General features: G+C 71.8%; 215 protein-coding genes (1 of these 215 only partly in view). 94 read left to right on the top strand and 121 right to left on the bottom strand.

Translation table 11 applies throughout. The features are described 5' to 3' along the window. Nucleotides 1-163, bottom strand: the 5' portion of a protein-coding gene (locus AC3ANS_RS05140; RefSeq protein WP_488295091.1) for a chemotaxis protein CheW. It extends 257 nt beyond the left edge of the window; only the first 163 of its 420 coding nucleotides appear in the window; it begins with the start codon at nt 161-163; the stop codon falls past the left edge of the window. Continuing rightward, a complete protein-coding gene (locus AC3ANS_RS05135) occupies nt 160-2466 on the bottom strand; it encodes a chemotaxis protein CheA (RefSeq protein ID WP_488295090.1) in 2307 nt (768 codons plus the stop codon). Before AC3ANS_RS05135 ends, AC3ANS_RS05140 begins: the two co-directional genes overlap by 4 nt. 219 nt (nt 2467-2685) lie before the next feature. On the opposite strand from AC3ANS_RS05135, the gene AC3ANS_RS05130 reads away from it, so the two are divergent. Beyond that, the gene (locus AC3ANS_RS05130; protein ID WP_488295089.1) at nt 2686-3678 is read left to right on the top strand and encodes a TerC/Alx family metal homeostasis membrane protein; all 993 of its coding nucleotides are present in this window, start codon (nt 2686-2688) and stop codon (nt 3676-3678) included. On the opposite strand, the gene AC3ANS_RS05125 is transcribed toward AC3ANS_RS05130, so the two are convergent. Further along, the gene (locus tag AC3ANS_RS05125) at nt 3679-4035 is read right to left on the bottom strand and encodes a hypothetical protein (RefSeq protein WP_488295088.1); all 357 of its coding nucleotides are present in this window, start codon (nt 4033-4035) and stop codon (nt 3679-3681) included. It lies immediately after the preceding gene. A 69-nt stretch (nt 4036-4104) separates the two neighbouring features. On the opposite strand from AC3ANS_RS05125, the gene AC3ANS_RS05120 reads away from it, so the two are divergent. Continuing rightward, a complete protein-coding gene (locus AC3ANS_RS05120; RefSeq protein WP_488295087.1) occupies nt 4105-4614 on the top strand; it encodes a VOC family protein in 510 nt (169 codons plus the stop codon). 34 nt (nt 4615-4648) lie between these two features. Here the strand turns inward: AC3ANS_RS05120 and AC3ANS_RS05115 are convergent, their stop codons facing one another. Further along, nucleotides 4649-5338 (bottom strand): LuxR C-terminal-related transcriptional regulator, encoded by a 690-nt coding sequence (locus AC3ANS_RS05115; RefSeq protein WP_488295086.1) that lies wholly within the window; start codon nt 5336-5338, stop codon nt 4649-4651. Further along, complete coding sequence (locus AC3ANS_RS05110; protein ID WP_488295085.1) at nt 5331-6653, bottom strand: ATP-binding protein; 1323 nt, start codon at nt 6651-6653, stop codon at nt 5331-5333. The genes AC3ANS_RS05115 and AC3ANS_RS05110 overlap by 8 nt, the downstream gene beginning before the upstream one ends. Nucleotides 6654-6796: 143 nt before the next feature. Here AC3ANS_RS05110 and AC3ANS_RS05105 point away from each other — a divergent pair, with 143 nt between their 5' ends. Further along, the gene (locus AC3ANS_RS05105) at nt 6797-8137 is read left to right on the top strand and encodes a PspC domain-containing protein (RefSeq protein ID WP_488295084.1); all 1341 of its coding nucleotides are present in this window, start codon (nt 6797-6799) and stop codon (nt 8135-8137) included. Next, nucleotides 8134-8481 (top strand): hypothetical protein, encoded by a 348-nt coding sequence (locus AC3ANS_RS05100; protein WP_488295083.1) that lies wholly within the window; start codon nt 8134-8136, stop codon nt 8479-8481. The genes AC3ANS_RS05105 and AC3ANS_RS05100 overlap by 4 nt, the downstream gene beginning before the upstream one ends. On the opposite strand, the gene AC3ANS_RS05095 is transcribed toward AC3ANS_RS05100, so the two are convergent. Then, on the bottom strand, nt 8478-9482 hold the full coding sequence (locus tag AC3ANS_RS05095; RefSeq protein WP_488295082.1) for a glycerophosphodiester phosphodiesterase: 1005 nt from the start codon (nt 9480-9482) through the stop codon (nt 8478-8480). The two genes, AC3ANS_RS05100 and AC3ANS_RS05095, sit on opposite strands and share 4 nt — an antisense overlap. 79 nt (nt 9483-9561) lie before the next feature. Here AC3ANS_RS05095 and AC3ANS_RS05090 point away from each other — a divergent pair, with 79 nt between their 5' ends. The 6 genes from AC3ANS_RS05090 to AC3ANS_RS05065 are packed head-to-tail and all read left to right on the top strand — an operon-like array spanning nt 9562 to nt 16356. Further along, nucleotides 9562-10104: a YbaK/EbsC family protein gene (locus AC3ANS_RS05090; RefSeq protein ID WP_488295081.1), complete on the top strand. Its 543-nt coding sequence runs from the start codon at nt 9562-9564 to the stop codon at nt 10102-10104. Nucleotides 10105-10114: 10 nt separating this feature from the next. Then, nucleotides 10115-10621, top strand: coding sequence for a DUF6328 family protein (locus tag AC3ANS_RS05085; protein ID WP_488295080.1), 507 nt, complete (start codon nt 10115-10117; stop codon nt 10619-10621). Nucleotides 10622-10663: 42 nt separating this feature from the next. After that, nucleotides 10664-12388 (top strand): ABC transporter ATP-binding protein, encoded by a 1725-nt coding sequence (locus AC3ANS_RS05080; RefSeq protein ID WP_488295079.1) that lies wholly within the window; start codon nt 10664-10666, stop codon nt 12386-12388. Next, nucleotides 12385-14133: an ABC transporter ATP-binding protein gene (locus AC3ANS_RS05075; protein WP_488295078.1), complete on the top strand. Its 1749-nt coding sequence runs from the start codon at nt 12385-12387 to the stop codon at nt 14131-14133. The genes AC3ANS_RS05080 and AC3ANS_RS05075 overlap by 4 nt, the downstream gene beginning before the upstream one ends. A gap of 46 nt (nt 14134-14179) precedes the next feature. Continuing rightward, a complete protein-coding gene (locus tag AC3ANS_RS05070) occupies nt 14180-15208 on the top strand; it encodes an LLM class F420-dependent oxidoreductase (RefSeq protein ID WP_488295077.1) in 1029 nt (342 codons plus the stop codon). Next, nucleotides 15196-16356, top strand: coding sequence for an acyl-CoA dehydrogenase family protein (locus tag AC3ANS_RS05065; protein ID WP_488295076.1), 1161 nt, complete (start codon nt 15196-15198; stop codon nt 16354-16356). Before AC3ANS_RS05070 ends, AC3ANS_RS05065 begins: the two co-directional genes overlap by 13 nt. A 322-nt stretch (nt 16357-16678) precedes the next feature. Here AC3ANS_RS05065 and AC3ANS_RS05060 read toward each other — a convergent pair whose 3' ends face one another. Further along, complete coding sequence (locus AC3ANS_RS05060) at nt 16679-17269, bottom strand: TetR/AcrR family transcriptional regulator (RefSeq protein ID WP_488295075.1); 591 nt, start codon at nt 17267-17269, stop codon at nt 16679-16681. 64 nt (nt 17270-17333) lie between these two features. On the opposite strand from AC3ANS_RS05060, the gene AC3ANS_RS05055 reads away from it, so the two are divergent. Continuing rightward, nucleotides 17334-17738, top strand: a complete 405-nt coding sequence (locus tag AC3ANS_RS05055) for a VOC family protein (RefSeq protein ID WP_488295074.1) — start codon at nt 17334-17336, stop codon at nt 17736-17738. 31 nt (nt 17739-17769) lie between these two features. Continuing rightward, nucleotides 17770-18948: a recombinase family protein gene (locus AC3ANS_RS05050; RefSeq protein WP_488296430.1), complete on the top strand. Its 1179-nt coding sequence runs from the start codon at nt 17770-17772 to the stop codon at nt 18946-18948. Nucleotides 18949-19151: 203 nt separating this feature from the next. Here AC3ANS_RS05050 and AC3ANS_RS05045 read toward each other — a convergent pair whose 3' ends face one another. From AC3ANS_RS05045 to AC3ANS_RS05030, 4 genes are all read right to left on the bottom strand, one after another. Next, nucleotides 19152-19682 (bottom strand): rolling circle replication-associated protein, encoded by a 531-nt coding sequence (locus AC3ANS_RS05045; protein WP_488295073.1) that lies wholly within the window; start codon nt 19680-19682, stop codon nt 19152-19154. Nucleotides 19683-20368: 686 nt separating this feature from the next. Continuing rightward, complete coding sequence (locus tag AC3ANS_RS05040; RefSeq protein ID WP_488295072.1) at nt 20369-20743, bottom strand: hypothetical protein; 375 nt, start codon at nt 20741-20743, stop codon at nt 20369-20371. A 27-nt stretch (nt 20744-20770) separates the two neighbouring features. Then, entirely contained in the window at nt 20771-21352 is a 582-nt protein-coding gene (locus tag AC3ANS_RS05035; protein WP_488295071.1) for a hypothetical protein, read from the bottom strand. Between the two features lie 377 nt (nt 21353-21729). Further along, nucleotides 21730-21993: a hypothetical protein gene (locus AC3ANS_RS05030; protein WP_488295070.1), complete on the bottom strand. Its 264-nt coding sequence runs from the start codon at nt 21991-21993 to the stop codon at nt 21730-21732. 605 nt (nt 21994-22598) lie between these two features. Between AC3ANS_RS05030 and AC3ANS_RS05025 the strand changes: the two genes are divergently transcribed. The 3 genes from AC3ANS_RS05025 (at nt 22599) to AC3ANS_RS05015 (ending at nt 29334) form a co-directional block, all read left to right on the top strand. Continuing rightward, nucleotides 22599-24425 (top strand): AMP-dependent synthetase/ligase, encoded by a 1827-nt coding sequence (locus tag AC3ANS_RS05025; protein ID WP_488295069.1) that lies wholly within the window; start codon nt 22599-22601, stop codon nt 24423-24425. Between the two features lie 206 nt (nt 24426-24631). Next, nucleotides 24632-26770, top strand: a complete 2139-nt coding sequence (locus tag AC3ANS_RS05020) for an MMPL family transporter (RefSeq protein ID WP_488295068.1) — start codon at nt 24632-24634, stop codon at nt 26768-26770. 53 nt (nt 26771-26823) lie between these two features. Beyond that, the gene (locus AC3ANS_RS05015; RefSeq protein ID WP_488295067.1) at nt 26824-29334 is read left to right on the top strand and encodes a bifunctional FO biosynthesis protein CofGH; all 2511 of its coding nucleotides are present in this window, start codon (nt 26824-26826) and stop codon (nt 29332-29334) included. A gap of 3 nt (nt 29335-29337) precedes the next feature. Here AC3ANS_RS05015 and AC3ANS_RS05010 read toward each other — a convergent pair whose 3' ends face one another. After that, nucleotides 29338-31734 carry a phosphoketolase family protein gene (locus AC3ANS_RS05010; protein ID WP_488295066.1) on the bottom strand — a complete coding sequence of 799 codons (2397 nt, stop codon included), beginning with the start codon at nt 31732-31734 and terminating at the stop codon, nt 29338-29340. A gap of 93 nt (nt 31735-31827) precedes the next feature. On the opposite strand from AC3ANS_RS05010, the gene AC3ANS_RS05005 reads away from it, so the two are divergent. Continuing rightward, nucleotides 31828-32268: a DUF5709 domain-containing protein gene (locus AC3ANS_RS05005; RefSeq protein ID WP_488295065.1), complete on the top strand. Its 441-nt coding sequence runs from the start codon at nt 31828-31830 to the stop codon at nt 32266-32268. A 63-nt stretch (nt 32269-32331) separates the two neighbouring features. Then, the gene (locus AC3ANS_RS05000) at nt 32332-32475 is read left to right on the top strand and encodes a GPGG-motif small membrane protein (RefSeq protein WP_488295064.1); all 144 of its coding nucleotides are present in this window, start codon (nt 32332-32334) and stop codon (nt 32473-32475) included. Here the strand turns inward: AC3ANS_RS05000 and AC3ANS_RS04995 are convergent. After that, nucleotides 32468-33115 carry a UdgX family uracil-DNA binding protein gene (locus tag AC3ANS_RS04995; RefSeq protein ID WP_488295063.1) on the bottom strand — a complete coding sequence of 216 codons (648 nt, stop codon included), beginning with the start codon at nt 33113-33115 and terminating at the stop codon, nt 32468-32470. The genes AC3ANS_RS05000 and AC3ANS_RS04995 overlap by 8 nt on opposite strands. Before the next feature lie 31 nt (nt 33116-33146). Here AC3ANS_RS04995 and AC3ANS_RS04990 point away from each other — a divergent pair, with 31 nt between their 5' ends. From AC3ANS_RS04990 to AC3ANS_RS04975, 4 genes are all read left to right on the top strand, one after another. Beyond that, nucleotides 33147-33761: a flavodoxin family protein gene (locus tag AC3ANS_RS04990; RefSeq protein WP_488295062.1), complete on the top strand. Its 615-nt coding sequence runs from the start codon at nt 33147-33149 to the stop codon at nt 33759-33761. Between the two features lie 45 nt (nt 33762-33806). Then, nucleotides 33807-34673 (top strand): TIGR03619 family F420-dependent LLM class oxidoreductase, encoded by an 867-nt coding sequence (locus tag AC3ANS_RS04985; RefSeq protein ID WP_488295061.1) that lies wholly within the window; start codon nt 33807-33809, stop codon nt 34671-34673. Between the two features lie 80 nt (nt 34674-34753). Beyond that, entirely contained in the window at nt 34754-34978 is a 225-nt protein-coding gene (locus AC3ANS_RS04980; protein ID WP_488295060.1) for a DUF7218 family protein, read from the top strand. Next, entirely contained in the window at nt 34975-35937 is a 963-nt protein-coding gene (locus tag AC3ANS_RS04975; protein ID WP_488296429.1) for a TIGR03557 family F420-dependent LLM class oxidoreductase, read from the top strand. The genes AC3ANS_RS04980 and AC3ANS_RS04975 overlap by 4 nt, the downstream gene beginning before the upstream one ends. On the opposite strand, the gene AC3ANS_RS04970 is transcribed toward AC3ANS_RS04975, so the two are convergent. The 8 genes from AC3ANS_RS04970 to AC3ANS_RS04935 form a co-directional block, all read right to left on the bottom strand. Next, on the bottom strand, nt 35892-36347 hold the full coding sequence (locus AC3ANS_RS04970) for an SRPBCC family protein (RefSeq protein WP_488295059.1): 456 nt from the start codon (nt 36345-36347) through the stop codon (nt 35892-35894). The two genes, AC3ANS_RS04975 and AC3ANS_RS04970, sit on opposite strands and share 46 nt — an antisense overlap. Before the next feature lie 151 nt (nt 36348-36498). Further along, a complete protein-coding gene (gene guaA / locus AC3ANS_RS04965) occupies nt 36499-38067 on the bottom strand; it encodes a glutamine-hydrolyzing GMP synthase (protein ID WP_488295058.1) in 1569 nt (522 codons plus the stop codon). 366 nt (nt 38068-38433) lie between these two features. Continuing rightward, nucleotides 38434-40161, bottom strand: a complete 1728-nt coding sequence (locus AC3ANS_RS04960; RefSeq protein ID WP_488295057.1) for a GMC oxidoreductase — start codon at nt 40159-40161, stop codon at nt 38434-38436. Continuing rightward, on the bottom strand, nt 40158-41786 hold the full coding sequence (locus tag AC3ANS_RS04955; protein ID WP_488295056.1) for a succinic semialdehyde dehydrogenase: 1629 nt from the start codon (nt 41784-41786) through the stop codon (nt 40158-40160). The genes AC3ANS_RS04960 and AC3ANS_RS04955 overlap by 4 nt, the downstream gene beginning before the upstream one ends. 113 nt (nt 41787-41899) lie before the next feature. Then, nucleotides 41900-43342 carry an aldehyde dehydrogenase gene (locus AC3ANS_RS04950; protein ID WP_488295055.1) on the bottom strand — a complete coding sequence of 481 codons (1443 nt, stop codon included), beginning with the start codon at nt 43340-43342 and terminating at the stop codon, nt 41900-41902. Between the two features lie 62 nt (nt 43343-43404). Continuing rightward, the gene (locus AC3ANS_RS04945) at nt 43405-44511 is read right to left on the bottom strand and encodes an Rv3169 family protein (RefSeq protein WP_488295054.1); all 1107 of its coding nucleotides are present in this window, start codon (nt 44509-44511) and stop codon (nt 43405-43407) included. A gap of 4 nt (nt 44512-44515) precedes the next feature. Continuing rightward, a complete protein-coding gene (locus AC3ANS_RS04940; protein WP_488296428.1) occupies nt 44516-45610 on the bottom strand; it encodes a phosphotransferase family protein in 1095 nt (364 codons plus the stop codon). Between the two features lie 116 nt (nt 45611-45726). Then, the gene (locus tag AC3ANS_RS04935) at nt 45727-47466 is read right to left on the bottom strand and encodes a glycerol-3-phosphate dehydrogenase/oxidase (protein ID WP_488295053.1); all 1740 of its coding nucleotides are present in this window, start codon (nt 47464-47466) and stop codon (nt 45727-45729) included. 72 nt (nt 47467-47538) lie between these two features. Between AC3ANS_RS04935 and AC3ANS_RS04930 the strand changes: the two genes are divergently transcribed. After that, the gene (locus AC3ANS_RS04930) at nt 47539-48735 is read left to right on the top strand and encodes a CapA family protein (protein ID WP_488295052.1); all 1197 of its coding nucleotides are present in this window, start codon (nt 47539-47541) and stop codon (nt 48733-48735) included. On the opposite strand, the gene AC3ANS_RS04925 is transcribed toward AC3ANS_RS04930, so the two are convergent. The 4 genes from AC3ANS_RS04925 to AC3ANS_RS04910 all read right to left on the bottom strand — a co-directional run bounded on the left by AC3ANS_RS04925 (nt 48722) and on the right by AC3ANS_RS04910 (nt 52707). Continuing rightward, a complete protein-coding gene (locus AC3ANS_RS04925; protein WP_488295051.1) occupies nt 48722-49339 on the bottom strand; it encodes a hypothetical protein in 618 nt (205 codons plus the stop codon). The two genes, AC3ANS_RS04930 and AC3ANS_RS04925, sit on opposite strands and share 14 nt — an antisense overlap. A 112-nt stretch (nt 49340-49451) precedes the next feature. Then, nucleotides 49452-50240 (bottom strand): inositol monophosphatase family protein, encoded by a 789-nt coding sequence (locus AC3ANS_RS04920; protein WP_488295050.1) that lies wholly within the window; start codon nt 50238-50240, stop codon nt 49452-49454. A 24-nt stretch (nt 50241-50264) separates the two neighbouring features. Next, entirely contained in the window at nt 50265-51521 is a 1257-nt protein-coding gene (locus AC3ANS_RS04915) for an MFS transporter (protein ID WP_488295049.1), read from the bottom strand. 79 nt (nt 51522-51600) lie between these two features. Continuing rightward, nucleotides 51601-52707 carry a GuaB3 family IMP dehydrogenase-related protein gene (locus AC3ANS_RS04910; protein ID WP_488295048.1) on the bottom strand — a complete coding sequence of 369 codons (1107 nt, stop codon included), beginning with the start codon at nt 52705-52707 and terminating at the stop codon, nt 51601-51603. A gap of 272 nt (nt 52708-52979) precedes the next feature. Between AC3ANS_RS04910 and AC3ANS_RS04905 the strand changes: the two genes are divergently transcribed. The 4 genes from AC3ANS_RS04905 (at nt 52980) to AC3ANS_RS04890 (ending at nt 57181) form a co-directional block, all read left to right on the top strand. After that, a complete protein-coding gene (locus tag AC3ANS_RS04905; protein WP_488295047.1) occupies nt 52980-53174 on the top strand; it encodes a hypothetical protein in 195 nt (64 codons plus the stop codon). A 41-nt stretch (nt 53175-53215) separates the two neighbouring features. After that, nucleotides 53216-53743 carry a SigE family RNA polymerase sigma factor gene (locus tag AC3ANS_RS04900; protein WP_488295046.1) on the top strand — a complete coding sequence of 176 codons (528 nt, stop codon included), beginning with the start codon at nt 53216-53218 and terminating at the stop codon, nt 53741-53743. Continuing rightward, nucleotides 53740-54993 carry a hypothetical protein gene (locus tag AC3ANS_RS04895; protein WP_488295045.1) on the top strand — a complete coding sequence of 418 codons (1254 nt, stop codon included), beginning with the start codon at nt 53740-53742 and terminating at the stop codon, nt 54991-54993. Before AC3ANS_RS04900 ends, AC3ANS_RS04895 begins: the two co-directional genes overlap by 4 nt. Nucleotides 54994-55069: 76 nt before the next feature. Further along, nucleotides 55070-57181, top strand: coding sequence for a hypothetical protein (locus AC3ANS_RS04890; RefSeq protein WP_488295044.1), 2112 nt, complete (start codon nt 55070-55072; stop codon nt 57179-57181). A gap of 18 nt (nt 57182-57199) precedes the next feature. On the opposite strand, the gene guaB is transcribed toward AC3ANS_RS04890, so the two are convergent. Together guaB and AC3ANS_RS04880 are read right to left on the bottom strand one after the other, a co-directional pair. Continuing rightward, the gene (gene guaB / locus AC3ANS_RS04885; RefSeq protein WP_488295043.1) at nt 57200-58708 is read right to left on the bottom strand and encodes an IMP dehydrogenase; all 1509 of its coding nucleotides are present in this window, start codon (nt 58706-58708) and stop codon (nt 57200-57202) included. Nucleotides 58709-58812: 104 nt separating this feature from the next. Then, nucleotides 58813-59727 carry a GNAT family N-acetyltransferase gene (locus tag AC3ANS_RS04880; protein ID WP_488295042.1) on the bottom strand — a complete coding sequence of 305 codons (915 nt, stop codon included), beginning with the start codon at nt 59725-59727 and terminating at the stop codon, nt 58813-58815. A gap of 82 nt (nt 59728-59809) precedes the next feature. Between AC3ANS_RS04880 and AC3ANS_RS04875 the strand changes: the two genes are divergently transcribed. The 3 genes from AC3ANS_RS04875 to AC3ANS_RS04865 are packed head-to-tail and all read left to right on the top strand — an operon-like array spanning nt 59810 to nt 63105. Further along, entirely contained in the window at nt 59810-61279 is a 1470-nt protein-coding gene (locus AC3ANS_RS04875) for a hypothetical protein (RefSeq protein WP_488295041.1), read from the top strand. 15 nt (nt 61280-61294) lie between these two features. Further along, nucleotides 61295-61837 (top strand): SigE family RNA polymerase sigma factor, encoded by a 543-nt coding sequence (locus AC3ANS_RS04870; RefSeq protein ID WP_488295040.1) that lies wholly within the window; start codon nt 61295-61297, stop codon nt 61835-61837. Continuing rightward, nucleotides 61831-63105, top strand: coding sequence for a hypothetical protein (locus tag AC3ANS_RS04865; protein ID WP_488295039.1), 1275 nt, complete (start codon nt 61831-61833; stop codon nt 63103-63105). The genes AC3ANS_RS04870 and AC3ANS_RS04865 overlap by 7 nt, the downstream gene beginning before the upstream one ends. Before the next feature lie 56 nt (nt 63106-63161). Here AC3ANS_RS04865 and groL read toward each other — a convergent pair whose 3' ends face one another. Further along, nucleotides 63162-64790 carry a chaperonin GroEL gene (gene groL / locus AC3ANS_RS04860; RefSeq protein WP_488295038.1) on the bottom strand — a complete coding sequence of 543 codons (1629 nt, stop codon included), beginning with the start codon at nt 64788-64790 and terminating at the stop codon, nt 63162-63164. Between the two features lie 74 nt (nt 64791-64864). Beyond that, nucleotides 64865-65158, bottom strand: a complete 294-nt coding sequence (groES, locus tag AC3ANS_RS04855; RefSeq protein WP_183592203.1) for a co-chaperone GroES — start codon at nt 65156-65158, stop codon at nt 64865-64867. Nucleotides 65159-65351: 193 nt separating this feature from the next. On the opposite strand from groES, the gene AC3ANS_RS04850 reads away from it, so the two are divergent. Beyond that, complete coding sequence (locus tag AC3ANS_RS04850) at nt 65352-66518, top strand: class I SAM-dependent methyltransferase (protein ID WP_488295037.1); 1167 nt, start codon at nt 65352-65354, stop codon at nt 66516-66518. A gap of 259 nt (nt 66519-66777) precedes the next feature. Here AC3ANS_RS04850 and AC3ANS_RS04845 read toward each other — a convergent pair whose 3' ends face one another. The 5 genes from AC3ANS_RS04845 to AC3ANS_RS04825 all read right to left on the bottom strand — a co-directional run bounded on the left by AC3ANS_RS04845 (nt 66778) and on the right by AC3ANS_RS04825 (nt 71428). Beyond that, nucleotides 66778-67365, bottom strand: coding sequence for a hypothetical protein (locus AC3ANS_RS04845; RefSeq protein WP_488295036.1), 588 nt, complete (start codon nt 67363-67365; stop codon nt 66778-66780). Nucleotides 67366-67561: 196 nt separating this feature from the next. After that, on the bottom strand, nt 67562-68173 hold the full coding sequence (locus AC3ANS_RS04840) for an MBL fold metallo-hydrolase (RefSeq protein ID WP_488295035.1): 612 nt from the start codon (nt 68171-68173) through the stop codon (nt 67562-67564). Beyond that, nucleotides 68173-69270 (bottom strand): S-(hydroxymethyl)mycothiol dehydrogenase, encoded by a 1098-nt coding sequence (locus AC3ANS_RS04835; protein WP_488295034.1) that lies wholly within the window; start codon nt 69268-69270, stop codon nt 68173-68175. The genes AC3ANS_RS04840 and AC3ANS_RS04835 overlap by 1 nt, the downstream gene beginning before the upstream one ends. 95 nt (nt 69271-69365) lie before the next feature. Beyond that, nucleotides 69366-69962: a hypothetical protein gene (locus tag AC3ANS_RS04830; RefSeq protein WP_488295033.1), complete on the bottom strand. Its 597-nt coding sequence runs from the start codon at nt 69960-69962 to the stop codon at nt 69366-69368. Nucleotides 69963-70009: 47 nt separating this feature from the next. Beyond that, complete coding sequence (locus tag AC3ANS_RS04825) at nt 70010-71428, bottom strand: nitronate monooxygenase (protein WP_488295032.1); 1419 nt, start codon at nt 71426-71428, stop codon at nt 70010-70012. A 219-nt stretch (nt 71429-71647) separates the two neighbouring features. On the opposite strand from AC3ANS_RS04825, the gene AC3ANS_RS04820 reads away from it, so the two are divergent. The 3 genes from AC3ANS_RS04820 (at nt 71648) to AC3ANS_RS04810 (ending at nt 75513) form a co-directional block, all read left to right on the top strand. Then, nucleotides 71648-72166, top strand: a complete 519-nt coding sequence (locus AC3ANS_RS04820; RefSeq protein WP_488295031.1) for a SigE family RNA polymerase sigma factor — start codon at nt 71648-71650, stop codon at nt 72164-72166. Further along, nucleotides 72163-73299 carry a hypothetical protein gene (locus tag AC3ANS_RS04815; protein WP_488295030.1) on the top strand — a complete coding sequence of 379 codons (1137 nt, stop codon included), beginning with the start codon at nt 72163-72165 and terminating at the stop codon, nt 73297-73299. The genes AC3ANS_RS04820 and AC3ANS_RS04815 overlap by 4 nt, the downstream gene beginning before the upstream one ends. 87 nt (nt 73300-73386) lie before the next feature. Further along, nucleotides 73387-75513, top strand: a complete 2127-nt coding sequence (locus AC3ANS_RS04810; protein WP_488295029.1) for an MMPL family transporter — start codon at nt 73387-73389, stop codon at nt 75511-75513. Nucleotides 75514-75575: 62 nt separating this feature from the next. On the opposite strand, the gene tsaD is transcribed toward AC3ANS_RS04810, so the two are convergent. Continuing rightward, nucleotides 75576-76631: a tRNA (adenosine(37)-N6)-threonylcarbamoyltransferase complex transferase subunit TsaD gene (tsaD, locus tag AC3ANS_RS04805; RefSeq protein WP_488295028.1), complete on the bottom strand. Its 1056-nt coding sequence runs from the start codon at nt 76629-76631 to the stop codon at nt 75576-75578. A gap of 4 nt (nt 76632-76635) precedes the next feature. Beyond that, the gene (locus AC3ANS_RS04800; RefSeq protein ID WP_488295027.1) at nt 76636-77433 is read right to left on the bottom strand and encodes an AraC family transcriptional regulator; all 798 of its coding nucleotides are present in this window, start codon (nt 77431-77433) and stop codon (nt 76636-76638) included. Between the two features lie 49 nt (nt 77434-77482). On the opposite strand from AC3ANS_RS04800, the gene AC3ANS_RS04795 reads away from it, so the two are divergent. After that, a complete protein-coding gene (locus AC3ANS_RS04795; RefSeq protein WP_488295026.1) occupies nt 77483-77893 on the top strand; it encodes a DUF2000 family protein in 411 nt (136 codons plus the stop codon). A gap of 82 nt (nt 77894-77975) precedes the next feature. Then, the gene (locus AC3ANS_RS04790; RefSeq protein ID WP_488295025.1) at nt 77976-79637 is read left to right on the top strand and encodes an HAD family acid phosphatase; all 1662 of its coding nucleotides are present in this window, start codon (nt 77976-77978) and stop codon (nt 79635-79637) included. Here the strand turns inward: AC3ANS_RS04790 and rimI are convergent. From rimI to AC3ANS_RS04745, 9 genes are all read right to left on the bottom strand, one after another. Further along, nucleotides 79625-80104 (bottom strand): ribosomal protein S18-alanine N-acetyltransferase, encoded by a 480-nt coding sequence (gene rimI / locus AC3ANS_RS04785; protein ID WP_488295024.1) that lies wholly within the window; start codon nt 80102-80104, stop codon nt 79625-79627. The two genes, AC3ANS_RS04790 and rimI, sit on opposite strands and share 13 nt — an antisense overlap. After that, nucleotides 80101-80751, bottom strand: coding sequence for a tRNA (adenosine(37)-N6)-threonylcarbamoyltransferase complex dimerization subunit type 1 TsaB (gene tsaB, locus AC3ANS_RS04780; RefSeq protein WP_488295023.1), 651 nt, complete (start codon nt 80749-80751; stop codon nt 80101-80103). Before tsaB ends, rimI begins: the two co-directional genes overlap by 4 nt. 283 nt (nt 80752-81034) lie before the next feature. Then, nucleotides 81035-81610 (bottom strand): mycothiol transferase, encoded by a 576-nt coding sequence (locus AC3ANS_RS04775; protein ID WP_488295022.1) that lies wholly within the window; start codon nt 81608-81610, stop codon nt 81035-81037. Next, nucleotides 81607-82245 (bottom strand): response regulator transcription factor, encoded by a 639-nt coding sequence (locus AC3ANS_RS04770; protein WP_488295021.1) that lies wholly within the window; start codon nt 82243-82245, stop codon nt 81607-81609. Before AC3ANS_RS04770 ends, AC3ANS_RS04775 begins: the two co-directional genes overlap by 4 nt. A gap of 270 nt (nt 82246-82515) precedes the next feature. Continuing rightward, nucleotides 82516-83208, bottom strand: a complete 693-nt coding sequence (locus AC3ANS_RS04765; RefSeq protein ID WP_488296427.1) for an excalibur calcium-binding domain-containing protein — start codon at nt 83206-83208, stop codon at nt 82516-82518. Between the two features lie 181 nt (nt 83209-83389). Next, nucleotides 83390-84472 (bottom strand): DNA polymerase domain-containing protein, encoded by a 1083-nt coding sequence (locus tag AC3ANS_RS04760; protein ID WP_488295020.1) that lies wholly within the window; start codon nt 84470-84472, stop codon nt 83390-83392. A gap of 251 nt (nt 84473-84723) precedes the next feature. Continuing rightward, nucleotides 84724-85041: a hypothetical protein gene (locus AC3ANS_RS04755; protein ID WP_488295019.1), complete on the bottom strand. Its 318-nt coding sequence runs from the start codon at nt 85039-85041 to the stop codon at nt 84724-84726. After that, a complete protein-coding gene (locus tag AC3ANS_RS04750) occupies nt 85038-86243 on the bottom strand; it encodes a fatty acid desaturase family protein (RefSeq protein ID WP_488295018.1) in 1206 nt (401 codons plus the stop codon). Before AC3ANS_RS04750 ends, AC3ANS_RS04755 begins: the two co-directional genes overlap by 4 nt. 162 nt (nt 86244-86405) lie before the next feature. Continuing rightward, the gene (locus tag AC3ANS_RS04745) at nt 86406-87512 is read right to left on the bottom strand and encodes a ferredoxin reductase (protein WP_488295017.1); all 1107 of its coding nucleotides are present in this window, start codon (nt 87510-87512) and stop codon (nt 86406-86408) included. Between the two features lie 115 nt (nt 87513-87627). Here AC3ANS_RS04745 and msrB point away from each other — a divergent pair, with 115 nt between their 5' ends. After that, a complete protein-coding gene (gene msrB / locus AC3ANS_RS04740) occupies nt 87628-88032 on the top strand; it encodes a peptide-methionine (R)-S-oxide reductase MsrB (protein WP_488295016.1) in 405 nt (134 codons plus the stop codon). A gap of 30 nt (nt 88033-88062) precedes the next feature. On the opposite strand, the gene AC3ANS_RS04735 is transcribed toward msrB, so the two are convergent. Continuing rightward, entirely contained in the window at nt 88063-89193 is a 1131-nt protein-coding gene (locus tag AC3ANS_RS04735; protein ID WP_488295015.1) for a response regulator transcription factor, read from the bottom strand. 136 nt (nt 89194-89329) lie between these two features. Between AC3ANS_RS04735 and AC3ANS_RS04730 the strand changes: the two genes are divergently transcribed. Then, nucleotides 89330-91768, top strand: coding sequence for a PIG-L family deacetylase (locus tag AC3ANS_RS04730; RefSeq protein WP_488295014.1), 2439 nt, complete (start codon nt 89330-89332; stop codon nt 91766-91768). A gap of 3 nt (nt 91769-91771) precedes the next feature. On the opposite strand, the gene AC3ANS_RS04725 is transcribed toward AC3ANS_RS04730, so the two are convergent. From AC3ANS_RS04725 to AC3ANS_RS04670, 12 genes are all read right to left on the bottom strand, one after another. Then, complete coding sequence (locus tag AC3ANS_RS04725; RefSeq protein ID WP_488295013.1) at nt 91772-92395, bottom strand: hypothetical protein; 624 nt, start codon at nt 92393-92395, stop codon at nt 91772-91774. Nucleotides 92396-92433: 38 nt separating this feature from the next. Further along, entirely contained in the window at nt 92434-93132 is a 699-nt protein-coding gene (gene hemQ, locus AC3ANS_RS04720) for a hydrogen peroxide-dependent heme synthase (protein WP_488295012.1), read from the bottom strand. 93 nt (nt 93133-93225) lie between these two features. Beyond that, nucleotides 93226-93999 (bottom strand): hypothetical protein, encoded by a 774-nt coding sequence (locus AC3ANS_RS04715; protein WP_488295011.1) that lies wholly within the window; start codon nt 93997-93999, stop codon nt 93226-93228. Nucleotides 94000-94065: 66 nt separating this feature from the next. Then, entirely contained in the window at nt 94066-94551 is a 486-nt protein-coding gene (locus AC3ANS_RS04710) for a hypothetical protein (RefSeq protein WP_488295010.1), read from the bottom strand. A gap of 442 nt (nt 94552-94993) precedes the next feature. Beyond that, nucleotides 94994-96367 (bottom strand): protoporphyrinogen oxidase, encoded by a 1374-nt coding sequence (hemG, locus tag AC3ANS_RS04705; RefSeq protein WP_488295009.1) that lies wholly within the window; start codon nt 96365-96367, stop codon nt 94994-94996. 90 nt (nt 96368-96457) lie between these two features. Beyond that, a complete protein-coding gene (locus tag AC3ANS_RS04700) occupies nt 96458-96973 on the bottom strand; it encodes a flavin reductase family protein (RefSeq protein ID WP_488295008.1) in 516 nt (171 codons plus the stop codon). Next, a complete protein-coding gene (locus AC3ANS_RS04695; protein ID WP_488295007.1) occupies nt 96970-97500 on the bottom strand; it encodes an NADPH-dependent FMN reductase in 531 nt (176 codons plus the stop codon). The genes AC3ANS_RS04700 and AC3ANS_RS04695 overlap by 4 nt, the downstream gene beginning before the upstream one ends. Further along, the gene (locus tag AC3ANS_RS04690; RefSeq protein ID WP_488295006.1) at nt 97497-98645 is read right to left on the bottom strand and encodes an LLM class flavin-dependent oxidoreductase; all 1149 of its coding nucleotides are present in this window, start codon (nt 98643-98645) and stop codon (nt 97497-97499) included. Before AC3ANS_RS04690 ends, AC3ANS_RS04695 begins: the two co-directional genes overlap by 4 nt. Before the next feature lie 9 nt (nt 98646-98654). Continuing rightward, nucleotides 98655-99860: an SfnB family sulfur acquisition oxidoreductase gene (locus AC3ANS_RS04685; RefSeq protein ID WP_488295005.1), complete on the bottom strand. Its 1206-nt coding sequence runs from the start codon at nt 99858-99860 to the stop codon at nt 98655-98657. After that, a complete protein-coding gene (sfnG, locus tag AC3ANS_RS04680; protein ID WP_488295004.1) occupies nt 99857-100972 on the bottom strand; it encodes a dimethylsulfone monooxygenase SfnG in 1116 nt (371 codons plus the stop codon). Before sfnG ends, AC3ANS_RS04685 begins: the two co-directional genes overlap by 4 nt. A 148-nt stretch (nt 100973-101120) precedes the next feature. Then, nucleotides 101121-102362, bottom strand: coding sequence for an acyl-CoA dehydrogenase family protein (locus AC3ANS_RS04675; RefSeq protein ID WP_488295003.1), 1242 nt, complete (start codon nt 102360-102362; stop codon nt 101121-101123). A gap of 13 nt (nt 102363-102375) precedes the next feature. Then, on the bottom strand, nt 102376-103611 hold the full coding sequence (locus tag AC3ANS_RS04670) for an acyl-CoA dehydrogenase family protein (protein WP_488295002.1): 1236 nt from the start codon (nt 103609-103611) through the stop codon (nt 102376-102378). A 127-nt stretch (nt 103612-103738) separates the two neighbouring features. Between AC3ANS_RS04670 and AC3ANS_RS04665 the strand changes: the two genes are divergently transcribed. Both AC3ANS_RS04665 and AC3ANS_RS04660 read left to right on the top strand, forming a co-directional pair. Beyond that, on the top strand, nt 103739-104680 hold the full coding sequence (locus tag AC3ANS_RS04665) for a LysR family transcriptional regulator (protein WP_488295001.1): 942 nt from the start codon (nt 103739-103741) through the stop codon (nt 104678-104680). Further along, nucleotides 104677-105630 carry a DUF4349 domain-containing protein gene (locus AC3ANS_RS04660; RefSeq protein WP_488295000.1) on the top strand — a complete coding sequence of 318 codons (954 nt, stop codon included), beginning with the start codon at nt 104677-104679 and terminating at the stop codon, nt 105628-105630. Before AC3ANS_RS04665 ends, AC3ANS_RS04660 begins: the two co-directional genes overlap by 4 nt. 170 nt (nt 105631-105800) lie before the next feature. Here the strand turns inward: AC3ANS_RS04660 and hemE are convergent, their stop codons facing one another. Continuing rightward, a complete protein-coding gene (hemE, locus tag AC3ANS_RS04655; RefSeq protein ID WP_488294999.1) occupies nt 105801-106838 on the bottom strand; it encodes a uroporphyrinogen decarboxylase in 1038 nt (345 codons plus the stop codon). Between the two features lie 69 nt (nt 106839-106907). Here hemE and AC3ANS_RS04650 point away from each other — a divergent pair, with 69 nt between their 5' ends. From AC3ANS_RS04650 to AC3ANS_RS04640, 3 genes are all read left to right on the top strand, one after another. Continuing rightward, on the top strand, nt 106908-107546 hold the full coding sequence (locus tag AC3ANS_RS04650; protein WP_488294998.1) for a DUF3000 domain-containing protein: 639 nt from the start codon (nt 106908-106910) through the stop codon (nt 107544-107546). Nucleotide 107547: 1 nt separating this feature from the next. After that, a complete protein-coding gene (locus AC3ANS_RS04645) occupies nt 107548-108867 on the top strand; it encodes a ribonuclease D (RefSeq protein WP_488294997.1) in 1320 nt (439 codons plus the stop codon). Between the two features lie 127 nt (nt 108868-108994). Then, nucleotides 108995-109807, top strand: coding sequence for a MarR family winged helix-turn-helix transcriptional regulator (locus tag AC3ANS_RS04640; protein ID WP_488294996.1), 813 nt, complete (start codon nt 108995-108997; stop codon nt 109805-109807). Nucleotides 109808-109837: 30 nt separating this feature from the next. On the opposite strand, the gene AC3ANS_RS04635 is transcribed toward AC3ANS_RS04640, so the two are convergent. Further along, nucleotides 109838-111199, bottom strand: coding sequence for an ABC transporter substrate-binding protein (locus AC3ANS_RS04635; protein WP_488294995.1), 1362 nt, complete (start codon nt 111197-111199; stop codon nt 109838-109840). 205 nt (nt 111200-111404) lie between these two features. On the opposite strand from AC3ANS_RS04635, the gene AC3ANS_RS04630 reads away from it, so the two are divergent. Continuing rightward, complete coding sequence (locus AC3ANS_RS04630) at nt 111405-112184, top strand: hypothetical protein (RefSeq protein ID WP_488294994.1); 780 nt, start codon at nt 111405-111407, stop codon at nt 112182-112184. A gap of 122 nt (nt 112185-112306) precedes the next feature. Here the strand turns inward: AC3ANS_RS04630 and AC3ANS_RS04625 are convergent, their stop codons facing one another. The 3 genes from AC3ANS_RS04625 to hrpA all read right to left on the bottom strand — a co-directional run bounded on the left by AC3ANS_RS04625 (nt 112307) and on the right by hrpA (nt 117241). Further along, on the bottom strand, nt 112307-112735 hold the full coding sequence (locus AC3ANS_RS04625; RefSeq protein ID WP_488294993.1) for a type II toxin-antitoxin system PemK/MazF family toxin: 429 nt from the start codon (nt 112733-112735) through the stop codon (nt 112307-112309). Between the two features lie 145 nt (nt 112736-112880). Further along, nucleotides 112881-113489 (bottom strand): DNA-directed RNA polymerase subunit beta, encoded by a 609-nt coding sequence (locus AC3ANS_RS04620; RefSeq protein ID WP_488294992.1) that lies wholly within the window; start codon nt 113487-113489, stop codon nt 112881-112883. Beyond that, on the bottom strand, nt 113486-117241 hold the full coding sequence (gene hrpA / locus AC3ANS_RS04615; protein WP_488294991.1) for an ATP-dependent RNA helicase HrpA: 3756 nt from the start codon (nt 117239-117241) through the stop codon (nt 113486-113488). The genes AC3ANS_RS04620 and hrpA overlap by 4 nt, the downstream gene beginning before the upstream one ends. Before the next feature lie 262 nt (nt 117242-117503). Between hrpA and AC3ANS_RS04610 the strand changes: the two genes are divergently transcribed. From AC3ANS_RS04610 to AC3ANS_RS04600, 3 genes are all read left to right on the top strand, one after another. Beyond that, nucleotides 117504-119012 carry an FAD-dependent oxidoreductase gene (locus AC3ANS_RS04610; RefSeq protein ID WP_488294990.1) on the top strand — a complete coding sequence of 503 codons (1509 nt, stop codon included), beginning with the start codon at nt 117504-117506 and terminating at the stop codon, nt 119010-119012. Between the two features lie 85 nt (nt 119013-119097). Further along, nucleotides 119098-119802 carry a response regulator transcription factor gene (locus tag AC3ANS_RS04605; protein WP_488296426.1) on the top strand — a complete coding sequence of 235 codons (705 nt, stop codon included), beginning with the start codon at nt 119098-119100 and terminating at the stop codon, nt 119800-119802. Further along, on the top strand, nt 119799-121268 hold the full coding sequence (locus tag AC3ANS_RS04600; protein ID WP_488294989.1) for a sensor histidine kinase: 1470 nt from the start codon (nt 119799-119801) through the stop codon (nt 121266-121268). The genes AC3ANS_RS04605 and AC3ANS_RS04600 overlap by 4 nt, the downstream gene beginning before the upstream one ends. On the opposite strand, the gene AC3ANS_RS04595 is transcribed toward AC3ANS_RS04600, so the two are convergent. Then, on the bottom strand, nt 121252-121899 hold the full coding sequence (locus tag AC3ANS_RS04595) for a TetR/AcrR family transcriptional regulator (RefSeq protein WP_488294988.1): 648 nt from the start codon (nt 121897-121899) through the stop codon (nt 121252-121254). The two genes, AC3ANS_RS04600 and AC3ANS_RS04595, sit on opposite strands and share 17 nt — an antisense overlap. 50 nt (nt 121900-121949) lie before the next feature. Here AC3ANS_RS04595 and AC3ANS_RS04590 point away from each other — a divergent pair, with 50 nt between their 5' ends. The 5 genes from AC3ANS_RS04590 (at nt 121950) to AC3ANS_RS04570 (ending at nt 128133) form a co-directional block, all read left to right on the top strand. Then, the gene (locus tag AC3ANS_RS04590; RefSeq protein WP_488294987.1) at nt 121950-123512 is read left to right on the top strand and encodes a flavin-containing monooxygenase; all 1563 of its coding nucleotides are present in this window, start codon (nt 121950-121952) and stop codon (nt 123510-123512) included. Further along, complete coding sequence (locus AC3ANS_RS04585) at nt 123509-124351, top strand: SDR family NAD(P)-dependent oxidoreductase (RefSeq protein ID WP_488294986.1); 843 nt, start codon at nt 123509-123511, stop codon at nt 124349-124351. Before AC3ANS_RS04590 ends, AC3ANS_RS04585 begins: the two co-directional genes overlap by 4 nt. A gap of 245 nt (nt 124352-124596) precedes the next feature. Next, nucleotides 124597-125790, top strand: coding sequence for a Gfo/Idh/MocA family protein (locus AC3ANS_RS04580; protein WP_488294985.1), 1194 nt, complete (start codon nt 124597-124599; stop codon nt 125788-125790). Between the two features lie 52 nt (nt 125791-125842). Beyond that, entirely contained in the window at nt 125843-126580 is a 738-nt protein-coding gene (locus tag AC3ANS_RS04575) for an IclR family transcriptional regulator (RefSeq protein WP_488294984.1), read from the top strand. Between the two features lie 17 nt (nt 126581-126597). Beyond that, nucleotides 126598-128133, top strand: a complete 1536-nt coding sequence (locus tag AC3ANS_RS04570) for an MFS transporter (RefSeq protein ID WP_488294983.1) — start codon at nt 126598-126600, stop codon at nt 128131-128133. Nucleotides 128134-128142: 9 nt separating this feature from the next. Here the strand turns inward: AC3ANS_RS04570 and AC3ANS_RS04565 are convergent, their stop codons facing one another. After that, nucleotides 128143-129501 carry a threonine/serine exporter family protein gene (locus AC3ANS_RS04565; RefSeq protein WP_488294982.1) on the bottom strand — a complete coding sequence of 453 codons (1359 nt, stop codon included), beginning with the start codon at nt 129499-129501 and terminating at the stop codon, nt 128143-128145. Between the two features lie 38 nt (nt 129502-129539). Here AC3ANS_RS04565 and AC3ANS_RS04560 point away from each other — a divergent pair, with 38 nt between their 5' ends. Beyond that, nucleotides 129540-130079 (top strand): DUF402 domain-containing protein, encoded by a 540-nt coding sequence (locus tag AC3ANS_RS04560; protein ID WP_488294981.1) that lies wholly within the window; start codon nt 129540-129542, stop codon nt 130077-130079. Between the two features lie 19 nt (nt 130080-130098). Then, the gene (locus AC3ANS_RS04555) at nt 130099-131232 is read left to right on the top strand and encodes a glutamate--cysteine ligase (protein ID WP_488294980.1); all 1134 of its coding nucleotides are present in this window, start codon (nt 130099-130101) and stop codon (nt 131230-131232) included. 67 nt (nt 131233-131299) lie between these two features. On the opposite strand, the gene AC3ANS_RS04550 is transcribed toward AC3ANS_RS04555, so the two are convergent. The 4 genes from AC3ANS_RS04550 to AC3ANS_RS04535 form a co-directional block, all read right to left on the bottom strand. Next, nucleotides 131300-132376 (bottom strand): DNA polymerase IV, encoded by a 1077-nt coding sequence (locus tag AC3ANS_RS04550; RefSeq protein ID WP_488294979.1) that lies wholly within the window; start codon nt 132374-132376, stop codon nt 131300-131302. Continuing rightward, on the bottom strand, nt 132373-133473 hold the full coding sequence (locus AC3ANS_RS04545) for an FUSC family protein (RefSeq protein WP_488294978.1): 1101 nt from the start codon (nt 133471-133473) through the stop codon (nt 132373-132375). Before AC3ANS_RS04545 ends, AC3ANS_RS04550 begins: the two co-directional genes overlap by 4 nt. A 66-nt stretch (nt 133474-133539) precedes the next feature. Continuing rightward, a complete protein-coding gene (locus tag AC3ANS_RS04540) occupies nt 133540-133854 on the bottom strand; it encodes a hypothetical protein (RefSeq protein WP_488294977.1) in 315 nt (104 codons plus the stop codon). A gap of 168 nt (nt 133855-134022) precedes the next feature. Further along, nucleotides 134023-134676: an HNH endonuclease family protein gene (locus AC3ANS_RS04535; protein WP_488294976.1), complete on the bottom strand. Its 654-nt coding sequence runs from the start codon at nt 134674-134676 to the stop codon at nt 134023-134025. Nucleotides 134677-134814: 138 nt separating this feature from the next. Here AC3ANS_RS04535 and AC3ANS_RS04530 point away from each other — a divergent pair, with 138 nt between their 5' ends. Together AC3ANS_RS04530 and AC3ANS_RS04525 are read left to right on the top strand one after the other, a co-directional pair. Continuing rightward, entirely contained in the window at nt 134815-136152 is a 1338-nt protein-coding gene (locus AC3ANS_RS04530; RefSeq protein WP_488294975.1) for a serine/threonine-protein kinase, read from the top strand. A gap of 98 nt (nt 136153-136250) precedes the next feature. Next, a complete protein-coding gene (locus tag AC3ANS_RS04525) occupies nt 136251-137663 on the top strand; it encodes a WS/DGAT/MGAT family O-acyltransferase (RefSeq protein WP_488294974.1) in 1413 nt (470 codons plus the stop codon). On the opposite strand, the gene AC3ANS_RS04520 is transcribed toward AC3ANS_RS04525, so the two are convergent. Further along, a complete protein-coding gene (locus tag AC3ANS_RS04520) occupies nt 137660-138838 on the bottom strand; it encodes a site-specific DNA-methyltransferase (RefSeq protein ID WP_488294973.1) in 1179 nt (392 codons plus the stop codon). The genes AC3ANS_RS04525 and AC3ANS_RS04520 overlap by 4 nt on opposite strands. Nucleotides 138839-138935: 97 nt before the next feature. Between AC3ANS_RS04520 and AC3ANS_RS04515 the strand changes: the two genes are divergently transcribed. Both AC3ANS_RS04515 and AC3ANS_RS04510 read left to right on the top strand, forming a co-directional pair. After that, complete coding sequence (locus tag AC3ANS_RS04515) at nt 138936-139799, top strand: matrixin family metalloprotease (RefSeq protein ID WP_488294972.1); 864 nt, start codon at nt 138936-138938, stop codon at nt 139797-139799. A 70-nt stretch (nt 139800-139869) separates the two neighbouring features. Beyond that, nucleotides 139870-141135, top strand: a complete 1266-nt coding sequence (locus tag AC3ANS_RS04510; RefSeq protein WP_488294971.1) for a phosphodiester glycosidase family protein — start codon at nt 139870-139872, stop codon at nt 141133-141135. Here AC3ANS_RS04510 and AC3ANS_RS04505 read toward each other — a convergent pair. Then, nucleotides 141111-141533 (bottom strand): hypothetical protein, encoded by a 423-nt coding sequence (locus AC3ANS_RS04505; protein WP_488294970.1) that lies wholly within the window; start codon nt 141531-141533, stop codon nt 141111-141113. The genes AC3ANS_RS04510 and AC3ANS_RS04505 overlap by 25 nt on opposite strands. Nucleotides 141534-141601: 68 nt before the next feature. Here AC3ANS_RS04505 and AC3ANS_RS04500 point away from each other — a divergent pair, with 68 nt between their 5' ends. Next, entirely contained in the window at nt 141602-142168 is a 567-nt protein-coding gene (locus AC3ANS_RS04500; protein WP_488294969.1) for a mismatch-specific DNA-glycosylase, read from the top strand. Nucleotides 142169-142181: 13 nt separating this feature from the next. Here AC3ANS_RS04500 and AC3ANS_RS04495 read toward each other — a convergent pair whose 3' ends face one another. Beyond that, the gene (locus AC3ANS_RS04495) at nt 142182-142967 is read right to left on the bottom strand and encodes an SDR family NAD(P)-dependent oxidoreductase (protein ID WP_488294968.1); all 786 of its coding nucleotides are present in this window, start codon (nt 142965-142967) and stop codon (nt 142182-142184) included. A gap of 3 nt (nt 142968-142970) precedes the next feature. Then, the gene (locus AC3ANS_RS04490; protein WP_488294967.1) at nt 142971-143768 is read right to left on the bottom strand and encodes an alpha/beta hydrolase; all 798 of its coding nucleotides are present in this window, start codon (nt 143766-143768) and stop codon (nt 142971-142973) included. A 136-nt stretch (nt 143769-143904) separates the two neighbouring features. Here AC3ANS_RS04490 and AC3ANS_RS04485 point away from each other — a divergent pair, with 136 nt between their 5' ends. Next, a complete protein-coding gene (locus tag AC3ANS_RS04485; protein ID WP_488294966.1) occupies nt 143905-144519 on the top strand; it encodes a TetR/AcrR family transcriptional regulator in 615 nt (204 codons plus the stop codon). Continuing rightward, a complete protein-coding gene (locus AC3ANS_RS04480) occupies nt 144516-145421 on the top strand; it encodes an NAD-dependent epimerase/dehydratase family protein (RefSeq protein ID WP_488294965.1) in 906 nt (301 codons plus the stop codon). The genes AC3ANS_RS04485 and AC3ANS_RS04480 overlap by 4 nt, the downstream gene beginning before the upstream one ends. A gap of 62 nt (nt 145422-145483) precedes the next feature. Here the strand turns inward: AC3ANS_RS04480 and AC3ANS_RS04475 are convergent, their stop codons facing one another. Next, the gene (locus AC3ANS_RS04475) at nt 145484-145876 is read right to left on the bottom strand and encodes a hypothetical protein (protein ID WP_488294964.1); all 393 of its coding nucleotides are present in this window, start codon (nt 145874-145876) and stop codon (nt 145484-145486) included. A 236-nt stretch (nt 145877-146112) separates the two neighbouring features. Between AC3ANS_RS04475 and helR the strand changes: the two genes are divergently transcribed. Beyond that, on the top strand, nt 146113-148326 hold the full coding sequence (gene helR, locus AC3ANS_RS04470; protein ID WP_488294963.1) for an RNA polymerase recycling motor ATPase HelR: 2214 nt from the start codon (nt 146113-146115) through the stop codon (nt 148324-148326). A 14-nt stretch (nt 148327-148340) separates the two neighbouring features. Here the strand turns inward: helR and gtfA are convergent, their stop codons facing one another. The 7 genes from gtfA to AC3ANS_RS04435 all read right to left on the bottom strand — a co-directional run bounded on the left by gtfA (nt 148341) and on the right by AC3ANS_RS04435 (nt 156702). Then, nucleotides 148341-149810, bottom strand: a complete 1470-nt coding sequence (gene gtfA, locus AC3ANS_RS04465; RefSeq protein WP_488294962.1) for a sucrose phosphorylase — start codon at nt 149808-149810, stop codon at nt 148341-148343. A gap of 65 nt (nt 149811-149875) precedes the next feature. Further along, nucleotides 149876-150847 carry an acetylxylan esterase gene (locus tag AC3ANS_RS04460; RefSeq protein ID WP_488294961.1) on the bottom strand — a complete coding sequence of 324 codons (972 nt, stop codon included), beginning with the start codon at nt 150845-150847 and terminating at the stop codon, nt 149876-149878. Between the two features lie 52 nt (nt 150848-150899). Next, nucleotides 150900-151724: a carbohydrate ABC transporter permease gene (locus tag AC3ANS_RS04455; RefSeq protein WP_488294960.1), complete on the bottom strand. Its 825-nt coding sequence runs from the start codon at nt 151722-151724 to the stop codon at nt 150900-150902. After that, nucleotides 151721-152665: a carbohydrate ABC transporter permease gene (locus tag AC3ANS_RS04450; protein ID WP_488296425.1), complete on the bottom strand. Its 945-nt coding sequence runs from the start codon at nt 152663-152665 to the stop codon at nt 151721-151723. The genes AC3ANS_RS04455 and AC3ANS_RS04450 overlap by 4 nt, the downstream gene beginning before the upstream one ends. Before the next feature lie 5 nt (nt 152666-152670). After that, nucleotides 152671-154017, bottom strand: a complete 1347-nt coding sequence (locus AC3ANS_RS04445) for an ABC transporter substrate-binding protein (protein ID WP_488294959.1) — start codon at nt 154015-154017, stop codon at nt 152671-152673. Between the two features lie 176 nt (nt 154018-154193). Further along, entirely contained in the window at nt 154194-155261 is a 1068-nt protein-coding gene (locus AC3ANS_RS04440) for a LacI family DNA-binding transcriptional regulator (protein ID WP_488294958.1), read from the bottom strand. 133 nt (nt 155262-155394) lie between these two features. Beyond that, nucleotides 155395-156702, bottom strand: a complete 1308-nt coding sequence (locus AC3ANS_RS04435; RefSeq protein ID WP_488294957.1) for a hypothetical protein — start codon at nt 156700-156702, stop codon at nt 155395-155397. 155 nt (nt 156703-156857) lie between these two features. On the opposite strand from AC3ANS_RS04435, the gene AC3ANS_RS04430 reads away from it, so the two are divergent. Continuing rightward, entirely contained in the window at nt 156858-158066 is a 1209-nt protein-coding gene (locus AC3ANS_RS04430) for an ROK family transcriptional regulator (RefSeq protein WP_488294956.1), read from the top strand. 276 nt (nt 158067-158342) lie between these two features. Here the strand turns inward: AC3ANS_RS04430 and glgC are convergent, their stop codons facing one another. Next, the gene (glgC, locus tag AC3ANS_RS04425; RefSeq protein WP_488294955.1) at nt 158343-159590 is read right to left on the bottom strand and encodes a glucose-1-phosphate adenylyltransferase; all 1248 of its coding nucleotides are present in this window, start codon (nt 159588-159590) and stop codon (nt 158343-158345) included. Between the two features lie 53 nt (nt 159591-159643). Between glgC and glgA the strand changes: the two genes are divergently transcribed. From glgA to AC3ANS_RS04410, 3 genes are all read left to right on the top strand, one after another. Further along, the gene (gene glgA, locus AC3ANS_RS04420) at nt 159644-160831 is read left to right on the top strand and encodes a glycogen synthase (protein ID WP_488294954.1); all 1188 of its coding nucleotides are present in this window, start codon (nt 159644-159646) and stop codon (nt 160829-160831) included. Between the two features lie 65 nt (nt 160832-160896). Continuing rightward, entirely contained in the window at nt 160897-161319 is a 423-nt protein-coding gene (locus AC3ANS_RS04415; protein ID WP_488294953.1) for a hypothetical protein, read from the top strand. Nucleotides 161320-161347: 28 nt separating this feature from the next. Further along, nucleotides 161348-162007, top strand: a complete 660-nt coding sequence (locus AC3ANS_RS04410) for a hypothetical protein (protein WP_488294952.1) — start codon at nt 161348-161350, stop codon at nt 162005-162007. Here AC3ANS_RS04410 and AC3ANS_RS04405 read toward each other — a convergent pair. The 3 genes from AC3ANS_RS04405 to AC3ANS_RS04395 all read right to left on the bottom strand — a co-directional run bounded on the left by AC3ANS_RS04405 (nt 161992) and on the right by AC3ANS_RS04395 (nt 164365). Beyond that, complete coding sequence (locus tag AC3ANS_RS04405; protein WP_488294951.1) at nt 161992-162372, bottom strand: DUF427 domain-containing protein; 381 nt, start codon at nt 162370-162372, stop codon at nt 161992-161994. The two genes, AC3ANS_RS04410 and AC3ANS_RS04405, sit on opposite strands and share 16 nt — an antisense overlap. Nucleotides 162373-162449: 77 nt before the next feature. After that, nucleotides 162450-163844 carry a GntP family permease gene (locus AC3ANS_RS04400; RefSeq protein ID WP_488294950.1) on the bottom strand — a complete coding sequence of 465 codons (1395 nt, stop codon included), beginning with the start codon at nt 163842-163844 and terminating at the stop codon, nt 162450-162452. After that, nucleotides 163841-164365, bottom strand: coding sequence for a gluconokinase (locus AC3ANS_RS04395; RefSeq protein ID WP_488294949.1), 525 nt, complete (start codon nt 164363-164365; stop codon nt 163841-163843). Before AC3ANS_RS04395 ends, AC3ANS_RS04400 begins: the two co-directional genes overlap by 4 nt. A gap of 151 nt (nt 164366-164516) precedes the next feature. Here AC3ANS_RS04395 and AC3ANS_RS04390 point away from each other — a divergent pair, with 151 nt between their 5' ends. Next, complete coding sequence (locus AC3ANS_RS04390; protein ID WP_488294948.1) at nt 164517-165221, top strand: FadR/GntR family transcriptional regulator; 705 nt, start codon at nt 164517-164519, stop codon at nt 165219-165221. Here AC3ANS_RS04390 and AC3ANS_RS04385 read toward each other — a convergent pair. Both AC3ANS_RS04385 and AC3ANS_RS04380 read right to left on the bottom strand, forming a co-directional pair. Continuing rightward, entirely contained in the window at nt 165178-165864 is a 687-nt protein-coding gene (locus tag AC3ANS_RS04385) for an alpha/beta hydrolase (RefSeq protein WP_488294947.1), read from the bottom strand. The genes AC3ANS_RS04390 and AC3ANS_RS04385 overlap by 44 nt on opposite strands. Before the next feature lie 4 nt (nt 165865-165868). Then, nucleotides 165869-166525, bottom strand: a complete 657-nt coding sequence (locus tag AC3ANS_RS04380) for a phosphodiesterase (protein WP_488294946.1) — start codon at nt 166523-166525, stop codon at nt 165869-165871. 105 nt (nt 166526-166630) lie between these two features. Between AC3ANS_RS04380 and AC3ANS_RS04375 the strand changes: the two genes are divergently transcribed. The 3 genes from AC3ANS_RS04375 to AC3ANS_RS04365 all read left to right on the top strand — a co-directional run bounded on the left by AC3ANS_RS04375 (nt 166631) and on the right by AC3ANS_RS04365 (nt 169272). Continuing rightward, nucleotides 166631-167782: an acyl-CoA dehydrogenase family protein gene (locus AC3ANS_RS04375; protein ID WP_488296424.1), complete on the top strand. Its 1152-nt coding sequence runs from the start codon at nt 166631-166633 to the stop codon at nt 167780-167782. A gap of 11 nt (nt 167783-167793) precedes the next feature. After that, a complete protein-coding gene (locus AC3ANS_RS04370) occupies nt 167794-168930 on the top strand; it encodes an acyl-CoA dehydrogenase family protein (RefSeq protein ID WP_488294945.1) in 1137 nt (378 codons plus the stop codon). An 87-nt stretch (nt 168931-169017) separates the two neighbouring features. After that, nucleotides 169018-169272, top strand: a complete 255-nt coding sequence (locus AC3ANS_RS04365) for an Hsp20/alpha crystallin family protein (RefSeq protein ID WP_488294944.1) — start codon at nt 169018-169020, stop codon at nt 169270-169272. A gap of 27 nt (nt 169273-169299) precedes the next feature. On the opposite strand, the gene AC3ANS_RS04360 is transcribed toward AC3ANS_RS04365, so the two are convergent. Together AC3ANS_RS04360 and AC3ANS_RS04355 are read right to left on the bottom strand one after the other, a co-directional pair. Then, complete coding sequence (locus AC3ANS_RS04360; RefSeq protein WP_488294943.1) at nt 169300-170697, bottom strand: glycoside hydrolase family 30 protein; 1398 nt, start codon at nt 170695-170697, stop codon at nt 169300-169302. Between the two features lie 54 nt (nt 170698-170751). Continuing rightward, a complete protein-coding gene (locus tag AC3ANS_RS04355) occupies nt 170752-170895 on the bottom strand; it encodes a hypothetical protein (protein ID WP_488294942.1) in 144 nt (47 codons plus the stop codon). A gap of 183 nt (nt 170896-171078) precedes the next feature. On the opposite strand from AC3ANS_RS04355, the gene AC3ANS_RS04350 reads away from it, so the two are divergent. Beyond that, nucleotides 171079-171531 (top strand): hypothetical protein, encoded by a 453-nt coding sequence (locus AC3ANS_RS04350; RefSeq protein ID WP_488294941.1) that lies wholly within the window; start codon nt 171079-171081, stop codon nt 171529-171531. Here the strand turns inward: AC3ANS_RS04350 and AC3ANS_RS04345 are convergent. Next, on the bottom strand, nt 171485-171676 hold the full coding sequence (locus AC3ANS_RS04345; RefSeq protein WP_488294940.1) for a hypothetical protein: 192 nt from the start codon (nt 171674-171676) through the stop codon (nt 171485-171487). The genes AC3ANS_RS04350 and AC3ANS_RS04345 overlap by 47 nt on opposite strands. Nucleotides 171677-171691: 15 nt before the next feature. Between AC3ANS_RS04345 and AC3ANS_RS04340 the strand changes: the two genes are divergently transcribed. Together AC3ANS_RS04340 and AC3ANS_RS04335 are read left to right on the top strand one after the other, a co-directional pair. Beyond that, nucleotides 171692-172330, top strand: coding sequence for a hypothetical protein (locus AC3ANS_RS04340; RefSeq protein ID WP_488294939.1), 639 nt, complete (start codon nt 171692-171694; stop codon nt 172328-172330). Next, complete coding sequence (locus AC3ANS_RS04335) at nt 172327-172677, top strand: hypothetical protein (protein WP_488294938.1); 351 nt, start codon at nt 172327-172329, stop codon at nt 172675-172677. The genes AC3ANS_RS04340 and AC3ANS_RS04335 overlap by 4 nt, the downstream gene beginning before the upstream one ends. A gap of 245 nt (nt 172678-172922) precedes the next feature. On the opposite strand, the gene AC3ANS_RS04330 is transcribed toward AC3ANS_RS04335, so the two are convergent. From AC3ANS_RS04330 to AC3ANS_RS04295, 8 genes are all read right to left on the bottom strand, one after another. Then, entirely contained in the window at nt 172923-173426 is a 504-nt protein-coding gene (locus AC3ANS_RS04330) for a DUF4234 domain-containing protein (protein ID WP_488294937.1), read from the bottom strand. A 261-nt stretch (nt 173427-173687) separates the two neighbouring features. After that, complete coding sequence (locus AC3ANS_RS04325; protein ID WP_488294936.1) at nt 173688-173822, bottom strand: hypothetical protein; 135 nt, start codon at nt 173820-173822, stop codon at nt 173688-173690. A 41-nt stretch (nt 173823-173863) separates the two neighbouring features. Then, a complete protein-coding gene (locus AC3ANS_RS04320) occupies nt 173864-175717 on the bottom strand; it encodes a GH39 family glycosyl hydrolase (RefSeq protein ID WP_488294935.1) in 1854 nt (617 codons plus the stop codon). Next, nucleotides 175714-177291 carry a glucoamylase family protein gene (locus tag AC3ANS_RS04315; RefSeq protein WP_488294934.1) on the bottom strand — a complete coding sequence of 526 codons (1578 nt, stop codon included), beginning with the start codon at nt 177289-177291 and terminating at the stop codon, nt 175714-175716. Before AC3ANS_RS04315 ends, AC3ANS_RS04320 begins: the two co-directional genes overlap by 4 nt. Before the next feature lie 24 nt (nt 177292-177315). After that, entirely contained in the window at nt 177316-178212 is an 897-nt protein-coding gene (locus AC3ANS_RS04310) for a carbohydrate ABC transporter permease (protein WP_488294933.1), read from the bottom strand. A gap of 5 nt (nt 178213-178217) precedes the next feature. After that, nucleotides 178218-179114 (bottom strand): carbohydrate ABC transporter permease, encoded by an 897-nt coding sequence (locus AC3ANS_RS04305; RefSeq protein WP_488294932.1) that lies wholly within the window; start codon nt 179112-179114, stop codon nt 178218-178220. A 1-nt stretch (nt 179115) separates the two neighbouring features. Continuing rightward, nucleotides 179116-180405, bottom strand: coding sequence for a sugar ABC transporter substrate-binding protein (locus AC3ANS_RS04300; protein WP_488294931.1), 1290 nt, complete (start codon nt 180403-180405; stop codon nt 179116-179118). After that, entirely contained in the window at nt 180402-181388 is a 987-nt protein-coding gene (locus AC3ANS_RS04295; RefSeq protein WP_488294930.1) for a LacI family DNA-binding transcriptional regulator, read from the bottom strand. The genes AC3ANS_RS04300 and AC3ANS_RS04295 overlap by 4 nt, the downstream gene beginning before the upstream one ends. A gap of 154 nt (nt 181389-181542) precedes the next feature. Between AC3ANS_RS04295 and AC3ANS_RS04290 the strand changes: the two genes are divergently transcribed. After that, on the top strand, nt 181543-182181 hold the full coding sequence (locus tag AC3ANS_RS04290; RefSeq protein WP_488294929.1) for a maleylpyruvate isomerase N-terminal domain-containing protein: 639 nt from the start codon (nt 181543-181545) through the stop codon (nt 182179-182181). A 1-nt stretch (nt 182182) separates the two neighbouring features. Here the strand turns inward: AC3ANS_RS04290 and AC3ANS_RS04285 are convergent, their stop codons facing one another. Continuing rightward, a complete protein-coding gene (locus AC3ANS_RS04285) occupies nt 182183-182572 on the bottom strand; it encodes a DUF2237 family protein (protein WP_488294928.1) in 390 nt (129 codons plus the stop codon). Between the two features lie 16 nt (nt 182573-182588). Then, nucleotides 182589-183023: a hypothetical protein gene (locus tag AC3ANS_RS04280; protein ID WP_488294927.1), complete on the bottom strand. Its 435-nt coding sequence runs from the start codon at nt 183021-183023 to the stop codon at nt 182589-182591. A gap of 129 nt (nt 183024-183152) precedes the next feature. Here AC3ANS_RS04280 and AC3ANS_RS04275 point away from each other — a divergent pair, with 129 nt between their 5' ends. Then, the gene (locus AC3ANS_RS04275; RefSeq protein WP_488294926.1) at nt 183153-183743 is read left to right on the top strand and encodes a PIN domain-containing protein; all 591 of its coding nucleotides are present in this window, start codon (nt 183153-183155) and stop codon (nt 183741-183743) included. Nucleotides 183744-183787: 44 nt separating this feature from the next. Here AC3ANS_RS04275 and AC3ANS_RS04270 read toward each other — a convergent pair whose 3' ends face one another. Further along, nucleotides 183788-186991: a heavy metal translocating P-type ATPase gene (locus AC3ANS_RS04270; RefSeq protein WP_488294925.1), complete on the bottom strand. Its 3204-nt coding sequence runs from the start codon at nt 186989-186991 to the stop codon at nt 183788-183790. A gap of 4 nt (nt 186992-186995) precedes the next feature. Then, on the bottom strand, nt 186996-187202 hold the full coding sequence (locus AC3ANS_RS04265) for a heavy-metal-associated domain-containing protein (protein WP_488294924.1): 207 nt from the start codon (nt 187200-187202) through the stop codon (nt 186996-186998). Between the two features lie 216 nt (nt 187203-187418). Between AC3ANS_RS04265 and AC3ANS_RS04260 the strand changes: the two genes are divergently transcribed. From AC3ANS_RS04260 to AC3ANS_RS04250, 3 genes are read left to right on the top strand one after another with little or no spacing between them, the layout of a single operon-like run. Then, nucleotides 187419-187580, top strand: coding sequence for a hypothetical protein (locus tag AC3ANS_RS04260; RefSeq protein WP_488294923.1), 162 nt, complete (start codon nt 187419-187421; stop codon nt 187578-187580). A gap of 27 nt (nt 187581-187607) precedes the next feature. Further along, nucleotides 187608-187934 carry a hypothetical protein gene (locus AC3ANS_RS04255; RefSeq protein ID WP_488294922.1) on the top strand — a complete coding sequence of 109 codons (327 nt, stop codon included), beginning with the start codon at nt 187608-187610 and terminating at the stop codon, nt 187932-187934. A gap of 24 nt (nt 187935-187958) precedes the next feature. Further along, nucleotides 187959-188327, top strand: a complete 369-nt coding sequence (locus AC3ANS_RS04250; protein ID WP_488294921.1) for a carboxymuconolactone decarboxylase family protein — start codon at nt 187959-187961, stop codon at nt 188325-188327. Between the two features lie 171 nt (nt 188328-188498). Here the strand turns inward: AC3ANS_RS04250 and AC3ANS_RS04245 are convergent, their stop codons facing one another. Beyond that, complete coding sequence (locus AC3ANS_RS04245; RefSeq protein WP_488294920.1) at nt 188499-189479, bottom strand: aldo/keto reductase; 981 nt, start codon at nt 189477-189479, stop codon at nt 188499-188501. A gap of 30 nt (nt 189480-189509) precedes the next feature. After that, nucleotides 189510-190052, bottom strand: coding sequence for a hypothetical protein (locus AC3ANS_RS04240; protein ID WP_488294919.1), 543 nt, complete (start codon nt 190050-190052; stop codon nt 189510-189512). Between the two features lie 50 nt (nt 190053-190102). Here AC3ANS_RS04240 and AC3ANS_RS04235 point away from each other — a divergent pair, with 50 nt between their 5' ends. Beyond that, complete coding sequence (locus tag AC3ANS_RS04235; RefSeq protein WP_488294918.1) at nt 190103-190435, top strand: TfoX/Sxy family protein; 333 nt, start codon at nt 190103-190105, stop codon at nt 190433-190435. 15 nt (nt 190436-190450) lie between these two features. Here AC3ANS_RS04235 and AC3ANS_RS04230 read toward each other — a convergent pair whose 3' ends face one another. The 6 genes from AC3ANS_RS04230 to AC3ANS_RS04205 form a co-directional block, all read right to left on the bottom strand. Further along, the gene (locus tag AC3ANS_RS04230) at nt 190451-193213 is read right to left on the bottom strand and encodes a UPF0182 family protein (protein ID WP_488294917.1); all 2763 of its coding nucleotides are present in this window, start codon (nt 193211-193213) and stop codon (nt 190451-190453) included. A gap of 110 nt (nt 193214-193323) precedes the next feature. Further along, nucleotides 193324-193656, bottom strand: coding sequence for a TraR/DksA family transcriptional regulator (locus AC3ANS_RS04225; protein ID WP_488294916.1), 333 nt, complete (start codon nt 193654-193656; stop codon nt 193324-193326). After that, on the bottom strand, nt 193653-194771 hold the full coding sequence (gene rlmC / locus AC3ANS_RS04220) for a 23S rRNA (uracil(747)-C(5))-methyltransferase RlmC (protein ID WP_488294915.1): 1119 nt from the start codon (nt 194769-194771) through the stop codon (nt 193653-193655). The genes AC3ANS_RS04225 and rlmC overlap by 4 nt, the downstream gene beginning before the upstream one ends. A 136-nt stretch (nt 194772-194907) precedes the next feature. Beyond that, nucleotides 194908-195495: a hypothetical protein gene (locus AC3ANS_RS04215; RefSeq protein WP_488294914.1), complete on the bottom strand. Its 588-nt coding sequence runs from the start codon at nt 195493-195495 to the stop codon at nt 194908-194910. A 72-nt stretch (nt 195496-195567) separates the two neighbouring features. After that, entirely contained in the window at nt 195568-196845 is a 1278-nt protein-coding gene (locus tag AC3ANS_RS04210; RefSeq protein WP_488294913.1) for a cation:proton antiporter, read from the bottom strand. Between the two features lie 103 nt (nt 196846-196948). Beyond that, nucleotides 196949-197302: a VOC family protein gene (locus tag AC3ANS_RS04205; RefSeq protein WP_488294912.1), complete on the bottom strand. Its 354-nt coding sequence runs from the start codon at nt 197300-197302 to the stop codon at nt 196949-196951. Nucleotides 197303-197462: 160 nt separating this feature from the next. Here AC3ANS_RS04205 and AC3ANS_RS04200 point away from each other — a divergent pair, with 160 nt between their 5' ends. Genes AC3ANS_RS04200 through AC3ANS_RS04190 form a run of 3 tightly spaced genes read left to right on the top strand, consistent with a single transcriptional unit; the run spans nt 197463 to nt 199635 of the window. After that, a complete protein-coding gene (locus AC3ANS_RS04200; protein WP_488294911.1) occupies nt 197463-198173 on the top strand; it encodes a hypothetical protein in 711 nt (236 codons plus the stop codon). Nucleotides 198174-198211: 38 nt separating this feature from the next. Further along, the gene (locus tag AC3ANS_RS04195; protein WP_488294910.1) at nt 198212-198775 is read left to right on the top strand and encodes an RNA polymerase sigma factor; all 564 of its coding nucleotides are present in this window, start codon (nt 198212-198214) and stop codon (nt 198773-198775) included. Beyond that, on the top strand, nt 198775-199635 hold the full coding sequence (locus tag AC3ANS_RS04190) for a hypothetical protein (RefSeq protein WP_488294909.1): 861 nt from the start codon (nt 198775-198777) through the stop codon (nt 199633-199635). The genes AC3ANS_RS04195 and AC3ANS_RS04190 overlap by 1 nt, the downstream gene beginning before the upstream one ends. Here AC3ANS_RS04190 and AC3ANS_RS04185 read toward each other — a convergent pair. Both AC3ANS_RS04185 and AC3ANS_RS04180 read right to left on the bottom strand, forming a co-directional pair. Beyond that, nucleotides 199602-200756 carry a fatty acid desaturase family protein gene (locus AC3ANS_RS04185; protein ID WP_488294908.1) on the bottom strand — a complete coding sequence of 385 codons (1155 nt, stop codon included), beginning with the start codon at nt 200754-200756 and terminating at the stop codon, nt 199602-199604. The two genes, AC3ANS_RS04190 and AC3ANS_RS04185, sit on opposite strands and share 34 nt — an antisense overlap. 45 nt (nt 200757-200801) lie before the next feature. Beyond that, on the bottom strand, nt 200802-202658 hold the full coding sequence (locus AC3ANS_RS04180) for a hypothetical protein (protein WP_488294907.1): 1857 nt from the start codon (nt 202656-202658) through the stop codon (nt 200802-200804). 161 nt (nt 202659-202819) lie between these two features. On the opposite strand from AC3ANS_RS04180, the gene AC3ANS_RS04175 reads away from it, so the two are divergent. After that, complete coding sequence (locus AC3ANS_RS04175; protein ID WP_488294906.1) at nt 202820-203941, top strand: acyltransferase family protein; 1122 nt, start codon at nt 202820-202822, stop codon at nt 203939-203941. Here the strand turns inward: AC3ANS_RS04175 and AC3ANS_RS04170 are convergent. The 6 genes from AC3ANS_RS04170 to AC3ANS_RS04145 are packed head-to-tail and all read right to left on the bottom strand — an operon-like array spanning nt 203901 to nt 211104. Continuing rightward, on the bottom strand, nt 203901-205058 hold the full coding sequence (locus AC3ANS_RS04170) for a CDP-glycerol glycerophosphotransferase family protein (RefSeq protein ID WP_488294905.1): 1158 nt from the start codon (nt 205056-205058) through the stop codon (nt 203901-203903). The two genes, AC3ANS_RS04175 and AC3ANS_RS04170, sit on opposite strands and share 41 nt — an antisense overlap. After that, nucleotides 205055-206350, bottom strand: coding sequence for a lipopolysaccharide biosynthesis protein (locus AC3ANS_RS04165; protein WP_488294904.1), 1296 nt, complete (start codon nt 206348-206350; stop codon nt 205055-205057). The genes AC3ANS_RS04170 and AC3ANS_RS04165 overlap by 4 nt, the downstream gene beginning before the upstream one ends. Then, nucleotides 206347-208719: a hypothetical protein gene (locus tag AC3ANS_RS04160; RefSeq protein WP_488294903.1), complete on the bottom strand. Its 2373-nt coding sequence runs from the start codon at nt 208717-208719 to the stop codon at nt 206347-206349. Before AC3ANS_RS04160 ends, AC3ANS_RS04165 begins: the two co-directional genes overlap by 4 nt. After that, the gene (locus tag AC3ANS_RS04155) at nt 208716-209573 is read right to left on the bottom strand and encodes a lysophospholipid acyltransferase family protein (protein WP_488294902.1); all 858 of its coding nucleotides are present in this window, start codon (nt 209571-209573) and stop codon (nt 208716-208718) included. The genes AC3ANS_RS04160 and AC3ANS_RS04155 overlap by 4 nt, the downstream gene beginning before the upstream one ends. Then, nucleotides 209570-210652: a glycosyltransferase family 4 protein gene (locus AC3ANS_RS04150; protein ID WP_488294901.1), complete on the bottom strand. Its 1083-nt coding sequence runs from the start codon at nt 210650-210652 to the stop codon at nt 209570-209572. Before AC3ANS_RS04150 ends, AC3ANS_RS04155 begins: the two co-directional genes overlap by 4 nt. Then, entirely contained in the window at nt 210649-211104 is a 456-nt protein-coding gene (locus tag AC3ANS_RS04145) for a hypothetical protein (RefSeq protein WP_488294900.1), read from the bottom strand. The genes AC3ANS_RS04150 and AC3ANS_RS04145 overlap by 4 nt, the downstream gene beginning before the upstream one ends. A gap of 135 nt (nt 211105-211239) precedes the next feature. On the opposite strand from AC3ANS_RS04145, the gene AC3ANS_RS04140 reads away from it, so the two are divergent. From AC3ANS_RS04140 to AC3ANS_RS04085, 12 genes are all read left to right on the top strand, one after another. Further along, nucleotides 211240-212340, top strand: coding sequence for a glycosyltransferase family 4 protein (locus AC3ANS_RS04140; RefSeq protein WP_488294899.1), 1101 nt, complete (start codon nt 211240-211242; stop codon nt 212338-212340). A 92-nt stretch (nt 212341-212432) separates the two neighbouring features. After that, nucleotides 212433-213455 (top strand): glycosyltransferase family 2 protein, encoded by a 1023-nt coding sequence (locus AC3ANS_RS04135; RefSeq protein ID WP_488294898.1) that lies wholly within the window; start codon nt 212433-212435, stop codon nt 213453-213455. Nucleotides 213456-213571: 116 nt separating this feature from the next. Continuing rightward, nucleotides 213572-214612, top strand: coding sequence for an L-threonine 3-dehydrogenase (gene tdh, locus AC3ANS_RS04130; RefSeq protein WP_488294897.1), 1041 nt, complete (start codon nt 213572-213574; stop codon nt 214610-214612). A gap of 1 nt (nt 214613) precedes the next feature. Further along, a complete protein-coding gene (locus AC3ANS_RS04125; RefSeq protein ID WP_488294896.1) occupies nt 214614-215807 on the top strand; it encodes a glycine C-acetyltransferase in 1194 nt (397 codons plus the stop codon). A gap of 79 nt (nt 215808-215886) precedes the next feature. Further along, nucleotides 215887-216378 (top strand): SigE family RNA polymerase sigma factor, encoded by a 492-nt coding sequence (locus tag AC3ANS_RS04120; RefSeq protein ID WP_488294895.1) that lies wholly within the window; start codon nt 215887-215889, stop codon nt 216376-216378. Beyond that, complete coding sequence (locus tag AC3ANS_RS04115) at nt 216375-217379, top strand: hypothetical protein (RefSeq protein ID WP_488294894.1); 1005 nt, start codon at nt 216375-216377, stop codon at nt 217377-217379. Before AC3ANS_RS04120 ends, AC3ANS_RS04115 begins: the two co-directional genes overlap by 4 nt. A gap of 146 nt (nt 217380-217525) precedes the next feature. Next, complete coding sequence (locus AC3ANS_RS04110) at nt 217526-218407, top strand: DUF1295 domain-containing protein (RefSeq protein ID WP_488294893.1); 882 nt, start codon at nt 217526-217528, stop codon at nt 218405-218407. Nucleotides 218408-218457: 50 nt separating this feature from the next. After that, nucleotides 218458-220074 carry an SWIM zinc finger family protein gene (locus AC3ANS_RS04105; protein ID WP_488294892.1) on the top strand — a complete coding sequence of 539 codons (1617 nt, stop codon included), beginning with the start codon at nt 218458-218460 and terminating at the stop codon, nt 220072-220074. A gap of 104 nt (nt 220075-220178) precedes the next feature. Next, nucleotides 220179-221684, top strand: a complete 1506-nt coding sequence (locus AC3ANS_RS04100) for an MFS transporter (RefSeq protein ID WP_488294891.1) — start codon at nt 220179-220181, stop codon at nt 221682-221684. Further along, nucleotides 221681-222103 (top strand): DoxX family protein, encoded by a 423-nt coding sequence (locus AC3ANS_RS04095; RefSeq protein WP_488294890.1) that lies wholly within the window; start codon nt 221681-221683, stop codon nt 222101-222103. The genes AC3ANS_RS04100 and AC3ANS_RS04095 overlap by 4 nt, the downstream gene beginning before the upstream one ends. Before the next feature lie 21 nt (nt 222104-222124). After that, on the top strand, nt 222125-223528 hold the full coding sequence (locus AC3ANS_RS04090; protein ID WP_488294889.1) for a gamma-glutamyltransferase: 1404 nt from the start codon (nt 222125-222127) through the stop codon (nt 223526-223528). 75 nt (nt 223529-223603) lie between these two features. Further along, a complete protein-coding gene (locus AC3ANS_RS04085; RefSeq protein WP_488294888.1) occupies nt 223604-223975 on the top strand; it encodes a hypothetical protein in 372 nt (123 codons plus the stop codon). A 37-nt stretch (nt 223976-224012) separates the two neighbouring features. Here the strand turns inward: AC3ANS_RS04085 and AC3ANS_RS04080 are convergent, their stop codons facing one another. Genes AC3ANS_RS04080 through AC3ANS_RS04070 form a run of 3 tightly spaced genes read right to left on the bottom strand, consistent with a single transcriptional unit; the run spans nt 224013 to nt 226162 of the window. Further along, nucleotides 224013-224687 carry a response regulator gene (locus tag AC3ANS_RS04080; RefSeq protein WP_488294887.1) on the bottom strand — a complete coding sequence of 225 codons (675 nt, stop codon included), beginning with the start codon at nt 224685-224687 and terminating at the stop codon, nt 224013-224015. Beyond that, nucleotides 224684-225757 carry a sensor histidine kinase gene (locus AC3ANS_RS04075; RefSeq protein WP_488294886.1) on the bottom strand — a complete coding sequence of 358 codons (1074 nt, stop codon included), beginning with the start codon at nt 225755-225757 and terminating at the stop codon, nt 224684-224686. Before AC3ANS_RS04075 ends, AC3ANS_RS04080 begins: the two co-directional genes overlap by 4 nt. A gap of 39 nt (nt 225758-225796) precedes the next feature. After that, entirely contained in the window at nt 225797-226162 is a 366-nt protein-coding gene (locus AC3ANS_RS04070; protein WP_488294885.1) for a hypothetical protein, read from the bottom strand. Nucleotides 226163-226368 lie beyond the last annotated feature (206 nt).

The following is a 226368-nucleotide window of genomic DNA, read 5'->3' as shown; positions in this document are numbered from 1 at the left end:
TCGCGCTGAGCACCTGCCCACGCAGGTTGATCAGGCCGGCGAGCGTGCGCGGCGACAGCGGGATCCGCGTTCGCGTCTGCCCTCGCAGGACTTCCTGGACCGCCCCGACGTCGACACCGTAGAGATGTCCGTCGAGGGTGAAGGTCACCATCCGGGTGCTCACACCGCCTCCTGGAGCTCGTCGCGGAGGTCGAGGTCGACCTCCGGATCGGAGTAGAACTTCGGGTCGGCCGCGAGGATCGCGGCGCGTACGTCGAGGACCTCCACGATCCGGTCACGGATCAGCGTGGAGCCGACCAGACCGTGGTCGTCGATGTCGCTGTGGACCTCGGTCTCCTCGTCGACGATGTCGATGATCTCGTCGACGACGATCGCGACGCTGCGCGAGCCGGCCGAGTAGACGACGACCACCAGGTCGTCGCCGACGCGCTCGCTCATCGCACCGAGGTGCCGGTCGAGCCGCAGCAGCGGCAGGATCGCGCCGCGGTACTGGACGACCTCGCGGCTGCCCACCACCTCGACGGAGCTGGCCGCGACGTTCTCGAGCCGGGTGACCGAGGACAGCGGGATCGCCACGCGGCGACCGCCGCCGATGCCGGCCACGAGCATCCGCAGGTGCTCCCCGGAGATGCGCTGCTCCTTCGCGGTGGCGTCTCCGGCACCGCGTTCGAGCGCCTCGGCGGTGAGTGCGCGGCGTGCCAGGGCCTGGACGTCGAGGATCAGGGCCACGCGGCCGTCACCGAGGATGGTGGCGCCGGAGTAGGTGCCCAGCGACTTCAGGCGCGAGGTCAGCGGCTTGACGACGATCTCCTCGGTGTTGAGGACCCGGTCGATCACGAGGCCGAAGCGCTTGCCCTCGGCCTGCAGCACGGCGATCAGCACGTGCCCGTCGGACCGCTCGGACTCGACACCCAGCACGTCGGTCAACCGGACCAGCGGGAGCAGTGCCCCACGCAGGCGGTAGACCGAGGCGCCGTTGACGTCCTCGACGGCACTTGCCGCACGGTCGGCGTCCAGAGCGACGAGCTCCAGCAGGCTGACCTGCGGGATCGCGTAGCGGTCGCCCGCGCACTCGACGGTGAGCGCCGGCACGATCGCCAGCGTCAACGGGATGCGCAGCCGGCAGGTGGTGCCGCGGCCGACGACCGACTCGACCTCGATGGTCCCGCCGATGCTCTCGATGTTGGTCTTCACCACGTCCATCCCGACACCTCGGCCGGAGACGTTGGTGACGGCCTGGGCGGTGGAGAACCCGGGCAGGAAGATCAGCTGGAGGATGTCGGCGGAGGACATCTGGGCGAGCTGCGCGGACGTGCGCAGACCGCTGGCCAGGGCCTTCTCGGCGATCCGCTCGGCGTCGATGCCCGTACCGTCGTCACAGACCTCGACGACGACCTGGCCGCCCTCGTGGTAGGCGCGCAGCGTGAGCACGCCCTCCGCGGGCTTGCCGGCGGCGATCCGGCCCTCGGGCGTCTCGAGGCCGTGGTCGACGGCGTTGCGGACGAGGTGGGTCAGCGGGTCCTTGACCGACTCCAGGAGCGAGCGGTCGAGCTCGGTCTCGCGGCCGACCATGGCCAGGGAGACGCTCTTCCCGCAGGCGGCGCCGAGGTCGCGGACGACGCGCGGCAGCTTGGACCAGAGGTGGTCGATCGGCTGCATCCGGGTCTTCATGACCCCTTCCTGCAGCTCGGTGGCGATCAGGTTGAGGCGCTGGGCGGAGCGCATCAGGTCGAGTCCGTCCTGCTCGCCGGCCTGCCGGACGATCTGGTTGCGGGTGAGCACCAGCTCGCCCACCAGGCGCATCAGCGTGTCGAGCAGCTCCACGTCCACGCGGATCGAGGAGTCCGCGACGTTGCGACGGGCGACGGGCTCATCGGTGCCCTCGGCCGCTGCGGGCCGGGCGGACGTCTTGGCGGGCGCGGGAGCCCGAACGGCGGGCGCGACGGCAGCAACGGGCTGCGGCGCCGGCTCGACGACGGGCTCGGGCTCAGCGGCCTCGGGCGCGGCGACGGCGGGCTCGGGGACCACCTCGGCGACGGCCTCGGGGAGGAGCTCGGCGATCGGCGTGGGCGCGGCCGCGTTGCCGTCGAGGACGGCCGTGATCCGCGCCACGACGTCCGCTACGTCGACATCACCCTCGGTGCCGTCGTCCTCGATCGAGGCGAGCAGCTCGCGGACCGTGTCGACCATGGCGAGCAGCGGGTCGGTCGTCTGCGGCGTCATCGACAGCTTGCCGTCGCGCAGGCGGGCGAGGAGGTTCTCCCCCACGTGCGTCACGGCCTCCAGCTTCCCGAACGCCAGGAACCCGCTGGTCCCCTTGATCGTGTGAATGGTCCGGAAGATGCTGCCCAGCAGGTCTCGGGAACCAGGTTCCCGCTCGAGCGCGACCAAGTCGCGGTCGAGCTGATCCAGGTTCTCGTGGCTTTCCACGAGGAACTCCTGGACGATCTCGTCGATCTCTTCCACCGTGTCGGCCTCTCGTCAGGTGACTACGAGGGCTTGATCGGCCCGCCGGTCACCGACCTGAGGCTGGTGCAGACATTTTGCTCGGCCTTCTACGATTGCGCTGAGGGGAGTACCTCGACCAAGCACCATCCGGTCAGTACGGCGGGCGCCACCGGCCGCCTCGGATGGTCACCTGCCAGCAGGTGAGGGAGACCTCGAGCATCGACTCGAGGAGCACCCATGCACACGCTCGACCTCTCTCCGCCGCAGCCGCTGGCCATCGACACCATCGGGACCCCAACGCTGTGGACCGTCACGATCGGTGCCGTCCTGGCGCTGCTGGTCCTGGACTTCGTCGCCACCCGGCGCCCGCACGAAGTCGGGATGCGTGAGGCGCTGGCCTGGTCGGCGTTCTACGTCGCTCTCCCCCTGGCCTTCGGTGGCTGGGTCTGGAGCCGGCACGGCGCCGACCGCGGCGTCGAGTACTACACCGGCTACCTGGTCGAGAAGACGCTCAGCGTGGACAACCTGTTCGTCTTCATGTTGTTGCTCGCGGCCTTCGCCGTGCCCGCCGCCCTCCAGCAGCGGGTCCTGCTCTACGGGATCGTGGGAGCGCTCGTGCTGCGGGGCGTCTTCATCGCGCTCGGCGCCGCCGCCCTGGCGGCGTTCGACTGGGTGTTCGCCGTCTTCGGTGTGGTGCTGCTGGCGACCGGGGTGAAGCTGCTGCGCGACGCGCTCACCGGAGGCATGCACGCACCGAAGGACGTGAGCCGGATGCGGTCCGTGCGCCTGCTTCGCCGGCTGATGCCGGTCACCGACGACTACGACGGTGCGCGCCTCACCAGCCGGGTGGGCGGCCGCCGAGCGCTCACGCCACTGGCCGTGGTGGTCGTGGCCGTCCTCGCCACCGACGTGGTCTTCGCGGTCGACTCGGTCCCCGCCGTCTACGGGATCACCGGCGACCCGTTCCTGGTCTTCGCCACCAACGCCTTCGCCCTGCTCGGCCTCCGCGCGCTCTACTTCGTGGTCCAGGGCGCGCTCAGCCGGCTGGTGCACCTCGGCTTCGGCCTGGCGGCGATCCTCGGGTTCATCGGCGTCAAGCTGGTGCTCCACTGGGCGCACCTGACCTGGCCGGGCGTGCCCGACGTACCGACGCCGGTCTCGCTGGGCGTGATCGTCGGCGTCCTGGCCCTCACGACCGCGACCAGCCTGGTCGCGACCCGCAGGAGGTGATCAGTTGTGCGCGGAGGCCCAGAACACGGCGACGCACATGTTGGCGACGGTCAGGGCGAGCAGCAGTGCCCAGAGGCCGTTGGCGATCCGCTCCTTGCGGAGGTTGGCCATCACCAGCACCAGGATCCCCAGGCCGATGACGCCCTTGACCGCGATCTTGGTGTTGTCGAGGTCGCCGTCGTCGGCCTGGATGACCCCGACGAGCAGCAGCCCGGCGACGAAGGCGGTGCCGGCACCGTCGCGCATCAGCGCGTTCACGGTCTTCTCGGGGCTGCGCGCCTGCACGAGCAGACCGCCCACCAATGCGGCGAACCCGAGCATGTGGACGACGAGCAGCAGGTGGCGCAGGATCTCCATGACAGAGCAGCCTAGAGGGAGCTCGGGCAGCGGTCAGGATCTGACCTCTTGGTGGGGCAAGGTCGCGCCATGGACGTCACCCCGACCAACACCGTCGTGCAGACCTGGATCACCACGCCTGACACCGGCGCCTTCCTGGAGTTCGTCACGAGGGTCTTCGGTGCGACCGAGCTCGCCCGCGTGCGGACGGAGGACGGCGGCGTGGGGCATGCGGAGTTCCGCATCGGGGACACGTGGCTGCTGGCTTTCGACGCCCGGCCCGACTGGCCACCGATGCCCGCCCTCCTCCGGGTCTGGGCCGACGACGCCGACGCCACGACGGCCACCGCCGTCGAGCTCGGCGCCCGGATCGTCACCCCGGTGTCCGACAACGCGTTCGGTCAGCGCGGCGGGCGGATCCGCGATCCGTGGGGGAACATCTGGTGGGTCACCCAGCGCGTCGAGGACATCGCGCCCGAGGTGATGATGCGACGGCTCTCCGAGCCTCGGTACGCCGAGTCGATGCGCGTGGCGCAGGAGACCTTCGACAGCGAGCTGACCGGGCGTCGGTCCGGGTGGTCGAGCAAGCCGGTGTTCTGACGGCCCTCGCGCCGCCGGCTGCTCGGAGGGCTCCTCAGAGCAGCCTGCGGTCCGAGGCCCAGCGGGTCAGCTCGTGGCGGGAGGAGAGCTGGAGCTTGCGCAGCACGCTCGACATGTGGGTCTCGACGGTCTTGATGGAGATGAACAGCTCCTTCGCGACCTCCTTGTAGGCGTAGCCGCGGGCGATCAGCCGCATCACCTCGCGCTCGCGCTCGGTGAGCCGGTCGAGGTCCTCGTCGACGGCGGCCACGTCGATCGACCCGGAGAACGCGTCGAGCACGAACCCGGCCAACCGCGGGGAGAACACCGCGTCTCCCTCAGAGACCCGGCCGATCGCCTGCACCAGCTCGGGCCCGGTGATGGTCTTGGTGACATAGCCGCGGGCGCCACCTCGGATCGTGCCGATCACGTCCTCGGCCGCGTCGCTCACCGAGAGCGCGAGGTAGCGGGTCTCGGGCGCGGCGCCCGACAGGGCCGTCCTCCGCATCACCTCGACTCCGCCCCCGCCGGGCAGGTGGACGTCGAGGAGCACCACGTCGGGCCGCTCGGCGGCCACCGCCGCGACCGCCTCGTCGACGTCGGCCGCCTCGGCCAGCACGCGCACCAGGCCGCGGCCGGCGGTCTCGAGCTCCGCGCGCACCCCGCGACGGAACATCGCGTGGTCGTCGACGATCACGATCGTCACCGGACCCGCCGCGCGGGGTGCCGGCTGCTGCTCACTCATCGTTCTCCTCCTGTCGCGGCTGCCGGGACAGGTGCAGCCGCACCTCGGTCCCCTCGCCGAGCACCGACCGGACCTCGGCCGTGCCTCCGTGACGCTGCATCCGGTCCACGATGCTGTGGCGGACGCCGTACCGGTCCGCGGGCACCGAGGCCGGGTCGAAGCCCGGCCCGCGGTCGCGGACGAAGACGTCGACGGCCGCGTCCGTGACCTCGGCATAGACGTCGACCTTGCCGGTGCCCGCGTGCTTGGCGGCGTTGGTGATCGCCTCGCCGGTGGCGTTGACGACCGGGCGCAGGCACTCCTCGAAGTCGCAGTCGCCCACGGTCACGACGTCGACCGACACGGCGTACTCGTCCTCGACGCGTGCCGCGACCCCGCGCAGCGCGCTCGCGACCGTGCGCTCGTCGATGGAGTCGCCGGCATAGAGCCACGACCGCAGGTCGCGCTCCTGGGCCCGCGCGAGCCGCGCCACGGCAGTCGCGTCGTCGGCGTTCTTCTGGATCAGCGCGAGCGTCTGCAGCACCGAGTCGTGGAGGTGGGCGGCCACGTCGGCCCGCTCCTGGGTGCGCACTCGCTCGGCGCGCTCGTCGCTGAGGTCGGAGGCCAGCCGGTAGATCCAGGGTCCGATCACGATCGCGAGGCCCACGATGCTGAGCAGTGCGGCGACGGTGACGTCGCGGGCCATGCCCAGGGAGCCGCCGTGCACGGAGTAGAGGACCAGCGCCGCCACGATCAGCAGGACGCCGGCTCCGACGCGGGCGTACGACGCCCAGCCGCCGTGGCCGAACACGACCCGCACCGGGTCGATCCGGCCGCTGTTGTCCAGCCAGCGCTCCCGCTGCGCCTCGTCGGCCTGGCGCCACAGCAGCGCGACACCGACGATCGCGATCACCATCGGCCAGAAGATCGCACCGCGCCCGAGGACCGCCTCGAGCAGCAGGATCGCGCCCAGACCGAGGGCCGCGAGCGCGATCGCCGGTCCGACGTCCCCGAGCCGCCGGATCCGGCCCGGCCGCCGGCCGCCGCGGGTGGCGCTCTCGATGCCGGGGGCGCCCGTCTCGAAGTGGGAGTCCGAGGGCAGCAGCCACCACAGGCCCGCGTAGAACGCGACGCCGGCGCCACCGAGGAACGCCGCGATCACGAAGCCGGCCCGCACCCACAGAACGGGGAAGTCGAGGTGCCGCGCCAGCCCGGCGGCGACACCGCCGAGGATCGGCTCCTGGGAGTCGCGGGTCGCACGTCGCCCGCCCAGCGGGACCGCCGCCGATCGCGGGTCGGGCCGGCCGGCGTCGGCGGTGGCGTGTGCGCTGCTCATCTCCCTCCCATCGTCTCACTGCGGATGACCCCAGACCATGAGGGCGAACCCCGAGGCGCCCCTGAGCACGATGCCCCGTCCCTGCCCCAGGATCAGGGCTGTCCCCGATGGTGCGCGACCGTCGCGCAGAGCAGGCTGGAGCCATGACCACCACACCGCCCGAGGCACCATCCGGCCCACAGCCACAGCATCCGAGCGCGGGTCCCAGCACCGGTCCCCGCGTCGACCGCGACCAGGTCCGCGACCTCGGCCGCCTGCGCCGCTCGGCGAGCGACCGCAAGGTCGCGGGCGTGGCGGGGGGCCTCGCCCGGCATCTCGACATCGACCCGCTGATCCTGCGGGTGGCGTTCGTGGTGCTGGTGTTCTTCGGCGGCGCCGGCCTGATCCTGTACGCCGCCTGCTGGCTCCTCGTTCCCGAGGACGGGGCCGCCCGGGCGCCGTTCAACCTCGACGAGCGCAGCCGCTCGGTGGCGCTGATCATCGTCGGCGTGGTCGCGGCCCTCGCGCTGATCGGCGACTCCTGGGGTGGGTCGTGGTTCCCCTGGCCGGTCGCGCTGGTCGCGCTGGTCGTGCTGTGGGTGCTGACCCGCAACAGCACCCCGCACCCGGTGCCCCCGGTGGCGCCGTGGACACCGTCTCCCCCGACGCCGGGCGCCGCGGACCCCACCTCCGGGCCGACTCCGCCGTACGCACCGGCCCCGCCGTACTCACCGGCCCCGCCCTACGCGTCGGCTCCCACCCAGCGCACGTACTACGCACCACCCCCGCCGGCCTACACCGCGCCGACCTACACGGCGCCCGCCTACACGGCCCCCGCCTACACGGCGCCCGCCTACACCGGGCCCGCCTACGTCCCGCCGGCGACCTACGTCCCGCGGCCGCCGAACCCGCGCAAGCGTGGCCCGATCCTGTTCTGGTTCACCCTGGCGCTGATCGCCCTCGCGGAGGGCGTGCTCGGGATCGCCGACCTGTCCGGTGCGAACGTCGCGGACGCGGCGTACCCCGCACTCGCGGTCGCGATCTGCGGCCTGATGCTGGTCGTCGGAGCGTTCTTCGGGCGGGCCGGAGGGATCATCGCACTGGGCCTGATCTCCACGGTCGTGCTGACCGGCGCCACAGCGGCCGACCGGTGGGACGGGGACCAGACCCTGGTGACCCCGACGACGGCGTCCGCGCTGGACGACCGCTACTGGCTCGGTGTCGGTGAGCAGGTGATCGACCTGCGTGAGGTGGCCGACCTGGAGAACCTCGACGGCCGCACCCTCGAGGTCGAGGGCGGTATCGGGCACATCGAGGTCATCCTCCCCGCAACCCTCACCGCTGTCGTCCACGCCGACGTCGACGGGCCGGGCAACATCGACGTCTTCGGCGTCGAGCACGGCGGGATCGACACCACCATCAACTCCTCCGACGGGTCCGCGACAGATCCCCGGATCACCATCGACACCCAGCTGGGCGTCGGACAGATCGAGGTGCACCGATGAGCACGACCACTCTCGGCGTCGACAACGGCGTCCCGTCCGGGCGGCACCCGGTCAACATCGGCCACCTGGTCATGGGGATCGCGTTCCTCGGCCTGGTCGGCGTGTGGGCCCTGATCCAGGGCGACGTCGTCGGCAACGGTGACGTCCGCTGGCTGATGCCCGTCCCGTGGGTGCTCGCCGGTCTCGCCGGCCTGCTCGCGACCGGGCTCTCGAGCAGCAGGCGCTGGTCGACACGCCAGACCGGCTGGGTCGGCGCCACGCCCGAGCCGGCGTCCGAGACCACGCCCGGGCCGACCGAGCCGACCGAGCAGTTCGAGCAGCTCGACGAGGAGCGCGAGAGCTAGCCGGCGACCGTGCTCCGGATGCCGGCTGCGTGCAGCCGGCATGCCTCGAGCGTCGTGTCGGGGTGGTCGGTGAACAGGCCGTCCACCCCGGCGTCGAGGAAGGCCTGGGTCTCCTCGATGGAGTCACCGATCGCCGCGGGGTCCGCCCCGCGGCGATAGCCCGTCGGGAGGAAGGCGTTCTCGTCGCGCAGCGTCCACACGTGCACCTGCAGGCCGACCTCGTGGGCCTCGGCCACCAGCGGCGAGGGATCCCCGATCGTGCCGGCCCCGACGTGCCGCGGTAGCACCAGGTCCTTGGCCACACCGACGGCGTCGGCGTACGCCGCCACCCGTCGCAGACCCGGCCCGGTGACCAGGTCGACCCGGCCGTCGGCGGCCACGAGCTGGACCAGCGGCAGCTCGGTGCGCGAGCGCAGCCAACGCAGGTTGCCGGGCTCGAAGGACTGCAGGAACACTGGCGCGTCGGCATCGTCCAGGTCGTGGCGGGCGAGCGCGGCGAGCAGCGGCTCCTCGAGCGCGAGACCGAGCGAGGCGAAGTACGACGGGTGCTTGGTCTCCGGGTAGACCCCGACCGGCCGGCCCAGCCGCTGGGACTCCTCCGCCACCAGCAGGAGGATCTCGTCGAACGTCGGGACGTCGTAGCGGCCGTCGTACCGCGTGTTGCGCGGGCGCAGCTCGGGGAGCCGCTCCACGGCGCGCAGGGTCTTGAGCTCGGCGAGGGTGAGGTCTTCGGTGAACCACCCGGTGACCTCGCGACCGTCGATCTCCTTGGTCGTCAGGCGGTCGGCGAGCTCCGGATGGGAGGCGATGTCGGTGGTGGCGCCGATCTCGTTCTCGTGACGGGCCACCAGCACGCCGTCGCGGGTGCTCACCAGGTCGGGCTCGACGTAGTCGGCGCCCAGCGCGATCGCGAGGCGGTACGACGCCAGCGTGTGTTCCGGCCGGTAGCCGGAGGCTCCGCGGTGGGCGATCACCAGGGGCGGCTCGATCGGCTCGCGCATGCTCCCAGGAGAGCGCGCCACGGTGTCGCCGCGGCGGGAGCGACATGAACCCCAGGTGACGCCCGCCAGAATGGACGACATGTCCGTCCCGACCCTCGGCACCCTCGAGACCGTCCCCGCCCTCGACCGGCCCGACCTGCTCGCGCCGCCCGTGGCCACTGCGCTCGGCGGCTGGGCCGGCGCCCACCGGGTCGGCGTCGTGGAGATCGACCCCGCGATCGCCGACACCGCGGCGCTGGCGGAGGCCTACGACCTGCCGATGTCGACGGGCGCCAACTGTGTGGTGGTCGCCGGCCGGCGCGACGGGGAGGAGCGGGTCGCCGCCTGCCTGGTGCGCGCCGACACCCGGGCCGACGTCAACAACCTGGTCAAGCGCACGCTCGACGTACGCAAGGCGTCGTTCCTCGCGATGGACCGGGCCGTCGAGGAGTCCGGCATGGAGTACGGCGGCATCACCCCGCTCGGTCTGCCCGCGGGCTGGCGGCTGCTGGTCGACCCGCGCGTGCTCGAGATCGACGTGGCCGTGATCGGGTCGGGGGTGCGCCGCTCCAAGCTGCTGCTGCCCGGTGCGCTGGCCGCCGAACTGCCCGGTGCCGAGGTCGTCGCGGGCCTGGCGGGGTGAGACTGTCCCCATGACCGACGACGAGCTGCCCGAGAACCCCAAGTCGGGCCGCCGGGAGACCGAGGAGGAGCGGCTGGACCGCAAGTGGGAGGACCTGCTGCAGGAGCTGCGGGTGATGCAGACCGGTGCCCAGCTGCTCGCGGGCTTCCTGCTCACGCTGCCCTTCCAGGACAGGTTCAAGGAGCTGGACGACTTCCAGACCGGGCTCTACCTGGTGCTGGTGCTCGTGGCGACGCTCACGACGGCGATGATCATGGGTCCGATCGCGATCCACCGCCGGCTGTCGGGACGCCACGTCAAGGAGCGCCTGGTCGCGGCGGCGCACGTGCTGGTCTGGGGCGTGCTCACGGCGATCGCGCTCCTGGTGACCGGCATCGTCATGTTCATCTTCGACATGGTCGTCGACCGCACCTGGGCCAGCATCGCGGCGGCCGCGATGGCGATGGTGATGGCGACGCTGCTGGTGCTGCTCCCCCACCGCCTGATGCGCCACGAGGAGCGCACCACACAGCCGTAAACCCGGTCGCTCGCGACTCCCCCGATCTCTATCCTGGGACGAGTGCGCCACCTGCCCCTCGACCACCCTGGAACCCCCGATCACCGCTCCCCGGGACGGTTCTTGTGGTGGATGGCGAAGGGCCAGTGGGCGACGCTGCTGGGCGGGATGTGCTTCGGCGTCATCTGGATGAGCTCGCAGGCCGTGATGCCTGCGATCATCGGGCGCGCGATCGACCTCGGGGTCGCCGACCGTGACCGCGGTGAGCTCGCGAAGTGGGCGGGCCTGCTGTTCGCGGTCGGCCTCGTGCAGGCCGCCAGCGGCATCGTCCGGCACCGGTTCGCGGTCACGAACTGGCTGATCGCGGCGTACCGCACCGTGCAGCTCGTCACCCGCCAGACCGTGCGGCTCGGCGGCACCCTGCCGCGCCAGGTCTCGACCGGCGAGGTGGTCGCGATCGGCACCAGCGACCTGTCCCACCTCGGGCAGCTGATGGACGTCTCGGCGCGGTTCGCCGGCGCGGTCGTGTCCTTCGTGCTGGTCTCGGTGATCCTGCTGCAGACCTCGGTCACTCTGGGCCTCGTCGTGCTGATCGGCGTGCCCCTGCTGATGCTGGGCGTCGCACCGCTCCTCGGCCCGCTCCAGCGCCGCAGCGCCGAGCAACGCCACCTGATGGGCCGGCTCGCCAACACCGCCAGCGACATCGTCGGCGGGCTGCGCGTGCTCCGGGGCATCGGTGGCGAGCACGTCTTCCACGACCGCTACCGCCGCGAGTCGCAGACGACGCGCGCCGCCGGCGTGCAGGTCGCGCGGCTGCAGTCGGTGCTCGACGCGCTCCAGGTGCTGCTGCCGGGGCTGTTCGTGGTGGTGGTCGTCTGGATCGGCGCCCGGTACGCCGTCGAGGGCACGATCACGCCCGGTGAGCTCGTCGCGTTCTACGGCTACTCGGCGTTCCTGATGATCCCGCTGCGGACCGCCACCGAGTACGCCAACAAGATCATCCGGGCCCGCGTGGCCGCCGTACGCGTCTGCCGGGTGCTGGCGCTGGAGCCCGACGTGCGCGAGCCCGAGCGGCCGGTCGCGTCCCCACCGGCCGGCTCCGACCTCTACGACGCTCGCACCGGCCTGCTCGTGCGCCACGGGCTGCTCACCGCGATCGTGAGCGAGCAGCCCGACGAGTCCGCGGCCCTGGCGGACCGGCTCGGGATGAGCGCTGCCGAGATCGACCACGAGGTGCAGCTCGGTGGCGTGCCGCTCACCGCCCTGTCCCCCGCCGAGGTCCGGCGCCGGATCGTGGTGTCCGACACCGGAGCGCTGTTCTTCTCCGGACGGCTGGGCGACCGGCTCGACGTGACCGGCCAGGGAGACGTCGCCGCCGCCCTCGAGACCGCGTCCGCGGCGGACATCCTCGACGCGCTGCCCGACGGCCTCGACACGCTGGTCGCCGAGCGCGGCCGGAGCTTCTCCGGCGGCCAGCGCCAACGGCTCGTGCTGGCGCGTGCGCTCGCCACCGCACCCGAGGTCCTCGTGCTGGTCGAGCCGACGTCGGCGGTCGACGCCCACACCGAGGCGCGCATCGCCGCGCGCCTGCGCCGCCACCGCGCCGGGCTCACGACCGTGGTCACGACCAGCAGCCCGCTGATGCTCGACGCCGCCGACCGGGTCGCGTTCCTGCGCGACGGCCGGGTGGCCGCGACCGGTACGCACGCCGAGCTGCTGGCGAGCGACGCCGGCTACCGGCTGGTGGTCACCCGCGAGTCGGCCGACCTCACGGAGGTGTCGCGATGAGCGCGGCCACCCACCTCCCGGTCGCCGACACCCGCGCCGTACGCCGGTATGCGGTGTCCTTGGCGCGCCGCCACCCGCGGATGCTGTGGTCGGCCGTGGCGCTGCACGTGCTCGCGGCGCTCGCCGGACTCGCGGCGCCGCGACTGCTCGGCGACCTGGTGCAGGCCGTGGACACCGGGACGACCACCGGTCACGTCGACCGGGTCGTCGCGGTGCTGGCGGGGTTCCTGGTCGCCCAGACCGTGCTGACCCGCTACGCCCGCTACCTGAGCCAGGCGCTGGGTGAGGAGGTCCTCGCCGAGCTGCGGGAGGACTTCGTCGGCAACACCCTCGCCCTGCCCGTCGGGGTCGTGGAGGCCGCGGGCTCCGGCGACCTGCTCACCCGCACCAGCCGCGACGTCGACCAGCTGGGCTGGTCGGTGCGGATGGCGCTGCCCGAGTGGACGATCGCGGTGATCACCGCCGCGGTCACGTTCGTCGCCGCGATCAGCGTCGGCTGGTGGGTCGCGCTCCCGTGCGTGCTGGGCGTGCCGCCGCTGGTGATCGGGCTGCGGTGGTACCTCGCCCGCGCCAAGGACGGCTACCTGCGCGAGAGCGCGACGTACTCCCAGATCAACGCCACGCTCACCGAGACCGTCGAGGGCGCCCGCACCGTCGAGGCGCTCGGCCTCGGCGACGAGCGGATCCGGGCGATCGACGACGACATCGACGCGTCGTACCGGGCCGAGCGCTACACGCTGTTCCTGCGCACGGTGTTCTTCCCCAACATGGAGATCGCCTACCTGGTCCCGACCGTCGCGACGCTGCTGTTCGGCGGCTACCTCTACACCCAGGGTGAGGTCTCGCTCGGCGCCGTCACCACGGCCACCCTGTACGTGCAGATGCTGATCGACCCGGTCGACCGGATCGTCTCGATCCTCGACGAGCTCCAGCTCGGTGCCGCGGCGCTGGCGCGCCTGCTCGGCGTGGCGCAGGTGCCCGACGACCGCGAGGAGTCCGGGCGCCAGCCGGTCGGTGAGCAGCTCGCTGCCGAGGACGTCCGCTTCTCGTACGTCGAGGGCCGCGACGTGCTGCACGGCGTCGACCTGTCCGTCGGGGTCGGCGAGCGGATCGCGATGGTGGGTCCCTCGGGCGCGGGCAAGTCCACGCTGGGCCGGCTGCTGGCCGGCATCCACCCGCCGCGCACCGGCTCGGTGACCGTCGGCGGCGTCGGGCTGGTCGAGCTGCCGCTCGACGACCTGCGCGGCCACGTCGCCCTGGTCACCCAGGAGCACCACGTCTTCGTCGGCACGGTCCGCGAGAACCTCGTGCTGGCCCGCCCGGGTGCGACCGACGACGACGTCCGCGAGGCGCTGGCCGCCGTGGACGCCCTGGCCTGGGTGGACACCCTGCCCGACGGACTGGACACGGTCGTCGGCTCGGGTGGGCGCCAGGTCACCGCCGCCCAGGCGCAGCAGGTCGCACTGGCCCGGCTGGTGCTCGCCGACCCCCACACGCTGGTGCTCGACGAGGCGACCTCGCTGATCGACCCGCAGGCCGCCCGGCACCTGGAGCGGTCCCTGGCCGCCGTGCTCGAGGGGCGCACGGTGATCGCGATCGCGCACCGCTTGTTCTCGGCCCACGACGCCGACCGGGTCGCCGTCGTCGAGGACGGCCGCATCTCCGAGCTCGGGTCCCACGACGAGCTGGTCGCGGCGGGCGGCTCGTACGCAGCGCTGTGGGACAGCTGGCACGGCCGGGGCTGAAACGCACGCTTGCCTCGAGCACGACCGTGACAGTTATGCTGTCACAATGAAGCTGTCGATGCCGCTGATGTACGACGGGAACCCACGCCAGACCGCCGACCAGGTCGCCGGGCTCGAGAAGGCGGGGCTGGACACCATCTGGGTGGCCGAGCCGTACGGCTTCGACGCCCCCACGCTGATGGGCTACCTCGCCGCCAAGACCGAGACCGTCGAGATCGGCGCGGGCATCCTCAACGTCTACTCCCGCACCCCGGGCGCGCTGCTGCAGACCGCCGCCGGCCTCGACAACGTCTCCGGAGGCCGCGCGGTGATCGGGCTGGGCGCCTCCGGACCGCAGGTGATCGAGGGCTTCCACGGCCTCCCCTACGACAAGCCGCTGGGTCGCACCCGCGAGGTCATCGAGATCATCCGGATGGGCCTGCGCCGCGAGTCGCTGGTGCACGACGGGATCTTCAAGCTGCCGCTGCCCGAGGGGCAGGGGCTCGGTCTGGGCAAGCCGCTCAAGCTGCTCAACAAGCCCGAGCGCCCCGTCGTACCGCTCTGGGTCGCGGCGCTCGGTGACAAGAACGTCGCCATGACCGCGGAGGTCGCCGACGGGTGGCTGCCGTTCCTGTTCCTGCCCGAGAAGGCCCAGCAGGTCTGGGGCGAGTCGCTCGCCCGCGGCGCAGCGAAGCGCTCCGCCGACCTCGGGCCGCTGGAGATCAGCGCCGGCGGCATGGTCGCGATCGGCGAGGACGTGAAGGGGATGCTCGACTTCATGCGGCCGATGTACGCGCTCTACATCGGTGGCATGGGCGCGCGCGGCAAGAACTTCTACAACGAGCTGGCCTGCCAGTACGGCTACGAGAAGGAGGCGAAGGAGATCCAGGACCTCTACCTCGACGGCCACAAGCGCGACGCCGAGGCGAAGGTGCCGCTCGAGTGGCTCGAGGCCGGCAACCTCGTCGGCCCCGCGTCGTACGTCCAGGAGCGCATCGCCGCGTTCCGCGAGGCCGGCGTCACCAGCCTGCAGGTGTCCCCCGCGTCGGACGACCCGGCCGCGACCATCGCACAGATCAAGGAGTGGGTGTCCTGATGCCCGAGAAGCCGACGATCTTCGAGCAGGAGCACGAAGACTTCCGCACCACCGTCCGCGCCTTCCTCGACAAGGAGGTCGTCCCCCACCACGAGCAGTGGGAGAAGGACGGCCAGGTCAGCCGCGAGGTCTGGCGCAAGGCCGGCGAGCACGGCCTGCTGTGCTTCGACGTCGAGGAGGAGTACGGCGGCGCCGGGGTCTCCGACTTCCGCTACAACATGGTCGTCGCCGAGGAGATGTGCCGGGCGGGCACCAGCGGCCCGGGCTTCCCCGTGCACACCGACATCATCGTTCCCTACATCAGCCAGCTCGGGACGCCGGAGCAGAAGCAGCGCTGGCTGCCCGGCCTGGTCAGCGGCGAGCTCATCTCCGCGATCGCGATGACCGAGCCGGGCGCCGGCTCGGACCTGCAGGGCATCAAGACCAGCGCGATCGACAAGGGCGATCACTACGTCCTCAACGGCTCCAAGACGTTCATCAGCAACGGGATCATGTCCGACCTGGTGATCGTCGTGTGTCGCACCGACCCCGACGCAGGCCACCAGGGCATCAGCCTGCTCGTCGTCGAGCGCGGGATGAAGGGCTTCGAGCGCGGCCGCAACCTCGACAAGATGGGCATGAAGGCCCAGGACACCGCCGAGCTGTTCTTCGACGACGTCGAGGTGCCCAAGGAGAACCTGCTGGGCGCCGAAGGCTCCGGCTTCATCTCACTGATGGTCAACCTCGCCCAGGAGCGCATCTCGATCGCGGTCATGGCCGTCGCCGCCGTCGAGCGGATGCTCGAGCTCTCGCTCTCCTACGCCAAGGAGCGCACGGCGTTCGGCAAGCCGATCGGCAGCTTCCAGCACAACCGCTTCCTGCTCGCCGAGATGGCCACCGAGGCCCATATCGCCCGAGTGTTCGTCAACGACTGCGTGATGAAGCTGAACGCCGGCGAGGTCGACCCGTCGCTGGCCTCCATGGCGAAGTGGTGGACCACCGAGCTGCAGAAGAAGGTCACCGACCAGGCGGTCCAGATCCACGGTGGCTACGGCTACATGATGGAGTACCCCGTCGCCCGGGCCTTCGTCGACAGCCGCATCCAGACGATCTACGGCGGCACCACCGAGATCCAGAAGGAGATCATCGGTCGGTCGTTGGGCATCTGACGCCCCACGGTGGTTGAGGTGCGAAGGCGCGCTAGCGCCTGAGCCTCGAAACCACCGTCGCCGAGCGGGCCCCGGTCCGGTCACCGACGGAGGTTGAGGTGCGAAGGCGCGCTAGCGCCTGAGCCTCGAAACCACCGTCACCAAGCAGGCCCCGGCCCGGTCACCGACGGAGGTTGAGCTGCGAAGGCGCGCTAGCGCCTGAGCCTCGAAACCACCGTCACCAAGCGGGCCCCGGTCCGGTCACCGACGGTGGTTGAGGTGCGAAGGCGCGCTAGCGCCTGAGCCTCGAAACCACCGTCGCCGAGGGGCCCCAGCCCGACGACTACGGTCGGCCGCTCTCGATCCTGAGCACTTGACGGACGAGGCGCTGGACGAAGGCGTCGTCGATCGGCTGACGGGAGAACCAGCGTCGGTAGAACAGCGGCCCCAGGAGTGCAGCCACCAACACCGAGACGTCGACGTCGGCCGCCAGCTCGCCGCGCGCCACGCCTCGCTCGAGCACGGTCTTGAGCGGGGCGGCGTGCCCGTCCTGGATGCGAGCGTGGATCTCGGCAAACTCCGAGTCGCGCTCGGCGGCGTCGATGACCGAGGGCACCACCGCTGCCCAGTTCGCGCTCCACAGCAGCCGTCCGATCTCGAGCAGGATGGACTCGACGTCCCCGGTGACGGATCCCGTGTCCGGCGTCCCTTCCTCCTGCTCGGCCACCATGCGTGAGCACGCATCGGCGACCAGTGCCTCGCGCGTCGGCCACTGCCGGTAGATCGTGGTCTTCGCGACCCCCGATCGCCGCGCGACCTCGTCGACGCTGAACCCGCCGATGCCGCTCGCCACGAGCAGGTCGAAGGCAGCCGTCAGGACTCGCTCCCGCGAGCGCTCGAGACGTTTGTCCACGATCTTCGCGCCTTCCTTCATGGACCGTCGGTACGTTTCGCTACGCTCCCGTAGCGTAGCGAAACATCCTCGAAAGGACTCTCTCATGAAGTTCGCATCCGCCCGCATCATCACCGACGACCTGGACCGGCTGGTCGGTTTCTACGAAAGGGTCACCGGTGCGACCGCCGAGCGGCCGGCGCCGGTGTTCGCCGAGCTGGTGCTCGGCACGTGCACCCTGGCGATCGGTCACTCCCAGACCGTGCAGCTGTTCGGCGGCGACTCGGCCCGTGCGGCCGACAATCACAGCGTGATCCTCGAGTTCCAGGTCGAGGACGTCGACGCGGAGTACGCCCGCCTGGAAGCCGTGGTCGAGGACTGGGTCCAGCCGCCGACCACCATGCCGTGGGGCAACCGGTCCATCCTGTTCCGCGACCCCGACGGCAACCTCGTGAACCTCTTTGCGCCCGTGACCGAGGAGGCCCTCGCACGGTTCAGCGGACGCCCCTAGCGTCGATGGCGAGACGAGCCGTCGCGCGGGACTGCTCGCGCAGCTCCTCTCCTGGCGCCGCCCCGCCGAGCTCGAGCAGTTCTACGAGGTCGTCCAGGCAGCCGGAGTCCGCCACGTCCGGTTCGTCACCGGGGACACCGACATCTCCGCCACCGACGGGCTGATGATGGCCCGCATCCTGGGAGCGTTCGCCGCGAAGGAGTCCGCGAACATCAGCCGCCGCGTGGTCCGCAAGATGGAGCAGGTCGCCGCCGAAGGCCGACCCCACGGCGGATCACGCCGACCCTTCGGCTACGAACGCGACATGATCACCGTCGTCCCCGACGAGGCCGAGACCATCCGGACCATCGTGGCCCGGTTCTTGGCCGGGGAGTCCACCCGATCCCTCGCGATCTGGCTCAACGACCAGCAGGTCCCCACCGTGACCGGTCGCCCGTGGATCACCACCACCCTCAAGGGCGTGCTCACCAACGCCCGCTATGCCGGTCTCCGTGCCCACCGCGGCGTGGTCGTAGGTCCCGCGGTCTGGGAGGCGATCATCAGCGAGGACGACCACCGCCGCATCCTGGCCAAGTACGCCGAGAAGAAGACCAGCGGACGCCGCACCCCGCAGCGGTACCTGCTGACCGGGATGCTGCGGTGCAGCAAGTGCGGCATTCGCCTGTACTCCAGCGCCCGGCAGGAGAAGAACGGTCCCACCCGGCGGTACGTGTGCCTGTCTGGCCCCGACCACGGCGGATGCGGTGGAATCACGATCACCGCCGACCCGTTGGAGCGGTTCATCGCCGACGCCGTGCTCTACCGCCTCGACACCCCCGAACTGGCCGACACCCTCGCCGGACGCTCCAGCGCCGATGCCCGCACCCAGGAACTCACCCGCGCCCTGGACGAGACCCAAGAGCAGCTCGAAGAACTCGCGACCGCCTACGCCGCCCGGCAGATCAGCATGCGGGAATGGATGACCGCCAAGACCCCGATCACCCAGCGCCTGGAGAACACCCAACGCCAGCTCGCCACGATCAGCCACACCACCGCCCTGACCGGCCTGGTCGGCAACGGCGACCAGCTACGCGGATCGTGGGAGACCCTGAACCTCTCCCGTCAGCACGCGATCGTGGCCGCCCTGGTCGATCACATCACCATCGGTCCCGGCACCCCGGGAACCCGAGGACTCGACCCATCCCGGGTGAGCGTCGTGTGGCGCCACTGAAGCCGTCCCCGGAGCGGTCCCACCGGGAGGGCGGGTGCCGCTTCGCTTGCGCCCCCGTCCTCCCGCCGACCCCGCATCCGGCGCAGCACCCAGCAGCGCACTCACCCGGCGCACCACCGTGGGATCGGTGACCTTGGCCGGGACCCCCTGCGCCGCGCACGAAGCCTCGACCCAGGCCGCGACCTCATCCGGTCCCAGCTGGCTCAGTCCCATGCGAACCACACCGCCGGCGGACCCTGCCAGTTCTCCGCGTCCGCCGAGGACCACGAGATAGCCGGCAACACCCCGCCCATCCGTTCGACCGCCTGGTGCAGCACGTCGCGCGACGAGCAGCCCGTCAGCCGCACCACCGGCGGCTGGAACCCCTGTGCCACCTCATAGCGGTGCAGCCCCAGCGCCCGTTCGGCCTCGGTGTCCGCGAACGCCTTCGTCACGTACTTGGACAGATACCCGGCGGCACGCCGTGCCTCGTGCAGCTTCGTGGACCCCACCGGCAGGTCTGAGAGCCGCTTGATGTGCACGAACCCGTGCCCCCACGCGGCCTCGATCTTCGACCGGTTGATGAACTGCCCGACTGCGAAGTGCACGTGCAGCCCGTGACCGGACTTGTGCCACTCCGGCACCCACACGTACGGCAGCGCCTCCCCGCCCAGTGCCGAACGTAGCGCCCGGAAGAACACCGCGACATCCGCCCGTAGCTGCGCCGGGTCGTGGCACCCGATGGCGTAGGTCAACGTGCCCAGCCGGTTCAACCGGTGCGCGGTGCAGTACCGCCGGACCTTCGCCCGAGCACGACGCGCAGCCTCAGCACGCGACCGCTCCGGATCCGCAGCAGGCGTCCCAGGGACCCACACCCGCGACGGACGGTTGGAGTAGACGAACGCGCCCTCGGCCTCCCCAGCCGAGGGATACAACGACAACGACCAGCCCGCATCCGGGCGGACCAAGACAGAAGCAGACACCAGAACACTCCGAGCAATGAGCCGACAGGGAATGTCGGCCCCACTCGAAGCCAAGGCGAACGCAGCGGGGCCCTAGCCACCTGCGGCTTTCGCTGGCCCGCTTACTGCCTTCGTCTCATCTCACCGGATCGGTCCCTGGTCGCGACCACGACCATGCGTATCGGCCCCGGGACCAGGGCCATTCAGGTGTTACTCGGCGCTGGTGGCACGCCGTTCCGGTCTCGCAAGCCACATCATGCACGAGGCCACCGACCGGGCCGGGTCGGACACGCCGGACCGCAACCGCCCCAGGTCGGCGCGCACGCGCTACTGCCCCCATCCGCACCCCCGCCCGGCAAGAAGCACACCGCGCGGGGCCCCTGCGGACCCGAGAGAGGGGCAGCACGGGGCAGGGCCCCTAACGCGAAACCCGCTCCGAGTTACGTTGCTACTTCAAGTCAAGAGCGACCGTACCCAAGCTAGAAGGGCGGCATCTGTTCCAACTCGGTCAACATGTTCGCGACCGGGTCCGATGTGAAACGCGATTGTATGAGATTCCAAAGGTTTCTCGCACGCGAAGCAAGCCACTCCGGCGCAGCATAGGGAAATGTGTCCCGGTCGACGTCAGGGCCCCAGATCACCCACTGATCCGAGTATTCATCGTCGATAATCCCTACCGACAGTACGTAAGGGAGGAGTGCATCATCGTCTTGCGTCTCAAAAAGCACGACCGAGTCATTCAAGACGAGTTGGTAAGAGTTGCGCCTCTTCAACTCTCGCCACTGCACATTTCCGTATTGGGTTTGTTCCGTCAACAAGTCGAGCCAGCGGGCAACTGCCTCATCGCTAGCCATTACTGACTCCTGATCCGATTTGCATCGTCACTCCGACTTCGGCCGAAACTGCTGCTTGAGGAACGCGCCGATTACGCCGAGTAGCGTCGTCCCAAGGACCGTTATGCCCGCCCCGTCGTGGCCCAGGAGCGTGAGTAACACCCCCGTGACCAGCAGCAAGACTAGGACCAGCACTGCCCGGTTCGCCGCGCGATTCAGGTGTTCACGATCCGCTGCGGCGTCCATCCGCCTGGTCTCCGCCTCGTACTTCTCGATTGCGTCCTGCCGCTCATCCCGTTCCAGTCGCCCCCGCTGTTCAGCTTCGAGGCGGGCTAACATGCGCTCAGGAAACCCTACTTGGGGAAATGCCTTGTCGAGATTCACTAGCACGTGGTCCGCCGGGAGTCCACCATAGGAGTCGCCCGACTCCTGCCGCAAAATGCTAGTCACGCGGTGTTCGATCCGACGTTCCATGTAGATCGCCAGCTTCTTCTCCCGGTCGTCCGGGATGAACCGTGCGTCGTAACTCTGGTTCTCTACGGAACGATTAGGAGGATGGCGTTCGGGGTTTCGACCCTTCGGCAGGTCCGGGAGCCGATTCTCCGAATCTGGCCCGTCGGACTCGCTCATGGCTTCTTGGTCTTAAGAGCCCTGACCTCGCGACCACTGACAGCGCGTGCCTCCCGACTCAAGACGCGAGCATCACGGTTCAGTCCTGAGCCTGACGTCGTTGCTATGCCTTTGCGCACGGGCGCTGTCTTCTTGGGGCGCGCCAGCGTCCTTCCGCTTACATCAATGAGTGAGCCGACCGCCTTCGTTCGAACATCATTTTTCTGCGAAATCTTGCGAGCCACACTCATCTCCTCTCCAAGGATCCTGAACGGGAGCATAGCGATGCGGCGGTTGTTCCGCTGCAAGGTGCCGATGGCCCGGGAGTTGGATTGCCGCCTGGAGTGGACTAGCGGGAGTCGCCGGCCACGCCGCATGCGTCTCAGAATCTGGATGTACTAGCGACTGGCGAGGTTCCAGGTCGCGGTCGGGCCCAGCGGCCAGGGGATGGTGTGGTTGAGATCGCAGGACCGGGACGATCTGCTGCAGCCGACAAGGACACAGGTCGGATGCGCGAGCACTGCTTGTTCGTACTGGGCCGCGGTCGGTTGGTAGCGGTCGGTGAAGAGCTCGTCGGCGAGGTCGATGACCGGCTTGAGGGTGATCGTGGTGCCGGCCTGGACGGACCACTCGGCGAGCTGGTCGAGGGTGACCCCAGGCACGGGTGTTCTCCACACCGACGGTCCCGGGCCCGTCGTTGGGGCGATGGTGGGTGGGGATCACCACCTCCCGGCCGAGGTCGGACGTCCGTCCTCCTCGGGCGAGGATGCCCAGCGCCATCGGGCCGGACGCGCCCGCAGCCGACCGACAGCTCGACGCCGCGCGGGCTGCGGTGGTTTCGAGGCTCGTCGCCAGCGCTCCTCACACCTCAACCACCGTGCGTCCCTGGCGCCCTGCCCACGCTCCGGGGGTTTCGAGGCTCGTCGCCAGCGCTCCCCACACCTCAACCACCGTGCGTCCCTGGCGCCCTGCCCACGCTCCGGGGGTTTCGAGGCTCGTCGCCAGCGCTCCTCACGCCTCGACCGCCGTGTGTCCCTGGCGCCCTGCCCACGCTGCGGTGGCTTCGAGGCTCGTCGCCAGCGCTCCCCACACCTCGACCACCGTGTGTCCCTGGCGCCCTGCCCACGCTCCGGGGGTTTCGAGGCTCGTCGCCAGCGCTCCTCACACCTCGACCACGTGATCCGCGATCTGACAGGGCCCTCGACAAGAATCGTCCTGAACGGGAGGCTGTGACCCACGCCACGCCCGTCGACCCAGGGAGCACCAGATGAGCAACGACGTCCTCTCCGAGCGCGCCAGGATCGAGGCCGCGGTCGCGGGCCGGACCTTCGTGGACGCCCTGGCCGAGACAGCGGCGAGGTTCGCCGACCAGCCGGCGTACTCCGACAAGCACGAGGTGCCCGAGGGCGAGGCGTGGCGGACGCTCACCTGGGCGCAGACCAGAGAGCTCGCGCTCGACGTCGCCGCCGGCCTGATGGCCGCCGGCGTCCAACCCGGCGACACGGTCGCGATCATGGCGACCAACCGCATCGAGCACTTCGTGGCCGACATGGGCGCGGTCCACGCGGCCGCGACCCCGATGTCGATCTACAACACGCTCTCGCAGGAGCAGGTGGCGTACGTCGCGAACCACGCCCAGCCGACCGTCGTCATCCTCGAGAACGACGACCACCGCGCCCGCTGGACCAAGGCGCTGGACGAGACGACGAGCGTGGGCAAGGTCGTGATGCTCGGCCGGGAGTGGGACGAGCTGGTGGCGTCCGGCCGGGCCTACCGCGCGGAGCACGACGACGAGCTGGCGGCGCGTGCGAGCGGGCTCGACCCCGACGCACCGGCCACGATCCTCTACACGTCCGGCACCACCGGCAACCCCAAGGGTGTGGTGCTCACCCACCACAACGTGATGTACGAAGCGCTCAGCACGCTCGAGGCGGCCGGGCTGCACGAGGCGCAGACCGCGATCAGCTACCTGCCGCTGGCGCACATCGCGGAGCGGGTGCTCGGGCTCTACGGCCCGCAGATCCAGGGCAGCCACATGCACGCGATCGGCGACCCGTCCGGCCTGCTCGCAGCACTGGGCGAGGTGCACCCGACGAGCTTCTTCGGCGTCCCGCGGGTGTGGGAGAAGATCAAGACCGGCCTCTCCGCCAAGCTCGCCGCGGACCCCGACCCCGCCAACCAGAAGATGGTCCAGGACGCGATGGCGGCCGCCCAGGCCTGGGTCGCGGCCCAGGAGGTCGGCGGCACGATGACCCCCGAGATCGAGGAGGCCTACCGCTCGGCCGACGAGCAGATCCTGGGGTTCCTCAAGCTGCTCCTGGGCCTCGACCAGGTGACGTGGGCGGGCTCGGCGGCGGCACCGATGCCGATCGACGTGGCCCGGTTCATGGCCGGCCTGGGTCTCAAGGTCTTCGACGTCTACGGCATGACAGAGACGTGTGGCGCGATCACCGCCAACGGGCCCGGCGGGTTCAAGCTCGGCACCGTCGGGCGCGCCACGCCCGGCATCGAGGTCAAGCTCGGCGAGGACGACGAGGTTCTGGTGCGCGGTCCGGTGATCACACCCGGCTACCACCTCCAGGAGGAGGCGACGCGGACGCTGATCGACGAGGACGGCTGGGTGCACACCGGCGACATCGGGACGCTCGACGACGACGGCTTCTTCGCGATCGTGGACCGCAAGAAGGAGCTGATCATCACCTCCGCCGGCAAGAACATCGCACCGTCCAACATCGAGGGCTACCTCAAGGAGTCGCCGATCGTCGGCCACGCGATGGCGATCGGTGACGGGCGCCCGTACGTCGTCGCGATACTCACCCTCGACGGCGAGATCGCGCCGATCGTGGCCCAGCAGCTGGGCATCGAGTTCACCGACCTGGCCGACCTCGCCGAGAAGCCGGAGATCCGGGCCATGGCGCAGAAGGCCGTCGACGAGGCCAACGCCCGGCTCTCGCGGCCCGAGCAGGTCAAGTCCTTCGAGCTCCTGCCGGTCGAGTGGACCGCGGAGTCCGAGGAGCTGACCCCGACGCTCAAGCTCAAGCGCCGAGTCGTCAACACCAAGTACGCCGACGTGCTGGACCGCCTCTACGGCTGACGAGCGGGGCGGGTGGTTCGCGGGCGCGGGTCACCCGAGGTCTCCTCAGCGCCTCCGGCAAGCGGTCAGTCCTTGTCCTGAATCCCTGTCACAAAGGACCCGTCCCATTCGTCGTCATGGTGTCCGATGAGTTCGGGACGCCGCCCGGGTCGGACTAGGGGAAAACCCCGATGCCGACTGTCCCCGCAGCCTGAGAGAGTCCCCCCATGCACCGTCAGATCGCCGGCAAGCTCACCAACCGCGTCACCAAGTGGGTGGTCGCGGTCATCGCGCTGCTCATCTTCTTCCCGATGGCGATGCTCGGCAGCAAGCTGACCGACGTCCAGGACAACGAGGCGTCCTCGTGGCTGCCCAGCAGCGCCGAGTCGACCAAGGCGCTGGACCGGCTCGCGCCGTTCCAGGACCCCAATGACATCCCCACGATCGTGGCCTACCACCGCGCCGGCGGTCTGACCCCGGACGACCTGTCCGCCATCAAGGCCCAGCTCACCGACATCTCCGCGATGAAGGGCGTCGTGGGCGAGGCCCAGGGCCCGATCGTGTCCGACGACGGCGAGGTCGCCCAGAGCGTCGTGACCTACAACTTCGGCAAGGACGGCTGGAACAAGCTGCCCGACACCGCCGACGAGCTGCGCGACCTCACCGACATCTCGGGGGTCGACGTCCACATCGCCGGGCAGGGCGGCCAGGCGGCAGACTCCGCCGAGGCGTTCGCCGGCATCGACGGCACCCTGCTGTTCGCCACCCTCGGGGTGGTCATCTTGATCCTGCTGTTCACCTACCGCAGCCCGGTGCTGTGGATCGTGCCGATCCTCTCCGCGATCTGCGCACTGGAGATCTCCCAGGGTCTCGTCTACCTCCTCGCCAAGTACGCCGACCTCACGGTCAACGGGCAGAGTCAGGGCATCCTCACCGTGCTCGTCGTGGGTGCCGGCACCGACTACGCCCTGCTGCTGGTCGCGCGCTATCGAGAAGAGCTGCGCCGACACGAGGATCGTCACGAGGCGATGGCGTTCGCCCTCCATCGCGCCACCCCTGCGATCGTGGCGAGTGCCGCGACCGTCGTCGTCGGCATGCTGTGCCTGACCCTGGCGGAGATGAACTCCACGGCCGGTCTCGGGCCGGTGCTCGCGATCGGTGTCGGCGTGACGCTGCTGGTCATGATCACAGTGCTCCCGGCCTGGCTGGTGATCTTCGGCCGGTGGATGTTCTGGCCCAAGCGCCCGACCTTCGGCTCCGACGAGCCCACGGCCTCGGGCCTGTGGGCGCGCGTCGGCCGCGGCATCGCTCCGCGCCCGCGCGCGGTCTGGGCCGTGACGGCGTTCCTCCTGCTGGTGGCCTGCCTCGGCCTGTTCAAGCTCGACACCGGTGGCCTGAACTCGGCCGACCAGTACACCAAGGAGTTCGACTCCGTGAAGGGCCAGCGGCTGCTCGAGGCCCACGGCATGGTCGACACCTCCAGCCCGATCATGGTCGTCACCAAGGCCGACAAGGCCCAGGACGTCGCCGACGCGATCTCGGCCTCGGGCGCCGGGACCCCCAACACCGACATCCCACCCCAGGACGGCACCGCCCTGGTGACCGTCCCGGTCTCCGGCGACGTCGCCGACCAAGCGGCGTTCCAGACCGTCGAGAAGGTTCGCGACGCCGTGCACGCGGTCGACGGGGCCGACGCGGAGGTCGGCGGCACGTCCGCGATCTACCTCGACATCGAGGACGCGTCCCATCGCGACAACCTGGTGATCATCCCGGTGGTGCTGCTGGTGGTGATGCTGATCTTGATGGTGCTGCTCCGCGCGGTGCTCGCACCGGTGATCCTCATCGTGACCGTGATCCTCTCCTTCGGCGCGGCGCTCGGACTCTCGACGCTGCTCTTCCACGGGGTCTACCCCCACCTCTTCTCCGAAGGTGAGGGCTTCCGCCATGCCGACGCGTCGTTCCCGCTGTTCGTGTTCACGTTCCTGGTCGCACTCGGCATCGACTACAACATCTTCTTGATGACCCGGGTGCGGGAGGAGACCGTGGAGCGCGGGACCCGGCGTGGCTCCCTGGTCGCCCTGCAGGCGACCGGAGGCGTGATCACCTCGGCGGGACTCGTGCTCGCGGCCACCTTTGCGGTCCTCGGATCCCTGCCTCTGGTGTTCCTGGCTGAGCTCGGCACGGCGGTGGCGCTCGGTGTCATCCTCGACACGATGATCGTGCGCTCGGTGCTCGTGACCGCGATCAACCTCGACCTGGGCGGCAAGATCTGGTGGCCGAGCTCCCTGGATCGCAACCCTCCGGTCGACCCGGACACGGCGGTCGCGCTCGAGCCCGAGGCCGCGACCACGGCAACGCCGGTCTGACCATCAGCTGGGCCCGCCGCCCCGCACCGGGGCGGCGGGCTAGCCTGGGCGCGATGAACGAGCAGCCGACGCCGCAGCAGGTTCGCCGGGCCCTGGCGCGCGCCGAGCGCGGCGCCGCGCTGGACGCCGCGGAGGCGACGGTCCTGCTGGCCGCGACAGGAGCCGACCTCGATCGGCTGACCGCCGCGGCGGCCCGGGTCCGCGACGCGGGGCTGGTGGCTGCCGGCCGGCCGGCCGTCGTGACGTACTCCCCCAAGGTCTTCATCCCGGTCACTCGCCTGTGCCGCGACCGGTGCCACTACTGCACGTTCGTCGAGACGCCCGCGCAGGCGGCCCGCGAGGGGCGCTCGCCGTACCTCTCCCCCGACGAGATCCTCGCGATCGCCAGCCAGGGCGCCGAGCTCGGTTGCCTCGAGGCGCTGTTCACCCTGGGCGACCGGCCCGAGGACCGGTGGCCAGAGGCGCAGGCGTGGCTCGACGAGCAGGGCTACGACTCCACGCTCGCCTACGTGCGCGCGATGGCGGTGCGGGTGCTCGAGGAGACCGGCCTGCTCCCCCATCTCAACCCCGGCGTGATGTCGTGGGAGGAGATGAACCGGCTCAAGCCGGTGTCGCCCTCGATGGGCATGATGCTCGAGACGACCTCTCGGCGGCTGTTCGAGGACAAGGGCGAGGCCCACCACGGCTCCCCCGACAAGGATCCCGCGGTGCGGTTGCGGGTGCTCGAGGACGCCGGCCGACTCTCGATCCCGTTCACCACCGGGCTGCTGGTCGGCATCGGCGAGACACTCGAGGAGCGGGCCGAGACGATCTTCGCGCTGCGAGCCACCTCGCGGGCGTTCGGCTCGGTCCAGGAGGTGATCGTCCAGAACTTCCGGGCCAAGCCCGACACCGCGATGCGGCACACGGACGACCTCGGGCTAGACGAGTACCGCGCGGCCATCGCCGTCACCCGCATCGTGCTCGGCCCCAAGGCCCGGGTGCAGGCGCCGCCCAACCTGGTCGACCTCGAGGAGTGCCGCGCCCTGCTCGAGGCCGGCGTCGACGACTGGGGCGGGGTCTCCCCGCTGACCCCCGACCACGTGAACCCCGAGCGGCCCTGGCCGTCCTTGGAGCGGCTGCGCGACCTCACCTCCTCCTGCGGGTTCGAGCTCAAGGCGCGCCTGACCGTGCACCCGGAGTACGTCCGTGCCGGCGAACCATGGCTGGACCCGCGAGTCTCGGCGCACGTCGCGGCGCTGGCGACCGACGACGGGCTCGCGCGGCCCGGCGTACGCCCCGTCGGGCTGCCGTGGCAGGAGCCCGACGGCGGGTTCGCATCGGTCGGGCGCACCGACCTGTTCGCCGCCGTCGACAGCGAGGGTCGCACCGACGACCGGCGCTCGGACTTCGCGAACGTCTACGGCGACTGGGACGCGGTGCGCGAGGCGGCTCGCAGCACGGGTGCGGGCGTCTCGACAGGCTCGACCACCGGTCTCGACGCCCTGCGCGCGGCCGAGGCCGACCCGGGCAACCTGTCCGACGAGCACGCGCTGACGCTGATGACCGCCGAGGGCGATCTGCTCGAGCAGGTGTGCCGGCTGGCCGACGACCTGCGCCGCGAGACGGTCGGCGACGACGTGACGTACGTCGTCAACCGGAACATCAACTTCACCAACGTCTGCTACGTCGGCTGCCGGTTCTGCGCCTTCGCCCAGCGGCGCACCGACGCGGACGCCTACTCGCTCTCGCTCGACGAGGTCGCCGACCGGGCCGCCGAGGCGTGGGATCTCGGGGCGACCGAGGTCTGCATGCAGGGCGGCATCGACCCCGAGCTGCCCGCGTCGGCGTACTTCGACCTGGTGACCGCGGTGAAGCAGCGGGTGCCGGACATGCACGTGCACGCGTTCTCCCCGATGGAGGTCGTCAACGGGGTGGCGCGCACCGGCCTGTCGATCGAGGACTTCCTGATCAAGGCCCGCGAGGCGGGGCTCGGGTCGCTGCCCGGCACCGCCGCGGAGATCCTCGACGACGAGGTCCGCTGGGTGCTCACCAAGGGCAAGCTGCCCACCCGCACCTGGATCGAGATCGTCTCCACGGCCCACCGGGTCGGCGTCCCGACGACCTCGACGATGATGTACGGGCACGTCGACAACCCGCGGCACTGGGTCAACCATCTGCGGGTCCTCTCCCGCATCCAAGACGAGACAGGCGGCTTCACCGAGTTCGTGCCCCTGCCGTTCGTGCACACGAGCGCCCCGATCTACCTCGCCGGCGTCGCCCGCCCCGGGCCGACCCTGCGCGACAACCTCGCGGTCCACGCGATGGCCCGGATCCTCCTGCACGGACGCGTCCGCAACATCCAGACCTCGTGGGTCAAGCTCGGCGTCGAGGGCACCCGCGCGATGCTGCAGGCGGGCGCCAACGACGTCGGCGGCACTCTCATGGAGGAGACCATCTCGCGAATGGCCGGCTCCGAGCACGGATCGGCCAAGACCGTCGCCGAGCTCGTCGAGATCGGTGCCGGCATCGGCCGGCCGGTCGTCGAGCGCACCACGACGTACGCCCGACGAACGGCCTCCTGACTGCTACGCCTCCGGGGCGTTCAGCTCGGGCGCCTCGGTCACGTGCCGCGGACCGAACGCGTCCTCCCAGCTCCAGTCCCGGATCTCCGGCATGTCCTCACCGTGGGTGCGGATGTACTGCTTGTGCCGGATCAGCGCGTTCTTGAACTCCTCGCGCGCACTGCCCGACGCCGTCGCCAGCCGCGGCACCCGGTCGATCACGTCGATCGCCAGGTTGTAGCGGTCCATGTGGTTGAGCACGGTCATGTCGAACGGTGTCGTGGTCGTGCCCTCCTCCTTGTAGCCGCGCACGTGGATGTTGGCGTGGTTGGTGCGCTTGTAGGTCAGGCGGTGGATCAGCCACGGGTAGCCGTGGTAGGCGAAGATCACCGGCTTGTCGGCCGTGAACAGCGCGTCGAAGTCCGCCTCGGAGAACCCGTGCGGGTGCTCGCTCGCGGGCTGGAGACGCATCAGGTCCACCACGTTGACGAACCGGATCCGCAGGTCGGGCAGGTACTCGCGGAGCAACGCGACCGCGGCCAGCGTCTCCATCGTCGGCACGTCACCGGCGCAGGCCATGACGACGTCGGGGCCCTCGCCACCGTCGTTGGACGCCCACTCCCAGATGCCGGCACCCTTCGTGCAGTGCACGATCGCCTCGTCCATCGTGAGGTACTGCAGGGCCGGCTGCTTGCCCGCCACCACCACGTTGACGCACTGCTTGCTGCGCAGGCAGTGGTCGGTGACCGACAGCAGCGTGTTGGCGTCCGGCGGCAGGTAGACGCGGACCACGTTGGCCTTCTTGTTCACGACGTGGTCGATGAACCCGGGGTCCTGGTGGGAGAAGCCGTTGTGGTCCTGGCGCCACACGTGCGAGGTCAGCAGGTAGTTCAGCGAGGCGACCGGACGGCGCCACTCGATCCGGTTCGTCGACTCCATCCACTTCGCGTGCTGGTTGAACATCGAGTCGACGAGGTGGATGAACGCCTCGTAGCAGGAGAACAGCCCGTGGCGGCCGGTGAGCAGGTAGCCCTCGAGCCACCCCTGGCAAGTGTGCTCCGACAGGATCTCCATGATCCGGCCGTCGGCGGCGAGGTGGTCGTCGTAGTCGAGGACCTCGGCGTTCCAGGTCCGGTTGGTGACCTCCATGACGTCCTGGAGCCGGTTGGAGGAGTTCTCGTCCGGGGCGAACAGCCGGAAGTTGTGCATGTTCTGCGCCATCACGTCGCGCAGGAAGCCACCCATCACCCGGGTGGCCTCGACGGCGCCGGTGCCGGGTGCGTCGACCTCTACCGCGTAGTCGCGGAAGTCCGGCATCCGCAGCGGCTTGAGCAGCAGCCCACCGTTGGCGTGCGGCGAGGCGCTCATCCGCATGTCGCCCTTGGGGTGCAGCGCCCGGATGTCGGGCGCGGGGCAGCCGTCCTCCTCGAACAGCTCCTCGGGGCGGTAGCTGCGCATCCAGTCCTCGAGCACTGCCCGGTGCGCGTCGTCGCTGCGGGCGTTGGCGAACGGGACCTGGTGGGAGCGCCAGAAGCCCTCGACCTTCTTCCCGTCGACCTCCTTGGGACCGGTCCAGCCCTTAGGTGACCGCAGGACGATCATCGGCCAGGCGCGGCGCGGGGCCGAACCCGACGAGCCGCGCGCCTCGGCCTGGATCTCGGCGATCTCGTCGAGGCAGCGGTCCAGGGTGGCGGCGAACTCCGCATGCATCTGCTCGGGGTCCGAGCCGGAGACGACGTACGGGTTGTGCCCGTAGCCGCGCAGCAGCGAGAGGAGCTCCTCCTCGGGGATGCGGGCCAGCACCGTCGGGTTCGCGATCTTGTAGCCGTTGAGGTGCAGGATCGGCAGGACCGCGCCGTCGCGACGCGGGTCCACGAACTTCGTGGAGTGCCAGCTGGTCGCGAGCGGGCCGGTCTCCGCCTCGCCGTCGCCGACGATCGCCGCGACCACGAGGTCGGGGTTGTCGAACGCGGCGCCGTATGCGTGCGAGAGCGCGTAGCCGAGCTCGCCGCCCTCGTGGATCGAGCCCGGGGTCTCGGGAGCCACGTGGCTGGGGATGCCGCCCGGGAACGAGAACTGCTTGAACAGCCGCTGCATCCCCGCCTCGTCCAGCGAGATGTCGGGATAGACCTCGGAGTAGGTGCCCTCGAGGTAGGACGACGCCACCAGGCCCGGACCGCCGTGCCCCGGCCCGGTGATGAAGATCATCCGCTGCCGGCGGGCCATGATCGTGCGATTGAGGTGCGCGTAGATGAAGTTGAGGCCGGGCGTGGTGCCCCAGTGGCCCAGCAGCCGCGGCTTCACGTGCTCGGCCACCAAGGGCTCGCGCAGCAACGGGTTGTCCATCAGGTAGATCTGGCCGACGGACAGGTAGTTGGCGGCACGCCACCAGCGGTCGAGTGTCTCGAGGGAGGTGTCCATGGCTTTACCGTTACCGCTCACCTCACCGCACGCAAGGGCCCAACGGTCACGTGTCCCTGTGGGCTAGCGTGAAGGTCCGACGAAGGAGGAGACGTGAGCAGCCACAGCGAAGGTGAATCCGAGGTCTACGGCGACTACAGCGTCGACGACGAGGACCAGCCCGGCAACATCGACGACCTCGGAGACGGCGACGTCGACGACGAGCTCGACCGCGGCTACTCGCCGCCCGAGCACTACTCCGCCGGCCAGGGCTACGGCAACACGCCCTGGGAGGAGGAGCACCGCGAGACGATCGACCAGCGGCTCGGCCAGGAGGTCCCCGAGACCGACCCGTACGCCGAGACCGGGGACGAGGACGTCCTCGACGACGGCGAGGTCGGCACCGCACGCGCGGGCCGGCTGGTCGACCCCGACCAGGGCCTGGGCGAGGACACCGAGAAGGACCTGGTCGGCGATGACGTGGGCATCGACGGGGCGGCCGCCTCCGCCGAGGAGGCCGCCATGCACATCGTCGAGGACTACCGAGAAGAGTGAATCTCCCTCCATCGGGGTAATGACTCCTGGTCAAACGGGGGCATACCAGGGAGGAAGAAAGACATGTTGTTCTTGCTGTGGATCCTGGCGGTGATCCTCGTGATCGCCGGCATCTTCCAGTTGTTCAAGGGCCAGCTGCTGTGGGGCATCGTGCTGATCATCGTCGGCTTCGCCGTCGGCCCCGGCGGATACAGCATCTTCAAGTAGCTAGCCGATCGACCGCGACCCGCAGGTCGGCGACGAGCTCGTCGTACGCCGACCTGCGGTCGTCGGCCCGCAGCACCGCTGAGGGATGCGTGGTGGCCAGCACCCACGCCGGCGCCCGGGCGACCGGGAACGTCGCCGGCCACTCCCGCAGCCGACCACGTGCCTCGCCGACCTTGAACCCGGCGCCGTAGACCGCCTTGCCGGCCGTCGCGCCGAGCAGCACCACTCCGCTGGGGCGCACCAGCCTCAGCTCGGCCTCGAGCCACGGTCCGCACGCCGCCACGTGAGCGCGGGTGGGCGACTGGTGGATGCGCCGCTTGCCACGCGTTCCCGACCAGCGGAAGTGCTTGACGACGTTGGTGATGTAGACGTCGCCGGGCGAGATGCCGACCTCCGCGAGCGCCTCGTCGAGCACCTTGCCGGCCGGGCCGACGAACGGCTCGCCCTCCTGGTCCTCGCGATCGCCCGGCTGCTCCCCGAGCAGCATCAGCTGCGCGTCTCGGGCGCCGTCGCCCATCACCGCCTGGGTGGCATCGCGGTAGAGCTCGCAGCCCCGGCACGCCTGCACGGCCTCGCGAATCGAGCGGAGGCTCAGGGTCTCGGGCACCCACGCACCGGCGCCGGGTCTGTCCTCGGGCATGGTGCCCCGGTACCCCGGGCACTGCAGCGGCATGACCACCACCCCGTTGCGCGCCCTCGTGCTCGTCTGCACCCTCAAGCCCTCACCCGCTGCATCGAGCTCCCAGCTGCTCGGCGAGCAGGTGCTGCACGTGCTCGCAGAGGAGGGCGTGTCCGGTGAAGTGGTCCGCGTCGTGGACCACGACGTGCGGTTCGGCGTCACCACCGACGAGGGCGACGGCGACACCTGGCCAGAGATCCGCGCCAAGATGCTGGACAGCGACATCCTCGTCATCGCCACCCCGATCTGGATGGGGCAGCCCGCCTCGGTCTGCAAGATGGTGCTCGAGAGGTTGGACGCCGAGCTGAGCGAGACCGACGACCAGGGCCGGACCCTGACCCAGGGCAAGGTCGCGGTCGTGGCCGTCGTCGGCAACGAGGACGGCGCCCACCACGTGGTCGCCGAGGTCCTGCAGGCGCTCAACGACGTCGGGTTCAGCGCGGCGGCGAACGCCGGCACCTACTGGGTCGGCGAGGCCATGCAGAGCACCGACTACGCCGACCTGGACGCGACCCCCGAGAAGACCGCGGCCGCGACCACGGCCGCCGCGCGCAACGCGGCCCACCTGGCCCGGCTCCTGCAGGACTCGCCGTACCCGCCCGCCTGAGGCGAAAGAACGAGAACGCGTTCTAGTTCCCGCTACGGTGAGTCCGTGCGCTTCTCGATCAGCACGGCGTTCCAGCCGGTCGACCACCTGCCCCACCTGGCCCGCGCGGCCGACGAGCTCGGCTACCACTCGATGGCCGTGCCCGACCACGTGGTCGACCTCGAGGAGCTGGCCACGCCGTACCCGTACACCGCCGACGGCACCCGTCGCTGGGACTCCTCGACCGATTGGCCCGACCCGTGGGTGTTGATCGGCGCCTTGTCCGCCGTGACGACCCGACTGCGGTTCTTCACCTCCGTCTACGTCCCCGCGATCCGCAGCCCGTTCCAGGTGGCCAAGAGCGTGGGTACCGCCGCGGTGCTCTCCGGCAACCGGGTCAGCCTCGGCGTCGGGATCGGCTGGTGCCGCGAGGAGTTCGAGCTGCTCGGACAGGACTTCTCGACCCGGGGCAGGCGCACCGACGAGGCGCTCGCGCTGATGGCGCAGCTCTGGCGGCCCGGCTGGACGGAGTTCGAGGGCGAGTTCTACACCGCGCCCCGCCTGGCCATGGAGCCGACGCCGACCGAGCCCATCCCCGTGCTGATCGGCGGCCTCTCCGAGATCGCCTTCCGGCGCGCGGCCCGCCACGACGGCTGGGTGGGCGACATCTACCCCACCGACGAGGCGATCGCGCTGGCCCGCCGGATCGCCGACGTACGCCGCGAGGCCGGCGCCGACGGTGAGTTCTCGGTGATCACCGCGCTGAGCGACGCGTTCCTGCCCGAGCACTTCGCGCGCGCCGAAGCCGGAGGCATCACCGACTGCTGGACGATGCCGTGGGCCTACTACCACGGGCTCGACGCGACGCTGGAGCAGAAGATCGACAGCCTCGAGCGATTCGCCCGCGACGTGCTCGGACCCGTCAACGGCTGACAGCCAGGCCCGCCGAATGCACCGGCTGGAGCCGGGTACCTCCGACCTGACAGCTGATTGTCGGACCCCAGGAGGACACCGTGCCCAGCAAGTCGTCGAACGTGAAGAACGAGAAGCAGTACGAGGCCCTGAAGGACAAGGGCATGTCGAAGGAGCGGGCGGCCAAGATCGCCAACGCCAAGGACTCCTCCAAGCACGGCGGTGAGCAGTCCGGCAAGGGCGGCAGCAGCAAGCAGGGCGGCACCACCGCCCAGAAGAAGGAGGCCGGCCGCAAGGGCGGCAAGGCAGCGGCGAAGAAGAGCTGATGAAGGTCGGCTACTTCCTCTCCTGCGAGGAGCACCCGCCCGAGGAGCTGGTCCGCCAGGCGAAGCTGGCCGAGGAGGCGGGCTTCGAGGGTCTGTGGATCTCCGATCACTACCACCCGTGGAACCACGAGCAGGGCCAGAGCCCGTTCGTGTGGAGCGTGATCGGCGCGGTCAGCCAGGTCTGCGACCTGCCCGTCACCACCGCGGTCACCTGCCCTACGGTGCGCATCCACCCGGCGGTGGTCGCGCAGGCGGCCGCCACCAGCGCCCGGTTGTGCCGCGGTGGGTTCCGGCTGGGGGTCGGCACCGGCGAGGCGCTGAACGAGCACGTCACCGGCAGTCGCTGGCCGACCGCCGACGTCCGTCTCGAGATGCTCGAGGAGGCGGTCGCGGTCATCCGTGAGCTGCTGACCGGGGAGCGAGTCACTCACCACGGCCGCCACTACACCGTGGAGGACGCCCGGATCTTCACGCTGCCCGACCGGCCCGTCGAGATCCCGGTCTCGGCGTTCGGGCCCGAAGCGGTCTCCCTGGCTGCCCGCATCGGCGACGGCTTCGTCACGGCGCAGCCGGACGCCGACGGGCTCGCGTCGTACCGCGAGCAGGGCGGTCGTGGCCCCGCGATGGCCGGGGCCAAGGCGTGCTGGGGCCGGGACCGCGACCGAGCACAGGAGCTCGCACACCGGCTGTGGTCCAACACCGGAGTGCCCGGCGAGCTCGCCCAGGTGCTGCCGAGCCCGGCACACTTCGAGCAGGCCGCACAGCTGGTGACCGCCGAGATGATCGGGGAGACGATCCCGTGCGGCCCCGACGTCGACGAGCACGTCACCAAGCTCGCGAAGTACGCCGAGGCCGGGTTCGACGAGCTGTACGTCGCGCAGATCGGCCCCGACCAGGACGAGTTCTTCCGGGCCTACGAGGCGGAGGTCCTGCCCGCGCTGCGCCGCTCGCAAACGTAGGCGAGGCGCCGCAGGCTCTCGGTGTTGCGCCACTTGAGCTGCACGTGGCGCAGCGGCTTGGGCATGAGCAGCGCCGGGCCGCTGACGGCGTCCTCCTCGATGCTGACGTCGGTCTCGACGCCGGCGGCCTCGAGACGGAGGACGACGTTCGCGGCTCCGGTCGGCCAGGCGCGAGCGTGCAGCACGAGCCGCGAGCCTGGGGTCGACTCGAGGACCTCAGTGGTGTCGTCGAGCAGCATGGGCCAGGAGCCGACGGAGTGGTGCAGCTTCGTGCCGACCGCGGGCCAGCCGTCGTCGACCTCGCGCATCCGGGAGGCGCCGACCACCCAGAGCGGGTAGAGCCAGCCGTCGGCCAGCACGTCCCAGACCTGCTCGGGGGTGGCCTTGATCCTGCGGGTGTTGATCGCCATGCCGGGCCGGTACCCACTCGGCGACCAGGACCCACACGGCGGAAATGGAAGAACCGCTGGGGTCTCGGGTCCCCAGCGGTTCATTGAAAACTGTACCCACCCGAACGGGTGAACGCCAGTCCTCGGGCGGGAAAACGCCGTGAGACGTCAGTCACTCCCACTCGATGGTGCCGGGGGGCTTGGAGGTGATGTCGACGGTGACCCGGTTGACCTCACGGACCTCGTTGGTGATGCGGGTGGAGATCCGCTCGAGGACGTCGTACGGCAACCGCGCCCAGTCGGCGGTCATCGCGTCCTCGGAGGTGACCGGGCGCAGCACGACCGGGTGGCCGTAGGTGCGGTGGTCGCCCTGGACGCCGACGGAGCGTACGTCGGCCAGCAGCACCACCGGGAACTGCCAGATGTCGCGGTCGAGACCGGCGCGGGTCAGCTCCTCGCGGGCGATCGCATCGGCCTCGCGGAGGATGTCGAGGCGCTCGCGGGTGACCTCGCCGATGATCCGGATGCCGAGCCCGGGACCCGGGAACGGCTGGCGCCAGACGATCTCGGCCGGCAGGCCGAGCTGCTCGCCGACCAGGCGGACCTCGTCCTTGAACAGCGTCCGCAGCGGCTCGACCAGCTCGAACTCGAGGTCGTCGGGCAGACCGCCGACGTTGTGGTGGGACTTGATGTTGGACGTGCCCGCTCCCCCGCCGGACTCGACCACGTCGGGGTAGAGCGTGCCCTGCACGAGGAACGCGACCTTCTCGTCACTCTCCCCGAGGATCTCGGCCTCGGCCGCCTCGAAGACCCGGATGAACTCCCGGCCGATGATCTTGCGCTTCTCCTCGGGGTCGGTGACCCCGGCGAGCGCGTCGAGGAACTGCTTCTCGGCGTCGACGACCTTGAGGTCGACTCCGGTGGCGGCCACGAAGTCGCGCTCGACCTGCGCGGTCTCGCCCTGGCGCATCAGGCCGTGGTCGACGTACACACACGTCAGCCGGTCGCCGATCGCCCGCTGGACGATCGCGGCGGCCACCGCGGAGTCGACGCCGCCGGAGAGTCCGCAGATCGCCTGGCCACGGTCGCCGATCTGGGCACGGATCGCCTCGATCTGCTCCTCGACGATGTTGACCATCGTCCAGGTCTGGCGGCAGTGGGCGATCTGGACCAGGAAGTGCTCGAGCACCTTCTGACCGTGCTCGGTGTGCAGCACCTCGGGGTGCCACTGGACACCGGCCAGTCCGCGGTCGACGGCCTCGAACGCAGCGACGGGGGTGCTGGGCGTGGAGGCGAGTACGTCGAAGCCCGCCGGTGCGGCCGCCACCGAGTCGCCGTGGGACATCCACACGGTGTGGGTCGCGGGGATGTCGGCCAGCAGGGTGCCGGCCCGGCCGACCGTGACCGTCGTACGTCCGTACTCGCGGGCACCGGTGTGGGCGACCTCGCCACCCAGCCCCTGGGCCATCAGCTGGAAGCCGTAGCACATGCCGAACACCGGGGTGCCGGCCGTGAAGAGCTCCGGGGCGATCGTCGGGGCGCCCGGCTCGTAGACCGAGGAGGGTCCCCCGGAGAGGATGATCGCCTTGGGCTCGCGAGCCAGCATCTCGGCCACCGGCATCGTGTGCGGCACGATCTCGGAGTAGACCCGCGCCTCCCGCACCCGCCGGGCGATCAGCTGGGCGTACTGCGCCCCGAAGTCGACCACCAGGACCAGATCGTGCTCCGCCGCGGGGTTCATGCCGCACAGCCTATCGATCTGCGGACCGGTGCTCCGACTCCGCGGGCGTGCGCGGGACGTCATCACATCTGAGGTTCAGGGGCCGCGAAGGTGATGACGTCGTGCGGGCCGGTGCCTGCCCTCGTGTTCCGCGGACCCCATGGCGTCTCGATACGGCGGGCGAAAGACGCATCAGGGCCCGGCCGGGGAGGGAGGGATGGCCGGGCCCTGACTGTCCACGCGTCTGCTGGACAGAGCCTGGACATGGGACCCGGCGGTGGGAGGGAGCGTTTGACCGGGTCCGCTGGCTCAACGACCCGTGCAGACCCGGGTCACGGGACATTCACAGGTATTTTCTCCCGAGCCCGTCCGGTTCGTCCTCCCGCCTCAGGAGACTCCGACGATCGGCAGCCGCAGGGCGCCCGGAGCGTCCTCGGGAACCACCGGCGCGACCGGTGCGACCGGCTCGATCCGGCGGTACTCCGCACCCAGCGGCGGGCGCGGGTCGGCCTGCCCCTTGTTGGGCCAGAACGACATCGCCCGCTCGGCCTGGGCGGTGATCGTCAGCGACGGGTTCACGCCCAGGTTGGCCGAGATCGCCGAGCCGTCGGCGATGTGCAGGCCGGGGTGGCCGTAGACCCGCTGGTAGGCGTCCACCACCCCGGTCTCGCGAGAGTCACCGATCGCGCAGCCACCGAGGAAGTGCGCGGTCAGGGGCTTGTTGAAGGCGTCGCCGACGGCGCTGCCGGCGAACCCGCCGGTCATCTCGGCCATCATCCGGATCGCCTGGTTGCCGGCCGGGATCCAGGTCGGGTTCGGCACGCCGTGGCCCTGCTTGGAGGTGACGTAGCGCTTCCGGGTGCCCGGGATCCGCTTGGTGTAGAGCGTGATGGAGTTGTCGAGGCTCTGCATCACCAGCGCGATGATCGTGCGCTCCGACCAGTGCTTCATGTCGTAGAGGTTGCGCACCTCCCTGCGCTGCTTCCACAGCTCCCGCAGCCAGGTGCGCCAACGCGGCTCGTCACCGTCACCGTCGGTGAGCACCGACTGCAGCAGCGACATCAGGTTGCTGCCCGGGCCGTAGCGGACCGGCTCGATGTGCGTGTTGGGGTCGGGGTGGAAGCTGCTGGTGATCGAGACACCCTGGCTGTAGTCGACCGACAGGTCCGGTGCGATCACGCCGCCGATCGACTCGGAGTTGGTGCGCGAGAGGTACCCGAGGCGGTCCGAGAGCCCCGGAAGGTGGCCCTCGTCCTTCATCCGGTGCAGCAGTCGTTGGGTGCCGAGCGCGGCGGCGGCGAACACGACCTGCTCGGCGGTCAGCACCCGCCGCACCGAGGGCCGGCTGACCTTCGCCTTCGTGTAGCGGATGTGGACGTCGTACCCACCCCCGTCACGGGGCCGCACCCGGGTGACCGTGGTCAGCGGCATCACCTTCGCGCCGTTGCGCTCGGCGAGGTAGAGGTAGTTCTTCATCAGGGTGTTCTTGGAGTTGTGGCGGCAGCCGGTCATGCACGAGCCGCAGCCGATGCAGGTACGCCGTTCGGGGCCGGCGCCGCCGAAGAAGGGGTCGTCCACGGTCTGGCCCATGCCCGCGCCGGGACCACCGAAGAACACACCGACCGGGGTCGGGTGGAACGTGTGCCCCACGCCCATCTCGGTCGCGACCTTCTCCATGATGTCGTCCGACGGCGTACGGAGCGGGTTCTCGACGACACCCAGCATCCGCTTGGCCTGGTCGTAGTACGGCGCGAGCTCGGACTTCCAGTCGGTGATGTGGCTCCACTGCGCGTCGGCGTAGAACGCGGGCAGCGGCTCGTAGAGCGTGTTGGCGTAGACGAGCGACCCGCCGCCGACGCCCGCGCCGGACACGATCAGGCAGTCCTTGAGGGCGTCGATGCGCTGGATGCCGTAGCAGCCGACCTCGGGCCGGAAGAGGTACTTGGAGACCTCGAACGAGGTCTCGGGGAAGTCGGTGTCGTCGAAGCGGGCGCCCGCCTCGATCACACCGACCTTGTAGCCCTTCTCGGTCAGCCGCAGCGCCGTGACGGACCCGCCGAAGCCGGAGCCGACGACGAGGACGTCGTAGTCGAAGGTGTCCTGGGGGGTGCTCATGCTCGTCCCACCTTCTTCATCAGGCGCAGGTTGGCGTTCATGACCTTGGCGTAGGTCTCGTCGGACATGCCGTAGTGCGGTCCGAACCGGATGAGGCGCTGCGTGGCGACCGCTTGGGTCTCGGTGAACCGGCGGATGCCCTCGGCGCCCTGGCGGCGACCGGTGCCCGACTCGCGCATCCCGCCCATCGGGGCGTCGACGCTGGCGAAGGTCGCCGCGAAGGCCTCGTTGACGTTGACGGTCCCGGCCTTGAGGTGCTCGGCGATGGCCCGGCCGCGGGCGCCGTCCTGGGTGTAGATCGAGGCGTTGAGGCCGTACTCGCCCTCGTTGGCGCGCGACACCGCGTCCGCCTCGTCGTGGAACCTATAGAGCGAGACCACCGGGCCGAAGGTCTCGTGGGCGAAGCAGGCCATGTCGGGCGTGACGCCCTCGAGGATCGTCGGCTCGAAGAAGTACGGGCCCAGGTCGGGGCGGGCGTGGCCGCCGGCGAGCACCCGGGCGCCCTTGGCGACCGCGTCGTCGACGTGCGCGGTGACCGCGTCGAGCTGGGCCTGGGAGATCAGCGGCCCCATGTCGTTGCCCCACTCGAGCGTCGCCCCGAGCGTGAGCGCCTGGGTGCGGGCCACGAACCGGTCGACGAAGCGGTCGTAGACCTGGTCGGCGACGAAGATCCGCTCCATCGAGACACACAGCTGCCCGGCGTTGGAGAACGAGGCGCGTACGGCGCCCTCAGCTGCCCGCTCGACGTCGGCGTCGCGCAGCACGAGGAGGGGGTTCTTGCCACCGAGCTCGAGCGAGCAGCCGATCAGCCGGTCGGCGCAGCCCTTCGCGATCAGCCGGCCCGTGGCGGTCGAGCCCGTGAAGCACACGTAGTCGGCGCGCTCGACGATCGCCGTGCCGATCTCGGAGCCGGGCCCGGCGACCACCTGCCACAGGTCCCGCGGGAGCCCGGCCTCCTCGAGCAGTCGCGCCCCGAGCAGGGCCGAGAGCATCGTCTGGGAGTCGGGCTTGCTGACGACGGCGTTGCCGGCGGCCAGCGCCGCGATGCCGTCGATGAGCGCGAGGTTGAAGGGGTAGTTCCAGGGCGCGATGATGCCGACGACGCCCTTGGGGACATGGTTGACGTCGACCCGGGTGAGCCCGGGCACGACGCCGATGCGGCGGGACGCGCCGACGTGACGCTTCGCCGTACGCGCGTAGTAGCGAGCGGTGAGCGCGACGTGGAGCGGCTCGTCGAACGCGTGCTTGCGGGCCTTGCCGCTCTCCCAGACGATCAGGTCGATGATCTCCTGCTGCCGGTCGAGCACGAGGTCGTGCAAGCGGAGCAGCATCGCCGAGCGCTCCGCGAGCGGCGTGCGCGCCCAGGCGACCTGGGCCTTGCGGGCCCGCGCGAACGCCGTCTCCACGTCGGCGACGGTCGACTGCGGGATGTGCGCCAGCGGGGCGTCGTTGAGCGGCGACCGCACCTCCGCCGTCCGGCCGGAGGTGGCGACGAGTCGCCGGGTCAGCGTGGCGACGTCCTCGGGCTCGAGGGCGTAGGACGCCGTCGGGTCGTGCTCGGGGTCGAACGGTCCCTCGACGACCGGACCGCCGGCGGGGTCGGGGGTGGGGCTCTGCGCGCTCATAGGGGGGAGGGTATGTGACGCCGGTCTCGGAAACTACCTTTCAGTAGCCCCGGCTCGGTTTTTACACACGGCGTCCGGATGTCAAGACGCTCCGACGCCTGCCGAGCCCGCGATCAGGGGGTGTAGATCGCCTTCAGCTCGGTGTACTGCGCCAGGCCCTCGGGGCCGAACTCGCGGCCGACGCCCGAGGACTTGTAGCCGCCGAACGGCGCCGCGAAGTCCATCGTGTAGGTGTTGACGCCGTAGGTGCCGGTGCGCACGCGGCGCGCCACGTCCACCCCGGCCGCGACGTCACCGGTCCAGACGGTGCCGGCCAGGCCGTAGTCGGAGTCGTTGGCGATGCGGATCGCGTCGTCCACGTCGTCGAAGGGGATCACCGAGAGCACCGGGCCGAAGATCTCCTCCTGGGCGATGCGCATCCGGTTGTCGACGTCGGCGAACACCGTCGGGCGGACGTACCAGCCCGAGGAGAGCCCGTCGGGCATGCCGTTGCCGCCGACGACCACGCGGGCGCCCTCCTCCTGGCCCAGCGCGATGTACTTCTCGACGCGCTCCTGCTGGCGCTGCGCCACCATCGGGCCGACCTCGGTGGCGGGGTCCATCGGGTCGCCGACCTGCATCGCCGACACGGTTGCGGCCAGAGCGTCGACCACCTCGTCGTACCTGCTTCGCGAGGCGAGGATGCGGGTCTGCGCGACGCAGGCCTGCCCGGAATTCATCAGTGCGGTGAACTTCAGGCCCTCCATCGTGGTGGCCAGGTCGGCATCGTCGAGCACGATCGCGGCGGACTTGCCACCGAGCTCGAGCGAGACCCGCTTGAGCTGCTCGCCGCACACCGCGGCGATCTTGCGGCCGGCGGCGGTCGAGCCGGTGAACGCGACCTTGTCGATGCCGGGGTGGGCGACGAGGTGCTCGCCGACCTCGCGGCCGGCGGCGACGATGTTGACGACCCCGGCCGGTACGCCGGCCTCGGCGAGCAGCTCGGCCATGAGGTAGGTGTCCAGCGGGGTCTCCGGGGCCGGCTTGACCACCACCGTGCAGCCGGCGAGCAGCGCGGGGATCACCTTGGACATCGTGGTGAACTGCGGGACGTTCCAGGGCGGGATCGCCGCGACCACGCCGACCGGCTCGCGGCGCACGATCACGTCGGTGCCGAGCATTCCGGTGCGCGCCTCCTCCCACGCGAAGGCGCGGGCGACGGTGAGGAACGACTCGATCTGCATCCACGGCGCGGGCGACTGGGCGAGGTTGGAGAACGACGTCGGCGAGCCCATCTCGATCGTGATCAGCTCGGCCATCTCGGCCAGCTTGCCGGCGTACAGGTTCGAGAACGCCTGGACGACCTCGATGCGCTCCTCGGGACTCATCCGCGGCCACGGGCCCTCGTCGAAGGCGCGCCGGGCCGCGGCCACCGCGGCGTCGATGTCGGCGGCGCTCCCCTCCGGCACCGTCGCGACCACCTGCTCGGTGTGCGGCGAGACCACCTGCAGGGTGGCCGAGGTCGCCGGGGCGGCCCAGCCGCCGTCGATGAAGAACGCGGAACGGTCGAGGCTCATGGCGAGTCCTTTCGGTGCGGTGGTTTCGAGGCTCGCTTCGCTCGCACCTCAACCACCGAGTTCTAGGGGGCGAGCGAGAAGAAGTCGGCGAAGCCGGACGGGTCGTGGCGGCCGATGCAGAAGTGCTCGAAGAGCCCGAAGCCCTCGGCGCCGTCGGCCGTCGCACGGCCGACGTGGTCGACGCAGCCGAACATGAAGCGGCCCTGCACGGCCGGGTCGTCCATCGCGTAGGTGACCCGCTCGACGAAGTCCGCACCCTTCCAGGTGCCGTGGATCCAGTCCGGGTCGCCGCCGTAGCCGCTGCCGACGTGGAGGGGTACGGCGAGCCGCGACTCGACCTCGATCACCAGCGGCTTGCCCTCGGGGGTCGTGCACCGGATCGTCGCGCCCGTCGGCGTACGGGTGCCGGAGGCGTAGTGGACGTCGATCAGCGGCCAGCCGAGCTGCTCGACGCGGCCGTCCTTCCAGACGCGCGTGCAGTCGTTGAGGGTGCGGAACCCGTCGGGGGCTTCCTGGATGATCAGCACGACCGCGAAGTCCTCGAACTGCAGCGGCACGTAGAGCCACCACATGCCCTCGAACGGCGGGTCGGTGGGCGCACCGGGCGGCTCGGCCTCGCCGACGGGGCGGATCCCCCAGGAACGGTCGCGACTGCCCAACCAGGTCGCCGGGTCGACCGCGATCTCCTCGCCGTCGACGACGATCGTGCCGCTCCACGCGCCGAGCTGGGCGAAGCGCTGGGCGTCGAGGGTCACCCGGCTGCCGGAGCGCAGTACGTGCGGCTGCTCCTGCACGACCGGACAGGTGCCGTCCCACGTCAGGTCGAGCGCGATGCCCTCGGTCTCCTCCAGGACGACCCGGAGCTGGCGGAGTGGCTCGGGAACCTCGACGCGGTAGCGGCCGACGTGCGGGTTGAGCCGGTCCTGGTCGATGAGGTCGGAGAGGTGGACCGCGGTCTGCTGGCCGCCCCGCGCGACGAGGACGAACGCGTCCTTGGTGCCGAGGTTGGGGTAGTAGCCCAGTCCGGTGATCACCATGATCTCGCCGGTGCGGTCGTGGGCGTTGAAGTACCAGCGGTCATAGAAGTTGCGGTCGCTGCTGTTCGCCCACGCCATCGGCAGTGGCGCCTGGTGCAGCGGGAACTCGTCGAGCGGGCCGATGCCGGTCACGTCGTCAGGCCCCCGCCTCGTCGAGAAGGCGCTCCATCAGCGGCTTGTGGTGGAACAGCGACTCGAGGTCGTCGGGCCGCTCGATCTCGCCGAAGTGGATCTGCCGCGCGCCGGTGCGCATGAACACGATGCACCACTGGACGGCGTTGTAGACGTGGTACCAGTGCAGGTCCCCGACCTCCACACCGGTGCGCTCGGCGTACGTCGCCACCACGTCCTCCTCGCGCAGGAAGTGCGGCATGCCGGGCAGCTCGAGCATCCCGGTGATCGTCTCGAAGACCTGGTGGGCGAACACGACCCACGACAGGTCGAGCTCGCGCGGGCCCAGGGCGGCCATCTCCCAGTCGAGGACGCCGACCGGCTCGAAGTCGCGGTAGAGCACGTTGCCGATGCGGGAGTCGCCCCAGCACAGCACGGCCTCGTCGGTGTCCGGGAGGTTGGCCTCGAGCCAGTCGAGCCCGCGCTCGACCAGCGGCGAGCGGCCGATGTCGGCGACCGCGAAGTCGTACCACGCCCGGGTGCGGGCGAGGTTGCGCGCCAGCGGGGTCTCGCCGGGGTGCGGCGGGTCGAGGAAGCCGAAGGTCGTGCCCGCGTCCGGGATCGAGTGCAGACGGGCGATGACGTCGACGGTCGCGTCCTGCAGCTTGCGCTGGTGCTCATGGGGGGCGTCGTGCAGCCAGTTGTCGCCGAAGTTGTAGGGCAACACGTCCTGGGGGACCAGGCCGTCGATGCGGTCCATGAGGAAGAACGGCGTCCCGAGCACCTCGCCGGTCGGCTCCATCCAGCGCACCTGCGGCACCGGGACGTCGGTGGTCTCGCCGACGATCCGGATCGCGTCGTACTGCTCCTGGAGGGCATAGCTCGGGAACACCGGAAGGTCCTCGGCCGCGGGCGCGACGCGGGCGACGTACTCCCCCAGCCTGCGCTCCCCGCCCTCGGTCCAGGCGACGTCGAGGATCAGGGTCTCCGAGGACATCCCGTTGGCGTCGATGCCGCTGTGCAGGGTGACGACCGGATCGGCGCCGGGTGGCAGCACCGCCGCCAGCCAGCCCGCCAGGCGGGTGGGCAGGGTGCTCGCATCCCTGCTCGTGCGCTGCATCTTCAGGTCGGCCGGCGGCGGTGCTTGGGTCACGTTCCCCTCCCAAGGATCGCTGTGACGTGGGTCTCAGCATCGGTGGAACGTGTTCTAGTTGTCAACGGTCGGCGGCTACGCCGTCACACGATGTCGGGGGCGGAGACGCGGGCCTCGTCGGCGGCCTGGTCGGTGAGCTGCAGCTGACTCTGGCGCTCGGCCTCGACCCGGCGGCGGTAGTGGTCGATCTCGTCGGCCACGCGCGCCTCGTCCCAGCCCAGCCGTGACCCCATCAGGCGGGCGACGTGTGGCGCACACCGGACGCCCCGGTCGAAGGTCTCGATCGAGATGCGGGTACGCCGGGTGAGGACGTCGTCGAGGTGGCGGGCGCCCTCGTGGGTGACGGCGTAGACGATCTCGGCCGCGAGGTAGTCGTCGGCCCCCTCGAGCGGCAGCCGCAGCGCCGGGTCCGACGCGACCAGCTCCAGGAGGTCGTCGATCAGCCCGCCGTAGCGACCGAGCAGGTGGTCGATGCGCGCGACGTGGAGGCCCGAGCGCCGAGCCAGCAGCACCCGCTGGTTGGACCGGGTCTCCCAGTCGACGGCGCCGACGAGCGGCACCCGGTCGGTGATCGAGTCGCGGACCGTCCGGCCGGCAGTGCTCCGCAGCGAGTGGGCGGCGGCGTCGACGGCGTCCTTGCCCATCACGCGGTACGTCGTGAGCTTGCCGCCGGCGATCATCACCAGCCCGGGCACCGGCGTGACGACCGTGTGCTCGCGCGAGATCCGCGAGGTCGGCTCGGACTCCCCGGAGAGCAGCGGCCGGAGGCCGGCGTACACCCCCTCGACGTCGTCGTGGTCGAGGGGCTCGCGCAGGAACGCGTTGACGTGCTGGAGCACGTAGTCGATGTCGGCGCGAGACGCCGCCGGGTGCGCCTTGTCGAGATCCCAGGCGGTGTCGGTGGTGCCGATGATCCAGTGCCGTCCCCACGGGATCACGAAGAGCACGGACGTGGCCGTCCGCATGATGAAGCCGGCCTCGGAGCGGATCCGGTCGCGGGGCACGACGAGGTGGATGCCCTTGCTCGCCTGGACGTGCAGGGCGCCGCGGCCACCGACCATCTCCTGGATCTCGTCGGTCCACACCCCGGCCGCGTTGACGACCACCCGCGCCCGGACCTCCAGCTCCTGCTGGGACTCCAGGTCGAGGGCGCGTACGCCGACCACCCGCTCGCCCTCGCGCAGGAACCCCACCACCTTGGCGCGCGTCGCGACGTGCGCGCCGTGGGCGGCGGCGGTGCGGGCCAGGCCCACCACCAGCCGGGCGTCGTCGACCTGGCAGTCCCAGTACTGGATGGCCCCGACGATCGTCTCGGACCGGAAGTCCGGGGCGATCCGGGCCACGTGGCGGCGCAGGAGGTGCTTGTGCCGCGGGAGACCGGTGTCGCCGCCCTGGCGCAGGGCGCCGAACGTCGCCATGCCGTCGTACATCGTCAGCCCGGCGGCGACGTACGGCCGCTCCCAGCCCCGGTGGGTGAGTGGGTAGAGGAACGGCACCGGGCGGACCAGGTGCGGAGCCAGCCGGGTGAGCAGGAGGCCGCGCTCCTGGAGCGCCTCGCGGACCAGCCCGAAGTCGAGCATCTCCAGATAGCGAAGCCCGCCGTGCACGAGCTTGCTGCTGCGGCTGCTGGTGCCGCTGGCCAGGTCACGCTGCTCGAGCAGGCCGGTCCGCAGACCCCGGGTCACGGCGTCGAGGGCGGTGCCCGCCCCGGTCACACCCCCACCCACGACGAGCACGTCGAGCTCGGGCTGCGCCTCGGTGGTCCGCATCGCCGCCAGGGCGTCCTCGCGGGCCTGCGGACTGAGGGCGCTCGAGGGGCTCATGTGTCCAGTCTCGCAAACCCGCGTATCCGCGATGCGCTCTCGCGCGTCACCGGGACCGAGTTGAATGGAGGCATGGCCCGCCGACCGCTCCGCGCGGTCATCACCACGGTCGTCTCGGTGACCGTGATCGTGCTGTTGGTCGTCGCGGCGAGCATTGCCTGGCCGACCCAGCTCGACGAGGGCCGGTCGACGGCGGAGACGCCGGTCCCCACCGAGCTCGACGCCGGCGAGGGCGGCCAGACTGCCGAGACCACGGCGCCCGAGTCGCCCGCGCCCCGGACCGCGACGATCCTGATGGGCGGCGACCTGCTCTGGCACAACACCGTGTGGCTCAGCGCCGCCGAGGACCAGGCGCGCACCGGCTCCGGTGGCCGCTTCGACTTCGACCCGATGTTCGCCGCGCTGCGGCCGTACGTCGAGTCCGCGGACCTGGCGCTGTGCCACGAGGAGGTCCCGTTCGCGGCGCCCGGAGACCGGCTGCTCAGCTACCCGGTGTTCGCCGCGCCGCACCAGATCGCGGCGTGGATCGGCAGCATGGGCTGGGATGCGTGCACGACGGCCTCCAACCACAGCATGGACGCGGGCGTCGACGGAATCGTCGAGACCGCCGATCTCCTGGCGGACGCCGGGGTCGCCCACATCGGTACGTTCCGCACCGCGGCCGAGCGCCGTGACCCGGTGATCCTCACGACCGACTCTGGACTGAAGGTCGGCGTGGTGGCGGCGACGTACGGACTCAACGGCTACGTGCTGCCCGCCGGTCAGGAGTGGGCGGTCTCGCAGCTCGGCGACGCCGATGGCCTCCTTGCCCAGGCACACCGGGCCAGGGAGGCCGGCGCGGACCTGGTGATCGCCCACGTGCACTGGGGAACGGAGTACAGCCACCTGCCCGACGCCGCCCAGGTCGCGCTCGCCGAGCAGCTCACGAGCTCACCCGACGTCGACCTGGTGCTGGGCGAGCACGCCCACGTCGTACAGCCGATCACGCACGTGAACGGCAAGTGGGTCGTCTACGGCATGGGCAACATGGTGGCCCAGAGCGAGCTCGGCCGGCCGGAGGCCTACGAGGGGATCACCGTCTCGGTGCGGGCCAGCGAGGAGCCGGGTGGCGGCTGGCGCGTCAGCGGGCTGTCCTACCTGCCGACCCAGTGGAATCACTACGCCTCCGGCAGCCCGATCCGCATCGAGCGCGCGACCGGCGCGCACCTGGCGTCGATCCGCGCCGCGGTGGGCGCTCTCGGCGGAGACACCGGCCTCATCGAGGAGTAGCGGCCGACGCGCGAGCGCCGCGGAGTCCGCACTTCGGCGCGCGGCGGAGCTCGACCAGCGACGTCACGCTCCCCCGGTGCCCGTCGGCGTCGGTGTAGTGCAGGGTCAACGGTCCGCCGACGCCTGCGGTGCCGTGGACCCCGACGGTGAAGAGCAGGTAGCCCCCGTCCTCGGCGTCCGCGAGATCCAGGGTCGCCCCCTCGGCCGGTTGCCCTCGCTCCCAGGCACGACGCTCGTTGGGATCGAGGTTGTCCGGCGGCAGGCCGCTCCAGAGCCCCAGGGCCGCGAACCGGTCGCCGGGCTGCCGCTGGAACACCCGGATGGAGCGGACCTCGAGGTCCCCGGTCGTGGGCCACTCCACGCGGTCGATGGTGACCGGCGCCGGACCGCGGTTGCCGAACGCGTCGAAGCCCTCGGTCGCGCTGCTCGACCGGGCCGAGGGCGCGCAGACCTGGTGGGTCGGACCGATGGCGTACAGCGCGTGGGACTCTCGCCCGTCCCAGATTCGGTAGGCGACCCCTCCCGAGACCGCGGCGACCAAGAGCGTGGCACCGATCGCGACGAGCAGGCGACGCCGGTCCTGGATCCCCCGATGGATGCGCATGTCCGTCTCCCCCGAGATCGACGTCGGACAGCCGAGGCGACCGAGCCCCGACCGATGCACCCGATCTGCCCCTCAGCGGTCGGCACCAAACACGGAGCCGGCACCCTGGGGATCAGGTCAGGCGCGCGACGAGCGCGAGCAGGGCCGCGTGGGTCTCGGCGTCCTGCGCGGCGAGGATGCCGTCACCGGTGTGCACCGGGCGTCCACGGAAGTCGGTCACCACACATCCGGCCGCCTCGCACAGCGCGAGAGGAGCAGCGAAGTGGACGCTGCCGTCGTGCTGCCCGTCGACGAGGTACGCCGCTCGCTGGCCGGTCGCCACCCACGCCAGCGCGAGGCTGGTCGAGGACACGCGCGCCCCGAAACGGCTCCGGAAGGCGGGTTCGGCCATCAGCCGTGGCCCGAGCGGGGTGCCGCCGGGTGCCCAGTCGACGTCGATGTCCACCAGGGCGGTCGGTCCGGCGACTGCTCCAGGAGCCGGATCGTCGAGTCCGAACGCGTCGCCGGCGACCCAGTAGACCTCTCCGGCGGACGGGTCGGCGACGGCCGCGACCTCGGTGGCGACACCGGTCCGCAGCGCCACGTTGACGGAGAAGAGCGGCGTCCGTGCCGCGAAGTTCAGGGTCCCGCAGAGGGGGTCGACCAACCACACCCGGTCACTGCCGTCGGCTCCGGCATCACCCAGCTCCTCGCCGAGGAAGCCGTCGGCCGGCCGGGCGCGGCGGATCACGTCGAGGATCGCCCGCTCCGAGGCCAGGTCGGCGGCCGTGGCGAAGTCGGTGTCGGTCTTGTAGGTGCGATCCAGGTCGGTGCCGTACATCGCGGTCAGCGCCGCGGCCCCGGCGCGAGCGGCCGCGACCGCGACTGCCAGGTCGGTCCCGCCCACGAGGTCATGTGTCACCCGGGCATCGAACCACGCGCCAGCTCAGACGACGGCGCCGGTGCGCTCCAGGTGCCGCTGGGCGGCCCGGGCAGCGGGGTGCAGGCCGATCGCGGCGACCACCACGACGCCGGCGATCACGGTCCAGCCGACCGCGCCCCAGGTCACCGCGAGGTAGGTGTAGACGGCGGGGGCCCAGACCGTGCCGAGGGTGTAGCCGAGCTGGGAGACGCCTTGGTACTCCCCACGCCGCGAGGAGTCCGAGAGCTCCGACTGCAGCCCCCACTGGCCCGCCGACTGCAGCAGCTCGGCCCCGGTGACCGTCACGTGGCCGATCCAGACGAGCGCGATCGTGACCCAGCCGGCGGTGTCGTGGGTGACCAGCACGATCGCGCACGACAGCACGAAGAACGCCGCGCCCCGGCGCTCGGCGCGCAGCGAGTCGGCGACCGTGTGGACGCCGCGGGCGGCCGCCACCTGGAGCAGCACCGCCAGCACCGTGTTGGTGCCGAACAGCCAGGCCAGCAGCACTCGCGGCGCATCGGTCTGCTCCACCAGCCACAGCGGGATCACCACGTTGAGCAGCACCTGGTGGGTGCCGAGGACGCCGTCGAGCACGCAGGCCACGACGTACCCGCGGTTGCGCAGGGCGCTGGTCGTCCCGGCCCCCTCGACCGCCTGCACCAACGGCTGGTCGACGTGCTGGTGAGCGACCGCGGGCAGGCGCGAGATGAGCAACGCGTTGAGCAGCAGCAGGGCAGCCGTGAGCAGCGGCACGGCCCGGATGACCTGGTTGTCGTCGGTCGCCAGCGCCACGCCGGCCAGCAGCGCGCCCAGGGTGTAGCCGATGTTGCGAGCCGCTCGGAAGTAGGCCTGGGAGCGCACCCGTTCGTTGCGGGGGAACACGTCGAGGCGGTAGGCGTTGCGCGCCGACCGGCTGGAGGTCTGCAGGAGGGCGAGCCCGATGGTGACCGCGACGTACGACGTCATGCCGCCGACGCCGAGCCAGGCCAGGTAGGCCAGTGCCTCGGCGAGCGACGAGACCGACCACACGCGCCGGGCGCCGTACCGGTCGGCGAGCGTGCCCAGGGGTACGGCGAGCGCGAACGTCGCCACGCCCGAGATGGAGAGTCCGAGGCCGACCTGCGCCGCGGAGAGGCCCACGATCTGGGTGAAGAACACCGCGCTGCCGGTCAGGAAGACCCCGTCGCCGACCGCGGAGAGCACCGACTGCGCCGAGAGCCGGCGCACCAACGGGGTCGGTCCGGCGAGCGCCACCGCCCGAGCGAGGAATCTTGACATCAAGACAACGCTAGGTCCCCCACGCGCCACGTGTCGAGCGGATTACGCCATGACGGTCACGCGGCGTCCGTCGGGGACGTCACTCGATGACCACCTCGACGCGCTGGAACTCCTTGAGCTCGGTGTAGCCGGTCGTGGCCATCGACCGGCGCAGCGCGCCCATCAGGTTCATCGTGCCGTCGGCGACCCGGGAGGGGCCGAAGAGGATCTCCTCGATCGTGCCGACGGTCTCGAACTGCACCCGCTGGCCGCGCGGCAGGTCGTGGTGGTGGGCCTCGGTGCCCCAGTGGAACCCGCGGCCGGGCGCGTCGGTCGCCCGGGCGAACGGCGAGCCGACCATCACCGCGTCGGCGCCGCAGGCGATCGCCTTCGCGATGTCGCCGGACATGCCGATCGAGCCGTCCGCGATCACGTGGACGTAGCGGCCGCCCGACTCGTCGAGGTAGTCGCGGCGCGCGGCGGCCACGTCGGCGACCGCGGACGCCATGGGTACGGCGACGCCGAGCACGGTCCGCGTCGTGTGGGCCGCTCCTCCGCCGAAGCCGACCAGGACACCCGCCGCGCCGGTGCGCATCAGGTGGAGCGCGGCCTGGTGGGTGGCGCAGCCGCCCACGATGACCGGCACGTCGAGCTCGTAGATGAACTCCTTGAGGTTCAGCGGCTCGGCCTGCGACGAGACGTGCTCGGCCGAGACCGTCGTGCCGCGGATCACGAACATGTCGACCCCCGCGTCGACCACGGTCTTGGCGTGCTCCTTGGTGCGCTGCGGCGACAGCGACCCGGCGACGGTGACCCCGGCGTCGCGGATCTCGCGCAGCCGCTCGGTGATCAGCTCGGGCTTGATCGGCTCGGTGTAGATCTGCTGGAGGCGACGGGTCCCCTCGTTGCCGGACAGCGCGGCGACCTCCTCCAGCAGCGGGTCCGGGTCCTCGTAGCGGGTCCAGAGGCCCTCGAGGTTGAGCACCCCGAGGCCGCCGAACCGGCCCAGCGCGATCGCCGTGGCGGGCGACATCACCGAGTCCATCGGTGCCGCGAGCACCGGGATGTCGAACCGGTAGGCATCGATCTGCCAGGCCGTGCTGACCTCCTCCGGGTCGCGCGTGCGCCGGGACGGCACGATCGCGATGTCGTCGAAGGAGTAGGCGCGCCGGGCCCGCTTCGCCCGGCCGATCTCGATGTCCGTCACCGACCCAGCGTATCGGCCGTCCGCCGACTTCTTCACCGCCGACACCACGGCCCGGTCGGTGGTGGTGACGCTCGACGAGGGGCCCACCACGGTGGTGACGACGACGGCGCGACCGCCGTGCCATCGCTGCCCGACGGCGTCGAGCCGCTCAACACGCCGGGCGACGGCACCGCTCGCTTCGCGAGGGGCGAGGTCGTCGCACGCCGCGACGACCGAACCAGCCTCGTGCCCGAGGGTGCGGACGGCGTCCTGGCCGAACGCCCGCTGGGCCGGTGGGCCGGTGGCGCTACGGGTTCGAGCGGCACCGGGCCCGGGAGCTGTTCGTCGTGGGCGCCGACGGCACCACGCGGGGATCCCTGCACCTGCCAGACTTCGTCGACGACGCCGCGATGCTGCGCTCCGGCACCGGCGCCGTGGTGCTCACCGACGACGACGGCTCCGACGTGGTCACGCTGATCGGACGCTGAGGCCGGCAACCATCCGGGGCACCCAGGCAGTCGGACAGGGTATGGAAGCCCGGACGATCTCGGAAGGCGGCGTGGCGCTGGTGGAGTTCGACGAGTTCGTCGCCGCCCGCTCCTCCGGACTGCTGCGGACGGCGTACCTGCTCACCCATGACCACGCGCTCGCCGAGGACCTCCTGCAGACCTCGCTGGCGAAGGCCTGGTTGTCCTGGTCGCGCATCGAGGGACGGCCGGAGCCGTACGTGCGCAAGATCCTGGTCAACACCTACGCCTCCTGGTGGCGCCGCAAGTGGAACGGCGAGCAGGCGTACGCCGAACCACCAGAGGCCCCGGTCGGCGCCGCCGACGACCCGGACCAGCACCAGGACCTCTGGGCGGCCCTGGGGCGCCTGCCCCGCCGCCAACGGGCCGTGATCGTGCTGCGCTACGAGGAGGACCTCAGCGAGGCCGAGACCGCCCGCATCCTCGGTGTCTCGGTCGGCACGGTCAAGAGCCAGACCAGCAAGGCCCTCGCGGCCCTGCGCATCGATCCCGCGCTCACCGTCGACGACGTGGAGGAGGAGCACCGATGAACACCCTGCGAGACCTCCGAGCCACCCTCGACCAGCACGCCGCGAGCGTCGAGGACACCGAGCGGTACGGCCGCCCCCGCGCCGTCCACGAGCGGGTGCGCCTCGTGCGCCGTCGTCGCAATGCCACGGTGGCTGTCCTGGCTGCGGTAGCTGTCATCGCGGCGGTTGCCTCGGTGGGGCTGCTGCGTCCCTCGCACCGGGTCGAGCCGGCGAACCGGTTGGGGGACGTCGACGTGCCAGCGCAGATCCAGCTCTACGAAGGGACCTTCGCCTTGGACGACGTGATCCCCCTCGAGCCGGGCGTCACCATCACTCTCCCCGCAGCGGCGACCGCCCCCGACCGGGCCGTGTCCCTCATCGGCACGGGGCTGGGGAATGGGCGAGCGACGCTCATCATCGGCGATGAGCAGGCGGCTCGACTGTCCGGTGACCTCGAGCACTCGCCGGCGATGCCCTACAACCTCCAGCCCAGGATCCGGATCGAGCTCGACGCAGCACCCGCGGGAGCCGAGGTGGGGGTCGCCGTCTACCGCGCCACCAGCACGACCACCGACAGCGGACCGTTCCTGACCCTCTCGGGGGTGGACAGTCTCGCGGCTCAGTCGGTCTCCGATCCTGGCGAGTCGTCCGCGGAGGTCACGGTCCGGGCGCCCGCTGCCCAGCTCTCGTTCACGGCGTACTGCAGCAGCGACGCCGAGGACCTCCAGGTGAACATCGCCATCGACGGCGGCGACGCGAGCGGGCAGCCGTGCTACCTCGTGCGCCGAAGCAACGCGCAGGGCGGGGTGCTGGTGGGTGACGACCGTCGCACCCGGGCGCACACCGCGCGCGTCTACCTCACGCGCACCGGCTCGGACGATGAGGTGTCGGTGCCGGGCGTCGTCATCGGTGTCGGCGGCTACGTCCCCGGGCCCGGCCCGTCGCCGGTGGGCGTCCACGTGACGAGGACCGCCGAGTGGTTCGGCCGGACGTGGACGCTCGAGAAGGTCCTCGCTTCCGACCACGCCGGCGCGGTGACCTCCACGAGCGTCACCACCGGCGGGGAGGACCGGCTGCTGCGGTTCGTCAGCACCGGACCCGCGACAGCTACGTGGACCAACGGCTACGACCCGCCCACGTCTCAGCAGTTCGGGGGCCGAGGTGGCGACGAGTACGCCAACCCGATGCTGTTTCCCGGCGAGACCTACGACATCGAGGTCACACCGGACCCGGGCGCCGAAGTGGCGATCCTGGTCTACCGGCCGGAGTAGTCAATGACCCAGGCGGGTCGTTCCCCGGGTGGCGGTGACCGTGGAGGATCGGCGCACCCACCCCCGAGGAGAGCCCATGCGCCCGGTCACGCTGCTCGGAGCCGTCGTCGCGACGCTGCTCGCCACCCTGCTCGTCCCCGTGGCGCCCGCCCACGCGGCCACGACCTACACCTGGCGTGGCACCGAGAGCACGGTGTGGGGGAACAAGAAGAACTGGAACCCCGAGGGCGTGCCGAAGGACGGCGACGCCGTCGAGCTCGGCCCCGGCCCGCGCTCGAACATCACCGAGATCCCGGACGTCACCCTCACGAGCCTGAGCGTCAGCGGCGACCCCGCCGCGCCCCGGGCGGTGTCGATGACCGGCGAGGGCCAGGTCATCACCGGAAGCCTGCAGTGGAACGGCGGGGACATCAACACCGACCTGACGGTCTCGGCGCCGCCGCTGGATCCGACCCCGTCGTACATCATGATGGGCCAGTCCCCGATGCAGTTCGGCAACGGCACCAGCAGCCTGACCGGCCACCAGACGCTCACGATCAACAGCACGCTGTCGCTGATGGCCGGGCTCGCGGCCGGCGACGACCCGTGGCTGACCTTCATGTTCGACAGCAACATGCGGATCGCGAGCACCGGCAAGCTGCTGGTCGACCCAGCGGCCAAGGTCCTGGGGAGCCGGTGCTGCAGCGGCACGACCTCGACGATCGTCGTCGACGGCACGCTCGAGGTGTTCTCGGCGATCGGCGCGACCGGCTACACCGCACGCCTCGACGAGCTCGGCATCGACCTCGCCGGTGACGTGGTCGTCCCGAAGGGCAACACCCTCGAGATCACCGGCGGGCCGATCCGGGTGGGCGGCCACGCGATCAACGGCACCGTCGGCGACGCCTCGATCAAGGGCGGCGGCACCGTCGACATCAACGAGACCGACGGCGACGCCTACGACCCCGATCACCCGCTGCTCCCCGACGGGACCATGAAGTTCATCGAGGACGGCGAGAAGCTGACCCTGGCCGACGACACGGCGCTCCGCCTCGGGCCCTACACCGAGGTGTCCGGGATCGGGAGCATCGACGGCTTGGGCTCCGTGCGGCTCGCGGGCGCCAATGTGCGGGGCCGGCTGACGATCGCCGACGGCGTGCCGGCGACGACCGAGCCGGGCACCCGCACGACCGTGGAGGTCTTCGACCGCAACCTGCCCGCGCAGACCGGATGGCTCACCCCTGCCGGCGGACTGCGCGTCGAACCGGGCTCCACCCTGCGCGTGATGGGCAACGGTGGGCGGCTGATCATGCCCGACAAGGCCACCCTCGAGGTGCCGGCCGGCGCCACGGTCGACTCCGGTGGCTGCTGCACCGACACGGGGCGGGTCACCCTCCAGAAGGGCTCCACTCTGAAGATCGGCGCCGGCGACGCCGAACCGGCCGCGCTGCGCTGGGTCGAGCTCGGTGGCCAGGGCACGGTGGAGAGTGCCGGCTCGTCGACGTGGGACCTGGCCGGCACCACGTTCGTCAGCGGCGCCCGGATCACCGGCGAGGGCACGATCACCGGCGACCTACCGGCCGGCCCGGCCGAGATCCGGCCCAGTGGCGTCCTCACGGTCGACGGCGACCTGACCACGAACATCGCCGGCGTCTACCGGCCCACGCTCGCGCTGAACCGCACCGTGACGACCGCACCTCAGCGGCTCGTGGTGACCGGCAACGCGGCGCTGGCCGGGCAGCTCCGGCCGCTCGGCGACACGACCTATCCCGCCGGACGTCGGGTGGTCGTGCTGGAGGCGGGCACGATCACCGGCGGCTACCAGTGCGCCGTCGCGGGCGGGACGATCCTCGACCTGGGCCCGACGACCGTGGGCCTGCGCGGCATCGACGCCCGGGTCAGCGACTGCCTGCGGCCCGCGTCACGCTCCGTGCTCTCGGCGGCCTTCCGGGGCACCCGAAGGGTCGACCTGGGGCTCCCCGACGCCGCGTCGTCCGTGCTCGTCGAGGTGCGTGTGTCCGGTGCGGCTCACGCGGTGCTGCTGCGCCTCTCCGCCGGGCGCGGCACGGTGGAGCTGCGCGTACCGCCCCGGCGTACGGTCACGCGACTGCTCGAGGTGCCGGTCGCCGCTCACACCAGGCTGACGTCTCAGCTCTCGACGCGCGCCCGGCTCCGGATCGAGCAGGTGGGGTACGCGTTCCCATCGTGACCCTCGTGACGCTCGCGATCAGCGACCGGAGTAGTTCGGCGCCTCGACCGTCATCTGGACGTCGTGCGGGTGGCTCTCGTTGAGGGAGGCGGAGGTGATCCGCACGAACCGGCCCTTCTCCTGCAGCTCGGGGATCGTCGCCGCGCCGACGTAGAACATCGACTGGTTGAGGCCGCCGATGAGCTGGTGCGCGACCGCGGCGAGCGGGCCGCGGTAGGCCACCTGGCCCTCGATGCCCTCGGGCACGATCTTGTCGTCGCTGGTGACCTCGGCCTGGAAGTAGCGGTCCTTGGAGTAGGACTTCTTGCCGCGGCTCGACATGGCCCCGAGGGAGCCCATCCCCCGGTAGGCCTTGAACTGCTTGCCGTTGACGAACACCAGCTCGCCCGGCGACTCCTCGCAGCCGGCGAGCAGCGAGCCCACCATCACGGTGTCGGCGCCGGCGACGAGGGCCTTGGCGATCTCACCGGAGTGCTTCATGCCGCCGTCGGCGATCACGGGCACGCCGACGGGCTTGCACGCCAGCGAGGCCTCGTAGACCGCGGTCACCTGGGGGACGCCGACGCCGGTCACGACGCGCGTCGTGCAGATCGAGCCCGGTCCGACCCCGACCTTGACGGCGTCGGCGCCGGCGTCGACGAACGCCTGGGCACCCTCGCGGGTCGCGACGTTGCCGCCGACCACCTGGACGTGCTTGGTGGCCGGGTCGGTCTTGAGCCGCTGCACCATCTCCAGGAGCAGCCGCACGTTGCCGTGGGCCGTGTCCGCGACGAGCACGTCGACGCCGGCCTCGACGAGGGTGGTCGCCCGCTGCCAGGCGTCGCCGAAGTAGCCGATCGCCGCGCCGACCATCAGCCGGCCGGCACCGTCGTACGACGCGTTGGGGAACTGCTCGCCCTTGACGAAGTCCTTCACGGTGATCAGGCCGGTGAGGTGCCCGGCCTCGTCGACGAGCGGCAGCCGCTCGCGCTTGTGCTGGCGCAGCAGCACGGTGGCGTCCTCGCGCGAGATGTCGGAGTGGCCCGTGATCAGCGGCATGGGCGTCATCACCTCGTCGACCTTGGTGGTCGCCCACTCCGCGACAGGGGTGAAGCGCAGGTCGCGGTTGGTGATCATGCCGAGCAGCCGGTGCTCGCTGTCGACGACCGGGAAGCCGGAGATGCGGTACTCCCCCGCGAGCTGGTCGAGCTGCTCCAGCGTCGCGTCGGGCCCGATCGTGACGGGGTTGGAGATGATGCCGGTCTGCGTCCGCTTCACGAGGTCGACCTGGTAGGCCTGGTCCTCGATCGAGAGGTTGCGGTGGAGCACCCCGAGACCGCCCTGGCGGGCCATCGCGATCGCCATCCGCGACTCGGTCACGGTGTCCATCGCGGCGCTGACCAGCGGGACCTTCAAGGAGATCTCGCGGGTGAGCCGCGAGGTCATGTCGATGTCCGTCGGCGCCAGGTCGGAGTGACCTGGCAGCAGGAGGACGTCGTCGTAGGTCAGGCCCAGGGCGGCGAACTTCTCAGGCAGCTCCACTCCCACAGCCTACCGGCGCGACCCGGGTCTCGACACGGCGGTCGCGACCTCGCGCCTCGGTCGCGCGTCTCGCTCGACCACCATCAGCGGATCCGCTGGCGCGTCTTCGCTCACACACGCAGGGGTTTGAGGTCCCGGACAGGGATCCGCACCACGAGCGTGTCGGCAGCCATCCGGATCCGGCTCCGCAGCCCCGCCGCCATCACCATCGGGAGCACCGCCTGGTTGTCCGAGCGGGTGGTGAGCACGACCTCGTCGGCCCCGAGGGTGGTGGCCAGCCGGGCCGCATCGACCAGCAGGCGCGTGCCGATCCCTCGCCGCTGCCAGGCCGGGTCGACCTGCAGCGTGACGGCGCGCACCCCAGGCTCCTCGGCCTCGGGGCGGACGACGGTCAGCCCGACCGCCACCCCGTCGATGGTGGCCGAGACGGAGTCGCCCTGGACGACGTACTCCGGCGTCGCGCCGCCGCCGACGCGCCGGCTCTGGTGGGGCGCGAACGCACTCTCGCGGACCCGCCCGAGCACGTCGGAGACCAGCTCGGCCATCGCGGCGCCGCGGGCGTGCTCCGTCGCGGTGAACGGCGCGGTACGGCGCACCTGGACCTGGACGTCGCCGACCGTCATCTCCATCAGGTCCATGACGTCCTTGATCGCCTGGCCCGGCCGGCCGCCCTCGCGGGGGTCGGGCTCGGCGTCGAAGAGCCGGGCGACCACCTCGGGGAACGACGCCGGGTGCGCCAGGATCGTGCGCGCGGCCTGGACGTAGCGTGCGGGCTGGTCGGACAACGCGGCCTCGGTGCACCGCATCGCGACCACGGCCAGGCCGCCGGCGCCCTCGAGCAGCTCCGCGATCCGAGCGTCGTCCCACCCCTCGGGGGTGCGCAGGACCAGCTCGTCGGTCACGGACTCGATGCCCGGGAAGATCTGCAGGCCCAGGATGTTCACCCCCGCCGCACCGCAGCTGGCCGCGATCTGCGCGAGGGCTCCGGGACGGTCGGGCAACGACGTACGCACTCTCCACAACATGGTCTCAGGGTGCTCCGGACACGTTGCGGGCTCGGTTCGGGCGTGTTTCGCCCATATGTCGCGTGCCTGAGAGGGTGAGGCGATGGAGCACCTGCGCCGGCACCCGGTCGCGATCGCCGCGGCGCTGGCGTTCGTGGCACGGCTGCCTGCCCTGACCCGCCCGGTGCGCGCCGACGAGGCCGGGTTCCTGCTGGTCGGGCGGGCGTGGGATCCCCAGCCGGACAGCATGTTCGGGCCCTTCTGGGTCGACCGGCCCCCCTCGTTGATCGCGGTGTTCCGGTTGGTCGACGAGGTCGGTGGGGTGAGCATCCTGCGCCTGCTCGGGGCGCTGGTGGTCGCCGTGGCGGTGCTGCTCGCCGGGGCGCTGGGGCGCGAGGCCGGGTCACCGAGCGCCGCCGGATGGACGGCCGTCGCCGCCGCGGCGCTGCTGTCCAACCCGATGATCGACGTGGTCGCGGTCAAGGGCGAGCTGCTCGCGTTGCCGTTCGTGATGGGGAGCCTGCTGCTCACGCTGCGCGCGGTCCGGCGTACGTCGGTGCCGCTCGCGCTGACGGCCGGTCTGCTGGCCGGATCGGCGCTCGGACTGAAGCAGAACCTGGTGACCGGGCTGGTGTTCGCCACGGTCCTGCTGCTCGTCGCGTGGCGCACCGGCCGGCTCGCCGGTCGCCGGGCGCTGGCGCTCGCGGCGGCCGGTGCCGCGGGGGCCGCGCTGCCGGTGCTCGGCACGGTCGTGTGGGCCGAGGCAGCCGGCGTCCGGCTCACCACCGTGTGGGAGGCGGTCTACGGGTTCCGCGCCGACGCCGCGCGGGTGATCGCCGACGCCGGCACCCACGCTCCCGAACGACGGGCCTGGGTGCTGCTGGTGATCGCCGTGGCGTGCGGCATGCTGCCGATGGTCGCCGGGCTGCTCGCGCAGGTGCGCGAACGCTGGCCCGCGGACGCGCCGGTCGTCGCGGCCACGGTCGCGGTTGTGACCACCGACCTCGCCGGGCTCGCGGCAGGCGGCAGCTTCTGGCGCGACTACCTGACGCCACTCGTGCCCGGCGCGGCGCTGTGTGTCGCGCTCGTCGCCGGACGGCCGAGCGGCCGGCTTCTGCGCGCCGTGGTCGCCGCCGCTGCGGCCTCGGCCGCCGTCGCGATGGTCGCCTGGCTCGGCTGGAACCTCGCCGGACAGCAGGAGTTCGACGAGGTCGCCACCGGCGACGCGCTCGCCTCGGCAGCGGCGCCCGGCGACACGCTCGTCGTCTTCGGCGGCCGCCCCGACCTGCAGCTCACGAGCGGGCTCGGCTCGCCGTACCCGTACCTGTGGAGCCTGCCGATGCGCGCCCGCGACCCTGGGTACGCCGACCTGCGTGCGCTCCTGGCCGGACCCGACGCGCCCACGTGGCTGGTGGAGTGGGCCTCGTTCCGTTCGTGGGCACCCACCCCCTCGGACGAGCTGGTGCGGGTCGTCGAGGAGCGGTACGTCGCGCACGGCACCGCCTGCAACGGGCACCCGATCTACCTGCTGCGCGGAGAAGGGCGACCCGTCGTGCAACCGACCTGCGACTGACCTCGTTGGTAGGGCATGGGACGAGACGCGGCAGCGGACGCCGCCTTCACCGAGTTCGCTGCGGCGAGCCGGGTCCGGCTGCGCCACACGGCGTACCTGCTGTGCGGTGACTGGGACCGCGCCTCCGACCACGTGCAGGAGGGGCTGATCCGGGTCTACGTCGCCTGGCCGCGCCTGGTCCGTCGTGGTGGTGAGCTCGCCTACGCCCGCAAGGCCGTGGTCAGCGCGTTCCTCGACGCCAGCCGCAAACGGTCGAGCACCGAACGGCCCGCCGAGCTCGACGTCCGGCTCGCCTCGACCGAGGACGTCGCCGCGCACGTGTCCGACCGGTCCGCGCTGATGGCCGCGCTCGCGCGGCTCCCGCGCCGCCAGCGCGCCTGCGTGGTGTTGCGGTACTTCGAGGAGCTCGACGTGCGCGAGACCGCGGCCGCGCTCGGCTGCTCGGAGGGCACCGTCAAGAGCCAGACCTCACGGGCGCTCGCCTCGCTGCGCGCCATGTTCGAGAGCGCGTCACGCGACGAGCTCGCCGTCACCGGAGAGAGGAACCTGCCGTGGTGACCGACCTCAAGCAGCTGCTGCGCGACAACGTCGCCGACGCCCCGGACGACCACGTCGACCTCGCCGCGGTGATCCGTGCCGGACGGCGCCAGGTGCGGCGCCGTCGGCGCCACCAGCGCGCGGGCGGTGTCGGCCTCCTCCTCGCCGGGACGGTGCTCGCCGCCGTCATCGGCATGAGCAGTGGCGACGGGCCGCCGGAGATCGCGGGCGACCCGCCCCGGCCCGACGCGCCCACCCTGACCCTCGCCGACGCCACGCCGGCCGTCGAGGGTCGCGACTACCGCGAGCTCGCGTCGTACACGAACGAGAACCTGGACGCCGACAACGGCCGGTCCTACGACGGGGTCACCGAGGACGGTCTGATCCTGTTCCGCGACGGGCCCCGCGACCACCGGCCCGCGCGATACGCCCTGGTAGCTCCCGGGAATGGGGAGAAGGACTGGCTGCCGGACCCGCCGACCGCCTACGACATGTCGCCGGCCGAGCTCGGCAGCGACCGACTGGTGTTCGTCGGGCTCGACAACGGCGCGCAGCCCACGCTGTACGCCTCTGTCTTCGACCGGGACACGCGGCAGTGGAGCGTCCGCCAATGGCCGGGCCTGCCCTCGTCCTCCTACGACTCTCTGGCTCAGCCCGTGATGGGGCCGGACGACCGGGTCTATGTCCTCGTATCGGAAGGCGATCCGCACCGATCCCGCCTGTGGTCGGCCTCGTTGAGCGATCCGACGGACGTCCGAGACGAAGGGCTGAGCGTCGGTGACCTCGCCTTCACCGACGACGCGATGGTGTGGACCGACGCAACGAACGACGACCCCGGTCTCGTCCACGTGCGCGACCTGGCGACCGGCGCCGAGCGCACCTTCGACCCCCGGACCGGCAAGCACTGCAACCTGCTGTCCTTCGCCGCGGTCGGCGACCGGATCGTGATGGGCCAGTACTGCGGGACCTACAGCGACGGCGTACGTGACGACCGCGTGCAGGTCGTCTCCACCGACGGCGACCAGGTCGTCACGATCCAGGACAGTGGCATCGACGGCCGCCTGGACGGCACCGACAGCGCGAGCGACGTCGTCACCGTGGTCGCCGAGGACTCCGACGCCGGGACCTACGCCTACGACCTGAGCACGGGCCGCTTCCTGAAGGTCGCCGACGGAGTGTCCTCGTGGGGTCGCGAGGTCAGCTTCCCGGTCGGTCCGGACCAGTTCTTCTGGTTCACCTCCGAGGGCCGCTACGGCTCGACCCAGCACCTCGGCGAGCTGCTCCCCTGACCCTCAAATGACGTTGACCCGCCCGAAACTCTCGGGCGGGTCAACGTCAGATGGGACTAGTGGCCGTGCCCGTGTCCGTGGCCGTGACCGGCCGCGGGGGCGTCGTCGTCTTCCTCGGGCTTCTCGACGACCAGGGTCTCGGTCGTGAGCAGCATGCCCGCGATCGAGGTGGCGTTGACCAGCGCGGAGCGGGTCACCTTGACCGGGTCGAGCACGCCCTGGGCGACCAGGTCGCCGTACTCCTCGGTGGCGGCGTTGTAGCCGTTGCCGACGCCGAGCTCGCGGACCTTGGTGGTGACGACGTAGCCGTTGACCCCGCCGTTCTCGGCGATCCAGCGCAGCGGCTCGTCGGCGGCCTTGCGGACCACGCGGACGCCGAGCGCCTCGTCACCGGTGAGGCCGAGGTCGTCGGCGAGGACGGCGACCGCGTGGACGAGGGCGGAGCCGCCACCGGCGACGATGCCCTCCTCGATCGCGGCGCGCGTCGCGGAGACGGCGTCCTCGATGCGGTGCTTCTTCTCCTTCAGCTCCACCTCGGTGGCGGCGCCGACCTTGATCACGCACACGCCGCCGGCGAGCTTGGCGAGGCGCTCCTGGAGCTTCTCGCGGTCCCAGTCGGAGTCGGTGTTCTCGACCTCGGCCTTGATCTGGTTGACCCGGCCCTCGACCTCCTTGGGGTCGCCGGCGCCGTCGACGATCGTGGTGTCGTCCTTGGTGATGACGACACGACGCGCCTGGCCGAGGACCTCGAGGCCGACCTGGTCGAGCTTGAGGCCGACCTCGGGGGCGACGACCTGACCACCGGTCAGGGTCGCGATGTCCTGCATCATCGCCTTGCGGCGGTCGCCGAACGCCGGGCTCTTGACCGCGACGGCGTTGAACGTGCCGCGGATCTTGTTCACGACCAGGGTCGAGAGGGCCTCGCCCTCGACGTCCTCGGCGAGGATGAACAGCGGCTTGCCGGACTGGATGACCTTCTCGAGCAGCGGGAGCAGCTCGGAGACGGCCGAGATCTTGCCCTGGTGCAGGAGGATGTACGGGTCATCGAGGACCGCCTCCATGCGCTCGGGGTCGGTCACGAAGTACTGGCTGATGTAGCCCTTGTCGAACTGCATGCCCTCGGTGAACTCGAGCTCGGTGCCCATGGTGTTGGACTCCTCGACCGTGATCACGCCGTCCTTGCCGACCTTGTCGAACGCCTCGGCGAGCAGGTCGCCGATCACGCTGTCGCGGCTGGAGATCGTGGCGACCGAGGCCATGTCCTCACGCGACTCGACCTCGCGGGCGGCCTCCTTGAGGGCGTCGCCGACGGCCTCGGCAGCGGCGTCCATGCCGCGCTTGAGCCCCATCGGGTTGGCGCCGGCGGTGACGGCGCGCAGACCCTCGTGCACCATCGCCTGGGCCAGCACGGTGGCGGTGGTGGTGCCGTCACCCGCGATGTCGTTGGTCTTGGTCGCCACCTCCTTGCAGAGCTGGGCACCGAGGTTCTCGAACGGGTCGTCCAGCTCGATCTCACGCGCGACGGTGACACCGTCGTTGGTGATCGTCGGGGCGCCCCACTTCTTGTCGAGGACGACGTAGCGGCCCTTGGGGCCGAGCGTCACCTTGACGGCGTTGGCGAGCGCGTCGACTCCCCGCTCGAGGGAGCGGCGGCCGTTCTCGTCGAACTCCAGGATCTTGGGCATTTCTCTCCTCTAACGAGTTCGGGCCGTCCGCCCCACAGCGCGCTGGGCGCTGGTGGGGCGGACGACCCGGGAAATCAGGAAACGACTGCGAGGACGTCGCGCGCGGAAAGGATGAGGTACTCCTCGCCGGCGTACTTGACCTCGGTGCCGCCGTACTTGCTGTAGATGACCTTGTCGCCGACGCTCACGTCGAGCGGGACACGGTTGCCGTTGTCGTCGATGCGACCCGGGCCGATGGCCAGGACCTCGCCCTCCTGGGGCTTCTCCTTGGCGGTGTCCGGGATGACCAGGCCGGAGGCCGTGGTCTGCTCGGCGTCGAGGGGCTTGACGACGATCCGGTCCTCGAGGGGCTTGATGTTGACCGACACTGCTGATCAACCTCCACTTTCTGGGACTTCGATGCGGTGGGTGGTGCACGTCTGTTGTGCCTGCCGTCCGGCACGCCGTCGCGGGGGCCGCGCCGGTGACAAGCGTTGGCACACTCCCGAGGAGAGTGCCAACTCAGAAACTAGCACTCTCGCCAACTGAGTGCCAGCGGCCCCCAGGTGACAGGATCCGGGGATGGACCTCGAGGCGTTCCGCTGGCTGCTGACCGCCGACGGCGACGAGCTGCTCCGGGCCGCGGCCGCCTCCGTCGAGGCCGGCGAGGACCCGCTGAGCTCCCAGACCCGGCTGCGGCGTACGGCGGATCCCGCGCACGTCGCGGCCGCGTTGACCCAGGCGACGCTGCGGGTGCGCGCCCGCGCGAAGTTCGGTGAGGACGCCGACCGCATGTACTTCACGCCCGACGGTCTCGAGCAGGCGACCCGGCAGCGGGTCGCCGCCCACCGGGCCGCCCGGCTGGTCGCCTCGTCCGCCGCGACGCTGGTCGACCTCGGGTGCGGGATCGGGGGCGACCTCGTCGCCGCCTCCCGCGCCGGACTGACCGCGGCCGGGGTCGACCTGGACCCGGTGCGGGTCGCGGTCGCCCAGGCCAACCTGGACGCACTCGGCCTGGCCGGCGCGGTGATGGTGGCCGACGCGACCACGCTCGACACCACACCGTTCGACGTCGCCTTCGCTGACCCGGCCCGGCGGTCCGCCCGCGGCCGGGTCTTCGACGTCGACGGCTGGACCCCGCCGTGGCCGTTCGTCGAGGGGCTGCTCACCCGCGACTCGTGCGTGAAGGTGGCCCCGGGCATCCCCCACGACCTCGTGCCGGCCGGGGTCGAGGCGGAGTGGGTCAGCGACCACGGAGAGGTCAAGGAGGCGGCGCTCTGGTCGGGCCGGCTCGCCACCACCGCGCGCCGCGCCACCGTGATCGGCGACGGCGGACTGGCCACTCTCACCGACGAGGACGACCCCGGGGCTGACGTGGGCCCGGTCGGGGCGTTCCTCTACGAGCCCGACGGTGCGGTGATCCGGGCCGGGCTCGTCACCGCGGTGGCCGCCGGGGTCGGCGGCCGGCTGGTCGACGAGCACATCGCGTACGTCGCCTCGGACTCGTCGTACCGGACCCCGTTCGCGCGGGGCTACCAGGTGCTCGAGGAGCTGCCGTACCGCGAGAAGGCCCTGCGCGCCGCGCTCCGGGAGCGGCGGATCGGACGACTCACGATCAAGAAGCGCGGCGTGGACGTGGTGCCCGAGCAGCTGCGCAAGCGGCTGGACCTCGCCGGCGAGGAGGAGGCCACCATCGTCCTCACCCGGGTCGCCGGCCACGGCGTGGCCCTGCTCGTCCAACCGTTCTGAGCTGCCTTCGTCTCCCGAGCTCGCTCGGGAGACGAAGACGCAGCAGCCAGGTCGAGTAGCCGCGCGAGTGAGGAACGAGCTCGCGACCGGCGTATCGAGACCACGGTCGCTCAGGGGTCTCGATACGCCGTCGCTCGTTCCTCACGACTGCTACTCGACCAACGAAGGCGGGATCGTTGCGCAAATGCACCATCTCCCGGGAGCCGAAGGGGGCTCCCGGGAGATGAGACTTCAGTTGCTGGTCAGTCCCTCAGGACGATCAGGCGACCGCGGCGCGAGCACCGGCCGGAGCGGTCTTCTCAACCTTGCGAGCGTGCCAGATGCCGAGGCCGAAGAGCACCAGCAGGGCAGCCGCGCCGACGAAGGCGGCGATCGCGGCGATGCCGGCGATGGTGCCGATCGTGGCGAACGCGTAGCCGTAGAGGAGCAGGCCGCGCAGGGTGTTGCCCATGAACAGGGTCTGGCGCAGACCGCCGAGGGCCTGGCCCTCAGGAGACGCCTTCTGCTCGTCGCTCATCTGCAGGAACTCGCCGCTGACCTCTTCGTAGGTGCGGTTGTCGCTCGCCGCGTTCATGTGGACCAGGATGTAGTGGTTCGCGAACGCCTTGGCCTCCGGGCCGGTGTCCATCTTGCTGCCGCCGTACTGCTTGAGGGCGGCGGCGTCAGCCTTGGGAAGGGCGGCGAGGGCGTCACCCTCGGGCATCGTGATGTCCTGCATGCTGAGCTGGTCGTGGACCTGGTCAGCGATGAAGGTGTTCGCCCAGGTGAGCAAGCCACCTGCAACGAGGAGGACGGCGGCGAGGGCCAGACCCGTCCACGAGATGAGCTTGTCGAATGCAGATCGCATCGTGGTGACTCCTAGTTTCGGGGCGGTGTCTCCGCCACATCTGCTTTGGTGACACCACCGTAAGAACTTGAACCCTGAACGAATCAGGGCCGGAGTCCTCGGACTCGGAGGCCCATCGGTCCCGATCTCCGGGACCTTCGGCGACCTGGATCCGGGACTGGTCCCAGCACAGCGCTGGGACCGGTCCCGGAGACACTCAGGTCTCGAGTCCCTTCCGCTCGGCCCCGATCGTCGTGTCGGCGCCGTGGCCGGTGTGGACGACGGTCCCGTCGGGCAGCGCGAGCAGGGCGGTCCGGATGGACTCCACGATCAGGTCCGGGTCGGAGTACGAACGTCCCGTGGCGCCCGGACCACCCTGGAACAGCGTGTCGCCGGTGAACACGCAGCCGAGCTCCGCGGCGTACAGGCAGACCGCGCCGGGAGCGTGCCCGGGCGTGTGGAGCACCCGCAGCGTGGTCCCGGCGACCGTGATCTCCAGGCCGTCCTCGAGGTCCAGGTCCCAGAGGTAACGCGTGTGCGTGAGCTCCCACAGGGGCCGGTCCGCGGGGTGCAGCATGATCGGTGCGACGACCTCCTCGCGCAGTGCCGGCGCCACACGCACGTGGTCGTCGTGGGCGTGCGTGCACACGATCGCCTTGACCTTGCGGTCCCCCACGACCGCGAGGATGTCGGCGACGTCGTGCGGGGCGTCGATGACCACGCACTCGCTGTCGTCGCCGACGACCCAGATGTTGTTCTCGACCTCGAAGGTCTCCCCGTCGAGCGTGAAGGTCCCCGACGTGACGCCGTGGTCGACCCGGGCCGCCATCAGAAGATCACCACCGAGCGCAGCACGTCGCCTCCGTGCATGCGGCCGAACGCCGCCTCCACGTCGCCGATGCCGATCTCCTCGGTGACGAACGCGTCGAGGTCGAGCCGGCCCTGCTGGTAGAGGTCGACGAGCATCGGGAAGTCGCGGCTGGGCAGGCAGTCGCCGTACCAGCTGGACTTCAGCGAGCCACCCCGGCCGAACAGGTCGATGAGCGGCAGGTCGGGCACCTTCATGTCCGGAGTGGGTACGCCGACGAGCACCACCGTGCCGGCCAGGTCGCGAGCGTAGAACGCCTGCTTCCAGGTCTCCGGACGACCCACCGCCTCGATGACCACGTCGGCGCCGAAGCCGCCGGTGAGCTCCTGGATCGCGGCCACCGGGTCGGTGCCGCTGGAGTCGACCACGTGGGTCGCGCCCAGCCGTCGGGCGGCCTCGAGCTTCTTGGGGTCGATGTCGACGGCGATGATCGGGGAGGCGCCAGCCAGCGCCGATCCCGCGATCGCGGCCACGCCGACACCACCGCAGCCGATCACGGCGACTGACTTGCCGCGGGTCACGCCACCGGTGTTGATCGCGGCCCCGATGCCCGCCATCACACCGCAGCCGAGCAGGCCGACGGCGGCCGCCCGGGCCGAGGGGTCGACCTTCGTGCACTGACCGGCGGCGACCAGGGTCTTCTCGGCGAACGCGCCGATGCCGAGGGCCGGCGACAGCTCGGTGCCGGCGTCCGGCCCCTCGGCGAGGGTCATCTTCTGGGTCGCGTTGTGCGTGGCGAAGCAGTACCACGGCTCGCCGCGACGGCAGGCGCGGCAGTCGCCGCACACGGCACGCCAGTTGAGGATCACGAAGTCGCCGGGCGCCACCGACGTGACGTCCGGGCCGACGGCCTCCACGACGCCCGCGGCCTCGTGGCCGAGGAGGAACGGGAAGTCGTCGTTGATCCCGCCCTCGCGGTAGTGGAGGTCGGTGTGGCAGACCCCGCAGGCCTGCACCTGCACCACCGCCTCACCCGGACCCGGGTCGGGGACGTTGATCGTGGTGACCTCGACGGGCTGTCCCTGGCCGCGGGCGACCACGGCCTTCACCTGCTGCATGCTGCTCCCTGGGGCGACGGTGTGCGTGACTGGTCCATGACCATGCAACCGTATGCGGCCCCCCTCGAACAGGGCCCGGAACCAGCTCCCCGGGGCTACTCCCGGCCCGGCAGGTGCTCGGTGCGTCCACCCATCCCGGCCTGCCGGATCAGCCCCGACACGAGCTCGTGCGCCTGGGTGATCGTGTCGTTCAGGGTGCTCAGTCCCGTCTCGATGTTGCCGGCCTCCAGCGACCACTTCGCCGCGACCATGCCCTGCACCAGCGAGTCGTTGATCTCGATCGCGTCCCGGTGCAGGAGCGCCGCACTCTCGAGGCGACGCCGCTCCGTCTCGACGCGGCGCAGCCGGTCGGTGGCGTCACCGAGGAGCACGCCCAGCAGCAGGATCGGCAGGATCCGCGACATCCATCCGGACGGGGTGAGCGACACGTCCCGGACCACCACCCACACGACGATGAGGAGCACCGCCGAGAGGCCCGCGACGGCTCCGGCGCGCCTGCCGAAGGCCACGGCGACGAGTGCGACCGGGAAGACGTACAGCATGGAGTAGGCGTCCTCGACGCGGCCGGTGCCGATGCGGAGCGCGAAGATCCCGGCATACATCGCGACGACCACGGCCCAGGTCAGCGGCGGCCGACGGCGAAACCAGGCGTCGGGCGACGACGCGTCGGCCAGCGGGGCGCGGAGGGTCATGGAGCCAGGATGCAGGATCAGTCGAGCCCAGCGCCGGAACGGCTGCGTCACCGACCCTCGATCCAGGCCACCGCCTGCGCGGCGGTCCAACCGGCGGGGTGACGGTCGAGCAGCCGTCGCGGGCCGTCCAGGTCTCCGCCGAGGGTGAGGAGATCGGGCTCCTGGTAGCCGTCCGGGCGCGTCTGGCCGAGCCCGATGTCCGCCGTGAGCGCGTTGCACAGGCACGCCCGGCCCTCGGTGTCGGCCACGTCGCCGCCCTTGCGCAGGTAAGCGTCCACCGGCTCACCCGGGCAGCGGTAGCCCACGCGGCCCGCCGCGGTGAGGTACGGCGTGCGCAGGTAGCCGAGGTCGCAGAGCCGCTCCCGTGCGCCGTAGACCTCGGGGTCGGCGAGGGTGCCCTCCACCTGGGCGACCTTGAACGGGAAGCCCGTCGGGGAGGACCTGACCCCTGTCTTCACGCGCAGCGTGCCACCGCCGAGCCCGCCGCGGACCCGGTCGAGCAGGTCGGGTCGCAGCCCGGACTCCTCCGCGAGCGCGAACAGGGTGCCGACCTGGACGCCCTCGGCGCCGAGAGCCCGGGCCGCGGCCAGCCCGTCCGGGGTGCCGTGACCGCCGGCCAGCCAGAACGGCAGCCCGAGGGCCGCGACCTTGTCGAGCGCGACCGCGTCGCGGGCGCCGTACACCGGTTCGCCGTCGTCGCCGAGGACCAGGCTGCCCCGCGGAGGCGCGTTGTGGCCCCCGGCAACGGGGCCCTCGATCACGAAGCCGTCGGGGCGGGTGATCTCGTCGCGGGCGAGGTAGGCGGCCAGCACGGTCGCCGAGACGATCGCGAGGAACCGGGGCCGGCGCAGGGCAGGGAGGCTCGCACCGAGCAGGTCCTGGGGGTCGACCTCGACGCGGTAGCGCTCGGGCGCGCCGTGCACGTCCACCCCCACCCCACCGACCTGGCCCCGGGCGAGGTCGGTGAGCAGCTGCGGGATCTCGCGGGGCACGCCGGCCCCCATCAGCACCACGTCGACGCCGGCCAGCATGGCGCCGAGCGCCGCGGCCGGAGTGGCCAGCTGGATCTTCTCGAGGTAGTTGATGCCGACGGTGCCGTCGTGGCCCTCCTTGGCGAGCCACACCTCGACGAAGTTGCCGACCACGGCGAGCTCCTGGGCGTGCCGGTGCGGCCGGAGTGCGGGTTTCGGGGTCGGTCGGTAGGGACGGCCCTCATCGCGGCCACCGGCGAGGAAGTAGCGGTCGAGCACGCGAGCGGCCATCGCCGGGTCGGGGAAGGCGGCGAGGGCTCGACGCACGTGCCCGTCCGGGTCGCCGTCCTGGAGCCGGCGCGCGACGGTCGCGTCGAGGGCGACCCCCGAGACGACGCCGAGCTGACCGGCCCGCGCGACAGCGCGGGCGAGCTGCCAGGAGGAGACGCCGACCCCCATCCCGCCCTGGATGATGGACGTCGTCGATGCCGGCACAGGCGCTCCTCAGGATCGGGTCACTACCCGGTCGAGGCTCCCAGGCGGGAGGACCAGACCACAGGGCCGAATGGCACTGGAACGGTGACCATCGGCGCTTGTCGGGCGATGCGGTCGGGGCACGCGGGCGAGATCCGGGCGCCAGCGGGGCGAGAATTGCAACCCTTCCGCGGGCGTTCGCGTCTGGGGGGTGTGCTGACACAAGCTCGAGGAGCCACGATGACGGACCGGGACGCCGACTTCACGGCGTACCTCCAGGCCCGCCAGGGACGACTGCTGAGGACGGCCTACCTGCTCACCGGCGACCAGCACCAGGCGGAGGACCTGCTGCAGACGTCGCTGGCCAAGCTCTACCTGGCCTGGGACAAGGTGCGTGATCGCGACTCCGTGGACGCCTACGTGCGCCGGATCATGGTCAACGAGAACAACTCGCTGTGGCGGCGCGGCTGGAAGCGCCGCGAGGCACCGACCGACACGGTGCCCGAGGGCCGCCCGTTCCACGACGCGTACGACGAGGGACTCGGCGCCGCGGTGTGGGACGTCGTCTCGACGCTGCCCCGCAAGGCCCGGGCCGTGGTCGTGCTGCGCTACTACGAGCAGCTGACCGAGGCCGAGACAGCCGACGTGCTCGGCATCTCGGTCGGCACCGTGAAGTCCCAGACCAGCCGGGCGCTCGCCGCACTGCGCGAGCGAACGCCCACCGACCTGAACCCCACCCACCGGGAGGAGGAGCGATGACCGAGGAGACGTTCGCCCGCGAGCTGGAGCGCCGCGCGGACCAGGCGTACGGCGGGGTGCACGACGCCCCGCTCACGTTCGAGGCGGTGCGCAGCGCCGCGCACGGCATCCGCCGGCGGCGCCGGGCCGGCGCTGTCGGCGCCGTCGCCGCCGCGGTGGTCGTCGCGGTGCTGGTGCCGGCCGTGCTCACCGGGGGCTCCGACCGCTCGCAGGGGCCCGAACCGGCGCCCTCGGCGCCCGCGGTGAACAGCACGTCCGTGCTCCACGACGGGGTCGTCACGCGACCTGACGGCAGCACGGTCCGGGTGGACGTGGACAACGCGAACGTCACGAACTACGGCGTCCTGACCGACGGGCGCCTGGTTGTCGCGCTGCAGGAGCCGTACGTCGTGCGGGTCTACACCGGCAACGGCAGCCTGCAGGCCGAGTACCCGGTGCAGAGCAACGCGATCACGATGAGCGCGGACGACAGCGTCGCGGCGTGGGTGGGGCAGGACTTCCGAGTCCAGGTGCTCGCCAGCGACGCATCGCAGCCCGCGGTCATGGCCGGCATCCCGATGGAGGGCGAGTCGCCCGGCAGCATCGACGCGGTGCTCGACGCCCAGCACCTCCTGGTCGGCGACTGGAACACCACGACCGGCGAGATCACTCCCGCTGGCTACCGCGAGCTGTCGACCAGCGAGCCGCTGCGAGTCTCCGACGTGAGTCCCGACGGGAAGCTCTGGGCCGTGCAGTACCCCGACCGGGCGGACCCGCAGTTCGGCTGCGCGGGCCTCTACGACCCGACGGCGGCGACGATGGTGGCCCGGAACTGCGACACGGCTCTCCTCCGGTTCTCCCCCGATGGGGAGCACCTCTCGGGCGCGAAGGGTGACGGCGGGACCTGGGGCACGATCGAGGCGTTCGACAGCCGGCTCCACCAGGTCGGGATGTTCGCGCCGGGCCAGGGCGTCGTCAAGGACTGGGCGTGGGCTGACGCCGAGCACCTGCTCGTCGCGGTCGGTGCGGGCAACGGCAACCCCCAGTGGACGCTCCAGCTCTCGACGCTCGACGGTCGGCAGGCTGACGTGGTCGAGGGATCCGTCGACGGGCCGATCCCGGAGATGGCGTCGGAATTCCTCCTTTCGGAGTAGCCGACGAGGTGTAGCCGAAAGTCGGAGGCACATGCCCCGCGGACGTCGCTAGGGTCAGGAACCGTGTTCGCCGCTCTTGGTCGCTTCGTGTCCCGTCGTCCCTGGTACGTCATCGCCGCGTGGGTGGTGCTCGCCGTCCTCGTGGTCGCGTTCGCACCAGCCCTGCAGACGACCTCCGACGAGTCGGACTTCCTGCCCGACCACTACGAGTCGATCAAGGCCGCGAAGATCCAGGACGAGAAGTTCCCCGGGGCCACCACGCCGGGAGCGATCCTGGTCTTCGAGCGCAAGGACGGCGGCAAGCTCACCTCCGACGACCAGGCCGCTGTGGACCAGATCGCGAAGGACCTCGGGCCGAAGCTGAACGACAAGACCTTCGTCCAGCAGGTCGCGACGACCGACCCCGAGGGCAAGCCCAACGTCTCCCAGGACGGCCTGGTGCAGATCGGCATCATCGGTCTCGCCGACAACGCCACCGGCTTCGACGACCAGGCCATCGCGGACGGCAAGGACCTGCGCAAGGAGCTCGAGCCGCTGATGAAGGGCTCGGACCTCGACGTACTCACCACCGGGTCGGTGCCTCAGAGCCTGGACTCCCAGGAGGAGGGCGACCGGACGCTGGCGATCGTCGCCATCGCGACGATCGTGCTGATCATTGTCCTGCTCGCGATCATCTTCCGCAGCGTGATCATCTGCCTGATGCCGGTGCTGATCGTCACGCTGGCCTCCTCGGTGGCCACCGGGCTGATCGGCTGGGCCAACGAGGCCTTCGACCTCAAGGCCGACTCCTCGATCCAGACGATCCTGGTCGTCGTGCTCTACGGCATCGGCACCGACTACATCTTGTTCTTCCTGTTCCGCTACCGCGAGCGTCGCCGGCAGGGCGAGGACACCCGCCCCTCGGTCGTGCACGCACTCGAGCGCGCCGGCGAGGCCATCGCGTCGGCCGGCGGCGCCGTCATCGTCGCCTTCATGGCACTCCTGTTGAGCTCGCTGAGCCTGTTCCGGGCGATCGGGCCGGCGCTGGCGATCGCGGTCGCCGTGACCCTGCTCGCCGCCCTCACCCTCGTGCCCGCCGTGGTCACCGTGCTCGGCCGGGCGCTGTTCTGGCCGTCGAAGAAGTGGCGCCAGGAGCCCGAGGGCGCCCGGTTCGCCCGAGTCGGCGCCGCACTGGGCCGTCACCCGGGGCGGTTCGCGCTCGCCTCCGGAGCCGTCATGGTGGCGCTGGCCGCCTTCGCGCTGAGCTTCAACCCATCGTTCGACTTCAACTCCAGCCTGCCCAAGGACGTCGAGTCGACCAAGGGCCTGGAGGTCTTCCAGGAGCACTTCGCCGCCGGCGCCAGCGAGCCGGTGCCGGTGGTCCTCGTCTCCGACGACGGCGCGCTCGACCAAGGGGCGCTGGAGACCTACCGCTCCGACCTCGAGGCGGCGGACGGCGTGACCAAGGTCTACCCCGCTGAGGTCTCGAAGGACGGTACGGCGGCGCAGTTCAGCGTCGTGCTCGACCACGACCCGGCCTCCGACGCCGCGCTCAACGACGTCAAGGGACCGGTCCGCACCGCCGCCCACGACTCGGCGCCGGACGGCACCGAGGCCTACGTGGGAGGTACGCCGTCGGTGTTCGCCGACCTGCAGAAGGCGATGGCCCGCGACTACTCCGTGGTGTTCCCGGTCGCCGCCCTCATCATCATGCTGATCCTGGCGCTGCTGCTGCGCAGCCTGGTGGCGCCGTGGTACCTGATGGCCGCGGTCGGCCTCGGCTTCGCCGCGACGCTCGGCGCGACCGTGGTGATGTTCCAGCACGTGCTGGGCCACGAGGGCCTCATCTTCATGCTGCCGATCTACATCTACCTGTTCGTCACCGCGCTCGGCACCGACTACAACATCTTGATGATCGCCCGGCTACGCGAGGAGGCCCGCGAGGGCCGCGACCCGCACGCGGCGGCGGCCGAGGCCATCAAGCACGCCGGCCCGACGATCGCGGCCGCCGGAGTCATCCTCGCCGGCACGTTCGCCTCGCTGATGCTGGGCGGCAACACGCTGATCCAGTCGATGGGCTTCGCGCTGTCGTTCGGCATCTTCGTGGCGGCGTTCGTGATGGCGATGTTCTTCACCCCGGCACTGACCGCGCTGATCGGGCACCGGGCCTGGTGGCCCGGCCACGGGGACGAGAAGAAGGCCGGCGAGGAGCCCGCCGCGGCCGATAGTCCCTGACGTCCGCGGGGTGTCCCTGGCCGGAGCACCCCGGAAACGTCAGGGACTACCCCCGCTGTCGATCAGACCAAGACCTCAGTGACCGGGAGCGAGGAGTCGGCGGGGAGGTCGAGCGCGGACGGTGTACGGCCGCGGGCGACCATCTCGGCGCCCAGCGCCGCGACCATCGCGCCGTTGTCGGTGCACAGCCCGGGGCGCGGCACGCGCACCCGGATGCCGCGCGCGGCGGCCCGCTCCTCAGCCATCGCGCGCAGCCGGGAGTTCGCCGCGACGCCGCCGCCGATGAGGATGTCCTCGATGCCCTGGCTCACCGCCGCGTCGATCGCCTTGCGGGTCAGCACGTCGCACACCGCCTCCTGGAAGCTCGCGGCGACGTCGTTGACCGGCACCGGCTCCCCCGACCGCTCGCGCGCCTCGACCCAGCGCGCGACCGCGGTCTTCAGCCCGGAGAACGAGAAGTCGAACCGGTGCCGCTCGAGGTCGCGGCGGCTGGTCAGGCCGCGAGGGAAGTCGATGTAGACGCTGTTGCCCTCGCGGGCGGCGCGGTCGATGTGCGGGCCGCCGGGGAACGGCAGGCCCAGCAGCCGAGCGACCTTGTCGAACGCCTCCCCAGCCGCGTCGTCGATGGTCGCGCCCATCGGGTCGACCCCGGTGGTGACGTCCTCGACGCGCAGCAGGCTGGAGTGGCCGCCGCTGACGAGCATCGCCAGGCAGGGCTCGGGCAGCGGGCCGTGCTCGAGCTGGTCGACCGCGACGTGGGCGGCGAGGTGGTTGACGCCGTAGATCGGCTTGCCGAGCCCGATCGCCAGCGCCTTCGCGGCGGCGACACCGACCATCAGCGCGCCGGCGAGCCCGGGCCCGCTCGTGACGGCGATCGCGTCGACGTCGTAGGGCCGGATGCCGGCGGTCTCGCAGGCCCGCTCGATCGTCGGCACCATCGCCTCGAGGTGCGCCCGGCTGGCGACCTCGGGCACCACGCCGCCGAAGCGCGCGTGCTCGTCGACGCTGCTGGCCACGGCGTCCGCGAGCAGCGTGTGGCCACGCACGATGCCGACCCCGGTCTCGTCGCACGAGGTCTCGATGCCCAGCACCAGGGGTGCGTTGTCGTCGCTGCTCACCAGGTCATTGTGCCGACCGGGCGTATGCCGCCGGCGTGACCCCCAGCAGCCGGCGGAAGTGGCGGGTCAGGTGCGCCTGGTCGTGGAACCCCACCTCGACCGCGACGTCGGCGGCCCGCTCCCCCGTGAGCAGCAGCCGCCGGGCGCGGTCCAGGCGCCGCCCGGTGAGGTAGCGGTGCGGCGGAATGCCGAACTCGCCGCCGAACGCCCGCACCAGGTGGGCCGGGTGCGCGCCGAGCACCCGCGAGGCCTCCGGCAGCGTGAGGCCGTCGACCACCCGGGCGTCGAGCAGGTCACGGAGCCGGTGCGCCAGCGGCCGGTCCCGGCGTACGACGGGGGCCGCCGTCGCCCCCGCCAGCCGCCGCTGCAGCGCGTCGACGACCAGCGCCAGCCGCACCTCCGCCTCGAACGCGTCGCCCGCCTGGGCCAGCGAGTCGTGCAGCTCGTCGACCTGGCGCCGCAACCCGGCCTCGGCCCATCCCGGGTGGTCGACCGCGGCGCCCACCAGCGCGACGTCGATCGTGCGCTCCTCGAGGTAGACCACCCGCTTGCGGAACCCGGTCGACTCGACCGACCGGCCGTCATGGGGCACGTGCGGGGGCAGCAGCGTGACCCGGTCGCCGAGCGCTCCGTGCTGGTGACGCTCCAGGTCGTAGCGCACCGTGCCGGTGTCGACGAGCAGCAGCGTCCAGGTGTCGTGGGTGTGGGAGGGGTACGCGTGCTCGGGGAAGTGGGCGTGCAGCACCTCAGCCACGCCGTCGACCGGCGGTCGCCAGGCGCGGATCGTCGGGCGCGGTGCCATGCAAGGAACGTACAAGACTCGTCCCGCTCCGGCGGCCGACGATCGAGTCATGGCATTCGACACCAAGATCGCCGTGCTCCTCCGCGACGACCTGGCCCCGTGGCAGCGGCTCAACGCCGCCGCGTTCCTCGTCAGCGGCGTCACCGCGCAGTGGCCGCAGCTGGTCGGGGAGCCCTACGCGGACGCGGACGGTACGCCGTACCTGGCGATGCTCGGCCAACCGATCCTGGTGTTCGAGGGCGACGCCGCCACCCTGCGCGAGGCGCACACCCGCGCTCTGCGCCGGGAGCTGACCGTCGGGGTGTTCACCTCCGACCTGTTCCGCACCGGCAACGACGAGGACAACCGGGCGGCGGTCCGGGCCGTCGGGCGCGACGACCTGGACCTCGTCGGCCTGGCCGTCCACGCGCCGCGCAACGCCGTGGACAAGATCGTCAAGGGCGCCCGGCTGCACCCCTGAGACGAGCGCTTGCGGGCGTCTTCCCCCTGTCCCCACCCGGGCGTACCTTGAGCCGGTCACCCCCGCACCTCAAGGAGCACGCATGCGATTCTCGGGACGCCCCCGGGCCCGCGCCCTCGTCACCGCAGCCTCGGCGATCACCCTCCTGGTGGGGACGGCGGCCACTGCCGACGCCCGCACCGACGACGCCACCCTCACGCCGCGCACGCACTTCGTGCTGCAGCCGCTCAACCCCGACGGGACCGCACCGGCGCCCGCCGCGAACGGCGAGGCGATCCCCAACATCGACTCGGTGAAGTCGACGATCCGCAAGTACTACAACGCCTCCAGCGCCGGCATCGCCGACAAGACGAGCTCGCCGTACATCACCGAGATGACCGGCATCGAGCAGGCGATCCTCGCCCAGCTGCCCGACCCCGCACCCGCTCCGCACCTCGCGGTCGTCTTCGACGCCGACGACACCACGTTGTGGACCTACGACATGGAGGACGGGGCGATGCACTTCAACTTCGACCCGGCCGTCCAGAACACCGACTGGGTGCTGCCGGGCAAGTTCCCCGCCACCCCGGGCATGGTCGACCTCGTCAAGGAGGTGCGGGACCGCGGCTACGACGTCTACGGGATCACCGGGCGCGGCGCCAGCCAGGAGCAGGCGACCCTCGACAACCTGACGAAGGTCGGCTACCAGGGCTTCACCGCCGACAACTTCTTCACGAAGTTCGACAGCACCTCGCCCAAGCCCGACTACCTGGACTGCCACACCAGCGTCGACCCCAACGACGACCCGGCCAAGTGCACGACGGTCGAGTACAAGGCGGGCACCCGCGCCCACATCGAGTCGACCGGTGAGACGATCGTGCTCAACATCGGCGACCAGTACTCCGACCTCCAGGGCGGGCACGCGCTGCACAACGTCAAGCTGCCGAACCCGACGTACTACCTGCCGAGCCCCGACATCCAGGGCGCGCCGGCGAGCGACGCCGACCTCACGCTGCCCACCGAGTTCGACATGGCCGCCGACGGGTCGAGCGGGCTGACCACCCCCGGGGACAAGATCCCGAACATCGACAACGTCAAGGGCGCGATCCGGGCCTACTACGGCGCCACCGGGGGCATCGCCGACAAGGACGCCTCGCCCTACATCACCCAGATGACGCAGCTCGCCACCACGTGGAAGCACCGGTTGACCAACATCTGCGCCAAGGGCGTCCGGGCCAAGCAGCGCCCGGCGGTCGTCTTCGACGCCGACGACACGACGCTGATGACCTACGACATGGAGGACGGGGCGATGCACTTCAACTTCGACCCGACCCTGCAGAACACCTGGGTGCAGGAGGGCCGCTTCCCGGCCACGCCGCGGATGCCCGGGGTCGTCGCGGCCGCCGCCAAGGCCGGCTGCAAGATCGTCGGGCTGACCGGCCGCAACAACGCCCAGCGGCTCGCGACACTCGACAACCTGGCCCGCTACTACCACGACGGCCAGGGCAACCCGCTGTTCAAGTCGGCGTTCTACTTCACGAAGTGGACGAGCACCGACACGCCGCCGGCGTACGTCGACTGCGGGCTGGACGGCGACGCCAGCAAGTGCTCGACGATCGACTACAAGGCCTCGACCCGCAAGTACGTGCAGGACAAGCTCCGCCTGCACATCGTCGCGAACTTCGGCGACCAGTACAGCGACCTGATCGGGGGCTCCTCCGACCGGGTCGTCAAGCTGCCGAACCCGACGTACTACCTGCCCTGAGCCGGCGCCGATGCGCCGCAGCCTCGCCCGAGGCTGCGGCGCATCACCACGGCCGTCGTCCCGTCGCGGTAATAGCGCCGGCGCCGGTCGATCTCGATGAACCCGCGAGCGGCGTAGAACGCGATCGCGCCCGCGTTGTCCTCGCGCACCTCGAGCAGCAGTCGGTCCGCGCGACCCACGCGGGCCAGGTCCACGACCGCGTTCACGAGCTCGCCGGCCAGCCCGCGACGGCGGTACGCCGGGTCGACCGCAATCCGCTGCAGCTCCGCAATGTCACCGGCGATGCTCGCGGCTGCGTGCGCCACGACCGTTCCGTCCGCCTCGGCGACCAGGTAGGCGACGGTCGGCAGGTTGCCGATCACTCCCTCGGCCACCAGCGCCTCGGACCAGGCGTCGTCGCCGAGGTTGTCGCGCTCGAGGGCGGCGATCGCTGGAACGTCGCCGGCGACCGCGAGCCGGACGATCACGAGACGCGCTTGGGGGCGTGCGGGGTCATCGCGTCCGGGCGGCGCAGGTAGAGCGGCTCGGGGTCGCACAGCTCGGCGCGCTCCTCCGCCACGACCCGCGCCAGCCACCCGGCGCTCGGCGCGGCGGGACCGGCGCGGTGCGGGAAGGCCTCCGGATAGAGCGCGCCCCCCTCGCCCACGACCCAGTCACCGGTCGCGAGATCGGCGGGCTTGCCGACCACCGGCCCGTCGAGGCGGGCGCCGTCGGCGTCGTACCTCGCCAGGTAGACCTCCTTGCGCCGGGCGTCCGTGGCGACAACGAACCCGTCGGCTCCGGCTGCCGGCACCGCACCGCTGTCGACGGCCTCGACCGCGAGGACGTCGAGGGAGCACACGCCGTACACCGGGATCTCGAGCACGAACCCGAGCGTCCGCGCGGTGACCAGGCCGACCCGCAGCCCCGTGAACGGGCCGGGGCCGACGCCGGCGGCGATCGCGGTCAGGTCCTGTCGGACGATCCCGGCCTCGGTCAGCGCCCGGTCGATCAGCGGAGCGAGCTGCTCGGCGTGCTTCATGGGCCGGTCGGCGCGGAGCTCGACGACGACATCCGTGCCGTCGTGGAGCGCGACGGTGACCAGGGGCGTGGCGGTGTCGAAGGCGAGGAGCACGGCCTGAGGCTAACGCGTGGGTGATTTCTGTCCGAGTTGTGGATCTGGTGTGACCCGGGCGTGGAAATCGCGCGCCTAGTGTTCTGGTTGTCGGCAGGGAGACCCGCCGGCACCGGCACCCGGCTCCGGGGGGAGAGAGGGGCGCCGGTCGCGACATCAGGACCGATCGAGCGGAACGTGGGGATCCGCCCGGCGCGCTGGGGGGAGCGCCGATCGGTCGGTCCGCAAGGCCCGCTCCGCGCGCGTGGATCCGTCCACGAAGGCGGGGCGGGCCTTTCGCGTCTCAGCCGGTCGCCCCGCCCTGGTCCTGGTCCTGGTCCTGATCCTGGTCCTGGTCGTCACGCTCGGCGAGCTCGACCACGATGTCGAGGTGGCCGGCGTGCCGGGCGTACTCGGTGAGGACGTGGAAGCAGATCCACTCCAAGGTCGGTGGGTCGGCGGCGAACCGGCCGCCCGGCGAGGCAGTGGCATGGAGCGGGAAGTCGCGCAGGACCGACCTGGTCCGCTCCCCCACCCCGTGCAGCCGCTCCGCCAACTCCTCGGCGGTGACGTCCGGCGCGACGACCCACCGGCCGTCGACATCGCTTTCCCACGGCTCGTCGATGCTCCAGTCGCCCCAGGGGTCGTCGACCGCCTCGCCGAGAAAGCCCCACACGAACCACCGCTGCTCCATGTGCAGGACATGGCTGAGCAGCTCGATCGGTGACCATCCGGACGGCAGGCGCACCGTACGGCGCTGCGCCGCACTCAGCCGCAGGACCGCGCCGGTGACGTCCTCACGAAGCCAGTCCAGGTACGCCGCCCAGCGGGCCGGGCTAGCCGGGTCGTCCTGGGCTGGCTCCAGCGGGAGGTCCGTCACTCCGGACCGGCCTGCTCGGCCCCGGTCGGGAACCCGTGCTCGACCCCCCAGGCGACAGCCTGGGAGCGGCTGATCACGTCGATCTTGCGGTAGACCGATCGAATCAGGCTCTTCACGGTGTTGATGCTCAGGTAGAGCTCGGCGGCGAGGTCCTCGTTGGAGCGGCCGCGCACGATCAGGCCCAGCACGTCCTGCTCGCGCGGGGTCAGGTCGACGTCACGGCCCAGCTGCCGCCGCCGGTCTGCCTGGTTGTCGATGTCCGCCTGGGATCCGTCCTGCAGCCGGCCCGAGGCGAAGTCCTCGATCGCCGCGAGGATCCCCATTCCGTCGAGTCCGACCGACACCGACGCGACGGCACCGAGGTCCAGTGCCCGGGCGGTGAGCCCGGGCTGGAGTACCCGCGAGAGGGCCAGCACCCGGTCGGGATGCCTCTTCACCACCCGTTCGAAGTCCTCGTCGTGACCGACGTAGAGGCCGAACACGTCGTAGAGAACGACGGCCTCCTGGTCGCTCGAGGCCTCGTCGACGACCACGACCCGGTCGGCGTATGGCTCGAGCAGCTTTTCGACCCCGGCGGCGATCACCGGCTGGTCGGACAACACCACGACCGAGACGGGTCGCGTGGACTCGTACACGGGAGCGCTCTCCTCTCTGTCCCCGACACCGGAGGATTTCCCAGCGCGCGCCCGGCCCAAACCCACCCGGAGGCGGTCAGGAGTCGACGCGGTTGCCCTCCTCGTCCAAGTGCGCCGCGACCTTCTTGCTGGGCTGCACCCGGGGCGGCTCGCCGGGCATCATCGGGGTGCTGGGGGCGGCGGCGTTGCGAGCGGTGTAGGTCAGACGATCAGGCGAGCTCCCGATCGCCGGAGGGGACTAACCACAGTCTCCGCAGCGCGGACCGCGTATCAGCAACCTCCCGTGAGCGGCAGAGCCAACGCCGTTCGAGCCTGTGACGACAGAGCGGCGAACTCCGCAAGGCGCGGCGCAAAGGTCCGGTTCCACTGCCGGACGAAGACGCGCGCTGAGTTCGATCGTGTTCGGCCAGCCGCATCGACAGAACCCGCCAGATGGCCCACGACAGCGTCAACTGACGCGGAAGCAACCGGTGGCCAGGCGACGGGTGGGTTCGACAAGTTCACCGCGGCCGTGCCATACGCGCTCGAGGCCCTGAGGAGCGCAGAGTTGATCTTCCGCAACTGCCGCGGGTTCAGCCGTGTTGGGTCCAGGCGCGATCCGCCGCGCATCACCAGCCGCAACAGGCCTCCCTCGACACTCGCGACCGGGCACACCTGTGCGAGGTAGTAGCGACCAGCTTCGTCCAGATTCGGCGTCGGAGTCGGCGTCGGAGTCGGCGTCGGAGTCGGAGTCGGAGTCGGCGTCGGCGTCGGCGTCGGCGTCGGCGTCGGCGTCGGAGTCGGAGTAGCCGTCGCAGAGGGGGTCGGCGCGGGGCCCGTATAGGTGCTACAGGGGCATGGCAGCGACTCACACGCAATTCCGTCGTGATCGGCGTCGAGGCGATCGGGGTCGTAGGTCGGACCCCCGAGCGCGATGAAGTAGCTCTGCGCTGCCGCCTGGTTGGCAAAGTCACCGCAGTTCATATCCCGTGGACTCGGCGTCGCGTTGGCGGTAGTTGCAGCCCAGAGACAACCTCCGAGCAAGAACGCGCAGACCAGGACGAGGAATCGCCTTGCCTTCATGGAGGCAAGGTACGGCCGTCGGGCCGGCCGCACATGGGGTTCGCCCCATCTCTCCCCACGGGCCGTCGAACTCGAGCCCGAGTCAGGAGTCGACGCGATTGCCCTCCTCGTCCCAGTGCGCCGCGACCTTCTTGCTCGGCTGCACCCGGGGCGGCTCGCCGGGCATCTTGGGGTAGTCGGGCGGGAAGCTCGTCTCGCCGCCCGGCAGCTCCTCCCACAGCCGGAGCAGCGGGTCGAGGGAGTACGCCGTGTCGTCGATGCTCGCCCACGGGTCGCCGTCGGCGACCCGGTCGGGCACCGTGAAGAGGTTGAACTCGCGGGGGTCGGTGAGGCCGGCCAGCTCGTCCCAGGTGACCGGGGTGGAGACCGGCGCGCCGGGCAGCGGGCGCAGGGAGTACGCCGAGGCGATCGTGCGGTCGCGGTTGTTCTGGTTGAAGTCGACGAAGATCCGCTCACCCCGCTCCTCCTTCCACCATTCCATCGTCACGCCCTCGTCGCGGCGGGCCAGCTCGCGGCCGAACCCGATCGCGGCGTGCCGGACGTCGGTGAACTCCCACTCCGGCTTGATCCGCACGTAGATGTGCACGCCCCGGTTGCCGGAGGTCTTCGGGTAGCCGACGATCCCGAGCTCCTCGAGCAGCTCGCGGGCGACCCCGGCGACCCGGACCGCGTCGGTGAACGTGGTGCCGGGCTGGGGGTCGAGGTCGATGCGCAGCTCGTCGGGGTGGTCCACGTCCGTGCGCCGCACCGGCCACGGGTGGAACACCAGCGTGCCCATGTGGGCGCACCAGACCGGGACGGCGATCTCGGTGGGGCAGATCTCGTCCGCCGTACGCCCGGACGGGAACGTGACCTGGACGGTCTCGAGGTAGTCGGGCGCCCCCTTGGGCACCCGCTTCTGGTAGAACGCGTCGGCGTCCTTGTCCTGCGGTCCGGTTGCGAGCCGCATCCCCGGACGTACGCCGGACGTCCAGCGCTCCAGCGCGGTCGGCCGGTCACGCAGGGCGCGCATCAGCCCGCCCTCGACGCTCGCGAAGTACTCAGCGACCATCAGCTTGGTCACCTCGGGCGTGCGGTCGGTCGCCTCGTAGATGACCCGGTCGGGGCTCGAGACGCGCACGGCGCGACCGCCGGCCTGGACCTCGGCTGCTGGTGGCTTCGGCATGCCAGGAGGCTAGCCCGGCGGTGGGTCGGCGGGCACCGGGAAAATGGTCTGGTCCAGTGCTCAGGTCTCCTGGGGCCCGACCGATGGTGAGGTCATCGGTCGCACGGACCAAGCTTGATCCGGACACCGGGGGAACATGCGGCCAACCGCAGAGCCCCGCTGCCGCGCGCTCGAACCCACCTCCCCGGGGTGGGTCCGAGAAGGCGGCAGCGGGGCTCTTGCTTTGTCTGCTGACGCCCGCCCAGAGACTCCTAGAGCAGCGAGTTGGGCTGGAACGTCGGGCTCCGGTCGGCGTCCTCGCGCACCGGGCGCACGAACTCGAACCCTGCGGTCAGCGTGAGCTGCCAGGACGGGTCGGCCTGCGGCGTACGGCGCAGGTCCTCGGCGCACTCGACGTGCATCGGCGGGAGATGGAACGCGTTGCGCGCCACCTCCTCCGGCGTGCCGAGGAAAGCCACCGGGCGGCCGAGCGACTCCGCGCAGGACCCGCAGATGCGGCTCAGTGCGCACTGGGTCACCCACCGCCCAGCGGTGACGTCGGGGACGCGGCCGTCGGCGACCGCGATCACGACGCGCTCCGCATCCACCCGCCGAGCTCGCGGCGCCGGGGCGGGCGCTCGTCGTCGGAGCGGCGCTTGCGGTCGCGGGCCGGGGTCGGCGGCTCCGGCTGGTCGCTCGAGGTCATCGAGTTGGGCAGCGAGAGCTTGATGATCGTGCGCAGCGCCTGGCCGTACTGCCGGTACAGCGGCCCGGTCGTGTACGGGATGTCGTACTTGTCGCACAGCTCGCGCACCCGCACCGCGATGTCGGCGTACCGGTTGCTCGGCAGGTCCGGGAACAGGTGGTGCTCGATCTGGAAGCCGAGGTTGCCGCTCATGATGTGCAGCAGCGGGCCGCCGTTGAAGTTCGCCGCACCGAGGATCTGGCGCAGGTACCACTCCGCGCGGGTCTCGTCCTCGATCTCCTCCTCGGTGAAGTGCATCGCGCCGTCGGGGAAGTGGCCGCAGAAGATGATCACGTAGGACCACAGGTTGCGCGCCAGGTTGGCGGTCATGTTCGCCGTGAGCGTGGACTTCCAGCCCTTGCCCGACAGCGCCGGGTAGACGACGTAGTCCTTGAGGATCTGGTTGCGGCCCTTGCGCGCGATCTGACGCAGCTGGCGCTTCATCTCCTTCGGGTCCTTCTGGCCCTTGCGGATGCGCTCCAGGTCGAGGTCGTGGAGGGCCACGCCCCACTGGAAGAGCGAGGCCAGCAACGCGTTGTAGATCGGCTGCCCGATGTAGACCGGGTGCCACTTCTGCTCGCGGGCCATCCGGAGGATGCCGTACCCGATGTCGTTGTCGTAGCCGAGCACGTTGGTGAACTGGTGGTGGATGTAGTTGTGGCTGTGCTTCCACTGCTCGGCCGGCTGCGCGGTGTCCCACTCCCAGTTCGAGGAGTGGATCTCGGGGTCGTTCATCCAGTCCCACTGGCCGTGCATGACGTTGTGGCCGATCTCCATGTTCTCGAGGATCTTGGCCACGCCGAGCAGCGCGGCGCCCGTGACCCACGCCGGCTTCTTCGCCTTGCCGGTCGCACTCGAGGCGAGCAGGGTCACCCGGCCGGCTGCGGCGAGGCCGCGCTGGACCTTGATCATCCGGTTGATGTACGCCGCGTCCTTCGCGCCGCGCGACTCCTCGATCTCCGCTCGGATCGCGTCGAGCTCACGACCGATCTGCTCCACCTCCTCCGTGGTGAGGTGGGTGTACTCCTTGACGTCACTGATGGCCATGTCAGTCCTTCCTGTCGTGTGGTTTCGAGGCTCGCTTCGCTCGCACCTCAACCACCGGGGTTGGCTCGCTGCGCTTCGCACCTCAGCCACCGGGGTTGGCTCGCTGCGCTTCGCACCTCAGCCACCGGTGGTGGGCTCGTTCTGCTCGCACCTCGACCAGCGCTAGATGTCGAGCGTGCAGTCGCCGACCGCGGCGGTGACGCAGGTCTGCACGCGCTCGTTGGGCTGGGCGAACTCCTCGCCGTTGCGCAGGTCGCGCACCCGGCCGGAGACGAGGGTCAGGGTGCAGGTGTGGCAGATGCCCATCCGGCAGCCGTACGGCATGCCGACGCCCGCTTCCTCACCCGCTTCGAGGACGGTGGTGGCACCGTCGGCGTCGATGGTCTTGCCGGAGTTGCGGAACGTGATCGTGCCGCCCTCTCCACCCTCGCCGCCGAGCTCGAGGGAGAACCGCTCGAGGTGCAGCCGGTCCTCGATGCCCGCGGCGCGGAAGTGCTCGCTGATCGCGTCGAGCATCGGGCCGGGGCCGCAGGCGAAGGTCTCCCGCTCGCGCCAGTCGGGGCAGATGCTGTCGAGTCCGCGTCGGGAGTCGGCGAGGTCGAGCATCCCGTCGAGGTCGGTGTGGAGGCGGTGCACTGTGAGCGACTCGTGCCGGGCCTCGAGGTCGTCGAGCTCGGCGCGGAAGATCATCCGCTCGGGGGTGGGCGAGGAGTAGTGCATGACGACGTCGGGCATCGTCCGGCCACTCTGCTGGGCTCGCCGATCCAGCGTGCGCAGCATCGCCATCACTGGGGTGACGCCGCTGCCGCCGACGAGGAACAGCATCTTCGCCGGCGGCGGGTCCGGCAGCACGAAGTCGCCCTCGGGCGAGGCGAGGCGCACGATCGTCCCGGGCGCGAGCCCGTTGACCAGGTGGGCGGACAGCTTGCCCTCGGGCATCGCCCGCACGGTGATCGAGATCGTCCGGCCCATGCGCTGCGGCGGGGAGGACACGGAGTAGGACCGCCACTGGAACTTGCCGTCCACCTGGACGCCGATCCCGACGTACTGACCCGGGCGGTGGTCGTAGCGCCACCCCCACCCCGGTCGGATCACCAGGGTCGCGGCGTCGTCGGTCTCCGGGATCACCTCCTCGACCCGCCCGCGCAGCTCGCGCTCGCTCCACAGCGGGTTGAGCAGCCGCAGGTAGTCGTCGGGGTGCAGCGGGGTCGTGAGCTTGTCGCCTGCGCCCCGCAGGCGGCTCCAGGGAATCGTCGTCGCACCGGCCATGCAGTTCAGTGAACAATTGTTCTCCGAGTCAGTCAACGCCCCCTAGGGGTGACGTGGGTCGCCCGTGACGTCGACACCCGACGCTCGTGTTGCCCGCGCCGACTACCGTTGCGCCATGGCCTACAACGTGGATAAGTCCGAGGAGGAGTGGCGGGCCGAGCTCTCGCCCGAGGAGTACGCCGTGCTGCGCGAGGCCGGCACCGAGCGGGCGTTCGTCGGCGAGTACACCGACACCGAGACCACCGGCGTCTACCGCTGCAAGGCATGCCAGGCCAAGCTGTTCGAGTCCGACACCAAGTTCCACTCCGGCTGCGGCTGGCCGTCGTTCTACCAGCCGATCAGTGACACGATCGAGTACCTCGAGGACACCTCTCACGGCATGAAGCGGGTCGAGGTGCGCTGCGCCAACTGCGGCTCCCACCTGGGCCACGTGTTCCCCGACGGCTACGGCACCCCGACCGGTGACCGCTTCTGCATCAACTCGATCAGCCTCACGCTGGAGCCCGCCGACCAGGGTTGATCGGGTTCGCCCCCTGGTTGCGGCTCTCGGTCAGCCCGCGAACCAGCCGGACGGCGTGAGGTCGGAGCCCATCCGCGGGACGTACTGGTCGAAGTAGACGCGGGCGATCAGCTCGCGCCGCGACCGCACGTCGGCCTTGTCGAAGACCGACTTCAGGTGGTCCTGCACGGTGTACGCCGAGACGTGCAGCGTCGCGGCGATCTCCTTGGTGTCGACTCCCTGGAGCACCAGCTGGGTGACGTCGCGCTCGCGCGGCGTCAGCCCGAACGCGGCGACGACCAGCGCGACGATCTCGGGCGGCCGGGCCTCCTCGATCGTGACCACGACCTCCCCGACCCGCCCGTCCGCGCCCGAGAGCGGTGCGGCGTGCAGCACCAGCCACATGCCGTCGGCGGCCCGCACCCGCGAGCGCGGCAGCGCGGTGATCTCGCCGCGCGCGTAGCGCCGGGCCGCGCCCACGAGCGCGGAGATCGGGCTCAACGGGTCACTCGCGGCCGCGCCGCGGACCAGCTGAGCGATCCGGTCGGCGGCGCCCTGGCTGGTCTGCAGGATCTCCCCGTCCGATCCCACGATCAGCACCGCGGGGCCCGTGGGCGCGTGGCCGGCGGGCACGTCCGCGAGCCGGCACAGCAGGCCGGTGCGCACCCCGCGCGCGAACAGCGACGACAGCGAGGCGAGGAAGTCGATGTCCTCCTCGCCGAACGGCCGGTCGTCGCCACCACGCAGCAGCGCGAGCGCACCCCAGGCCTGAGCACCGTCCCGGAAGACCAGGCGGGCCTCGTCGAAGAAACCGAACCGCGGCACCATGAACGACCGCATCCGGATCGAGCGCTCGACCTCTCCCCCGGTCAGTGCGTGCACGCCGGCCGCAGGACGTGAGCCGGCCGCGAGCTCGGTGAACGACGTCGGCTCGACCGTGCCGTACTCGATCAGCCCGAACTCGTGGTCGTGGCTGTTCACGCTGCGCAGATGGCCGTACTTGCGGGCGCTGGTGAGCAGGTGCGTGCTCGGGTCGTGGGTGGCCACGCAGGCGCTCACCCACGGCACCGCGCGGCCCACCGATGCGACCGCCTCCTCGAGGAACGTGTCGAGGTCGAGCCCGGCCTGAGCCACGATCTCGACGTCGCGTCGCACGCGCTCGAGCGTCAGTCCGGTGGCCACGGTCACAGTGTCGGCGAGGGCGCCCCGGCCGCCCATCCCACATTTCTGGGTGGACCAGACCACCAGACGAACAGCCGGCAAAGTCACCACCACTCCGGGATGGCTCCCCGACCCTCGTCCCGTGGAGGGTTCCCCCATGTTGACGATCCCCGAGCACGGCCCGCTCGACGAGCGTGGCCGCCTGATCCACGCCGATGACGCCGCCGCACAGCTCGCCCTGGCCGTGAGCCGCCTCGAGGCCACCCTCGCCGAGCAGCACCTGACCCTCGCCGACCTCGTCGAGCTGCGCGTGTCGACGACCGACCCGCACGCGGTCGAGGGCGTGTACGACGTGCTCCTCGAGCGCCTGGACGCCACCGGCTCGAGGCCGGAGGTGCGGATCGAGGCGGTCGACGCGCTCGGCGTGCCCGGCATGCTGGTCGCGCTCGACGCCACCGCCCGCCCCCGCGCCGCAACGCTGCTCGTGGTCGTCGCGCACCCCGACGACGAGGCCTTCGGGTGCGGCTCGGTGCTGGCCCACGCGACGACGCACGGACTGCGGAGCGTGGTCGTCTGCGCCACCCGGGGCGAGCTCGGCGAGCCGGCGCCCGGCAGCGGCCTGACCGTCGCCGACCTGCCCGCCGTCCGCGAGCGCGAGCTGCGCGAGGCGTGCCGCCTGCTCGGCGCCGAACGGGTCGAGCTGCTGGGTTACGTCGACTCCGGCATGGACGGCGAACCCGCGCCCGGCTCGCTCGCCGCAGCGGACCCCGACCAGGTCCGCGACCGGGTCGCATCGGTCATCGACGAGCTGCGCCCCGACGTCGTGGTCACCCTGGACGCCAGCGACGGGCACCGCGACCACGCCGTGATGCGCGACGCGACCATCGCGGCGCTCGAGCGGGTCGCGCACCGACCGCGGCGTACGTATCTGTTCTGCCTGGCGCGCTCCCTGATGACCGAGTTCACGGGGCTCGCGACGCTCGGGACGCCCGACGAGGACCTCACGACGCTCGTCGACGTCGCCGACGTGCTCGACCTGCGGTGGCAGGCGATCCGCACCCATGCCTCCCAGGTCCCGCCGTTCGACGCGATGGGGCCTGATCTGCAGCACGGCTTCCTCGCGGTCGACCGGCTGCTGCGCGTCGACCCGCCCTGGCACCCCGGCCCGTCCGAGACCACCTGGATCCCACCCCAACCCACCACCACGAAGGAACCCCTCGCCATGACCACCACTCCCCCGTCTTCCGCCGAGTCGCTGCGCGGACTATGCGAGGGCCGCGTGCACCTCCCCCGCGATGCCGGGTACGACGCCGCCCGCACGCCCTGGAACCTCGCGGTCGACCAGCGGCCGGCCGCGGTCGCCGTACCGCACTCGGCCGCGGAGGTGGCCGACGTCGTCCGGGCCGCGGTGGCTGCTGGCCTGCGGGTCGCACCGCAGAGCACCGGCCACGGCGCCGCCGCCCTCGGCGAGTCGCCGCTCGACGACGTGGTGATCGTCCGCCTCTCCGAGCTCACCGGCGTCACCGTGGACGCCGAGGCCCGCACCGCGCGCGTCCTCGGCGGCACCCTGTGGCAGGACGTGGTCGCCGCCGCCGCACCGCATGGCCTCACCGCGGTCCACGGCAGCGCCGGCGACGTGGCCGTGGCCGGCTACGCCCTCGGCGGCGGGGTCTCCTTCTACGGTCGCGCCCACGGTCTCGCCGCGAACACGATCCGGGCCGCCGAGGTCGTCACCGCCGACGGCTCGCTGGTGCGTGCCAGCGCGACCGAGCACCCGGACCTGTTCTGGGCGCTGCGCGGAGGCGGCGGCAACCTCGGGGTCGTGGTCGCGCTCGAGATCGACCTGCTGCCCTACGCCGACGTGTACGCCGGCATGCTGCTGTGGCCGCGCGACCGCGCGCCCGAGGTGGTGCGCGCGTGGGCGGCGTGGACGGCGGACTTGCCGGACACCGTGACCACGGCGCTGCGGGTGATGAGCTTCCCGCCGCTGCCCGAGCTGCCGCCGTTCCTCAGTGGCCGCCAGCTCGTCGTCATCGACGGCGCCGTGCTCGAGGACGACGACCGAGCCGCCGAGCTGCTCGCCCCGCTGCGGGCGCTCGGGCCGGAGATGGACACGTTCGGCCGGATCCCGGCCACCGGCATGCTCGCGGTCCACATGGACCCGCCCGCACCGGCGCCCGCGGTCGGCGACCACCTGGTGCTCGCCGGACTGCCCGAGGAGGCGATCGCGGCGTACCTCGCCGAGATCGGGCCCGGATCGACCAGCTCGCTGCTGTTCGGCGAGCTGCGCCACCTCGGCGGCGCCCTCGGCCGTCCGGTCGAGGGCGGCGGGGTCCTCTCCCACGTCGACGGAGCCTTCGCGCTCTACTGCGTGGCCATGGCGCCGTTCCCCGAGGCCGGGGAGCGCGGGCGCGCAGACGGGCGGGCGCTGTGCTCCGCGCTCGCCCCGTGGAGCACGGGCACCGGCGTCTTGACGTTCACCGAGGCGCTGACCGATCTCGCCACCGTCTTCGGCGGCGGGTGGGACCGGCTGCGCGAGGTTCGCGCCGCGGTCGACCCGGCCGGGGTGTTCCTCGCGAACCACCCCGTGGTCTGAGGGCTACTCGTCCACGAGGGCGGGTCGGAGGATCACCACGTTCTTGCCGTAGGTGTCATCGGCCCAGGCCTGCAGGGTGCCGTCGTCATAGACGACGTCGACCAGCAGGTGGCCCGCGTCGGTGTAGGTGCTCTGCACGCCGGGGAGGTCACCCACCTCCCCGGCGATGCGGGTGAGCTCCGCGGGGGTGTGCCGCACCGACGGCGCCGGGTAGGTGACCTGCTCGGTCGGCATCGGGTCGTACAGCGCCGCCGGAGTCGCGTCGCCGTAGCCGAAGGTGGTGCCGTCCCAGGTGCCGGTGACGGCGAACTGACCCCACCGGACCTGCTGCTGGTGCTCGAACACGCCGTGGTGGTCGGCCCAGTCCCAGCCGGTGACGGCCGGCCCTGTGCACTGCACCGGCCACGACTCGGCGACCGGCCCCACGCACAGCTCGGGACCCCCGTTGTCGAGGACGGTCACCAGCCCGGCGCTGTGGACGGTGCCGGGCGCCGCCGGGATCGCGGTCGGCATCCCGGCCGCCGCCGACGGGCCGGGATCGGTCGCCGTGGTGTCACCGTCGCTGCCGCAGCCCGCCAGCAGCGGCAGCGTCAGGAACAGGGCGGTCGCGGCGAGCAGGGTCCTCATGCCGGTACGACGGGCTCAGGGCCGTCCCGGTTCCGGGCTCAGGGCAGGCGGTCGACCAGGTCGGCGACGCCGGTCAGCGCGCCGGTGTAGAACGGCACCTCCTCGCGCACGTGGCGCCGCGCCTCGGAGCCGCGCAGGTGTCGCATCAGGTCGACGATGCGGTAGAGCTCGTCGGCCTCGAAGGCCAGGATCCACTCGTAGTCGCCGAGCGAGAAGCTGGCGACCGTGTTGGCGCGCACGTCCGGGTAGTCGCGGGCCATCTTGCCGTGGTCGGCGAGCATCCGGCGGCGGTCGGCGTCCTCGAGCAGGTACCAGTCGTAGGACCGCACGAACGGGTAGACCGAGACGTGCCGCTTGGGCTCCTCGTCACTGAGGAACGCCGGCACGTGGCTCTTGTTGAACTCCGCGGGTCGGTGCAGCGCCATCTGCGACCAGACCGGCTCGAGCCGCCGGCCCAGGGCGGTGCGACGGAACCGGTGGTAGGCGGACTGCAGCTCCTCGGAGGTCGTGGCGTGCCACCAGACCATCAGGTCCGCGTCGGCGCGGAGCCCCGCGACGTCGTAGACCCCGCGCACGATGACGTCTGCCTCGGCGAGCTCGGCGAACAGCTTCTCGACCTCGGCACCCTCTGCCGCCCGGTCGGCCTCACCCAAGGGCTGGGCCAGCCGGAAGACCGACCACATCGTGTAGCGGATGGTCTCGTTGATCTCCCGTGCTCGCTGCCCCTTGGTGCTCATGCGTCCATTGTGCCAACGGCATCCGGGCCGGTCGCACTCGCCGCCCATGGTCGTTGTCCGACGCCTCAGCCGGACCGACTATTTGATCTTCGTCTACACCCCTTGGGCGTCGGTCGCTCTGGCGAAGTCCTCATCGAAGAAGGTGGTGTCAGCGGCCTGCCATCCCCGCTGTCGGTCCACGCTGAAGCCGAGCACATCAGCGTCAGGCGTCTCGATGCTGGTCACGACCCGCCTCGCCCCACGCATCTCGGCAACATGGCAGGCGGTGTGCAGGCACTCCAGGGCGTGCCGACGGTCTGTCCCTGCTCTGGCTCTGGTCTCGACCCGCATCAAACCCTCCTCCTCGGTCGTCACGACAGCCAACACGTCCACCGTCGCCCTTCCTGCGGATACCACGCCGCGCACCGCGAACAAGAGTCGAGAGTCTGTCCAGTCAATGCGCAGACCTTCGAGGTAGTCCTCCTGACGGCGCCGAGCTTCGGGCTGCCGGTCCCAGACGTCGAAGTCGATGTCTGGAGCGAACGGCCATCGAGTCAACGGATCCAGCTCGACGTAGCCGTCCTGCGCTCTTCTGGCAGACGTGGCGACCAGTCCTGTGTCGAGATCGACCATCAGGTTCGTCGGGAACGACTCCAGCCACTCATTCCAGCTGGCAACTGGAAAGCTCGGGCCGTAGTAGTACTCGTGGCGGACATCCGTGAGCCCAATGGTGACTCCATAGGTCCACGGACTCTGTCCTTGGCGGAACAGGACAAGGCAGCCGTCTTCCTTGGAGACAACCTCGAGCACGGTCGCGTCCGTCAGGCGAGTGCCAGCAGGCAGGATCTCGGTCAATTCACGCCATCGCTGGCGAGCGAGCCCGCTCACGAGAGAATCTGCCCCCCAGTCGTAGGAATGCTCTGCACAAGTGCACCACCATCGACGACTGAGCGGCTACTGGGCGGGCAGGTACTCAAGCTGCGGTCCGGGCGGCCCGAGATAGGGGTCGGCCGACTGTAGCCAGTTGGGGCAGGTCTGTCGCGGTGCCTGCATGTGGCAATACATCGAGCGCAGAATCCCATGATTGGCCCTGCCGTCGTTCCAGTCGATGATCATGCGAACGTTCACGGCTCTGCCCGTCATCTCACAACTGCTGTTGCACTCCCACTCGTGCACCGTCATGTAGTAGGGATCGTAGCCTTGAGCGGTGTTGAAATCGGCTGACCGGCCGTAGTAGATGACTCGCCCGACGAGCCAGTCGGGAACCTCGTGCGTGTTCGTGACCTTGTCGTACACAGACTCCGAAACCCACACGTAGTTGCGCTCGCCGTCAGTCTTCGTATTGCGCGGGAAGTCGCCGTGGTCGGCGAAAGCCGGCGCCGCGGTCAACGTGCTAACCAACACCGCCGCTGTCGACACAAGAGCGACGAGAACCCGCATCGTTGTGCCGCGTCGCCCTGGGCGACTTATGCCCGCCGGTACCACGTCAAGAACATGCATCTGAACCCCGAGAGAGATGCGCGAGTGCCCCTTATCTGAGTTCGAACACCCCGTGGTTTGGCTCCTCAAACCAGCAGGTGTCTGGCCGGTGGAGGGGGCGCCTGCCACCCAAGACGGAAACCCGGATTGGCGGCTCGAGTCCCCATCGCGGAGCGTGATCCCGGCCCCTGCCCATGACTCTCCAGTCTCATGGACACTTCACCCACGCCCGTGAGCACAGTCCGCAGCACTCAGGGCCCAGAGGCACCGCGGCGGGTCAACTTTGAGACGGGTGACGCGAGCAGCGGAAGGCCGCACCTACGACGAACCTCTGCAACTCGCAACCCTGTCGCACCCGTGACGGGCCCATCCTTCCGTGAGCCCGCCTGCACGGGCGCTCAGCTCAGCGCGAATCCAGCCCGAAGGGCTCAGCGGCTACCTCAGTGGCCGCCCGGTGGGCGGAGGCGATGACCGCGGGGATGCCGACGCCGTCGTACGCCGCTCCGCAGACGGCCAGGCCGGGGACCTCGGCGACCGCGGCGCGGATGCGCGCGACCCGGTCGAGGTGGCCGACGGCGTACTGCGGCAGCCCACCGCCCCAGCGCTGCACGTGGGTGTCGACCGGGACGGCCGTGAGCCCGACGGCCGAGCGCAGGTCCTCGAGCGACCACGCCACGAGCTCCTCGTCGGTCGCCTGCAGGGCGAGCTCCTCACGGTGCCGCCCCAGCGACGTGCGCAACATCAGCAGACCGTCCCCGGCCGCGCGGACCCAGCCCCACTTGGCGAAGGAGAACGTCGCGGCCTTGACCCGGCGACCCTCGACCGGCGGGACCAGGAAGCCCGAGGAACCGGTCGTCGCCAGGTCCGGTACGTCGTCCCCACGGAACGCGAACGTCACCACGACCATCGAGGCCGACTCGACGGCCGTCAGCTCCGCGGCCGCGACCGGGGCGACCTGCCCGAGCAGCCGGGCGCTGGGCGCCGCAGGGGTCGCGAGCACCACCGCGTCGGCCTCGACGAGCTCCGGGGCGGTGGTCGGCCCGACGGTGAGCGCGAACCCCGTGGGCGTGCGCACCAGCTCGCGCACGGTCGCCCCCGTCCGCACGGTCAGACCGGCGGCGAGCGCCTCGGGCAGCAGGCCCATGCCGCCCGCGATGCCGGCGAACACCGGGCCGTCGTAGGTCGTCGGGATCGACGCGGCCTGCTCGAGGACGGACCCGCGGCCGGCGTAGGCGAGCAGCTGCGGCACCGACGCGCGGGCCGAGATCAACCGCGCGTGCCCGGCGTACACGCCGCCGAGCAGGGGCTCGACGAGCCGGTCGGTGACCTCGGGCCCGAAGCGCCGGTCGACCAGGTCGCCGACGGACACGTCCTCGTCGAGGCGCTCGGGCCACAGGGTCGGCTCGGCGCGCACGCGCGCGAGGCCCTCGCGGGAGAGCACCCCGGAGTCCTCGAGCTGGCGCAGGTCGAGCGGCACGCCCATCAGCGAGCGCGGCATCGGCCGCAGCTCGCCGCGGGTCCAGATCCGCGAGGAGGCGACCGTCGGGTGCTCGATCGGGAGTCCGAGCTCGCCCGCCAGGGCGACGCCCTCGGGGCGCCGGTTGAGCATCGCCTCGGCGCCCACGTCGACGCTCACGCCCGCGACCTCGTCGCGGCGGAGCTTGCCGCCGGGACGCGACGAGGACTCGAGGACCAGCACCTCGTGGCCCGCATCGACCAGGTCGCGGGCTGCGGTCAGGCCGGCGATCCCCCCACCCACCACGACGACCTTGCTCACCCTGGGATTGTCCCAGGGCGACCGGCCGAGGAATGACCCGGGCCGCGGCGACGGGTGCACATCGCCGCGGCCCGGGGGTCGGGGTCGCCGCTAGCCGGCCAGCCGGCCGAAGGCGCTGCGGTGGAACACCAGCGGGCGGGAGGTGTCCGCGCCCTGCACGACCGACTCGACGGCGTGCAGCTCGAGCAGCACGATCGTGTGGTCCCCGGCCTCGACCTCGCGGTAGATCGTGCAGTCGAAGTGCGCGAGCCCGTCGTCGAGCGTGACGGCTCCGTCGCCGCTGACGGTCACCGACAGGTCGTCGAACCGGTGGTCCACGGGCCCGGCGAGCCGCCGGCACACCTCGCCGTGGTGGTCGGCGAGGATCGTGACGCCCACGTGGGTCGCGCGCCGCAGGTCGGGCCAGGTCTTCGAGGTGTTGGCGACCGAGAACGACACCAGGGCGGGTTCGAGGCTCACCGAGGTGAACGAGCTGGCGGCGAGGCCGACGAGCTGACCGTCGACCTCGGCGGCGACCGCGACGACGCCGCTGGGGAAGATCCCGAAGGCTTCCCGCAGGCGGCCCAGGTCGAGGTCCTGGTTGGTGGTCAGTGGTGTGACGCTCATGCGGATGCTCCCGTTCGGAGGTCGAGCCGGCTGGCGAGGAGGGCGGACACGACCGGGCGAGCGAGCTCGAGCCAGTGCGCATACGCCGTGGGGTCGTCGTACGCCGAGTCCACGACGTAGAGCCCCGGGGCGGGCACGACGGCGCCGATCTCGGTCAGCACCGGCCGCAGCGAGAGCTCCGGGGCGAGCGCGTGGGCGGGGCCGGCGCCGAGCATCAGCGGCACCGCGAGGCCCCGGAGACCATCGGTGGCGAACCGGTCCAGGAACAGCTTGAGCAGGCCGGTGTAGGTGGCCTTGTACGTCGGCGACGCGACCACGACCAGGTCGGCCCGGCCGACCTCGGCGACCAGCTCGGCGACCACGTCGTCGCTCCAGTCCAGCAGCCGGGGGCCGAGCTCGGCGAGGTCGACGACGGTGTCGGGCGCCCGGCCGGTCAGCTCGGTGGCGACGTACGTCGCGGCCTGCAGGGTGCGGCTCTGCGGCTTGGGGTTGCCGACGACCACCGCGACCCGGGGCGCGGCGCTCACGAAGCGGCCCGCTGGCCGAAGGGCACCGCGGCGCGAGCGGCCACCGGGGCTGGGTGCTCCCACAGGCCGCGGCGGGTCAGCTCGGGGAGCACGCCCTCGCCGAACCAGTAGGACTCCTCGAGGTGCGGGTAGCCCGAGAGCACGAACTCCTCGATGCCGACCGCGCGGTACTGCTCGATCAGGTCGGCGATCTCCTGGTGGCTGCCGACCATCGCGGTCCCGGCGCCGCCGCGGACCAGGCCGACCCCGGCCCACAGGTTCGGGTGGATGACCAGCCCGTCCTTGGAGCCGCGGTTGAGCTCGAGCATCCGCTGCTGGCCCACCGACTCCGAGCGCTTGAGGCCGTCCTGGACCCGCCGGATGTCGTCCTCGGAGATCCCGGCGAGCAGCCGGTCGGCCTCGGCCCAGGCGGCCTCGGAGGTGTCCCGGGCGATCGTGTGCAGCCGGATGCCGAAGCGGAGCTCGCGCCCCTCGGCGGCGGCGAGCTTGCGGATCCAGTCGATCTTCTCCGCGACGGCGGCCGGCGGCTCACCCCAGGTCAGGTAGACGTCGGCGTGCTTGGCGGCCACGCGTCCGGCCGCCGGGGAGGAGCCGCCGAAGTAGATCGGCGGCAACGGGTCGGGGACCTGCGCCAGCACGGCGTCCTCGACGTGCAGGTGCTCACCGTGGAACGTGACCGGCTCACCGGTCCACAGTGCCCGGACGATCGTCAGGAACTCGTCGCACCGCTCGTAGCGGCCGTCCTTGTCGAGGAAGTCCCCGAACATCCGCTGCTCGTGGCTCTCGCCGCCGGTCACGACGTTGAGCGCGAGCCGGCCTCCGGAGAGGTTCTGGAAGGTGCCCGCCATCTGCGCCGAGACGTACGGCGAGGTCAGCCCGGGGCGGAACGCGACCAGGAACCGGAGCCGCTCCGAGACGCTGCTCAGCATCGCGGTCGTCACCCAGGCGTCCTCGCACCAGGCGCCGGTGGGGGTCAGTGCGGCCTCGAAGCCGAGCTGCTCCGCACTCCGGGCGACCTGGCCGAGGTAGGGCACCGACGCGGGCCGTCCGGCCGCGCCGGCGCTCACCCCGTGGCCGCCGCCGACGACCTGGCGGCCGTCACCGCCGTTGGTGGGCAGGAACCAGTGGAACTTGAGCTGGGTCATCGGGGCCTCTCAGAGCTGTCCGTGGTTGGGCGGCAGGGTGCCGTCGACCGCGAAGCGGCCTAGGTGCTGGACCTTCCACGCCGCGGGGTCGTGGATCGTGTGGGTGCGGGCGTTGCGCCAGTGGCGGTCGAGGTTGAGCGCCGCCAGCGCAGAGCGGGTGCCGCAGACCTCGAAGAGCCGGCTGGACACGTCGACCGCGGCACGTGTGGTGGCCGCCCGTGCGGCCGCCACCGCCAGGCTGGCCTCCCCCGCGGTCTCGGCCGTGAGGTGCCGGTCGGCGTGCTCGACGGCCAGACCGGCCTCGGCGAGCAGCGCCTCGGCGGCCCGGACCGCCAGCTCCATCTCACCGAACGCGTGCACGACCAGCGGGTCCTCGGCCGCGCGCTCGACGCCCGCGTCCGGGTAGGGCCGGCTCTTGGTGGTCACGAACGTCGCGGCCTCCTCGAGCGCGGCCCGCGCGATGCCCGCATCGATCGCGGAGTGCAGCAGCTGCGCGAACGCGCCGTACGTCTGCGGTCCTTCGAACGTGAGGTGGTACGGCGTGATCCGCGAGGTGTGGACGAGCACGTGCTGGAGCCGCACCGTTCCGCTCGCCGTGGTGCGCTGCCCGAGACCGTCCCAGTCGTCGACGACCGTGAGGCCGACGGCACGACGATCGACCCATGCCACGTGCATCGGCCCGCCCTCACCGAGGTGGGCGAGCACCGGGATCCAGTCGGCGAACAGGGCGCCGGTGCTGTAGCCCTTCTCACCGTCCAGCACCCAGACGTCGTCGCCGGTGCTGCGCAGCGTCGTGCGGTAGTCACGCACGTGCTTGGTCCCGACCTCGGACTGGGCGTTGCCGAACCGCTTGCCGCGCAGCGCCTCGCCGAAGAAGAACGACTGCTGTGCGCGAGTGCCCTGGTGGCGCAGCGCGTTGACGTAGACGAAGTGGCTGTGCGGGATCTGCGCGACGTTCGGGTCGCCGACCGCGAGCAGCCGGAACACCTCGGCGACCGCTCCGGCGGGCAGGTCGGGGCCGCCGTGCTCGGCGGGGACGGTGATGCCCAGAAGGCCCGAGGCGGAGAGGGCGTCGACCTGCTCGACGGGGAGCAGCCGCTGGGCGTCGCGCTCAGCGGCACCCTCGGCCAGCTCGGCCGAGAGCTCGGCGGCCACGACCACTGCGCTCTCGGCGTCCAGCAGCGGCACGGAGGTGTCGATGTCGGCGAGCGTCATCCGACCCGCTCCAGCTCGAGGGCCTCCATCTCGCGGACGATCGGCAGCACGTGCGTGCCGAAGTACTCGACGTCCTCGAGGTAGTGCAGGAAGCCGCACAGGATCAGGTGCACGCCGCGGCGCTTGTACTCGAGCATCCGCTCGGCGACCTGCTCGGGCGTGCCGATCAGGCCGGTGCGGAAGCCGTCGTTGTACTGCACGAGGTCGGCGAACTCCGAGTCCTGCCACATGCCCTTCTTGTCCCCGGTGGACTGGCCGGCCTGCTTGACCGCGGACCCGAAGCCCTCGACGGCCTCCCGGTCGGCCTTCGCGATGATCTCGCGCAGCACGTCGCGCGCCTCGGCCTCGCTGTCGCGGGCGATCAGGAAGCCGTTGACCCCGAAGCGCACGGAGCGCCCGTGCACCTGGGCGACGTCGCTGACGTCGCGGACCTGCTCGGCGATGCCCTCGGGGGTGTTGCCGTTCATGAAGTACCAGTCGGCGACCCGGCCGCCCATCCCGCGGGCGTCGGTTGAGTTGCCGCCCATGAAGATCTCGGGGTGGGTGCGGCCGGGCACCTCGATCGGCTTCGGCTTGAGGTCGAAGTCGTGGAGCCGGTAGAAGTCGCCGCTGAGCTCGGCGTGCTCGGAGGTCCAGATCTCGCGCAGGTAGCGGATGAACTCCTCCGAGCGGCGGTAACGCTCGCCGTGCTCGAGCCAGGGCTCGCCGAGCTTGGTGAACTCGTCCTTGAACCAGCCACTCACCACGTTGACCGCGGCGCGGCCGCCGGAGATCTGGTCGGCGGTCGCGATCAGCTTCGCGAGCACGCCGGGCTGCCAGAGGCCGGGGTGGACGGCCGCGATCACCTTCAGGCGCTCGGTCGCGAGCAGCAACGCGAGGCTGAAGCTGGTCGACTCGTGCTGGTACGCCGCGCCGTACGACGCCATGTAGCGCACCTGCGAGAGGGCGTACTCGAACCCGTTGTTCTCGGCGAGCACCGCGAGCCGCCTGTTGTAGTCGTAGCCCCAGTCGGTGCGCTGCTCGATCTTGCTGACGACCAGGCCGCCGCTCACGTTGGGCACCCAGTAGGCGAACGTCAGCGGCTGCTGCACGCTGGTGGTCGGTGTGCTCACGCCGAACTCCTCACTCCAAAGACGTTTATGTGTATTAGATTGCTCGACTTTTTGTCGCGGTGCAACCCGATCAAGGCCACCAGGCGGGCGGCGTCGGCGATGGGGTGACAGGTCCTGCCTGTCACCCCACGCCGACGGACGGAGGGGCTCAGCGCTGGGTGCGCCCGATCGCCCAGGCGTACGGCGGCGGAGTGCCGTTGACCGCGTGCGCCCCGACGACCCGCGCCTTGAAGATCCGCGGGTTGTGCGAGGAGACCGTGCGGGCGTTGCGCCAGTGGCGGTCGAGCGCGGCACCACGAGCGGTCGCGGACGCCCCGAGGGTGTCGAAGAGGTTGGCCGTCGCGGTGAGGACCAGGTCGGTGACGACAACCTGGGCCGCGGACGACTCGATCTCGGCCACCTCGGTGCGTTCCGCGATCTCCTCCTGCCCCGACCGGGCCGCGTCGTGCACCGCCTGCAGGGCGGCCGCAGCGCGCAGCGTGGTCGCCTCGGCGGCGTACGTCGCGGCCGCGATCTCGCCGACCCGGGCGAGCACCTGCGGGTCGTCGCGCACCCGCGGCGCGTTGGCGTGGGAGTAGTTGCGATCCCGCCCGCGCACCGCCTCAACGGTGTCGGTGAGCGCGGCTCGCGCGATGCCCGACAGGGTCGCGAGCAGGTTCAGCTGGTAGAGCGCGGTCTGGTAGGGGAACCGCTCCGCGAACGGCAGCACGTGCGTCGCAGGCACGGGCACGGCCTCGAACGTGGTCGTGCCGCTGCCGGTCCCGCGCTGACCGAACCCGTCCCAGTCGTCGACCACGGTCACGCCCGTCTCGCGGGTGTCGACGAGCGCGATCGCGAACTCCTGCTCCTCGAAGGCCGCGCCCCGATCGACGCGGGCATAGACGTCGGCCCACTCGGCGAAGATCGTGCCGGTCGTGTAGTACTTCGCGCCGTCGAGCCGGTATCCCGCTCCGTCGGGACGCAGCACCGTCTGCTGGGTGTCGATGGCGGTCGGGCCGACCTCGGACCAGGCGTTGCCGGCGATCTCCCCGGCGACGAACCGGTCGAACCACGCCGACTGGTCCGCACCCCGGACGTGGTGCCAGAGGCGGTCCTCGGCCAGGGCGAAGTGGCCCCGGAACACCTGGGGCAGGTTGGCGTCGGCCGCCGCGAGGTCGATCCAGAGCGAGGCGAGGTCGACCAGGCCGGCCCCACACCCCCCGTGCTCGACCGGCACCCGGACCGCGCCCAGCCCGGCCTCCTTCAGCCTGCGGACCGGCTCGGCCGGCAGCTCACCGGCCAGCTCGCGCCGGACGGTCCCTGCGGCGATCTCGTCGAGGACGGGGGCGAGCTCGGCTCGGAACCGGTCGAGTGCGGACGCCTCTGCGACGTCCGGCGTGTCGATGCTCATGACTGCGGGCTCCTCACGTGTACCAGGTGGGCTCGGGCAGCTGCCCGAGCAGGACGTAGCGACCGACCTCGGCCCGCTTGTGCGGCAGCGGGTCGTGCAGGCTGTGGGTGCGCAGGTTGCGCCAGAAGATGTCGAGCCCCACCGAGCTCGCGGTGGCGCGCGCGCCCGTGACCTCGAAGACCCGGGTGCCGATCTCGAGACCCACCTCGACCGCGACCTGCTTGGCCGCGGCGATCACGACCGCGGCCTCGCCGCGCTCAGCCTCGGTGACGGTGTCGGCGTGCGCGTTGATCGCCTCGATCAGACCGGCCGCGCGCTCGGCGAGCGCCTCGGCGGCCCAGAGCCGCGACTGGAGCTCGCCGTACGTCGCCTGGACGTGAAACTCCTCGGTGGCCAGCCGCTTCGGGTCGGGCGTGTAGGGCCAGGCGCGGGTGCGGTCACGGGTGTACGTCGCCGCGGTCGCGAGGGCGCCGTCGGCGATCCCGAGGTAGAGGTAGGCGAAGATCAGCTGGATCAGCGGCACGTTGAGCGTGTTGTAGACCCGGGGCTGGAACTCGCGGTCGACGTACCCGGCGGCGGCCGCCCACAGCACCCGGACCCCGTCGATCTCCACCCCGCCGCTCTCGGTGAGGCGCTGCCCGAGGCTGTCCCAGTCGCCGCGGAAGCGGATCGCCGGCTGGTCGGTGGGCACGATCGCGAACACGTGCTTGTCGGTGCCGGCGATCACGCCCTCGATCACGGTGACGTCGGAGACGCGACCCCCGGTAGAGAAGGACTTGCGGCCGCGGTAGACGAGCTCGTCGCCCTCCTCGGTGATGACCAGGTCGTCGTCGCGCGGGTTGACCGCGCCGCCGAAGAACCATCGCTCGGAGGTCGCCTGCTGCTCGACGGCCGCGATCTGCTCGGGCGTCCCGACCAGCCGCACCGCCCAGAACCACAGGTAGTGGTAGCCCAGGAGCTGACCGATGGACCCGTCGCCGGCGGACACCGCGCGGATGACGCGCAGCGCGGTCGTCCAGTCCTGTCCCCCGCCGCCGTGCTCGGTCGGGCCCAGCAGCGTGACGAGGCCGGAGTCCTTGAGCAGCCGCACCTCGGCGGACGGCGTGGCGTTGGCGCGGTCGCGCTCGAGAGCGTCGACCGCGAGCTGGGCGGCGACGGCGCGGGCCCGGTCCAGCCACTCCTCGGGATTGCGCGGGGCCGCGCCCCAGTCCTGCCGCCCCGTGGGGGCCGGGGACGTCGAGAGGGTCATGGGCAGTCCTTCCTGGTGGTCATTGTCTATAAAAAAAGTAGACTATGCTGACCGTCCGCCCCACACCCCCGGCGCACGGTTTCCCCGAGGCCACCTGCGGCTGCGCCTGTCACCGAGAGAAGGACCCATGCGCATCGAGCAGCTGGAGTACATCGCGGCGGTCACCCAGCACGGATCGCTCCGACGAGCCAGCCAGCAGCTGCACATCTCGCAGCCCGCGTTGAGCGAGGCGGTGTCCAAGCTCGAGCGCGAGCTGGGGGTCACGCTCCTCGACCGGCGTCGCTCAGGCGCCCGGATCAGCCGCCGCGGCCGGGAGCTGCTCCAGAACATGGTCGAGGTGCTCGAGGCGGTCGACCGGCTCCGCACGGCGGCTGGCGACCAGGCGGCCGGCCACCACGTCGTACGCCTCGGGACGGTGAGCGCGGCGACCTCGACGCTGCTGGTGCCGGCGGTGCGCGACTTCCGGACCGCCCACCCCGCCAGCACCGTCGAGGTCGTCAACACCCAGCAGGCCGAGATCCACCAGGGCCTGCTCGAGGGCACGCTCGACCTCGGGCTGGTCAACGTGCTCGCCGGCGACGACCCGCCGCCGGACCTGCTCGGCACCAGCCTCGTGCACGGACGCCCGGTCGCGGTGCTGCCGGCCGACCACCCGCTGGCGGCCTGCGCCGAGGTCACCACGGACCAGCTGCGCACGGAGCCGTTCGTCGCGATGCGGGCGGGCTACCTCATGCACCGCTTCGCCCACCGGCTGTTCGGCCCGGACATGCCGACGGTCTCCTACACGACCGACGGTGCCGAGCTGGGCAAGGTGATGGTCGCCGAGGGCCTTGGGCTGACCGTGCTGCCTGACTACAGCGTCGTCGGCGACCCGATGGAGCGGGCCGGGCTGATCACCTACCGCCCGCTCGCCCATGACAGCACCGCGGTGAGCCTGGTGCTGCGGCAGCGCCGCCAGCAGCACGTGCCGCGGCCCGTGCGCGACCTGGAGAACGCGCTGGTCGCCCGCGCCCGTGCCCACCGGCGCAGTGGAACCGATCTGCTGCGCGTCTCGTCCCAGGCGGTATGAGGCACACCCGACTGCGCATCCTCGCCCCCGCTCTCATCGTCCTGGCGGTCGCCCTTGCCGGGTGTTCCGGTGGCGCTGACGATGGCGGGGCCAGCGCGGCGAACGGCGACGCGCCCGCAGCCGCGGCGCAGCGGGCTCAGCCCGAGGCGTCCGCCCCGCGCGACGGCGTCGCGGCGTACGACGCCGCGGGCGGCACCGACAACTCGGTCGAGTCGGTGGTGAGCAAGCCGAGCCCGGACGAGCCCCAGCAGGCGCTGATCAAGAAGGGCAACGTGGCCCTGCGCGCCGACGACGTCGGCAAGGTGCAGTTCGAGGTGCAGCGGGTCGTCGACGCGCTCGCCGGTCAGGTCACCGAGGAGAAGACCACGACCGACGACGACGGCGCACCGGCGTACACCCGGATGGTGCTCCGCATCCCGGTCGCGCACTTCGACGACGCGATGACGAGGCTCAAGGGGATCGAGGGCGCCGAGCTGGAGTCGGCCGACACCAGCGAGGACGACGTCACGACCAAGCTCATCGACACCCAGACCCGGATCACGGTCCAGCGGCGCAGCATCGAGCGGATCACCGTGCTGTTCGATCGGGCGCAGAGCATCCGCGACATCATGGCGATCGAGGCTCAGCTCTCGCGTCGCCAGGCCGACCTCGACTCGCTCGAGCGGCAGGCGGCGTACCTGAAGAACCAGACCTCGCTCGCCACGATCGTCGTCAGCGTCGACCAGATCCCGGAGAAGAAGGCCGCCAAGCACAAGGACGACCACACCGGGTTCGTCGCCGGCCTGTCGGCCGGATGGCACGGGCTGACGACGTTCGCGGTCGCACTGGCCACGCTCCTCGGCGCGCTGCTCCCCTGGCTGGTCGTGCTCCTGGTGCTCGGCGTCCCGACGCTCCTGGTCCTGCGCGGCGCCCGGCGCCGCCGGGCGCACCCCGACCCGGCCATCGAGTGACCGGCCGGCGGTGACCTGTCCACCTCAACACCCCGCCCCGACGTGGACCACCCACCGCCCGCCCCGGGCGCACCCCGACCCGGCCATCGAGTGACCGGCCGGCGGTGACCTGTCCACCTCAACACCCCGCCCCGACGTGGACCACCCACCGCCCGCCCGGGGCGACGGACTCAGAGCGGATAGGCCTGGACGAACTCGGTCAGCCGCGTGAGCTGGTCGGGGTCGGTGGAGGGGATCACGCCGTGGCCGAGGTTGAAGACGTGGCCACGGGCCGCGCGACCGGCCTCGATGATCTCGGCCGCTCGGGCGGTCATCACCTCGGTGGGCGCGAACACCAGCGTCGGGTCGAGGTTGCCCTGCACGGCCCGGTCGCCGACCAGCGGGATCGCGTGGGCGAGTGGCGTGCGCCAGTCGACACCGACCACGTCGGCGCCCGCCTCGCCCATCTGGCCGAGCAGGTTCGACGTACCGACCCCGAAGTGGATGCGCGGCACGCCGAGGGCGCCCGCCCGCTCGAGCACCCGGGCGGAGTGCGGCATGACGAAGTCGCGGTAGTCGGCCGGGGTCAGCGCGCCGGCCCAGGAGTCGAAGAGCTGGACGGCCGAGGCGCCGGCGGCCACCTGCACCTCGAGGTAGGCCGCGGAGATGCCGGCGATCTTGCGCAGCAGCGCGTCCCAGACGTCGGGAGCGCCGAACATCATCGCCTTGGTCTTGGCGTGCTCCTTCGACGGGCCGCCCTCGACGAGGTACGACGCCACCGTGAACGGCGCGCCCGCGAACCCGATCAGCGGGGTGCCACCGAGCTCGGCGACCAGCCCGCGCACGGCCTCGGTGATGAACGGGACGTGCTCGGGGGTCAGGTCGGGGATCGCCGCCACGTCGGCCAGCGTGCGCACCGGGTGCGCGACCACCGGACCGACCCCGGGCTTGATGTCCAGGTCGACGCCGACCGCCTTGAGGGGCAGCACGATGTCGGAGAAGAAGATCGCCGCGTCGACGCCGTAGCGGCGTACCGGCTGCAGCGTGATCTCCATCACCAGGGCGGGATCCATGCAGGACTCCAGCATCCCGACGCCCTCACGGACCGCGAGGTACTCGGGCAGCGAACGGCCTGCCTGGCGCATGAACCACACCGGTGTGTGCGGCACCGGCTCCCCGCGCACGGCCTTGAGGAAGGCGCTGTCGGCGAGGCGCGGATCGGCGTTCACGGGCGAAGCCTCGCAGGTCAACCGGCGTGTTCGCACATCGGGATCGGCCGATCGACCTACTGTGACCTCATGGTCGTCGGTCAAGAGACGCGCCCGAGCACGGGTGCGGGTGCGGCACCCCCGGAGTTCCGGGACGCGGTGGCGACCATGCACGCCGCGCGGCTGCGCCCCGAGATCTTCTGCGAGGAGATGCCGGCGCCGCAGCGGATCGCGCCGTACGCGTCGGCCCTCTCCGCCGACGTCACCGTCGACGACACCGACGTCGGCACCGGACGCATCATCTTGCTGCACGACCCCGCCGGCAACGACGCCTGGGAGGGCACCTTCCGCTGTGTCGCCTACGCGCGCGCCGAGATCGACCTGGAGCTGATCACCGACCCGATGCTGGCCGCGGTCGGCTGGTCCTGGCTCACCGAGGCACTGGACGCGCACGGGGCGGAGTACGCCGCGGCCTCGGGCACGGTGACCCGGGTGGCGACCGAGAGCTTCGGCGGGATGGCCGACGAGGGCGGCACCGCCCAGATCGAGATCCGCGCCTCGTGGACCCCCCTGGTCCCCGACGACGCCCCCGACCTCGCGCCGCTCGACCTGGCTCCCCACGTGGAGGCCTGGGGTGAGCTGCTGTGCACCGCCGTCGGGTTGCCGCCGGTGCCCGAGGGCGTGAGCGTGATGCCGAGCCGCCGCGGCCAGCGGGGCTCGGGACGCTGACATGACCGCTGCACCTCCCGACCCGACCCCCGACGAGCCTGACGCGACACCTGACGCGGCATCTGACGCGGCATCGGATCAGCCGCCCGCACCCGAGTCGCCGCTGCTGACCCTGCGCGACGGCCTGCCGCGCATCGTCGACACCGAGGCCGAGCTGGCCGAGGTGTGCGAGCGGATCGCCGCCGGTACGGGCCCGGTCGCCATCGACGCCGAGCGCGCGTCGGGCTACCGCTACTCCTCCCGCGCCTACTTGATCCAGCTGCGCCGCGAGGGTTCCGGCACGTTCCTGGTCGACCCGATCCCGTTCGTGATCCTGCCGCGACTCCAGGAGGCGCTCGAGGGCACCGAGTGGATCCTGCACGCCGCCACTCAGGACCTCCCCTGCCTCGCCGAGGTCGGCCTGGTGCCGACCCAGCTGTTCGACACCGAGCTCGCCGGCCGGCTGCTCGGCTACCCACGGGTCGGGCTCGCGACCCTGGTCGAGAGCCTGCTGGGCGCCCACCTGGCCAAGGAGCACTCGGCGGTCGACTGGTCGACCCGGCCGCTGCCCGAGCCGTGGCTGGAGTACGCCGCCCTCGACGTCGAGGTCCTCGTCGAGCTGCGCGGCCTGCTCGAGGCCGAGCTCGATGCCACCGGCAAGGCCGAGTGGGCGCGCCAGGAGTTCGACGCGCTGCGCAGCTTCGTGCAGGCCGAGCGGGTCGAGCCGTGGCGCCGTACGTCGGGCCTGCACCGGGTCCGTGGCCGCCGGGCACTCGGGGCGGTCCGGGCGTTGTGGGAGACCCGCGACGAGATCGCCGAGCAGCGCGACGTCACCCCGGGCCGGATCCTGCCCGACTCCGCGATCGTCGCCGCCGCCCAGGCACTGCCGACCGACCGGGCCGCGCTGCTGGCCACCAAGGGCTTTCACGGGCGGGGTGCCGACCGCTACGCGAGCCGCTGGGTCGCGGCGCTGCGCGAGGCCGCGGAGATGGACGAGGCCGACCTGCCGACCCGTTCCCCCCGTGGCGACGGACCTCCCCTACCCCGGGCCTGGGCGGAGAAGGACCCGGTCGCCGCCCGCCGGCTGAGCCTGGCTCGCGACGCGATGGCGGCCCTCGCCGAGGAGCACAACCTGCCGGTCGAGAACCTGCTCACCCCCGACTACCTGCGCCGCACCCTCTGGACGCCGCCGCGCTCACGCGACGAGGCGACGCTCGCGCCGGCCGTCGGCGAGCAGCTGCGCGCGCTCGGCGCTCGCGAGTGGCAGATCGAGCTGACCGCGCCGGTGCTCGTCGACGCGATCCTCGCCGCCGAGCAGGGCCCTCCCGCCGAGGACGGCTGACCGGCGTAGGTGCCCGTGGGCGTGCCCACTCGACGTCGGCACCCTGGCGATGTCGTGTGCGGCCCCCGTCGTTCGTGGTCAGGATGAGCGGTGGTCGAACCGGGCCGCCCCTGACCGGGAGGTTCTGATGACGCACTCGCAGGCCGACATCCACCGCATGTTCGAGCTCCTCGAGCCGATCGGCACCATCTCCTTCTCCGAGACGGTGGACGAGGCGTTCCGTGCCCTGGGGATGCGTGACTTCTGGGACGGCTACTTCGCCGGGCGGGCCGCGCCGTTGGGGCTGGCGCCCGCCGAGGTGGTGCACGCGATCTTCTACAACTTCGCCGAGGGGGAGGTGACGCGGCACATCCCGTGGGTGTGGGGGAAGGTCACTCCGGCAGAGGCGATCGCGGTGCGCGAACGCAGCAGCGCCGCCGCGCTCCGGCAGCGGCTCGGGGGGCTCGCCGACTCCCCGAGCCTGGCGCGGATCGCCGACCTCGCCACTCACGCAGCGGTCAGCGCGCCGACGGAGGGCCGGCCGTTGTACGCCGGGCTCCGGGAGCTGGTCATACCCGCGGAGCCGGTCGCCCAGCTCTGGCACGCGGCCACGCTGCTGCGGGAGCACCGAGGCGACGGCCACAACGCCGCCCTCGTCGCCCATGGCATCGGCGGCACCGAGGCCCACGTGCTCATGGCACTCTCGCTCGGCACGAAGGCCGAGCAGTTCGGCCGGATCCACCATCTGCCTCCAGCGAAGCTGGCCGCCGTCATCGACCGGATGCGCGGACGCGGACTCGTGGACGACGCCGGGGAGTTCACCGCCGCCGGCCGGGAGACTCGGGAGCGGATCGAGGCCCTGACCGATGTGCTGGCCGCACCCGCGTACGACGCGCTCAGCCCGGACGAGCTCGAGGAGCTGATCGCGGGGCTCGAGCAGATCGTCACCGCGGTGGGTTGAGCCCGCAGCTCCCCTGACGGTGTGGTGCCGCTAGTCCGAGGGCGACCCGGTCCCGCTCGGTGACTCGCTGGTCGAGGGCGACCCGGATGGCTCCGGTGGACTGAGGACGGCCTTGGAGTCGTCGTCGATCTGCTGGGTGAGCCCGTCGAGGTCGAGCACGCCGACGCCGTACACGAGCTGCTCGAGCGTGGGCTGCACCGCGGCCTCGAGCTCGTCGAGGGTGTCGATCATCGGGGGCAGGCTCATCGAGCGCACGGCGCTGTTGAAGACCGACGAGTGCTCCGGCAGGCGGCCCGGCTGCAGGAAGGTGTCGGAGAGCGCGACCTCGAGGTTGGCCGGCGCCAGGTAGCCGGTGCGGGTGATCTGGCTGACCGAGTCGGTGGAGAGCTCGTTGACCAGGAAGTCGGCCGCCAGCGGGGCGCTCGCGGCGGTCCGCGACAGGCACAGGCCGGCGACGTCACCGACGGTCGCGGAGTGGTCGAGCACGGGCATCGACATCACGTCGAAGTCGAGGCCCGGCACCTGACGCAGCTCGGGCACCATCGACCGGTAGCCCGCGATCATGCCGAGCCGGCCGCGCTCGAACCACGTCAGCGGACTCGCCTCGGCGAGCTGGTCGTCGTCGAGGGTCAGCTGCGGGTTGCGCAGCAGCGTGAGGGTCTGCTCGAGCGCGGAGCGCGACCCGTCGCTGGAGAACGACAGCGACGTCGGGGAGGTGTTGTCGTCGAAGACCGAGCCGCCGCCCGAGTTGATGAACGGTGTCAGGCCCGAGAGGGTGGCGGAGATGTGCACGCCCTTCGTCTTCCGCTTGGGCCGTGCCGCGAAGTCGGCGGCGGCCGCGAACTGCTCGAACGACCAGCTCGTGGCGTCCGGGTCGGGGGCCGGCAGCCCGCGGTTGCGCATGCGGTCGAAGTTGACCAGTGCCTTGTTGTAGAAGATGACCATCGGCGAGACGGAGTACGGCATGCACTGCAGCCGGTCGTTGGCGCTGAACGCCTGGAGCGCGTCACGGGAGTAGCCGTCGCCGAACTCCACCCCGCGCTCGTCGAGGAGCTCGTCGACCGGCTGGTTGTGGTGCCGATCGAGGATCCAGCTCAGATCGGTGCGCGAGGCGAGGAAGACGTCGGGCACCTCGGCACCGGCGTCGATGTCGGCGCGCATGGCCGCGTGGTCGGGCCAGGTGCGGAGCTTGACCTCGGGCCGGTCCTCACCCGAGGCGTTCCACGCGTCGACGGTGGCCTGGAACGCCGTGAGCTCTGCCTCGGGGCCGTAGACGCCGAACGTCAGGTGGTCGACCGTGGGCGTCGTGGGCTTGGGCTTGGGGCCCGGCCCCGAGTCGGACCCGCCGTCGGAGCAACCCGCCGCTGAGAGGGTCAGCGCCACCACGCTCACGGCACAGAGCAACGCCCGACGCCCCCGACTCGCCCTCACCGGCATCCTCCTCGCGCGCATTCTTGTCGTCTGCCTGCCCGGGTCGCGCCCGTGGCCGGACCACCCTATCCACAGTTGCCCCACGGGGGATCCACCGGTGACGACCGGGAAACGGTCCGCATGTCGCAACCACGATCCCGGCCGCAGTCTCCCTACGATGGCCGGCGTGCCTCGCGTCCGGTCCTCCTCGCTGGCCGCGCCCCTGATCGTGCTGGGCCTGGCGACCTCGCTGGTGCTCACCGGCTGCAGCTCCGGCAGCGACCAGCCGGACGCGGCCCCCACCTCCCCGGTCGCGACCAGGGAGACACCTTCCTCCGCGGCCGATCCCTCGGCGCAGCCGCCGGCGCCCAGCTCGGCGGCTCCCACGCAACGGCCCGGCGGTCACCAGGGTCGTCACCCCGGTCGCCACAAGGTCGGGACGCTCGAGCCGCGGATGCGGCTGGAGACGGCCGCTCATCTCCTGGACGCCGACTCGCTCCCACCGGTCGGTGACGAGACCTGGGTGGTCGACAGCACCGGGCCGGAGGACCCCGCGCGCGACCCCGCGGTCGGTGCCTGCCAGAAGACCCTGCTCGGGTCGATCGGCGCGGTCGAGACGGTTCGCCGCACGTTCACCGCTCCCGGCCGGCTCGCCGCGACCCAGGTCGTCGCCCGCTTCGCGGACCCACGCTCGGCCTGGCGCGCCCACGCCGTGCTCGTGGCGTGGCGCGACGACTGCACCGAGCGCGTCGCGGGCAGCGACGTCGGGCCGCTCCGCCCGCTCGACGTACGCTCCGGCACCGGCGAGAGCTATCGCACCGCCGCCCGCAAGCGGGCCGCCGGCCTGGCGATCCTGCGCACCGGGGAGTACCTGACGCTGGTCGAGGTCACCGCCGGCGCCCGGCACTACCCCACGTCCTGGGACCCGGCCCGCGTCGCCGCCCGCCGGATCGCCCGAACGTTCTGAGCTGCCCTCGACCCCCGAGCTTGCTCGGGGGTCGAGGACCCAGCAGCCAGGTCGAGTAGCCCCGCGGCTGAGGAACGAAGCCGCGACGGGCGTATCGAGACCCAGTCACCGCAACGGAACGATCACCCGAGCCCGTGGAACCGCCGCGCCTCGGCCACGACCCGGTCGAACGTGGCGCGGTCGAGCGCGGCCCCCTCACGGCGTACGGCGTCGGGGTCGAGCTCGAGCAGCCGGTCGAGGCGCACCTCGCTGGGCCGCCGCTGGCGGTCCCAGGCGCCGGTGCCGACGTCCATCCAGTGCCGGCCCCAGCGGGCCTCGTCGGCCGCGTCGCGGTCGTGGTCCTTGCTGGTCAGCATCAGCCCGAGCAGCCGGCCCTCGCGGCGCCCGATCAGCAGCACCGGCCGGTCCTTGCCCTGTCGCGGGTCGTCTTCGTAGGCGACCCAGCCCCAGACCACCTCACCCGGGTCGGGGCGGCCGTCGGCCCGCGGGGCGTACGTCACGGGGCTCCCGCTCGAGCGGGTGCGGCGGAACAGCCGACGCAGCGATCTCATGGGCGCGAGCCTAGGAGAGGCACGGCCGAGACCGAGAGTGAAGTACGCCGGACCGGGAGCGCCTCACGGCGCGTGGCCGCTCGTAGCGGCTGATTTTGGGACCCGGGGCTGCCACGGTCCGGCGTACTCCTCGAGTCTAACCACGTCAGGCCAGCTCGTGTTCCAACTCCGCGTGACCCGCGGCCTCGAGCTGCTCGGAGAGCACCAGCATCCGCTGCACCTCGGGTCCGCTCCGCTCGCCGAGTGTCGCGCGGCCGGTCGCCACGACCCGGGCGAAGGCCGCGGCGCGGAGCAGCACGTCGGCGAAGTCGCCGACCGCGATGCCGCCCAGCACCTGGTCGACCATGGCCTTGAGCTGCTCCGGACCGGGCGGGTCGGCCACGCCGGCGACGACGCGCGCCACCTGGGCACTGCGGCGCCCGGCCTCGAACTCGCGGGACACCGCCACCGGCTCGGCGTACACCCAGGAGCGCAGCAGGTAGAGCCGCCACAGGCAGCCCGCGAGCGAGTCCGCGGGAGCGCCCGACCACACCTCGGCGATCGTCTCGATGCCCTCGGTGTCGGCGAGGTGCAGCAGCCGGTCGGCGACCGCGGCATCGTCGGACTCACGGGCGCCGCGCACGAGCAGCGTCGCCGCGCGGTCGGCGGCCTCGCTGACCAGCGCCGGGTCGGTGCCACCCACCAGCGCCTCGAAGAAGCCGCCGCCCGGGGTCATCGGACGGTGGTGGATCCGTTCGCTCCTGGGGTCTGTCACTGCTGCAGGCTACGTCGGATGCGCTGGTCGCTCACCGGGTAGGGCGTGCCGAGCTGCTGGGCCCACAGCGAGACGCGGTACTCCTCCAGCATCCACCGCACCTGGCGCAGCTGCGCCCCGGGCGGTCGGCCGGCGGGCAGTGCCTCGACCCGGTGGAGGTAGGCGTCCTGGAGGTCGGCGAGCTGGTCCATCAGCTGCCGGTCGCGGTTGACCTGGGAGGGCAGCCGTTCGCGGCGCTGCTCCAGCGCGGTCAGGTACGCCGGGTAGCGCCGCAGCTGGGTCGTGCCGGCCTCGCCCACGAAGCCGCGGTGCACCAGCCGGGCCAGCTGGGCGCGCATGTCGGTGAGCGCGGGCAGCTGCGCCAGGTCCGCGCGACCGCTGAGCGCCTTCTCCGCCCGGCGCCAGGCGTCGAGCACCCGGATCACGTCGCCCATCACCGTCCGCAGGTGCGCCACCTGGTCGCGCGCGGCCTCCGCGCGCAGGGCGTCGTACGCCGCCTCGTCGCGCACCGTTGGCCGGGCGTCGACCGCGGCGCCGACGACCGCGGCGCGGCAGTCCTCGAGCAGTTCGGCGACGCTGGGGTACGGCGAGCCCGCGAGACCGAGCTTCTCGACGTTCGTGAGCCCGTCGAGGACCTGCTTGACCGGCGAGGGGAGCTGCAGGAGCAGCAGCCGGCGGACACCGAGGCGGTGCCGGGCCTCGGCCTCCTCGGCCGAGCCGAAGACCTGCAGCCCGACCGTGGCGCCCTCGTCGACGAGCGCGGGGAAGACCTGCACCTCGTGGCCGGCGCGGCGCTCGGTGTGGCTGGCCGGGATCGTGCCGAAGTCCCACGTGGTCGCGCCCGTGCGGGCCAGGCCGCTCTCGGTGGCGACCTCCGCGATCGCCTGGGCGAACTTCGGTCGCAGCGGCGCCTTGAGCGCCTCGAGGTCCTTGCCCCGGGCCTGCTCGCGACCCTCGTCGTCGACGACGCGGTACGTCGGACGCAGGTGCTCGGGGACCTTGGACCAGTCCCACGCCTCGCGCGGCACCAGGAGGCCGGTGCGGGCGCGGCACCACCGCTCCAGCGCGTCGAGCAGGGGCTCCTCGCCCGGCGGCACCGTGGCGAGGAACTCGCGCGCGGTGTTGGGAGCCGGGACGAGGTGGACCCGCAGGTTCTTGGGCAGGCTGCGGATCAGGCTCGTCACGAGCTCCTCACGCAGACCGGGCACGTTCCACGAGAAGTCCTCGGCCTCGACCCGGTTCAGGGTCGCTACCGGGACGTCGATCGTGAGGCCGTCCTCGGCGGTGCCGGGCTCGAAGTGGTAGCTGATCGAGAACGTCAGCCCCTCATCGCTCTCCCACTGCTCGGGGTAGTCCGACGCGCTGATCTGCTCGACCGTGTCGTGAGTGAGCATCGCGGGATCGAACGTGAGCAGCCGTCCGTTGCGCTGCCGCTCCTTCTTCCACCACTGGTCGAAGTGGGCGCCGCTGACGACCTCCGCGCCGATGCGCGCGTCGTAGAAGTCGAACAGCGTGTGCTCGTCGACGACGATGTCGCGGCGTCGCGCCCGGTGCTCGAGCTCCTCGGCCTCCTCGAGCAGTCGCCGGTTGGTGTCGAGGAACTTGTGGCGGCTCGACCACTCGCCGTAGACCAGCGCGTGCCGGATGAACAGCTCACGAGACAGGGCGGCGTCGACCCGGCCGTACTGCACGGGACGGTCGGCGACCAGCGGGACGCCGTACAACGTGACCCGCTCGAAGGCCATCACGGAGGCGCGCTTCTTGCTCCAGTGCGGTTCGGAGTAGGTGCGCTTGACCAGGTGCTCGCCGATCCGCTCGGCCCACTCCGGCTTGATCGCGGCGTTCTGCCGGGCCCACAGCCGGCTGGTCTCGACTAGCTCGCCGGCCATCAGGAACTGCGGGTTCTTGCGGTGCAGCACGCTGCCCGGGAACACCGCGAACCGGGCGCCGCGGGCGCCGAGGTACTCGCGCGGGCCCCGCTTCTCGCGCTCCCGCTCCTCGAGCAGGCCGATGTGCGACAGCAGCCCGGAGAGCAGCGCCTGGTGGATGCCGTCCTGGTCGGGGTTGTCCGCGGGCTGACCGACCTGGATGTCCATCTCCTTGCAGACCTGGCGCAGCTGGGACTCGAAGTCCTGCCACTCCCGGACGCGCAGGTAGTTGAGGAACTCGCGCTTGCACATCCGGCGGAACGCCGAGGAGGACAGCTCCTTCTGCTGCTCCTTGAGGTAGCGCCAGAGGTTGAGCCAGGTGAGGAAGTCGCTGCCCTCGGCCTTGAACCGGGCGTGGAGCTGGTCGGCCTGCGCCTGCTCCTTCGGGTGGTCGGCGCCCGGCCGCTCGCGCGGGTCCTGCAACGAGAGCGCGGCCGCGATCACGACCACCTCGCGCACGCAGCCGAGCCGCTCGGCCTCGAGGATCATCCGCGCGAGGCGGGGGTCGATCGGGAGCCGGGCCAGACGACGCCCGACCTTGGTCAGCCGGTTGTCCTGGCCGGCGAGGGCTCCGAGCTCCTCGAGCAGCTGGCGGCCTGCCTGGACGTTGCGCCGGTCGGGCGGCTCGACGAACGGGAACCGCGCCATGTCGCCGAGCCCGAGGCTGGTCATCTGGAGGATGACGCTGGCGAGGTTGGTGCGCAGGATCTCGGGGTCGGTGAACTCCGGGCGGCCCTCGAAGTCCTCTTCGGAGTACAGCCGGATCGCGATGCCGGCCTCGACGCGGCCGCAGCGTCCGGAGCGCTGGTTGGCCGAGGCCTGGCTGATCGGCTCGATCGGCAGGCGTTGGACCTTGGTCCGCACCGAGTAGCGGCTGATACGGGCGACCCCGGTGTCCACGACGTACCGGATGCCGGGCACGGTCAGCGAGGTCTCCGCGACGTTGGTGGCGAGCACGACGCGACGGGTCGCGTTGCCGTGGGAGGAGAAGACCCGGTGCTGGTCGGCAGCCGAGAGCCGGGAGTAGAGCGGCAGGATCTCGGTCCGCGGCAGGTCCGCGAGCGCGTCGGCGGTGTCGCGGATCTCGCGCTCACCGGGCAGGAACACCAGCACGTCGCCGGGGCCCTCGGCCGAGAGCTCCTTGACGGCGTCGACGATCGCCTCGGTCTGGTCGCGGACGACGACCTCGCCGTCCTCGTCCTCCTCGTCGAAGGCCATCAGGGGGCGATAGCGGATCTCGACGGGATAGGTGCGCCCGGACACCTCGACGACCGGCGCGTCGAAGTGCTTCGCGAACCGGTCGACGTCGATGGTCGCCGAGGTGATGATCAGCTTGAGGTCGGGCCGCTTCGGCAGCAGCCGCTTGAGGTAGCCGAGCAGGAAGTCGATGTTGAGGCTGCGCTCGTGGGCCTCGTCGATGATGATCGTGTCGTAACGGCGCAGCATCCGGTCGCGCTGCAGCTCGGCCAGCAGGATGCCGTCGGTCATCAGCTTGACCCGGCTGGCGCGCGACGTCCGGTCGGTGAACCGCACCTGGTAGCCCACCAGGTCCCCGAGCTCGGTCTTCAGCTCGCTGGCGATCCGCTCGGCGACCGAGCGCGCGGCGATCCGGCGGGGCTGGGTGTGGCCGATCAGGCCGCCACCGGACTTGGTACGGCGCCCGCGGCCGAGCTCGAGGCAGATCTTCGGCAGCTGGGTGGTCTTGCCCGACCCGGTCTCCCCCGCGACGATCACGACCTGGTGGTCGCGGATGGCCGCGGCGATGTCCTCGCGGCGCTGGGTGACCGGCAGCTCCGGCGGATAGACGATCTGGAGCTCGGTCATGACTGGTCCATTCTGCCCGGCGGGTGGTTCCCGGCGCTCGGTGGTTTCGAGGCTCGCTGCGCTCGCACCTCAACCACCGAGGTCGCCCCACTGCGCTCGCACCTCAACCACCGAGGTCGCCCCACTGCGCTCGCACCTCAACCACCGAGGTCGCCCCACTGCGCTCGCACCTCAACCACCGCTCCGGTGGTTGAGGTGCGAGGGCCGCCAGGCCCGAGCCTCGAAACCACCCGTGTTAGAACCTGTTCTAGTATCCGGTGCCATGACCGAGGCACAGGAGTACGACGTCGTGGTGGTCGGGTCGGGTGGCGGGGCCATGACCGGGGCGTTCCTGGCGCAGAAGGCCGGGCTGTCGACGGTGGTGATCGAGAAGACCTCCCTGCTGGGCGGGACCTCGGCGTACTCCGGCGGGGCGTGCTGGCTGCCGGGCAGCCAGGTGCAGAAGCGCGCAGGGATCCCCGACTCGACCGAGTCGGCGCGGGAGTACCTCGGCGCGATCCTCACCGAACCGGACCGGGAACGGATCGAGGCGTTCCTCACCCACGCGCCCGAGCTGGTGGCCGAGCTCGAGGCGGACCCGTCGCTCGACTTCGAGTGGCTGCCGTTCCCGGAGTACTACGACGCCCCCGGGCGGGTCCCGTCCGGGCGCTCGATCCAGCCGACGAACGTCAAGCGCGGCGAGCTGCCACCCCGGGTCGGCGAGCTCGTGCGGCCGCCGGTCGAGCGCGACCGCGCCGGCGAGCCGGGCCGCAACACGCTCAGTGGTGGGCAGGCGCTGATCGCCCGGCTGCTGGACGGGTTCCTGCGCGAGGGCGGCACGGTGCTGACCGAGCTGCCGGTGACCGGCCTCGTACTCGAGGGCGACCGGGTCGCGGGCGTGGCCGCGATGACGCCGGAGGGGCCGGTCGAGGTGCACGCCCGGCGGGGTGTGCTGCTGGCCGCCGGCGGCTTCGAGGGCAACGCCGCCCTCCGAGCCGAGCACGACGTCCCGGGTGACGTGGCGTGGACGATGGCACCGGCGGGCACCAACACCGGCGAGCCGATCGAGGCCGGCGTGGCGATCGGCGCCGCGACCGACTACCGGGGTGTCGGCTGGTTCTGCCCCGGCCTCGAGCAGCCCGACGGCGGCGGGTCGTTCACGCTCGGCTTCCGGTCGGGGCTGATGGTCGACCAGCACGGGCAGCGCTACGCCAACGAGTGCCTGCCCTACGACCGGTTCGGCCGTGAGATGGCCGCGGTGCCGGACCGCATCCCGTCCTGGTTCGTCTTCGACTCGGCCGAGGGTGGCCGGCTCCCGGCGATCGCGATGCCCGAGGGCGACCCGGCCGCCCACCTCGAGGCCGGCACCTGGGTGCGGGCGGACACGCTTCCCGAGCTGGCCGGCCTGATCGGCGTACCGCCCACGGCACTGACGGCCACCGTCGAGCGCTTCAACCGGTTCTGCGCGACCGGCGTCGACGAGGACTTCGGCCGTGGCGGCGACGAGTACGACACGTTCTTCACCGGCGGCACGGGCCCCAACAGGGCACTGACCGCCTGCGACAAGGCGCCGTTCTACGCCGCGCGCTTCGTGCTCTCCGACCTGGGCACCAAGGGCGGCCTGGTCACCGACGCTCGAGGGCGCGTGGTGCGTGAGGACGGGACCCCGATCCCAGGTCTGTACGCCGCCGGCAACTCGGCCGCGTCGGTGTTCGGCGCGGTCTACCCCGGGCCGGGCGCCCCGCTCGGGTCGGCGATGGTCTTCGCCTCCCTCGCCGTGCGCGACATGTGATGCGGGCGCTCACAGACTCCTCACAGCCGCACAGTGTCCACACAGGGAGCCCACAGGTAGCGTCGCCACGGTGAGCAGCATGCAGCTGACCCGTCCGGACGGAACCCCCCTGCGCGTGCTCGTCGTCGACGACGAGGTCAACATCGCCGAGCTGATCTCGATGGCCCTGCGCTATGAGGGCTGGCAGGTCACCGCCGCCCACACCGGGTCCAAGGCGGTCGCTGCCGCGAAGGAGTTCCGGCCCGACGCGGTCGTGCTCGACATGATGCTCCCCGACTTCGACGGCATGGAGGTGCTGCGCCGGATGCGGTCCAGCGACCCCGACGTGCCGGTCGTGTTCCTCACCGCGCGCGACTCCGTCGAGGATCGGGTGGCGGGCCTGACCGCGGGCGGCGACGACTACGTCACCAAGCCGTTCTCGCTGGAGGAGCTGGTCGCGCGGCTGCGTGCTCTGATGCGCAGGTCGGGTGCCCAGCAGGCCGCGGCGACCTCGGTGCTCGTGGTCGGCGACCTCACCCTCGACGAGGACAGCCGCGAGGTGTTCCGGGACGGCCAGGAGGTCTCCCTGACCGCGACCGAGTTCGAGCTGCTGCGCTTCTTGATGCGCAACCCGCGCCGGGTGCTGAGCAAGGCCCAGATCCTCGACCGGGTCTGGAACTACGACTTCGGCGGCCAGGCCAACGTGGTGGAGCTCTACATCTCCTACCTGCGCAAGAAGATCGACGCCGGGCACGAGCCGATGATCCACACCATGCGGGGCGCCGGGTACGTGCTGAAGCCGGCGACATGATCCGGCACTCCTGGCGCCGGGTCCGCGACTCGCTCGCCTCGCTGACCTCGCGGCTGGTCGTCACCACCGTGGTGCTTGTGCTGCTGGTGTCGGTACTGATCGGCACGGCCACGACGTTCGCGGTGCGGTCCTACCTGACCGACCAGCTCGACAACGACGTCCACGACGCCGCGCGGCGCTACGCATTCGAGGTGAGCGGCGGACCCACCGGCGTCCCGCCGGCGGCCGGGCAGAGGGTGCACGGCGACGGCGACGGCCCGCCTGGATCGCTCACCGCGATCTGGTCGTCCAGCGGCCAGTCCTCGGGCCAGGTCTCGACCCAGCGCTCGACCGGCGAGACCACGACCGTCTCCCTCTCCGACGGCACCCTCGCGGCCTTGCAGGACCTGCGTTCGAACGAGACCGCCTCGATCGAGGTGAAGGGAGTGGGCTCGTACCGGGTCGAGGTCATCGAACTCACCAGCACCGTGTGGATCGCAGCTGGCCTGCCGACCGACAACGTCGACGCCGCGGTGTCCAACGTCATCTGGTGGGAGGTGCTGCTCGCCATGCTCGCCGTGACGGCCGCGGGCGGCGCGGCACTGGTCGTCGTACGCCGTCAGCTGCGGCCGCTGCGCGAGGTGGCCGCGACCGCGCACAGCGTGTCCGAGCTGCCGCTGGAGTCCGGGCTCATCGACATCACCGAGCGCGTGCCCGAGCACCTCACCGACGCGCGCACCGAGGTCGGCCAGGTCGGCGCGGCCCTGAACACCCTGCTCGCCCACGTCGAGAGCTCGCTGGCCGCCCGCCACCGCAGCGAGCAGCAGGTGCGCCAGTTCGTCGCCGACGCCTCCCACGAGCTGCGCTCGCCGCTCGCGACGATCGCGGGCTACACCGAGCTGGCGCGACGGCGCCCCGACGACACCGCCGGCGCGCGGACCGCGCTGGACAAGGTCGAGGAGGAGTCCGGGCGGATGACCGCACTGGTCGAGGACCTGCTGCTGCTGGCCCGCCTCGACGCCGGCCGGCCCCTGGAGTCGGCGCCGGTGGACCTGACCCGCCTGCTGCTGGAGGCGGTCTCGGACGCGCGTGTGGTCGCCCCCGGCCACCGCTGGCGGCTCGACGTGCCCGACGACGCCGTGGACGCGCCGTACGAGGTGACCGGCGACGAGCTGCGCCTGCACCAGGTGGTCACCAACCTGCTCGGCAACGCCCGCCGCTACACGCCGCCCGGCACGACGGTGACAGTCACCGTGCGGCGTGACGGGTTCGCCGTGCACGACGACGGTCCGGGCTTCCCGCCGTCGCTGGTCGACCATGCCTTCGAGCGCTTCGCCCGGGGCGACGCCGCCCGCACGCGCACCGGCGAGGTCGGGGTGGGGCTCGGCCTGGCGCTGGTGCGAGCGATCGTCACCGCCCACGGCGGCACGGTCACCCTGAGCTCGGTCCCCGGCGACACCACGGTCGCGGTCAGCCTGCCGGCCTAGCCTGCTCCGGGACGGTCTCGACGATCGCGAGCAAGGATGCGGACAGCACCTCGAGGAGCTGGTCGCGGGTGAGGCCGGCAGGGTCGGCGATCCAGGAGAGCACGAGCTCCTCGGTCATCGCGGACCAGCCACGCACCACGAGCCGGGTCGCCGGGGTGTCCGGGATGATCTGGCCGCTGGGGTCCTCGCGGAAGACCCGGCCGTTGAGCGCCTCGCGCGCCTCCTCGTAGATCTCCCGCAGCGTCTCGTTGCCGCCCGCGGCCGCCTTGACCAGCGACAGGTAGCCCTCGTGGTTGGCCACGACGTAGTCGACGTACGCCGCGAGCGACGTCACCAGCCGCACCATCGGCTCCCCCTCGGCCGGCGGGGTGGTCTGCTCGATCAGGTCGTCGGCCGCGCGGCGGACGACCGCCAGGTGGAAGTCGTGCTTGTTGCCGAAGTAGTGGTAGAGCAGGCCTCGCGAGATCCCCGCCTCCTCGGCGAGCAGGTCGATCGAGAGCTCGTCGAGCGAGCGCGTGGCCAGCAGGCGGACGCCCAGGTCGAGCAGCTGCGAGCGCCGCTGCTCGGGGGTCAGCCGGGTGCGGTGGCTCGCCGCGGCGCCGTGGGTTCCGCCCTGGGTGCTGGTCGTCACGGTCCTCACTCTATTGACGCATTTTCAATAACGGAAGTACGGTCGGCGCCATGAGCGCGTCCCCCACGCCCAGCCCCACCGATGCGGAGACCCGCGTCGACCACCTGATCGTAGGTGCCGGCTTCGCCGGGCTGTGCGCGGCCATCCGGCTCCAGCAGGACGGCGAGCGCGACTTCCTGGTGGTCGAGAAGGGCAGCCACGTCGGCGGCACCTGGCGCGACAACACCTATCCCGGCGCGGCCTGCGACGTGCCCAGCCAGCTGTACTCGTTCTCGTTCGCGCCCAACCCCGACTGGTCGATGTCCTACTCGCCCCAGCCGGAGATCCACGCCTACCTGCAGCGCGTCGCCCGCGAGTCCGGCACCCTGGACCGGTTCGTGTTCGACACCCGGCTCGAGGACGCCACCTGGGACGAGACGAGCGGGCGCTGGCGCAGTCGCATCGTCGGGCCGGACGGCGAGCACACCGTCATCTCGACGACGCTCGTCGTCGGCGCCGGCGGGCTCTCCGAGCCCAAGCTGCCCGAGATCGAGGGCATCGAGAGCTTCGAGGGCGAGCTGTTCCACTCCGCCCGCTGGGACCACGACGTCGACCTGGCGGGCAAGCGGGTGGCGGTCATCGGCACCGGCGCCTCGGCGATCCAGATCGTCCCCGAGCTGCAACAGCGGCTGGCGGCCACCGGCGGGCACCTCGACGTCTACCAGCGCACGGCCCCGTGGGTGATCCCGCGCAACGACCGCCGCTACCCGGCGTGGGAGCGGGCCGCGCTGCGCCACGTGCCGGGCCTGCAACGGCTCTACCGCACCGGCGTCTACTGGGCGCGCGAGACCTACGTTCCGGCGTTCACGGTGCAGCCCAAGCTCGCGCTGCCCGCGAAGAAGGCCGCGCTGGCGAACATCGCGCGCGGCATCCAGGACCCCGAGCTGCGCGCCGAGGTCACGCCGCACTACGAGATCGGCTGCAAGCGGATCCTGATCTCCAACACCTACTACCCGGCTCTCGCGGCGGACAACGTCGAGCTGGTCACCGACCCGATCGCCGCGGTCACCGCCACCGGGGTGGTCACGGCCGACGGGACCGAACGTCCGGTCGACGTGATCGTCGTGGCCACCGGCTTCTACACCACCGAGCTGCCGATCACCGAGCACGTCACCGGACGCGATGGCCGCACCCTGGCCCAGGTGTGGCGCGAGTCCGGAATGGCGGCGTACAAGGGCACCACGGTGCCCGGCTTCCCCAACTACTTCATGCTCGTCGGACCCAACACCGGCCTCGGCCACTCCAGCATGGTGTTCGTGATCGAGTCGCAGGTCGAGTACCTCCGCGGCGCGGTCCGCACGATCCGCCACGGCGAGTACGCCGCCGTCGAGCCGCGGCAGGACGCCCACGACGCCTGGAACGCCGACCTCCAACGCCGCATGCGGCGCACGGTCTGGAGCACCGGCGGCTGCTCGAGCTGGTACCTCGACGAGCACGGCCGCAACACCACGCTGTGGCCCAAGTCGACGGTCACCCTCCGCCGGCAGCTGGCGCGCTTCGACACCGACGCCTACGACCTGCGACCCGCCATCCCCGGCACCGCCATCCCGACAGAAGAGGACGCCCACGCATGAAGACGCTCGACGACAAGGTCTGCGTGATCACCGGTGCCGGCTCCGGCATCGGCCGCGCCCTGGCGCTCAACCTCGCCGCCCGCGGCGCTCGGCTGGCGCTGAGCGACGTCGACGACGCCGGGCTGGCCGCGACCGTCGGCCTCGTCCAGGGCGCCGGCGTCCGCGAGGTCCGCTCCGACCATCTCGACGTCGCCGACCGCGACGCGTTCACGGCGTACGCCGCCGCCGTCGCCGACCACTTCGGGCGCGTCAACGTCGTCGTCAACAACGCCGGCGTCGCGCTGGCCGGCAACCTCGAGGACCTCGAGTACGCCGACATGGACTGGATCATCGGCGTGAACTTCTGGGGCGTGGTGCACGGCACCAAGGAGTTCCTGCCGCACCTGATCGCCTCCGGTGACGGGCACCTGGTCAACCTGTCCTCGCTGTTCGGGCTGGTCTCGATGCCCGGCCAGAGCATGTACAACGCCTCGAAGTACGCCGTACGCGGCATGTCCGAGGCGGTCCGCGAGGAGATGCTGATCGCCGGCCACCCGGTCGGGGTCACCGTCGTGCACCCGGGCGGCATCAAGACCGCGATCGCCCGCAACGCCCGGGTCTCGGCACGCGAGGACAAGGAGAAGACCGCGAAGCTCTTCGACGAGAAGCTCGCGAAGATGACGCCCGAGCGGGCCGCGGAGATCATCGTCCGCGGCGTTCTGCACAACCGCGCCCGGGTGCTGGTCGGACTCGACGCGCACGCCGTCCACCAGCTCGCCAAGTTCACCGGGTCGCGCTACCAGGACATCGTCGCGAAGGCCGGCAAGCGGGTGCTGCCCGACCACACCACCGTGGTCTGAGCCGCTGGTCAGCCGGTCCAGACCGCTGGTTGCATCCTCTGCAACCGTGATTGCAGCCCGGGATCTGCCGGACCTAGCGTGACGCCGCCGACAACAGGTCAGCGCACGAGAGGCTGCTCGATGGAGCTCCGCGACCACCCCACTCGGGCGGCCGGTCGGTCGGCTCGTGGGACGTGCCGGGCCCGGCGTACCTGACCGATCGGCGCGCCACCCACGAAGCCGCGATCAGCGAGGAGCACTGACCCATGGCGAGGACGAAGTTCGTGCTGGTCGGCTGTGGTCGGATCGCGACCCTGCACACGGCCGGCTACCGCGACCACCCGGACGCCGAGCTCTGGGGTGTCTTCGACACCAACGCGGGGACCGCGCGGAGCTTCGCGGCCGAGCACGGGGTGCCCCATGTGTACGACAGCTTCGAGGCCGTCCTGGCCGACGACGAGGTCACCGCCGTCGAGCTGCTGATCCCGCACCACCTGCACTGCGAGTACGCCGTCCGGGCGATGCAGGCCGGCAAGCACGTCAGCGTGCAGAAGCCGATGGCGATGAACCTGGAGCAGTGCGACCGGATGATCCAGGTCGCGGCGGAGACCGGGCGCAAGCTCAAGGTGTTCGAGAACTTCCGCTTCTACGCGCCGTACCGGCTGGCCAAGAAGCTGCTCGACGACGGCGAGATCGGCGAGCCGCAGGGCATCCGGATGAAGATGAACAACGCCAACCTGGGCTCGCGGGCGATCCCCCACTCCGGGCGCCTGGAGGGCGCCGGCGGCTCCGGACGCACCGGCTGGGACGTCGGCGTCAAGAGCTGGGTGTGGCGGATGAACGACACGCTCGCCGGCGGCGGTCCCACGGTGTTCGACGACGGCTACCACAAGTTCTCGATCATCATGTACCTGCTCGGGGACGTCGAGAAGGTGACGGCTTGGATCGACGAGACCCCGGTGCTGCCCGGGGTCTACAACGACTCCCCCGCGGTGGTGATGTGGAAGCACAGGGACCGCAAGCTGTACGGCGTCTGGGACGTCACCAGCTCGGACAAGATGTACATCGAGAGCAAGTACTACACGTGCGACGAGCGCGTCGAGATCACCGGCTCGCGCGGCGTCATCTGGGTGACGCGGTGCACGGCCACGCTGCTGCCCGACCTCGCCCCGGTGCTGATGTATCGCGACGGCGAGCTCACCGAGTTCTGGGACATGGAGCACGACTGGGCGGACTCGTTCGCGGCCTCCACGCGGGACTTCGTCGAGGCCGTGCGCGACGACCGCGAGCCGGAGCTCTCGGGGCGCACGGGCCGCGAGGTCCTGAAGTTCGCGCTGGCGACGGTCGAGTCGGCCCGGCGCGACGCGCCGGTGCTGCTCGACGAGTACGAGGACAAGCCGGTGCCGAAGAAGCGCGGCCTGCTGCGGGGCGTGTTCTCACGGGCGAGGAGGGCCCGCTGATGGACCTCCGGGCGACACTTTCGGCGATCGCGGCGATGGTCACGGAGCTGACATGAGCCAGGCACTCAAGAACGGCCTCGACGCCCTGTTGCTCGTGGCGTCTCGCCGGTCGCTCGGTGTGACCGAGCTGGCAGCCGAGCTGGGCATCGACAAGAGCACCGCGTCACGCGTCCTGGCCACGCTGCACGAGGCGAACATGGTGGAGCGGCAGCCGGACACGCTCAGGTACGTGCTCGGCCCGGCGATCCTGCACATGTACGAGCGCTATCACCGCAACCTGACCGTCCTGGCGGTGGCGCGGCCCGTGATGGCGCGGCTGGCCGCGGAGATCCGCGAGTCGGTGCACCTCGGGGTGCTCGCCAACGACCAGGCCGTGGTCGTCGACCAGGTCCTCTCGGACTCGCGACTGGTGGTCAACGCCCAGGTGGGCGGCAGCGAGCCACTGCACTGCTCGTCGGTCGGCAAGTGCCTGCTGGCGTTCGCCCCCGACGAGGTGCGCGACAGGCTGCTCTCCGGCATCTCGTTCGAGGCGCCTACGGACAACACGATCACCGACCTGCCCCGGCTGGAGCGCGAGCTCGACCGGATCAGGCAGCTCGGGTACGCCACGGACGCGGAGGAGCTGTCGCCCGGCATCACCTGCGTGGCGGTGCCGATCCGCAACAGCCGGAACTCCTACGAGTACGCCCTGGGCGCCTCCGGCTCGGCCGGCCGGATGACGCCGGCGAAGCTCGACCGCGTGGTGCCGCTGATGCTGCACGCCGCGCGCGACATCCATGCGCAGCTGTAGGAGAGCGGGTCGAGGCGATGAGGACTCAACTCAGGAACGGGCTCAGCACGAAGCTGGCGTACGCGTGTGGCGACATCTACGGCGGCGGCGCCTTCATGGTGTTCAGCCTGCTGTTCATGAACTACCTCGTGCTGGTCGAGGGGCTCAGCGTGATGGCGGCGACCGTGATCATCTTCATCGGCCGGGTCTGGGACGCCTTCTTCGACCCGATCATGGGCCGCATCTCCGACCGGTCCCGGTCCCGCTTCGGGCGGCGCCGCGTCTTCTTCCTGCTCGGGCTGCTGCCGGTCTACGTGTCGTTCGTGATGCTGTTCTACGGCTTCGGCCTCCAGCACGACACCAACCACATCGCGATCGTCGTGTACTACACGTTCTCTTACATCTTCTGGGGGATGTCGTTCTCGCTGGTGATGGTCCCCTACAACGCGATCTTGTCCGACATGACGAGCGACTACAACGAGCGCACCAGCTTCACGACGGTCCGCATGCTGTTCTCCGGTGGCGCCTCGCTCGTCTGCGCGGTCGTGCCGAGCGTGATCATCAAGGCCATGGGAGGCGACACGATCGGTCCCGACCAGCGGTCGGGCTACCTGGTCATGGCGCTGGTCCTGGGCGCGGTGTTCGCGGTCGCCTGGCTGCTCGTCTTCCTGGGCACCTACGAGCGTGAGGACCTGCCGCCGGCCGAGCGGGTGACGCTGCGCGACTGGGTGTCGGTGTCCTCGAACCGCGCCTACCGCAACTTCCTCGGGATCTTCCTCGGCTTCCAGGTCACCGTGGACCTCACGCTCGCGATCTTCATCTTCTACATGGACGTCGTGCTGTTGAAGTACGACAGCTACGAGCTGGTGGTCGGACTCCTGCTGGTGTCGACGGTGCTGTTCATCCCGCTGATGAACCTGCTGGCGCAGCGTCGCGGCAAGGCCTCGCCCCTGCTCGTCGGCATCCCTCTCTGGATCGCGGCGTCGCTGGTCTTCACCGGGGTCGACGCCGCCACCCCGACGTACGTGCTGTGCGGCCTGGCCGTGGTGATCGCGGCGGGCTCCGCCTCGGGCAACCTGGCGACCTGGTCGATGCTCACGGACATCTATGACATCGACGAGCTACTCACCGGCCAGCGGCGTGAGGGCCTCTACAGCGGCGTCACGACGTTCCTGCGCAAGTTCGCCAGCGGCGTGGCCGTGCTCCTCGTGGGCCTCGGTCTGCAGCTCGTGAACTTCGACCAGAACGAGTACGCCGTGCTGCGCGCGCAGAGCGAGTCGCTCGACCCCCGCGCCTATGCCGACAACCTCGCCGTCGTCGGCATCAAGTGGATGTTCATCGCGATCCCCGTGGTGCTCCTGTCCATCTGCCTGACGTTCGTCCTGCGCACCAAGGTCAACCAGCGCCGGTTCGACGCCGTCCTCGCGGGCATCGAGACCCTCAAGACGACCGGGACCCTCGACGGACTGAGCGCGCAGCAGCTGGACGACGTGCTGGTGGTCACCGGCACCACACGTGGCGACCTGTGGGGTGGTCAGGGACGGGTCTCTGACCGTGTGCCCGAGCTCGACTGAGTCCGCAGGTCAGTCGCCGGCGGCGCCGGCCGACGACCGCCGACGGGACCGCCGGGACCGCCGGGACCTGACCTTGAGGGGCCCGACCAGGCGCGGGCCGGCGAGCCGGTTCTCGAGGCGGTGCGCCTCGCGCTTGAGCGGCTGGGCCACGAACTCACCGAGGATCACGCCCGAGGCCAGCGCGATCGCCACCGAGGCGGCGGTGATGATCGCGAGCAGCCCCTCCGACGTCTGGTTCCCGCCCTCGGTGAGCAGGCTCAGGCCGCGGTAGATCGACAGGCCCGGCAGCATCGGGACGATCGCCGGGACGACCACCACCAGCGGGGGCACCCGCAGACGGCCGGCGACGGTGTAGCTGACGACCCCGACGAAGAACGCCGCGAGCGCGGTCGGCCAGGTGCGGCCGACCCCCTCCAGGCTCGCGGACTGGGCGATGACCATCGCGACCGCCGACACGGCGCCGACCGGCGCCAGGGACCGTCGCGGCGCGTAGGAGGCGAACGCGAACGCGGCGCCACAGATCGCGGCGCCCAGCGCCATCACCGAGACCTCCTTCAGTCCCGCGGCAGCGCCCGGATCGAGCCGGCCGACGTCGACGCCGATCACCTCGGCGAGCGTCAGGCCGCCGCTGACGCCGGCGATGATGCCGGCGGTCGCCAGCAGCGCCTCGGTGAGGCGGGCGCCCGCGGTGACGTAGAACCCGGACAGGGCGTCCTGGAGCGCACCCATGAACCCGATGCCGGCCAGCAGCATGATGATGTTCGCGGTGACCGCCACCGACGGGTCGAGGTGCGGCATCGCCTTCGCCGCGAGCACCGCGATGATCGTGGCGACGCCACCCCCGGCCACCTGCTGGTAGAAGAAGGGCAGCCGCCGCCGGGCCATCAGCAGCTGGAGCCGGTCGATGCACGCGGCAGCGAAGAACGCGACCGCCACGACGATCGGGCCACCGCCGAGCTGCAGGCCCACGCCGGCGCACATCAGGCCCCAACCGATGGTGACCGCCCACCGCGGGGTCAGGTGTCCCGAGGAGACGATCCGCGCCAGCCGCGTGCGCGCCTCCTTGAGCTCGACCTCGTCGCGGAGCACGTCGCGGACCAGGTGGTCGACCAGGGTGAGGTCCTCGTAGTCGATGTCGCGCTGCTTGACGTGTCGAAGGAGCACCGAGGCCGGCTCCTCGGGGTCGCGCTGGTAGCTCATCGACAGCGACGTGAAGGTGATGTCGATCTCCGGGTTGCGGACGCCGAAGTGCCAGGCCAGCGACTGCATGGTCGCGATGACGTCGGCAGCACCGGCTCCCGAGGACAGCAGCAGCTCGCCGACACGAAGACAGAAGTCCAGGGTCAGGTTGAGCTGGCGTTCGGGCATGCCCGCCATGTTGGCAGCCCGGCTGGTAGACAATCCACGTGACCCCCGGCCCCGGCAGCGATGTGCGCGTCGTGATGTCGAAGTGGGGTGATCGGCCCCACTGGGAGTTCTCCGCGACCTACCTCGGCCGCGACGACCACGGCGACTGGCTCGGGATCCCGGCCGGCACGCGGATGTCGCGGCCCGGAGCGACGTACGTCGCCCCCACCGACCAGGTCGGGCTCGCGCCTGCTGCCGGTTCCGCCGAGGAGCGCGGGTGGCTGGCGACGTTCCACGCGGCAGCCGGGCCGGTGCGGGTGTACGTCGACATCACGACCCCGCCCGTGTGGGACGGTCCTGTGCTGCGGGCCGTCGACCTCGACCTCGACGTGGTGTGCGAGAACACCGGCCGGGTGTGGGTGGGCGACGAGGACGAGTTCGCCGACCACCGGGTGACGCTGGGCTACCCCGACGAGCTGGCACGCTCGGCGCTCGACTCGTGCGCCCGCGTGCACGCGGCCGTCGCGGCCGCGGCTGCGCCGTACGACGGCACCGCTGAGGCGTGGCTCACCCGCCTGGGCTCTCTGCGCGCGACCTGAGCTGTGGAACGCTGGGGCGATGCGCATCGACTTCCACGCCTCCCCCGAGCCCACGCTCGGAGTCGAGTGGGAGCTGGCGCTCGTCGACCGGCGCACCCGCGACCTGCGCAACGACGCCACCCACCTGTTCGCTCGGGCCAAGCCGCGGCTGCCGCACCCCGACAAGCTCCACAAGGAGCTGCTGCGCAACACCATCGAGGTGGTCAGCGGCGTGTGCCACACGGTCGGCGAGGCGATGACCGACCTGCGGCGCACGCTCGAGGTGGTGGTGCCGGCCGGCGATGCCCTCGACCTCGACCTGTACGGCGGCGGCACCCACCCGTTCGCCTCGTGGACCGTGCAGCAGCTCTCGGAGGGGCACCGCTACGAGGAGCTGATCAACCGCACCCAGTGGTGGGGCCGGCAGATGCTGATCTGGGGCGTGCACGTGCACGTCGGGATGCCCGAGCGCGAGCGGGTGATGCCGGTGCTGTCGGCGCTGCTCAACTACCACCCGCACCTGCAGGCGCTCTCGGCGTCCTCGCCGATCTGGGCCGGCATCGACACCGGCTACGCCTCGAACCGCGCCCTGATGTTCCAGCAGCTGCCGACCGCGGGGCTGCCGTTCCAGTTCGAGCGGTGGTCGGAGTTCGAGTCCTTCGTCCACGACGAGCTGGTCACCGGGGTCATCGACGAGATCTCCGAGGTGCGGTGGGACGTCCGGCCTGCACCGCACATCGGGACGCTCGAGAACCGGGTCTGCGACGGGGTCTCGGACATCCGCGACCTGGCCGCCCTGGTCGCGCTCATGCACTGCCTCGTGGTCGATCTCGACGCCCGGGCGGCGGCTGGCGAGACGCTCCCGACGATGCCGCCCTGGCACGTCCAGGAGAACAAGTGGCGCGCCGCCCGCTACGGGCTGGACGCGATCGTGATCACCGACGCCGACTCCACCGAGCGCCTCGTCACCGACGACCTCGCCGACCTGCTGGAGCGGCTGGCCCCGGTCGCCGAACGACTCGGCTGCAGCGAGGAGCTGGCGTCCATCGCGGACATCCCCGGACGCGGCGCGTCGTACCAACGCCAGCGGGCCGTGGCCGAGCGGACGAACGGCGACCTGGTCGCCGTCGTCGACTCGGTGGTGCGTGAGCTCAGCGACGGCCTCAACCGCTGACGCCCAACGATCGCGGGGTCGTGTGCCCGACCACGGTCCACAGCCCGGGCTCAGGCACACGACCCGCTCAGCCGGGTGGGTCGACCATCTCGAGGCGTACGCCGAGCAGGCGCACCGGACGGTCCTGCTCGACCCGGTCGAGCAGCGCGACGGCGGCCGCCTCGAGGACAGCGGGGTCGTTGGTCGCCTCGGGCAGCGTGAGGCTGCGGCTGACGGTGACGAACGGCCGGTAGCGGACCTTGATGCCGACTCGGGCGGCCGGCCGCCCCTCGCGGTCGATGTCGGCGAGCACCCGGCGGGTGAGCGCACGCACCTCCTCGGCAACGCGCGTCCAGTCCTCGAGGTCCTCCTGGTAGGTCTCCTCGCGGCCGTGGGCGCGGGGCACCCACGGGGACGCGTCAACGGTGCTCGTGTCGACCCCGCGTCCCAGCCGGTGGAACCACGGCCCCATCGTCGGGCCGAGCTCGGCGGCGAGGACCCGGGCGTCGGACCGGGCCAGCTCGTCGACGGTGTCGATGCCGAGCGCGGACAACTTCTTCGCCGTCTTGGCACCGATGCCCCAGAGCGCGGTGGTCGGGCGCTCCCCCATGACCTCGAACCAGTCGTCCTCGGTCAGCTGCCACACGCCGCGGGGCTTGCCGAAGTCGGTCGCGATCTTGGCGCGCAGCTTGTTGTCTCCGATGCCGACCGAGCAGTGCAGCCGGGTCGCGGCCAGCACCTCGGCCCGCAGGTGCTCCGCGAACTCGCGTGGGTCGCCGAGGTCGGCGTGGCCGGGGCCGGCAGCCAGGAACGCCTCGTCCCAGCCGAGCACCTCGAGCACGACCGGCACGCCACCCCATTCGAGCCCGCGCAGCGTCGCCATCACCTGTGCGGACGCCACGTCGTAGGCGGGCTTGTCGACCGGCAGGAACACCGCGTCGGGGCACCGACGCGCGGCGACGCGCAGCGGCATCCCGGACCCGACGCCGAACGCCCGTGCCTCATACGAAGCCGTCGCGACCACGCCCCGCTCGGTCGGGTCACCGCGGCCACCCACCACGACGGGCAGGCCCTCCAGCTCGGGACGCCTCAGCACCTCGACCGCCGCGATGAACTGGTCGAGATCGACGTGCAGCACCCAGCGCGGTGCGGGCCGCTCGCTCATCGCGGAGGCGGCGGCAGCGCCTCGGTCGACTCCAGCTGGTCGAGCCCGGTGACCATCAGCAGGTCGACGACCACCGAGCGCAGCTGGGCCAAGATGGCGTCAGCGGTGAGCAGCTCGGTGCGCTCGACCAGGGCCGTCGCATCGCCTACAGCCAGCAGCGCACCACGAGCCGCGGTCGCCATCCGGTCCTCGGCCAGCTCGTCGGCCACCTGGTCGGCCGCGTCGGCCAGGTCGAGGGCCAGCAGGGCGTACGACCCCGGGACCGGACGCCGCCTGTAGGCGGCGACGGCGGTCTGCCGCACCAGGACCCGGGTGCTGCGCAGGGCACGGTCCAGCGGGTCGACGAGCTCGACCATCGTGCGCAGGTCGCCCTTGTGGCGCACCCGGAACGGTGAGGAGGCGACCACCGAGAGCCCCTCGTCAGCGGCAGCCTTGAGCTCCAGGATCAGGTAGTCGGTCGAGCGCGCGTCGGCCAGCAGCGCCATCGCCCGCGCGGACTCGCCGTCCGTCATCACCTCGCCCGCGGCGCGCAGCAGCGCGGCGGTCTTGCGCATGACGACGGCGGCCTGCTCGCGGGGGCGCCGCAGGGGGGCCGCCGGCACCACCGTGGCCGCGACCAACGCCACCGCCCCACCGATGACCGCGTCGGTCCACCGGGTGAACGCCGCGCCGGGGTCGGGCACCAGGGAGGCGACGACGATGGACTGCACGGCCGCCTGGGTCACGAACAGCTGTCCGCCGTCGAGCAGGAACGCGGACGACATCGCCAGCGCCACGATCAGCCCGATCTGCCACCAGCCGGACCCGAGCCCGGCCACCAGCAGGTCGGCGAGGAAGACCCCGACGGCCACCCCGACCGTGACCTCGGCGACCCGCCTCAGCCGCTGACCGTAGGAGGTGCCGAGCGCGACCACGGCCGCCACCGGCGCGAAGAACGGGGTCTGGTGGCCCAGGACGTCGGCTGCGATCAGCCAGGCGGCCGCGGCGGCGAGCGCACACTGCGCGATCTGCCAGGACTTGGACTGCCAGCGTCGGATCCGGGCCCGGACCGACGTCCGGCCCCGGTCCCACATCCGGTCCAGCGGCCCCGCCTCCATGGCCGCGATCCTCCCACGCCCCCCGGTGAGGAGGACGAGGCCGGACCATCAACCCACGTTGCGCTGCTACTGCGTGTGGGCATAGTCGAGGGCCTGCTGGAGGTCGGCGAGGTCGCGGTACCAGGTGCGGACCTCGGTGCGGCAGCGGACCCGGGCAACGCGGGTGTCGTACTCCGAGCACTCCGCGGCCGCTTCGGAGTCGGTCGGCGGGAACTCGCCGGTGCCGTCGTAGTGCTGGATCTCGAAGCCGTTGGCGGCGTCGCCGGTGACCTCGACGATCGTGTCGCCCGGCGGTGGGTCGACGGTGGCGGCCGCTGCCGCGCCGAGCCCGCAGGCGAACGCGGTCGCGGCGACGGCGGAGACGAGGAGGGTGGTCTTCATGGGGTGGCTCCCGAGGTGCTCGTGGCGCCGGGAGGTCCGGCGCAGGAGCGACGCTAGGAGCACCCGCGGACCGCGAGCGACGAGCCGCGGACGGCCTGGGGAAGGGCCTGTCAGACCGGTCACTGTGGACAGCGGGCGGGCCGGACCGCCTGCCGGGCAGCGGGCCGATCAGCGCGCGAGCGTGACCGTGATCGTGCTGTCGGTGCATCCGGCGGCGAGCGAGCTCATCGCGGTCCGCTCGGCACTGTCGACCGTGAGCCGCCAGCGGTGCTTCACCGCGACCCACTCGCGCAGGTAGCGGCACTGCTGCTGGGCCGGCAGCCACTCGGCGATGTCCTGGTCGCCCTTGGCGCGGTTGACCGACGCGGTGACCCCGACCAGCGTGCGCCGGTCGCCGAGGTCGTTGGCGTAGGCCTCACGGGTGGCGCTGGACCAGTCGCCGGCGCCGGAGTCCCATGCCTCGGCCAGCGGCACCAGGTGGTCGACGTCGAGTGCCGACGCGGAGGTCTGGGACACCCCGTCGTAGTAGGAGTACCACCGGCCGCCGGTCAGCGAGCAGCCGGTGCCGACGCTCGGAGCCTCCTCGGCCTCGGCGATCAGCACCTCGGCGCGGGTCGAGCACCCGTCGCCGTCCGCGTCGATCCAGTGGCGGAACAGGTCGCGGGAGTAGCCCGTGCGCGACTCAGCCGCTGTCGGCAGGTCGGCGATCGCCTGGGTCAGCGGCGCGGAGTAGTCGGAGGCGTGGGCCGCGGACGGCACCGCGACCAGACCGCCGGCGACGAGGACGGCGTACACGAGCGCGAGCAACGGACGACGAAGCATGGGGGACTCCCGAGAAGTTGGCCTGCGGTGCGACGGAGGGGCACGACGACCCTCGTGGACACCACGCCTCGCGGCAAGGAAACCCCGGCGGAACTCTCCGGGAGATTCGCGTGACCGGGCGGTGGGTACCGCCCGGCCGTGGACAAGGGAGACCTCCTGGGCGGCCGCTACCGCCTGGTCGAGCGGATCGGCGCGGGCGGCATGGGCACGGTCTTCCGCGCCCATGACACCCGGCTGGACCGCCCGGTCGCGGTCAAGGTGCTGCACCAGGGCCGCGGCGTCGACGAGGTCACCCGGACCCGGTTGCGGGTCGAGGCGCGGCTCGCGGGCACGGTGCGCCACCGCGGCGTCGTCCAGGTCTACGACTACGGCGAGGAGCCACGCCCCGACGGGGCCGCGCCGTACGTCGTCATGCAGTACGTCGAGGGCACCCCGCTCTCGCAGGTCCTGCGCGAGGAGGGCCCCCTGCCCGCCCCTCGGGCCGCCGCCTTGGTGGCGGACGTGGCCGGCGCCCTCCAAGCCGCGCACACCGCGGGGGTGGTCCACCGCGACCTGAAGCCGTCGAACATCCTGGTCACCCCGGACGGCCGGGCGGTGCTCGTCGACTTCGGGGTCGCCCGCTCGGACGCGATGGAGCCACTCACCGAGACCGGGCTGATCATCGGGAGCGCCGACTACCTCAGCCCCGAGCAGGTGCAGGGGCAGCGGGCGACGGCGGCCTCCGACATCTTCGGCCTGGGCGTGGTCGCGCACCAGTGCCTCAGCGCGACCTCGCCCTTCCACCGCGACACCCAGGCCGCGACCGTGCTCGCCCGCCTCCATGAGGACGCCCCCGAGCTCGCAGCCACCGTGCCGGCCGGGCTCCGCCGCCTCGTGTCCTCGATGCTGGCTCGCGACCCGGCGGTCCGGCCGACGGCCGCCGAGGTCGCCGAGCGGTGCCTGGCAGCCCTCCGGCCCGGTCCGGTGCTCCCGCCGATGAGCATGCGCCCGCCCGCACCCGCGGCCCCACCCGGGTGGAACCGGCGCCGGCTGCTCGCGATCGCGGCGGCCGCGGTGGTCCTCGCGGGCAGTCTCGGGCTCCTCGCCCTGCAGCGGCGCGACGTCCCGTCCGCGGGCGCCTCCGAGCTCATGGTCCCCACCGTCGAGGGGCTCCAGGTCGGCCGCGCCACCCGCATCCTGCACCGTGCCGGCTTCGAGGTGGCGCGCGAGGACGCCGAGGGCGGCCGACCCGGCGAGGTCGTGGACCAGTCCCCCGACCCGGGACCGTACGCCGGCGCCGCGGCCCGGGTGACCCTGTGGGTCGTGAGCGACGTACCCGATCCGGCGCCGTCCACGGCCGCACCCGATCCTCCGGCGGACCCCGCCCCGCACCCGAAGGCACATCCGCACCGCCGCCCCCATGGCCGCGCCCACGGCAAGGTCGAGCACGGCAAGGGTCCCGGTCCGGGCAAGAAGCACGGGAAGAAGCACCACTGAGCCCGGGTGTCACGTGAGACGGCCTTGTGGCACACGTCACGACCGGTCATAGTCGGACGCTCGATGCCACGACGCTACGACGAGGAAGCGGGGGACGCGTGGTCTCACCCATCGACCCGACGGCTACGGCGTTCCTGCTCGCCGAGAACCGCAGCATGCCGATGCACGTCGGCGGTCTCCAGCTCTTCGAGAGGCCCGAGGGCGCCGGTCGCGACTACGGGCGAGAGATGTACGAGGCGATGCGCGACGTCTCGGAGGTGGCGCCGCTGTTCGCCAAGCGGCCGCACCGATCGCTGGCGACCGCCGGACAGCTCGTGTGGGTCGAGGACGAGCAGTTCGACATCGAGCACCACGTGCGGCACAGCGCGCTGCCCCGGCCGGGCCGCGTCCGCGAGCTGCTCGACCTCGCGGGCCGGCTGCACAGCACCCGCCTGGCCCGGGAGCGGCCGCTGTGGGAGGCCCACGTCATCGAGGGCCTGCGGGACGGGCGGGTGGCGTTGTACACCAAGACCCACCACGCGCTCGTCGACGGCATCTCGGCGATGCGGCTGCTGCAGAGCGTGCTGACCACCGACCCCTCCCGCAGCGGCATGCCGGCGCCCTGGGACGCCCGCACCCGGGGCCCCCGGCCCGTCGCCCGCGACTCCGGTCCCAGCCTCACGGAGCTGCCGGCCCAGGTGGCGCGACAGGCGCTCTACCAAGGGCTCGGCATCCTCACGGAGGCGGCCGGCATGCCCGGTGCACTCGTCCGCACCATCACCAAGGGCGTGCGCAACGAGACGTCCTCGATCTCGCTGCACGCCCCCCGCACGATCTTCAACCAGAAGATCACCGGCTCGCGCAGGTTCGCCGCCCAGGACTGGCCGATCGAGCGGCTGCAGGCGATCGGCAAGGCCACCGGCACCACGATCAACGACGTGGTCCTGGCGATGTGCAGCGGCGCGGTGCGCACCTACCTGCTCGAGCTCGAGGCCCTGCCCGAGACGCCACTGGTCGCGATGGTGCCGATCGGGCTCAAGGCCAAGGAGTCGCACATCGCCTCGGTCGAGGGCGGCAACGCCATCGGCGCGGTGATGTGCCGCCTGGGCACCGACCTGGTCGACCCGGCCGACAGGCTGCTCGCGATCCACCAGTCGATGCTCGAGGGCAAGGACGCGCTCGCGAGCATGACTCCGACGCAGATCCTGGCGATGAGCGCGCTCGGCCAGGCCCCCGCGATCGTCGCCCCGATGCTGCGCCTGCAGGGCATCGTGCGCCCGCCGTACAACCTGATCATCAGCAACGTGCCGGGCCCGCGCACCACGCACTACTGGAACGGCGCCAAGCTCGTCGGCAACTACCCGCTCTCGATCCCGATCAACGGGATGGCGCTGAACATCACCTGCACGTCGTACGACGGCAACATGGGCTTCGGCGTGATCGGCTGCCGCCGCACGGTGCCGCACCTCCAGCGGCTGCTGACCCACCTCGACGACGAGGTCGGCGCGATGGAGAAGGCGGCCGGGCTCTAGAGCGCCAGCTCCTCGAAGCCTCCGCCCACGACGTCCGCGACCGCCCGCAGGCGCGCCCGGGTGATGTCGGCGACCGTCAGAAGGCCCGCGGCGCGGGCATTGGAGCCCTCGCGGGTGGGCTCTGCGGAGTTGATGCTCAGGCACCGGCGGGTGCCGCCGTCGGCGAGGTTCTGCAGCGCGACCGCGTGGCCGGTGGTGCCGCTGCCGGCGAAGAAGTCGAGCACGACCGCGTCGTCGGGCATCGTGCCGAGGATCCGCCGCACCAGCCCCGTCGGCTTCGGGGACTCGAAGACGTGCCCGACGATCTCCTTGAGCTCGGCGACCGCGGTGTCGGTGGAGCCGACCTCCTCGGCGAGCCAGATCGTGCGGAGCTTCTTGCGTCGCACACCAGGCGCCTCCCCCGCCGCGACCGGGTGCAGCCAGTCCTTCTGGAACACGTCGATGCGCTCGCCGGCGCGGCCCTTGACCCGCCGGCACACCAGGTCTCCGGGTCGCTGCTCGATGAGCGGGCGGCTCCACCGCCACACCGCCGGGGTCCCGTCGCCGAACACCGGCCCGATCTCGACCGCACCCTCGAACGGCGCGGTCGCGACCCGGCCGCTCTCCGGGTCTCCCCAGACGGTGAAGTGCAGCGTGCGCGCGGTGACCGGGTTGAACTTCTTGTTGGTGTTGCGCAGCGGCAGGTGCCGGAACCGGCGCCCGTCGGGGTCGGCCAGGGGGAAGTCACCGGGGTCGACGGTCTCGTGGGTCGTGGCGTCCAGGACCGTACGACGGGCGTCGCGGGCGTAGACGAGCAGGTACTCGTGGCTGGTGGCGAACCCCCGGCCGAGCTGGCGCCCCTTGGGGTTGAGGTTCACCACCACCTGGGCGAGGAAGCCCTGCTCGCCGTACACCTCGTCCATCAGCAGCCGCAGGTGGGCCACCTCGTTGTCGTCGATGCTCACGAAGATCGCCCCGGTCTCGGCGAGCACCTCGCGGGCGGCCAGCAGCCGGGGGCGCATCATCGCCACCCAGGCGTCGTGGCCGCGGAAATCGTCGCGGTAGGCGAAGTCGTTGCCGGTGTTGTAGGGCGGGTCGATGTAGACCAGGTCGACCGGGCCGCCCAGCAGGCCGGGCACCCGCGGCAGCACGTCGAGGTTGTCCCCCTCGACGAACAGGTTCCACGGCCTCGCCACGGGACCCGACCCTAGAGGATCCGGCCCCGCGGCGGCCCCGCCGTGCGAGATCGGCGAAACGCCGGCCCCGCGGCCTCGACCGCCGGACAATCGGGTGGTGTTCACAGACCTCGCGCAGCGGCTGGCCCGGCGCCGCCACGACCGCGAGATCCGCAGGCTGCTGCGAGACCTGGGCCGCCTCGAGCATCGGCCGCCGCGGAGGCGCGTGGGGGCACGACGCCACGCTCACACCTCCACCTCGTTGCTGCTCGCGCTGGTGCTGACGGCGCTGCTGGTCGCGTTCAACCCCCTGCCCGGCGGCGAGCGGCTCCGCGAGATGCTCGGCATCGGCCAGGACCTGACGTTCACGATCGTCGACCCGGCCGGCCCCACCGGAGCGGGCGGCGCGGGGTACTCCTTCGCGAGGATGCAGCCCGACGGCCTGGCACCGGTGACGTGGGACGGCTGCCGCGAGATCGCGTACGTGGTCAACCCGGAGGGTGCACCTGCCGGGTACCTCGCCCAGGTCGCCGACGCGGTCGACGACCTCGAGCGGGCCACCGGCCTGCGGTTCCGCTACGACGGCGCCACCGACGACCGCAGGTTCGAGGGCCGATCCGGGCCGACCGGACCCGCGGCCCCGGTGCTCGTGGCCTGGGCGACGCCCGAGGAGGTCCCCGCGCTGGTCGGAGACGTCGCCGGCATCGGCGGCGCGGAGGCGCGGCCGGTGAGCCCCGAGCGGCTGGCCTACGTCACCGGGATGGTGGCCCTGGACCGGGACGCGTTCGCCGAGATGGGTCAGCGGCCCGGCGGGGTCGAGCTCCAGCGAGCGGTCGTCGAGCACGAGCTGGCACACCTGCTCGGGCTCGGTCACGTCGACGACCCGGCGCAGCTGATGTACGCCGAGACCACCGGCCAGCGGCACCTCGGCGAGGGCGACCTGGCCGGGCTCGCCGCCCTCGGCGACGGCCCCTGCTCCTGAGCCCGAGCCACTCGAGGACACGGCCCGCCGCCTCCCGAACCCCGGCGGTGAGAGGCATAGCCTTGGAGAGGTGCGTACCCGCCTCCTCTCGGCCAGTCTCGCCGCGTGCCTGCTCGCGGCCACGGGTCCCGCCCTCGCCGGCGACCCGGGCGACGACGCGCCCACCGGTCACCAGGGCCGTCCCCCGGGCCGGCACGATGCCCAGCCCCGGACGCTGCACCCACAGCACACCTCGGGCGACGAGCCCGGAGAGATCGCGGCCCCGCTGCCACCGTCGGCGCGGCGCGTCCCGACCCAGACCAGCCGGGTCAGCTGGCAGGTCGCTCCCGGAGTGAGGTTCACCCGCTGGAGCCAGACCGACGCTCGCGGCCCGATCACCGCCCACCTGCTGACCATCGACCCGAGCACGCCCGGGCTCAAGATCGACTACGCGAGCATGGGCGCCGTACGCCGTGTCGCACCGGTGCCGGAGATCCTCGCGCAGGACCACGCGGTCGCCGGGGTCAACGGCGACTTCTACGACATCGGCCACACCGGGGCGCCGCTCGGCCTGGGCAAGGACCGCCAGCGCGGGCTGCTGCACGCGCGCCAGGACGGGTGGAACAACGCGTTCTACATCGACAGCCGGGGCCGCGCCGGCATCGGCGACCTGCCGATGACCGCCCAGGTGCTCTACCACCCGAAGCTCAAGGTCACGAACCTCAACTCGCCGTTCGTCACCCCCGGTGGGATCGGCATCTACACACCCCGCTGGGGGCGCACCGCCGGCTACAGCGTGAGCCAGGGCCAGACCCAGCGGGTGCGTGCGGTGACCGTGGTCGACGGCAGGGTGGTCACCAACCGGCCCCGCCTCAGCAACGACCGACCCATCGAGGGTCTGCTGCTGGTCGGCCGCGGCGACGGCGCCGCGGCCCTGCAGCACGGCCTGCCCGTCGGCAGCAGGATCAAGGTGCGCTGGTCGCTCGAGGGCCACCCCCAGATGGCGATCAGCGGCAACCACTTCCTGGTGCACGACGGGATCATCCGCGCCGTCGACGACCGGGCGATGCACCCCCGCACCGCCGTCGGCGTGGACGACGACACCGGGGAGGTGCTGCTGCTGGTCGTCGACGGACGCCAGGCCGACAGCCGCGGCTACACGATGGTGGAGCTCGCCAACCTGATGATCGACCTGGGCGCCGACGAGGCCGTCAACCTCGACGGGGGCGGCTCCTCCACGATGGTGGCCAAGAACCGCAACGGCCGGGTGGCGGTGCTCAACGACCCCTCCGACGGCTTCCAGCGCTGGGTCGCGAACGCCGTCGAGGTGACCTACTCGCCGCCGGCGACTCCCTGACCGGTGGCCGCCAGCGCCACGGTCGTCACCGGCGCGAGGCACTCCTTCGTCTCGTCCGCGACCTTGGCCGGGGCGATCACGTCGCCCAGCAGCTGCGCGCTCGACGGTGCCCCGCAGCCGACGTACACCACCTGCGCCAGCACGGTGCTGCCGTCGAGCCTCCCAGCCGCCCGGACGACCTTCGCGGCCAGCGGGTCGTCGAACTGCGCGACGTACGACGTCAGGTCGGCCTCGGCGGTCACGTCGGTCGCCCGGTCCTCGACCGTGCCGCGCCCGGCGGTCTGCGAGACCAGCACGACCTCCGGGACCTGGGCGGGCGGGGACGCGGTCGTGTCGACCCCCTCCCCGCAGCCGGTGAGCACGAGGACGATCGCGAGCGTTCCGAGAGTTCGTCGCATGGTGATGGGACGGTAGCCGCCCGGCCACGGTTCCGGCGCAGACCCGGGCCCGTGGCAGGCTTCGCGTCGTGCCCCGCTTCACCCGCGCCGAGCTCGAGGCCTACCGCGACGCCGAGGTCCCCGACCTGGTCGGGCCCGGGCTGAGGCTGCTGTTCGTCGGCATCAACCCCGGACTGTGGACCGCGGCCACCCAGACCCACTTCGCGCACCCGGTGAACCGCTTCTACCCCGCCCTGCTGGCGGCCGGGATCATCGCCGAACCGATCAGTCCCTCGGCGGGCATGACCGACGAGGACCGCGACCGGCTGCGCGCGCGGGGCATCGGCATCACCAACATCGTGCGCCGGGCCACCGCCCGCGCCTCCGAGCTCACCGCCGAGGAGCTGCGGGCCGGCGGGCAGGAGCTGGTCGAGACGGTCCGGCGTACGGCGCCGCGCGTGGTGGCGGTCGCGGGCATCACGGCCTACCGGGCGGCGTTCGGCCAGCGCCGGGCCACCCTCGGGCGCCAGCCGGAGCCGCTGGCGGGCGCGGAGCTCTGGGTGGTGCCCAACCCGAGCGGCCTCAACGCCCATGAGACCGTCGCCTCCCTGGCGGCGGCGTACGCCGAGGCCGCCCGGGCGGCCGGCGTCATCTGAGCCTGCCCGGGGCTCACAGCGTGGTGATCAGCCCGCCGTCGATGACCACGTCGCTGCCGGTGATGTTCGCCGACCGGTCGCTGGCGAGGAACGTGACGAGGTCGGCGACCTCCGCGGGGTAGGTGAACCGGCCCGTGGGCGCGGCGGCCTCCTGGCGGCGGACCACCTCCGCGGCCTCGGTCCCACCGGCCCGTCCGACGGTCGCTGCCACGCCACCGCTGCCGAGCCAGAGGTCGGTCCGCACCGGCCCGGGGCTGACGGTGTTGACCCGGACCCGACCGCCGAGCTCCTTCGACAGCGACTTGCACAGGTTGGTCAGCGCGCCCTTGGCGGCGCTGTAGTCGATGACCCCCGGGTCGGGGAGGAACGCGTTGACCGAGCTGATCGTGACGATGTTGGCGCCGGGCCGCCCGTCGAGGTGCGGGATCGCGGCCCGCATCGTGCGCACCGCCGCGAGGAGGTTGATCGTCAGTCCCCACTCCCAGTCGTCGTCGGTCAGCGGCACGAAGCCCTCCAGCCGCGGTCGCACGGCACCGACGTTGTTGACGAGGATGTCGAGCCCGCCGAGGACCTCGACCGCCGCGGTGACCAGCGCCGCCGGGCCGTCGGGCGTGGTGAGGTCGACGGAGACCGGGTGCACGTCGGCACCCGCCGCCAGCTCGTCGAGCTCCGGGCTGCCGGTCAACGCGCCGGCGACCACCGAGACCCCCTCGTCGACCAGCGCGCGGGCGATGGCCAGGCCGATGCCCTTGCTCGCTCCGGTGACCAGGGCGGTCCGGCCGCTCAGTCGGAGGTCCATGCCTCAGAGCCCCTGCTCGCGCAGCCAGGACAGGCAGGCGTCCGCGACCTCTCGCCAGCCGTGGTCGATGGTCAGGGAGTGCGCCCGGTCCTCGAGCTCGAGGAAGTCCGTGGTGGCCTCGCTGTGCCGGTACTGCTTGAGCGTGGCCCGGGTGACGGTCTCCGGGACGGTGTTGTCCCGCCCGCCGGCGACGAGCAGCAGCGGCCCGCGGCCGGCGTTCTCGGTGTTCACCTTGGCCGGGGAGTGCGGGTTGAAGTTCGCCGCGGCCGCCTCGAACAGCGGCTTGCCGGGCGCCGGGATCGACCACCGCTCGAAGAGCTCGTCGGACTCCTCGCGCGTCAGGGCGTTGCCGAAGGCGAACGCGAACTGGTCGGCGCTCAGCGAGACCGACCGGTGCCGGTTGGCGGGGTTCTTGAACACCGGGAGCGTCGCCTTGAGGGCCGAGAGCGGCAGCGGCAGCACGCCCTTGATCTGAGCCGCGTCGATCGCGATCGCGGCCGCGGCCAGGTCCTCCCCCAGCAGCCGTTGGGCGATCATCCCGCCGAAGGAGTGGCCGACGAGCACCGGCTTGGCGGGCAGCGAGCCGATGAGCTGGGCGTAGTGGGCGACCACGTCGTCGATGCCGTGGTCGGCGACGTCGTCGGGCCGCTCGCGCGCGGCCGCGACCGAGTCAGGCTCGCCGGGCCAGCCGGGTGCGGACGCGGCGTACCCGGCGGCCGTGAAGTGGTCGATCCACGGGTCCCACGACCGGGCGTGCAGCCAGAGGCCGTGGATGAACAGGACGGGAGCGCTGGTGACCATCGGGATCCTCCGCATCGAATGAGGTAGACCGATCGATCTACCTACTTCGGGATAACGTAGGGCCAGCACCCGGCGGTGGCAAGAGCCGCCGGCACGGCCGACCGGCACGCGAGCAGCGAGGAGCAGCCCCCACACGATGACCGCAGCACCCGAGGTCCGGCCCTCCCCCGCGCGCGAACGCATCCTGCGGACGGCGGACCGGCTGTTCTACGAGGAGGGCATCCACGCGGTCGGGATCCAGCGCATCGTCGCCGAGTCTCAGGTCACCCGCGTCACGCTCTACCGGCACTTCCCCTCGAAGGACGACCTGATCGCGGCGTACCTCGAACGTCGCTCCCAGTCCGACCACGCCCAGGTCGAGGGCATCATCGCCGCCCACCCGGGCGACCCCCGCGGCGCGCTCACCGAGCTCGGCACGGCCCTCACGCGTGACGACTTCGCCGGCATGAGCCGTGGGTGCCCGTTCATCAACGCCTCCGCCGAGTTCACGGGCACCCACCCGTCCCGAGAGCACGCCCGGGAGATCCGCGAGTGGGTCACCGGGCGGCTCGAGGAGCTGCTGCGGCAGGCCGGGCACCCGACGCCGCGCGCCACGGCGCGCCAGCTGATGATGGTGCGCACCGGTGCGGTCGTCTCAGGCGCCCTCGACGCCAACGCCGAGCTGACCCGCGACTTCCTGGAGTGCTGGGAGGGCCTGATCGACCAGGGGCTGCCGCCAGGAGAACACCCCTCTGCCATCGTGGAGAGATGAACGCCTCCCCTGTCGTGGTCGTGACCGGAGCCAACGGACTGGTCGGGTCGCGAGTCTGTGCGGCGCTGGTCGAGCGGGGCGCGACGGTCCGCGCCGTCGTACGCCGAGCCGGGTCCGCGCCCCGGCTCTCCGGTGTCCAGGAGCGGGTCGGTGAGTTCGGCGACCCGGTGTTCGCCGCCCAGGTGACCGCGGGCGCCGACGCCGCGGTCACCACCGTGCACCCCATGGGCAGCGACCCGGGCACCCAACGCCGGGTCGGGATCGAGGCGACCCAGGCGTTCGCGCGCGCGGCAGCGAGCTCGGGGGTCGAGAGGCTCGTGCACGTCTCGACCGCTGCGGTCTACGACCGCTCCCCCGGCGTCGGCGACGTCGACGAGCACGCGGCCCTGGTCGGCGATGACGCCCCGGCGTACGCCCTCACCAAGCGCGACACCGACGCAGCCCTGGCAGCGGTCGACGGCCTGACCCGGGTGCTGGTCCGGCCACCGGCGATCCTCGGGAGCGGCGACACCTCGGTCTGGAACACGCTGCACCCGGCGGCGATGCGCACCGACGCGTCCGCCCGCCGGGTGCCTCCGGAGCAGACGTTCTCCTGGGTGCACGCCGACGACCTGGCGGCGTTCCTCGCCGACCTCGCCGCCGGCCGGATCGCTGCCGCGGCGGACCCGGCGGACGGACCGGTCGCCGGCGGTTGCACGGCGGTCAACCTCGCGGCCGACCCGGGCACGTCCCGCGACTACTACGAGACGGTCACCCAGGCCCTCGACGTGGACCCGGTCTGGGACGACGGGCCCGCGTGGACCGGGCGGATCCGCGCCGATCGTGCCCGCCGCTGGGGCTGGGCACCGACCGTGGACCTCTCAGCCGCCCTGGCCGAGATCGCCGAGGGGCTGCGAGCCTGAGACGGCCGGCGGCGCCGTCGCGGGGTTCGGCTGCCAGGTGGGACCTGAGGGGCGGGTGTGACTCACCACTCGTAGCGCAGCGACCACCAGTGCGGGCCGCGATCGGGTCGTCGATGCCAGCCGATGCGCACCAGCTCGGCGTCGAGCTCGGCGAGGCGCTGGTGCGCCAGCTGGACCCACTTGTCGCTCGCGGTGTCGTCGTCGAGCTCCTGGAGGAACGCCAGCGGGAAGTTCACGCTGACCCCAGCGTGGTCGGTCTCTCCGTGACCCACGCCCGGCGTGGTCGCGACGAACCGGAACACGGGTCCGAAGCTGGCCGCGGAGATGACCGCCCCGAACATCGCGCTCTTCCAGGAGTGGCGACCGACCTCCTCGAGCTGGATCTGGATCACGCCTTGGGGAGGCTCCGCGATCTCCACCAGGCCCTGGTCGTCCGTCGAGTGCCACGTCGTCATGGCGGTCACCTTCCGAGGCGGCCACTCCCCGCCTCATCGTCATCCTGACGGCCGCCGAAGACCTGCGATAGAGGCCTACGTCCCAGGGCCCGCGAGAGGGCCGGAGACGACGAAAGGAGCGGGGGCACCCCGCTCCTTCTCCACTACCAACGTATAGCGCAGCAGGGGGCTTGCGGCAAGACCCCCTCGGGGCCGCAGAATCACCGGCCGGAGCCAGACGCACGGGGGGATCACGCATGACCGAAGGCAGGACACAAGGCACGACCGAGAGCACGACCGGCAGCGCGTTCGACCTGACCGGCGGACTCGAGGCGAAGTCCGACCCGGCCCTGATCGGCCGGGACGAGCAGCACTTCGCGGCGATCGCACGTGCGATCGAGGAGTCCGTCGCCGACCTGTCGACGCGCCTCGATGCCGCACGCCGGCGGGCAGGCGGCACCGGCCAGGAGGCCATGGACCGCGACCTCGAGGTGCACCGGCTGACCGCTCGCCTGCGGACGCTGCAGCGCTACGGCCTGGACCTGTGCCTGGGGCACGTGGTGAGCACCGACGCCCCGCATCCGACGTACGTCGGGCGCCTCGGCCTGACCGACAGCACCGGCAGCCGCCTGCTGGTCGACTGGCGCTCGCCGGCGGCAGAGCCGTTCTTCGCCGCCACGCACGCCCACCCGATGGGGCTGGCGAGCCGCCGGCGCTATCGCTGGACCCGGGGCCGGGTCACCGACTACTGGGACGAGGTGTTCACCGCGGCCGGACTGACCGGGCACCACGCGGCGCTGGACGACCAGTCCGCGTTCATCGCCAGCCTCGGCAGCACCCGGTCGCCGCGGATGCGCGATGTGCTGGGCACCATCCAGGCCGACCAGGATGCGATCGTCCGCGCCGGATCGCGCGGCGCACTGGTCGTGGACGGCGGTCCGGGGACCGGCAAGACCGTGGTCGCGTTGCACCGCACGGCGTACCTGCTCTACGCCGATCCGCGGCTGGGCCACCGGCGTGGCGGCGTGCTGTTCGTCGGCCCGCACGAGCCGTACCTGGCCTATGTCGCCGACGTCCTGCCCAGCCTGGGCGAGGAGGGGGTGCAGACCTGCACGCTGCGCGACCTGCTGCCTGAAGGGGCGACCGCGGCGCCCGAGGCGGACCCCGCGGTGGCGGCGCTGAAGGCGACCGCGGACATGGTGGGGGCGATCGAGCCGGCGGTGCGCCTGTGGGAGGAGCCGCCGACCGAGCCGATGGTGGTGGAGACCCCGTGGGCCGACCTCTGGCTCAGCGTCGACGACTGGGTCGAGGCCTTCGAGTCGCCCGCGCCGGGCACCCCCCACAACGAGGCCCGCGACGAGGTCTGGGAGGCGCTGCTGGCGATCCTCGTCGACAAGCACGACTCCGGGGCCGCGGTCACCGACGAGGTCACCGAGGAGGAGCTGCGCCGGGCGCTGGTGCGCAACGCCGACCTCGTCGACGCGTTCAGCCGGGCCTGGCCCCTGGTCGAGGCGACCGAGCTGCTCGGTGACCTGTGGTCGGTGCCGGCGTACCTGCGCCGGTGCGCCCCCTGGCTCGAACCATCCGAGGTACGACGCCTCCAACGCACCGACCCGCAGGCGTGGACGGTGTCGGACCTGCCGCTCCTCGACGCGGCCCGGCAGCGATTGGGCGACCCCGACACCGCCCGGCAACGGCGTCGCCGCGAGGCGGCGCTCGCTTCTGCGCGCGAGGAGATGGATCGCGTGGTGGACCACCTGGTCGCCTCCGACGACTCCGAGATGATGGTGATGTCGATGCTGCGCGTCGAGGACCTCCAGGAGGCGCTGGTCGACGAGGACGTGGTGGCCCGGGCCGATCCCGACCTGCTCGCCGGGCCGTTCGCCCACGTGGTCGTGGACGAGGCGCAGGAGCTGACCGACGCCGAGTGGCAGATGCTGCTGCTGCGCTGCCCCTCGCGCAGCTTCACGATCGTCGGCGACCGCGCCCAGGCGCGCCACGGCTTCACCGAGTCATGGCACGAGCGGCTGACCAGGGTCGGGCTCCACCACGTCGAGCTGGCGTCGCTGGGCATCAACTACCGGACGCCCGCCGAGGTGATGGCCGAGGCCGAACCGGTGATCCGCGCGGCGCTGCCCGACGCCAACGTGCCCACGTCGGTGCGCACCACCGGCGTACCCGTGCACCACGGGTCCACCGCGGAGCTGACCGGCCTGCTCGACTCCTGGCTGGCCGAGCACGCCGAGGGCATCGCATGCGTGATCAGCACCCGGCCGCTCGGGAGCGTCCTGCCCGCGTCACCGCGGGTCCGGGCGCTCACCCCCGAGCTGGCCAAGGGCCTGGAGTTCGACCTGGTGGTGCTGGTCGACCCGGGGTCGTTCGGGGACGGCATCGAGGGCGCCGTCGACCGGTACGTCGCGATGACCCGCGCCACCCAGCGCCTCGTCGTGCTGGAGTCGCGCCGAGAATGAGGGCTGCCGGCGCGTCACACAGACGCGACCGGTCCGGCCTCGCTGGTGAGCGTGAACTGTCGCGTGGCGAAGTCGACGGTCAGACAGAGATCGTCGCGGCCGTGGCGCCACTGGAGGCGGAGCTCCGGGCCGGACTGCTCGGCGGTGAACGTGCCGCCGAACGCGGGATGCTCGGACCGCAGGCGGATCGCCGCGAGCTGTCGCTGGACCACCGGCCTCTGGAGCGCCTCGGCGACGTCCTGCGGAGTCAGCCGCGCACGGTTGACGTCACGACCGACGCCCGTGAGCCGGAGGAGGTCCATGTCGTTGGTGCCGCCGAGCAGGCTGACGTAGTAGACCTGCGGGATCCCGGGGAGGAACAGCTGGACGAGGCGGGCGACGAGGAGCGCGTCGTCGTCACGTCCGAGGGCGTCGTAGTAGGTGCAGTTGACCTGGTACAGGTCCAGGTTCGAGGCTGCGGCTCCGGTCGCCTGCAGGCTCGACCCTCCGCTGTTCGAGTGGATCGAGGACACCAGCGCGTCGATCTCGCTCTCGTCCAGCAGCCCCGGTCGAGCGTCTTCCCCCTGGCTGGGCCCGACGTCGATGACACCTATGCCGTCGTGGGTGTCGAGGACGTTGATCGCATTGGCGGGACGGACCGAGATCCAGCGCGCGAGCGCGGTGGGATCACGCCGGTCCAACGCGTCGAGCAGGAGCGGCGGTAGCGCGAAGTCGTAGACGTAGTCGACGGTCCGGGCGATCTCCACCTGCAGCTCGTAGTGACCGTGGACCTCGAGCAGGACCTCGGCGCCCCGGTCATGGGCGTAGTCGCTGATGCGCTCGACGAGAGCCGCGGAGTCGGAGGTCATGAAGCAGCTCGTTCCCGCACGCTTCCCGGTGTAGCCGACGGCGTCGAGCCGGAGCATGCTCACTCCGCTGTCGACGAGGGCATCGACCACGCTCGTCAGATAGGTCCAGAACTCCGGGGTCCTGACGTCCAGATCGACCTGCTCGGAGGTGAAGGTCGTCCAGATCAGCCTGCGCTCGCCGGCGACCGTCATCGTCGTGAACGGCAGGCCGGGTCGCGGCCGGTAGACACGGGCCAGATCGCTCTCCGACGCACCGTCGGGGAACACCGACGAGAACGTCAGGAAGAGGGGTGCGAACTCGTAGTCGTCTCCCTCCACCAGGTACCGCTGGAAGTGCTCTGAGCGCGTGGACATGTGGTTGACGATCACGTCCGCCATCACCCGCCTCCCCTCCGAGAGCCGGCGCAGGTCGGCCCAGTCACCCAACCGGTGGTCGATCCGGGCGTGGTCCTCGGGGTCGAAGCCGGCGTCCGCCCCGTCGAAGGGGTGGAAGAACGGCAGCACGTGGACGCCGTCGAAGACGTCCTCGAACGCGTCGACCATCACCTTCTCGAGACCGGCGAGATCACCCCCGAGCCGGTCGGCATAGGCGATCAGCTGCGGACCCCTGCTGCGTCGGTCCTGGACGTGCGACACGTGGCCTCCTGGCCGGTGGGATGGGGAGACGGGGATTCCGGGGCGAACGGCTTCGGGCCCGGTCGTCAGGCCAGATGGTCGCGGAGCCACCGGATCTGGATCGCCTCCTGGTGGAACTGGCCGCCCTCGTGGTCGTTGAACGGATAGGTGTGGATCTGCTTCGGGCCCGCGTAGGCGTTGTAGGCGGCGTACACCGTCGAAGGCGGGCAGACCGTGTCCATGAGTGCCACCGAGAGCAGCGCCGGAGCCTGTGCGCGCGCGACCAGGTGGGCGACGTCGAAGTAGCCGAGTGTGCTCATCACCTGCTCGACGTGGTCACGGTGGCTGGCGAGGTAGCTCGCCAGCTCGAGGTACGGCCCGGTCGACGCGGTCGTGACCGCCCGCGGGAAGTCGGACAGGAAGGGCACGTCGGCCATCACGGCGGACAGGTCGTCGCGCAGCGAGGCCACCGCGAGCGCGACGCCTCCGCCCTGGCTGACGCCGTGGACGGCAACGCGGTCCGGCGCAGCACCTGGCAGGCTCTTCGCCGCGTCGACGGCCAGAACCGCGTCGGTGTACAGGCGGCGGAAGTAGTACTCGGCCTTGTCGAGGACGCCGCGCGTCATGAACCCGCCCAGGTACGTCGGGCCGTGTCCGTGCGGATCCGCGGTGTCGCCGACGTACCCCGCTCCGGTGCCCTGACCGCGGGCGTCGATGTCGAGCGTGGCGTAGCCCGCCACTGGGAACACACCCACCTGGTGAGGGAGCCCCCGGCCGCCGGTGTAGCCCTGGTACCGGACCAGGAGGGGCAGCTCCTCGGTGACACCCGCGGGCCGGCGGTACCAGCCCTTGATGGGATCGCCCGCGAAGCCGCTGAAGGTGACGTCGTAGACATCCACGACCCTCAGTCCCGCGTCCACCTGCTCGACCTCGGGAGCCCACCACGACGCTCGGGCCTGGTCGAGGGTCTTCTCCCAGAACGGCGCGAGGTCGACGGGCGGGACCGCGACGGTCCGGTAGGTGGCGAGCTCGCGCTCCGGCAGGTCGTACTGGGGCATGAAGAGGTTCCTAGCGGTAGGGGTACGGCGGCCAGGGGCGTGCGCGGGCGTGTCAGCCCTTGACGGCACCCTGGAGGAGGGCCTTGGAGAACTGACGTTGGAAGAGCACGAACACGATCACGGTCGGCGCCATGATCAGCAGGGCCCCGGCGGAGAGCAGCACGATGTCGGTGCCGTACCTGCCCTGGAACGCGCCGAGCGCGCCCGCCATCGTCCGCTTCAGGGGGTCGTCGACCATGACGACGGCGAGGATGAACTGGTTCCAGGTCCACAGGAAGAGCAGGATCGCCAGCGACGACAGGGCCGGCATCGCCAGCGGCAGGTGGATGTGCCGGAAGGCACGCCACGGGCCCGCGCCGTCGATGTGGGCGGCCTCGGTGAGCTCGGGCGGGACCGTGAGGAAGTGCGCCCTCATCCAGAACACCCCGAAGGGCATGTACAGCGCGATCAGGGGCAGGATCAGCGCCCATCGGGTGTTGAGCAACCCCAATCCCTGGATCTGGTAGTACAGCGGGGTGATCAGGGACTCGAACGGGATCGTGAGCCCGAGGACGAACACCGTGAAGATGCCGTTGGCGAACGGCACCCGGAGCGTGGCGAGACCGTAGCCCGCGAACGTCGCGAGCACGAGTGAAGCCGGCACCACGCCGAGCACGATGATCAGGCTGGAGCCGATGAGCGGGGTCAGGTTCGCCACCCGCCACGCGTCGGCGAAGTTGCCCCACTGGGGGTCCGACGGCCAGCTGACCCCCGTCGGGATGCTGCCCGCCGGCTGGAGGGCCGTGGAGAACAGGGTCACGAACGGGATCAGGGTGAGGACCATGAACAGCACGAGCAGGGCTCGTCCTGCGTGCTGTCCTCGAGCGGGTGCGGTCACGAGTCGGCCCTCTGGGTCAGCCGTTGGATGGGGATGATCGTCGCGAGCACCAGCACCATGAGGATGACGGCCATGGCCGAGGCCTGGCCGATCTCCCGCTCAGTGAAGGCGAGGCGGTAGATCTCGACGCCCGGGACCATGGTCGACCGGCCGGGGCCACCCTGCGTTGAGATGTAGATGATGTCGAAGCTCGCCAGGGCCGCGATCATGGTGACGGTCATGCACACGCCGATCTCGCGCCGCAGCCCTGGCAACGTCACGTGGATGAACTCGCGCACCCGGCTCGCACCGTCGATGCGAGCGGCCTCGTAGAGCGCCGGGTCGATCTTGCCGATCCCGGTGAGCAGCAGCAGGGTGCAGAGCCCGAGCATGACCCAGGACCCGATCAGCCCCACCGCGGGGAGCGCGGTGTCGAAGTCGGCCAGCCAGGGCCGCGTGATGCCACCGAGTCCTACGGCCGAGAGGATCTGGTTCGCGATCCCGTCGCTGGAGTAGACCCAGTCCCACACGATGCCCGCAGCCACGAGCGGGATGACCTGCGGGATGAACAGCACCGTCCGCGACACGGTCGCGAACGAGCCCTGCGGCAGCCCGTGCATCAGCGCCGCCGCAACCAGTCCGAGCGCGACGGGAACGGCGGTGAAGAACACGATGAGCTCGAACGCGTGGGCGATGATCTGCAGCTGGTCGCTGTCCGTGAGCACCCGCTGGTAGTTGTCGAGCCCGACCCAGGTCGAGGCGCCGATGCCGTTCCAGTCGTAGAGGGAGTACTGGACCGAGGTGGCGAGCGGCTTGAGGACGAAGAACCCGTACATCGCCAGGGCCGGAGCCACGAAGACCAGGTGCGACCAGTTCCGCGACGTCCGGGGCGCGGACGCCGACCGGCGCCGCCGGGGCACGACGGCCCGCCCCTCCTGGGGGCGGACCGCCGCGTCGTGCATCGACGTCACGAGGCGAGTTCCTCCTCGTAGGCCGCCTGGAGCGCCTTCGGGACGTCCTCGGGAGAGGTGCGCCCATCGAGCAGGGACTGCAGCTCGGGACGGATCGAGTTGGCGTAGATCCCCGAGGTGGAGTTGGCGATGAAGTCCACCAGGACACCGGACTCACCGATGGTCTGCGCCCCCTGCAGCGTCTGGTGGGTCAGCGAGGTCTCCGGGACCTCCGGGACCGACAGGGACGTCGGGCCACCCGGTGCGGCGCCTCCCTGCTCGACGACGATCTTGCGGGCCGTCTCGTCGGTGTGGATCCAGTTCAGGAAGTAGACGATCTCATCGGCGTGCTCGGCCTTGGCCGGCACCACGTAGGTGTTCGGCGCGCCCATTGCCACCGGCGCATTGCCCGCCTCGGCGGGCGGCATCAGGAAGAACCCGACCTTGTCGCCCATCGACTTGTCCAGGTTGGCGGACTCCCAGTCGCCGTTGAAGGAGAAGAGTCCCTCCCCCTTGCTGAACCGGCCCACCATGTTCGTGTAGTCGAGGCTGTTCGCGTCGGAGGGGAAGTAGCCCTTCTCCGCCCAGTCCGCGATGTGCTGGGCGGCCTCCACGGCGGCCGGGGTGTCGATCGTCGCGCCCGGCTTCTGGAAGATCCAGCTGGAGATGTCGGCCGGGTCCGCGTACTGGTTGAGCAGGGCCTGGAACGGGAACGCGACACCCCCGATGTCGTTGAACTGCATGATCGGCAGCTCACCGGCGGCCTTCGCGTCGGCCATGGCCGACTCGAGCTCCGCGATCGTGGCGGGCGGCTCCTTCATCCCGATCTCGGCGGCGATGTCCTTGTTGTAGTAGACCCCGGTCACCGAGTAGCCGACCCCGAGCGCATAGAGCGGGCCGGTGCCGCGGGTCCCGTCGTCGGAGACCCGGAGCTGCTCGAGCTGGGAGGCCGGGAACTCGTCCCAGCCGTAGGCATCGAAGTAGGGATCGAGGTCGAGCAGCTGACCGTCCTTGGCCGCGTCCACGACCTGAGGCAGCCGGATCAGATCAGGAGCATCGTCACCGGACATCACCCGGGGGGCGTTCTCGGTGAGGGTCGCGAACTGGTCGCTGCGGATGTCGAAGGTGATGTTCGGGTGCTGCTTGGTGAACTCCTTGCTGAGCTCCTCGACCAGCGGGAATCCCGTCTCGAGGTAGAGCTCGAGGGTGACGTCCTTGTCGGTCAGCTCCGTGCTCACCGCGCGGTTCTCGTTCGTGGTCTCCGAGCCGTCCGAGCCCGGCGCACTGCACGCCGTGACGGACATGGTCGCGACCGCGGCCAAGGCGACCAGGCGACGCCTGGTGAGGTGGACTTTCTTGGTCACGCACTTCTCCTTAGATCGGGCCGTCGCGCACTCACGAGCCGGTCACCCCGAGAGACGCCGTGCCGCGGCGGACGCGACGCTAGTAACGGCCATCACAACTTGTCAAGTACTTTCTGTAAAGCACTTCACATCAGTCTTTTCGGGCCGCCTGCTCAGCTGCGGCCGCGGGCCGGCTGCTATCCGGCCGGCGCCGCGGCCGGCGCCACCACCTCGGCCGCGGGTGCGGTCGTGCCTCGCGCGACGACGTGGCAGTCGAGCACCGTCATCCGACGCTCACCGGGATGATCGAGCTGTTCCAGCAGGAGCCGCGCGGCGAGCGCCCCGGACTCCTCGAACGGCTGCCGCACCGTCGAGAGGTCGGCGGCCTCCGCCACCGGGCCGTCGTCGAAGCCGAGCACGGACAGGTCCCGCGGCACCTGGAGGCCGAGGTCTCGGGCTGCCTGGACGACACCGAGAGCCAAGTCGTCGAAGTGCGCCATCACGGCCGACGGACGGTCGGGACCGGCGAGCAGCACGCGTGCCTCCTCCCGGGCCGCAGCCACCGTGCCTCGCGCCTGTGACACGGCGAGCTCCACCCCGGGTGACTCGGCGAGCTCGGCACGGAATCCGCCGAGCCGGCGCCGCGCCTGGGACTCGTAGTCGGAGACCTGACCCTCGAGCAGGTAACCGATGCGGCGGTGCCCCAGCGAGACCAGGTGCCTGGCCGCCAGACGGCCCGCCCCGTAGTCATCGATCTTCACGACGTTGAAGCGGTCGCTGTCCGCGTCGACGACCACGACCGGCACCCCTCGACTGGAGAGGCGCTGCTCGACGGCCGGCTCGAGCGGCTCCCCCATCACGATCATGCCGTCGACATAGCCGCGGATCGGCAGCGTCTCGAGCACCGGGGACGTCGCGGTCGCCGCGGACTCCATGTCGAAGACCGACACGTCCACGCGCTGGGCGGACGCGACGGTCAAGATGCCACTGAGGCGGCGCATGAAGCTCGCATACGTCGTGAACGGCGCGATGACACCGATCCGCCCGACGTGCTTCCTCGCCAGGCTGGCGGCGTCGGGTTTCGGCACGTAGCCGAGCGCGTCGGCGACCTCGAGCACCCGTTGCCGAGTCCGCGCGCCCACCCGCTCGGGCTTGTTCATCACGTTGGAGACCGTCGCGATGCTCACCCCCGCCTCTCGGGCAACGTCATAGATGGTGATTCCCCCGCGGCGACCCTCCGACTTCACGTGAAGCACTTTACTCATCCGCACCCGGCGTGCGAACGACCGTGAGGTCGCTCGCACGACCCGAGCTCGGCGGCTCGGCTGCGGACCCCGGTCAGGAGGAGCACACAGCCGAGCCGCCACTTCGGGCGAGAGCCGGTGGGGGAGCCGGCGGTCAGTCGCCCTGGGCCAGCAGCCACTGAAGGATGCTGGAGTCTTCGTAGGTCGGGCCGTAGGAAGCGTGGTAGTCCGGCTGCGAGAACGCGTCGTTGCCGTACTCCGTGTAGTGGACCAGGTCCTCGGCCTGGGCGCGGGTCAGGCCGCCGGCGACGTAGGCGTCGCGCAGCAGCTGGGTCGAGTTCTGCCCGAACGCCACCTTGAGCAGGTGGTCGTTGGTGCCGTGGGTGATCCAGATCGGGGTGCGGTCGGCGGCGATCTTCGTCGCCTGATCCGCACTGACCTGGAAGCCACCGGTGATCAGTGCACCGGCGAACAGCCCCGGATCGGTGCTGAGCGCCTGCCACGCCAGCTGCGAACCGTAGGAGACCGTCGAGGCATACACGCGGCTCGGGTCGACCGCGTGGGTCTTCATGAAGTCCCGGACCAGACCGACCGTGGTCGCCGCCTCGGCAGCACCTCCGACGCGCTGGTTCTGCGGGGCCAGCACGATGACGTCCTCGTCCGAGCCCGTCCACTCGGGCTGGAGCCAGGCGGTGGCCGGGATGTCCGCGGCGACCTGCACCCCGATGTTGGCGCCGTCCCAGCCCATGCCGTGTCCCGGAAGGACGACGACCATCGGGTACTTCCGCGCGGGGTCGTACCCCTGGGGAAGGTGGTAGGAGTACGGCAGCACCATGCCGTTGAGCAGGTAGGTGTCCTCCACGAACTCGTCGGCGAGGAGGTTCACCGCGGGTGCGGTCATCCCACGTCCGGCCTTGAAGGCGTGGCCCAGCACGGGTCCGCGCTTCTTGCCGGCCTGCGCATACACCTTCTCGTTCTGCTTGATCTTGGTAGGCAGATCGGGGTTGATCTTGACCGTGCACATGAAGGTCGGACACTTCGAGACGATCACGGTGTTGCCACCGACGTCGGCAGCGTCGAGCTCGACGATGACGTACCGGCCGCGGTCGGAGGCGCCGTCGGCGTTGGGCGTGGCCGACTCGTTGGTGTAGATCCGGGTCACCGTCCGGTCCGCCCGCTTGGCGAGGTCCTCGATCGGGTTGAACCGGAAGTTGTAGGTGCTGTCCGAGACCGTGAACGTGCCCTTGTCCAGGGTCGTCGGGTCGACGGTCGCGGAGTACTCGATCGCGACGGCACTGACCTTCTGCCCATAGGTGTAGACCTGGGTGATCGGCGTGATGCTGACGACGCCCTTGTGCGGGGCCGCCGGCGGCGCCGGGGCAGCCGAGGCAGCCGCCGCGCTCCCCGCAACCAGTGCGCTCACCGTCGCACCCGCAACGACGAGGTGCCTGAACTGACGCATGCTCATCCTCTCCTCGCACGGTCCGCCGGAGCGAGTCTCGCCCGTCCGCCCGCGCTGTGTGATGCACGCTACGGACGGCCAAACTTCTGGTCAATGGGCATAATGTCCCGCGATTCTTCGAATAATTACGTCCATATGGTCGTATTGTGGCGGTTGTGACCGCCTCTGGAGAACTCACTTCCGACCGTCAGCGCGAGGCCGGGCCCGCAATCCAGGCGCTGCTGGCTGACGGCACTCCTCGACCGGTGCGCGAGATCTCCCAGGCGCTCGCGCTGCCCCGCAGCACGGTCGTGAACGCGCTCGAACGGCTCGCGAGGTCAGGGCTGGTGGTCGAGCGCGACGCAGCCACCGCCGGCCGGGGACGACCGTCTCGACGGTGGGCGGTGTCCGCCGCCCCTGGGCCCGTCGCCGTGCTGGTGGGCGCCGCGCACGGCGCCACCGCTGGCGTGGTCACCGCCGGCGGCGAGGTCCTGGCCCGGGTGTCCTCGCACGACGCGCAGTACGGACCTGCCACCCGGGAGACCGCCCACGAGCTCCTCGACCAGGCACTGGCTCGAGCCGACGTCCGAGCCGGCGACCTCGAGCTCGCGGTCCTCGGGCTGCCGGGGGCCTCGCAGTTCCCGGGAGCGGACGCACCGAGCATCGTCGGGTCCCATCTCAGGCGCCTTCGCGAGTGGGACGGGACCCCGGCGACCGATGCCGTCGCTGCACACCTCGGTTGTCCGGTCTACGCCGAGAACGACGCCAACCTGGCCGCACTCGGCGAGGCCCACCACGGCGCCGGACGAGGTTCGGCCAACGTCCTCTACGCCTCGCTCGCCTACGGCACCGGCGCCGGACTCGTCCTGGACGGTCGCCTGCACCGCGGACGGACCCGGCTCGCCGGCGAGATCGGGCACCTCCACCACGACGACCACGGGCGCCTGTGCGACTGCGGGGGCCGAGGCTGTTTCTGGCACACCACGAGCGTCCCGGCGCTGCTGGTCGAACTGGCGGCCGCCCATGGCCGCGACTTCACGATCGAGGACCTGGCGGCTGCGGCGGCCGACCAGGAGCTGGACGTGGTCCGAGCGCTCCTGGGTTTCGGTCACGCGCTGGGTCGGCGACTCGCCGATGCGGTGGTGTTCCTCGACCCCGATGTCATCGTCGTCGACGGGGCACTCGGGCAGGCGTCGACGGTCGTCACCGAGGGCGTGCGCGACGCCGTGCGCCGCTACGCGCCCCCGTCCATGACCCAGGGCCTGCGCGTCGAGCCTGGCTCACTGGGCGTGGACGCCCCGCTCGTCGGCGCCTCGGTCCTCGTCCGGAGCGAACACCTGCTGCCCGGAGTCGGCCCGCGGTCCTCGAGTCGTACGACGCGGTGACCCGCTGGCACTTCGAACTCAGAACGACGACCTGGTCACCGTCGTCGTGCATGAGCCGTGGGCCTGGCGCAAGCCGGGTCGTCGCATCAGCCAGCAGACCCCGATGGACATGCGTGGGTGGGTTGGCTGCGGGGATCTCGACGGGCGCTCAGGCCCAGGGGGCCTTCGCTGCTCGATCAACGACGACCACCGGTGGTCGAGCAACGAGCGCCAGCGAGCGTCGTCGAGACCCCCGCAGCCCAGGCCAGAGCGGCGACTGCGGAGATCACCAGGGGATCACTGCGGGAAGGGCTGGTCCTTGCCGAGGACGGTGAGGCCGTCCTCCACGACGAAGCCGCGGGCCCGGTCGGCGTCGGGGTCGACGCCGACCTGGGCGCCGGGGGGGATCACCACGTGCTTGTCGAGGATCGCGTTGCGGACCACGGCGCCGGCTCCGACGTACACACCGTTCATCAGCACCGAGCCGGTGACCTCGGCGCCGGTCTCGACGCGGACGGCCGGCGAGAGCACCGAGCGCCGGACCTTGCCGCCGGTGATCACCACACCGGGCGAGAGCACCGCCTCGTCGGCCTTGGGCTTGTCGCCGGAGGCGCCCTGGACGAGCTTGGCCGGCGGCTGCGGGCCGTAGGAGGTGTAGATCGGCCAGTCGAAGTTGTAGAGGTTGAACACCGGCAGTGGCGAGACGACATCCATCTGCGCGGCGTAGAAGGAACCGATGGTCCCCACGTCACGCCAGTAGCCGCGGTCGCGGTCGGTCGAGCCCGGCACGTCGTTGTCCTTGTAGTCGTAGACGGCGGCCTGCTGGCGGCGCACGAACGCGGGCACGATGTCACCGCCCATGTCGTGCTTGGAGCCGATCTCGGTGGCGTCGCGGGTCACCGCCTCGACCAGCGCGTCGGCGTCGAAGACGTAGTTGCCCATCGAGGCCAGTACCTCGCCGGGGCTGTCGGGCAGCCCCACCGGGTCGGTGGGCTTCTCCAGGAACTCCCGGATCTTCGAGGGGTCTTCGGGGTGCACGTCGATCACCCCGAACTGGTCGGCCAGCTCGATGGGCTGCCGGATCGCCGCGACCGTGCACGCGGCCCCGCTTGCCACGTGGGCCTTGACCATCTGGTGGAAGTCCATCCGGTAGACGTGGTCGGCGCCCACCACCACGACGTAGTCGGGCCGCTCGTCGCGCATCAGGTTGAGCGACTGGTAGATCGCGTCGGCCGAGCCGAGGTACCAGTGCTTGCCGACCCGCTGCTGGGCCGGCACCGGGGTCACGTAGTTGCCGAGCATCGTCGACATCCGCCAGGTCTGGGTGACGTGGCGGTCCAGGCTGTGCGACTTGTACTGCGTCAGCACCACGATCTTGAGGTAGCCCGAGTTGACGACGTTGGAGAGCGCGAAGTCGATCAGCCGGTAGATCCCCGCGAACGGCACTGCCGGCTTGGCCCGGTCGGCCGTGAGCGGCATCAGTCTCTTGCCTTCCCCGCCGGCCAGACAGATCACGAGCACGTTCTTGCGAGAGATCGAGACCATGGGGGCCACGCTAGAGCACGGGGCACGGCCGCGGGGGCGAGTAGGTTCGCCCTGTGCGAGTCGACGTGCTGAGCAAGGAGTACCCACCCGAGGTCTACGGCGGAGCCGGGGTCCACGTGGCCGAGCTGGTCCGGGCCCTGCGTGCCCGCGACGACCTCGACACCCACGTGCACGCGTTCGGCTCCCCGCGCACCGAGGAGCTGACCTCGTCGTACCCCGACCTCGCCGAGCTGAGCGGCGCCAACGCGGCGCTGCGCACGCTCGGGGTGGACCTCGCGATCGCCGACGGGTGTGCCGGCACCGACCTGGTGCACTCGCACACGTGGTACGCCAACCTCGCGGGCCACCTCTCCGCGCTGCTGTACGGCGTGCCGCACGTCGTGACCGCGCACTCGCTCGAGCCGCTGCGGCCGTGGAAGGCCGAGCAGCTCGGCGGCGGCTACGCGATCTCGTCCTGGTCCGAGCGCACCTCCTACGAGGCGGCCGCGGCGGTGATCGCGGTGTCGGCCGCGATGCGCGACGACGTGCTCGCGTCGTACCCCGCCATCGATCCCGCGCGGGTGCACGTGGTGCACAACGGCATCGACACCGACGACTGGCAGCCGGTCCGTGACCCCGACCGGGTGCGCGAGCTCGGCGTCGACCCCGACCGTCCGTCGGTGGTGTTCGTCGGCCGCATCACCCGCCAGAAGGGCCTGCCGCTGTTCCTGCGCGCCTGCGCGGCGCTGCCGCCGGACGTGCAGATCGTGCTGTGCGCCGGTGCGCCCGACACCCCCGAGATCCTCGCCGAGGTGGAGGCGCTGGTCGAGGGCCTGCGCGCGACCCGCGCCGGCGTGGTGTGGATCCCCGAGATGCTGCCGCGCCGCGACGTGGTCTCGCTGCTGACGGCCGCGACGGCGTTCGCCTGCCCCTCGATCTACGAGCCGCTCGGCATCGTGAACCTCGAGGCGATGGCCTGCGAGACCGCGGTGGTCGCGACGGCGACCGGCGGCATCCCCGAGGTCGTCGTCCCGGGTGAGACCGGCCTGCTGGTGCCGATCGACCAGGCCAGCGACGGCACCGGCACGCCGCTCGACCCCGACCGGTACGTCGCGGACTTCGCCGCTGCCCTCACCGAGGTCGTCTCCGACCCGGCGCGCGCCGAGGAGATGGGCCGCGCCGGCCGCGCCCGGGCGATCTCGCACTTCAGCTGGGCCTCGATCGCCGAGCGCACCGTGGAGGTCTACCGCTCGGTGCGGTGAGGCCGTCGCGTGGGGCCTGTGGATGACCGGACGGCGGGCGCCCGGCACGGGGAATGCTCCTCGACATGAACGATGCCCCCTACCTTCCGACCGTCCGCAGCCAGGCCGACCTCGAACGGGTCTGGCGCCACCTGATGCAGCCCCTCGGGTTCTCCGGGGCGAGCATCTGGATGCTGCGCCTCGACCCCGACGGCGTCGCCGTTCCCAGGCTGCTCGAGATCGCCGAGGCCGAGCTGGCCCCCGACGACCCCGAGCCCTTCGCGGGCCTGCTGCACGACCTCGACAGCGACGACCCCGGCCACAGCTACGCGTTCCTGCGCTCCCGGCCCGGCAGCGGCGGTGTCGCCGCGAACGACCGCGTGTGGGCGACGTTCCTCCACGCGGCCGGCCGGCTCGCCGGCGTACGCCTCGAGGTCGTGCACCTGGCCACCGACACCGACGTCGTCCCGCTCCCGCTCGACGAGATCGGCCTGCCGCGCAGCGCCTGAGTCTGGACACGCCCGCTACCGTGCGGGCGTGGACAAGAACGTGTTCCTGCTGTGGGGTCCGACCGGCGACCTCCACGACCCGGCGCTGCACGAGGCGCTGGCCGCGACCGGCGTACGCCGATTGCAGCTGAACGTCGACGACGCGCACGTCGCCGCCGCGATGCGGATCCCCACGGGCGAGCCGGTGCGCGCGGTCGTGAGCGTCTGGGACGCGGATCCGGCGGCGGTCGCCGACGTCCTGGCCGGCGCCGCCGGCACCGTCCACGGCTGGCGGGTCGAGGAGCGCCGGCGGCTGGACCCGCCCGAGGCCTGGGACGGCAGCCGCGCCGAGGCGCTGGCCAACGTCGCGATCCTGCGCCGCCCGCCCGAGCTGACCCAGGAGGAGTGGCTGCGGCGCTGGATGGTCGAGCACACGCCGATCGCGATCCGCACGCAGGCGACGTTCGGCTACGTGCAGAACGTCGTCCTCGAGCCGGTCACCCCGGGCGCACCGAGCGTGGACGCGTTCGTCGAGGAGCTGTTCCCCAGCGCCGGTGTCACCGACATGCACGCGTTCTACGGCAGCGACGGCGACGACGCGGAGCTGGGTCGCAGGCTGACCGAGCTGATGGCCAGCGTCGCCCGGATCGGGGCCGACCGCGACCTCGACCTGGTGCCGACCAGCCGCTACCTCTACACGCTCGGGTAGGTCCGCACGTCGACCACGTCGGGGTAGAACGCCACGTGCCCGGCGATCTCGGCGACCGCGTCGTAGGGCCGCTCGTAGGTCCACACGGCGTTGGCCTTGGTCTCGCCGTTGACGACCAGGCTGTAGTAGGACGCATCACCCTTGTAGGGGCAGTACGTCGCCTGGTCGGTGCGCTCGAGCACCGCGGCGTCGACGTCGGCCAGGGGCACGTACTGCACCGGCGGATAGGTCGCCTCCTGCAGGGTCAGCGCGGCCGTGGTGTCGGCGACCGTGTGCTCACCGAGCGTCACGACGACCCGGCCCTCGGTGGGAGTGATCGTGATCGGGTGGCCCTCGTCGGGCACCAGCACCTGCTTCTCGCTCATGGCGGCACAACGCCGCGCGCGGCGCCCCGATTCCACCCGGGGCGCCGCACGTCTGCGTGGTCGTGCTCGCTGGGTCGCTAGATGAAGATCCCGAGGAACAGGACCATGACCAGGCCCGTCGCCGAGAGCACGGTCTCCATGAGCGACCAGGTCTTGAGCGTCTGACCGACGCTCATCCCGAAGTACTCCTTGACCAGCCAGAACCCCGCGTCGTTGACGTGGGAGAAGAACACCGATCCGGCCCCGACCGCGAGCACCACCAGCGACGTCTCGCCGGTCGAGAGGCCGTCGACCAGCCCGATCATCAGCGAGCTCGCGGTGATCGTCGCGACGGTCGCCGAGCCGGTGGCCAGGCGGATCAGCACGGCGAGCACCCAGGCCAGCAGCAGCACCGAGATGTTCGCGTCCTTCGCCCAGTCGGCCAGCACGGTTCCGATGCCGCTGTCGACCAGCACCTGCTTGAACCCGCCGCCGGCCGCGACGATCAGCAGGATGCCCGCGATCGGAGGCAGCGACTTGCCGACGGTCTCGGAGACCTTCGCCCGGTCCATGCCGGTGCCGTAGCCGAAGGTGTACATCGCGACCAGCACCGCGATCAGGAGCGCCACGAACGGGGCGCCGATCACGTCGCCGACCTGCTGGACGGTGTCCTCGGTGTCGTTGATGACGATGTCGAGGATCGCCTTGCCGAGCATCAGCACGATCGGCAGCAGCACGGTCGCGATGGTGACGCCGAACGACGGACGTCGCGAGGTGTCGCGGTCCTCGGCCTCCCACGTCGTCGGGGGCTCGACCACGACCCAGCGTCCCGCCAGGGTGCCGAACAGGGGCCCGGCCACGATGATCGTCGGCACCGCGACGAGGATGCCCAGACCCAGCGTGACGCCGAGGTCCGCGCCCAGGTAGCCGATCGCCGTGACGGGTCCGGGGTGCGGGGGGACGAAGCCGTGCATGGCCGACAGGCCGGCCAGCGCGGGGATGCCCACGGTGATCAGGGAGACCTGGGCGCGCCGGGCGACCAGGTAGATGACCGGCATCAGCAGCACGAGGCCGATCTCGAAGAACATCGGCAGTCCGATGATCGCGCCGACCGCGGCCATCGCCCACGGCAGCATCCTTCCGGAGGCACGCCCCACGATCGTGTCGACGATCTGGTCGGCGCCCCCGGAGTCGGCGAGCAGGATCGCGAACATCGCGCCCAGCGCGATCAGTGCACCCACCCCGGCCGTCGTGGTGCCGAGACCGGTGGTGAACGACGCGAGGACCGTGTTGACGTTCTCCCCCGCGAGGATGCCGACGGTGAGGCCGCCGAGGATGAGCGCGAGGAACGGGTGCAGCTTCGCGACGCTGATCAGCACGATCAAGAGCGCGATCGCGATGAGGGCCGCCACGATGAGCTGCCAGCCGGGCGCCACGGGCTCCACCAGGGACCCGGTCGCCAGCGGTAGCACGGCGGACGGTGTGGACATCATTTCTCCTCCAGTGGGGTGGTGCGGGGGTCGGCGGGCAGCTGGTCGACGTACGCCTGGACGATCTGGTCGACGCTCTGGTCGACGTCGATGACGACGCCGAGCTCGTCCGGGGCCAGGGGCTCGAGCGTCGCGAACTGCGAGGACAGGAGCGAGGCCGGCATGAAGTGGCCAGGACGGCTGGCCTGGCGGCGCTCGATGACCGCGCGGTCACCGGCCAGGTGCAGGAACACCAGGCCCGCGGCGTGGCCGCGCAGCTGGTCGCGGTAGACCCGCTTGAGGGCCGAGCAGCTCACGACGCCCCCGTCGGGATGGTCCGCGAGCCACTGGCCGATCGTCTCGAGCCACGGCCACCGATCGGTGTCGTCGAGCGGCTCGCCGCGCGACATCTTCGCGATGTTGCTGGCCGGATGGAGGTCGTCGGCGTCGACGAACGGCACACCGAGTCGCTGGGCGAGAGCGGCGCCGATCGTGGACTTGCCCGAACCGGACACGCCCATGACGACGAGTGGCGGGTGGGACATGGGGGTACTCCCTGGGGATGGCTGCCGATCGGCCGCGTGTACGGCCTGTGGCTGTGCTCACATGGTGCGCTGATTCGTCATACTTTTGCAATAGGACTTTTGTAATCACCTGACTATTTATGCGTGGCGGTCGCGGTGGGATGATGTTTGCGTGACGGTCTCCGCGCCCCTGGGACAGCACGCCAGCGTGCTGTCCGCCCTCGGCGCGCGGATCGCGTCCGGAGCGCTCGAACCCGGTCAGGTGCTGACCCTCGACGGCGTCGGGATCGAGTACGCCGTGTCGCGCAGCGTCGCCCGGGAGGCGATCCGGGTGCTGGAGTCGATGGGCCTGGTGGCCTCGCGCCGCCGCGTCGGCATCACCATCCAGCCGCGAGACCGGTGGAACGTCTTCGATCCCCGGGTCATCCGCTGGCGCCTGGACGGAGGCGACCGCACCGCCCAGCTGCTGTCGCTCTCGGAGCTGCGCCGCGGCGTCGAGCCGGTCGCGGCCTCACTGGCCGCCGAACGGGCCGACGGCGAGCAGTGCCGGGTCCTGGCCGCGGCCGTGTCCGACATGGTGGTGCACGGGCGCTCGGGCGACCTCGAGGCCTACCTGCGCGCCGACACGCTCTTCCACCGGACCCTGCTCGAGGCCAGCGGGAACGAGATGCTCCGCGCGCTGGAGGACGTGGTCGAGGAGGTGCTCACCGGCCGCACCCACCACGGGATGATGCCGGCGCAGCCCAAGCCGGAGGCGATCGCGCTCCACGACGAGGTGGCGCGCGCGATCCGCCTCGGCGACGGGGCGGCCGCGGAGCGCGCGATGCGCGAGATCATCGACGAGGCAGCCGCCGCGCTCCGCGACGAGCAGGGCTGACCCCGAGTCCCGAGCAGCCGAGCAGCGTGTCCACCGCGAAGTCGGCGGCGGCCCGTTCGAACGCCGCGCCGTGGCGCAGCATCGCGTGCCGGCCGCCCGGCACCTCGACGTACGCGACCTCGGTGACGTCCGTGCGGCGCATGAGCCGGTCGGCGACCAGCCGGGACCGCTCCGGGGGTGCGACCCGGTCCTCGCTGCCGTGCACGAACAGCACCCGGCGGCCGGCCAGGTCGACGGGCCGGCGCGGGTCGTCGGGATAGAGCCACGGGTTGAGCGCGACCACCCCGCGCACGTCCCGCTCGCCGGCCGCGAGCAGCGCGGCGCGACCACCCAGCGAGTGGCCGACCAGACAGGCCGGCAGGGCGCCGAGCCGCTCGCGCACCTGGGTCATCGCCCACGCGACGTCGTCGACCGGGGTGTGCGCGGCATCCCACCCCCGCGAGGAGTTGAGCAGGCGCAGCACGGCGAGGCGCCCGCGCCCGGCGCGGGAGATCCGCGCGGCGACCGGGAGCATCCGCAGCACGGAGAGCTGGGCGGGGCTGACCTCGGGCCGCCCCGGACGACTGGCGCCGCCGTGCAGGACGAGCACCACCCCGGCGGGGTCGCGCGGCACGTGGTTGTCGATCAGCTGAGCGCGGGTCACGACACTATTCGGAGCGGGTGCCACGAGCGGTTTGGTACGCCGGCTCCCGGAGCCGCTCCACGGCGTCGTACTGCTCGAGCCCCGGGATCTGGTGCGCGACCGGGTCGAAGGAGATGTCCTGGTCCTCGGCCGGGAGGACCGAGAGCCGCAGCTCGGCGAACCGGGCCCACTCGCTCTCCGGGCTGGCCACGGAGAGCTCGAAGGAGTCCTCGCCGGTCGCCCGGGCACCGATGAGCAGCGGGCCGCGATCGGTGCGGTAGGGCAGCAGCGTGGTCATCGGCCGACCCTGGGGAGAGCGGCTGGCGGTGAGCACGAAGCGGGTCACCCGGCCCCAGCCGGTGCTCGCGAGCAGGAGGTCGCCGACGCTTCCGTCGGCCCCGGGCACCCGGATCGCGAGACCGTGGATGTCGGGCACCGAGCCGGGCAGCCCGATCGCGCGCGAACGGCGTACGAGAACGTCGTCCTGACCGGGCTCGTCGAGCCAGGCCACCCCCGTCGCCGGCACGGCGCCACGGCGGAACAGCCGGCCGTTGGTGACCTCGCCGCGGGGATGCAGCGGCTTGGCGGCGGGTCGCACGGCCCCCACCGCACGCGTGGTCGCCGCGAGCAGCACCCCGCCGGCGGAGGTGAGGGCGTGCACGGGTGCGTCGAGTGCGGACATGGCCCGCCGGTACCCACACCGCGACGGTTGTAGGCGCCCTACGCTGCGTACTTGCCGGTAGCGTCTGCCCCGGCCGACCACACGCTCGATCAACGGAGGTACGGGATGCAGCTGGCGCTGTCGGCGGAGGACGCCGAGTTCCGCGACGAGATGCGGGAGCTCTTCACCACGCAGATCCCCGAGGAGATCCGGGACGCGGTCCGGGACCAGCGCGAGCTGACCAAGGACCAGTTCGTGACGAGCATGCGGATCCTCAACGAGCACGGGCTCGCCGTACCCAACTGGCCGGTGGAGTGGGGCGGGCGGGACTGGTCGCCGTTGCGCCGGCACATCTGGCACGAGGAGATGCAGCGCGCGTACGTGCCGGCACCGCTGGCGTTCAACGCCACGATGATCGGCCCCGTCATCGCGCAGTTCGGGTCCCCGGAGATCAAGCAGCGCTTCCTCCCGGCCACCGCCAACCTCGACATCTGGTGGTCACAGGGCTTCTCCGAGCCCGACGCAGGCTCCGACCTCGCATCGCTGAAGTGCCGCGCGGTCCGCGACGGCGACGAGTACGTCGTCAACGGGCAGAAGACCTGGACCACGCTCGGGCAGTACGGCGACTGGATCTTCACGCTGGTGCGCACCGACCCGGAGGCGAAGAAGCAGGCCGGCATCTCGCTGCTGCTCATCGACATGACCTCCCCGGGTGTGGAGGTGCGGCCGATCGAGCTCATCGACGGCGGGCACGAGGTCAACGAAGTGTGGTTCACCGACGTGCGGGTGCCGCTCGACAACCTGGTCGGCGAGGAGAACCGCGCCTGGGACTACGCGAAGTTCCTGCTCGGCAACGAGCGGGTCGGCGTCGCCCCGGTGGGCGCGACCAAGCGCCTGCTGGCCCAGGCCAAGGAGTGGGCCGGCCCCCTGATCGAGGACCCCCTCGTCGCGGCGCGGATCGTGGAGCTCGAGAACGAGCTGCTCGCCCTGGAGCTCACCGCCCTGCGGGTGGTGGCCCACTCCGCCGACGGCAAGCCGCACCCGGCCTCGTCGGTGCTCAAGCTCAAGGGCACCGAGCTGCAGCAGGCCGTGACCGAGCTCGTCGTGGACCTCGCGGGCCCCGCGTCACTGGCCAGCGGCGCGAGCGACGACTCCGACCTCCCCTGGTGGACCCGGCGCTCGACGCCGGTCTACCTCAACTTCCGCAAGGCCTCGATCTACGGCGGCTCCAACGAGGTGCAGCGCCAGATCATCGCCCGCACGATCCTGGGACTCTGAGGAGCAACGGCATGGACTTCACCTACGACGACGAGCAGCAGGCCCTGCGCGAGGCCGTGCGCGGCCTGGTCGGCAAGGCGTACGCCGACTTCGAGAACCGCCGCCGCGCGGTGGGCGAGGACCCCGGGTTCAGCGAGACGGTCTGGCTCCAGCTCGCCGAGATGGGCGTGCTCGGGCTGCCCTTCGACGAGCGGTACGGCGGCATGGGTGCCGGGGCCGTCGAGGTCGGCATCGTGGCCCACGAGCTCGGCCGGGTGCTCGCACCCGAGCCCTTCCTCACCTCCGTCGTGCTGGCGGGCGGGCTGGTCGCCGAGGCCGGGTCGGAGGAGCAGAAGGCCGAGCTGCTGGGCGGACTGTCCTCGGGCGACCTCGTGCTGGCGTTCGCCCACGCCGAGCCCGGCTCGCGCTGGGCGCCGACGGCCGAGGCGGTGCGTGCCGAGGCGGCCGGCACCGGCTGGACGCTCAGTGGCGTGAAGGAGCCGGTGCTGCACGGCGCCCGCGCCGACGTGCTCGTCGTCAGCGCCGCACTTCCCGACGGGGGCACCGGGCTCTTCGTGGTGCGCGGCAACGGCGTCGTACGCGACGGCTATCGCACGCACGACGGCGGCCGCGCGGCGCGGGTGGTGCTCGACGCCACGGCCGCGACGCCGCTCGGCGCCGCGGAGGACCGCACCGGGATCATCGCCCGGGTGCTCGACGCGACGCGCGTCGCGGCGTGCAACGAGGCCGTCGGGCTGATGGAGGTCGCCCTCGAGCTGACCGCGGCGTACCTCAAGAGCCGCAAGCAGTTCGGGGTCACGCTCAACACCTTCCAGGCGCTGACGTTCCGGTCCGCGGACATGTACGTCTCGCTCGAGCTGGCCCGGAGCATGGCCCTGTGGGCGACGATGGTCCTCGACGGCGGCTCGGGCGAGGAGACCACGGTCGCGGCCTCGCGAGCGGCCCTGCAGGTCAGCCGGGCCGGTCGCCACGTCGGGCAGGAGGCGATCCAGCTGCACGGCGGGATCGGGATGACCTCGGAGTACAGCGTCGGCAGCTACACCAGCCGCCTCACCGCGCTCGACCACCTGCTCGGCGACGGCAACCACCACCTCGGCCTGCTGGCCGCGGGCGTGAGCGGCTACGACGAGGTGGACCCGCTGCCCTGACCGGACGGGAGTGACCTTCTGCCCTGGCAGCGCCCGCCCCACCTGCGCGAGTCTCGAGGAGACGACTCCGGAGAAGGGAGGGCTGCCATGACCGGTCCGGTCGACACCCACTTCGTGCAGGTCGAGGAGCTCCGGCGCGAGGGCGCCTACGTGGTCCGGGTCGGGCTTCCGGAGGTCGCCGTCTCGGTGGCGGGGCGATACCTCGTGCTCTGCGGGAGCTGCGAACGCGGCTCCTTCTCGCGCAGCCTGCGGCTGCCGGACGGTGCCGAGCCGTCGGCGTTGCGCACGACGTCGGTCGACGGCGGCCTCGAGATCGTGGTGCCGCTCGTCACGGGCGGCTGACCGCCTCGGCCACCGCGGTGACGGTCCTCAGCCGGGCAGGGGGCCGCGGTAGCTGAAGAGCTCCCCGGGTCGGACGACGTAGGTCCGCCCCGCGCCCGAGCCGAGGGAGAGCCGCAGGGTCTGGTCGGTGGCGGAGCGGTTGTGGCCGAAGACCCCGAAGCTGCCATCGGGGTTGCGGAAGGCCGCGATGCTCAACCACTCCGGTGCGGTGGCACCGATGACCCGGGCGCCGGGCTCGGCGGCCCGGGAGAGGTGCGCCAGCGTGAAGTACTCCGGCTCGCGGACCATGCCGGACGGCGTGACGGTGACCAGCCCCCGGCACCGCTTGCACCCCCACAGGGAGCCGCCGTCGACCGGGCCGTGGTCGGGGTCGAGCGCGAGGTTCCACATCATCAGCCCCGACGAACCGGCGGCGACCGCGTCCGCGACCAGGTTCTTCGCGTCCCAGGCGAACGTGCCGGAGAAGCCGTCGTCGGTGCCGGTGCACTCCGTGACCAGGCGGGGTACGCCGAGGCCGGCCATCTGCGCGGGTTGACCCGCGTAGCAGTGGAACGCCGCACCGTCGAAGCCGGCCGACCCGGCCAGCACGGCGTCCACCCGCGGGCGGTCGGCCCAGTTGTGGTCGACGGCCCACAGCCGAGTGCCGAGCGCGTCGAGCCGCGGCCCGACGTCGGTGCCGAGCGTCGCCATCTGCGCGTCGGTCATCGTCATCGACGGGTAGTCCGAGCTGTATCCCGGCTCGTTGCCGAGCGAGGTCGCCCAGAGCCGGACCCCGTGGCGGGACAGCCACCGGTCCTGGCCGACGAGCAGGTCGGCGTACGCACTCTCGGCGCCGGGGGCGAGGGCACCACCTCGCAGCGTGCCGGTGATCTTCATCCCCGGCGGGGCCGACCAGGGGGCACCGACGACCCGCAGGCGCGGCACCAGCGGAAGCACCCGCGACCTGACGAGCGCTGCCGCCGCCTTCGCCTCGGGCGCGGGGCGGGCGGCGCCGTCACGCAGCCACCACGACCACAGCCGGGGTGAGAAGTCGGTGGCCGAGAGCGGGAGCCGCAGCATGGTCAGCCGGGCCCCCTTGGCGACCGCCGGGTCGTACAGCGCCCGCACGACCCCGGGCCGGTCCGCGAGGAGGCGCACGGAGGCATCGGTGAGGGTGGCCCCGGTCCCCCACCAGGCCTGGTGGGGCTGGTCGGGGTGCAGCACGATCTCGGTGGTCGGGGTCGCGGACGCCGGCGCGGACGGGATGCTCAGGAGCCGCCGGCCGGCGTCGGTCGGCGAGGAGACGACGAACTCAGGGCCGGCGGCACGCAGAGCGGGCCCACCGGCCCCGTCGGCGGTGGTGGCGCGCACGGCTCCGCCCGTCGCGCCCAGCAGGGCGAGAACGGTGAGCAGGAGGGCGGCCGCCCGAGAGCGAGGAGTGATCACGTCCTCCTACCGTGCGCAGATCCCGGCCACCGGTGCAACCCGGAGTGCCGACCGTCACCGCAGGTGCTGCTGCAGGCGCAGGATCTCGAGCTCGACCTGGCTCTGGTGCCGGCGGCGCAGCTCCTGCAGCCGGTGCTGCTTGTCCTGGTGGGAGAGCGAGCGCCAGGACTGGCGGCGCTCGATCGCGATGGGCTTCATGCTCGGTTCCTTCCTGGGGCTCGGCCCACCTCCCCGGCGGGCTCGCCCATCGTGCGCGGCCACGCTTGGAGCCGGCTGGGACCCGACTGGGGGCACCCTCGAGCACCCCGGAGGCCCAAGGTCCGTGCCGCCGACGGACCCGCGACCCTGGGCCGTGCCGAGCCCGCACCCCAACGTGGTGGCATGAGCACGCCGACCCGCGTCGCCGCCCACCAGCGCCGGCCCTCTGCCGCCGCCCGCCGCTCGGGGTACGCCGGCACCGCGGTGTTCGACGCGCTCTGCCTGGTCGCGGTCAACTGGTGGCCGGGCTGGGAGGTGCTGCCGTTCCTGACCTCCGAGGCGGACCGTGTGGTCGGGCTCGTCAACGCCTCCATCGTGGTGCACCTGGTGCTGTTCGCGCTGTACGTGCTCTGGGACCCGCGCGGCCTGCGGGCGCTCGGCGAGATCGTCACCTCGGCGTTCGGCGTCGTGGTCACCGCGCGGGTGTGGCAGGTCTACCCGTTCGAGACCGCCGACGACTGGTCGGGGTGGGGACTGGCCGCGCACGTGCTGCTCACGCTGGGCCTCGTCGGGTCGGCGATCGGAGCGATCAGCGGCCTGGTGCACCTGGTGCAGGCGTGCCGCCGTGCGGCGTGACCCCGGACTCCAGCCGCTCGCGGAGACGGTCGCGCACCTCCTCGGGGCCCAGCTGCGCCCGCTGGCGCTGGTCGCGCGCGATGATGACTCCCGTCGCGGCCACCCCGGCCACGCCCGCAAGTCCGAGCCACTTCCACAGCTTCACGAGGGAATCCTCTCCATGACGTCCAGGACGCAACCGACGGGCCCGGCCCGCTCCGCGCTCTCGCTCACCGAGGCCGTCGACCTGACCCGCACCGGCGATCTCTGGCTGTTCCGCGGCCGCTCGACCGCCGACCACGCTATCCGGGTCCTGACCAACGCGCCGGTCAACCACGTCGGCATGGCGGTGGTGCTCGACGACCTGCCGCCGCTGATGTGGCACGCCGAGCTCGGCAAGGGACTGCTCGACGTGTGGACCAACAGCCACCACCGGGGCGTGCAGCTGCACGACCTGCGCTCGGCTGTCGAGCAGTGGACCGGCCGCTACGAGCAGCGGGCCTGGCTGCGGCAGCTGGACGCGGTCGTGACCCCGTCGATGGAGGACGCCGTGCTGCAGACGATCGCGCGGCTCGACGGGACCCCGTTCCCGCCGACCGCCGCGCTCATCGGCCGGTGGGCCCGCGGCCGGATCCGGCGCCCGGCGCCGGCCGAGCTGACCTACTGCGCCGAGGTCGTGGCGGCGACGTACACCTCGATGGGCCTGCTCGACGGCAGCCGGCCCACGAACTACTACGACCCCGGTCGGTTCTGGTCCGGGGACGACCTGGAGCTCGCGCAGGGGGCGCGGCTCGGAGACGAGATCGAGGTGCGCAGATGAGCGAGGTCCGCCTGACCGGCGACACGTTCAGCGTGGTGTTCACCCGGGGCGAGAAGATGCTGGGCGTGATGGGCGACCTGGTCGTCCCCCGCTCGGCGATCACCTCGGCGGCGCTCGTGCAGTCGTGGGGCGAGGTCCACGGCCTCAAGGTCGGGCTCGGGATCCCGCGACGGCGGCTGCTCGGGACCTGGCACTGGCGCGGCCACCACCAGCTGGTCGACCTGCGCCGCGGGGAGCCCGCGATCCGCTTGGGGCTGCGTGGTTCGGCGTACGACGAGGTGCTGGTGCGAACGCCCGACGCCGAACGGCTGGTCACTGAGCTCGCGCCAACTGCATCGGCAACCTGACCGAGTACCGATCCGGGCTCTCGTGCTGGATGTGCGGGTGGGTCACCCGGCAGAAGAGCCCGAGTCGGCGCGTCTGCACGCTCACAACAGCCGAGTCGGCGCGTCTGCACGCTCACAACAGCCGAGTCGGCGCGTCTGCACGCAGTTCTCCCCAGGGAGACGTGCAGATGCGCCGACTCGGCGTCGTTGCGTGTGTCAGTCGCGCCGACTCGGCGCTAGGTGTCGGTCCGCTCGAGGCGAGCGGTTCAGGCCGGGGCGCCGACCGACTTCCAGTACTCGTTGAGTGCGTTGTTGGTCTTCACGAACCACACGATCGCACCGACGAGGCACCAGCCCAGGAGCAGGAACCACAGGCCGGTCATCGCGGTGACCGGGGCCTTCTCGCCGCGGCGCTCGTAGAGCTTGCCGACCTCGTTGGAGGACAGGAACGGCATCACGATGCTGACGAAGATCGCCAGGATCAGGGCGACACCGCCGCCGATGCCCTCGCCGGAGTGGCGCTTCATCTCGTCGTGGGTCTTGAAGTACCAGAACCACGTGTAGATGCCGAGCGTCACGATGCTCAGCAAGATGCAGGTCCCGGTGCTCCGAACCTGACCGATCGGCCCGGCGGCCGGGGCGGCGTGGGTCGGACCGGCGTACGCCGGCGCGGCGGGTGCCGCTGCGGGCACGGGAGCGGCCTCGCCGAACGGCGGCGGGACCGCTGCGCTCTGGGGGTCGACGGGTGTGGGGTCGTTGCTCTCGGTCATGCGTCAGAGGCTAGGGGCCCCCAGCACCCGGTGCGGCCATTCACGGCCTGGACTGGACCGGCGAGTCTCACGTCCGGCCGGCATTCCCCGACCCCCGAGGCCCACCACTTTCGACATCTTGGTCGGACGTCCGACCAAGATCACCGGCAGCAGCGCGGGATCGCGACCCGCCACGACCAGCTCGGCACCGCCGACCGGGCAGCGGTCGCGCTCCGCACCATCACGACCCGTGCTGACCCGGTGGCAGGTCAGGAAGTCGAGTCAGGGGCGTCGCAGCAGCCGCAGGTCGAGCTCGACCTGGGCCTGCTGGCGACGGCGCAGCTCGGCGAGGCGCTCCTCCAGGTCCGGGGCGGCGAGCGCGTGCCGGGGACGGCGGCGCGCGGACTGCGGGTTCATGTCCACCATGGTGCCGACTCCACCTGAGGAAGCGCCTCCGATTAACCGTCAACGACCTGTGCGAGCGTGATCAGGCTGATCGCGGGCATCGGCAGGTCGACGTCGATCGACGCCGCGCCACGACCATCGGCGATCACCTGGCGCGGCGGCTCCAATTCCTCGAGCCGGTCGGCCTCCCGCAGCGCGGCCCACTGCTCCTCGTCCGGCCAGTTCTGGCCGTCGCGCCGCAGCTCGCCCCAGACCGCCGCCACGTTGGAGTGGTGCTGATCGACCCGTTCATGGGTGAGCCTGTACGTCGCCCCCGGCTCCAGTCCGCCGACCGCCACCCGGATCTGGCGCGCGAGCTGGTCCGCCCCGGCGGCCTTCGTCTGGTCGAGGGTGAGGTTCCACAGCAGCACCGCCGTGCCCTCGGTCCCGGACGCCGCGAGCGCCTCCACGAGCGACCCGCCGCCGTCTCCCGAGAGCGACACCTCGTGCCGGCGCGTACCGAGCCGTTCCAGCATCGCGAGCGCCCACCACCGCGGCTTGCGCAGCTCGCCGACCGTGCGCAGGCCGAAGCCGCCGTGCAGCAGCGCCGGCGGCCTGCCGAGCTCCTCGAAGTGGTCGGAGACCACCCAGTACGACAGCGCCTCGATGCGGCCCATCGCCGAGGCCATCCCCCGCAGCAGGAACGTGCCGGAGAAGACCGCGTCACTGACCTCGTTGAAGTGCGTCGGCGTCACCCCCCACTCGGTCCACCAGATCGGCGTGCCCGCGCGCCCGTAGCGGGCCAGCGTCGGGCGGAAGTCCAGCGGCGGTGACCCGTAGGTGTGGGTGGAGACGAAGTCGACGGGCACACCGGTCTCCTCGGCGTGGGCGAGCAGCTCCTCGACCCAGCCCGCGGCGGCCGAGGACGGCCCGCCGACCACGAGGCGCTCGTCGACGGAGCGGACCGCGGCCACCGTGACGTCGTACAGCCGGAGGTACTCCTCGGGCGTGCCCGACCAGAACACCTCCAGGTTGGCCTCGTTCCACACCTCGAACGACCAGTGCTCGACGACCTCCTGGCCGTAGCGGTCGATCAGGTGCGCGGTGAGGTCACGGACCAGGTCGTGCCAGCGCTGCCAGTCCTTGGGCGGCGACACGATCGCGTCGTAGTCGAACACCGTCTTCGTGGGGTCGCTGGCGAGGTCGCGCGGCATGAACGACACCTCGACGACCGGGTAGAGGCCCAGCGAGCGGACGTGGTCGTAGACCCGGTCCACGCCCGAGAAGTCGTGGACCGGCTCCCCCTGCTCCTCGCGGTAGACGCCGAGGTCGTCGCAGAGGATCGCGTGCGCCCGGACGTGGGTGACGCCGAGCTCGTCGTGCGCGGCTCGGAGCGCCGAGGTCAGCTCCTCGCCGACGACCCGTCCGCCGGTGGTGTCGGTCGACAGCGCGTGCGAGAGGTGCTCGCTGCCGATCATCGGGCGCCACGGCCGCGGCAGCTCGCCGAGCTCCGATGCCACGTCGACCGAGACCGTCACCGGCCCGGCCGAGGCGAGCGGCGTCGCCGACACGGGCGCCGAGAGCGGCCCCGCCACGTGGACGTCGGAGAGCGAGGAGACGGCGTACCACCGCTCCCGGCGGGGCTCGCCCGTGGTGTCGGCGTACGGCGGGTGCGGGACGGCGAGCACGTCTCGGCCGGCGTGGTCGAGCTCGGCCCAGGGCCCGTCGGCCGAGTCGGCGATATGCACCTGGTAGCCGACGGCCCCCTCCACCGGCTTCCAGTCGAGCGTGACCTGCGCTCCCCCGGCGGCCGCGACCAGCCCGTCGGGCGGGTCGAGGTGGGGGGCGTTGCCGGCGAAGGAGACACCGGTGCGCAGGCCGATGCGCTGCTCCCAGTCCGACCTGGCATCTGTGCGGGAGTCCGTCATCGCGCGAAGACCTCCTGCTCCATCAGCGGACGCAGGTGCCGCTCGAGGGCGCCCGGCGCGACGTAGCGCCGCATGTCGTCACCGGCCAGCTCGTTGCCGAGCGCCGCCATCACCATCCCCTGGTCGAGTGAGAGGTACTGCTTCGCGACCTGTCCGCTGCGCACGGCGACGGCGTCGTAGAAGCCGCCGGGCCCGTAGGCGTCGAAGTTGCGCGCCAGCTCGGCGAGATTGTCCAGGGCGGCTTGCGGGGCGTAGCGCAGCGCGAGGAACGAGGCGTGCGGGGTCACCACGCCGTCGCCGTACGCCGTCGGGGCGGGCGAGCCCTCGCGGCAGCCCTCGTAGGGCTGGTCGACGGTGGTGCGCTCCTGGTCGGAGCTGTAGCCGGCGCCGTCCATGCCGAGCTGGTCCACGCCGTACTCGCGGTAGCCGCCCGCGGGGTTGTCGGAGGGCGAGAAGCCCCAGTAGCCGTAGCCGGCCTCCTGCAGGCCGTGCTCGATCTGGCCGCGCACGTAGAGCGGGTGGTTGCGGCCCCACGAGCGCGGGCCCCAGGTCTCCTCGGGCACGAACAGCGGCACCATCAGCGCCTCGAACATGCTGCCGCCCCAGGTCGGGACGATGTGCATGCCGCGGTAGGGCAGCGCGCCCTCGAAGACCTTGATGTCCTCCCCGTCGACGGAGTAGGTGCGCCACTCCCCCACGGGCTTGGTCTCGGTCCACGACCAGTCGCAGGTGTCGTTCGGGAACGTGCGGAACGTGCCGAAGTAGTGCTTGCCGGGGATCTGGCCGGCCGCGATGCCGAGGTAGGAGGCCATCCGCGGCTCGGTGTTGAACGCGCCGTAGTGGTGGCCGGTGTACCAGACGTCGGTGCCCATGCCGCAGTAGTCGCCCGGGACCGCGGCGGACTCGTGCGGGTCCTCGTCCCAGAAGCCGCCGCGGATCTGGCCGCCGGGGATCGTGCCCGGCTGACCCTCCGCCGGGTCGTAGTAGCAGCCGAAGTCCATGTCGGTGCGGATCGCATCGACCTGCTTCTTCAGCGACGGCTCGGCCCGCGAGACCAGCAGCAGCGCGGTGGCCAACCAGCCGTTGTCGACGCTGGAGAGGAACGGCTTGATCGTGCTGCCGTCGGTCGGGAAGGTCCGCAGCTTCGCGCCGGTCGTGGGGCTGTACCAGTTGTAGAACATGCCCGACGCCTCGTGGCGCTCCAGGCCCGCGACCGTGTGGATGGTCCGCGCCAGCCGCTCCCGGGCCTCGGCCCGGCCGATCAGCCCGACGTCGCGGGCGGCGACCGTGCTCCACAGGTAGGCGCCGATGTTGGTCGGCGAGGTGTAGCCGGCGCGGGTGTCGGCGGCGAGGCTGCCGCCGACGTTGTCGGCCGGCAGGCCGGTGTGCGGGTCGACCATCGCGGCGACCGAGCGCCACGTGTCCGCGGCGTACCGCTCGAGGGTGCGGTGCGGGCCGGTGGTCGAGGTGTGAGGCGCGTCAGCGCCGAGCCTCGAGACCACCGCGGAAGCAGGTGATGCGAGCGAGACGGCCGCGACGAGCGCGACCAGGATGGTGCGCACCGAGTTGCGCATGAGGTTCTCCTGACGGGGTTGGAGTTACTTGATGCCGGTCATCGCGACGCCCTGCATGATGAAGCGCTGCAGGAGCAGGAAGACGACGAGCACCGGGATGACGACGACCACCGAGCCCGCGAGCAGCAGGCCGTACTGCGTGGCGTTCTGCCCGACCGCGTACAACGCGAGTGCGACGGGCAGCGTGAACTTGTCCTCCTCCGTGGCGACCACGAGCGGCCAGAGGAAGTTGTTCCAGGACGTGAGGAACGTCAGCACGCCGAGCGTCGCGAGCGCCGGACCGCACAGCGGCATGATCACGCGAGCGAAGATCGTCAGCTCGCCGGCACCGTCGACGCGGGCCGCCTGGATCAGCTCGTCGGGCAGGCCGAGGACGTACTGCCGCATGAGGAAGACCCCGAACGGCCCCGCGAGGAACGGCAGGATCATGCCCGGCAGCGTGTTCGTGAGGTTGAGGTTGGTGGTCAGCACGAACAGCGGCACGAACGTCACGACGCCCGGCACCATCAAGGTGCCGAGCACCAGCGCGAAGAGCACCCGCTTGCCCGGGAACTCCAGCTTGGCCAGGGCATAGCCGAGCATCGAGCAGAACACGAGGTTGCCGAGCGTCACCGCGATCGCCACGATCGCGGAGTTCATGAAGTACGTCGGGAAGTCCAGCCGGGTGAAGAGCTGGTCGTAGTTCTCCGTCGTCACGTCGTGCGGCCACCAGGTGGGCGGGACCGCGCGGACCTCGGACTCGGGCTTGAACGACGAGACGACCATCCAGACGAACGGGATGACGACCAGGACCAGGCCGAGTGCCATCACGACGTACAGCCAGCCCGGGGTGCGCAGCCCGTCGGCGCCGCGCCGCTGCTTCGGGGGTCGCGCGGTGGGGGCCACCGGGGTGGGGGTGGGGGCGTCCATGGTCTGGGTCATCGCGATCAGTCCTTGGTCCGCAGCAGGCGGAACTGGAAGAAGGTGAGCAGCACGATCGCCAGGAACAGCAGGTAGCTGGCGGCCGCGGCGTACCCGTAGTTGCCGTAGCCGAACTGGTCGTAGGTGAAGTAGGTGACCGACCGCGTCGAGTCGAGGGGGCCGCCCTTGGTCATCACGAAGGCCTCCTCGAAGAACTGGAGATAGCCGATGCCGGTGATCACCGCGCCGAACAGCAGCACGGGACGCAGCGCCGGCAGTGTGATGAAGCGGAACCGGCTCCACGCGGTCGCCCCGTCGACCTCGGCGGCCTCCACCTGCTCGCGCGGCACGGTCTGCAGACCGGCGAGGAAGATCACCATCAGCGTGCCGAAGTTGCGCCACGCCGCCATCACCACCAGTGACGGCAACGCGGTGCTGGTCGAGTCGAGCCAACCGGGGCCGTCGATCCCGACCAGGTCGAGCACGGCGTTCAGCAGGCCGCCCTCGTCACGGAGGATGTACTTCCACACCACCGAGACCGCGACGATGCTGGTCACCACCGGGAGGTAGAAGCCGACCCGGAAGAAGCCCCGCGCGCGGCTCAGCCCGTTGAGCCCCACCGCGACCGCCAGCGCGATCCCCATCGTCAGCGGGACGCCCAGCACGAGGTAGAGCAGCGTGTTGAGCGTGACCTTCCGGAACAGCGGGTCCTGGACGAGGTCGCTGTAGTTGGCGAGGCCGACGAACTCCACTGCGAACGGCTGCCGGATGTCGGTGATGCGCATGTCGGTGAAGCTCATGCCGAGGCTGGCGAGCACCGGCCCGGCCGTGAAGACCACGAAGAGCACGACGAACGGCGAGGCCAGGACCCACCCGGCCACGGCCTGGCCGCGCCGGGTGGGATCCACGTGGGCGGTGCTCATGTCAGAGTCCGGTGCCGATCGACTGCGCCTTGGACTGCATCTGCTTGACGGCGTCCTCGCCGGACATGCCGCCGCGTGACGCCTGCTCGACGAGGCTGTCGATCTCGCCGGCCACCTGCTCCCAGGTCGGGACGGACGGCGGCGCCTGGGTGTGGTCGAGCTGCTCGCCGAAGACCTGCAGCTGCGGGTCGGTGGAGAGCTTGCCGCTCTCCCAGGCCGCCTGGACGGAGGGCAGGTCGCCGACGGCGTCGTAGAACGCCTGCTGGGTGTCGGGCTCGGACAGCCACTGCACGAGCTTCCACGCACCGTCGGGGTTGTCGGAGTCGGCGAAGACCGCGAGGTCGCCACCGCCGACGAACGACGTGCCGATGCCGTCGCCGTCGGGGCTCGGCAGCGGCGCCAGGGCGTACTGGTCCTGGGTGACGCCGGCGTCCTCGACCAGGCCGGTGTGCCACGGCCCGGAGATGAAGGAGCCGATCGTGCCGTCGGCGAACCCGCTCTCCAGCTCGCCGGCGTCGAGGGTGCGGTCCATCGAGAGGCCCTCGTCGAAGTAGGAGGTGTAGTAGTCGAGCGCCTCGGCCATCTCGGGCGAGTCGATCGTGTACTCGGTGCCGTCGTCACTGGTCAGGGAGGCGCCGTCGCTCCAGGCGAACGGCAGCATCGTCTGCCACGACCCGGTCTGACCGGGCTGGAGGTTCAGGCCGTACTTCGCGCCGCCCTTGCTGACCAGGTCCTGGGCGAACTGCTTGAGCTCGTCCCAGCTGGCCGGCGGCTTGTCCCACCCGGCCTTCTTCGCGAGGTCCGTGCGGTAGTAGAGGACCCGGGTCTCGACGTACCAGGGGACGCCGTACGACGTGCCGCCGACCTCGGTCGACCCCCAGGCGCCGGGGAAGAAGTCGGCCTCGTCGACCAGGCCCTCGGGGGTGGGCATCAGCCCGCCGGCCTCGGCGAACTCACCCATCCACGTGGTGCCGATCAGGCTGACGTCCGGACCCTCGCCGGCCGCGATGGCCGTGGAGAGCTTGTCGTGGGCCGACTCCCAGGGCACCGCGGTCACCTTGACGGTGGCATCGGGGTTGTCGGCCTCGAAGTCCTTGACGAAGTCGCCGAGCATCTCGCCCTCGGTGCCCATCGCCCAGACCTCGATCGTGCCCTTCGCCTTCCCCGCGCTGATGGCGCCGCTCTGGTCCTCGCCGCCGGCGCTCTTGTCCTCGTCGCGCCCGCAGGCGGTGAGGGCGAGGCTCGCGGCGGCGAGACAGGCGATCGTGATGGTCCTGGCTCTGGCTTTCATGGGGTTTCCTTCCCGAGAGTGGTGCTGGTGCGGACCACGAGCTCGGTGGGGAGCAGCTCGTGGCGAGGTTCGGTGCGACGGCCGGAGATCAGCTCGTCGAGCAGTCGCGCCGCGGTGGCGCCGAGCTCGCGCATCGGCTGCCGGACGGTCGTGAGGCCGGCGTACCGGGCGGCCATGACGTCGTCCCAGCCGGTCAGCTTCACGCGGCCGGGGATCTCGACGCCGACCGTGCGCAGCCGGCCGATCATGCCGAGTGCGAGCTCGTCGTTGGCGCACACGAAGGCGTCCGGGAGCGCGCGGCCGAGGTAGTCGCCGACGAGCTCGGCGCCGCACTGCTCGTCGAGGTGCTCGACGTGGCGGACCTCGACCTCGGCGTCGGGGGTGAGGGCCTCCTGGACCCCGCGCAGGCGCTCGGCGACGTCGGGCGAGGTCGAGGGGTCGCCGACGAAGACCAGTCGACGGGCGCCGAGGTCCAGGAGGTGTTCGGTGAGGGCGCGGGCGCTGCGGAGGTTCTCGGCCGAGACGGAGTCGACGTCGTCGACCGGCGGACGGGCGACCAGCACGAGCGGCGTGCCGCGGGCCGCGAGGCCGGCGATCACCTCGTCGTGGACCGTGCGCCCGGAGATCACCAGCCCGTCGCACCGCTCGGCCATCGCCCGGACGGCGGCGTCGGCGTCCTCGCGGCCGCGGGTCGAGAGGATCAGCACCGAGCGGCCCAGCTCGGCGGCCACGCCCTCGTAGCCGAGGACGACCTCCGCGTAGTAGGGGCCGGAGAGGTCGGGGAACACGATGCCGTTGGCGGCGTGCCGGCGCTCGGCGAGCTGGCGGCCGAGCTGGCTGGGGACGAACTCGAGCTCGCCGGCCGCCGCGAGCACGCGGTCGCGGGTCTCGGGCCGCACGGTCGCGGACTCCCGCATCACCCGGGAGACGGTGGCGATGGAGACGCCGGCCCGGCGGGCGACGTCGCGGATCGTGGCTCGCACCGCCACACCTCCCGAGAACGTGATGTAACCGGTTTCAGAGACCGGTTTCACGACCGTGCCCCATCGGCCGGGGATGTGTCAACCCTCACACCGGCCGGTCTCGCCGCGCGAGCGCTCCGGTCCCCGCGCTGCTCCCGCCGAGCAGGATGGGGGGATGTCGACCTTCTCCGCACTCGACGCCGCCCGGACGACGTACGTCGAGGCAGCCACCGCGTTCCTCGAGCTGACGGCGCGGGTGCCGCTCGACCGGTACGCCGAGCCGGGGCTGGGCACCTGGGACCTGCGGGCGCTGATCGGGCACACGGCCCGGTCGCTGGTCACGGTCTCGACGTACCTGCAGACCCGGGCGGACGAGGTCGACGCAGCGGACGCGGCCGACTACTTCGCGCACGTCAGCAGGATCAGCCACGGCAGCGCCCGAGACGCGATCCACCAGCGCGGGATCGAGGCAGGGGTGGCGCTCGGCGACGACCCGGTGGCGTCCCTCCGGCTCGCCCAGGAGGAGGCCGAGCTGGCGCTGGACCTGCTCGAGGGCGAGGACGCCGTGGTGCAGACCGCCGGGGGCGGGATGCGCGTGAGCGACTACCTGCCGACCCGGACCTTCGAGCTCACCGTGCACAGCCTCGACATCGCCCACGCCACGGGGCTCGACTTCACCCCGCCGGCCGACGCCCTCGCCGACACGCTCGCGCTGGCGAGCGCCAGCGCCATGCGCCTGGGCCTGGGCGTCGACGTGCTGCTGGCGCTCACCGGTCGCCGGCCGCTGCCTCCCGGCACCTCGGTGGTGCCCTGACCTACAGCAGGGCCCCGGGGTCGTCGGGGACGTCGACGGCCTGCTCGTCGAGGGCCTCGACGGGGATGATCTCCATGGCGCGGGCGCTGGTGGACGCCAGCACCACCGGAGCGGGCACTCCGGCCTCGTAGGCCTCGAGCCAGCGGGAGGCGACCACGCACCACCGGTCACCGGGGTGCAGGCCCGGGAAGCCGAGCTCGGGGCGCGCGGTGGTCAGGTCGTTGCCGACCGAGCGCTGGTGGTCGAGGAACTCCGTGGTCATCACCGCGCAGACGGCGTGCAGCCCGACGTCCTCGGGCCCGCAGGTGCAGGTGCCGTCGCGGTAGAAGCCGGTCACCGGGTCGGTGCCGCAGGGCTCCAGCGGCGACCCGAACACGTTCAGCTCCACCATCAGGCCCGCTCCCCCATCAGGCCAGCGCCCAGATCCCCGGTCGCCCCTTGGTCATCGCGCCCTCGGTGACCAGCGCCTGGCGGGCCCGCCGCGCGGCGTAGCGCCACCGCAGCTCGCCCTCGGGCGTCTTCTCCTGGTCGGCGTCGGTGAGCCGCTCCTCCATCCGGACCTCGAGCTCGAGGAACACCTCGTCCTGGTCCAGCTCGCCGCCGGCCTCGGACAGCACGGCGAGGATCTCGGCCTTGAAGACCTCCGGCGGGGTCCAGCGGTGGCGTACGGCGCGCGCCGGTGCCGCGGACGACGCCCGCGAGGTCGACGAGGCGGCCTTGCGGACCACCGTGCGGGGGGCGGGGGCCTTGCGCACCGTGGGCGGCGGAGGGGCCGGCGGGTTCCCGTGGATGCAGGTGGACTTCGGCAGGTCACACAGGTCGCAGTAGTCCTCGGCGCTCATCGACTCAAGCCTACCGGTCCACCGGCGAGGAATCGCCGGGTGGGGTTCGGCGAACTACGCTGGAAGAGGAACCCCGCGGCGACGACGTACGACCACGACGACGAGCCCGGGCCCGGAACGGGACACCGCATGACTGTCGAGCGAAGCACCCACTGGCGACCGACGGATGGCGACGTCGCCCCCGACCCGGTCCCGCCGGGTGAGGCCGAGGACGCCTGGGCCGAGGCCGCCCGCGGCATCCTCAAGACCGTCGCCGGCACCTACCACCGACTCATCGACCGCACGGACCTCGCGGCCCAGGTCCAGGAGGTCAGCGGCATCCACTCCAGCAAGAACCCGCACTACTGGCTGAGCCGCGTGCTCGCCCAGGTCGCGGCGGTCAACGTCGTCGAGAACGAGCCGCCCCTGACCGCGTTGGTGGTGCACCGTCAGACCGGAGCGGTCGGCGACGACTACGACGAGGTGCTGCGTCTCACCGGCGCCGACCCGATCACCGACGAGGTGGCCCGCGAGAAGCACGCCGCCGCAGCGCGCATGGACTGCTACCGGTGGGCGGGCGCGGCGATGCCCGCCAGCGGCGGTCACCCGGCGCTCTCTCCTCGGCTCGACCAGCGCATCGTCCGCGAGCGCAAGCGGGCCCGTGACGAGGCCGCCCCGACGGTGTGCCCCACGTGCTTCATGACGATCCCGCCGACCGGGGTCTGCGACAACTGCGGCTGACCGGGTCGAGCTGACGGCGGTCCCGCCCTCGACCACCGTGGCGGTCAGCTGACGTGGACGACGAACGGCGCGGTGACCACCGTGCCGTCGCCGAGGCGGAACTGCGCCCACATCCGGTAGGCGCCGGCCACCTCGAAGCGTACGTGCAGGTCGAGCTGCGGCCCGAACGTCGTACCGGGTAGCGCCATCACGGGCTGCCCGTCGCCGTCGAGGCTCTCGGCGTGGTGGTGACCGAAGCGGGTCCCGTCCTCGCGCAGAACCACCACGTGGCCCGCGGCGCCCAGGTACGGCGCGAGGTCGTCCACGGGCGCGCCCGTGGCGGCGTCGGTGAAGTCGAGCCGGAAGTCGCTCATCTCGTCGACGCGGGCCTGCCCGGTCAGCGCGATCCGGACACCGTCGACCGTCGCCTCGCGGACGTCGCCGGCCGGCAGCGGCACCGGCGGCGGCGCGTCGCCGGCCACCGTCAGCTCCTGCTCGTCGACGATGTCGGACAGCTGGCCCGCGCGGCGGACCTCGGTGTGCAGGGCGTAGGTGCCCGCGGTCGGGAACGTCGCCTCGACCGTGAACACCCCGTCCTGGTCGGTGCGGTCGGGGTGGAGGTGCGCGAACGTCCCGAGATCCGCCCGGGTGATGATCAGGTGCATCCACACCTCGTGGGTGCGCACCAGGTCGGTGACGGGGTCGCCGGTCCGGGCGTCCCGGACCGCGATCGTGATCGTGGTAGGCACTCCGGGGCGTACGTCGTCCGGCACGTCGAGCGCCACGTCGAGCCCGGCGTGGTGGGCGCTGACCGCGGCCACGTCGGCCTCCTCCAGCACGCTCATCTGCGGGCGCATCGGCATGCCCATGCCCTCCTGCCACCCGAGGACGCCGTTCATCCCGCGCTCGGCCTGGTCGGTCCGGCTCAACCACGTGAAGCCGACGCCGACGGCGATCGCGACCAGTGCGATGCCGGCCAGGTAGCCCCAGTCGGCCACCCGCCCGAGCATCGTCGAGCTGCGCGGAGGCTTGCGCAGGCGGAGCGCGTTGGTGACCACGCTGACCGAGCTCATCGCCATCGCCGCACTGGCGAGGACAGGGTCGAGCAGCAGCCCGTCCCACCAGTACAGCGCCCCGGCGGCGACCGGGACGAGCAGCACGTTGTAGGCGAATGCCCAGACCAGGCCCTGCTTGATCGTCGTGACCGTGCGCCGGGACAGCTCGATCGCCGAGACGATGCCGTGCAGGTCGCCGCCGACGAGAGTGATGTCGGAGGCCGCGATCGCGACGTCCGTGCCGGTGCCGATGGCGATCCCGAGGTCGGCCTGCGCGAGCGCGGGTGCGTCGTTGACGCCGTCGCCCACCATCGCGACCACCTGGCCGCGTCCCTGCAGCTCGGCCACGCGGCGCGCCTTGTCCGCTGGGCGTACGTCGGCCATCACGTGCTCGATCCCGACCCCGGCAGCGACCGCGGCGGCCGTCTCGGCGTTGTCACCGGTGACCATCCAGACCTCGAGGCCGAGGCCCTTCAGCGAGGCGACCGCCGCGGCCGAGGAGTCCTTGACGGTGTCCGCGACCGTGACGAGCCCCGCCAGGGTCCCGTCGACCGCCACGTGGACGCCGGCGCCGCTGAGCGCGCCCACCTGCAGTCCGTGGGCGGCCAGGTGGGCGGCATTGCCCACGACGACCGCGCGTCCGCCGATCTCGGCGACGACGCCGTGCCCGGGGACCGAGTCGAAGTGGGTCACCGTGGGCAGCACCAGCCCGCGTTCCCGGGCCCCCCGGACGACCGCCTCGCCGACCGGGTGCTCGCTGCCCACCTCGGCCGCGGCCACCAGCGCCAGCAGCTCGTCGGCGTCCCAGCCACCCAGGGTGGTGACCCCGGTGAGGTCGGGACGGCCCCGGGTGATGGTCCCGGTCTTGTCGAGCACCACCGCGCTCAGCCGGCGGGCCGTCTCCAGGGCGGCCCCGTCGCCGACCAGGATCCCCAGCTCGGCGGCCCGGCCGGTGCCGACCATCACCGCGGTGGGCGTGGCCAGGCCGAGGGCGCACGGGCAGGCGATGATCAGCACCGCGACCGTCGTACCGATCGCGTGCACCAGGCGGTCCGTCTCGGGCCCGAAGAGCATCCAGCCCGCGAACGTCGCCAGGGCCACCAGCAGCACGGCCGGGACGAACCACGCCGAGACGCGGTCGGCGAGCCGCTGCATCGGGGGCGCGCTCCCCTGGGCCTCCTCGACCAGCCGCACGATCTGGGCCAGTGTGCTGTCCGCACCGACGGCGGTCGTGCGGACCACCAGGGTGCCCGTGGTGTTGATCGTGGCCCCGATGACCTGGTCGCCGGCGACCTTGTCGACCGGCACGCTCTCACCGGTGAGCATCGACTCGTCCACGGCCGAGCGGCCCTCGGTGACCACGCCGTCGACCGGCAGCTTCTCGCCCGGCCGCACGCGCACGAGGTCGCCCACGCGGACCTCGGCGACGGGTACGTCGACCTCGAGGTCGCCGCGCAGGACCCGCGCGGTCGTCGGCGCCAGGCCGACCAGTGCCTTCACCGACGCCGCGGTGCGCTTCTTGGCCTTCAGCTCCAGCCACCGGCCCATGAGCACGAGCGCGACCACGATCAGCGCGGTCTCGAAGTAGAGGTGCAGGGGCAGCCCCCAGCGCTCGGCCGGGCCCGGCCAGAGCGTGACGAACGCGCTGTAGCCGTAGGCGACGCCCGTTCCGAGGGCGATCAGCGTGTCCATGCTGGTCGCCCCGTGCTTGGCGTTGGCCCAGGCCTGGCGGTAGATCGCGCCCCCGGCCCAGAACTGCGTGATCGTGGCCACGACCAGCAGCACCGGCATCAACCAGTCCATCGTGTCGATGCCGACCGGCACGTACATCACGGCCATCAGCGCGAGCCCGACGATCAGGGCGACCTGCCACCTGCTGCGCAGACGGGCGATCTCGACGTCGCGGCGGGCGTCGAGCTCGGCCACCGGATCGGCGGCCGGGGCCGGTGCCCCGCCCGGCGATGCCGCCGGCTCGGGGGCCGCCCGCAGCGTGCCGGCGTACCCGGCCTTCTCCACCGCGGCGGTGAGCGCCTCGGGGGCGACCAGCGCCGGGTCGTAGGTGACCGCGGCGGTCTCGGTCGCGAGGTTGACCGACGCGTCCACCACGCCGTCGACCCGGGAGAGCGCCTTCTGGACCCGTCCGACGCAGGACGCGCAGGTCATGCCCTCGATGTCGAGGGTGCTCTCGGTGGTGGCCGGCGTGGTGGTGGTCATGGCGTCAGACGAGCTCGTAGCCGGCCTCGTCGATGGCGGCGGCGATCTCGTCGTGAGTCAGCGGGCGGCTGGACTGGACGGTCACGGCGCCGGTCTCGAGCTCGACCTGGACATCGGTGACGGGCTCGAGGGCGGAGACCTCGCGGGTCACCGCTCCGACGCAGTGGCCACAGGTCATCCCGGTGACCTGGTAGGTGTGCGTGGTGGACATCAGCTTCTCCTTCGACCGGCTTCGAGTGTGGTTCACATACCCCAAGGGGGTATCAGGTACGAGGAACGTAACATACCCCCTGTGGGTATGACCAGGGCCGGTCGGCACCGCATCTGAGGCAGTCGGGGCGCCGACCTAGGGCGATCTCCCGATGTGGCGGCCCACCTCAGGCGCGCAGCCTGGCAGCACCAGGCCACCACCACCCAGGAGTACCCGATGATCGCCTCGATCTCCATCCCCGACCCGACCGCCGCTCTCATGCTCACCCACCTCCGGGTCGACGAGCTCGGCCAGACCTACGCCCCGGGGCGCGCCGGTCTCCGCCGCCGTCGCGACCGGTTCCAGCGGCACGCGCGCCTGCGCAAGCTGCTCGGCTGAGCGTCCGCCGCACCTATGCTCGAGCGCATGTCTTCCGACGAGCGGCCCGTCCCGCCGACGACCCTCGACGCGTTCTACGACCTCGTGCCGCAGGCCGAGGAGATCGACCTGCGCGACGAGCTCGATCGAGAGGAGCAGCGACGCCGCTGGCTCGACCTGCTGAGCCCGCTGCTCAGCTCCGTCGACCCGGCGGCCAGCCTCGACGAGGCCACGGACGGGGCCGCCGACGAGCCTCTCATCGGCGGCCCGGACCCCGAGGACGAGCCGTGGCAGCTCTCCGACGGCCAGGTCCTCGGCATGCTCGAGCACCTGCTGGGCGCGGAGCAGATGGACGGCCGGAACCACCTCGACTGATACCCCCTGGGGTATAGTGGCGACATGACCTCCACCGGCACCGAGCACCCCCACGGCAAGGACGTCCTCGACGCCCTCTCCCCCCTCCACCGCCAGCTGCGCCAGGCCGTGCCCGACGTCTACAAGGGCTTCGGCGAGCTGCACCGCGCGGCGTTCGCCGAGGGCGCGCTCGACACGCGCACCAAGGAGCTGATCGCGCTGGCCATCGGCGTGGTCGAGGGGTGCGACGGGTGCATCGCCTCCCACGCGCAGGCCGCGGCGAAGGCCGGAGCCAGCAAGCAGGAGGCCGCCGAGGCGATCGGGGTCACGTTCTTGATGAAGGGCGGCCCCGCCACGATCTACGGCCCGCGCGCCTACGACGCATTCTGCGAGTTCGCCGACGCCCAGGCCTGAAGCGGCCCCCAACCAGCGCGACTACCGCAACCACACCGTCGGAACACCGGCCCCCAGCCGCATCCGCGGCGGGCGTGGCGCCGAGCCACCGTGGAGGCTAGCTGCCGCGGCGGCGAAGCCGACGCGGCTGCGATAGCCGACAGGGCGGCGAAGGCGACACGCCAGACGCGGTTACCAACGGTCGTGGATGGCCGCGCGGAAGTAGGTGTCGTAGATCCGGGCGACGCCCTCGAGCACGGCCTCCGGCAGCGGGTCGACGCTGCCCGCGGCCGCGTTGGCCCGGGCCTGGTCGGCGTTGCGGGCGCCCGGGATCACCGTGGTCACGCCCGGCTGCTGCACCACCCACGCCAGCGCCGCCTGGGCGGGTGTCACGCCGAGGTCGCGCACCAGCGCGCTGAACTCCTGCGCGGCGCGCACGCCCGCCTCGAAGTCCACACCGGAGAACGTCTCGCCGACGTCGAACGCGCTGCCGTCACGGTTGTAGGTCCGGTGGTCGTCGGGCGCGAACGTCGTGTGCTCGTCGTAGCGCCCCGAGAGCAGGCCGGACGCCAGCGGCACCCGCGCGATGATCGCGACGCCCGCCTCGGCTGCCGCGGGGAGCACCCGGTCCAGCGGCTTGAGCCGGAAGGCGTTGAGGATGATCTGGATCGAGGCGACGTGCGGGCGGGCGATCGCCGACAGCGCCTGGTCGGCGGTCTCGACGCTGACGCCGTACGCCGCGATCGCACCGTCGGCGACCAGCGTGTCGAGGGCGTCGTACGTCGCATCCGCATCGATGACCGCGCCCGGGGGGCAGTGCAGCTGGACCAGGTCGAGGGTGTCGACGCCGAGGTTGCGCCGCGACCGGTCGGTCCAGGCGCGGAAGTTGTCCAGCGTGTAGTTCTCGGGCAGCTGGTCCATCCGCCGGCCCATCTTGGTCGCGACGACGATGTCCGGGTGGTCGCGCAGGAACCGCCCGATGACCTGCTCGCTACGGCCGTCGCCGTAGACGTCGGCGGTGTCGAAGAACGTCACGCCCGCGTCGACGGATGCGGCGAGCACGGCGAGTGCGTCGTCCTCGGAGACGTCACCCCAGTCCGCGCCGAGCTGCCAGGTGCCGAGACCGATGACGGAGGCTGGACGTGCGGTCCGGCCGAGGGTGCGCTGCTCCATGCTGCCGAGTCTGGCACGGGGTCCGAGCGGTCAGCCGGGGAGGTAGGACAGCACCCGCTTGGAGAACCGGTGCTTGCCCGGCACGTAGTCGTCGGTCCGCGCAGGCCGGTCCATCGCGTAGGACCGCACGGACACCGAGAAGCGCGCCGAGGGCGCCAGGCAGCTGGGGTCGACCCGGAGGACCGAGCGGCGGCGGTCCATCTTCAACGAGGCACAGCCCTGGTCGGTGATCTCCTGGCCGTGGCGGGTCCAGGAGTGGGTCTTGTAGACGGCGTACTCGGAGAACGACGGGCCGGTGATGAACAGGTCCGGCTCCCAGTCGGCGTCGGTGTCCACCCAGGCATCGATGGCGTCACCCACCTCGACCCGTCGGTCGTGCTGGATCACGATCGTGGCCTTGCGTCCCTCGGCCGGAGCGGACGTGATCGTCACCGACACCACGTCGAAGGCCTTGCCGGGCTCGACGGGGTCGACGATGGTGATCTCGGTGGCCGGTGCCGCCGCCGCCGGCGGCACCACCGCTGCGACCAGGGCGAGGGCAGCGAAGCACGAGGCGACCCGAGTTGTGCGCATGGGGCCAGTGTGCTCCCGCGCGGAAGCAGAAGACAGGAGACTTTGGTCCCATGACGTACAACGAGCAGCTCGCGGCCCGGCTGCGCGACGTTCTCGCCGGGGAGCCCGGCCTCACCGAGCGGAAGATGTTCGGAGGCCTCGCGTTCCTCGTCCACGGTCACATGGCGGTCGCGGCCAGCCGTGAGGGCGGCCTGCTGCTCCGCGCCGATCCGGACCGCACCGAGGAGCTGCTCGGCGAGCCGCACACCAACCCGTTCGTGATGCGCGACCGCGAGATGCGCGGCTGGCTGCGCGTCGAGCCGGACGGCCTCGTGGACGACGACGCGCTCGAGCGCTGGGCCGAGATCGGTGTCGGCTACGCCCGCACGCTGCCGCCCAAGTAGCCGGCCCGACGATCCCTACGAGGCGTTCGGCCGAGCGTGTGGCTGGGTGTTCGAGGCCGTCTCGTCGTCACCGGACGCGAGTGCGGCAGCCAGCGCCGAGGGCAGGTCCTGGGTGAAGCCGGGGTCGCCGTCGCCGTAGATCGCCACCACGTGCCGCAGGATCGGGAACGAGCTGCCGCCCGCGGCCTGGGTGTAGATCGGCTCGACCTCGAGCATCCGCCCGCCGAGCGGGAGGGTGAGCAGGCTGCCCAGGACGACCTTGGAGTTGCCGCCGCGCTGCAGGGTCAGGGCCTCGGAGATCGCGGTGGTCGACTCGATGTCGTTCTGGACCTGCGAGGGCGACCCGACCGATCCACCGGCCGGGAACTGCAGGAGCGTGAACTTGCCGTAGTCCGGACCCGGCTCGCTGTTGACGGACAAGAACCCGGCCAAGCGCTGGCGGTTCAGCGTGACCAGCGGGCTGCTGAGCGAGAACTGGGCCTTGCCGAAGCCGTCGGGCGACAGCGACATGTAGACCGACGGCTCGCTCGCCGCGGCACCGCCTCCCGCGCTGCCGGAGTTGAGCTGGGCGTTGGCCGCGATCGTCGGGTCGGCCGGGACCTTCCAGAAGTCGTTGCCGCTGTAGAAGTCGGCGGCGTCCGTGACGTGGTAGCGCGTCAGCAGCAGGCGCTGCACATCGAAGAGGTCCTGCGGGTAGCGCACGTGCGCCAGCAGCGACGCCGGCATCTCCGACTGCGGCTGGACGAGGTCGGGGAACGTCGCCTCCCAGGTCTTGAGCAGCGGATCGGGTGCGGCGTCCTGGTTCCACTCGTAGAGCGTCACCTTGCCGGTGTAGGCGTCGACGGTGGCCTTGACCGAGTTGTGCAGGTAGTTGACCGTGCGGTGCGGCTGCGCCACCGAGGAGCCGTTGGTGGTCAACGTGCTGCGGGTCGCGTTGTTGAGGTCGATCTGCTGGGAGTCGGGGTAGTTGCTGCTCGAGGTGTAGCCGTCCACGATCCAGGTGATGTCGCCGTCGACCACCGCCGGGTACGCCGTACCGTCCAGCGTCAGCCAGGGCGCCACCGCCGCGATCCGGGCCCGCGGGTCGCGCACGGTGAGGATCCGCGAGTCGCCGGTGACGCCCTTGCTGAGCACGATGTTGGGGTCGTGCAGCTTCACGGCGTACATCAGCTGCCGGATCGTCGAGCCGATCGGGACGCCACCACCCCCGGCGTACGTCGTGTGCGCCGCGGTGGATCCGTCGCTGCCGCCGGGGTGGTCGAACTCGACGTCGCTGCCGGCCGCGGGCTTCCCGACGATCGAGTAGCTCGGCGAGGACTGGCCGAAGTAGACCTGTGGGTGCTCGACCGGGATCTCCTGCGTCGGGGGCATTCCCGCGTTGAGGAAATCAGGCTCGGAGGTCTTGGCGTCGAACGTGTCCGAAGGCGCGGCGACCACGCCGTACCCGTGGGTGTAGACGAGGTGGCGGTTGGCCCAGCTGCCGAGGGAGACCTTGCCGACGTGCAGCTCGCGCACGGCGATCGCGACGTCGCGCGAGGAGCCGTCGAGGACGTAGCGGTCGCTGTCCAGCGTCGACTTGAACCCGTAGTAGGCCTCGAGCTGCTGCTTGACGTTGAAGGTGGGGCTGAGCCGGTTGGGGTCGAGCACCCGGATCTGGGCCCCCTGCTGCGCCTGCTGGCGCAGTGCCGCGCCGTGCAGGCGCTTCGACCCGCCGTACGACGTGGTGTCGACCGTGCCCTCGAGGCCGAATGCCGCCCGCGTCGCGGCCATGTTGCGACGGATCTCGGGCAGTGACAGCGTCGAGGCGCTCGGCTTCTCCCGGAGCCGGGCGACCACCGCGGGCCACGCCGAGCCGGCCACCATGGAGGCCACCAGGCACACGGCGACGCCCATCGCGAGCACCTTGAAGCGGCGCAGGACCACGTTGACGGCCAGCAGCACGGCGACCAGCAAGACGGCCACGATCATCACGATCTTGGCCGGCATGACCGCATGGATGTCGGTGTAGGACGCCCCGGTGACCGTGCCCCGGTTGGAGGTGACCAGCGACGCGCGGTCCAGCCAGTAGCCGGCAGCGGCCAGCACCAGGTAGGCCACGCCGTACGCCGAGAGCTGCGCGGTGACCGCGCGGGTGATGCGCGCCGGGCCGACCAGGCGCAGGCTCTCGTGGAGGACGGCCGCGACGACGGTGACGACCAGGCCCCAGACGACCGCGGTGCTGAGGAGCGTCACGACCATGCGGTGCAGCGGCAGCACCTCGACGTAGTAGGAGATGTCGCGGTGGAAGACGGGGTCGGTGGTGCCCCAGTCGGTGGCGTGGCGCCAGAGCTGCCAGGTCTGCCACTGGCCCGCGGCGCGGGAGCCCAACCGCACGCCGCACCCGACCGCGGCGACGGCGATCGTGACCCGGCACATCAACGTGTGGTGCGCGCGCAGCCGCAGCCGCCACGCCGGGGTCTCGCGGAGCTCGGGGTCGTGCGGGGGCAGCGAGCGTCCGCGGAACGCCCACCAGGCAGCGAGCCCGCCCGCGAGGGCGCCGACAGCGCCGAACAGCACGAACAGCAGGATCTGGGTGCGCAAGATCGTCGAGTAGACGCTCCCGGCGCCCACCGAGGCGAACCACCACCGGTTGGTCTCGACGTTGACCACGACCCGGACCAGCACGACCGCGGCCACCAGGACCAGGGCGACCACGAGGAGGCGCCTGCCCCACCGCACGAGGCGGTCGGTCAGGGCTGCGAACTCCGGGACGTCCTCGGACGACTCCACATCAGGCACGAACGGCCACACTAGGCCCGGTCTCTGAAGGTTTCCTAAGCGAACGGGCGCCCGGCCCGTTGGCCCGGGCCGGGGTCCCGGGCCGGTCCGGGACCCCGGCCCGGCAAGGTTCAGGCACAGCTGACGCAGGTCGTCGCCGTCGGCCGCACCTCGAGGCGCTCCTCCGGGATCGGCCGGCCGCAGACCGCGCACCGGCCGTAGGTGCCCTCCGAGAGCCGGACCAGCGCCGCCTCGACCTCGGCGAGGTGCTGCTCGGCCTGGCGCACCAGCGCCCCCACCTGCTCGCGCTCGAACGCGATCGTGGCACCTTCCGGGTCGTGCTCGTCGTCGGCGTTGGTGTCGCGGGAGGCATCGACGAAGCCGCGGTAGTCACCCCGCAGCGCGGCGAGTCGCGCCGTCGTACGCCGCTGCTCCGCCTCCAGGCGCTCGCGCGGGCCGCTCACGCGCGCTCCAGGAGCACGAGCACCTCGTAGTGAGCGGTGTTCGGGAACATGTCGAGCAGCTGCCCGCGGACCGGCCGCAGGCCCGGCATCGTGTCCAGGTCGCGGGCGAGCGTCTGGGCGTTGCAGCTGGAGTAGAGGACGTGCCGCACCCCCGAGGCGTCGAGCCAGCCGGACAGCTCGGGCCCGATGCCGCGGCGCGGCGGGTTCACCACGACCAGGTCGGGGGCGGCCGGCTGGCTCGCGGCGTACGCCGTCGCGTCGCCGGCCTCGAAGCGCACCCCCTCCAGACCTGCCTCGTCGCGAGTCCGCTCGGCGCTGGCGACCGCCTCGGTGCTGATCTCGATGCCGGTGACCGCCCGCTCGGGCCGGGCCAGGGCGAGCGCGAACCCGCCCACCCCGCAGTAGAGGTCCCACACGGTGCCCGGGCCGACCTCGTCGGCCCACGCACGCGCCCGCCGGTAGAGCTCGGCCGCCATCGCGGTGTTGGTCTGGAAGAAGCTCTGCGGACGCAGGTGCAGCGCCAGCCCGTCGACCCGCATGAGCAGGGACTCCTGCTCGGTGAGCACGATCTCGCGCTCACCCTCGAGCACGGCCTTGTGCTCCGGCTGGAGATTCACCGACACGACGACGGCCGGCAGCCGCTCGACCAGCACCGGCAGGTGCTTGCGGATCCGCGCCACGGGCTCCTGGGACCGCAGCACGAACCGGACCATCAGCTCGCCGTCCGGCGACTCGGTCACCAGCAGGTACTTCAGCTCCCCGCGCCGGGCCCCGACGTCGTACGGCGTGAGCCCGGCGTGGGTCACGAACGCCGCGAGCTCGGGAAGCGCGGCCTGGATCCCCGGGGTGTGCAGCGGGCAGTCGCGCAGGTCGACGCCCGCGCCGGCCGGGTTGAGGATGCCGAGCGTCGGCTCCTCGACGGTGCCGCTGACCACCATCTTCGCCTTGTTGCGGATGCCGAGCTGAGCGCTGGCGACCGGCGGGAGCCAGGTCGGGGCGTGCCCGGCCAGCAGGTCCTCGACCAGGTGCTGCTTGGTGGCGAGCTGGTCGGCGTACGCCGTGTCGAGCCACGTGCACGAGCGGCACCGACCGGCGTCGAAGTGGGAGCAGAGCATGACCCTCCCAGGCTACGGGGCGGCGCGGATCACCCGGGCGGTCCGGACCGGCCCGCGGTTCTCGGCGCTCTGGTTGGTCGAACGTTCGACCGTGGTCTGGTGCCGATGGGTATCGGGGCGTGGCGGTGCCGGGCGATCACGCACGGCCCGACCTGTGATCGCGGTACATCGGGGCCGGCTCGCCGTAGCGCACCCGGCGCACGGCCCCGGGCAGCGCGTCGGCCAGGAGCTCGGCGGCCGCCGCCGAGCACCCGACGGTGAACTCGATCTCCTCGTCGACCTCGCACGCCACGCACCACGCCCGGTCCGCGGGCCACACCAGGTGCGGCTCCTGGAAGTGGCCTTCCGCAGAGCCGTGCCACGCCAGGGCCGGCGCGTCGCGGAGCGCGTCGATCCGCCCGGTGAACAGCAGCATCATGCGGTACGGGATCGGCACGCGGGGCGCCTCGGGGAGCGGCGCCCCGCTCGCCCAGCCCTCCCAGACGGCGGCGTACCCGGCGTCGGGGGTCGTCGTGCAGCGCCCCAGCACGGCCAGGGCGGTGCGCAGGGCCGGGGCCTCGGCGGCTGTGCTCGCGTCGTGGCCCGCGGCGAGCAGGACCCGCACGTAGACCTCGAAGCCGGGCGGGCCGTAGCGGACCAGCACCGACCAGTCGACCCCGCCGGCCTCGTCGCCCAGCAGCCACCGCGCCGCCGCCGCGTCCGGGGCCGGTTCGATCCGCGTCATGGCTCCAGTCTGGGCCACCGACGATGGGCCACCCACGATGGGCCACCCACGATGGGCGGAGCGCGGACGACGCTACGAGGCGTCGGGGTCGCCCACCCGGCTCATCACCGGGGACGCGAGCACGCCGTGCAGGAGCACCGAGGCCACGACGGTGAACGACACCGTCGACCACAGCCAGTCCGAGCCGAGCTCGGTGGCCTCGCCGGCGGCGTACGCCAGGTAGTAGATCGAGCCGATGCCGCGGACCCCGAAGAACGCCGCCGCCCAGCGCTGACCCGGGGTCAGCGGTGGCTTCTCCCGATCGGCGCGCACCGCGAGCCCGACCCAGCCGGCCACCGGCCGGATCACCAGCAGCAGCGTCAGCCCGATCGCGACCCCGCGCCAGTCCAGGCCGCCCAGCAGCCCCCGGCTCAGTGCGATCCCGAGCACCAGCAGCACGAACAGGGTCAGCAGTCGCTCGAGGCGCTCGGCGACCTCGTGCATCGCCGCGTGGTAGTCGTGGGATCGCTCCGCGGAGCGGAACGTCATCGCGCAGACGAACACCGACAAGAATCCGTAGCCGCCGACGACGTCACCGATCCCGTACGCCGTGACGAGCGCCGCCAGCGCGAGCAGCGACTCGCCCCGCTCGGCCACGCGCAGCGAGCGGCTCGCGGAGCGGAACGCGACCCACGACAGCACCCGGCCGACCGCGATGCCGACGACCACGCCGATCAGGACCTTCGCGACCAGGTAGAACCCCACCCACTCCAGCGCCCAGCCGGACACCCCGCCCTCGGTGGCGAGCAGGATCGCGGCGTACACGAACGGGAACGCGAGACCGTCGTTGAGCCCGGCCTCGGAGGTGAGCGTGAAGCGCAGCTCGTCGGACTCGTCGACCTCCCGGTCGCCCGTCTGGGGGCCGGCGACCTGGACGTCGGAGGCGAGCACCGGGTCGGTCGGCGCCAGGACCGCCCCCAGGAGCAGCGCCGCCGCGGGCGCGATGCCCGCGCCCCACGCGAGCAGCGCGACCGAGCCGATGCACAACGGCATCGTGATCCCCAGCAGGCGCCAGGTCGTGCCCCAGCGGGCCCAGGAGGACCGGACCCGCGGGTTGAGCGGTCGGTCGAGGGCCAGGCCGACACCCATCAGCGCCACCAGGACGGCCAGCTCCGTGACGTGCTCGATCGTGGCGCGGTTGGCCTGTGGGTCCAGCGGCATGCCGTCGGGGAGCGGTGTCAGCCCGATGCCGATGCCGACGGCCACCAGCACCATCGGGGCAGAGATCGCCCACCGGTCCAGGAGCTCCGGCAGGACGATCGCCAGGAGCAGGCTGACCCCGGCGACGACGTACACGAGGTCAGCGGTCACGTCGGGCAGTACCCCACCAGCCGCCGCTCATCCACCCGGACCCACGCCGACTCGGCACAGTCTGAGGCGGTGGATTCAAGCCGCGCCGACTCGGCACTCAGGTTCAGGCGGGTTGCCAGAGCTCGACCCGGTTGCCCTCGGGGTCGGTGACCCAGCCGAACCGCCCGACACCCTCGAAGTCCTGGACCTCCTCGGACACGTCCGCACCCGCCGCACGCAGCTGGTCGAGCATCGCGTCCAGGTCGCGGACCCGGAAGTTCAGCATGGTCTGCTGGGTGCGCTGCCCGAAGTAGTCGGTCTCCGCCTCGAACGCCGAGAACACCGTCGGTCCCGCAGCCGGCTGCCACAGGCCGTGGTCGTCGGTGTCGAGGCCCAGGCAGTCGCGGTACCACGCGATCAGCGCCGTGGAGTCCTGCGCACGGAGGAAGTACCCACCGATTCCCAGCACACGTTCCATGGCGTCAGCCTGCCAGCAGGGTCGACGTCCTCCCCCCGGATCCGCGGATCCGGGGGAGGACCCGGGAGATTTGTTCCGCGGACCCGTATCCCCGGCGCCGACGCCGACGATCTACCGGTTGAGTGCGCTGAACCGCAGCGCCCACCGGGAGGACGACACCGTGAGCACCTACTACTCGCACCGCCGTGGCGTGGCCGCCGTGGCCGCGGGCCTGGCAGCGATCGCCGCGCCGCTCGCGCTCGGCAGCCCGAGCTCGGCCCAGACAAGCCGGGACAGCGACGGCGACGGCATGCCCAACCGCTGGGAGATCGCCCACCACCTCGATGCGCACCGGGCCAACGCCCGCGGAGACGCCGACCACGACGGGCTGCGAAACATCGGTGAGTTCCGCCGCGGCCTGGATCCCCGCAACCAGGACACCGACGGCGACGGCGACGACGACGGGGACGAGGTCAACGACGGCTCCGCCACTACGGACCCGGCGGTGGCCGACACCGACGGCGACGGGACTCCCGACGGGGACGAGGACGCGGACTCCGACGGCGTGGCCAACGAGGACGAGGACGACGCCACCGAGTCGTGCGTGGCCGACGACCGGGACGCGGACTCCGACGGCGTCGACAACGAGGACGAGAACGAGGACGGCACGGACCCGGCGGACGCGGACTCCGACGACGACGGGGTCGCCGACGGCAACGAGGACTCCGACTCCGATGGGGTGGACGACGAGGGCGCCGACGACAGCGCGCACGACGCCTGCTCGACCTCCGACGAGGGCGAGGACAGCGACGACGACGGCGCCAACGGCAGCAACAACGGTGGCGACAACGGTGGCGCCGGCGGCCGCACCGTGTGGTACGCCGTTGCGTGACCACTGCACCGGCTCGGGTGGACGCACAATGTGACCCCGTGGACTTCCAGGACCTGCTGCACGATGCACGGCTCGGCGAAGGCACCGCCTTCGCCGAGCTGTGGGCGCGCCATGCGGGCCGGGTGGCGGCGTTCGTGCGGTTCCGCGGCGGCGTCGACGTCGACGAGATCACCAGCGACGTGTTCGTGGCAGCGTTCGGCGGCATCGACAGGTTCGACGGCGACGAGGCCGGCTTCGCCGCCCTGCTCCTGACCATCGCCCGGCGACGGGTCGTCGACGAGCGGCGACAGCGGTCCCGCCGAGTGCCGCTCACGTCGTGGCGGGCCGAGGACGACGTCCGCGCGGTGCCCAGCGTCGAGGACGACGTCGTGGACCGAGCAGCCGCCGACGACCTCGCGGCCCACCTCGACCGGTTGACCCCCGACCAGCGCGAGGTCGTCACGCTCCGCCTGCTCGCGGACCTCTCGCTCGAGCAGACCGCCCACGTGATGGGCAAACGGGTCGGCACCGTGAAGTCGCTCCAGCGGCGGGCCCTGGACGCGCTGCGGCGCTCCCTGGACGCAGATCCGCGCACGACCACTCTCGACAGCAAGGCGACCTGATGACGACGCTCCTGACCGACGAGCAGGCTGAGGCACTCCTCGCCGCCGCCCGCGGCTCCGGGCTGCCCCCGCAGGCTGAGCTCCGCCCGCTCACCGACGCACTGGCCTCGCACCGCGCGGCGCTCACCGCCGCCCCTCTCCCCCAGGCATCTCCCGCCCTCCAGACGTGGCTGACCACCGGCACCGGCGTCCCGTCGGCCACGCCCGCCTGGTGGCGCCGCGCGCTGCAGGCGCTCGCCGGGCTCGGCCTCGGCGTCCAGGTCGCGATCGGGACCGGCGCAGCGGTCGCCGCCGGACTCGGCATCGCCCACCACCAGCACCTCCTGCCGGGCACCGGCGAGCAGGAGCAGCCTCCGGCGCCGCGTGACCGGGCCCCTGCCTCCGGCACGCCCACCGGCGGCGCCTCCCCCGACACTCCCGTGGGCACGTCCCCCGTCGTGCCCACGGGAGTCCCTTCCGGCGCCGGCGGGGCGTCCCCGGGCGGCCCGGCCCAGCCGGGCACCGGCGCACCCGGCGGGAACGTCGATCACGGCGAGGGACCCGGCGAAGGCCCCGGCGACGGTCCGTCGGGGGACGACGGCGGCACCGAGCCCGGTGACCACTCCGGCGGGACCGACGACCCCGGTGCCGACGACTCAGGCGCCGACGACCCCGGTGCCGAGGACTCAGGTACCGAGGACCAAGGCACCGACGACCCCGGCGACGACTCAGGCAGCGACGAGACGACGGGTCCCTCGCAGGGGGCTACCGACGAGCCGTCGCAGGAGCCCACGGAGTCCGAGGGCGCGAGCGACCCGGACGCCCCGGACCAGCCCGAGGGCCCTGATCAGGCCGGACGGGCCGCGAGCTTGCGGAGCTGAGGCACCAGGTTGCGGCGGTTGGTCTCGGCCAGCCACCCGTTCGGCAGCGAGAGCCGGACGACCTTGTGCCAGGCGCTGGCGACCTGGCGGACCATCGGGCGCGCGTTGTAGGCCAGGCCGTGCTTCGCGAACACCTCCCGCACCCGGGGTGCGATCTCGGCGTACCGGTTGCTCGGCAGGTCGGGGAAGATGTGGTGCTCGATCTGGTGGGAGAGGTTGCCGGTCATCAGGTGCAGCGCCGGCGAGCCGGAGATGTTCGCGGAGCCGAGCATCTGGCGCAGGTACCACTGTCCGCGGGACTCGTCGACGTCGAGCTCGGCCTGCTCGAAGGTCTGCACACCCTCGGGGAAGTGGCCGCACATGATCACCGAGTGGCTCCACAGGTTGCGCACCAGGTTGGCGGTCGCGTTGGCGGCCAGGGTGTTGCGCCAGCCGCGGCCCGAGAGCGCGGGGTAGAGCACGAAGTCCTTGGTCAGCTGGCGGCCCGCCTTCGCGAGCGCCACCTTCACCTCGGCCTTCTTCTCCGGCGACATGTTGCGCTTGTCGCGGATGTGGTCACCCAGGTCGAGGTCGAACATCGCGATGCCGTACTCGAAGATGCAGGCGGTGACGAAGTTCCAGAACGGCTGGACCAGGTGGCGCGGCTGCCACTCCTGCGCCTCGTCGACGCGCATGATGCCGTAGCCGAGGTCGTTGTCCATGCCGACGATGTTCGTGAACGTGTGGTGGGTGACGTTGTGGGCGCGCTTCCATTGGGCGGCCGGCGTGACGTGGTCCCACTCCCAGGTGCTGGAGTGGATCTTGGGGTCGCGCATCCAGTCCCACTGACCGTGCAGGACGTTGTGCCCGATCTCCATGTTGTCGAGGATCTTGGCGACGGTCAGGCCTGCGGTGCCGAGGACCCACGCCGCGGGACGGCGGCTGCGCAGCAGCACGACGCGGCTGCCGATCTCGAGCATGCGCTGAGCTCGGACGACGCGGCGGATGTACGTCGCGTCCCGCTCACCGCGGCTGTCGAGGACGTCCTGCCGGATCGCGTCGAGCTCCGCACCGAGCTGGTCGACCTGCTGCGAGGTCAGCCCGCCGGGTGCCGTGCTGGGCTCCGTCTGGGTTGCCGTCATGGTCATCAGTGTGCCTTGCGGATGCGCGACACGCCCAGGCTCCGGTCAGCCTCCGGGCGTGGTGACGTACGCCGAGCGCGCGGCCGGCCCCCGGCCGACAGCGTTCTCGGCGCGCACCAAGAGCCGCACCCGGGTGCCGGCGGGAAGCCGTGAGATCGTCGCGCGGTGCCTGCCCGGGCCCACCGTGAGCGTCCGGCCGGCACACACCAGGCGGTAGCCGGTCAGCGCGCTGCCGTTGGCTGCGGCCGCGCGCCACGTGACGGTGACGCCACGGCGAACGGCCGACGCCGAGACCGCGCGCGGTCGACCGGGAACCCCGGCCGGGACGACCGCCGGGGCCGAGACGACCGGGGAGACGCCGTCGGCGCCCAGCGCCCGCACCGCGTAGCGGTACGCCGTGCCGTTCACGACCGCGTCGTCGGTGTAGGACCGGACGTGCGGGCCCACCCGGGTGGACACGCCACCGGGCTCGCGGGTGACCTCGAAGCCGGTCAGGTCCGCCGAGGTGGCGGGGAGTCGCCAGGTGACCGTCGCGCTGCCGTTGCCGGGCTGGGCCACGACGTCCCGCGGCTGCGGAGGCTGGGTGGGATCGATGGTGATCGCGGTGACCTGGCCGTCGAGCTGCAGCGGCAGGGTGGTCCCGGTGGCGTCGGCGACCGGGTCCGCGCCCTGGCTGGGCCGGTAGACCCGCAGGCGGCGGTCGTCGCCCAGCCGCAGCGTCACGTTCGCGGGCGCCACGGCCAGCCGCTGCTGGTTCACCGGGTCCCACACCGACGCGTCGCGCCACAGCAGCAGCACGAACCGGCCGTCCCGCTTCTGGGTGAGCAGGTAGTGCGCGTCCGCCGGCAGGCCGTCGGCGGTCACGGCGAGCGACCCGGGGGTGAACGAGGGCCCGGGGTCGGCGAGGAGCCCGAGCAGGTTCTGCATCGCGGTGTAGGCCGGCTTCGGCGACCAGTCGCGCCGCATCAGGCCGAAGTGTGCCTCGGGGTCGACGGCGCCCGGATCGTCGAACTCGTCGACGAGCTCGTAGCTGTAGACCCGCTGCTCGCCACGCAGGACGTGCTCGAGCAGCAGCCGCGGCAGGTAGACGCCGCCCACGTCCTCGGGGACCGGCCGGTGGCCGTTCGTGGTGTGGACCGCGTTGTGGTAGCCGGCCTCGGTGGTGATCAGGGGCTTGCCCGTCACCAGCTGGCGCACCGCCTGGCTGATCTGGGTGATCAGGTTCGACGGCGGGTACCCGCCGGGGTAGATGTGGGCGTTCGCCACGTCGGCGTACGGCGTCAGGTCGCCCGTCTGGCTGTAGTTGCGCCCGAACGCCAGCGCGGGCGCGAGCACCGGCAGGTGGGCGGTCGCCGGCTCGGCCTTGGCCGCGGTGTAGAGCTGCCGCTGCCAGGTGGTCATCGCGCTGACCCAGTCCGTGCCGCCCCCGAACAGGTCCCACTCGTTGACCCCCTCGAGGCTCTCGACGGCACCTGCCGGGAGCTTGTCCGCCACGGTCCGCACGTAGTCCGCGGGCGTGCCGGGCCGGTCGGGCCGGCCCATGATCAGGTCGAAGCGCACCCCGGCGTCGCGGGCGACGGTCCGGATCGCGTCGTACTCCCGCGGCGCGTCCAGGAACAGGTCGTCGCGCACGTGCCGCACCCCGAGGCCCGAGAGAGCACGCGCGACGGCGTCGTAGTCGCGGTAGGGGGTGTCGAGGAAGTTCAGGTGGATGCCGACGCCGTAGCTGTCGACGATCGAGTCGGCAGGGACGGCGCTCAGCTCGCGGATCGCGGCCCGAGGCTCGGCCGGGGCGCCCGAGCGGGCCGCGCTCGCCGGGGTGGGCGCGAACGCGACCAGGGTCACGGCGAGGGCTCCCACGAGCGCGCCGGCGAGGGCCGGCGACGCCGGTCTAGTCCACATGGGCACTGATGCTAGACGGACTTGGAGCCCCGACGTGACGCGTCGCCACCCATTGGATACCGGTGGTACGGACCGCTGGAGACCGGGCCATAACGCGATCCGCTCCCCCTCGTTGGACCCGAACGTCTCGGTGACCAGTGGGAGACAAAGGGGGACCCGTCGTGGCGGGCACAGGCAGGTTCGACTACCTCGACGGGATCCGCGCGGTCGCGATCTCGGCCGTCCTCGCCCTGCACTGGTTCAGCTGGTACGTCCCGCTCTTCCACGGCGGCTCGGTCGGCGTCGACGTGTTCTTCGTGCTCAGCGGCTTCATCATCACCACGATGCTGTGGCGCACCCCGCTCACCGGCGGCTGGGCCCGCGGGTGGGCGTCGTTCCTGCGCCGGCGGGTGCTGCGGCTCTACCCCGCCCTGGCCGGGCTGGTGGTGGGCGGCGTGCTGCTGTACGCCGTCGTCCCCAGCGCCCCCGACGGTCCGGTCGAGGTGGCGGGTCACGGCGTCCTCGCGCTGACCCAGGCCTCGTCGGTCTGGGCGGCGGGCCAGCACGGGAGCCTGTGGCTGCCCGGGCTGGAGCCGTTCGGACAGACCTGGTCGCTGGCGGTCGAGTGGTACTTCTACCTGCTCTGGCCGCTGGGCGTGCTGGTCGCGCGCTCGCGTGGGTGGTCGGCGGTCCGGCTGGGCCGCGCCGCCCTGGTGCTGGCGGCCGCGGCGTACGTGCTGTCGCTGCCACTCGGGACGTTCGCCTTCTACTTCGGGCCGTCGGCGCGCTCGGCCGAGCTGCTGGTGGGTGCCGCGCTCGCGCTGCGCTTCGCCGCACACGGCCAGCCCGCGGATCGGGCCCGACACGGCACGCTCGCCGCCGCGGTCGCGCTCGGGGCGGTGACGGCGTACGCCGTGCTCGGGCGCGACGGCCACGACCTGCTCTACCGCTACGTCGGCGTGCCGGTGGCGGTGCTCGCGACGGTGGTGCTCATCCACACCGGCTACGCCTCACAGACGGGGCCGGTGCACCGGCTGCTCGCGCACCCGTGGCTGGCCGCGGTGGGGCGGCACAGTTACAGCCTGTACCTGTGGCACATCGTGCCGTTCCTGCTGCTGCAGGACGCCGCGCTGCCCAAGCCGGTGCTCGGTCTCGTCGCGGTGACTGCGGCGGTCGTGCTCACCGTGCTGAGCTACCGCCTGCTCGAGCGCCCCTTCCTGCACCCCCGCAGCGACGTGCTGCGGCCCGCTCGGGCCGAGCCGCTCAGCCCGAGCTCAGCACGCCCCGCTTCACCAGCTCGGTGAGCAGGTCGTCGGCGGAGGTCGAGGACGGGTTGAGGCCGATCCGGCGGGCGACCGCCCGCCGCTGCGCGGAGTCCACCGCGCCGGCGGCGTCGAGGTCGGCCAGGAACCGCTCGAACGGCCGGTCCCGGACGTCGACGACCTCGCCCGGCACCCAGTCGAGGACGTCGGCGGGATGGAGCGCGCGGGAGTACGACGCACGGTCGGGCACCAGGAACGCCAGCGGGCGGTCGAGCAGCAGGTAGTCGACCCACACGCTCGAGTAGTCGGTCACCAGGCCGGCCGAGGCCCCGAGCAGCGCGTAGAGGCTCACCCCGGCGCGCACGAGGTCGTCCTCGTCGACGGTCACCACACCCGGCCAGCGGCGCCGGTCGGCGTCCATCGGGTGCGGCTTCACGACCAGCGCGATGCCGCGGGCGGCCAGGCCGTCGCGCAGCGCCGCGAGCTCGGCGCGCCCCTCCTCGGCGGGTACGCCGTCCCCGTGCACCCGCATCGCGCCGACCGCACGGGCCTGGCGGAACGTCGGCATCCACACCACGAACGGGCCGGCGATGCTCAGCCGGGCGAGCCGGGCGGGGTCGACCGGCTGGCCGAGCTGGTCGGTGCGCGGGTTGCCCGTCAGCAGCACGCGCTCGGCGGGCACCTCGAACCCCTCGGCCTGCCAGGGTGACCACAGCGAGGTGCTGCCGACGAAGTAGGTGCTGGCGATCAGCGCGCCGACGCCCTTGTCGGGGCGGATGTCCTTGGGGCCGTCGCCGTGCCAGAGGTTCACGATCGGCTTGCGTGCGCACGGCCGCGGCGAGCCGTAGAGCCCGTGGGTGAACAGCACCGCCTCGGCCCGCAGGTAGGCCCACAGCCCGCGCAGGCTGGCCTTCGGCACCAGCACCAGGCCCCGGTCCGCCAACGCGCGCACCTCGTCGGGCACGGGGCCCCGGTCGCGCAGCCACACCACCCGGCCGCGGTAGCGGCGGACGAGCGCCCGCGCGACCTCGACACCGTTGCCCTCGGTGGCGGGATAGACCGACAGCACCACCGACCGCGAGGTGGGCACCACCCGCGACAGCACGCCCAGGGAGAGGCGCAGGGTGCCGAGCACGACGGAGAGAGCGACGTTCCTCATCGGGCGGCCAGCTCCGGCTCGGCGACCGGCACGGCATCCGGGAAGCGTGCGACGGTCGCGGTGACCAGCCAGCCGAGCACGCCGCCGACCGCGTGCCCGATCCCCCACGCCGCCGCCACCCACACCGTGCCGTGCGGCGCCAGCGCCACGGCCAGCACCAGCATCACCGCGGTGCTGACGAGCTGCACGAGGATCATCGCGAGCAGGTTGCTGGCCAACCGCAGCCGCATCGCCGACCAGTAGTTGAACGCCGCCCCGACCGTGGCCAGCGAGAGCACCCGGAGCGTGGCGGTGCCGGAGTCGACGTAGTGCGCCCCGAAGATCTGCAGGAAGTACGGCGCGGCCACGACCATCGCCAGGCAGCCCGCTGCCGAGCAGGCGAGCAGGGTGAGCCCGCCCTTGCGGACCACCCGGTGCCGGCCGGTGGTGGCGCGCTCGCTCTCGGCGTACGCCGAGTTGGCCACCGCGAGCACGACCGCGTGCAGCAGCGTGACGACCTGGAAGCTGATGAAGTACGCCCCGCCCTGCTGGGCGCCCAGCGCGTTGATGACGATCAGGGGGAAGACCAGCAGCGGCAGCACGGTGAGCACATAGGTGACGTAGCCGGCCATGGCGAAGCGACGGGTGGCCAGCAGCTCCGGCGACGGGCGCAGCGAGCGGGTGCCGGGCAGGTGTCGCAGGATCGCCCACACGCTCGCGGCCGCGCAGCACGCGATCGCGCCCCCGACCGAGCCGTAGAGGCCCAGCGCGCCGGCCCCGGCGAGCAGGAACGGCAGCACGCACTTGAGCAGGCTCATCAGGACGCCGTTGAGCTGCAGGTAGGACCAGACCCGGTTGATGCCGAGGAAGACGCTGTCGGACAGCACGTTGAGCGCGGTGGCCGCCACCAGCACGCTGAAGACCGCGATCGCGGCCGGCGAGTCGAGCACGTCCGCCAGCCGCGGCGAGGTCCACGGCAGCAGCAACGCGTAGAGCAGCGCGAACGCGCCGCCGGCGACGCTCACCACCAGCGCCGCCGAGAGCACGTCCGCGGCCTTGCGGGTGCTCTGCGGCAGCGTGCGCAGCAGCGCGATGTTCAGGCCCAGCTGGGCGAACAGGCCCAGGGAGTCGCCGGCTGCGACCAGCGAACCGGCCAGGCCGACGTCGGCGGGGTGGGCCAGGCGTGCGGCGATCACCCAGAACACCGCTCCCCCGCCGGCCATCAGCAGCGTGGTGGCGAACATCAGCGCGGAGTTCATCAGCAGCGGGTCCTGGCGGACCGCGCGCACCTTGGCGACGACGGGATGGGTCATCGGTAGATCCGGGCGTCCGGCCCGCTGTAGACGAGGTCGAGGTGGTCGTCGAGGTCGTGGAGCGGGTAGGTGTAGGTGAGCAGGTCGCCGGTGTAGAAGATCGTCGAGACGCCGCGGTCCATGATCTGGCTGTCGACGAACACGTAGGCGTCCTTGGACAGCAGCGTCGGGTAGAGCCGGTCGGCCACGGGCGCGCGGTTGTCGCTGAGCGCGAGCAGGCGCACGTTGACGTTGCGGTTGGCGATGATGCGCTCGTTGGTGCGGTCGGCGTGGTCGACCGCCCCGAGCCAGTCGATCGCCTGCATCTCGGGATCGGAGACGAAGAATCGGTCGTAGTAGACCCCGGACGCCGCGAGCGCCATCCGCTGCTGCTGGCCGCCGAGCGCGACCGAGAGCACCCCGGCGAGCACCAGGAACAGCGCGACGGGGACCGCCGCGGCGAGCACCGTCGAGAGCCGCGGCGCCCGGGCGGCCAACGGTCGCAGCGCGACCGCGAGGCCCATGGCCAGCATCGGCGCCACCACGAGCAGCGTCTGCTGGAAGGCGCGCAGCACGCCGTAGTCGACCGACAGGTTGGGCACCACCACGATCAGGCCGAGCGCGGCTACCGTCCCCGCGGAGAGGTAGGTGAGCTCGCGCGAGAGGCCCTCGGCACCGTCGGCCCGGCGCCGCAGCCGCCGGCGCACCAGCCACAGCACGCCGAGCAGCAGGAACACCTGCATCAGCACCGCGGCGCCGAACCGCAGCGCGTTGGCGACCGGGTCGGCGCCGTCGTCGTGCAGCTGCGGGGAGAGCTCGGCCGGGCCGGGGTGGGCCACCACCCGCTGGTCGGCGGGGATCTCGGCGTCGCGGTAGGCGACGGTGTCCTTGACGAACAGGTCCATCCGCTCGCGCGGCGTCGTCTGGTCCCCGGAGAAGATCCAGTAGGACGTGTCCGAGGAGCCGGGGCCGTCCACGCCGTGGCCGGTCAGCGCGTCGACCGTCTGTCGCACCACGTCGCGAGCGTGGCCGCCGGTGTGGGTGACCGGCCCGGCCCAGGCCAGCGTGATCGCCACCAGGACGGCCACGACCAGCGGGTGCATCAGCACCAGCGGTGCGGCCGGTGGCCCGGCGGTTGTGCCCCTGCGCCGGCGTACGGCTCCGGTGAGCACCATCGCGACGAGACCCGCGACCAGCGCCATCAGCAGCACGTACGTCGTGGAGTAGTGCGACACGATCACGCCGACCCCGAGCACGACGACGAGCGCGCGGGCGCCGCGCCGGCGCCGGTCGGGCTCGGTGGCCGCGAGCAGCGCGAGCGCGAGGAAGAAGAACGCGACCTCCTGGCGCACGAGGTAGGGCATGTCGGTGGAGAACGTCGGGAACGCCATCGTCAGCACGGTGCCGCCGAGCGCGACCGTGCGAGGCACGAAGCGTCGGGCGAACAGGTAGGTCAGCACCGGCACGAGCGCGAACACCAGCTGCAGCAGCACCTTGAAGACCAGCTCGCCGGACAGCCCGGTGGCCTGCACGAGCACCGTGGGCAGGATGTTGACGCTCAGGCAGGCGTTGTAGGCGCTCGGCAGGTCGCTCATCTGCCAGTTCTGACCCTCGTTGGTGAGCCGGAACGCCAGGAACTCGGCCTGGATGTCGTGGCCGGTGATGCTCCACCCGCGCAGCGAGGTCGCCAGCAGGAGGGCCGCGGCGACCAGGCCGATCGTGCGTACGTCGCGCCCCAGCGTGCCGGCGTGGCCGAGGAGCAGCACGAGCAGGGCGCCGCCGGCCAGCAGCACCGCGACTAGCGCGACCTGGCCTCCGGCGTCGTTGTTGAGCCGCACCGCACCGAGCACCGCCGCGACCAGGGCGAGCACGCCTAGGGCCTGCGCCGGCTCGATCCGCGCCACCCAGGCCGACCGCAGTCCCCGGCGTACGGCGTCGTCGGGCAGCAGCCGCACCGAGCGCCGCCACGAAAGCAGCACGGCGTCGACCACGAACCACGCGACCGCGAGCGGCGCCGGGGCCAGCGGCCGGTCGACGCCGACGACCGGCAGGACCGTGTCGAGCAGCAGCCCGCCGAGCATCAGCGCGAGGATGCTCAGCCCGACGGCGTACATCAGCCGCGCGGCCTCGCTGTCGGCCGCGAACCGTGCCCGCCGGTGCAGCACCAGCGCGGGCAGCCCGACGAAGGTGACCAGGGCGACGGCCGGGCGGACCAGCGGCACGTCGGCGTCGAAGCCCACCAAGGCCTGGGCTGCGGCGAGCAGCAGGAGCGCCAGCGCCGGGCGGTGCCACCGGCGGTGCCACCGGCGGGGCGGCCGGGTGACCGGCTCCGCGAGGTGGGCCGGTGCGGTGTCCTCACGGGTCTCGTCCGGCAGGATCGACAGCGTCACGTCGCCACCTCGCGGGTCCCCGCGGATGCCTCGGCGCGTCCCCACCGCGACAGCGGGAGGTCGGTGGCCTCGGGCCACCGGGTCTGCACCGCCTCGTGGACCACGAGCGCCGCCTCGAGCAAGGCCTGCGGCGAGCCGTGGTCCGCGGGCTCGATCGGCGGGTGCAGCCGGATGACGGGGCCGCGGGCGTCCTCCTCGGAGGTCATCACCACCAGCGGCGCACCGGCCTCGGTGGCCAGGCGGGCCGCGCCGAACGAGCCGAGCACGTCGCGGCCCAGGAACCGCAGCGGCGTGCGGCCCGGGACGTCGGAGGCGATCGCCAGCACCTCACCGCAGCGCAGCAGCTCGAGCAGACCGGCTGTGCCGGCGGCGGTCGTCACGACCTTGCCGCCGTTCGCGGAGCCGACGCGCACGTGCTGCTGGATCCACAGCGGGGCGTCGGGCTCGACCATGTAGGGGTGCACGACCATCGTGCAGGGCACCCCGGCCCGCGCGATCGACGGGAACGCGCCGTCGTAGTAGCCGTGGTGCATGAAGTTCAGCAGCACTCCTCGACCGCCGGCGCGGGCGGCGACCAGGTGCTCGATGCCCTCCACCCGCAGGCCGGTGAGCAGCCGCGGGTGCCAGCGCAGCTCGCCGCGCCGCACCTGGTAGCGCACGTAGGCACGAGCCACGGCCTCGAGGTCGGTGCCGGGACGGGCACGCTCGAGCAGGAAGCCCATCTGGGCCCGGGCGTCCTCGCGCACGCCGGCCCGCGACCACGCGACCTTCGTGCGGACGGCGACCAGCAGCGGCAGCAGCACCGTCGGGGTCGCCCGGCGGAGCACCGCCACGAATCGCTCCAGCATCCTCATCGCGCCGCCCCCCGGATCACTCGCACGGTCGTCTCCTCCTGCTGGCGCCAGTCCCAGCGCGACGGTCCGGGCCGGACGTCGCCACCGAGCACGTCGGCCAGTGCCTGCGCCAACGCCGCCGGGTCGCCCGGCGGCACCAGCCGCCCGTCCTCCCCGTCACGCACCACGAACGGGATCCCGCCGACTGCCGAACCGACCACCGGGCAGCCGCAGGCGATCGCCTCGGCCAGCGCCATGCCGAACGACTCCGACTCGGTCAACGACGGCAGCACGGTCACCCCGGCGCGGCGGTAGTGGGCCGGCAGCCGGTCGTGGTCGACGCGGCCCGACCAGTCGACGAGGTCGGCGACGCCCAGGTCGGCGGCCTGCTTCTGCAGCGCCTCGACGTCGTCGCCGTCGCCGACGACCTCGAGGCGTACGCCGGGCACCAGCTCGCGCAGCCGCGGCAGCGCGTCGACCAGCACCTGCAGGCCCTTCCAGCGCGAGGTCCGCTCGACCCGCCCGACGTACAGCACCCGGCACTCGCGGGGCGTGCCCGCGGGCGGGGGGCTGAACAGCTCGGTGTCGACGCCGGGCGGCACCAGGTGGGCGCGTCCGGTGGCGTGGGCGAGCGACGTCGGCGAGACCGCGATCAGCTCGCGGCTGCGGGAGAAGACGCGGGGCAGCACGTGGCGCTCGTAGGCACGAAGCATCGGGTCGACCGGGTGACCGCCCTTGACCAGGGAGCCGGCGTGGTAGGTCAGCACCACGGGCACCGGTGAGGTCAGGGCGGCGATGTCCGCGAGGCCGGGCACCGGCGCGTGGGCGTTGACGACGTCGATGTCGAGGCGGCGCAGCAGGCGGCGCACCTGCCACCACCACAGCGGGTTGAGGGGGGTGTTGGAGAGCGTGATCCACGAACGCAGCCGGATCACCGGGATGCCGTCATGGGCGTCGCGGCCGGCCCGGCGACCGGTGGTGACCACGGTGACGTCGTGGCCGGTGTCGCGCAGCGTGCGCGCCACCCAGGCGGCGTACTCCTCGACGCCACCGGCGTCGGGAGGGAACCGCGGGGCCAGCACCGCCACCCGGGCGCTCACCGCGATCCTCCGGGACAGTGGGCGTGCAGCTCCTCACCGGTCGAGGGCAGCCGGACCGAGACGTCGTAGGGCTTCGCGGAGCTGCCGAGGGAGCGGCTGACGCGGGCCGTGCGGCCGGGCTCGACGTCGACCGAGCCACCGGTGCGCACGCCGTCGACGTCCACGTCGTAGGCGAGCCGCTCGGTGTCGGCGAGGTGGCTGGTGACCTCGAACGTCACGCGGGCCGAGCCACCGGTCGTCCCGCACGTCACGGGCGGGCCCGATGCGGCCCGGGGGAAGAAGAGCTCGACGTACGGCTCGCGCTGGTGGCTGGCCGACAGCGCGATCTGGTGGCGGAGACCGGGAAACGCGAGTGCGGCCGCAGCCACGAGGAGCAGCGCGAGCGCCGTCACCGGCAGCACGCGCTGGTGCCAGCGCGGTGCCTCGGCTGGTGCATACCGGGTGCCCGTCACGATCGTCCTCGCGTCCCTCGTCGCGTGCTTGCTGGCTGCGCCCGAGCGCGTCGGCCCGCTCCCTCGAGGGCCGCCTGATCAACGCGGAGGTGGACAGCGGGTTACGGCAGGTGGCCGGGCGGCATACTTCGGCGCGTGACGACGTCGACGCCGCGGGTGCTGCACGTCGCCCACCAGGTGCTCCCCCACATCGGCGGCCTCGAGGCCGTGGTCGCCGCCGAGACCCACGGCCTGGTCGCGCGCGGCTGGGGAGTGGCGGTGGTGAGCAGTGCCGGCACAGTCGGACCCGGCCGGCGCACCGAGGACGGCGTGAGGACCGTGCGGGTGCGGGCGTGGAACGGGTTCGAGGAGCGTTTCGGGGTGCCGTTCCCGCTGTTCTCCCCGCGGCTGCTCCCCGCGCTGGCACGGGAGGTACGCCGGGCCGACGTCGTGCACGTCCACGACGTGCTCTACGTGTCGAGCTGGGTGGCGGCGCTGTGCTGCCTGCTGCTGCGCACGCCGTACGTCGTGCACCGCCACGTGGGGTTCGTGCACCACTCCTCGGCCCTGGTGCGGCTCGCGCAGGGGGTGGTGCTCGCGACGATGGGGCGGCTGGTGCTCGGCGGCGCACGGCGAGTGCTGCCGATCGACGCGCAGATCGCCGCGACCCTGCCCGACCCGGAGAAGGTCGTGGTGCTGGGCAACGGCGTCGACACCGAGCTCTACCACCCGGCCGACCACGCCGACCCGCGTCCCCGCCCGCGGGTGCTGTTCGTGGGGCGGTTCGTGCCCAAGAAGGGCTTCGACCTGGTTGCCGCCGCGGCCGGCGAAACCTATGACCTGGTGTTCGCCGGCGGCGAGCGGCCCCCCGGCGTGGATGACCCGCGGCTGCACTTCCTCGGCTCGGTGCCGCCCGCGCGGATGCCCGAGGTCTACCGCTCGGCCGACGCGATGGTGATCGCCTCGGTCGGCGAGTGCCCGCTGACCGTGCTCGAGGCGATGAGCAGCGGCCTGCCGGTGCTGCTGCGCGAGGACCCCGCCCTCCACTCCGCCTGGACCGCCGGTCCGGGGGTGCGGTTCGTCGACATGGAGCGCGGCGACCTGGGCGCGGAGCTGCGAGCGCTGGTGGCCGACCCCGAGGGCATGCGCCGGATGGGGGCGGAGGGCCGCGAGCACGTCCGCGGGGCGTTCTCCTGGACGGCGCACGTCGACCAGCTGGAGGCGACGTACCGGAGCGTTCTGGGCGAACGCGGCTGAAACTCATTCCTACTTCGGCGTAACCATGCTGCTGCTCCCCCGTTGGGGTGGACGTCATCGTCTCGGGGCCGACGACCATGGGGGTCGCACGCATGTCCGCACGGATGTCCCTGGCCACGCGCTACCGCATCGCGGCGATCGTGCCCTGCCACAACGAGGAGGCCGCGGTCGCCAAGGTCGTCACCGACCTGCGCGCCGCCGTGCCGGGCATGACGGTCTACGTCTACGACAACTGCAGCACCGACGCGACCGCCGACGAGGCGCTGCGTGCCGGCGCGGTCGTGTGCTCCGAGCCGCTCAAGGGCAAGGGCAACGTGGTCCGTCGCGCGTTCGCCGACATCGACGCCGATGTCTACCTGCTCATCGACGGCGACGACACCTACGACGCCGCGGCCGCGCCCGACATGATCGAGCGGCTGGTCGCCGAGAACCTCGACCAGGTGGTCGGCATCCGCCGCGGCACGGCGTACCGGACCGGTCACGAGGCCGGCAACAAGGCTCTCAACCTGATCGTCACCCGCATCTTCGGCGACTCGATGGGCGACATGCTCTCGGGCTACCGGGTCTTCTCCCGCCGGTTCGTGAAGAGCTTCCCCGCGGTGTCGCGCGAGTTCGAGATCGAGACCGAGCTGACCGTCCACTCGCTCGCGCTGCGCATCCCCTCGGCCGCGATCCCGGTCGGCTTCCGCGACCGCGCCGAGGGCTCGGAGTCCAAGCTGCGCACCTACCGCGACGGCTGGCGCATCCTCAACGTGATCCTCACCCTGACCCGCCACGAGCGGCCGATCTACTTCTTCGGGCTGCTGGCCTCGGTGCTCGCGTTCGTGTCCGGGGTGCTGGTGCTGCCGGTGATCTCGACGTACCTCGACACCGGGTTCGTGCCTCGCATGCCTACGCTCTTCGTCGCGACGTTCCTGCTGGTGATCAGCTGCCTGTCGCTGACGCTGGGGCTGATGCTCGATGGCATCCGCAAGTCCCGCCACGAGGCCAGCCGGCTCTCCTACATGCGCCACCCCGCCGTGCGCGGCACCTACGTCCGCGATCCCGAGCGCGCCCGCGAGCGCGAGCGCGACCGCCCGCGCGATCCGGCGATCCCGGTCCCCCGCGCCGGCTGATCCCTCGACGCGCCTCGGGTGGGCTGCGGGCGCTCCCCTCGGACGTCATCCGGACGGAGCAACCACTTGCTCCAGCCGCATGACGTCCCGCGCCGGCCGCGGTGCAGGATGGGCACGTGCGCGCACTGGTGAAGACAACGGCAGGCCCCGGGCTCGAGCTCATCGACGTCCCCGAGCCGGTCTGCGGTGACCGGGACGTGAAGATCCGGGTGCTGAGAGCCGGCCTGTGCGGCACCGACCTGCACCTGCTGACCTGGGACGACTGGGCCGCCTCGACGGTGAGGACGCCGATGACCATCGGCCACGAGTTCTTCGGCGAGGTCGTCGAGGTGGGCGCCGACGTCGACCACATCGAGGTCGGCGACCGGGTGTCCGGCGAGGGGCACATCGTGTGCGGGGCCTGCCGCAACTGCCGCGCCGGCCGCCGCCAGCTGTGCATCCACACGATCGGGGTCGGGGTGAACCGCGACGGCGCGTTCGCCGACTACGTGGTGATCCCCGCGACCAACGCCTGGGTCCAGCCGGCCGACCTCGACCCGGACCTGGGCGCCCTGTTCGACCCGCTCGGGAACGCCACGCACACCGCGCTCCAGTGGCCGGTGGTGGGCGAGGACGTCGTGATCACCGGCGCCGGGCCGATCGGCATCATGGCCACCGCGATCGTGCGCCACGCCGGCGCCCGGCGGATCGCGGTCACCGACCTGCGGCCCGAGCGGCTCGAGCTCGCCACGCGCGCCGGCGCCGACCTCGCCGTCGACCTGTCCCAGGGTCACGATCTCGCCTGGGCGCAGGAGCAGCTCGGCATGCTCGAGGGCTTCGACATCGGCCTGGAGATGTCCGGCGCGCCCGGGGCAGTGCGCGACATGCTGGAGAACCTCAACCACGGGGCCCGGGTCGCGATGCTGGGCCTGCCGCACTCGGCGTACGAGATCGACTGGGGGCGGGTGATCACGCACATGATCACGCTCAAGGGGATCTACGGCCGCGAGATGTTCGAGACCTGGTACCTCATGGGCTCGATGCTGGCGACCAGCCCGGCGCTGCGCGACGCCGTACAGTCCGTGATCACGTGGCGCGGCCCCGCCGAGCGCTGGGAAGAGGCGTTCGAGCACACCCGGTCCGGCACCGCCGGCAAGGCCGTCCTGGATTGGAGCTGAGATGTACGGCGACGTGAAGCAGCAGCTGGCCGACACCCTCGCGGAGATCGAGGCGGCTGGGCTCTACAAGCGCGAGCGGGAGATCACCACACCGCAGGCCGCGCACATCTCGACGACGGCCGGGGAGGCGCTGAACTTCTGCGCCAACAACTACCTCGGGTTCTCCGACCACCCCGACGTGATCGCGGCCAGCAAGGCGGCACTGGACACCTGGGGCTTCGGGATGAGCTCGGTGCGGTTCATCTGCGGCACCCAGACCCAGCACACCGAGCTGGAGCGGCGGCTCTCGGAGTTCCTGCAGACCGAGGCGACGATCCTCTACAGCTCCTGCTTCGACGCCAACGGCGGCGTCTTCGAGGTGCTGTGCGGCGAGGAGGACGCGATCGTCTCCGACGAGCTCAACCACGCCTCGATCATCGACGGCGTCCGGCTGAGCAAGGCCGCGCGCTACCGCTACAAGAACGCCGACATGGCCGACCTGCGCACCCAGCTGGTCGCCGCCCGTGAGGCGGGCGCCCGGCGGGTGCTGATCGCGACCGACGGCGTGTTCTCGATGGACGGCAGCTACGCCCCGCTCGACCAGATCTGCGACCTGGCCGACGAGTTCTCCGCGCTGGTCCTGGTCGACGACTCCCACGCCGTGGGCTTCGTGGGTCCCGGCGGCCGCGGCACCCCCGAGCTGTTCGGCGTCATGGACCGCGTCGACGTGATCACCGGGACGCTCGGCAAGGCACTCGGCGGCGCCTCGGGCGGCTACGTCGCCTCCCACCAGGAGGTGGTCGACCTGCTGCGGCAGCGCTCGCGTCCGTACCTGTTCTCCAACTCGGTCGCCCCCGGCGTCGTGGCGGGATCGCTCGAGGCGCTGCGGCTGGTGACCTCCTCCAGCGAGGCGCGCGACACCTTGCGCGACAACAGCGCGCTGTTCCGCTCGCTGATGACCGAGGCCGGCTTCGAGCTGCTGCCCGGGTCACACCCGATCACGCCGGTGATGTTCCCCGGCGAGGACGGTGCCCGGGTCGCCACGGCGATCGCCGACCACATGCTCGGCCTGGGCGTCTACGTCATCGCGTTCTCGTTCCCGGTGGTGCCGCGCGGCAAGGCGCGGATCCGGGTGCAGCTCTCGGCCGCGCACTCCGAGGCCGACGTACGCCGGTGCGTGGACGCGTTCGTCGCCGCCCGGGAGTCCGTGGGCTGACGCCCCGGGTCGGCGTCGGGCAGAAGTTCTCGGGGCAGCGTCTCAACCTTCCGGGCGCAGCCGGCCTCTCTTCGTGGTGATGGAACCCGACACCGACTTCGCCGAGTACATGGCCGCCCGCTGGGCGCCCCTGTACCGCACGGCGTACCTCCTCACCGGCGATCACCACCAGGCCGAGGACCTCCTCCAGGACGCCCTCGCCCGCACCTGCGTGCGGTGGCACTCGATCCGCGAGCGGCACGCCACCGACGCCTATGTCCGCAAGGTGATGCTCCACCAGGCCTCACGACAGTGGCGCCGGCGTGGACGCGAGACCGTCGTCGCGGAGCTGCCCGACGCCGGGCAGGGCGGTGGCCTGGACGTCCGGGCCGACCACCTCGCCCTGTGGCAGGCGATCCGGGGCCTGCCGCCCCGGATGCGGGCCACGGTGGTGCTCCGGTACATCGAGGACCTGTCGGAGCAGGAGACCGCCGACGCGCTCGGCGTCTCCCTCGGCTCGGTCAAGAGCCAGACCCACCACGCCCTCAAGCGGCTGCGTGCCGCCGTACCCGACCTGGAGCTGAAGCCATGATGCCCACCGACATCCGCGAGAGCCTGACCGAGGTCCGCGACGCCGTTCCCGTCCCGCCGGTCGACCTCGCCCGCTTCGAGGCCCGGGTCCGTCACCACCGCCGCCGGCGGCGCCTCACCCGCTCGCTCGTCGCCACGGGCGCCCTCGCCGCCGTGGCGACGGTGGCCGCCGTCGTCCCCCAGGTGGTGGCCCGCGACGAGCCGACTCCGGTCGCCTCCGCGGTGCCGGCGGCCGGCGTGCCGGTGGTCCTCGACGGTCGCGTCCAGCAGGTCGCGCCCGACGGCACGCTCACCGACACCGGACTGACCGGCACCCCCGTCGGCAGTCTCGACGGCAGGCTCGTGGTGCTCGACGGGCACCGGCTCCTCGGTGTCGGGGACACGCCGATCGACGACGTGGCCACGGCGTACGTCCACCCCGCCGGGGTGACCTACCAGACCACCGACGGGCTCATCGAGTTCGCCGGCGTCGACGGCCGCAACAGCGCCCAGGACCCCGGCTCTCTGCTGGCCGCCACCGACGCGGTCTACGTCGACCTCCGGCGCACCGGTCCGGTGATCCACGACGCCACCGGCGTCCATCCCGTCGATCTCGCCAGTGACGGCGTGGTCGTCGTGCTCGACCGCGCCGAGGCGGGCGGGCACACCGTGGTGCTCGTCCACGACGGCGGCGTCGAGGTCTACGACGCCGACGGTGAGCGCAGGGACGGCTTCCTCGGCGGCGTCACCGGTGCCCTCTCGGGCGACGGCGACACCTACGCCTACGCCCCCGACGCGGACGAGGCCGCCCAGGGGATGACTGCGGGGCTCGCGCTCTACGACACCCGGTCCGGCGACGTCAGGCGGGTGCCGCTCGCCGACCCCGCGGTCGACCTGCGGTGGTACGCCGGCGACGTGTACGTCGTCACCCAGGGGGCGGGCGACCGGACCCTGTGGCGATGCGACCGCGCGGCCTGCGACCGGGTCTTGGACGACGCGGGGAGCACGCTCGCCCTGCGGTGACGACGGGACCTGGCGGGGTGCGGCCGCCGCCGGGTCGTGTGCCTGAGAACGCTCTGTGGACCGGCCTGAGGCACACGACCCGACCGGCCTCCGCCCGACCGCTACAAAGGTCACCACCGTTGGCCGAATGCCACTACGGTCCCTCCGTGAGCAGGATCTCCGCGCTGGTGCGCGTCCTCGCGGCGTACGTCGTGGCGTTCGGTGTCGCCGCCGTCTGGCTGTACGCCGGACCGTCGACCGGCCGCCTGTGGCTGGACGGTCTGGTCGCGGACGTGCTGGCGACGGTGGTGGTGTTCGGCTTCAGCCGGGCCTACCGCAACTCGAGCTTCTACGACCCCTACTGGAGCGTGCTGCCGCCGCTGCTCGCCCTGTGGTGGTGGGCGGAGGGCGCGGCCGGTCTCGGCGAGGTGCGGGCCTGGCTGGTGCTCGGCCTGATCACGCTCTGGGCGGTGCGGCTGACGGCGAACTGGGTCGAGACGTTCACCGGCCTGGACCACGAGGACTGGCGCTACACGATGCTCAAGGAGGGCAAGGGCACCGCGGAGAGCATGGTGATCGACCTCGGCGGCATCCACCTGGTGCCGACGTTGCAGGTGTTCCTCGGCATGGTGCCGGTGTACGTCGTCCTCACCCGGCCCGGCCGCGACGCCGGGTGGCTGGACACGCTCGCGCTCGTCGTCGGGCTCGTCGCGGTCACCCTGGAGCTGGTCGCCGACCGGCAGATGCACCGCTTCTTGCGCACCCGGGAGCCCGGCCAGGTCATGGACCGCGGGCTCTGGGGCTGGACCCGGCACCCCAACTACCTCGGCGAGATCACGTTCTGGTTCGCGCTCGCGCTCTTCGGGCTGGCCGCCGACCCGTCGACCTGGTGGTGGGTGTTCGTGGGCGCGGCCGCCATGCTCGCGCTGTTCTTGGGGGTGAGCATCCCGCTGATGGAGCAGCGCAGCCTGGAGCGGCGCCCGGCGTACGGCGAGGTGGTCTCCCGGGTGCCGATGCTGGTCCCGCGGCGTCCACGCCGAGCCTCGTAGGACCGGCACTTCCGACCCTGGGACCGGTCCGGGTGCGCCATGCTGGCGGGGTGTGGATCGATCTGACCGACCTCGCCGACGAAGGCTCGCTCGTCCGTGGGGAGGACTACGCGCGCCAGGGACGCATCACGATCACCCACAGCGCTCCCGGGATCATCCACGCCCGAGCGCACGGAACCACGACGTACGACGTCGTGCTCCACGCACGCGACTGGTCCTGCACGTGCCCCATGGGTGTCAGCGGCCACTTCTGCAAGCACCTGGTGGCCACTGCGCTCGTGGCCTCGGGCGAGACTGGCGGAGCACCGGCCGACGAGCAGGATCGGAGCGATCAGGGCATCGACGGCGTGGTGTCCTGGCTCGGCACGATGGAGGACGACGAGCTGCGGCAGGTCCTGACCGAGCTGGGTCGTGACCACCCCGACGCGCTGGACGCCCTGGTGCTGGCGCGGGCACGCGAGGCCGGCGACGTCTCCGCGCTGCTGCCGCTGGTGCAGTCGCTGCGGACCCGCCGGCACCTCGACTGGCGGGCCGCCGACGACCACGGCCGCGAGGCCCACGAGGTGGCCGACGAGCTCGAGCGCTCCCTGACGCCCGCGACCGCAGCAGCGCTGGTGCCGCTGCTCGAGACCGCGATCGCCGACCTGGTCCGCGTGATCGGCAGGTCCGACGACTCCAGCGGCATTCAGGGTGGGGCCGCCAGCCGGCTTCTCGACCTGCACGTCGAGGCGGTCGCGATGGCCGCCCCGGATCCCCTTCGGCTGGCGCGCTGGATGATCAAGAACACCTTCGACGACTCGATGTTCCTCGAGGTCGACGTCGTGCGCTATGCCCCCGCCCTCGGCGAGCGCGGGCTGGCGACCTACCGCCAGGAGCTGGCGAAGCGGCTGACGGCCCACCCGGACTCGTGGAGCGGACAGGAGGCGCGCCGGCGGCTGGCGGTGCTCGACGGTGACGTCGCCACGATCGTGGAGCTCGTCGGACGTGGCCTGACCAGCGTCTTCCACTACGAGGCCCTCGTCGAGGCGCTCCTCGAGGCCGGCCACGAGGACGACGCGCTGCGGTACGCCGTCGAAGGCACTCACGCCGGCACCAGCTGGCACCAGTCGCCGAAGCTCTACGACGTGGCCGTCCGGATGCTCCGCGACCGCGGCCAGGGGCAGGAGGCACTGGGCTTGAGACGTCGCCAGCTGGAGGCACTGCCCACGGGTTCGTCGTACGCCTCTCTGCGCGAGGAGGCACTGGCGTGCCAGGTCTGGGACACCGAGCGCCTGGCTGCCCTCGACGTGCTGCTGGAGCGCAGCCCACGCGCGTGGTTGGGCGTGCTGCTCGACGAGGGCGAGACCGACCTGGCGTGGGCGGCCTCACGCGATCTGGCGCTCGACACCGCGACGGCCGTCCGCCTGGTCCGGGCGCGGGCCAAGACCCATCCCGCGGAGGTCTACGACGCCTACGTCGCCCTCATCGAGGAGAACCTGCGCGTCGCCGACCAGCGCAACTACCGCCAGGCCGTGGCCTACCTGCAGGAGCTGCGCCATGCCTGCGCGGCGGCGGGACAGCCCGACCGTCACGCCACGTTGGTCGCCGAGCTGATCGAGACCCATCGCCGGCGGCCGACCCTGGTCACCATGCTCCAGCGGCTGGCGGAGCGTGGGCCAGGTCACTGAAACCGGACGGTCGTTGACGGAATCAACCGATGGCGCCGCTGGTTGGGCATTGAGGCCCGGAGCACGACCGGGACCACCCACTCCCCCAGCTGCCAGGAGCGCCGATGGCCCCGACCGCCCACCGCACCGACTACCGCATCACGTTCCTCGTGCTCTGCCTGGGCGTCGCGTCGTTCTCGCTGCTCCAGTCGATGGTCAACCCGGTGCTGCCCACGATCGAGGCGGCCCTCGACACCGACCAGGCGACGGTGACCTGGGTGCTCACGGCGTACCTGCTCTCGGCCTCGGTGTTCACCCCGATCATCGGACGCGTCGGCGACAAGGTCGGCAAGGAGCGGATGCTCGTCGCGGCGCTCGCCGCGCTCGCCGTCGGGTCGCTGCTGGCCGCGATGGCCACCTCGATCGGGGTGCTGATCGTCGCCCGCGTCATCCAAGGCATCGGCGGCGGCGTGCTCCCCCTGACGTTCGGGATCATCCGCGACGAGTTCCCCCGCGACAAGGTCGCGGGCGCGGTCGGTACGGCGGCCGCGCTGCTCGCGGTCGGCGGCGGCGTCGGCCTGGTGATCGCCGGTCCGGTCGTCGACGCGCTGAGCTACCACTGGCTGTTCTGGATCCCGATGGTGATGACCATCGTCGCGACCGTCGCCACCGCGTTCTACATCCCCGAGTCCCCCGAGCGAGCGCCGGGCAAGATCAATGTCGGCACCGCGCTGCTGCTCTCCGCGTGGCTGGTCGCGCTGCTGCTCGGCGTGAGCCAGGGCCACACCTGGGGCTGGTCGTCCGGCCGCGTGATCGGGCTGTTCGTGGCCGCCGCCGTGCTGCTGCCGACCTGGGTGGTCGCGGAGTCGCGCAGCGCCGACCCGCTGGTCGACATGCGGATGATGCGCATCCCCACGGTGTGGACGGTCAACCTGGTGGCGCTGCTGTTCGGCGCCGGCATGTACTCGATGTTCGCGTTCCTGCCGCAGTTCCTGCAGACCCCCGAGGCCGCCGGCTACGGCTTCGGCGCCAGCGTCACCGAGTCCGGCCTGCTGCTGCTGCCGCAGACCGTGGCGTCATTCGTCGCCGGTGTGCTCGCCGGTCGCCTCGCCCACCGCTTCGGCTCCAAGCTGCTGCTGGTCGTCGGCGCCACGCTCACCGCGCTCGGCACCCTCGGGCTCACGCTCGCCCATGGGTCGATCGCGCTGGTGCTCGTCGAGACGACCGTGCTGGGCCTGGCCTTCGGCCTGGCGTTCGCGGCGATGTCCAACCTCGTGGTCGACGCGGTCCCGCAGTCCCAGACCGGCGTCGCCAGCGGCATGAACACCAACATCCGCACGGTCGGCGGCGCGATCGGCTCCGCGGTGCTCGCCACGGTGGTCACGTCCAACGCCCAGCCCAGTGGGCTGCCGGTCGAGGCGGGCTACACCCACGGCTTCGGCGTCCTGGTCGGCACGTCGGCACTGGCGGCCGTCGTCGCCCTGTTCATCCCGGTCGTCCGCGCCGCCACCCACGTGGTGCCCGGACCGCAGGCCGAGGCGGAGGCCGAGGAGCGCGAGCATCACCCGACCGGTGACCTCGCGGCCGATCAGCACCCGGTCGAGCAGCACCCGGCTAGCGTCGAGGCATGAGCCTGCTCAGCGCGCCGCCGACCTCGCGTCCTCGGTCCCTGGCCCGCGTCGGGCTCGGCCTGGTGCTGCTGTTCGCGGGCACCAGCCACCTGACGTTCGCGCGCGAGGACTTCACGGCCCAGGTGCCCGACTGGTTCCCGGTCGATGACGACCCGGTCGTGCTCGTCTCGGGCCTCGTCGAGCTCACCCTCGGCGCCGCGCTCGTCGCCTGGGCGCGCGGCCGGGTGGGTGTGGGCCTGGTGGTCGCGGCGTTCTTCGTGGCGATCTTCCCCGGCAACATCGCCCAGTGGGCCGAGCACCGGGACGCCTTCGGCCTGGACACCGACGCCAAGCGGTTCGGCCGCCTGTTCTTCCAGCCGGTGCTGGTCGCCTGGGCGCTGTGGGCCACCGGCGCCTGGCGAGACCGGCCGCGCCGCTGAGCGCTGGGTAGCCTCCGAAGCATGCCCGACGTCGCGATCGCAGCCCCCAACGACGCGGCCGCCGACGCCGGCGAGCAGGTCGCGCTGGCCGGCGGCAACGCGGTCGACGCCGCGCTCGCGGCCTCGCTGGTCACGATGGTCAACGAGGTCGGACTGGTCTCGCTGAGCTCGGGCGGGTTCGTGACCGTGCAGCCGCCGGGCGCCCCGGCGTACACCGCCGACGGCTGGATGGACATGCCCGGCCGGGGGCGCGCGCTCGGGGGCGGCACCTGGGACGTGCACACGGAGTACGGCGGGGGCGTCGACATCACCATCGGACCCGGTTCGGTCGCGGCGCACGGGTCGGTGGCGGCGTTCGAGGAGGTGCACCGCCGTGACGGGCGGGTGCCGTGGCGCGAGGTGGTCGCACCGGCTCTGGAGGTCGCTCGGCGTGGGTTCCGGCTGAGCGCGGCGTCGCGCTACTACCTGGAGTACGTCCACGACTCGATCTTCGGCTGGGACGAGGCCAGCCGGGCGGCGGTCCACGACGACCAGGGCGAGGTGACCACGGGTCTCGTCGTGCTCCCCGACCTGGCCCGATCCCTCGAGCTGATCGCCGCGGAGGGTGCGGCGGTCCTGCACACCGGCGAGCTCGGCCGGCTGATCGCCGCCGACGTGCTCGACCGCGGCGGGATCCTCGGCCCGGACGACCTGGCGGCGTACCTTCCCGTCGTCCACCGCTCGCTGACCACCCAGGTGGGTCCCTGGACGCTGGCGACCACCCCGGCGCCGTCGATCGGCGGGGCGAGCGTGGCCGAGATGCTGCGCCTGCTCGGCGGCCGCCCCCATGGCGCCTGGACCGACGACGACGTCGACCTGCTCGTCGAGGTGCAGCGCGAGGTCCTGGGGCGTGGGCCCGGCGCACTGCTCGAGTCGGGATCCACGGCGCACTGCTCGGCCACCGACAGCGAGGGCCGGGCGTGCGCGGTCACGGTCTCGTCGGGCTACTTCTCCGGCATGATCGCCCGGGGCACGGGCATCTGGCTCAACAACACCCTCGGCGAGCAGGAGCTCAACCTCGGCGGTCTGCACGCCCTGACCCCCGGCACACGACTGCTGTCGAACATGGCCCCGACCGTGGGGCGTCGTGCCGACGGCCCGGTCCTCGCGATCGGCTCGCCGGGGGCGGGCCGGATCGCCACTGCTGTCGCGCAGGTGCTCGCGGGGTTCGCAGGCGGCCTGGGCCTGCAGGAGGCGGTGCACCACCCTCGCGTCCACGTCCACCACGCCGGCCGGCCGGACGAGGTGGTCAAGCGCGAGGCCGACGAGGGCCTGTCGATGTACTACGGCGGGGTCGGCGCCACCCTGGTCCACCCCGACGGCCACCTGGTCGCCGCCGCCGACCCGCGGCGGGAGGGCGCCGTCCGCCTGGTCCGGGTGACCTGACGCACATCCGCTCAACCGGGCGTCTCGAAGTGCCGATGAAGAGGACGTAACGGAGCGGAAGGATCAGGCACCATCATGAGGCACAAGGTCGAGGCGATCGAACGACGTCTCGCAGCGATCTCGGCGGTCGGCGCATCGACAGGGACCACCATCGGGTCGGATGCCCAGGACGCCTACCGCGCTGCGATCAAGGGACTCAAGGACGCCCAGAAGAAGCTCACCACCGACCTCGCGGCCAAGGCCGCCGACGACGTCCTGGTCGCGGACCGGGTCGCCGTCCAGGTCGCCCAGTCGGAGGTTGCCACCGCCATCTCGGCGCTGACCCGCGAGAACGAGCAGTACTCCGTGGCCAGCGACGACTCCTCGTCCACCACGTCCACCGGCCCGGCCGCGCGGACCGCCCCGCGTGCCGCTGCCGCCGCGCGCGCCTTCGACGTCTACACCTGAGGCGGGACACCGGCCCCGAGGCCCACCGACCGTCGGGTCAGGGCTGGAACCGGTAGCCCATCCCCGGCTCCGTGAGGATGAAGCGGGGTCGAGCCGGATCGGGCTCGAGCTTGCGACGCAGCTGTGCGACGTACAGCCTGAGGTTGCCCTGGGCGCTCTCGTAGCCGGGGCCCCACACCTGGGTGAGCAGGAAGCGCTGGCTGAGCAGCCTGCCCGAGTGCTGCACGAGCACGCTCAGCAGATGCCACTCGGTGGGCGTCAGCCGCACTTCCTGGCCCTGGCGGGTCACCCGCGTGGCATCGAGGTCGATCACCAGGTCGCCGGCCACGAGCGTGGCGGTCGGCTCGGTCGGCGCGTGCCGCCTCAGCATGGCCCGCAACCGCGCCGAGAGCTCGTCCATGCCGAACGGCTTCGTCACGTAGTCGTCGGCACCCGCGTCGAGGGCATCGACCTTGTCGGTGCTGTCGGCACGGCCGGACAGGACCAGGATGGGTACGTCGCTCCGCTCGCGCAGCGCAGCGATGACGTCGACGCCGTCGCGGTCAGGAAGGCCGAGGTCCAAGATCACGACGTCGGGTGCCTCGGCGGCGGCTCGGTCGAGCGCCTCGGCCCCGTCCCCGGCCGTGCAGACCTCGTAGCCGCGAGCCCGGAGGTTGATGGCGAGTGCCCGGACGATCTGCGGCTCGTCGTCGACGACGAGGACGCGGCTCACGGTGCCACTCGTTCGATCGTCGGCGAAGCGCCCGCCGCCGGCAGCGAGATCACCATGGTGGCTCCGCCACCAGGCGTCTGCTCGAGCGTCAGGGTCCCGGCCATCGCCTCGACCAGACCTCGCGAGACCGCGAGCCCGAGTCCGAGCCCGGCCGTGCCGGAGTCGCCCAGCCGCTGGAACGGGACGAAGACCCGCTCGCGGTCGGGCTCCGCGATCCCCGGACCGCGATCGACGACACACATCCGCACGTGGCCGTCGGCGATCGTGGCGGTCAGGAGCGGCGGGTCGGAGGCGTAGCGCTGCGCGTTGGCGACCAGGTTGACGATCACCCGCTCCAGCAGCCCCGGGTCGACCATGACGTCGGGGAGCAGCTCGGGCAGGTCGAGCACGACGCCCCGGGGCTCGACACCGAGGTCGTCGAGCGCCCGGCTGATCACGTCCTCGACGGCGACGGGGTGGGTCCGCACCGGGAGGGCGCCGGCCTGCAGCCGGCTCAGGTCGAGCAGGTTCTCGATGAGCCTGGTGAGCCGGTCGAGCGCGTCGTCGGCGGTCTCGAGCAGCTCCTGGCGATCGCTATCGGTGATCGCGACCTCACGACTGCGAAGGCCCGACACGACGGCCTTCGCGGTGGCCAACGGGCTACGCAGATCGTGCCCGACCGCCGCGAGGAGCGCGGTGCGCAACCGGTTGCCCGCTTCGAGCTCGGCCGCCTCACGAACGGCGGAGGACCGACGCGCGGCCAGGTCGACGACCCAGCTGACCATCAGCGCGACCAGGCCGAACACGATCACGGAGACGACGTCGCTCGCTTCATGGATCCGCAGCGTCTCGTAGGGCTGGGTGAAGAGGAAGTTCAGGGACGCGGCTCCGAGGACACCCGCCACCAGCGCCGGCCACAGCCCGCCGAGGAGGGCGGTGCCGACCACCAGCAGCAGGAAGAGCATCGCATCGCTGGCCAGGTCCAGGCGATCGCGCACCGGCAGGAGCACCACCGCGAGCGCCAGGGTGCCGAGCACGGCGAGTGCGTGACCCGCCGCCCGACGCCGCACGCTCAAACCGACCGGGTCCATCGCTCTCCTGCCGTCAGCACTCGCTGGTCACCCCATTCTTCACTCAGACCCGAGGATGCGGACCCCTGGGAGCGACAGGTGCTCGCGTCGGGCGCCGAGGCCACTGGCGAGGAGGCCGGCCGCCACGAACGCCGCGAGGCGGGCCAGGTCCAGCGGCGCGAACGTGAGCAGGCCCAGGGCGTGCACGGCGAAGCCCGTCGCGAAGGCCCAGCCGGCGATGCTGAGACCCAGTGCGTGCACCCGGTCCAGCGCCACGGCGAGCCCCGCCGTCGCGGCGAGGAGAAGCCCGACGCCGTACGCCGTCGGCAGGCTCGCCATGACCAAGCCACCGGTGAGGAGGAACTGCACGCCCGCCCCGATGCCGAAGCGGACTGCCACGTCGTCGGTGATGGCCGGTTCCGTCATGGGGACCACTCAAGCCGACGTCGCCGGCCGCACGAAGCTCCCTGACAAGATCCTGACAGGGAGCCTTTCGATCACCGCATCGACGGTGACCAACCAGCCTGTTAGGGAGTCGTTAGGGCAGGCTCCGTCGACCCTGCTCAGGGGTTGGATGGGAGGAGTGCGCGTCGATCTGCAGACTCGGGACTCCCTGGACCTGACCTCGAGCA

It is taken from the genome of Nocardia sp. 149-1B (genome assembly GCF_057747975.1).
The sequence above is the reverse complement of the archived record's forward strand: the minus strand, read 5'-3'. Positions and strand labels throughout refer to the sequence as shown.

Coding starts and splice junctions, on each gene's coding strand:
- AC3ANS_RS05015 (WP_488295067.1), top strand. CDS start 26,824: ATGAACGAGCAGCCGACGCCGCAGCAGGTTCGCCGGGCCCTGGCGCGC.
- AC3ANS_RS04790 (WP_488295025.1), top strand. CDS start 77,976: ATGCGATTCTCGGGACGCCCCCGGGCCCGCGCCCTCGTCACCGCAGCC.
- AC3ANS_RS04305 (WP_488294932.1), bottom strand. CDS start 179,114: ATGAGCACCGCCCACGTGGATCCCACCCGGCGCGGCCAGGCCGTGGCC.
- AC3ANS_RS04270 (WP_488294925.1), bottom strand. CDS start 186,991: ATGACCACCACCACGCCGGCCACCACCGAGAGCACCCTCGACATCGAG.
- AC3ANS_RS04760 (WP_488295020.1), bottom strand. CDS start 84,472: ATGCCGAAGCCACCAGCAGCCGAGGTCCAGGCCGGCGGTCGCGCCGTG.
- AC3ANS_RS05085 (WP_488295080.1), top strand. CDS start 10,115: ATGACCGACGACGAGCTGCCCGAGAACCCCAAGTCGGGCCGCCGGGAG.
- AC3ANS_RS04970 (WP_488295059.1), bottom strand. CDS start 36,347: ATGGCGATCAACACCCGCAGGATCAAGGCCACCCCCGAGCAGGTCTGG.
- AC3ANS_RS04180 (WP_488294907.1), bottom strand. CDS start 202,658: ATGTGGACTAGACCGGCGTCGCCGGCCCTCGCCGGCGCGCTCGTGGGA.
- AC3ANS_RS04535 (WP_488294976.1), bottom strand. CDS start 134,676: ATGCTTCGTCGTCCGTTGCTCGCGCTCGTGTACGCCGTCCTCGTCGCC.
- AC3ANS_RS04665 (WP_488295001.1), top strand. CDS start 103,739: ATGCGCATCGAGCAGCTGGAGTACATCGCGGCGGTCACCCAGCACGGA.
- AC3ANS_RS05100 (WP_488295083.1), top strand. CDS start 8,134: ATGAGCACGACCACTCTCGGCGTCGACAACGGCGTCCCGTCCGGGCGG.
- AC3ANS_RS04480 (WP_488294965.1), top strand. CDS start 144,516: ATGAACGCCTCCCCTGTCGTGGTCGTGACCGGAGCCAACGGACTGGTC.
- AC3ANS_RS04580 (WP_488294985.1), top strand. CDS start 124,597: ATGGCGAGGACGAAGTTCGTGCTGGTCGGCTGTGGTCGGATCGCGACC.
- AC3ANS_RS04690 (WP_488295006.1), bottom strand. CDS start 98,645: ATGACCCAGCTCAAGTTCCACTGGTTCCTGCCCACCAACGGCGGTGAC.
- AC3ANS_RS04265 (WP_488294924.1), bottom strand. CDS start 187,202: ATGTCCACCACGCACACCTACCAGGTCACCGGGATGACCTGTGGCCAC.
- hrpA (WP_488294991.1), bottom strand. CDS start 117,241: ATGACCGAGCTCCAGATCGTCTATCCGCCGGAGCTGCCGGTCACCCAG.
- AC3ANS_RS05040 (WP_488295072.1), bottom strand. CDS start 20,743: ATGGCTAGCGATGAGGCAGTTGCCCGCTGGCTCGACTTGTTGACGGAA.
- AC3ANS_RS04840 (WP_488295035.1), bottom strand. CDS start 68,173: ATGGCGGCCCGGGTCGACCACGGCGTCACGTCGGGGACCTTCACGCTC.
- AC3ANS_RS05125 (WP_488295088.1), bottom strand. CDS start 4,035: ATGGAGATCCTGCGCCACCTGCTGCTCGTCGTCCACATGCTCGGGTTC.
- rlmC (WP_488294915.1), bottom strand. CDS start 194,771: ATGCTCTGCTCCCACTTCGACGCCGGTCGGTGCCGCTCGTGCACGTGG.
- AC3ANS_RS04645 (WP_488294997.1), top strand. CDS start 107,548: ATGACCGCTGCACCTCCCGACCCGACCCCCGACGAGCCTGACGCGACA.
- AC3ANS_RS05115 (WP_488295086.1), bottom strand. CDS start 5,338: ATGAGTGAGCAGCAGCCGGCACCCCGCGCGGCGGGTCCGGTGACGATC.
- AC3ANS_RS04415 (WP_488294953.1), top strand. CDS start 160,897: ATGAACGATGCCCCCTACCTTCCGACCGTCCGCAGCCAGGCCGACCTC.
- AC3ANS_RS04325 (WP_488294936.1), bottom strand. CDS start 173,822: ATGAACCCGCAGTCCGCGCGCCGCCGTCCCCGGCACGCGCTCGCCGCC.
- AC3ANS_RS04625 (WP_488294993.1), bottom strand. CDS start 112,735: ATGAGATCGCTGCGTCGGCTGTTCCGCCGCACCCGCTCGAGCGGGAGC.
- AC3ANS_RS04820 (WP_488295031.1), top strand. CDS start 71,648: ATGACGGACCGGGACGCCGACTTCACGGCGTACCTCCAGGCCCGCCAG.
- AC3ANS_RS04165 (WP_488294904.1), bottom strand. CDS start 206,350: ATGACCCATCCCGTCGTCGCCAAGGTGCGCGCGGTCCGCCAGGACCCG.
- AC3ANS_RS04335 (WP_488294938.1), top strand. CDS start 172,327: ATGAGCGAGGTCCGCCTGACCGGCGACACGTTCAGCGTGGTGTTCACC.
- AC3ANS_RS05055 (WP_488295074.1), top strand. CDS start 17,334: ATGAAGTTCGCATCCGCCCGCATCATCACCGACGACCTGGACCGGCTG.
- AC3ANS_RS04315 (WP_488294934.1), bottom strand. CDS start 177,291: ATGCGCAACTCGGTGCGCACCATCCTGGTCGCGCTCGTCGCGGCCGTC.
- AC3ANS_RS04575 (WP_488294984.1), top strand. CDS start 125,843: ATGAGCCAGGCACTCAAGAACGGCCTCGACGCCCTGTTGCTCGTGGCG.
- AC3ANS_RS04890 (WP_488295044.1), top strand. CDS start 55,070: ATGCGCCCGGTCACGCTGCTCGGAGCCGTCGTCGCGACGCTGCTCGCC.
- AC3ANS_RS04555 (WP_488294980.1), top strand. CDS start 130,099: ATGCGCATCGACTTCCACGCCTCCCCCGAGCCCACGCTCGGAGTCGAG.
- guaA (WP_488295058.1), bottom strand. CDS start 38,067: ATGAACCCCGCGGCGGAGCACGATCTGGTCCTGGTGGTCGACTTCGGG.
- AC3ANS_RS05025 (WP_488295069.1), top strand. CDS start 22,599: ATGAGCAACGACGTCCTCTCCGAGCGCGCCAGGATCGAGGCCGCGGTC.
- AC3ANS_RS04090 (WP_488294889.1), top strand. CDS start 222,125: ATGCCCGACGTCGCGATCGCAGCCCCCAACGACGCGGCCGCCGACGCC.
- AC3ANS_RS04085 (WP_488294888.1), top strand. CDS start 223,604: ATGAGGCACAAGGTCGAGGCGATCGAACGACGTCTCGCAGCGATCTCG.
- AC3ANS_RS04405 (WP_488294951.1), bottom strand. CDS start 162,372: ATGAGCGAGAAGCAGGTGCTGGTGCCCGACGAGGGCCACCCGATCACG.
- AC3ANS_RS04395 (WP_488294949.1), bottom strand. CDS start 164,365: ATGTCCCACCCGCCACTCGTCGTCATGGGCGTGTCCGGTTCGGGCAAG.
- AC3ANS_RS04120 (WP_488294895.1), top strand. CDS start 215,887: ATGGAACCCGACACCGACTTCGCCGAGTACATGGCCGCCCGCTGGGCG.
- AC3ANS_RS04590 (WP_488294987.1), top strand. CDS start 121,950: ATGAGCGCGTCCCCCACGCCCAGCCCCACCGATGCGGAGACCCGCGTC.
- AC3ANS_RS04845 (WP_488295036.1), bottom strand. CDS start 67,365: ATGCGATCTGCATTCGACAAGCTCATCTCGTGGACGGGTCTGGCCCTC.
- AC3ANS_RS05090 (WP_488295081.1), top strand. CDS start 9,562: ATGTCCGTCCCGACCCTCGGCACCCTCGAGACCGTCCCCGCCCTCGAC.
- AC3ANS_RS04375 (WP_488296424.1), top strand. CDS start 166,631: ATGCAGCTGGCGCTGTCGGCGGAGGACGCCGAGTTCCGCGACGAGATG.
- AC3ANS_RS04545 (WP_488294978.1), bottom strand. CDS start 133,473: ATGGAGGCGGGGCCGCTGGACCGGATGTGGGACCGGGGCCGGACGTCG.
- AC3ANS_RS05095 (WP_488295082.1), bottom strand. CDS start 9,482: ATGCGCGAGCCGATCGAGCCGCCCCTGGTGATCGCCCACCGCGGAGCC.
- AC3ANS_RS04100 (WP_488294891.1), top strand. CDS start 220,179: ATGGCCCCGACCGCCCACCGCACCGACTACCGCATCACGTTCCTCGTG.
- AC3ANS_RS04610 (WP_488294990.1), top strand. CDS start 117,504: ATGACCGAGGCACAGGAGTACGACGTCGTGGTGGTCGGGTCGGGTGGC.
- AC3ANS_RS04170 (WP_488294905.1), bottom strand. CDS start 205,058: ATGAGGAACGTCGCTCTCTCCGTCGTGCTCGGCACCCTGCGCCTCTCC.
- groL (WP_488295038.1), bottom strand. CDS start 64,790: ATGCCCAAGATCCTGGAGTTCGACGAGAACGGCCGCCGCTCCCTCGAG.
- AC3ANS_RS04245 (WP_488294920.1), bottom strand. CDS start 189,479: ATGGAGCAGCGCACCCTCGGCCGGACCGCACGTCCAGCCTCCGTCATC.
- AC3ANS_RS04070 (WP_488294885.1), bottom strand. CDS start 226,162: ATGACGGAACCGGCCATCACCGACGACGTGGCAGTCCGCTTCGGCATC.
- AC3ANS_RS04895 (WP_488295045.1), top strand. CDS start 53,740: ATGAACACCCTGCGAGACCTCCGAGCCACCCTCGACCAGCACGCCGCG.
- AC3ANS_RS05060 (WP_488295075.1), bottom strand. CDS start 17,269: ATGAAGGAAGGCGCGAAGATCGTGGACAAACGTCTCGAGCGCTCGCGG.
- AC3ANS_RS04275 (WP_488294926.1), top strand. CDS start 183,153: ATGACTGTCGAGCGAAGCACCCACTGGCGACCGACGGATGGCGACGTC.
- AC3ANS_RS04835 (WP_488295034.1), bottom strand. CDS start 69,270: ATGCAGCAGGTGAAGGCCGTGGTCGCCCGCGGCCAGGGACAGCCCGTC.
- AC3ANS_RS04830 (WP_488295033.1), bottom strand. CDS start 69,962: ATGACCCTCCGCGCCCCGCTGGCCGACGCGTCGTCGCCCGACGCCTGG.
- AC3ANS_RS04710 (WP_488295010.1), bottom strand. CDS start 94,551: ATGCGGGTTCTCGTCGCTCTTGTGTCGACAGCGGCGGTGTTGGTTAGC.
- AC3ANS_RS04550 (WP_488294979.1), bottom strand. CDS start 132,376: ATGAGCGAGCGGCCCGCACCGCGCTGGGTGCTGCACGTCGATCTCGAC.
- AC3ANS_RS04660 (WP_488295000.1), top strand. CDS start 104,677: ATGAGGCACACCCGACTGCGCATCCTCGCCCCCGCTCTCATCGTCCTG.
- AC3ANS_RS05035 (WP_488295071.1), bottom strand. CDS start 21,352: ATGAGCGAGTCCGACGGGCCAGATTCGGAGAATCGGCTCCCGGACCTG.
- AC3ANS_RS04205 (WP_488294912.1), bottom strand. CDS start 197,302: ATGGAACGTGTGCTGGGAATCGGTGGGTACTTCCTCCGTGCGCAGGAC.
- AC3ANS_RS04925 (WP_488295051.1), bottom strand. CDS start 49,339: ATGCGCATCCATCGGGGGATCCAGGACCGGCGTCGCCTGCTCGTCGCG.
- AC3ANS_RS04155 (WP_488294902.1), bottom strand. CDS start 209,573: ATGAGGATGCTGGAGCGATTCGTGGCGGTGCTCCGCCGGGCGACCCCG.
- AC3ANS_RS04745 (WP_488295017.1), bottom strand. CDS start 87,512: ATGGCCGGTGCGACGACGATTCCCTGGAGCCGCCTGCGGGGCGCAGGC.
- AC3ANS_RS04700 (WP_488295008.1), bottom strand. CDS start 96,973: ATGAGCGTCACACCACTGACCACCAACCAGGACCTCGACCTGGGCCGC.
- AC3ANS_RS05000 (WP_488295064.1), top strand. CDS start 32,332: ATGTTGTTCTTGCTGTGGATCCTGGCGGTGATCCTCGTGATCGCCGGC.
- AC3ANS_RS05075 (WP_488295078.1), top strand. CDS start 12,385: ATGAGCGCGGCCACCCACCTCCCGGTCGCCGACACCCGCGCCGTACGC.
- AC3ANS_RS04950 (WP_488295055.1), bottom strand. CDS start 43,342: ATGAGCCTCGACCGTTCCGCGTTCTTCATCGACGGCGGCTGGGCCGCC.
- AC3ANS_RS04250 (WP_488294921.1), top strand. CDS start 187,959: ATGACCTCCACCGGCACCGAGCACCCCCACGGCAAGGACGTCCTCGAC.
- AC3ANS_RS04565 (WP_488294982.1), bottom strand. CDS start 129,501: ATGCCCGAACGCCAGCTCAACCTGACCCTGGACTTCTGTCTTCGTGTC.
- AC3ANS_RS04495 (WP_488294968.1), bottom strand. CDS start 142,967: ATGGACCTCCGACTGAGCGGCCGGACCGCCCTGGTCACCGGAGCGAGC.
- AC3ANS_RS04900 (WP_488295046.1), top strand. CDS start 53,216: ATGGAAGCCCGGACGATCTCGGAAGGCGGCGTGGCGCTGGTGGAGTTC.
- AC3ANS_RS04135 (WP_488294898.1), top strand. CDS start 212,433: ATGTCCGCACGGATGTCCCTGGCCACGCGCTACCGCATCGCGGCGATC.
- msrB (WP_488295016.1), top strand. CDS start 87,628: ATGGCCTACAACGTGGATAAGTCCGAGGAGGAGTGGCGGGCCGAGCTC.
- AC3ANS_RS04935 (WP_488295053.1), bottom strand. CDS start 47,466: ATGAGCCCCTCGAGCGCCCTCAGTCCGCAGGCCCGCGAGGACGCCCTG.
- AC3ANS_RS04730 (WP_488295014.1), top strand. CDS start 89,330: ATGTTGACGATCCCCGAGCACGGCCCGCTCGACGAGCGTGGCCGCCTG.
- AC3ANS_RS04815 (WP_488295030.1), top strand. CDS start 72,163: ATGACCGAGGAGACGTTCGCCCGCGAGCTGGAGCGCCGCGCGGACCAG.
- AC3ANS_RS04995 (WP_488295063.1), bottom strand. CDS start 33,115: ATGCCCGAGGACAGACCCGGCGCCGGTGCGTGGGTGCCCGAGACCCTG.
- AC3ANS_RS04235 (WP_488294918.1), top strand. CDS start 190,103: ATGACGTACAACGAGCAGCTCGCGGCCCGGCTGCGCGACGTTCTCGCC.
- AC3ANS_RS04485 (WP_488294966.1), top strand. CDS start 143,905: ATGACCGCAGCACCCGAGGTCCGGCCCTCCCCCGCGCGCGAACGCATC.
- AC3ANS_RS04875 (WP_488295041.1), top strand. CDS start 59,810: ATGGAGCACCTGCGCCGGCACCCGGTCGCGATCGCCGCGGCGCTGGCG.
- AC3ANS_RS04400 (WP_488294950.1), bottom strand. CDS start 163,844: ATGATGTCCACACCGTCCGCCGTGCTACCGCTGGCGACCGGGTCCCTG.
- AC3ANS_RS04320 (WP_488294935.1), bottom strand. CDS start 175,717: ATGACGGACTCCCGCACAGATGCCAGGTCGGACTGGGAGCAGCGCATC.
- AC3ANS_RS04725 (WP_488295013.1), bottom strand. CDS start 92,395: ATGAGGACCCTGCTCGCCGCGACCGCCCTGTTCCTGACGCTGCCGCTG.
- AC3ANS_RS04365 (WP_488294944.1), top strand. CDS start 169,018: ATGACCGGTCCGGTCGACACCCACTTCGTGCAGGTCGAGGAGCTCCGG.
- AC3ANS_RS04540 (WP_488294977.1), bottom strand. CDS start 133,854: ATGAAGACCACCCTCCTCGTCTCCGCCGTCGCCGCGACCGCGTTCGCC.
- AC3ANS_RS04350 (WP_488294941.1), top strand. CDS start 171,079: ATGAGCACGCCGACCCGCGTCGCCGCCCACCAGCGCCGGCCCTCTGCC.
- AC3ANS_RS04125 (WP_488294896.1), top strand. CDS start 214,614: ATGTACGGCGACGTGAAGCAGCAGCTGGCCGACACCCTCGCGGAGATC.
- helR (WP_488294963.1), top strand. CDS start 146,113: ATGACCGAAGGCAGGACACAAGGCACGACCGAGAGCACGACCGGCAGC.
- AC3ANS_RS04600 (WP_488294989.1), top strand. CDS start 119,799: ATGATCCGGCACTCCTGGCGCCGGGTCCGCGACTCGCTCGCCTCGCTG.
- AC3ANS_RS04435 (WP_488294957.1), bottom strand. CDS start 156,702: ATGCGTCAGTTCAGGCACCTCGTCGTTGCGGGTGCGACGGTGAGCGCA.
- AC3ANS_RS04490 (WP_488294967.1), bottom strand. CDS start 143,768: ATGGTCACCAGCGCTCCCGTCCTGTTCATCCACGGCCTCTGGCTGCAC.
- AC3ANS_RS04990 (WP_488295062.1), top strand. CDS start 33,147: ATGACCACCACCCCGTTGCGCGCCCTCGTGCTCGTCTGCACCCTCAAG.
- AC3ANS_RS04260 (WP_488294923.1), top strand. CDS start 187,419: ATGATCGCCTCGATCTCCATCCCCGACCCGACCGCCGCTCTCATGCTC.
- AC3ANS_RS04795 (WP_488295026.1), top strand. CDS start 77,483: ATGGCATTCGACACCAAGATCGCCGTGCTCCTCCGCGACGACCTGGCC.
- AC3ANS_RS04460 (WP_488294961.1), bottom strand. CDS start 150,847: ATGCCCCAGTACGACCTGCCGGAGCGCGAGCTCGCCACCTACCGGACC.
- glgC (WP_488294955.1), bottom strand. CDS start 159,590: ATGGTCTCGATCTCTCGCAAGAACGTGCTCGTGATCTGTCTGGCCGGC.
- AC3ANS_RS04380 (WP_488294946.1), bottom strand. CDS start 166,525: ATGTCCGCACTCGACGCACCCGTGCACGCCCTCACCTCCGCCGGCGGG.
- AC3ANS_RS04340 (WP_488294939.1), top strand. CDS start 171,692: ATGACGTCCAGGACGCAACCGACGGGCCCGGCCCGCTCCGCGCTCTCG.
- AC3ANS_RS04765 (WP_488296427.1), bottom strand. CDS start 83,208: ATGAACTGCGGTGACTTTGCCAACCAGGCGGCAGCGCAGAGCTACTTC.
- AC3ANS_RS04330 (WP_488294937.1), bottom strand. CDS start 173,426: ATGACCGAGAGCAACGACCCCACACCCGTCGACCCCCAGAGCGCAGCG.
- AC3ANS_RS04300 (WP_488294931.1), bottom strand. CDS start 180,405: ATGAAAGCCAGAGCCAGGACCATCACGATCGCCTGTCTCGCCGCCGCG.
- AC3ANS_RS04850 (WP_488295037.1), top strand. CDS start 65,352: ATGGACCTCGAGGCGTTCCGCTGGCTGCTGACCGCCGACGGCGACGAG.
- AC3ANS_RS05010 (WP_488295066.1), bottom strand. CDS start 31,734: ATGGACACCTCCCTCGAGACACTCGACCGCTGGTGGCGTGCCGCCAAC.
- AC3ANS_RS04310 (WP_488294933.1), bottom strand. CDS start 178,212: ATGACCCAGACCATGGACGCCCCCACCCCCACCCCGGTGGCCCCCACC.
- AC3ANS_RS04290 (WP_488294929.1), top strand. CDS start 181,543: ATGTCGACCTTCTCCGCACTCGACGCCGCCCGGACGACGTACGTCGAG.
- AC3ANS_RS04450 (WP_488296425.1), bottom strand. CDS start 152,665: ATGCACGACGCGGCGGTCCGCCCCCAGGAGGGGCGGGCCGTCGTGCCC.
- AC3ANS_RS04440 (WP_488294958.1), bottom strand. CDS start 155,261: ATGAGTAAAGTGCTTCACGTGAAGTCGGAGGGTCGCCGCGGGGGAATC.
- AC3ANS_RS04505 (WP_488294970.1), bottom strand. CDS start 141,533: ATGCGACGAACTCTCGGAACGCTCGCGATCGTCCTCGTGCTCACCGGC.
- AC3ANS_RS04800 (WP_488295027.1), bottom strand. CDS start 77,433: ATGGCACCGCGCCCGACGATCCGCGCCTGGCGACCGCCGGTCGACGGC.
- AC3ANS_RS04640 (WP_488294996.1), top strand. CDS start 108,995: ATGACGCACTCGCAGGCCGACATCCACCGCATGTTCGAGCTCCTCGAG.
- AC3ANS_RS05105 (WP_488295084.1), top strand. CDS start 6,797: ATGACCACCACACCGCCCGAGGCACCATCCGGCCCACAGCCACAGCAT.
- AC3ANS_RS04940 (WP_488296428.1), bottom strand. CDS start 45,610: ATGCAGCGCACGAGCAGGGATGCGAGCACCCTGCCCACCCGCCTGGCG.
- AC3ANS_RS04255 (WP_488294922.1), top strand. CDS start 187,608: ATGTCTTCCGACGAGCGGCCCGTCCCGCCGACGACCCTCGACGCGTTC.
- AC3ANS_RS04095 (WP_488294890.1), top strand. CDS start 221,681: ATGAGCCTGCTCAGCGCGCCGCCGACCTCGCGTCCTCGGTCCCTGGCC.
- AC3ANS_RS05130 (WP_488295089.1), top strand. CDS start 2,686: ATGCACACGCTCGACCTCTCTCCGCCGCAGCCGCTGGCCATCGACACC.
- AC3ANS_RS04190 (WP_488294909.1), top strand. CDS start 198,775: ATGACGACGCTCCTGACCGACGAGCAGGCTGAGGCACTCCTCGCCGCC.
- AC3ANS_RS04115 (WP_488294894.1), top strand. CDS start 216,375: ATGATGCCCACCGACATCCGCGAGAGCCTGACCGAGGTCCGCGACGCC.
- AC3ANS_RS04570 (WP_488294983.1), top strand. CDS start 126,598: ATGAGGACTCAACTCAGGAACGGGCTCAGCACGAAGCTGGCGTACGCG.
- AC3ANS_RS04585 (WP_488294986.1), top strand. CDS start 123,509: ATGAAGACGCTCGACGACAAGGTCTGCGTGATCACCGGTGCCGGCTCC.
- AC3ANS_RS04240 (WP_488294919.1), bottom strand. CDS start 190,052: ATGCGCACAACTCGGGTCGCCTCGTGCTTCGCTGCCCTCGCCCTGGTC.
- AC3ANS_RS04370 (WP_488294945.1), top strand. CDS start 167,794: ATGGACTTCACCTACGACGACGAGCAGCAGGCCCTGCGCGAGGCCGTG.
- AC3ANS_RS05070 (WP_488295077.1), top strand. CDS start 14,180: ATGAAGCTGTCGATGCCGCTGATGTACGACGGGAACCCACGCCAGACC.
- AC3ANS_RS04215 (WP_488294914.1), bottom strand. CDS start 195,495: ATGACGCGGATCGAACCGGCCCCGGACGCGGCGGCGGCGCGGTGGCTG.
- AC3ANS_RS04685 (WP_488295005.1), bottom strand. CDS start 99,860: ATGACGCTCGCCGACATCGACACCTCCGTGCCGCTGCTGGACGCCGAG.
- AC3ANS_RS04280 (WP_488294927.1), bottom strand. CDS start 183,023: ATGAGCGCCGAGGACTACTGCGACCTGTGTGACCTGCCGAAGTCCACC.
- AC3ANS_RS04750 (WP_488295018.1), bottom strand. CDS start 86,243: ATGGCCATCAGTGACGTCAAGGAGTACACCCACCTCACCACGGAGGAG.
- AC3ANS_RS04075 (WP_488294886.1), bottom strand. CDS start 225,757: ATGGACCCGGTCGGTTTGAGCGTGCGGCGTCGGGCGGCGGGTCACGCA.
- AC3ANS_RS04355 (WP_488294942.1), bottom strand. CDS start 170,895: ATGAAGCCCATCGCGATCGAGCGCCGCCAGTCCTGGCGCTCGCTCTCC.
- AC3ANS_RS04475 (WP_488294964.1), bottom strand. CDS start 145,876: ATGACGACGTGGCACTCGACGGACGACCAGGGCCTGGTGGAGATCGCG.
- AC3ANS_RS04285 (WP_488294928.1), bottom strand. CDS start 182,572: ATGGTGGAGCTGAACGTGTTCGGGTCGCCGCTGGAGCCCTGCGGCACC.
- hemQ (WP_488295012.1), bottom strand. CDS start 93,132: ATGAGCACCAAGGGGCAGCGAGCACGGGAGATCAACGAGACCATCCGC.
- AC3ANS_RS04675 (WP_488295003.1), bottom strand. CDS start 102,362: ATGAGCATCGACACGCCGGACGTCGCAGAGGCGTCCGCACTCGACCGG.
- AC3ANS_RS04870 (WP_488295040.1), top strand. CDS start 61,295: ATGGGACGAGACGCGGCAGCGGACGCCGCCTTCACCGAGTTCGCTGCG.
- AC3ANS_RS05110 (WP_488295085.1), bottom strand. CDS start 6,653: ATGAGCAGCGCACACGCCACCGCCGACGCCGGCCGGCCCGACCCGCGA.
- AC3ANS_RS04955 (WP_488295056.1), bottom strand. CDS start 41,786: ATGAGCGCGCAGAGCCCCACCCCCGACCCCGCCGGCGGTCCGGTCGTC.
- AC3ANS_RS04880 (WP_488295042.1), bottom strand. CDS start 59,727: ATGTTGTGGAGAGTGCGTACGTCGTTGCCCGACCGTCCCGGAGCCCTC.
- AC3ANS_RS05120 (WP_488295087.1), top strand. CDS start 4,105: ATGGACGTCACCCCGACCAACACCGTCGTGCAGACCTGGATCACCACG.
- AC3ANS_RS05020 (WP_488295068.1), top strand. CDS start 24,632: ATGCACCGTCAGATCGCCGGCAAGCTCACCAACCGCGTCACCAAGTGG.
- AC3ANS_RS04915 (WP_488295049.1), bottom strand. CDS start 51,521: ATGTCAAGATTCCTCGCTCGGGCGGTGGCGCTCGCCGGACCGACCCCG.
- AC3ANS_RS04960 (WP_488295057.1), bottom strand. CDS start 40,161: ATGAGCACCCCCCAGGACACCTTCGACTACGACGTCCTCGTCGTCGGC.
- AC3ANS_RS04650 (WP_488294998.1), top strand. CDS start 106,908: ATGGTCGTCGGTCAAGAGACGCGCCCGAGCACGGGTGCGGGTGCGGCA.
- AC3ANS_RS04185 (WP_488294908.1), bottom strand. CDS start 200,756: ATGACGGCAACCCAGACGGAGCCCAGCACGGCACCCGGCGGGCTGACC.
- AC3ANS_RS04670 (WP_488295002.1), bottom strand. CDS start 103,611: ATGACCCTCTCGACGTCCCCGGCCCCCACGGGGCGGCAGGACTGGGGC.
- AC3ANS_RS04930 (WP_488295052.1), top strand. CDS start 47,539: ATGGCCCGCCGACCGCTCCGCGCGGTCATCACCACGGTCGTCTCGGTG.